At 68.6% G+C, this 224,894-nt stretch carries 222 protein-coding genes, 1 tRNA gene and 1 pseudogene (2 of these 224 running past the window's edge); 112 read left to right on the plus strand and 112 right to left on the minus strand.

What is annotated here, in order from left to right; all coding sequences use genetic code 11:
* Positions 1-392, minus strand: partial view of a Dyp-type peroxidase gene (locus ACZ5BU_RS18875; protein ID WP_465700482.1) — the beginning only. It extends 940 nt beyond the left edge of the window; the window shows 392 of its 1,332 coding nt (coding positions 1-392); the start codon lies at positions 390-392; the stop codon falls past the left edge of the window.
* Between the two features lie 8 nt (positions 393-400).
* On the minus strand, positions 401-1,009 hold the full coding sequence (locus tag ACZ5BU_RS18880; protein WP_465700484.1) for a hypothetical protein: 609 nt from the start codon (positions 1,007-1,009) through the stop codon (positions 401-403).
* Positions 1,010-1,147: 138 nt separating this feature from the next.
* On the opposite strand from ACZ5BU_RS18880, the gene ACZ5BU_RS18885 reads away from it, so the two are divergent.
* Both ACZ5BU_RS18885 and ACZ5BU_RS18890 read left to right on the plus strand, forming a co-directional pair.
* Positions 1,148-1,783 carry a TetR/AcrR family transcriptional regulator gene (locus ACZ5BU_RS18885; protein WP_465700485.1) on the plus strand — a complete coding sequence of 212 codons (636 nt, stop codon included), beginning with the start codon at positions 1,148-1,150 and terminating at the stop codon, positions 1,781-1,783.
* 101 nt (positions 1,784-1,884) lie between these two features.
* On the plus strand, positions 1,885-3,684 hold the full coding sequence (locus ACZ5BU_RS18890) for an AMP-dependent synthetase/ligase (protein ID WP_465700487.1): 1,800 nt from the start codon (positions 1,885-1,887) through the stop codon (positions 3,682-3,684).
* Between the two features lie 222 nt (positions 3,685-3,906).
* On the opposite strand, the gene ACZ5BU_RS18895 is transcribed toward ACZ5BU_RS18890, so the two are convergent.
* Both ACZ5BU_RS18895 and ACZ5BU_RS18900 read right to left on the minus strand, forming a co-directional pair.
* Complete coding sequence (locus tag ACZ5BU_RS18895) at positions 3,907-4,059, minus strand: hypothetical protein (protein WP_465700488.1); 153 nt, start codon at positions 4,057-4,059, stop codon at positions 3,907-3,909.
* 589 nt (positions 4,060-4,648) lie between these two features.
* Positions 4,649-4,721, minus strand: a tRNA-Thr gene (locus ACZ5BU_RS18900).
* Between the two features lie 27 nt (positions 4,722-4,748).
* Here ACZ5BU_RS18900 and ACZ5BU_RS18905 point away from each other — a divergent pair.
* On the plus strand, positions 4,749-5,957 hold the full coding sequence (locus tag ACZ5BU_RS18905) for an MFS transporter (RefSeq protein ID WP_465700490.1): 1,209 nt from the start codon (positions 4,749-4,751) through the stop codon (positions 5,955-5,957).
* On the opposite strand, the gene ACZ5BU_RS18910 is transcribed toward ACZ5BU_RS18905, so the two are convergent.
* A complete protein-coding gene (locus ACZ5BU_RS18910) occupies positions 5,887-7,077 on the minus strand; it encodes an MFS transporter (RefSeq protein WP_465700491.1) in 1,191 nt (396 codons plus the stop codon). The genes ACZ5BU_RS18905 and ACZ5BU_RS18910 overlap by 71 nt on opposite strands.
* 51 nt (positions 7,078-7,128) lie before the next feature.
* Here ACZ5BU_RS18910 and ACZ5BU_RS18915 point away from each other — a divergent pair, with 51 nt between their 5' ends.
* From ACZ5BU_RS18915 to ACZ5BU_RS18925, 3 genes are all read left to right on the plus strand, one after another.
* Positions 7,129-8,514: a pyridoxal phosphate-dependent decarboxylase family protein gene (locus tag ACZ5BU_RS18915; protein ID WP_465700493.1), complete on the plus strand. Its 1,386-nt coding sequence runs from the start codon at positions 7,129-7,131 to the stop codon at positions 8,512-8,514.
* A gap of 225 nt (positions 8,515-8,739) precedes the next feature.
* A complete protein-coding gene (locus ACZ5BU_RS18920; protein WP_465700495.1) occupies positions 8,740-9,156 on the plus strand; it encodes a hypothetical protein in 417 nt (138 codons plus the stop codon).
* A gap of 27 nt (positions 9,157-9,183) precedes the next feature.
* Positions 9,184-9,924, plus strand: coding sequence for a TrmH family RNA methyltransferase (locus tag ACZ5BU_RS18925; RefSeq protein ID WP_465700496.1), 741 nt, complete (start codon positions 9,184-9,186; stop codon positions 9,922-9,924).
* Here the strand turns inward: ACZ5BU_RS18925 and ACZ5BU_RS18930 are convergent.
* Together ACZ5BU_RS18930 and ACZ5BU_RS18935 are read right to left on the minus strand one after the other, a co-directional pair.
* Entirely contained in the window at positions 9,914-10,582 is a 669-nt protein-coding gene (locus tag ACZ5BU_RS18930; RefSeq protein WP_465700498.1) for a SecDF P1 head subdomain-containing protein, read from the minus strand. The two genes, ACZ5BU_RS18925 and ACZ5BU_RS18930, sit on opposite strands and share 11 nt — an antisense overlap.
* An 18-nt stretch (positions 10,583-10,600) precedes the next feature.
* Positions 10,601-11,494 (minus strand): GIY-YIG nuclease family protein, encoded by an 894-nt coding sequence (locus ACZ5BU_RS18935; RefSeq protein ID WP_465700499.1) that lies wholly within the window; start codon positions 11,492-11,494, stop codon positions 10,601-10,603.
* Positions 11,495-11,656: 162 nt separating this feature from the next.
* On the opposite strand from ACZ5BU_RS18935, the gene ACZ5BU_RS18940 reads away from it, so the two are divergent.
* The 5 genes from ACZ5BU_RS18940 to ACZ5BU_RS18960 all read left to right on the plus strand — a co-directional run bounded on the left by ACZ5BU_RS18940 (position 11,657) and on the right by ACZ5BU_RS18960 (position 18,578).
* Positions 11,657-14,677 carry a PQQ-dependent sugar dehydrogenase gene (locus ACZ5BU_RS18940; protein WP_465700500.1) on the plus strand — a complete coding sequence of 1,007 codons (3,021 nt, stop codon included), beginning with the start codon at positions 11,657-11,659 and terminating at the stop codon, positions 14,675-14,677.
* A 42-nt stretch (positions 14,678-14,719) separates the two neighbouring features.
* Positions 14,720-15,847, plus strand: coding sequence for a serine hydrolase domain-containing protein (locus tag ACZ5BU_RS18945; protein ID WP_465700502.1), 1,128 nt, complete (start codon positions 14,720-14,722; stop codon positions 15,845-15,847).
* A 71-nt stretch (positions 15,848-15,918) separates the two neighbouring features.
* On the plus strand, positions 15,919-16,323 hold the full coding sequence (locus tag ACZ5BU_RS18950) for a nuclear transport factor 2 family protein (protein ID WP_465700503.1): 405 nt from the start codon (positions 15,919-15,921) through the stop codon (positions 16,321-16,323).
* A 94-nt stretch (positions 16,324-16,417) separates the two neighbouring features.
* On the plus strand, positions 16,418-17,737 hold the full coding sequence (locus tag ACZ5BU_RS18955) for an FAD-binding oxidoreductase (RefSeq protein ID WP_465700505.1): 1,320 nt from the start codon (positions 16,418-16,420) through the stop codon (positions 17,735-17,737).
* A 34-nt stretch (positions 17,738-17,771) separates the two neighbouring features.
* Positions 17,772-18,578 (plus strand): endonuclease/exonuclease/phosphatase family protein, encoded by an 807-nt coding sequence (locus tag ACZ5BU_RS18960; RefSeq protein WP_465700506.1) that lies wholly within the window; start codon positions 17,772-17,774, stop codon positions 18,576-18,578.
* Positions 18,579-18,614: 36 nt separating this feature from the next.
* Here ACZ5BU_RS18960 and ACZ5BU_RS18965 read toward each other — a convergent pair whose 3' ends face one another.
* Positions 18,615-19,994: an MFS transporter gene (locus ACZ5BU_RS18965; protein ID WP_465700508.1), complete on the minus strand. Its 1,380-nt coding sequence runs from the start codon at positions 19,992-19,994 to the stop codon at positions 18,615-18,617.
* Between the two features lie 112 nt (positions 19,995-20,106).
* On the opposite strand from ACZ5BU_RS18965, the gene ACZ5BU_RS18970 reads away from it, so the two are divergent.
* A complete protein-coding gene (locus ACZ5BU_RS18970) occupies positions 20,107-20,694 on the plus strand; it encodes a TetR/AcrR family transcriptional regulator (RefSeq protein WP_465700510.1) in 588 nt (195 codons plus the stop codon).
* A gap of 9 nt (positions 20,695-20,703) precedes the next feature.
* Here the strand turns inward: ACZ5BU_RS18970 and ACZ5BU_RS18975 are convergent, their stop codons facing one another.
* The gene (locus ACZ5BU_RS18975; RefSeq protein ID WP_465700512.1) at positions 20,704-21,066 is read right to left on the minus strand and encodes a cupin domain-containing protein; all 363 of its coding nucleotides are present in this window, start codon (positions 21,064-21,066) and stop codon (positions 20,704-20,706) included.
* 90 nt (positions 21,067-21,156) lie between these two features.
* Between ACZ5BU_RS18975 and ACZ5BU_RS18980 the strand changes: the two genes are divergently transcribed.
* The 3 genes from ACZ5BU_RS18980 to ACZ5BU_RS18990 all read left to right on the plus strand — a co-directional run bounded on the left by ACZ5BU_RS18980 (position 21,157) and on the right by ACZ5BU_RS18990 (position 23,994).
* Positions 21,157-21,690 (plus strand): gamma carbonic anhydrase family protein, encoded by a 534-nt coding sequence (locus ACZ5BU_RS18980; RefSeq protein WP_465700514.1) that lies wholly within the window; start codon positions 21,157-21,159, stop codon positions 21,688-21,690.
* A 178-nt stretch (positions 21,691-21,868) separates the two neighbouring features.
* Positions 21,869-22,738, plus strand: coding sequence for an alpha/beta fold hydrolase (locus tag ACZ5BU_RS18985; protein ID WP_465700515.1), 870 nt, complete (start codon positions 21,869-21,871; stop codon positions 22,736-22,738).
* Between the two features lie 203 nt (positions 22,739-22,941).
* Positions 22,942-23,994 (plus strand): GlxA family transcriptional regulator, encoded by a 1,053-nt coding sequence (locus ACZ5BU_RS18990; RefSeq protein ID WP_465700517.1) that lies wholly within the window; start codon positions 22,942-22,944, stop codon positions 23,992-23,994.
* A 4-nt stretch (positions 23,995-23,998) separates the two neighbouring features.
* Here the strand turns inward: ACZ5BU_RS18990 and ACZ5BU_RS18995 are convergent, their stop codons facing one another.
* Both ACZ5BU_RS18995 and ACZ5BU_RS19000 read right to left on the minus strand, forming a co-directional pair.
* Positions 23,999-24,664, minus strand: a complete 666-nt coding sequence (locus ACZ5BU_RS18995; RefSeq protein ID WP_465700519.1) for a response regulator — start codon at positions 24,662-24,664, stop codon at positions 23,999-24,001.
* Positions 24,661-26,280, minus strand: coding sequence for a sensor histidine kinase (locus ACZ5BU_RS19000; RefSeq protein WP_465700521.1), 1,620 nt, complete (start codon positions 26,278-26,280; stop codon positions 24,661-24,663). Before ACZ5BU_RS19000 ends, ACZ5BU_RS18995 begins: the two co-directional genes overlap by 4 nt.
* A gap of 184 nt (positions 26,281-26,464) precedes the next feature.
* On the opposite strand from ACZ5BU_RS19000, the gene ACZ5BU_RS19005 reads away from it, so the two are divergent.
* From ACZ5BU_RS19005 to ACZ5BU_RS19020, 4 genes are read left to right on the plus strand one after another with little or no spacing between them, the layout of a single operon-like run.
* Positions 26,465-27,472, plus strand: a complete 1,008-nt coding sequence (locus ACZ5BU_RS19005) for a Bug family tripartite tricarboxylate transporter substrate binding protein (protein ID WP_465700523.1) — start codon at positions 26,465-26,467, stop codon at positions 27,470-27,472.
* Positions 27,469-27,969 (plus strand): tripartite tricarboxylate transporter TctB family protein, encoded by a 501-nt coding sequence (locus tag ACZ5BU_RS19010; RefSeq protein ID WP_465700525.1) that lies wholly within the window; start codon positions 27,469-27,471, stop codon positions 27,967-27,969. The genes ACZ5BU_RS19005 and ACZ5BU_RS19010 overlap by 4 nt, the downstream gene beginning before the upstream one ends.
* Positions 27,969-29,477, plus strand: a complete 1,509-nt coding sequence (locus tag ACZ5BU_RS19015; RefSeq protein WP_465700526.1) for a tripartite tricarboxylate transporter permease — start codon at positions 27,969-27,971, stop codon at positions 29,475-29,477. Before ACZ5BU_RS19010 ends, ACZ5BU_RS19015 begins: the two co-directional genes overlap by 1 nt.
* A 10-nt stretch (positions 29,478-29,487) precedes the next feature.
* On the plus strand, positions 29,488-29,922 hold the full coding sequence (locus ACZ5BU_RS19020; RefSeq protein WP_465700529.1) for an EVE domain-containing protein: 435 nt from the start codon (positions 29,488-29,490) through the stop codon (positions 29,920-29,922).
* Positions 29,923-29,946: 24 nt separating this feature from the next.
* Here ACZ5BU_RS19020 and ACZ5BU_RS19025 read toward each other — a convergent pair whose 3' ends face one another.
* A complete protein-coding gene (locus ACZ5BU_RS19025; RefSeq protein WP_465700531.1) occupies positions 29,947-30,093 on the minus strand; it encodes a hypothetical protein in 147 nt (48 codons plus the stop codon).
* 30 nt (positions 30,094-30,123) lie between these two features.
* Here ACZ5BU_RS19025 and ACZ5BU_RS19030 point away from each other — a divergent pair, with 30 nt between their 5' ends.
* The gene (locus ACZ5BU_RS19030) at positions 30,124-31,398 is read left to right on the plus strand and encodes a winged helix-turn-helix domain-containing protein (protein ID WP_465700533.1); all 1,275 of its coding nucleotides are present in this window, start codon (positions 30,124-30,126) and stop codon (positions 31,396-31,398) included.
* Here ACZ5BU_RS19030 and ACZ5BU_RS19035 read toward each other — a convergent pair.
* The 4 genes from ACZ5BU_RS19035 to ACZ5BU_RS19050 are packed head-to-tail and all read right to left on the minus strand — an operon-like array spanning position 31,373 to position 37,334.
* Positions 31,373-32,617 (minus strand): MFS transporter, encoded by a 1,245-nt coding sequence (locus ACZ5BU_RS19035; RefSeq protein ID WP_465700535.1) that lies wholly within the window; start codon positions 32,615-32,617, stop codon positions 31,373-31,375. The two genes, ACZ5BU_RS19030 and ACZ5BU_RS19035, sit on opposite strands and share 26 nt — an antisense overlap.
* Positions 32,614-33,963, minus strand: a complete 1,350-nt coding sequence (locus tag ACZ5BU_RS19040; RefSeq protein ID WP_465700537.1) for a GH1 family beta-glucosidase — start codon at positions 33,961-33,963, stop codon at positions 32,614-32,616. Before ACZ5BU_RS19040 ends, ACZ5BU_RS19035 begins: the two co-directional genes overlap by 4 nt.
* Positions 33,953-34,519 carry a YbjQ family protein gene (locus ACZ5BU_RS19045; RefSeq protein ID WP_465700539.1) on the minus strand — a complete coding sequence of 189 codons (567 nt, stop codon included), beginning with the start codon at positions 34,517-34,519 and terminating at the stop codon, positions 33,953-33,955. Before ACZ5BU_RS19045 ends, ACZ5BU_RS19040 begins: the two co-directional genes overlap by 11 nt.
* Before the next feature lie 4 nt (positions 34,520-34,523).
* On the minus strand, positions 34,524-37,334 hold the full coding sequence (locus ACZ5BU_RS19050; protein WP_465700541.1) for a penicillin acylase family protein: 2,811 nt from the start codon (positions 37,332-37,334) through the stop codon (positions 34,524-34,526).
* 213 nt (positions 37,335-37,547) lie between these two features.
* Here ACZ5BU_RS19050 and ACZ5BU_RS19055 point away from each other — a divergent pair, with 213 nt between their 5' ends.
* Positions 37,548-38,639: an aminotransferase class V-fold PLP-dependent enzyme gene (locus tag ACZ5BU_RS19055; protein WP_465700543.1), complete on the plus strand. Its 1,092-nt coding sequence runs from the start codon at positions 37,548-37,550 to the stop codon at positions 38,637-38,639.
* A gap of 39 nt (positions 38,640-38,678) precedes the next feature.
* Here ACZ5BU_RS19055 and ACZ5BU_RS19060 read toward each other — a convergent pair whose 3' ends face one another.
* Positions 38,679-40,682, minus strand: a complete 2,004-nt coding sequence (locus ACZ5BU_RS19060; protein ID WP_465700545.1) for a DEAD/DEAH box helicase — start codon at positions 40,680-40,682, stop codon at positions 38,679-38,681.
* A gap of 342 nt (positions 40,683-41,024) precedes the next feature.
* On the opposite strand from ACZ5BU_RS19060, the gene soxR reads away from it, so the two are divergent.
* Complete coding sequence (gene soxR / locus ACZ5BU_RS19065; RefSeq protein WP_465700547.1) at positions 41,025-41,501, plus strand: redox-sensitive transcriptional activator SoxR; 477 nt, start codon at positions 41,025-41,027, stop codon at positions 41,499-41,501.
* 176 nt (positions 41,502-41,677) lie between these two features.
* Complete coding sequence (snpA, locus tag ACZ5BU_RS19070) at positions 41,678-42,349, plus strand: snapalysin (RefSeq protein ID WP_465700549.1); 672 nt, start codon at positions 41,678-41,680, stop codon at positions 42,347-42,349.
* Positions 42,350-42,467: 118 nt separating this feature from the next.
* Here snpA and ACZ5BU_RS19075 read toward each other — a convergent pair whose 3' ends face one another.
* A complete protein-coding gene (locus ACZ5BU_RS19075; RefSeq protein WP_465701067.1) occupies positions 42,468-43,487 on the minus strand; it encodes a LacI family DNA-binding transcriptional regulator in 1,020 nt (339 codons plus the stop codon).
* 245 nt (positions 43,488-43,732) lie between these two features.
* On the opposite strand from ACZ5BU_RS19075, the gene ACZ5BU_RS19080 reads away from it, so the two are divergent.
* On the plus strand, positions 43,733-44,812 hold the full coding sequence (locus ACZ5BU_RS19080) for an ABC transporter ATP-binding protein (RefSeq protein ID WP_465700551.1): 1,080 nt from the start codon (positions 43,733-43,735) through the stop codon (positions 44,810-44,812).
* Positions 44,813-44,827: 15 nt separating this feature from the next.
* Here the strand turns inward: ACZ5BU_RS19080 and ACZ5BU_RS19085 are convergent, their stop codons facing one another.
* Complete coding sequence (locus ACZ5BU_RS19085) at positions 44,828-45,820, minus strand: glycosyltransferase family 2 protein (protein ID WP_465700553.1); 993 nt, start codon at positions 45,818-45,820, stop codon at positions 44,828-44,830.
* Positions 45,821-45,913: 93 nt separating this feature from the next.
* Between ACZ5BU_RS19085 and ACZ5BU_RS19090 the strand changes: the two genes are divergently transcribed.
* The 5 genes from ACZ5BU_RS19090 (at position 45,914) to ACZ5BU_RS19110 (ending at position 52,269) form a co-directional block, all read left to right on the plus strand.
* Positions 45,914-48,418, plus strand: a complete 2,505-nt coding sequence (locus tag ACZ5BU_RS19090; RefSeq protein ID WP_465700554.1) for a YfhO family protein — start codon at positions 45,914-45,916, stop codon at positions 48,416-48,418.
* A gap of 117 nt (positions 48,419-48,535) precedes the next feature.
* Complete coding sequence (locus tag ACZ5BU_RS19095; protein WP_465700556.1) at positions 48,536-48,832, plus strand: metal-sensitive transcriptional regulator; 297 nt, start codon at positions 48,536-48,538, stop codon at positions 48,830-48,832.
* 56 nt (positions 48,833-48,888) lie between these two features.
* Positions 48,889-49,110 (plus strand): heavy-metal-associated domain-containing protein, encoded by a 222-nt coding sequence (locus ACZ5BU_RS19100; RefSeq protein WP_465700558.1) that lies wholly within the window; start codon positions 48,889-48,891, stop codon positions 49,108-49,110.
* Positions 49,107-50,072, plus strand: a complete 966-nt coding sequence (locus ACZ5BU_RS19105; RefSeq protein ID WP_465700560.1) for a hypothetical protein — start codon at positions 49,107-49,109, stop codon at positions 50,070-50,072. The genes ACZ5BU_RS19100 and ACZ5BU_RS19105 overlap by 4 nt, the downstream gene beginning before the upstream one ends.
* Positions 50,056-52,269, plus strand: a complete 2,214-nt coding sequence (locus tag ACZ5BU_RS19110; protein ID WP_465700561.1) for a heavy metal translocating P-type ATPase — start codon at positions 50,056-50,058, stop codon at positions 52,267-52,269. Before ACZ5BU_RS19105 ends, ACZ5BU_RS19110 begins: the two co-directional genes overlap by 17 nt.
* Here ACZ5BU_RS19110 and ACZ5BU_RS19115 read toward each other — a convergent pair.
* The 5 genes from ACZ5BU_RS19115 to ACZ5BU_RS19135 all read right to left on the minus strand — a co-directional run bounded on the left by ACZ5BU_RS19115 (position 52,262) and on the right by ACZ5BU_RS19135 (position 58,162).
* Entirely contained in the window at positions 52,262-53,803 is a 1,542-nt protein-coding gene (locus tag ACZ5BU_RS19115) for a glycoside hydrolase family 13 protein (protein ID WP_465700563.1), read from the minus strand. The two genes, ACZ5BU_RS19110 and ACZ5BU_RS19115, sit on opposite strands and share 8 nt — an antisense overlap.
* Positions 53,804-53,812: 9 nt before the next feature.
* Entirely contained in the window at positions 53,813-54,682 is an 870-nt protein-coding gene (locus ACZ5BU_RS19120; protein ID WP_465700565.1) for a carbohydrate ABC transporter permease, read from the minus strand.
* Entirely contained in the window at positions 54,679-55,632 is a 954-nt protein-coding gene (locus tag ACZ5BU_RS19125; RefSeq protein WP_465700567.1) for a carbohydrate ABC transporter permease, read from the minus strand. Before ACZ5BU_RS19125 ends, ACZ5BU_RS19120 begins: the two co-directional genes overlap by 4 nt.
* Positions 55,632-56,996, minus strand: coding sequence for an ABC transporter substrate-binding protein (locus ACZ5BU_RS19130; RefSeq protein WP_465700569.1), 1,365 nt, complete (start codon positions 56,994-56,996; stop codon positions 55,632-55,634). The genes ACZ5BU_RS19125 and ACZ5BU_RS19130 overlap by 1 nt, the downstream gene beginning before the upstream one ends.
* 173 nt (positions 56,997-57,169) lie before the next feature.
* Positions 57,170-58,162, minus strand: coding sequence for a LacI family DNA-binding transcriptional regulator (locus ACZ5BU_RS19135; protein WP_465700570.1), 993 nt, complete (start codon positions 58,160-58,162; stop codon positions 57,170-57,172).
* A 67-nt stretch (positions 58,163-58,229) separates the two neighbouring features.
* Between ACZ5BU_RS19135 and ACZ5BU_RS19140 the strand changes: the two genes are divergently transcribed.
* From ACZ5BU_RS19140 to ACZ5BU_RS19150, 3 genes are read left to right on the plus strand one after another with little or no spacing between them, the layout of a single operon-like run.
* The gene (locus ACZ5BU_RS19140) at positions 58,230-59,477 is read left to right on the plus strand and encodes a DUF4032 domain-containing protein (protein WP_465701069.1); all 1,248 of its coding nucleotides are present in this window, start codon (positions 58,230-58,232) and stop codon (positions 59,475-59,477) included.
* Positions 59,478-59,528: 51 nt separating this feature from the next.
* Entirely contained in the window at positions 59,529-60,023 is a 495-nt protein-coding gene (locus ACZ5BU_RS19145; RefSeq protein WP_465700572.1) for a SigE family RNA polymerase sigma factor, read from the plus strand.
* Positions 60,023-61,003: a hypothetical protein gene (locus ACZ5BU_RS19150; RefSeq protein WP_465700573.1), complete on the plus strand. Its 981-nt coding sequence runs from the start codon at positions 60,023-60,025 to the stop codon at positions 61,001-61,003. Before ACZ5BU_RS19145 ends, ACZ5BU_RS19150 begins: the two co-directional genes overlap by 1 nt.
* On the opposite strand, the gene ACZ5BU_RS19155 is transcribed toward ACZ5BU_RS19150, so the two are convergent.
* The 5 genes from ACZ5BU_RS19155 to ACZ5BU_RS19175 form a co-directional block, all read right to left on the minus strand.
* Positions 60,992-61,630, minus strand: a complete 639-nt coding sequence (locus ACZ5BU_RS19155) for a glycoside hydrolase family 16 protein (RefSeq protein WP_465700574.1) — start codon at positions 61,628-61,630, stop codon at positions 60,992-60,994. The two genes, ACZ5BU_RS19150 and ACZ5BU_RS19155, sit on opposite strands and share 12 nt — an antisense overlap.
* A gap of 200 nt (positions 61,631-61,830) precedes the next feature.
* Complete coding sequence (locus ACZ5BU_RS19160; protein WP_465700576.1) at positions 61,831-62,652, minus strand: carbohydrate ABC transporter permease; 822 nt, start codon at positions 62,650-62,652, stop codon at positions 61,831-61,833.
* Positions 62,649-63,629 (minus strand): carbohydrate ABC transporter permease, encoded by a 981-nt coding sequence (locus ACZ5BU_RS19165; protein WP_465700578.1) that lies wholly within the window; start codon positions 63,627-63,629, stop codon positions 62,649-62,651. The genes ACZ5BU_RS19160 and ACZ5BU_RS19165 overlap by 4 nt, the downstream gene beginning before the upstream one ends.
* The gene (locus tag ACZ5BU_RS19170; protein ID WP_465700579.1) at positions 63,626-64,987 is read right to left on the minus strand and encodes an extracellular solute-binding protein; all 1,362 of its coding nucleotides are present in this window, start codon (positions 64,985-64,987) and stop codon (positions 63,626-63,628) included. Before ACZ5BU_RS19170 ends, ACZ5BU_RS19165 begins: the two co-directional genes overlap by 4 nt.
* 10 nt (positions 64,988-64,997) lie before the next feature.
* On the minus strand, positions 64,998-65,789 hold the full coding sequence (locus tag ACZ5BU_RS19175; protein ID WP_465700581.1) for an NAD-dependent epimerase/dehydratase family protein: 792 nt from the start codon (positions 65,787-65,789) through the stop codon (positions 64,998-65,000).
* A gap of 135 nt (positions 65,790-65,924) precedes the next feature.
* On the opposite strand from ACZ5BU_RS19175, the gene ACZ5BU_RS19180 reads away from it, so the two are divergent.
* Genes ACZ5BU_RS19180 through ACZ5BU_RS19190 form a run of 3 tightly spaced genes read left to right on the plus strand, consistent with a single transcriptional unit; the run spans position 65,925 to position 69,531 of the window.
* Positions 65,925-67,169 (plus strand): ROK family protein, encoded by a 1,245-nt coding sequence (locus ACZ5BU_RS19180; protein WP_465700583.1) that lies wholly within the window; start codon positions 65,925-65,927, stop codon positions 67,167-67,169.
* Positions 67,166-68,311: a galactonate dehydratase gene (gene dgoD, locus ACZ5BU_RS19185; protein WP_465700585.1), complete on the plus strand. Its 1,146-nt coding sequence runs from the start codon at positions 67,166-67,168 to the stop codon at positions 68,309-68,311. The genes ACZ5BU_RS19180 and dgoD overlap by 4 nt, the downstream gene beginning before the upstream one ends.
* The gene (locus ACZ5BU_RS19190) at positions 68,305-69,531 is read left to right on the plus strand and encodes a glycoside hydrolase family 27 protein (protein ID WP_465700587.1); all 1,227 of its coding nucleotides are present in this window, start codon (positions 68,305-68,307) and stop codon (positions 69,529-69,531) included. Before dgoD ends, ACZ5BU_RS19190 begins: the two co-directional genes overlap by 7 nt.
* 13 nt (positions 69,532-69,544) lie before the next feature.
* Here ACZ5BU_RS19190 and ACZ5BU_RS19195 read toward each other — a convergent pair whose 3' ends face one another.
* Complete coding sequence (locus ACZ5BU_RS19195; RefSeq protein WP_465700588.1) at positions 69,545-70,312, minus strand: SDR family NAD(P)-dependent oxidoreductase; 768 nt, start codon at positions 70,310-70,312, stop codon at positions 69,545-69,547.
* On the minus strand, positions 70,309-71,460 hold the full coding sequence (locus tag ACZ5BU_RS19200) for an acyl-CoA dehydrogenase family protein (protein ID WP_465700590.1): 1,152 nt from the start codon (positions 71,458-71,460) through the stop codon (positions 70,309-70,311). The genes ACZ5BU_RS19195 and ACZ5BU_RS19200 overlap by 4 nt, the downstream gene beginning before the upstream one ends.
* An 86-nt stretch (positions 71,461-71,546) precedes the next feature.
* Here ACZ5BU_RS19200 and ACZ5BU_RS19205 point away from each other — a divergent pair, with 86 nt between their 5' ends.
* The 3 genes from ACZ5BU_RS19205 to ACZ5BU_RS19215 all read left to right on the plus strand — a co-directional run bounded on the left by ACZ5BU_RS19205 (position 71,547) and on the right by ACZ5BU_RS19215 (position 74,121).
* Positions 71,547-72,131: a TetR/AcrR family transcriptional regulator gene (locus ACZ5BU_RS19205; protein ID WP_465700591.1), complete on the plus strand. Its 585-nt coding sequence runs from the start codon at positions 71,547-71,549 to the stop codon at positions 72,129-72,131.
* 101 nt (positions 72,132-72,232) lie between these two features.
* Entirely contained in the window at positions 72,233-73,111 is an 879-nt protein-coding gene (locus tag ACZ5BU_RS19210; RefSeq protein ID WP_465700593.1) for a S1 family peptidase, read from the plus strand.
* A gap of 125 nt (positions 73,112-73,236) precedes the next feature.
* Positions 73,237-74,121 carry a S1 family peptidase gene (locus ACZ5BU_RS19215; protein ID WP_465700595.1) on the plus strand — a complete coding sequence of 295 codons (885 nt, stop codon included), beginning with the start codon at positions 73,237-73,239 and terminating at the stop codon, positions 74,119-74,121.
* Between the two features lie 134 nt (positions 74,122-74,255).
* Here ACZ5BU_RS19215 and ACZ5BU_RS19220 read toward each other — a convergent pair whose 3' ends face one another.
* From ACZ5BU_RS19220 to cysS, 3 genes are read right to left on the minus strand one after another with little or no spacing between them, the layout of a single operon-like run.
* Complete coding sequence (locus ACZ5BU_RS19220; RefSeq protein WP_465700597.1) at positions 74,256-74,417, minus strand: hypothetical protein; 162 nt, start codon at positions 74,415-74,417, stop codon at positions 74,256-74,258.
* A gap of 27 nt (positions 74,418-74,444) precedes the next feature.
* On the minus strand, positions 74,445-75,407 hold the full coding sequence (gene rlmB, locus ACZ5BU_RS19225; protein WP_465700599.1) for a 23S rRNA (guanosine(2251)-2'-O)-methyltransferase RlmB: 963 nt from the start codon (positions 75,405-75,407) through the stop codon (positions 74,445-74,447).
* 1 nt (position 75,408) lies between these two features.
* Positions 75,409-76,839, minus strand: coding sequence for a cysteine--tRNA ligase (gene cysS / locus ACZ5BU_RS19230; protein ID WP_465700600.1), 1,431 nt, complete (start codon positions 76,837-76,839; stop codon positions 75,409-75,411).
* A gap of 74 nt (positions 76,840-76,913) precedes the next feature.
* Here cysS and ACZ5BU_RS19235 point away from each other — a divergent pair, with 74 nt between their 5' ends.
* From ACZ5BU_RS19235 to ACZ5BU_RS19250, 4 genes are all read left to right on the plus strand, one after another.
* Positions 76,914-78,146: a neutral zinc metallopeptidase gene (locus tag ACZ5BU_RS19235; protein ID WP_465700602.1), complete on the plus strand. Its 1,233-nt coding sequence runs from the start codon at positions 76,914-76,916 to the stop codon at positions 78,144-78,146.
* Positions 78,147-78,249: 103 nt separating this feature from the next.
* Positions 78,250-79,068 (plus strand): lysozyme, encoded by an 819-nt coding sequence (locus ACZ5BU_RS19240; RefSeq protein ID WP_465700603.1) that lies wholly within the window; start codon positions 78,250-78,252, stop codon positions 79,066-79,068.
* A gap of 30 nt (positions 79,069-79,098) precedes the next feature.
* The gene (locus ACZ5BU_RS19245; RefSeq protein WP_465700605.1) at positions 79,099-79,656 is read left to right on the plus strand and encodes a GNAT family N-acetyltransferase; all 558 of its coding nucleotides are present in this window, start codon (positions 79,099-79,101) and stop codon (positions 79,654-79,656) included.
* A gap of 62 nt (positions 79,657-79,718) precedes the next feature.
* On the plus strand, positions 79,719-81,011 hold the full coding sequence (locus ACZ5BU_RS19250; protein ID WP_465700607.1) for a peptidase C39 family protein: 1,293 nt from the start codon (positions 79,719-79,721) through the stop codon (positions 81,009-81,011).
* A 51-nt stretch (positions 81,012-81,062) separates the two neighbouring features.
* Here ACZ5BU_RS19250 and ACZ5BU_RS19255 read toward each other — a convergent pair whose 3' ends face one another.
* Positions 81,063-82,748 (minus strand): DUF2207 domain-containing protein, encoded by a 1,686-nt coding sequence (locus ACZ5BU_RS19255; protein WP_465700608.1) that lies wholly within the window; start codon positions 82,746-82,748, stop codon positions 81,063-81,065.
* A gap of 131 nt (positions 82,749-82,879) precedes the next feature.
* Here ACZ5BU_RS19255 and ACZ5BU_RS19260 point away from each other — a divergent pair, with 131 nt between their 5' ends.
* Both ACZ5BU_RS19260 and ACZ5BU_RS19265 read left to right on the plus strand, forming a co-directional pair.
* Entirely contained in the window at positions 82,880-84,178 is a 1,299-nt protein-coding gene (locus ACZ5BU_RS19260) for a neutral zinc metallopeptidase (protein WP_465700610.1), read from the plus strand.
* 1,140 nt (positions 84,179-85,318) lie between these two features.
* The gene (locus ACZ5BU_RS19265) at positions 85,319-86,323 is read left to right on the plus strand and encodes a neutral zinc metallopeptidase (RefSeq protein WP_465700612.1); all 1,005 of its coding nucleotides are present in this window, start codon (positions 85,319-85,321) and stop codon (positions 86,321-86,323) included.
* A 56-nt stretch (positions 86,324-86,379) separates the two neighbouring features.
* On the opposite strand, the gene ACZ5BU_RS19270 is transcribed toward ACZ5BU_RS19265, so the two are convergent.
* Positions 86,380-88,089, minus strand: a complete 1,710-nt coding sequence (locus ACZ5BU_RS19270; RefSeq protein ID WP_465700613.1) for a DUF2207 domain-containing protein — start codon at positions 88,087-88,089, stop codon at positions 86,380-86,382.
* Between the two features lie 17 nt (positions 88,090-88,106).
* On the opposite strand from ACZ5BU_RS19270, the gene ACZ5BU_RS19275 reads away from it, so the two are divergent.
* Positions 88,107-89,261: a neutral zinc metallopeptidase gene (locus ACZ5BU_RS19275; RefSeq protein ID WP_465700615.1), complete on the plus strand. Its 1,155-nt coding sequence runs from the start codon at positions 88,107-88,109 to the stop codon at positions 89,259-89,261.
* A 96-nt stretch (positions 89,262-89,357) separates the two neighbouring features.
* Here ACZ5BU_RS19275 and ACZ5BU_RS19280 read toward each other — a convergent pair.
* A pseudogene (locus ACZ5BU_RS19280) lies at positions 89,358-89,957 on the minus strand (cupin domain-containing protein); the annotation flags it as partial.
* Complete coding sequence (locus tag ACZ5BU_RS19285; RefSeq protein ID WP_465700616.1) at positions 89,921-90,283, minus strand: hypothetical protein; 363 nt, start codon at positions 90,281-90,283, stop codon at positions 89,921-89,923. The gene ACZ5BU_RS19285 and the pseudogene ACZ5BU_RS19280, both read right to left, overlap by 37 nt.
* A gap of 31 nt (positions 90,284-90,314) precedes the next feature.
* Between ACZ5BU_RS19285 and ACZ5BU_RS19290 the strand changes: the two genes are divergently transcribed.
* The 4 genes from ACZ5BU_RS19290 (at position 90,315) to ACZ5BU_RS19305 (ending at position 96,577) form a co-directional block, all read left to right on the plus strand.
* Positions 90,315-90,617 carry a hypothetical protein gene (locus ACZ5BU_RS19290; protein ID WP_465700618.1) on the plus strand — a complete coding sequence of 101 codons (303 nt, stop codon included), beginning with the start codon at positions 90,315-90,317 and terminating at the stop codon, positions 90,615-90,617.
* Between the two features lie 64 nt (positions 90,618-90,681).
* Positions 90,682-94,605 carry a Pls/PosA family non-ribosomal peptide synthetase gene (locus ACZ5BU_RS19295; protein WP_465700619.1) on the plus strand — a complete coding sequence of 1,308 codons (3,924 nt, stop codon included), beginning with the start codon at positions 90,682-90,684 and terminating at the stop codon, positions 94,603-94,605.
* The gene (locus ACZ5BU_RS19300; protein ID WP_465700620.1) at positions 94,605-95,909 is read left to right on the plus strand and encodes a M1 family metallopeptidase; all 1,305 of its coding nucleotides are present in this window, start codon (positions 94,605-94,607) and stop codon (positions 95,907-95,909) included. Before ACZ5BU_RS19295 ends, ACZ5BU_RS19300 begins: the two co-directional genes overlap by 1 nt.
* Positions 95,909-96,577: a hypothetical protein gene (locus ACZ5BU_RS19305; RefSeq protein WP_465700622.1), complete on the plus strand. Its 669-nt coding sequence runs from the start codon at positions 95,909-95,911 to the stop codon at positions 96,575-96,577. The genes ACZ5BU_RS19300 and ACZ5BU_RS19305 overlap by 1 nt, the downstream gene beginning before the upstream one ends.
* On the opposite strand, the gene ACZ5BU_RS19310 is transcribed toward ACZ5BU_RS19305, so the two are convergent.
* A complete protein-coding gene (locus ACZ5BU_RS19310; RefSeq protein WP_465700623.1) occupies positions 96,574-97,437 on the minus strand; it encodes a LysR family transcriptional regulator in 864 nt (287 codons plus the stop codon). The two genes, ACZ5BU_RS19305 and ACZ5BU_RS19310, sit on opposite strands and share 4 nt — an antisense overlap.
* Before the next feature lie 70 nt (positions 97,438-97,507).
* Here ACZ5BU_RS19310 and ACZ5BU_RS19315 point away from each other — a divergent pair, with 70 nt between their 5' ends.
* Complete coding sequence (locus ACZ5BU_RS19315; RefSeq protein ID WP_465700624.1) at positions 97,508-98,482, plus strand: nitrilase family protein; 975 nt, start codon at positions 97,508-97,510, stop codon at positions 98,480-98,482.
* 107 nt (positions 98,483-98,589) lie between these two features.
* Here the strand turns inward: ACZ5BU_RS19315 and ispF are convergent, their stop codons facing one another.
* Genes ispF through ACZ5BU_RS19330 form a run of 3 tightly spaced genes read right to left on the minus strand, consistent with a single transcriptional unit; the run spans position 98,590 to position 100,250 of the window.
* On the minus strand, positions 98,590-99,060 hold the full coding sequence (gene ispF / locus ACZ5BU_RS19320) for a 2-C-methyl-D-erythritol 2,4-cyclodiphosphate synthase (RefSeq protein WP_465700626.1): 471 nt from the start codon (positions 99,058-99,060) through the stop codon (positions 98,590-98,592).
* Positions 99,057-99,755, minus strand: coding sequence for a 2-C-methyl-D-erythritol 4-phosphate cytidylyltransferase (ispD, locus tag ACZ5BU_RS19325; protein ID WP_465700627.1), 699 nt, complete (start codon positions 99,753-99,755; stop codon positions 99,057-99,059). Before ispD ends, ispF begins: the two co-directional genes overlap by 4 nt.
* 9 nt (positions 99,756-99,764) lie before the next feature.
* Complete coding sequence (locus ACZ5BU_RS19330) at positions 99,765-100,250, minus strand: CarD family transcriptional regulator (protein ID WP_130446326.1); 486 nt, start codon at positions 100,248-100,250, stop codon at positions 99,765-99,767.
* A gap of 286 nt (positions 100,251-100,536) precedes the next feature.
* Between ACZ5BU_RS19330 and ACZ5BU_RS19335 the strand changes: the two genes are divergently transcribed.
* Complete coding sequence (locus ACZ5BU_RS19335) at positions 100,537-101,184, plus strand: hypothetical protein (protein ID WP_465700629.1); 648 nt, start codon at positions 100,537-100,539, stop codon at positions 101,182-101,184.
* Positions 101,185-101,232: 48 nt separating this feature from the next.
* Here ACZ5BU_RS19335 and ACZ5BU_RS19340 read toward each other — a convergent pair whose 3' ends face one another.
* The 3 genes from ACZ5BU_RS19340 to ACZ5BU_RS19350 all read right to left on the minus strand — a co-directional run bounded on the left by ACZ5BU_RS19340 (position 101,233) and on the right by ACZ5BU_RS19350 (position 104,233).
* Positions 101,233-102,261, minus strand: coding sequence for an iron-siderophore ABC transporter substrate-binding protein (locus ACZ5BU_RS19340; RefSeq protein ID WP_465700630.1), 1,029 nt, complete (start codon positions 102,259-102,261; stop codon positions 101,233-101,235).
* Positions 102,262-102,341: 80 nt separating this feature from the next.
* Positions 102,342-103,019 carry a response regulator transcription factor gene (locus tag ACZ5BU_RS19345; RefSeq protein ID WP_141858161.1) on the minus strand — a complete coding sequence of 226 codons (678 nt, stop codon included), beginning with the start codon at positions 103,017-103,019 and terminating at the stop codon, positions 102,342-102,344.
* Positions 103,016-104,233, minus strand: a complete 1,218-nt coding sequence (locus tag ACZ5BU_RS19350) for a sensor histidine kinase (RefSeq protein ID WP_465700632.1) — start codon at positions 104,231-104,233, stop codon at positions 103,016-103,018. The genes ACZ5BU_RS19345 and ACZ5BU_RS19350 overlap by 4 nt, the downstream gene beginning before the upstream one ends.
* Positions 104,234-104,429: 196 nt before the next feature.
* On the opposite strand from ACZ5BU_RS19350, the gene phoU reads away from it, so the two are divergent.
* Together phoU and ACZ5BU_RS19360 are read left to right on the plus strand one after the other, a co-directional pair.
* Positions 104,430-105,137: a phosphate signaling complex protein PhoU gene (gene phoU / locus ACZ5BU_RS19355; protein ID WP_465700634.1), complete on the plus strand. Its 708-nt coding sequence runs from the start codon at positions 104,430-104,432 to the stop codon at positions 105,135-105,137.
* A gap of 139 nt (positions 105,138-105,276) precedes the next feature.
* Positions 105,277-105,513: a hypothetical protein gene (locus ACZ5BU_RS19360; protein ID WP_465700635.1), complete on the plus strand. Its 237-nt coding sequence runs from the start codon at positions 105,277-105,279 to the stop codon at positions 105,511-105,513.
* A gap of 111 nt (positions 105,514-105,624) precedes the next feature.
* Here ACZ5BU_RS19360 and ACZ5BU_RS19365 read toward each other — a convergent pair whose 3' ends face one another.
* Genes ACZ5BU_RS19365 through ACZ5BU_RS19380 form a run of 4 tightly spaced genes read right to left on the minus strand, consistent with a single transcriptional unit; the run spans position 105,625 to position 109,026 of the window.
* Positions 105,625-106,371 carry a phosphoglyceromutase gene (locus ACZ5BU_RS19365; protein WP_465700636.1) on the minus strand — a complete coding sequence of 249 codons (747 nt, stop codon included), beginning with the start codon at positions 106,369-106,371 and terminating at the stop codon, positions 105,625-105,627.
* Positions 106,372-106,380: 9 nt separating this feature from the next.
* Positions 106,381-106,869, minus strand: a complete 489-nt coding sequence (locus ACZ5BU_RS19370) for a type III secretion system chaperone family protein (RefSeq protein ID WP_465700637.1) — start codon at positions 106,867-106,869, stop codon at positions 106,381-106,383.
* Positions 106,866-108,116, minus strand: a complete 1,251-nt coding sequence (gene mshA, locus ACZ5BU_RS19375) for a D-inositol-3-phosphate glycosyltransferase (RefSeq protein ID WP_465701071.1) — start codon at positions 108,114-108,116, stop codon at positions 106,866-106,868. Before mshA ends, ACZ5BU_RS19370 begins: the two co-directional genes overlap by 4 nt.
* A 43-nt stretch (positions 108,117-108,159) precedes the next feature.
* Positions 108,160-109,026, minus strand: a complete 867-nt coding sequence (locus ACZ5BU_RS19380) for a helix-turn-helix transcriptional regulator (RefSeq protein WP_465700639.1) — start codon at positions 109,024-109,026, stop codon at positions 108,160-108,162.
* A 103-nt stretch (positions 109,027-109,129) separates the two neighbouring features.
* On the opposite strand from ACZ5BU_RS19380, the gene ACZ5BU_RS19385 reads away from it, so the two are divergent.
* Entirely contained in the window at positions 109,130-109,873 is a 744-nt protein-coding gene (locus ACZ5BU_RS19385) for an SDR family oxidoreductase (RefSeq protein ID WP_465700640.1), read from the plus strand.
* On the opposite strand, the gene ACZ5BU_RS19390 is transcribed toward ACZ5BU_RS19385, so the two are convergent.
* Complete coding sequence (locus ACZ5BU_RS19390; RefSeq protein ID WP_465700641.1) at positions 109,845-111,047, minus strand: metal-dependent hydrolase family protein; 1,203 nt, start codon at positions 111,045-111,047, stop codon at positions 109,845-109,847. The genes ACZ5BU_RS19385 and ACZ5BU_RS19390 overlap by 29 nt on opposite strands.
* A 93-nt stretch (positions 111,048-111,140) precedes the next feature.
* On the opposite strand from ACZ5BU_RS19390, the gene ACZ5BU_RS19395 reads away from it, so the two are divergent.
* The 5 genes from ACZ5BU_RS19395 to ACZ5BU_RS19415 all read left to right on the plus strand — a co-directional run bounded on the left by ACZ5BU_RS19395 (position 111,141) and on the right by ACZ5BU_RS19415 (position 114,415).
* On the plus strand, positions 111,141-112,136 hold the full coding sequence (locus ACZ5BU_RS19395) for a hypothetical protein (protein WP_465700643.1): 996 nt from the start codon (positions 111,141-111,143) through the stop codon (positions 112,134-112,136).
* On the plus strand, positions 112,133-112,873 hold the full coding sequence (locus tag ACZ5BU_RS19400; RefSeq protein ID WP_465700644.1) for an SDR family NAD(P)-dependent oxidoreductase: 741 nt from the start codon (positions 112,133-112,135) through the stop codon (positions 112,871-112,873). Before ACZ5BU_RS19395 ends, ACZ5BU_RS19400 begins: the two co-directional genes overlap by 4 nt.
* A gap of 161 nt (positions 112,874-113,034) precedes the next feature.
* Positions 113,035-113,424 carry a helix-turn-helix domain-containing protein gene (locus ACZ5BU_RS19405; protein ID WP_465700645.1) on the plus strand — a complete coding sequence of 130 codons (390 nt, stop codon included), beginning with the start codon at positions 113,035-113,037 and terminating at the stop codon, positions 113,422-113,424.
* A 23-nt stretch (positions 113,425-113,447) separates the two neighbouring features.
* A complete protein-coding gene (locus ACZ5BU_RS19410; RefSeq protein ID WP_465700647.1) occupies positions 113,448-113,969 on the plus strand; it encodes a hypothetical protein in 522 nt (173 codons plus the stop codon).
* A 101-nt stretch (positions 113,970-114,070) separates the two neighbouring features.
* Entirely contained in the window at positions 114,071-114,415 is a 345-nt protein-coding gene (locus ACZ5BU_RS19415; RefSeq protein ID WP_465700648.1) for a DUF2516 family protein, read from the plus strand.
* Here ACZ5BU_RS19415 and ACZ5BU_RS19420 read toward each other — a convergent pair.
* A complete protein-coding gene (locus ACZ5BU_RS19420) occupies positions 114,412-115,203 on the minus strand; it encodes a L,D-transpeptidase family protein (protein WP_465700649.1) in 792 nt (263 codons plus the stop codon). The genes ACZ5BU_RS19415 and ACZ5BU_RS19420 overlap by 4 nt on opposite strands.
* Positions 115,204-115,248: 45 nt before the next feature.
* Between ACZ5BU_RS19420 and ACZ5BU_RS19425 the strand changes: the two genes are divergently transcribed.
* Together ACZ5BU_RS19425 and ACZ5BU_RS19430 are read left to right on the plus strand one after the other, a co-directional pair.
* Entirely contained in the window at positions 115,249-116,097 is an 849-nt protein-coding gene (locus ACZ5BU_RS19425) for a haloalkane dehalogenase (RefSeq protein WP_465700650.1), read from the plus strand.
* A 20-nt stretch (positions 116,098-116,117) separates the two neighbouring features.
* The gene (locus ACZ5BU_RS19430; protein ID WP_465700652.1) at positions 116,118-116,612 is read left to right on the plus strand and encodes a macro domain-containing protein; all 495 of its coding nucleotides are present in this window, start codon (positions 116,118-116,120) and stop codon (positions 116,610-116,612) included.
* A 30-nt stretch (positions 116,613-116,642) separates the two neighbouring features.
* Here ACZ5BU_RS19430 and ACZ5BU_RS19435 read toward each other — a convergent pair whose 3' ends face one another.
* The 4 genes from ACZ5BU_RS19435 to ygfZ all read right to left on the minus strand — a co-directional run bounded on the left by ACZ5BU_RS19435 (position 116,643) and on the right by ygfZ (position 121,465).
* On the minus strand, positions 116,643-117,212 hold the full coding sequence (locus ACZ5BU_RS19435) for a L,D-transpeptidase (RefSeq protein ID WP_465700654.1): 570 nt from the start codon (positions 117,210-117,212) through the stop codon (positions 116,643-116,645).
* A 193-nt stretch (positions 117,213-117,405) separates the two neighbouring features.
* On the minus strand, positions 117,406-119,271 hold the full coding sequence (typA, locus tag ACZ5BU_RS19440; RefSeq protein WP_465700656.1) for a translational GTPase TypA: 1,866 nt from the start codon (positions 119,269-119,271) through the stop codon (positions 117,406-117,408).
* A 139-nt stretch (positions 119,272-119,410) separates the two neighbouring features.
* The gene (locus tag ACZ5BU_RS19445; protein WP_465700657.1) at positions 119,411-120,388 is read right to left on the minus strand and encodes an asparaginase; all 978 of its coding nucleotides are present in this window, start codon (positions 120,386-120,388) and stop codon (positions 119,411-119,413) included.
* Positions 120,389-120,472: 84 nt separating this feature from the next.
* A complete protein-coding gene (gene ygfZ / locus ACZ5BU_RS19450; protein WP_465700659.1) occupies positions 120,473-121,465 on the minus strand; it encodes a CAF17-like 4Fe-4S cluster assembly/insertion protein YgfZ in 993 nt (330 codons plus the stop codon).
* A 108-nt stretch (positions 121,466-121,573) separates the two neighbouring features.
* On the opposite strand from ygfZ, the gene ACZ5BU_RS19455 reads away from it, so the two are divergent.
* Positions 121,574-122,395 (plus strand): LLM class flavin-dependent oxidoreductase, encoded by an 822-nt coding sequence (locus tag ACZ5BU_RS19455; protein ID WP_465700661.1) that lies wholly within the window; start codon positions 121,574-121,576, stop codon positions 122,393-122,395.
* A 168-nt stretch (positions 122,396-122,563) separates the two neighbouring features.
* Here the strand turns inward: ACZ5BU_RS19455 and ACZ5BU_RS19460 are convergent, their stop codons facing one another.
* Positions 122,564-123,946 carry a cation:dicarboxylate symporter family transporter gene (locus ACZ5BU_RS19460; protein WP_465700663.1) on the minus strand — a complete coding sequence of 461 codons (1,383 nt, stop codon included), beginning with the start codon at positions 123,944-123,946 and terminating at the stop codon, positions 122,564-122,566.
* A 131-nt stretch (positions 123,947-124,077) separates the two neighbouring features.
* Here ACZ5BU_RS19460 and ACZ5BU_RS19465 point away from each other — a divergent pair, with 131 nt between their 5' ends.
* A complete protein-coding gene (locus tag ACZ5BU_RS19465) occupies positions 124,078-125,334 on the plus strand; it encodes a sensor histidine kinase (RefSeq protein WP_465700665.1) in 1,257 nt (418 codons plus the stop codon).
* Positions 125,327-126,004, plus strand: a complete 678-nt coding sequence (locus ACZ5BU_RS19470; RefSeq protein ID WP_465700667.1) for a response regulator — start codon at positions 125,327-125,329, stop codon at positions 126,002-126,004. Before ACZ5BU_RS19465 ends, ACZ5BU_RS19470 begins: the two co-directional genes overlap by 8 nt.
* Here the strand turns inward: ACZ5BU_RS19470 and ACZ5BU_RS19475 are convergent.
* Complete coding sequence (locus ACZ5BU_RS19475; RefSeq protein ID WP_387668635.1) at positions 126,001-126,495, minus strand: heme-binding beta-barrel domain-containing protein; 495 nt, start codon at positions 126,493-126,495, stop codon at positions 126,001-126,003. The two genes, ACZ5BU_RS19470 and ACZ5BU_RS19475, sit on opposite strands and share 4 nt — an antisense overlap.
* A 273-nt stretch (positions 126,496-126,768) precedes the next feature.
* Between ACZ5BU_RS19475 and ACZ5BU_RS19480 the strand changes: the two genes are divergently transcribed.
* Positions 126,769-127,131, plus strand: coding sequence for a DsrE family protein (locus tag ACZ5BU_RS19480; RefSeq protein ID WP_465700670.1), 363 nt, complete (start codon positions 126,769-126,771; stop codon positions 127,129-127,131).
* Between the two features lie 39 nt (positions 127,132-127,170).
* Here ACZ5BU_RS19480 and ACZ5BU_RS19485 read toward each other — a convergent pair whose 3' ends face one another.
* Both ACZ5BU_RS19485 and ACZ5BU_RS19490 read right to left on the minus strand, forming a co-directional pair.
* The gene (locus ACZ5BU_RS19485; RefSeq protein WP_465700672.1) at positions 127,171-129,120 is read right to left on the minus strand and encodes a hypothetical protein; all 1,950 of its coding nucleotides are present in this window, start codon (positions 129,118-129,120) and stop codon (positions 127,171-127,173) included.
* Positions 129,120-129,677, minus strand: a complete 558-nt coding sequence (locus tag ACZ5BU_RS19490) for a hypothetical protein (protein WP_465700674.1) — start codon at positions 129,675-129,677, stop codon at positions 129,120-129,122. The genes ACZ5BU_RS19485 and ACZ5BU_RS19490 overlap by 1 nt, the downstream gene beginning before the upstream one ends.
* A 164-nt stretch (positions 129,678-129,841) precedes the next feature.
* Here ACZ5BU_RS19490 and ACZ5BU_RS19495 point away from each other — a divergent pair, with 164 nt between their 5' ends.
* Together ACZ5BU_RS19495 and ACZ5BU_RS19500 are read left to right on the plus strand one after the other, a co-directional pair.
* Positions 129,842-130,972, plus strand: a complete 1,131-nt coding sequence (locus ACZ5BU_RS19495) for a molybdopterin-dependent oxidoreductase (protein WP_465700675.1) — start codon at positions 129,842-129,844, stop codon at positions 130,970-130,972.
* Complete coding sequence (locus ACZ5BU_RS19500; protein WP_465700677.1) at positions 130,969-131,406, plus strand: hypothetical protein; 438 nt, start codon at positions 130,969-130,971, stop codon at positions 131,404-131,406. The genes ACZ5BU_RS19495 and ACZ5BU_RS19500 overlap by 4 nt, the downstream gene beginning before the upstream one ends.
* Here ACZ5BU_RS19500 and ACZ5BU_RS19505 read toward each other — a convergent pair.
* A complete protein-coding gene (locus tag ACZ5BU_RS19505; RefSeq protein WP_465700679.1) occupies positions 131,352-132,173 on the minus strand; it encodes a beta-keto acid cleavage family enzyme in 822 nt (273 codons plus the stop codon). The genes ACZ5BU_RS19500 and ACZ5BU_RS19505 overlap by 55 nt on opposite strands.
* Before the next feature lie 92 nt (positions 132,174-132,265).
* Here ACZ5BU_RS19505 and dtd point away from each other — a divergent pair, with 92 nt between their 5' ends.
* The gene (gene dtd / locus ACZ5BU_RS19510) at positions 132,266-132,691 is read left to right on the plus strand and encodes a D-aminoacyl-tRNA deacylase (protein ID WP_465700681.1); all 426 of its coding nucleotides are present in this window, start codon (positions 132,266-132,268) and stop codon (positions 132,689-132,691) included.
* A 174-nt stretch (positions 132,692-132,865) separates the two neighbouring features.
* On the opposite strand, the gene ACZ5BU_RS19515 is transcribed toward dtd, so the two are convergent.
* From ACZ5BU_RS19515 to ACZ5BU_RS19540, 6 genes are all read right to left on the minus strand, one after another.
* Positions 132,866-134,032 carry a choice-of-anchor P family protein gene (locus ACZ5BU_RS19515; protein ID WP_465700683.1) on the minus strand — a complete coding sequence of 389 codons (1,167 nt, stop codon included), beginning with the start codon at positions 134,030-134,032 and terminating at the stop codon, positions 132,866-132,868.
* Positions 134,033-134,387: 355 nt separating this feature from the next.
* Positions 134,388-134,684 carry a DUF1416 domain-containing protein gene (locus ACZ5BU_RS19520; RefSeq protein ID WP_141858122.1) on the minus strand — a complete coding sequence of 99 codons (297 nt, stop codon included), beginning with the start codon at positions 134,682-134,684 and terminating at the stop codon, positions 134,388-134,390.
* Positions 134,685-134,687: 3 nt separating this feature from the next.
* Positions 134,688-135,536: a sulfurtransferase gene (locus tag ACZ5BU_RS19525; RefSeq protein WP_465700685.1), complete on the minus strand. Its 849-nt coding sequence runs from the start codon at positions 135,534-135,536 to the stop codon at positions 134,688-134,690.
* Between the two features lie 13 nt (positions 135,537-135,549).
* Positions 135,550-135,999: a DUF4395 domain-containing protein gene (locus ACZ5BU_RS19530; RefSeq protein WP_465700687.1), complete on the minus strand. Its 450-nt coding sequence runs from the start codon at positions 135,997-135,999 to the stop codon at positions 135,550-135,552.
* A gap of 270 nt (positions 136,000-136,269) precedes the next feature.
* The gene (locus ACZ5BU_RS19535) at positions 136,270-137,241 is read right to left on the minus strand and encodes an RDD family protein (RefSeq protein WP_465700689.1); all 972 of its coding nucleotides are present in this window, start codon (positions 137,239-137,241) and stop codon (positions 136,270-136,272) included.
* A 60-nt stretch (positions 137,242-137,301) separates the two neighbouring features.
* Positions 137,302-137,733: a TlpA family protein disulfide reductase gene (locus ACZ5BU_RS19540; protein ID WP_465700690.1), complete on the minus strand. Its 432-nt coding sequence runs from the start codon at positions 137,731-137,733 to the stop codon at positions 137,302-137,304.
* 91 nt (positions 137,734-137,824) lie between these two features.
* Between ACZ5BU_RS19540 and arfB the strand changes: the two genes are divergently transcribed.
* The 4 genes from arfB to ACZ5BU_RS19560 are packed head-to-tail and all read left to right on the plus strand — an operon-like array spanning position 137,825 to position 140,073.
* A complete protein-coding gene (gene arfB / locus ACZ5BU_RS19545) occupies positions 137,825-138,238 on the plus strand; it encodes an alternative ribosome rescue aminoacyl-tRNA hydrolase ArfB (protein ID WP_465700692.1) in 414 nt (137 codons plus the stop codon).
* A gap of 31 nt (positions 138,239-138,269) precedes the next feature.
* Positions 138,270-138,899: a hypothetical protein gene (locus ACZ5BU_RS19550; RefSeq protein ID WP_465700694.1), complete on the plus strand. Its 630-nt coding sequence runs from the start codon at positions 138,270-138,272 to the stop codon at positions 138,897-138,899.
* The gene (locus tag ACZ5BU_RS19555) at positions 138,896-139,462 is read left to right on the plus strand and encodes a hypothetical protein (protein WP_465700696.1); all 567 of its coding nucleotides are present in this window, start codon (positions 138,896-138,898) and stop codon (positions 139,460-139,462) included. Before ACZ5BU_RS19550 ends, ACZ5BU_RS19555 begins: the two co-directional genes overlap by 4 nt.
* Positions 139,459-140,073 carry a hypothetical protein gene (locus ACZ5BU_RS19560; RefSeq protein WP_465700698.1) on the plus strand — a complete coding sequence of 205 codons (615 nt, stop codon included), beginning with the start codon at positions 139,459-139,461 and terminating at the stop codon, positions 140,071-140,073. The genes ACZ5BU_RS19555 and ACZ5BU_RS19560 overlap by 4 nt, the downstream gene beginning before the upstream one ends.
* Here ACZ5BU_RS19560 and ACZ5BU_RS19565 read toward each other — a convergent pair.
* Positions 140,036-141,400: a hypothetical protein gene (locus ACZ5BU_RS19565; protein WP_465701073.1), complete on the minus strand. Its 1,365-nt coding sequence runs from the start codon at positions 141,398-141,400 to the stop codon at positions 140,036-140,038. The two genes, ACZ5BU_RS19560 and ACZ5BU_RS19565, sit on opposite strands and share 38 nt — an antisense overlap.
* 36 nt (positions 141,401-141,436) lie before the next feature.
* Positions 141,437-141,676 carry a MoaD/ThiS family protein gene (locus tag ACZ5BU_RS19570; protein ID WP_465700699.1) on the minus strand — a complete coding sequence of 80 codons (240 nt, stop codon included), beginning with the start codon at positions 141,674-141,676 and terminating at the stop codon, positions 141,437-141,439.
* A gap of 161 nt (positions 141,677-141,837) precedes the next feature.
* Here ACZ5BU_RS19570 and ACZ5BU_RS19575 point away from each other — a divergent pair, with 161 nt between their 5' ends.
* Positions 141,838-142,551: a winged helix-turn-helix domain-containing protein gene (locus tag ACZ5BU_RS19575; RefSeq protein WP_465700701.1), complete on the plus strand. Its 714-nt coding sequence runs from the start codon at positions 141,838-141,840 to the stop codon at positions 142,549-142,551.
* Between the two features lie 4 nt (positions 142,552-142,555).
* On the opposite strand, the gene ACZ5BU_RS19580 is transcribed toward ACZ5BU_RS19575, so the two are convergent.
* Entirely contained in the window at positions 142,556-142,867 is a 312-nt protein-coding gene (locus ACZ5BU_RS19580; RefSeq protein WP_465700702.1) for a hypothetical protein, read from the minus strand.
* Positions 142,868-142,970: 103 nt separating this feature from the next.
* The gene (locus ACZ5BU_RS19585) at positions 142,971-144,776 is read right to left on the minus strand and encodes a bifunctional metallophosphatase/5'-nucleotidase (RefSeq protein ID WP_465700704.1); all 1,806 of its coding nucleotides are present in this window, start codon (positions 144,774-144,776) and stop codon (positions 142,971-142,973) included.
* Positions 144,777-144,883: 107 nt separating this feature from the next.
* Here ACZ5BU_RS19585 and mshD point away from each other — a divergent pair, with 107 nt between their 5' ends.
* From mshD to ACZ5BU_RS19600, 3 genes are all read left to right on the plus strand, one after another.
* On the plus strand, positions 144,884-145,795 hold the full coding sequence (gene mshD, locus ACZ5BU_RS19590) for a mycothiol synthase (RefSeq protein ID WP_465700705.1): 912 nt from the start codon (positions 144,884-144,886) through the stop codon (positions 145,793-145,795).
* A 200-nt stretch (positions 145,796-145,995) separates the two neighbouring features.
* Positions 145,996-146,598, plus strand: a complete 603-nt coding sequence (locus ACZ5BU_RS19595; RefSeq protein WP_465700707.1) for a DUF6318 family protein — start codon at positions 145,996-145,998, stop codon at positions 146,596-146,598.
* Between the two features lie 119 nt (positions 146,599-146,717).
* A complete protein-coding gene (locus tag ACZ5BU_RS19600) occupies positions 146,718-147,485 on the plus strand; it encodes a PKD domain-containing protein (protein WP_465701075.1) in 768 nt (255 codons plus the stop codon).
* Between the two features lie 12 nt (positions 147,486-147,497).
* Here the strand turns inward: ACZ5BU_RS19600 and ACZ5BU_RS19605 are convergent, their stop codons facing one another.
* The 3 genes from ACZ5BU_RS19605 to ACZ5BU_RS19615 all read right to left on the minus strand — a co-directional run bounded on the left by ACZ5BU_RS19605 (position 147,498) and on the right by ACZ5BU_RS19615 (position 150,105).
* Positions 147,498-148,517, minus strand: a complete 1,020-nt coding sequence (locus tag ACZ5BU_RS19605) for a hypothetical protein (RefSeq protein ID WP_465700709.1) — start codon at positions 148,515-148,517, stop codon at positions 147,498-147,500.
* Position 148,518: 1 nt separating this feature from the next.
* On the minus strand, positions 148,519-148,935 hold the full coding sequence (locus tag ACZ5BU_RS19610) for a hypothetical protein (protein WP_465700710.1): 417 nt from the start codon (positions 148,933-148,935) through the stop codon (positions 148,519-148,521).
* Between the two features lie 69 nt (positions 148,936-149,004).
* Positions 149,005-150,105, minus strand: a complete 1,101-nt coding sequence (locus tag ACZ5BU_RS19615) for an alpha/beta hydrolase (protein WP_465700711.1) — start codon at positions 150,103-150,105, stop codon at positions 149,005-149,007.
* Positions 150,106-150,211: 106 nt separating this feature from the next.
* Between ACZ5BU_RS19615 and ACZ5BU_RS19620 the strand changes: the two genes are divergently transcribed.
* From ACZ5BU_RS19620 to pstB, 7 genes are all read left to right on the plus strand, one after another.
* Positions 150,212-152,371, plus strand: coding sequence for an RNA degradosome polyphosphate kinase (locus ACZ5BU_RS19620; RefSeq protein ID WP_465700713.1), 2,160 nt, complete (start codon positions 150,212-150,214; stop codon positions 152,369-152,371).
* A 30-nt stretch (positions 152,372-152,401) separates the two neighbouring features.
* Complete coding sequence (locus tag ACZ5BU_RS19625; protein WP_465700714.1) at positions 152,402-153,280, plus strand: NUDIX hydrolase; 879 nt, start codon at positions 152,402-152,404, stop codon at positions 153,278-153,280.
* Between the two features lie 151 nt (positions 153,281-153,431).
* Positions 153,432-153,905 carry a bifunctional nuclease family protein gene (locus ACZ5BU_RS19630; RefSeq protein ID WP_141858103.1) on the plus strand — a complete coding sequence of 158 codons (474 nt, stop codon included), beginning with the start codon at positions 153,432-153,434 and terminating at the stop codon, positions 153,903-153,905.
* A 341-nt stretch (positions 153,906-154,246) separates the two neighbouring features.
* A complete protein-coding gene (pstS, locus tag ACZ5BU_RS19635) occupies positions 154,247-155,362 on the plus strand; it encodes a phosphate ABC transporter substrate-binding protein PstS (protein WP_465700716.1) in 1,116 nt (371 codons plus the stop codon).
* 305 nt (positions 155,363-155,667) lie between these two features.
* Entirely contained in the window at positions 155,668-156,735 is a 1,068-nt protein-coding gene (gene pstC / locus ACZ5BU_RS19640; RefSeq protein WP_465701077.1) for a phosphate ABC transporter permease subunit PstC, read from the plus strand.
* On the plus strand, positions 156,732-157,652 hold the full coding sequence (pstA, locus tag ACZ5BU_RS19645; protein WP_465700717.1) for a phosphate ABC transporter permease PstA: 921 nt from the start codon (positions 156,732-156,734) through the stop codon (positions 157,650-157,652). The genes pstC and pstA overlap by 4 nt, the downstream gene beginning before the upstream one ends.
* A gap of 19 nt (positions 157,653-157,671) precedes the next feature.
* Complete coding sequence (pstB, locus tag ACZ5BU_RS19650; protein ID WP_465700719.1) at positions 157,672-158,448, plus strand: phosphate ABC transporter ATP-binding protein PstB; 777 nt, start codon at positions 157,672-157,674, stop codon at positions 158,446-158,448.
* Positions 158,449-158,511: 63 nt separating this feature from the next.
* Here pstB and ACZ5BU_RS19655 read toward each other — a convergent pair whose 3' ends face one another.
* On the minus strand, positions 158,512-159,081 hold the full coding sequence (locus ACZ5BU_RS19655; protein ID WP_465700720.1) for a hypothetical protein: 570 nt from the start codon (positions 159,079-159,081) through the stop codon (positions 158,512-158,514).
* 106 nt (positions 159,082-159,187) lie between these two features.
* Between ACZ5BU_RS19655 and ACZ5BU_RS19660 the strand changes: the two genes are divergently transcribed.
* The gene (locus ACZ5BU_RS19660; protein ID WP_465700721.1) at positions 159,188-159,682 is read left to right on the plus strand and encodes a hypothetical protein; all 495 of its coding nucleotides are present in this window, start codon (positions 159,188-159,190) and stop codon (positions 159,680-159,682) included.
* A 208-nt stretch (positions 159,683-159,890) separates the two neighbouring features.
* Here ACZ5BU_RS19660 and ACZ5BU_RS19665 read toward each other — a convergent pair whose 3' ends face one another.
* Entirely contained in the window at positions 159,891-160,331 is a 441-nt protein-coding gene (locus ACZ5BU_RS19665) for a DUF2752 domain-containing protein (protein WP_465700723.1), read from the minus strand.
* A 105-nt stretch (positions 160,332-160,436) separates the two neighbouring features.
* Here ACZ5BU_RS19665 and ACZ5BU_RS19670 point away from each other — a divergent pair, with 105 nt between their 5' ends.
* The gene (locus ACZ5BU_RS19670) at positions 160,437-161,120 is read left to right on the plus strand and encodes an RDD family protein (protein WP_465700724.1); all 684 of its coding nucleotides are present in this window, start codon (positions 160,437-160,439) and stop codon (positions 161,118-161,120) included.
* A 4-nt stretch (positions 161,121-161,124) separates the two neighbouring features.
* On the opposite strand, the gene ACZ5BU_RS19675 is transcribed toward ACZ5BU_RS19670, so the two are convergent.
* The 3 genes from ACZ5BU_RS19675 to thiC form a co-directional block, all read right to left on the minus strand.
* Entirely contained in the window at positions 161,125-161,679 is a 555-nt protein-coding gene (locus tag ACZ5BU_RS19675) for a hypothetical protein (protein ID WP_465700725.1), read from the minus strand.
* The gene (locus tag ACZ5BU_RS19680; protein WP_465701079.1) at positions 161,676-162,275 is read right to left on the minus strand and encodes a transposase; all 600 of its coding nucleotides are present in this window, start codon (positions 162,273-162,275) and stop codon (positions 161,676-161,678) included. Before ACZ5BU_RS19680 ends, ACZ5BU_RS19675 begins: the two co-directional genes overlap by 4 nt.
* A 138-nt stretch (positions 162,276-162,413) precedes the next feature.
* Complete coding sequence (gene thiC, locus ACZ5BU_RS19685; protein ID WP_465700726.1) at positions 162,414-164,015, minus strand: phosphomethylpyrimidine synthase ThiC; 1,602 nt, start codon at positions 164,013-164,015, stop codon at positions 162,414-162,416.
* Between the two features lie 149 nt (positions 164,016-164,164).
* Between thiC and ACZ5BU_RS19690 the strand changes: the two genes are divergently transcribed.
* Positions 164,165-164,917, plus strand: a complete 753-nt coding sequence (locus ACZ5BU_RS19690) for a lysophospholipid acyltransferase family protein (protein WP_465700728.1) — start codon at positions 164,165-164,167, stop codon at positions 164,915-164,917.
* Between the two features lie 116 nt (positions 164,918-165,033).
* A complete protein-coding gene (locus ACZ5BU_RS19695; RefSeq protein WP_465700729.1) occupies positions 165,034-165,558 on the plus strand; it encodes a hypothetical protein in 525 nt (174 codons plus the stop codon).
* A gap of 7 nt (positions 165,559-165,565) precedes the next feature.
* On the opposite strand, the gene ACZ5BU_RS19700 is transcribed toward ACZ5BU_RS19695, so the two are convergent.
* From ACZ5BU_RS19700 to ACZ5BU_RS19740, 9 genes are all read right to left on the minus strand, one after another.
* A complete protein-coding gene (locus tag ACZ5BU_RS19700) occupies positions 165,566-165,799 on the minus strand; it encodes a hypothetical protein (RefSeq protein WP_465700730.1) in 234 nt (77 codons plus the stop codon).
* 13 nt (positions 165,800-165,812) lie between these two features.
* Positions 165,813-166,949 carry an inorganic phosphate transporter gene (locus ACZ5BU_RS19705; protein ID WP_465700731.1) on the minus strand — a complete coding sequence of 379 codons (1,137 nt, stop codon included), beginning with the start codon at positions 166,947-166,949 and terminating at the stop codon, positions 165,813-165,815.
* An 87-nt stretch (positions 166,950-167,036) separates the two neighbouring features.
* A complete protein-coding gene (locus ACZ5BU_RS19710; protein ID WP_465700732.1) occupies positions 167,037-168,035 on the minus strand; it encodes an inorganic phosphate transporter in 999 nt (332 codons plus the stop codon).
* A gap of 2 nt (positions 168,036-168,037) precedes the next feature.
* The gene (locus ACZ5BU_RS19715; RefSeq protein WP_465700734.1) at positions 168,038-168,670 is read right to left on the minus strand and encodes a DUF47 domain-containing protein; all 633 of its coding nucleotides are present in this window, start codon (positions 168,668-168,670) and stop codon (positions 168,038-168,040) included.
* A gap of 139 nt (positions 168,671-168,809) precedes the next feature.
* Entirely contained in the window at positions 168,810-169,118 is a 309-nt protein-coding gene (locus tag ACZ5BU_RS19720) for a DUF202 domain-containing protein (protein WP_465700736.1), read from the minus strand.
* On the minus strand, positions 169,115-169,450 hold the full coding sequence (locus ACZ5BU_RS19725) for a YidH family protein (protein ID WP_465700737.1): 336 nt from the start codon (positions 169,448-169,450) through the stop codon (positions 169,115-169,117). Before ACZ5BU_RS19725 ends, ACZ5BU_RS19720 begins: the two co-directional genes overlap by 4 nt.
* Positions 169,447-170,673 carry a glycoside hydrolase family 3 N-terminal domain-containing protein gene (locus ACZ5BU_RS19730; protein ID WP_465700738.1) on the minus strand — a complete coding sequence of 409 codons (1,227 nt, stop codon included), beginning with the start codon at positions 170,671-170,673 and terminating at the stop codon, positions 169,447-169,449. The genes ACZ5BU_RS19725 and ACZ5BU_RS19730 overlap by 4 nt, the downstream gene beginning before the upstream one ends.
* 1 nt (position 170,674) lies before the next feature.
* The gene (locus ACZ5BU_RS19735; protein ID WP_465700740.1) at positions 170,675-171,088 is read right to left on the minus strand and encodes a MarR family winged helix-turn-helix transcriptional regulator; all 414 of its coding nucleotides are present in this window, start codon (positions 171,086-171,088) and stop codon (positions 170,675-170,677) included.
* A complete protein-coding gene (locus ACZ5BU_RS19740; protein WP_465700742.1) occupies positions 170,976-172,025 on the minus strand; it encodes a DMT family transporter in 1,050 nt (349 codons plus the stop codon). The genes ACZ5BU_RS19735 and ACZ5BU_RS19740 overlap by 113 nt, the downstream gene beginning before the upstream one ends.
* Positions 172,026-172,078: 53 nt before the next feature.
* Here ACZ5BU_RS19740 and ACZ5BU_RS19745 point away from each other — a divergent pair, with 53 nt between their 5' ends.
* Positions 172,079-172,684, plus strand: a complete 606-nt coding sequence (locus ACZ5BU_RS19745) for a TetR/AcrR family transcriptional regulator (RefSeq protein ID WP_465700743.1) — start codon at positions 172,079-172,081, stop codon at positions 172,682-172,684.
* A gap of 44 nt (positions 172,685-172,728) precedes the next feature.
* On the opposite strand, the gene ACZ5BU_RS19750 is transcribed toward ACZ5BU_RS19745, so the two are convergent.
* Positions 172,729-173,238, minus strand: coding sequence for an acyl-CoA thioesterase (locus ACZ5BU_RS19750; RefSeq protein ID WP_465700745.1), 510 nt, complete (start codon positions 173,236-173,238; stop codon positions 172,729-172,731).
* A gap of 164 nt (positions 173,239-173,402) precedes the next feature.
* Here ACZ5BU_RS19750 and ACZ5BU_RS19755 point away from each other — a divergent pair, with 164 nt between their 5' ends.
* Positions 173,403-174,365 carry a DUF1444 domain-containing protein gene (locus tag ACZ5BU_RS19755; RefSeq protein ID WP_465700746.1) on the plus strand — a complete coding sequence of 321 codons (963 nt, stop codon included), beginning with the start codon at positions 173,403-173,405 and terminating at the stop codon, positions 174,363-174,365.
* Here the strand turns inward: ACZ5BU_RS19755 and ACZ5BU_RS19760 are convergent.
* Positions 174,346-174,969 carry a flavin reductase family protein gene (locus tag ACZ5BU_RS19760; protein ID WP_465700747.1) on the minus strand — a complete coding sequence of 208 codons (624 nt, stop codon included), beginning with the start codon at positions 174,967-174,969 and terminating at the stop codon, positions 174,346-174,348. The genes ACZ5BU_RS19755 and ACZ5BU_RS19760 overlap by 20 nt on opposite strands.
* Positions 174,970-175,793: 824 nt before the next feature.
* Between ACZ5BU_RS19760 and ACZ5BU_RS19765 the strand changes: the two genes are divergently transcribed.
* From ACZ5BU_RS19765 to mgrA, 3 genes are all read left to right on the plus strand, one after another.
* Positions 175,794-176,507 (plus strand): DUF433 domain-containing protein, encoded by a 714-nt coding sequence (locus tag ACZ5BU_RS19765; RefSeq protein WP_465700749.1) that lies wholly within the window; start codon positions 175,794-175,796, stop codon positions 176,505-176,507.
* A 19-nt stretch (positions 176,508-176,526) separates the two neighbouring features.
* Entirely contained in the window at positions 176,527-176,961 is a 435-nt protein-coding gene (locus ACZ5BU_RS19770) for a PIN-like domain-containing protein (RefSeq protein ID WP_465700751.1), read from the plus strand.
* Positions 176,962-177,077: 116 nt separating this feature from the next.
* Positions 177,078-178,112, plus strand: coding sequence for an L-glyceraldehyde 3-phosphate reductase (mgrA, locus tag ACZ5BU_RS19775; protein ID WP_465700753.1), 1,035 nt, complete (start codon positions 177,078-177,080; stop codon positions 178,110-178,112).
* Here mgrA and ACZ5BU_RS19780 read toward each other — a convergent pair.
* The gene (locus ACZ5BU_RS19780) at positions 178,081-180,246 is read right to left on the minus strand and encodes an autotransporter-associated beta strand repeat-containing protein (protein WP_465700754.1); all 2,166 of its coding nucleotides are present in this window, start codon (positions 180,244-180,246) and stop codon (positions 178,081-178,083) included. The two genes, mgrA and ACZ5BU_RS19780, sit on opposite strands and share 32 nt — an antisense overlap.
* 213 nt (positions 180,247-180,459) lie before the next feature.
* On the opposite strand from ACZ5BU_RS19780, the gene ACZ5BU_RS19785 reads away from it, so the two are divergent.
* Positions 180,460-181,110 (plus strand): hypothetical protein, encoded by a 651-nt coding sequence (locus tag ACZ5BU_RS19785; RefSeq protein ID WP_465700755.1) that lies wholly within the window; start codon positions 180,460-180,462, stop codon positions 181,108-181,110.
* 214 nt (positions 181,111-181,324) lie between these two features.
* Here ACZ5BU_RS19785 and ACZ5BU_RS19790 read toward each other — a convergent pair whose 3' ends face one another.
* Entirely contained in the window at positions 181,325-182,287 is a 963-nt protein-coding gene (locus tag ACZ5BU_RS19790) for a TAXI family TRAP transporter solute-binding subunit (RefSeq protein WP_465700757.1), read from the minus strand.
* A complete protein-coding gene (locus ACZ5BU_RS19795; RefSeq protein WP_465700758.1) occupies positions 182,284-184,278 on the minus strand; it encodes a TRAP transporter permease in 1,995 nt (664 codons plus the stop codon). The genes ACZ5BU_RS19790 and ACZ5BU_RS19795 overlap by 4 nt, the downstream gene beginning before the upstream one ends.
* A gap of 118 nt (positions 184,279-184,396) precedes the next feature.
* Between ACZ5BU_RS19795 and ACZ5BU_RS19800 the strand changes: the two genes are divergently transcribed.
* Positions 184,397-185,062 carry a response regulator transcription factor gene (locus ACZ5BU_RS19800; RefSeq protein WP_012918592.1) on the plus strand — a complete coding sequence of 222 codons (666 nt, stop codon included), beginning with the start codon at positions 184,397-184,399 and terminating at the stop codon, positions 185,060-185,062.
* 36 nt (positions 185,063-185,098) lie between these two features.
* On the plus strand, positions 185,099-186,442 hold the full coding sequence (locus tag ACZ5BU_RS19805; protein WP_465700760.1) for a sensor histidine kinase: 1,344 nt from the start codon (positions 185,099-185,101) through the stop codon (positions 186,440-186,442).
* An 18-nt stretch (positions 186,443-186,460) separates the two neighbouring features.
* Here ACZ5BU_RS19805 and ACZ5BU_RS19810 read toward each other — a convergent pair whose 3' ends face one another.
* Positions 186,461-187,576, minus strand: coding sequence for a TAXI family TRAP transporter solute-binding subunit (locus ACZ5BU_RS19810; RefSeq protein ID WP_465700761.1), 1,116 nt, complete (start codon positions 187,574-187,576; stop codon positions 186,461-186,463).
* 179 nt (positions 187,577-187,755) lie between these two features.
* On the opposite strand from ACZ5BU_RS19810, the gene ACZ5BU_RS19815 reads away from it, so the two are divergent.
* On the plus strand, positions 187,756-190,770 hold the full coding sequence (locus ACZ5BU_RS19815) for an alpha-mannosidase (RefSeq protein WP_465700762.1): 3,015 nt from the start codon (positions 187,756-187,758) through the stop codon (positions 190,768-190,770).
* 69 nt (positions 190,771-190,839) lie between these two features.
* Here ACZ5BU_RS19815 and ACZ5BU_RS19820 read toward each other — a convergent pair whose 3' ends face one another.
* On the minus strand, positions 190,840-191,682 hold the full coding sequence (locus ACZ5BU_RS19820) for an SGNH/GDSL hydrolase family protein (RefSeq protein WP_465700764.1): 843 nt from the start codon (positions 191,680-191,682) through the stop codon (positions 190,840-190,842).
* A 109-nt stretch (positions 191,683-191,791) separates the two neighbouring features.
* Between ACZ5BU_RS19820 and ACZ5BU_RS19825 the strand changes: the two genes are divergently transcribed.
* Entirely contained in the window at positions 191,792-192,997 is a 1,206-nt protein-coding gene (locus ACZ5BU_RS19825) for a PucR family transcriptional regulator (RefSeq protein ID WP_465700765.1), read from the plus strand.
* A 37-nt stretch (positions 192,998-193,034) separates the two neighbouring features.
* Positions 193,035-194,360: a cytochrome P450 gene (locus ACZ5BU_RS19830; protein WP_465700766.1), complete on the plus strand. Its 1,326-nt coding sequence runs from the start codon at positions 193,035-193,037 to the stop codon at positions 194,358-194,360.
* A 15-nt stretch (positions 194,361-194,375) separates the two neighbouring features.
* Here ACZ5BU_RS19830 and ACZ5BU_RS19835 read toward each other — a convergent pair whose 3' ends face one another.
* On the minus strand, positions 194,376-194,879 hold the full coding sequence (locus ACZ5BU_RS19835) for a DUF5709 domain-containing protein (RefSeq protein ID WP_465700768.1): 504 nt from the start codon (positions 194,877-194,879) through the stop codon (positions 194,376-194,378).
* 137 nt (positions 194,880-195,016) lie between these two features.
* Here ACZ5BU_RS19835 and ACZ5BU_RS19840 point away from each other — a divergent pair, with 137 nt between their 5' ends.
* Complete coding sequence (locus ACZ5BU_RS19840) at positions 195,017-196,171, plus strand: FUSC family protein (protein WP_465700769.1); 1,155 nt, start codon at positions 195,017-195,019, stop codon at positions 196,169-196,171.
* A gap of 409 nt (positions 196,172-196,580) precedes the next feature.
* Here ACZ5BU_RS19840 and ACZ5BU_RS19845 read toward each other — a convergent pair whose 3' ends face one another.
* Together ACZ5BU_RS19845 and ACZ5BU_RS19850 are read right to left on the minus strand one after the other, a co-directional pair.
* On the minus strand, positions 196,581-197,030 hold the full coding sequence (locus ACZ5BU_RS19845) for an OsmC family protein (RefSeq protein WP_465700770.1): 450 nt from the start codon (positions 197,028-197,030) through the stop codon (positions 196,581-196,583).
* A gap of 6 nt (positions 197,031-197,036) precedes the next feature.
* Positions 197,037-198,194 (minus strand): phosphatidylinositol-specific phospholipase C1-like protein, encoded by a 1,158-nt coding sequence (locus ACZ5BU_RS19850; protein WP_465700772.1) that lies wholly within the window; start codon positions 198,192-198,194, stop codon positions 197,037-197,039.
* A gap of 92 nt (positions 198,195-198,286) precedes the next feature.
* Here ACZ5BU_RS19850 and ACZ5BU_RS19855 point away from each other — a divergent pair, with 92 nt between their 5' ends.
* The gene (locus ACZ5BU_RS19855; protein WP_465700773.1) at positions 198,287-198,904 is read left to right on the plus strand and encodes a TetR/AcrR family transcriptional regulator; all 618 of its coding nucleotides are present in this window, start codon (positions 198,287-198,289) and stop codon (positions 198,902-198,904) included.
* A gap of 30 nt (positions 198,905-198,934) precedes the next feature.
* Here the strand turns inward: ACZ5BU_RS19855 and ACZ5BU_RS19860 are convergent, their stop codons facing one another.
* Both ACZ5BU_RS19860 and ACZ5BU_RS19865 read right to left on the minus strand, forming a co-directional pair.
* Complete coding sequence (locus ACZ5BU_RS19860; RefSeq protein WP_465700774.1) at positions 198,935-199,333, minus strand: hypothetical protein; 399 nt, start codon at positions 199,331-199,333, stop codon at positions 198,935-198,937.
* Between the two features lie 212 nt (positions 199,334-199,545).
* Positions 199,546-201,402, minus strand: a complete 1,857-nt coding sequence (locus ACZ5BU_RS19865) for a DUF5107 domain-containing protein (RefSeq protein ID WP_465700776.1) — start codon at positions 201,400-201,402, stop codon at positions 199,546-199,548.
* Between the two features lie 36 nt (positions 201,403-201,438).
* On the opposite strand from ACZ5BU_RS19865, the gene ACZ5BU_RS19870 reads away from it, so the two are divergent.
* The 3 genes from ACZ5BU_RS19870 (at position 201,439) to ACZ5BU_RS19880 (ending at position 204,896) form a co-directional block, all read left to right on the plus strand.
* Positions 201,439-203,094: an FAD-binding dehydrogenase gene (locus ACZ5BU_RS19870; RefSeq protein WP_465700777.1), complete on the plus strand. Its 1,656-nt coding sequence runs from the start codon at positions 201,439-201,441 to the stop codon at positions 203,092-203,094.
* Positions 203,095-203,097: 3 nt separating this feature from the next.
* A complete protein-coding gene (locus tag ACZ5BU_RS19875; RefSeq protein ID WP_465700779.1) occupies positions 203,098-203,640 on the plus strand; it encodes a hypothetical protein in 543 nt (180 codons plus the stop codon).
* Positions 203,641-203,720: 80 nt separating this feature from the next.
* Positions 203,721-204,896 carry a 3-hydroxybutyrate oligomer hydrolase family protein gene (locus tag ACZ5BU_RS19880; protein ID WP_465700781.1) on the plus strand — a complete coding sequence of 392 codons (1,176 nt, stop codon included), beginning with the start codon at positions 203,721-203,723 and terminating at the stop codon, positions 204,894-204,896.
* Here ACZ5BU_RS19880 and ACZ5BU_RS19885 read toward each other — a convergent pair.
* Both ACZ5BU_RS19885 and ACZ5BU_RS19890 read right to left on the minus strand, forming a co-directional pair.
* Positions 204,880-205,761 carry a serine protein kinase RIO gene (locus ACZ5BU_RS19885; protein ID WP_465700783.1) on the minus strand — a complete coding sequence of 294 codons (882 nt, stop codon included), beginning with the start codon at positions 205,759-205,761 and terminating at the stop codon, positions 204,880-204,882. The genes ACZ5BU_RS19880 and ACZ5BU_RS19885 overlap by 17 nt on opposite strands.
* A gap of 149 nt (positions 205,762-205,910) precedes the next feature.
* Positions 205,911-206,624 (minus strand): NIPSNAP family protein, encoded by a 714-nt coding sequence (locus tag ACZ5BU_RS19890; RefSeq protein WP_465700785.1) that lies wholly within the window; start codon positions 206,622-206,624, stop codon positions 205,911-205,913.
* A 167-nt stretch (positions 206,625-206,791) separates the two neighbouring features.
* Between ACZ5BU_RS19890 and ACZ5BU_RS19895 the strand changes: the two genes are divergently transcribed.
* Positions 206,792-207,574, plus strand: coding sequence for a sigma-70 family RNA polymerase sigma factor (locus ACZ5BU_RS19895; protein WP_465700786.1), 783 nt, complete (start codon positions 206,792-206,794; stop codon positions 207,572-207,574).
* Positions 207,575-207,583: 9 nt separating this feature from the next.
* On the plus strand, positions 207,584-208,459 hold the full coding sequence (locus ACZ5BU_RS19900; protein WP_465700787.1) for a hypothetical protein: 876 nt from the start codon (positions 207,584-207,586) through the stop codon (positions 208,457-208,459).
* A gap of 1 nt (position 208,460) precedes the next feature.
* On the opposite strand, the gene ACZ5BU_RS19905 is transcribed toward ACZ5BU_RS19900, so the two are convergent.
* Positions 208,461-209,117, minus strand: coding sequence for a hypothetical protein (locus ACZ5BU_RS19905; RefSeq protein WP_465700789.1), 657 nt, complete (start codon positions 209,115-209,117; stop codon positions 208,461-208,463).
* A 153-nt stretch (positions 209,118-209,270) separates the two neighbouring features.
* Between ACZ5BU_RS19905 and ACZ5BU_RS19910 the strand changes: the two genes are divergently transcribed.
* The gene (locus ACZ5BU_RS19910) at positions 209,271-211,361 is read left to right on the plus strand and encodes a thiamine pyrophosphate-dependent enzyme (protein ID WP_465700791.1); all 2,091 of its coding nucleotides are present in this window, start codon (positions 209,271-209,273) and stop codon (positions 211,359-211,361) included.
* Here ACZ5BU_RS19910 and ACZ5BU_RS19915 read toward each other — a convergent pair.
* Positions 211,354-211,824, minus strand: coding sequence for a DnaJ family domain-containing protein (locus ACZ5BU_RS19915; RefSeq protein WP_465700793.1), 471 nt, complete (start codon positions 211,822-211,824; stop codon positions 211,354-211,356). The two genes, ACZ5BU_RS19910 and ACZ5BU_RS19915, sit on opposite strands and share 8 nt — an antisense overlap.
* Positions 211,825-211,906: 82 nt before the next feature.
* On the opposite strand from ACZ5BU_RS19915, the gene ACZ5BU_RS19920 reads away from it, so the two are divergent.
* Genes ACZ5BU_RS19920 through ACZ5BU_RS19930 form a run of 3 tightly spaced genes read left to right on the plus strand, consistent with a single transcriptional unit; the run spans position 211,907 to position 215,214 of the window.
* A complete protein-coding gene (locus tag ACZ5BU_RS19920) occupies positions 211,907-212,488 on the plus strand; it encodes a hypothetical protein (protein ID WP_465700794.1) in 582 nt (193 codons plus the stop codon).
* A 33-nt stretch (positions 212,489-212,521) separates the two neighbouring features.
* Positions 212,522-214,066: an aldehyde dehydrogenase family protein gene (locus ACZ5BU_RS19925; RefSeq protein ID WP_465700796.1), complete on the plus strand. Its 1,545-nt coding sequence runs from the start codon at positions 212,522-212,524 to the stop codon at positions 214,064-214,066.
* A complete protein-coding gene (locus ACZ5BU_RS19930; RefSeq protein WP_465700798.1) occupies positions 214,063-215,214 on the plus strand; it encodes an NAD(P)/FAD-dependent oxidoreductase in 1,152 nt (383 codons plus the stop codon). Before ACZ5BU_RS19925 ends, ACZ5BU_RS19930 begins: the two co-directional genes overlap by 4 nt.
* Here ACZ5BU_RS19930 and ACZ5BU_RS19935 read toward each other — a convergent pair.
* From ACZ5BU_RS19935 to ACZ5BU_RS19975, 9 genes are all read right to left on the minus strand, one after another.
* Positions 215,211-215,954 carry an SDR family NAD(P)-dependent oxidoreductase gene (locus ACZ5BU_RS19935; protein ID WP_465700800.1) on the minus strand — a complete coding sequence of 248 codons (744 nt, stop codon included), beginning with the start codon at positions 215,952-215,954 and terminating at the stop codon, positions 215,211-215,213. The two genes, ACZ5BU_RS19930 and ACZ5BU_RS19935, sit on opposite strands and share 4 nt — an antisense overlap.
* A complete protein-coding gene (locus tag ACZ5BU_RS19940) occupies positions 215,951-216,424 on the minus strand; it encodes an SRPBCC family protein (protein WP_465700802.1) in 474 nt (157 codons plus the stop codon). The genes ACZ5BU_RS19935 and ACZ5BU_RS19940 overlap by 4 nt, the downstream gene beginning before the upstream one ends.
* On the minus strand, positions 216,421-216,768 hold the full coding sequence (locus tag ACZ5BU_RS19945) for an ArsR/SmtB family transcription factor (protein WP_465700804.1): 348 nt from the start codon (positions 216,766-216,768) through the stop codon (positions 216,421-216,423). The genes ACZ5BU_RS19940 and ACZ5BU_RS19945 overlap by 4 nt, the downstream gene beginning before the upstream one ends.
* Before the next feature lie 32 nt (positions 216,769-216,800).
* Positions 216,801-217,436, minus strand: coding sequence for a hypothetical protein (locus ACZ5BU_RS19950; RefSeq protein ID WP_465700805.1), 636 nt, complete (start codon positions 217,434-217,436; stop codon positions 216,801-216,803).
* Positions 217,437-217,515: 79 nt separating this feature from the next.
* Complete coding sequence (locus ACZ5BU_RS19955; RefSeq protein ID WP_465700807.1) at positions 217,516-218,853, minus strand: aromatic amino acid lyase; 1,338 nt, start codon at positions 218,851-218,853, stop codon at positions 217,516-217,518.
* Positions 218,853-219,866, minus strand: a complete 1,014-nt coding sequence (locus tag ACZ5BU_RS19960) for an ornithine cyclodeaminase family protein (RefSeq protein WP_465700809.1) — start codon at positions 219,864-219,866, stop codon at positions 218,853-218,855. Before ACZ5BU_RS19960 ends, ACZ5BU_RS19955 begins: the two co-directional genes overlap by 1 nt.
* 30 nt (positions 219,867-219,896) lie before the next feature.
* The gene (locus tag ACZ5BU_RS19965) at positions 219,897-220,277 is read right to left on the minus strand and encodes a pilus assembly protein CpaE (RefSeq protein WP_465700811.1); all 381 of its coding nucleotides are present in this window, start codon (positions 220,275-220,277) and stop codon (positions 219,897-219,899) included.
* 81 nt (positions 220,278-220,358) lie between these two features.
* Positions 220,359-220,724: a hypothetical protein gene (locus tag ACZ5BU_RS19970; protein ID WP_465700813.1), complete on the minus strand. Its 366-nt coding sequence runs from the start codon at positions 220,722-220,724 to the stop codon at positions 220,359-220,361.
* Between the two features lie 19 nt (positions 220,725-220,743).
* Positions 220,744-221,451, minus strand: coding sequence for a M15 family metallopeptidase (locus ACZ5BU_RS19975; protein ID WP_465700815.1), 708 nt, complete (start codon positions 221,449-221,451; stop codon positions 220,744-220,746).
* A 197-nt stretch (positions 221,452-221,648) separates the two neighbouring features.
* Here ACZ5BU_RS19975 and ACZ5BU_RS19980 point away from each other — a divergent pair, with 197 nt between their 5' ends.
* The 3 genes from ACZ5BU_RS19980 to ACZ5BU_RS19990 form a co-directional block, all read left to right on the plus strand.
* Positions 221,649-222,986 carry a sensor histidine kinase gene (locus ACZ5BU_RS19980; RefSeq protein ID WP_465700817.1) on the plus strand — a complete coding sequence of 446 codons (1,338 nt, stop codon included), beginning with the start codon at positions 221,649-221,651 and terminating at the stop codon, positions 222,984-222,986.
* Complete coding sequence (locus tag ACZ5BU_RS19985) at positions 222,983-223,723, plus strand: response regulator (RefSeq protein ID WP_465701081.1); 741 nt, start codon at positions 222,983-222,985, stop codon at positions 223,721-223,723. Before ACZ5BU_RS19980 ends, ACZ5BU_RS19985 begins: the two co-directional genes overlap by 4 nt.
* A 209-nt stretch (positions 223,724-223,932) precedes the next feature.
* Positions 223,933-224,894, plus strand: the 5' portion of a protein-coding gene (locus ACZ5BU_RS19990) for a winged helix DNA-binding domain-containing protein (protein ID WP_465700819.1). The gene runs 115 nt beyond the window's last position; only the first 962 of its 1,077 coding nucleotides appear in the window; its start codon is at positions 223,933-223,935; the stop codon falls past the right edge of the window.

Consider the following 224,894-nt stretch of genomic DNA (forward strand, 5'->3'; position numbering starts at 1 on the left):
ACCGCCACGTGCACCCGAGACGTCCCGAACGGGAACTCCCAGTTCTCCGGCGCGTTCATGCCGGTGTCACGCAACCGGTCAGCACGGGCCGCCATCCCGGCACGGAAATTCGCCGGGAACGACGCCAGCGAGCTCTCGGGCACCCCCAGCGCCACGAGGCCCTGATAGCTGATCGCAAGCGCAAGCCACGACGGCCGCGGCTCGTCCCAGCCCGCCGCCGAGGTGAGCCTCGGCGCGAGCCGACGCAACATCTCCTGGCCCGCGGCACGGTCGCCGATCTCGAGAATCGCGTGCGACCCGAAGTACGGTTCAGGCCTGGCGCGCAGTACGACTGCCTGAATGTCGTCCAGCTCGAGTGTGGGACGGCGCCGTAGCCGTCGAAACAGGTCCATGATTTCGGTCAGTTCAGCTCGACGAGGAACCGCTGCACCGCGAGATCCTGCCGCTTGAGCCGGGTGGCCTCGGAGACAGTGATGTCGGGGTGGGCCACGAACCACGCGGCCGCCTGCAGCTGGTACTTGGTGATGAAGTCCTTCACGTCCGGCGACGCGATGCCCGGCCAGCCTTCGACGTTGCCGAACAGGTAGTCCATCATCTCGGGGATCTTCGTCGCGAAGTCGTCGATGTAGGCGTCCCACTCACCGTCGTACGCCGTCGCGAACAGCAGCTTCGTGTCGTTGTCCAGGAACACGAACCGCATGTTGTGCAGCGTGCCGACCTGGCCGGCGCCGACCAGGTTGCCGTCGATCAGCTTGAAGAACTTCCGCAGCCGCTCGGCGCCGTTCGGCTTCAGGTCGAAGATCCCCGTCAGCTCCGATACCTCGCCGCTCATCGCGCCGATCCGGCCCGCGGTGGTGACCGCGTGCAGCGCCTGCTCGTCCTTGTTGGACAGCGCCTCGCCCACCTTCACCTTCAGCGCGACCTTCGCGTCCATCAAGGCGGCGTTCACCTTCTCGCGCACCGCGGCGGGGAACGACTCGAACCGGGCCTTCAGTTCCTGCTCACTCATCACTCACTCCTCGATCCCGGGCCGACCGTCCGCCGGCCTCTCCAAATCAAGGTAGAACTTTTCTGATGATTTCGTCAACTATGAGCTGTGCATCACTCTGATGACGCCGTCAGGCTTGAGGTGATCTACCATCCAGCCATGAGTGAGACGACGTCCCGCAACCGTTCCGACCGGAGGAGGGCGCGCACCCGCGCGGCGCTGGTCACCGCCGCCAAGGCGATGCTGACCTCCCGCGATCCGGCCGGAGTGAGCATCCAGGAGATCACCGACGCCGCCGATGTGGGTTTCGGCTCGTTCTACAACCACTTCGACTCCAAGCAGGAGCTCTTCGAGGCCGCCGTCGACGAGGTGATCGAGGAGCACGGCACGATGCTCGATCGGATCACCGCGGACATCGAGGATCCGGCGGAGGTGTTCGCTGCCTCGGTCCGCATCACAGCTCGATTCCCCAGGACACATCCCGAGCTGGCGAAGATCATCGATCGTGTCGGCCCGCGCTACATCACCTCTGAGTCCGGTTTGGCGCCGCGGGCGCTGCGAGATCTGCAGCGCGCGAAGGGGGCCGGCCGACTGCAGTTCGAAGATCCCGCGGTCGCCATCGCCTGCGCCGGCGGTGCCCTCCTCGGCGTCCTGCACCTGGGCCTGACCAACCACAAGAAGGCGGCCGTCGAGCGGGCGGCCGACGAACTGGCCGTCAACCTGCTACGCATGTTCGGCCTCACCGAGACCGAGGCGCAGGAGATCGCCGAGCGGACCCTGCCCCGGGTTCCCTGACCACCCATTGACAACCGGCGGTGCATAACTGATGCTCTCATCAGTTATGCGGATGCGATCAGAAATCGCGTCGCCCCGCCGTCAGTCGAAGGGCAGTCAACATGCCGACCGTTCCGGCCTCCACCACCGCCAGGTCCGTAGGCGCGCGCTTTCTGGCCAACTGCGAACGGCACGGCGACGCCGAGGCGTTCCGCTACCCGGTCGCGGACGACCGCTGGGCTTCCCTGAGCTGGCGCGAGCTCGCCACCCGCGCGACCGAGTTGGCCGCCGGCCTGATCTCGCTCGGCATCACCCAGGGCCAACGCGTCGCGATCGCGGCCTCGACCGGGATCGAATGGGTCGAAGCCGATCTCGCCGTCCTGCTCGCCGGCGCGACGACGACCACCGTGTACCCGAACACCAACGCCGACGATGTCGCGTACATCCTGAACGACTGCGGAGCGGTCGCGATCTTCGCCGAGGACTCCACGCAGGTCGCGAAGCTGCGATCGGGTACCGGCTGGATCGGCGCGCTGCGGCACGTCATAACGTTCGATGCGGTCGATTCCCCCGCGACGACACGACTCGCGGATCTTCGCGAACTCGGCCGCGATCTCCTGCGGTCGAATCCTTGGGCGATCAGCGAGATCCTCAGCGAGACAGGTCCGGATCAGCTCGCCACCATCGTCTACACATCCGGGACCACGGGGGCACCCAAAGGCGTCGAACTCACGCACGCCAACTGGCTGTACGTCGGCACCGCCGTGGCGTCCGAGAACGTCATCAGGAACGACGCCGTACAACTGCTCTGGCTGCCCCTGTCGCACGTCTTCGGCAAGCTGCTGCTCGCCGCGCAGTACGAGATCGGCTTCGTCACCGCCATCGACGGGCGGGTCGACCGAATCATCGACAATCTCGCCGCCGTACGGCCGACCGTCATGGCCGCCGCGCCGCGCATCTTCGAGAAGATCTACAGCCGGGTCGTCACGAGCGCCACGGCGGACGGCGGCATCCGCGCTCGGTTGTTCCGCTGGGCCTTCGACACCGGCATCGATTCCGTACGTCGCGGTGCGGAAGGCAGGACCGTGCCGGCCATCAGACGTCTGCAGCTGGCGATTGCCGACCGCCTGGTCTTCGCCAAGATCCGGGATCGGCTCGGCGGCCGCCTCGAGATCCTCTTCTCCGGAAGTGCCGCGCTGGCACCCAGCATCGCCGAGTGGTTCGCCGCCGTCGGCCTGCCGATCCTCGAAGGTTACGGCCTGACCGAAGCCACCGGCGTCTCGTTCGTCAACCGCCCCGGCCACCTACGCATCGGCACGGTAGGACAGCCGCTGGCCGGCACCGAGGTCCGCATCGCCGACGACGGGGAGATCCTGCTCCGTGGCCCCGGCGTGATGCGCGGATACCACAAGCTGCCGACAGCCACCGCCGAGGTCCTCGACGCCGATGGCTGGTTCGCCACCGGAGACATCGGTCACCTCGAACCGACCGGCCACCTGCGCATCACGGACCGGAAGAAGGATCTCGTCAAGACCAGCGGCGGCAAGTACATCGCACCGACCGCAATCGAGTCCGCCGTCAAGGCCGCGTGCCCACTGGTCAGCACCGCGATCGTGATCGCCGACGGGCGGAACTTCGCCAGCCTGCTGGTGACCCTCGATGCCGACGCCTGCCGCGGGATCCCGGCCGAGACCGTCCACAGGACGCTGGAGCGAGCCATCGGCGAAGTGAACAAGACCCTCAACCGCTGGGAGACCATCAAGCAGTTCCGGATTCTGCCCGGCGAACTCAGCGTCGAAGCAGGCGAGATCACACCGAGCCTCAAGGTCAAACGCGCCGCAGTCGCCAGAAACCACGCCGCCCTGATCGAATCCATCTACACCCCGCCGGCCGACCCCAGATCCACCCGCGAGCCCGCATAGCCAACGCACCGACCGCGGGCCGACCGGAGAGCATCAAGGGCCCGCAGGACCTCGGCACACTCACAGAAGCAATCAACCAGTCCCTGGCCATAGCAACCTGCCCCCTTGCGGGGCGCGTCGATCGGGATACTCTGCTGCTTCCTCATAGGGAGGATGCCCGTGCCGCCGACCAGTGTGCTCTGACTCGACCTGAGGTCGGCGTGACTTCTTCGGCACCGCAGCTCAGCCATCGAGGGCAGTGAGTCGTCGCTGCTCGATGTCGCGGCGCTTCTTCACGGCGGCGGCACGCGCGGCCTTCACGGCCTGGTTGCGGGCCGTGGTGAACTGTTCGGGCACCAGCCCGTACAGCTCGAGCGCGACCGCGTCGGTGTCCACCCATCCACCATGCGCAGGTGCAGGTCGCCCGGGCAATCGTCTGCCTCACGACTCTGGACAGCCACCATCCGCAGACACTGGGTCAGTGGTGGCCTCGAACACAGGTGAACGCCATCCGAACCAGGCGTCGAGCACTGCATCATCGCCGATCGGTCCGAATGCTGCGGGACCGCGCTCGACGATCCGCACAAGTAGCTGTAGCCGACGACAGCATTCACACATTCCGCCCCCTTCTCACTCGTTGTATCGGGCAACGAGCGCTTGTCGTTTCATCACGTGCCGACGGCACACGGCCCTGGCGCTGCTCTGGCGAGAGGGGCGGAGGGGCGGCGTCGTCCTGGTAGCAGGCTTCCCAGAAGGTGCGGAGGGCGGAGAGTTCCTCGACGATGGCGCCGTGGTGGGGCCAGCACGGTGGGATGACCTTGTGGTCGAGGTTTGTAGCGGGTCGTAGCGCAGGTGACCCAGTCGGCCAGCAGGCCTTCGGCGAGAGCCGGCGCCTCGGAGCCCAGGTCGCCCGGCAAAGCAGTGAGTAAACGATGAGTTGGGGCCCAGGAGTTCATCACTCCCGGGTTATATTCCCACGTCAGAGAGCCGGTGAGGGGACTTGAACCCCTAACCCCCGCTTTACAAGAGCGGTGCGCTGCCAATTGCGCCACACCGGCGGGTGTGCGGGTACATAGTAGTGGATTGTGTGGGGGTTGTTGCGGGGGTCTGCGGGGTTTCGGGGGCTTTGGGGGGCTCGGGCTGTCTCGGTGCTCGGGGATTCGGTGGGGTTGGTGGCTCTGCTGCTGTATGTGCAGAAGGCCACCGGGGCGGCGCTGGCGGTGGGGTTGTTGCTGTTGGCGGGGGACTTTGTGCCGGGGGTGTTCGGGGCGGTTGCGGGGGTGATCGGAGATCGGTTCGATCTTCGGCGGGTGATGGTGGGGAGCGAGCTTGTCCAGGGGGCGCTGACGGTTGGGATGGCGGTCGTACTACCGCCACTCGCGGTCTTGTTGGTGATGGTGGCGGTGCGGGGTGTTGCGGCGCAGGTGTTTCAGGCTGCGTCGCGGAGTGCCATGCCGGTGTTGGTGCGGGACGAGCAGCTCGAGACGGCCAACTCGGCGCTTGGGGTGGGGACCAACGGCGTGGAGGCTGTCGGGCCGATCGTCGCGGCGGGGTTGTTCCTGGTGACGGACGTGCGCGGGATCCTCGTGATCGACGCGGTCACGTTCTTCGTGTCGGCGGTGCTGCTCGTACGGTTGCCTGGGATACCGCCGTCGGAGCGCTCGGGGCACAGTGTGGTGAAGGATGCCCGGGACGGCCTCGGGTACATCCTGCGATCGGCTCCGATTCGCGTGATCGGGATCGGGTTCTTCGCGGTGGTCGCGTTCAACGGGGTGGACGATGTCGCGCTGGTGTTCCTCGCGAAGGACGAGCTGCACGGGACGGATTCGGCGTCCGCGACGCTGTACGCCGGGGTCGGCATCGGGTTGATCGCCGGGTTCGCGATCCTCGCGCGGTACGCAGGCCGGCTGCGGATGCCCGTACTGATGGTCCTCGGGTTCGCCGTCAGCAGCCTCGGCAATCTGGTCACCGGGCTGGCGTGGGCGATCTGGGCGGCCCTGGCGCTGCAGGTGATCCGCGGGCTCGGGATCGCGGGCATCGACGTCGGCGTCAACACGCACCTGCAGCGCCTCGTACCGGCGCACCTTCGAGGTCGCGTGTTCGGCAACCTGTACGGCGCTGTCGGTGTCGCCGCAGGCCTTTCGTACGTACTCGGCGGGCTGCTCCTTCAGCACACCGACGCACGGACCACGTTCGTGACCGCCGGCGCGGGCGGGTTGGTCGCTACGGCTGTGACAGCGATCGGAGTTCGGCGATCGGGCGGCGGAGGGCGCGGGCTCCCGGTACGGCGATGAGGGCGATCGCGGCCATTACCAGGAAGGCGGCGTACGGGTGGCCGACGAGGAGGCCGACGACTACCGCGACGACCAGGCCGCCCAGGTTGCCGGCCATCCAGATCAGACCGGCGGCTGTTCCTTCGGCTTCTCCGGTTCGGCGTTCCACGAGTTCGAGGACGATCGGGAGGGCTGGGAGGAGGAGCAGACCGATCACGGTGATGGAGAGAAAGCCGGTCACGGCGCCAGGGGCGAGGGCTAGTAAGGCGCAGGCTGCGGCGGTGATGGTGAGGCTTATGACCAGGAGGTGGGATTCGGCGCGGCGGCGTACTACCAGGATGGGGATGGTGGCGCTGCCGATGACGCCGGCAACTACCTGGAGCAGAAGGATCGTACTGGCGGTACCGCCGGAGACGCCGGCCGGTTCCAGGAGCGCCTGCGCGAAGGTGCTCATGGCAACGAAGACGCCGAACGGGAAGATCGCCAGGATGCACAGGCGCCGGATCAGCGGGTCGCCCCACGCGGCGGCCAATGCGCCCCGGCCCGGGCGGCCGGATGACCGCGCTTGTGGCGCGAAAGGTGCTTGCAGGGTGTAGAGGACGGTGGTCAGTACGACAGCTGCCGCTACGCAGAAGATGGCGGTGATGATCAGCATCGTGGAGAGGGATGCCGACGTGGTGAAGATTGCCGAGAGTAGGAAGGCGATCACCATGCCGGCGAAGATGCTGGCGGTGCCGATGGCGATGCCGGTGGGGCGGTCCTTTTCCTCCAGGTAGCGGCCGGTGATGCCGGTGACCGCGTTCAGGACCAGGGGCTGGGCTATCGAGGCCAGGATCTGGCCCGCGAGCAGCCAACCGAAATCGTTGCCGATCAGGCGGACCACGGCGCCGAGGGCGGTCAGTACCGCGCCTGCGACCAGGGCAGCGCGGAACCAGCGGTCCAGGGCAAGGCCGCAGGGAATCGCGAGTACGACGTACAGGAGCGGGAAGACCTGTGCCAGCCAGCCGACAGCGCTTTCGGAAACGCCGTACCGCGTTGCCGTGACGGTTGTGACGCCGGCGAAGTTCAGCCACACCAGCTGGGTGGCCGCGCCGACGAGGGAGTAGCCGACGATGGCCGACCACCGGCTCCGGATCTGCATGCGCGCACTGTACGCGTCCCGGAGCCGGGAAAGCAGGCGTACAAAGGAACAATGGTGGATTGGGAGGGGCCGCTCACCGAGGCGTACGAGCGGGCGACGACGTACTTGGCCGGGCTGCCGGAGCGGCGGGTCGGTCCGCGAGCCGGTGCTGCTGAGTTGCGTGCGGCGCTGGGTGGGGCGCTGCCGGACGGTCCGACGGATCCACGGGACGTGGTTGCGCGGCTGGCGGAGGGGATGGAGGACGGGTTGCTGCCGAGTGGGAGTGGGCGGTTCTTCGGGTTCGTCTTCGGTGGGGCGACGCCGGCGTCGCTCGCGGCTGATTGGCTGACGACGGCGTGGGATCAGAACGCCGGGTTGTACGCCGCGTCGCCGGCGGCGGCCGTGGTCGAGGAGATCACGGCGGGGTGGTTGAACGAGTTGTTCGGGCTGCCGGTCGGTACGTCGGTCGGGTTTGTGACCGGGGCGCAGATGGCGAACTTCACCGGGTTGGCGGCGGCGCGGCACGAGGTACTGCGGCGTGCCGGGTGGGACGTGGAGCGGCAGGGGCTGATCGGGGCGCCGCGGATCCGCGTACTGGCGGGCGCCGAGCGGCACGACACGGTCGACCGGGCGCTGAGGTTCCTCGGGCTGGGGACGGACTGCATCGTCCCGATCGCGGTCGACGGGCAAGGGCGGATGCGCCCGGATGCACTGGCTGATGCACTCCGCACCGGTGTGGTTCCGGCGATCGTTTGTGCGCAGGTCGGGAATGTGAATACGGGGGCGTTCGATGCGGTTCGGGAGATTTGTGAGGTGGCTCGTCCGTATGGGGCTTGGGTGCATGTGGATGGGGCGTTCGGGTTGTGGGCGGGGGTCAGTGATCAGCTCAGGGGGTTGGTGAACGGGATCGAGTTGGCGGACTCGTGGGCGACCGACGCACACAAGTGGCTGAACGTGCCGTACGACTCCGGTCTGGCGTTCTGTGCACACCCGGAGGCGCATCGAGCGGCGATGTCGGTTCGGGCCGCGTATCTGATCCAGGACGAGGACGGGGAGCGGGATCCGCTCGACTACAACCCGGAGTTCTCGCGCCGGGCGCGCGGGATTGCGGTGTACGCGGCGATTCGGGCGCTGGGGCGGACCGGGATCGCGGAGATCGTCGACCGGTGTCACGCGATGGCGAGGCGGTTCGCGGACGCGCTGCGCGCCGGGGGCGCCGACGTACTGAACGACGTCGTTCTCAACCAGGTACTCGTCCGGTTCGAGGACGACGACGCGATCACCCGGCAGGTCGTCAGGGAGGTGCAGGACGAAGGGACCTGCTGGATGTCGGGCACGACGTGGCAGGGGCGGGCCGCGATGCGGATCTCGGTGACCAACTGGACCACCGGACCGGACGACATCGACCGCTCGGCCGAAACCGTACTGAAAATTCGGGACCAACTAATCCGCGAGTAGGTCCTGTCTGGTGATCCAGCGCCGTAGCGAGGAGGTGCTCGGTGCGGTAGCTCGGCGTGCGGGGGCGAAGGTCTCGATGCGGAGCATCGTGGCCTTTGCACCCGTGCGGCGAGGTGCCGTGCCGAGTGCCCCGCAGTAGGCGATGGATCACCAGACAGGGCCTCGGTGCGTCTCTTGATGCGGCGGGCTCACAAGGAGCCGCCACACGGGAGGGGAATCACCATCATGCACAAGGTTTTCGTTCGCCGGATTGTTGCCGTAGGCGCCGGTCTCGGGCTGGCCGCGGGGGCGGTCGTCGGCATCGGGGCGCTGCAGGCGGACGCCGCGACCCAGCACACCAGCACCGCCGCGGCTGCCGCCGTGGTGAAGAAGTCCGTGACGATCGACGCCAACGACTGGATCGTCCCGCGATGGTCGAAGGTCCGGTACTTCGGCAGGATCACCGGGATCGCGAAGGGCACCAAGGTCCAGGTGCAGCGCCTCGACGGAAGGACGTGGGTCAACTTTCCGGCCACCACCACGGTGACCTCCAAGGGCACGTACTCGGTGTACGTCTCCAGCGGAAAGGTCGGAAAGTTCCAGTTCCGCGTCGTCGTCGCCGGGGTCGCGAGCAAGCCCTGCTACCTGACGATCACCAAGTGATCCACACCCCCGCGCTACGGTAGGCGGGTGGGAGAGAAGACGTCGCCGCGCGACAAGTGGATCACCGTGTACGGCCGCAAGCCGGTGCTCGAGGCGCTGCACGACCCGAAGCTGTCGGTGGCGAAGGTCGTACTCGCGGACAACGCGACCGGCCAATCGATGCAGGAGATCCTCCGGGCCGCGGAGAAGTCAGGTACGCCGGTGGAGCGGGCGACGGCCAGCCGGGTGAAGTGGCTGGCCGGGAACGGCAAGCACGACCAGGGCGTGGTCGCGGACGTGAACGCACCCCGGATGACGCCGCTGGAGGAGTTCGTCCGGAGCCGCGGAAAACGGCCGACCAACGTTTTCCTGCTCGACGGCGTGACCAATCCGGGGAACGTCGGGATGATCCTGCGGACCGCGACCGGGGCCGGGTTCGACGGTGTGATCCTGCCCCGGGCCGGTACGCCGCACGTCGGGCCGCTGGTGATCAAGGCGTCGGCCGGTGTCGCGTTCCAGGCGCCGATCGTGAACACGTCGACCGCGAAGGCCGCGGTCGAGCTGCTGCGCACGGCCGGCTACCACGTCTACGGCCTGAGCGCCCGCTCGCAGGACTCGCTGTTCAAGACCGAGCTGGCGCCGCGCGCGGTGTACGTACTCGGCGGGGAAACGAACGGCATCACGGTTTCCACCGATTCCGACCTGCAGATTCCGTTGCACGCCGGCGTCGAGTCGCTCAACGTCGCGGTCGCGGCGGCGATCGTCGCGTTCGAGGTCACTAACCGGTGATCTGTTTGGCGAGTGCTTCGACGGCGGTGCGGTCGAAGTCGCCGGTGATCTGAACCTGGCCGCCGGTGATCTCGGACTGGACGGACGGGGCCGAGACGACCCGGCCGTGGACGACGATCGCGAGCAGGTTCGCGGGCGGGGACTGTTTCGCGAGGGTGCCGGTGAGTTGGGCGAACAGCTTGTCGCCTTCGGCGTCGAGAGCGATGGTCACGTACCAGTAGTTGTTCGTGGAGTTGTAAGCGGACTTCACCTCGGTGACGTGGCTGCCGTCGAGCTCGACCTTGCCGAGGGTGTAGACCATGCCTTTGTCGTCGCACGCCGTACCGTCCGGTGCGGGGGTCGGGCAGGTGCCGGTCTTCGAGGTGAGGACGCGACGGAACTCGACGGCCTTCGGGTCGGACGGCTTGGTGCGAACATCCGCAGTGCCGGTGGCCGAGGGCTTGTCGTCGGTACGCGTGACGAGCAGGGTGACGGCGGTGCCGATCACGATGACGAGCAGCAGGACAAGCCCGCCCACGATCAGCAGCGGCCCCCGGGAAGAGCGCTTCGGCGGCGGGCCGAACATCGGCGGACCAGGAGGCGGACCCGGCGGCAGACCAGGTGGACCGGCCGGCGGACCAAGGGGCGGGCCGGGTGGCTGGTACGGGGGCTGCGTCATGGTGACCATGCTAAGTAATCAGGAAGTCACCAACCGCGCAGCCAGCTCCGCGTTGCGCTGCGCGAACCCCCGCCACAACTCCGGCGTCGACGCCACCCGAGCCCGCGCCGCGGCTTCCCCGACCGCCCGCTGCGTCCACGTACACATCCGTCCCGCTCGCAGCTCGAACCGAACCAGAACCCCGTCCGCCCACCCGTAGACCTCAGCGTCCCGCGGCTCAAGCCAGGCGACCTTCTGCTCGGCGACGATCCAGTCGAGCGCCTCGATCTCCCCTTGCACCTTGGCCGCGAACTCGTACCGCAACTCCCCCGCCGCCCGATCCCGCCGCCGCTCCAGCTCGCCCCGCAGCGCACCGACCGCCGCCGGATCCCTTTCCAGCACGGCGACCGCGGTCCGCGCCAGCGCGTCGCGATCTCCTGGCCCGATCCCGAACAACCGGCCGAACTCCTCCGCCGACCCGTCCCCCTCGACCGTGTACTGCAACGGCAGCACGCGATGCAGGCCGGAGATCGCCTGCCGGATCCGCAGCCCACCGAGGTACGGCCCGAAGTGTGGCGCCGTACCGCTGACTGTGTGCTCGAATCGCAGCCCCGGCCGCGCACCGTCGCCGAGCCGGATGTACCCGACCACTTCCGCCCCGCCCTCGGTCCGGTTCCAGCGCGGCTTCGAATGCTCCAGCAGGTTCCGCTCCAGCCAGGCGGCCTCGTGCTCCGAGTCGCACCAAACCCCTTCGACGCGCGCGATCCGACGTACCATCCGCGCCAGGTGCGGCCGGTCGCCGAGGTTCGCCCAGTACGACCGGACGCGGCGGCGCAGGTTGCGGGCCCGGCCGATGTACAGCACCTTGCCGGCGTCGTCGCGGAAACGGTAGACGCCCGGACCGTCCGGAAGCTCGCGGACACTGCGGATCATCAGCCCAGTGTGCCCGGTCCGATCGTTCGCGTGACCGGCCGGCGCCATGTTTGAAACGAATGTCCGGCAGGCCTTGCGCAACGCGATCACGGGGCATCATCCTGACGGACGATCCGGGGCTTGCAGGGGGATGCGGGCCGGACTTCTGGCCTGGGGGGCTTTGTGAGGAAATCTGCCCAGTGGCTGCGCCGTGCGCTGCCCACTTTGTGTGTCGTACTGCTGCTGCCGCTCGCTGTGATCGCGCCGGCACGTGCCGCTGTCACGCCGTCCGGTTTCAGCGAGCAGGTCGTGTTCAGCGGACTCAGCAGTCCGACGAACGTCGTGTTCTCGCCGGACGGCCGCGTGTTCGTCGCGGAGAAGAGCGGCCTGATCAAGGTCTTCGACTCGCTCGACGACCCGACGCCGAGTGTGTACGCCGACCTGCGCACGGAGGTCTACAACTACTGGGACCGCGGGCTGCTCGGGATCGCCTTGCATCCCAATTTCCCAACGGATCCACGCATTTACGTGCTGTACACGCACGACGGGCTGATCGGCGGACCTACGCCGAAGTGGGGTACGCCGGACACCGACGCGGACCCGTGCCCGTCGCCGCCCGGACCGACGGCTCGCGGCTGTCTGGCCAGTGCGCGGCTTTCGGTACTGAACGCGAACGGCGCCGAGCAGGTGCTGGTCGAGGACTGGTGTCAGGTGTTCCCGAGTCACTCGATCGGCTCGATCGAGTTCGGCCCGGACGGGATGCTGTACGCGGGTGGCGGCGACGGCGCGAGCTTCAACTACGTCGACTACGGGCAGAACACCAACCCGCCGTCCGACCTCTCGCCCGACAACCCCTGTGGTGACGGACCCGCGGCGGTCGGCGCACTGCTGTCACCGCCGACGGCCGAGGGTGGCGCGTTGCGCGCCCAGGATCTGCGTACGCCGAACGACCCGACCACTCTGGACGGATCCATCGTCCGGATCGATCCCGACACCGGACAGGCCGCGCCGGGCAACCCGTTGACGAGCAGCACGGACCTGAACGCGCGCCGGATCGTGGCGGAAGGCCTGCGGAACCCGATGCGGTTCACGTTCCGTCCAGGCACGAACGAGCTGTGGGTCGGCGATGTCGGGTACTCGACCTGGGAGGAGATCGACCGGATCACCGACCCGAAGGCAAGCGTCAGCAACTTCGGCTGGCCGTGCTACGAGGGTCCGGCCCAGCAGCCCGGGTACGCCAGTTTGCAGCTCAACATCTGCAAGAACCTGTACGCCGCCGGGCCGTCCGCGGTCAGGACGCCGTACTACACGTACAACCACGCCGACAAGATCGCCGGCACCTGCACCAGCGGGAGCTCGTCGATCTCCGGAATGTCCTTCTACAAAGGCGGAAACTACCCCGCGCAGTACGACGGCGCGTTGTTCTTCACCGACTACAGCCGCAAGTGCACGTGGGCGATGATGCCGGGCAGCAACGGGCTGCCCGACCCCGCGAACATCCAGTTGTTCGCGTCCGGGTACGGCGCGACGCGCCTGCAGACGGGTCCGGGTGGCGACCTGTTCGCGGTGGACTACGACAACGGCCGGATCCTGCGGTACGTGTACAACGGGACCAACAACCCGCCGGCCGCGATCATCCACGCGGACCCGGCGAGCGGGCCGACCCCGTTGACCGTGACGTTCGACGGGACCGCCTCGAACGACGCCGACGGCGATCCGCTCACGTACTCGTGGGACCTGAACGGCGACGGCGTGTACGGCGACTCGACGGCGGCGACCGTACAGCACACGTACACAACCTCGGGCTCGGTCACCGTTCGACTGCGGGTGTCCGACGGAAAGACGTCCACCACGACGTCGACCCAGATCAACGTGGCGAACACGGCGCCGACGGCAACGATCACGGCACCCGGTCCGGCAACAACCTGGAAGGTTGGCGACACCATCAACTTCTCCGGGACCGCGACGGATCCGGAGGAGGGCACGTTGCCGGCGTCGGCGCTGACCTGGACGTTGATCATGCACCACTGCCCGAGCGACTGCCACACGCACACGATCACGTCGATGGCCGGCGCCAGCGGCTCGTTCGTGGCACCGGACCACGAGTATCCGTCGTACCTGGAGCTGAAGCTGACGGCGACCGACTCCGGTGGGCTGACCGACACGAAGAGCGTGCTGCTGAACCCGCAGACGACCCAGCTGACGGCCAATTCCTCGCCGCCGGGGATGCCGCTCGCGCTCGGGAACACGAGCGGGAAGAGTCCGTTGACCGGGACAACGATCGTCGGGTCGAGCGTGTCGGTGTCGGCGGATCCGGTGGGGTCGCTGGCGAACCAGGCGTACCGGTTCGGGACGTGGTCGGACGGCGGGGCGCGGGACCACAACGTGGTGGCTCCGGCGCGGGTGGAGACGACGTACACCGCGATGTACGGCCTGAAGCGGAACCTGGCCCGCGGGCGACCGGCTGTTGCCTCGAGCACCTATATCGCGGGCCGCGAGGCGTCGAAGGCCGTCGACGGTTCGATGAGTACGGCATGGTCGAGCGCGCGAACCGACCCGCAGTGGTACCAGGTGGACCTCGGGTCGGTACAGGTGGTGAACCGGGTGCTGATGAACTGGCTGTCGACGGCGTACGCGAAGTCGTACCAGCTCCAGGTTTCCGGCAGCGGAAGGACCTGGAAGACGGTTGCGTCAACCGTCAGCGGGGACGGCGGTACGGACAACGTGACGTTCTCGCCGATCTACGCGCGCTACGTCCGGATGGTCGCGACGCAGCGAGCCGTTGCCGGGAGCTACTACTCGTTCTGGGAGTTCGGGGTGTTCGGTGACACCGGGTCGGCGGTCGGCATCGGCGGCAAGTGCATCGACGTGTACCAGGCGCTGACCACGGACGGCACGCCGACGACGCTCTACACCTGCAAGGGCTCGGTGAACCAGCAGTGGACGCCGTCGACCGACGACGGGACCGTACGGTCGATGGGTAAGTGCCTGTCGGCGCGCGATACCGCTCTCAAGACGCCCGCGGTGTTGTGGACCTGCGACGGCTCGGCCGGGCAACGCTGGACGCCGCAGACAGACGGCTCATTGCGGAACGTCGGCGCCGGCTACTGCCTCGACGCGACCGGGGCCTCGTCAGCGGACGGCACGAAGCTGATCGTCTACCAGTGCAACGGCGGCCTGAACCAGCGGTGGACGCTGCCGTAATTCGATCGTGCGGGACGGCGCCACACACCTATCGTGTGGCGCATGGGCCAGGGATGGGTGGACGACGGGTTCGGCGCGGTTGCGGACACGTTCAAGGAGAACTTCTCGTTGTTCCCGGAACTCGGGGCGGCGGTGACCGTGTACTCCGGTGGCCGCAAGGTGGTCGACCTCTGGGACGGCGAGGCGGCGCCCGGGCGGGCGTGGTCCGCGGAGACCGTGGTGCCGGTGTTCTCGTGTGCGAAGGGCCTCGTGAGTGTCGTCGTCCACTTGCTGGCCCAGGAGGGACGACTGGACCTGGACGCGCCGATCGGCGACTACTGGCCGGAGTTCGTTGCTGAGGGCAAAGAGGCGATCACCTCCCGGATGGTGCTCGGGCACCGGGCGGGTATCCCGGTGCTGGATCAGTCGCCGACGTTCGAGGAAGTCGCCGCCTGGGATCCGGTGATCGCAGCGATCGAAGCGCAGAAGCCGTTGTGGGAGCCGGGGACGACGTACGAGTACCACGGGCATGTGTTCGGGTTCGTCCTCGGTGAGGTTGTCCGGCGACTCACCGGACAGTTGCCGGGGGCATACTTCCGTACGGTGATCGGCGATCCGCTCGGGTTGCGGGCGTGGATCGGGATGCCGGCGTCGGAGCTCCCTACGCTGGCGCGACTCGCGGAGGCCGAGAGCCGGCCCGCGATGGACCCGGAGCACCTGCTGATGCGGATCGTCACGATGAACGGGGCGCTGGAGTTTCCCGGTCTCGACGTACCGCACGGGTGGAACGATCCGGCGCTGCTGCAAATGGAGCTGCCCGGAGCCGGCGCCGTCGCGTCGGCGACGGGTCTCGCCGGGGTCTACGCCGCCGCGTTCACCGGCATCGACGGGTCCGCGCCCTTGTTGTCGACGGAGACTGTTTCCGACGCTGTCCGGGAGGTTTCCTCCGGCACCGGGTTCCTGGGCTTCGACGCGGGGGCGCGGTGGGGTTCCGGTTTCCTGCTCGACTCGCCGTTCCGCCCGACGCTCGGTCCGCGCAGCCTCGCGAACGACGGCGCCGGCGGCCAGTTCGCATTCGCCGACGACGAACACGGCATCGCGTTCGCGTACACCGCCAACCGCATGATCGGCCACGGCGACCCACGCGCGAGCCGCCTCGTCGCCGCACTCAGGTCAGTGGCTGCCGGCTGAACCCGTTCCCGTCGCGCTGAACGTGGCCAGTATCCACCGAGGCGACCCCTCGCACCTGTCACGATGACTGGATGACGATCCAGGAGCAGGTGCGCGCGGTCGCGGCCGAGTGGGACCGGATCGTGGTCGGCAACGACGCGGAGCTGGTCGGCTCGTTCATGACGGACGACTGGGTGTACGTCAGCTCGACCGGGGCGGTGACCAAGGCCGACATCACCGGCTGGATCGCGGACGGCCGCCTCGCTCACCACAGCATGCAGGTCGTCGGCGGTGAGCGCGTGGCCCGGGCCGGGGACGCGGTCGTCGTGACGGCGCGCAAGACGAGCACCGGCGCCTGGGAGGGTACGCCGTACTCCGCGGACGAGTGGATCAGCCAGGTCTGGGTCAGCACGCCGGCCGGCTGGAAGTGCGCCTTCGCCCACAAATCCGACGCCCAGAAGTCCGACGCGGAGAGCTCCGACGCGCAGACGGAATAGCGCCGCGGTTTGTGATGTGGGGTTGCTCACGTCACATCGGCCGGCTGCCGTACGTCAGGTGTTTGTTCGATGAGGACAAACGCGAAGGAACGTCATGAGTGCAGTGGTCGAAGGATTTGCTGGGGAGATCGTCGGGCCCCAGGACGCGGGATACGACGCGGCGAGCCGGACCGTTCTGGTGCAGGGTAGTCCGGCCACGGTCTTCCGGGCGGCGAACGTCGGCGACGTGCAGAAGGCCGTCCGGTACGCCGTGGACAGCGGGCTCGCCCTTGCCGTCCGGGGCGGTGGGCACTCGTTCCCGGGGTTCGGGACGAACGACGGCGGCGTGGTGATCGAGCTGTCCGGGCTGGCCGGGATCGACATCGTCGACAAGGACAAGCACGTGGTGCGGATCGGCGGCGGCGCCACCTGGGGACAGGTCGCGGCTGCACTGGCACCGCACAACCTGGCGATTTCGTCGGGTGACACGAAGAGCGTGGGCGTCGGCGGGCTGACGCTCAGCGGCGGGCTCGGGTGGAAGGTCCGCAAGTACGGGCTGGCGCTCGACAGTCTGGTGGCCGTCGAACTCGTGACCGCGGCCGGGGACGTCGTACGTGCTTCGGCGGACGACAACCCGGAACTGTTCTGGGCGGTCCGTGGTGGCGGCGGAAACTTCGGTGTCGTGACGGCGTTCGACTTCGTGGCGCACCCGACCACCGACATCCACTTCGGCAAGGTCGTGTTCCCGGCGAACGAGATCGCGGACGTGCTGCCGCGCTGGGCGGAGTACCTGCGGACCGCGCCGGCCGGGCTCACCTCGATCGCCTCGTTCGCGAACCCGTTCCTCGGCGGACCGGAAGCGCCGCTGGAGATCCAGGTCGCCTACGACGGTGACGACCCGGAGCAGGCCGCGCAGGCGATCGACCCGATCCGCGCGCTCGGTACCGTACTCGCCGACGACGTCACGCTCACCCCGTACGCCGAGGTGCTTGTCGACGGCGCCGTACCGCCGCCGGGAATCCAGCTGGTGACGCGAAGTGCCTTTGTCGACAAGGATTCGGTGCCGGACGCGCTGCGGATCCTCGCCGCGGCGGGTACCTCGCAGGGCGCGCCGATCATCGCGATCCGGAGCGTCGGTGGAGCGGTTGCGGACATCCCGGAAGACGCCACCGCGTACGCGTACCGCCAGGCCGAGCTGATGTTCGTCACCACGACGATCGGACCGCCGCCGGTGATCGAGGCGACCCGGCCGGGACGCGAGCAGCTGTGGGCCACGCTGGACCCGCACGTCAACGGCGCCTACGCGAACTTCCTGTCCGACGCCGAGGTCACCGGCGTCTACCCGGCCGAGACGTACAAGCGGCTCGCGCAGGTCAAGCGTGAGTACGATCCGGAAAACGTGTTCGCCGCCAACCACAACGTGCGGCCGGCCTGAACTCGATGAACCTGCCCGCCGGGATACTACGGGCATGCGTCGAACGGGAATCATTGCCGCACTCGCCCTCCTGCTGGCGGTTGCGCCGCTGACCGCTCAGGCCAAGGCAAGCGCGACGACGGTGCGGACGCTCACGTTCAACATCCACCACGGCGCCGGCGTCGACGGCAAGCTCGACCTCGAGCGGGTCGCGCAGACGATCGAGGCGTCCGGCGCCGGGGTGATCGGCCTGCAGGAGGTCGACAAGTACTTCGATGCCCGCAGCAACTGGGTGGACCAGCCCGCGTGGCTGGCGGCGCGACTGAAGATGAACTACGTCTTCGCCGCCAACCTGGACTGGGATCCGGCCGAGCCCGGCAAGCCGCGCCGGCAGTACGGCACGCTCGTGCTCTCGAAGTACCCGATCGTCGACTCGCGGAACACGCTGCTGCCGCTCCACGCCGGTAGCGAGCAGCGCGGCCTGCTCGAGACCGTGATCGACGTGGACGGTACGCCGTTGCGGTTCGCCGACACGCACCTCACGACGATCAACGACGGCGAGCGCCTCGAGCAGGTGAACGCGATCGTCACGCTGCTCAAGGACGCTCCGGAGGCGACGCTGCTGGTCGGCGACCTGAACGCCGTACCGACGTCGACGGAGGTCAAGACGCTGACGACGCACTGGACCGACACGTGGCCGGAGAAGGGTCTCGGGCTCGGCCTGACCAGCCCGATGCCGTTGCCGACGAAACGGATCGACTACCAGCTGCACAGTTCGCAGCTGGTGCCGACGGCCGCGTCGGTCCCGTTGAGCTTCGCGTCCGACCACCTGCCGGTCGCGGCGACCTACACGCTGAGCTGACTCTCCCACGCCCCAGGCGATCATGGGCGGCAGGTCTCAGTGGACATGAGCCTCTTCCCTCGAAGGCTTGAACGACGGGACGACGAGCAGCGCCAGTACGGCGGCCACCGCAGCGGTGACGGCGGCGAACGTGAACCCGCGGGTGAACCCCGTCGTCACGGTCCCGGCCAGACTCGCGGCCGCGACGCTCGACACCACCGCGACACCGATCGATGCACCGAACTCGTGGAACGTACTCAGGATCCCTGACGCGAGCCCTGCCTCGCGGTGGTCGACCTGCGCGAACGTCGTGGTCGACGACGCCACGAACGCGGCACCCAGCCCGATCGTGCCGACGCTCATCCCGATCACGATCACGGCAGCACCCTCCCACATCGCCGGAGCGGCGACTCCGAGCGCGGTGACCAGGAACCCGGCGATCGCGATCGGCCGGGCGCCGGTCCGACCGACGAGATGACCGGCGAGCTGGGCGCCGACGATCGCGGCGACCGCCACCGGCAGGAACAGCAGCCCGGTCCGCAGAGCGCCGTACTGCTTGAAGTGCTGGAGGTAGAACGAGCCGAGGAAGAACATCGAGATCATCAGCGCGGTCGCGACCAGGATCATGAAGGTGCCTGCGGCAACGGGTCGGCGGGTGAGGATCCGCAGGTTCATCAGCGGTGACCGTACGGAGCTCTGCACCCAGGCGAACACGCCGTACAGGACGAGGGCTCCGGCCAGCGTGCCGAGGGTCGCGGCGGACAGCCAGCCGCGGTCGCCGGCGTTGATGAGCGCGTAGATCGCCGTACCTGTGCCTGCGGTGACGAGCAACGCGCCCGGTACGTCGAGGCGGCCCTGCCGCTCCGCCGGCCGGTCAGCCGGAAGCATGCGGAGCAGCAGTACGAAGACGACCAGGCCGATCGGCAGGTTGATGTAGAAGACCCACTGCCAGCCGGGACCCGCGGTCAGCAGGCCGCCGAGGAGTACACCGATCGCGGAACCGCCGCCGCCCATCGCGGACCAGATGCCGAGCGCCTTGTTCCGTTCATCGCCGTCAAACGTTTTCGTCACGACGGAAAGCGCGGCAGGCGACAGCATCGCGGCGCCGACGCCCTGTGCGACGCGGCCGGCCAGCAACACCTCCGGCCCGTGCGCGAGACCGGTGACCAGCGAGGCCAGCGTGAAGACGCCGAGGCCGGTCAGTACGACCCGGCGGGAGCCGAACAGGTCGGCCACGCGACCGCCGAGCAGCATCAGGCCGCCGAACATCAGCGTGTACGCGCTGACCACCCAGGCCAGGGTCTCGCGGCGCAGGCCGAGGTCGGTCTCGATGTTCGGGAGCGCGATCGCCACCACGGTGACGTCGAGGATCAGCATGAACTGCGCGACAGCGAGCAGCCCCAGCAGCCGCCACCGCCGGGGGTCGGGTTGATTCATCGGCTCGTCCTTAAGTTGAACACGTGTGTACGGGTTGTCGAGCCAGGTTAACTCGTACACTGGTGTTCAACAAGAGGAATCCGTACAGCAGTGTTCGAGATCGGAGGCGCGGGTGGCAACGACGACGAGGCGCGCCGACGCGCAGCGGAACATCGCGGCGATCCTGACCGCGGCCGCCGAGTGCCTGAGCCGGAACCCGGCCGCGAGTACGTCGGAGATCGCGAAGGCCGCCGGCGTCGGCAGGGTCACGCTGTACGGGCACTTCCCGTCCCGGGCCGAGCTCGTCGACGCGGTGTTCGTGCAGGCGATCGCGATCGGCGAGGAGACCCTCGGCAAGGTCGACCTGACCGGTGAACCGCGGGCGGCGCTGGCCCGGTTGATCGAGTCGAGCTGGCACCTGGTCGACCAGTTCACGGCACTGCTGGTCGCCGCTCAGGAGGCGCTGCCGCCCGGCCGGGTACGCGAACTGCACGCCGACCCGATGGCACGGGTGGAGCGGCTGCTCGAACGCGGGCGCTCCGAAGGGATCTTCCGGACCGACCTGCCGACATCGTGGCTGGTCAGCGTCATGCACAACGTGATGCACGGCGCCGCGGGCGACATCCTCGCCGGACGCATCAGCACTGCCGATGCGGCGCCGTACATCACCGCGACCCTGTTGGCCGCGTACACACCTCCCGGGGAACGCGTCCCCGGCTGACCACTCGAGCTACTCGAGCCAGATGGTTTCGAACGTGGGGTTCGCGTGGATGTGGACGGCCTCGTAGCCGCCCGGGCCGGTGCGGAACTTGTGCGGGGTGTCGGCCGGCACGACCAGGATCTGGCCCGCCGTACCGACGATCTCGTCACCGTCGACAGTGAACGTCGCCAAACCACGCCGGATGATGAACGTCTCGGCGTACGGATGCTTGTGCAGCCGCGGCCCGACGCCCTCCTGCGTGGTCGACTCGAGAATCAGCGAGACCCCAGCACCACCCGGCAACTGTTGGTAGTCCTCGGTCCACTCCTCGCCGTCGTTCCGCCCGTCGGCCCGGTTGATCACCGCGGCGCCCGACTTCGCAATCTCGGTCATGCCACCCTCCTTGGTCGATCCCGCCCACCGTAACCGCGCCCCCGGTCCTTTCCCACTGCTTTCACGGTGGTGCAGGTTAGTCTCGGCCGCATGCCGCTGTACTCCTTCGAAGGTAAGAGTCCGAACGTGCACCCGGACGCGTGGATCGCACCGACCGCGACGCTCGTCGGCGACGTGGTCGTCGAGGCCGGAGCGTCGATCTGGTACGGCGCCGTGATCCGCGCCGACCTGGGGACGATCACGATCCGCGCCGGCGCGAACATCCAGGACAACACCGTTATCCACGTCGGCCACAACGGCTGCGAGGTCGGCCCGAACGCGACAGTCGGCCACCAGTGCCTCATCCACGACTGCACCATCGGCGAACAGGCGCTGGTCGGAAACGGCGCCATCGTCCTGGACGGCGCGGTCGTCGGCACCCGCTCGCTCGTCGCAGCCGGCTCGACCGTCACGCCCGGCGCCGTGATCCCACCGGAATCGGTCGCGATGGGCAGCCCCGCCAAGAAGATCGTCCCGCTGGAGGGCACCGCCAAACTCTTCGTCGACCACAACGCCGCCGTCTACCACGCCCTGGCCGAGCGCCACGCGGCAACTGTCGAACTGGTCGAGGAGGACGCGATCTGACCCACGGTGCTCTGGTCGGAGCGCGCTGTTGACCTCGAGCAGGATGCGACGCGGTCAGCGGCTGACCGGATCGGCCAGACGACTGACCCGAACTGCCCGGCCTCTCGGCCAAGACCCGCTTCCCACGTTCAATTCGAGCGTGCCGCAACCCGCGGCCCGAGGTTGGGAGGAATCGGGAATGACCGAGTTTGTGACCCTCGAGCACGGACAGCTCGCCTGCGACGTCGCCGGTGACGGTCCCCTGGTGGTGCTGTCACACGGCATGGGGACCTGGCGCCAGGATTTCCGGAACCTGGTCGGTCCGCTGGTGGCCGCGGGCTATCGAGTGGTCAACGTCGACATGCGCGGCCACGGCGAGTCCAGCCTCGACTGGCCGTCGGTGACCGGCAAGAGCGCCATCAGCCGCACCGATGTGGCCCGCGACCTGCTCGGGGTCATCCGTCACTTCGGCGGACCGGCCGTGATCGTCGGGCATTCACTGTCCGGCGGTTCGGCCACCATCGCGGCCGCCGAAGCCCCGGAGCTGGTATCGGCGGTCGTCGAGATCGACCCGTTCACGTTGACGCAGGGTGTTGCCTTCGGCGCACTGTTGTCGAACCGCCGGTACCGCCGAGGGATGCTGCAACTGGTGGGCACGCAGTTGTTGAAGTCGCCCCGGCTGTGGTCCGGCTACCTGAGTGGCGTCGCCTACCCGACCAAGCCGGCGGACCAGGACAAGTACCTCGCCGAGTTGTTCGACCACCTGCAGCAGCCCGGGCGGTGGGCCGAGTTCATGAAGACCGGCAAGACGACCCCCGCCGACGCACACGCCCGGCTGGCCGACGTGCGGTGCCCGGTCCTGGTGATCATGGGCTCGGAGGACCCGGACTTCGCCAGTCCCGAGGGCGAAGGCCGCAGGGTCGTGGCCGCCCTGTCGCCTGGGCTCGGCCAGGTCGTCACGGTGGACAAGGGCGGTCACTATCCCCACGCCCAGTTGCCCGCCGAGGTCGCCGCGCTCGTCGTGCCGTTCCTCGATGCCCACAGCACGACGGAACCGATCAGCAATTGACCGTGCCGGCCGGCGGCACCAGGTCCTGTCTGGTGATCCAGCGCCGTAGCGAGGAGGTGCTCGGTGCGGTGCATCGGCGTGCGGGGGCGAAGGACTCGATGCGGAGCATCGTGGCCTTTGCACCCGTGCGGCGAGGTGCCGTGCCGAGTGCCCCGCAGTAGGCGATGGATTGCCAGACAGGGCCTAACTGCGATGATGGCGAGGTGCCGTCGCCTCGCACCATCGTCTTCGTCGTCTTCCAAGGCATGCAGATCTCCGAGCTGGCCGGTCCGCTCGATGTGTTCGCGCTGCTGAACAGTCTCGCCGAGCGGCCGCCTCACCAGCTGCCCGCGGAGCTCCGCTGGCAGCCGTCCGCGGCGGAGGGTGATCCGGACGGCGGTGCGGCGACACCGCCGTACCGCCTGCTGACTGCCTCGCCCGGAGGGCGGCCGATCAAGCTCGACGGCGGGATGACGCTGTCGGTCGCGCATTCGCTCCAGGACATCGCCGCGGGCGACGACTTCGACACCCTGGTCGTCGTCGGTGGCGATGTCTTCGGTCCTGGCGCCACCGGCGTGGTACCGCAGCTACCCGCGCTGGCACGCAAGGCACGGCGGGTGACATCGGTCTGCGCCGGCGCGCTGCTGCTGGCTTCCGCCGGGCTGTTGGACGGCTACCGGGCGACCACCCACTGGGCGACGACCGGCGTTCTCGCCGAGCGCTTTCCGCGGGTCACGGTCGAACCGGATCGGATCTACGTCCGCGATCGCAATCGCTGGACGTCGGCCGGTATGTCCGCCGGCATCGATCTGGCCCTGGCGCTGGTCGAGGACGATCACGGCCGCGAGGTGGCGGCCATGATCGCGCGGGCGTACGTGGTCTTCAGCCGGCGTCCGGGCGGGCAGACGCAGTTCAGCGCACAGTTGCGGGCACATCCCGCCAGGACACCGACCATCCGCGCCGTACAGCAGTGGCTGCCCGACCATCTCGGCGAGGATCTCGCGGTGGCCAGGCTGGCACGCCGTACGGGCATGAGCGAACGCTCCTTCGCCCGCGCCTTCCGCGCCGAAACGGGAGTCACGCCGGCCGCGTTCATCGAGGATCTACGGGTCGAGGCAGCACGCCGCCTGCTCGAATCCACCGAGCTGACCGTCGGCGCGATCGCCCGCCAGATCGGCTACCGCCACGGTGAGACCCTGCATCGCGTGTTCGCCCGCCGGATGGGCACCACCCCCGAACGCTACCGGCAGCATTTCGCCATCCCTGACGCCGGCTGAACCGCTACGTTCGCCAGGTGTAGCGGCGTTCCGGGCGGCCGGTGGTGCCGTAGCGGAGGGTCACTTCGGCCTGGCCTTGGGTGGTGAGGAACTCCAGGTAGCGGCGGGCGCTGACGCGGGAGATGCCGATGAGTTCGGCGCACTCAGCGGCGGAGAGGTTCTCGGGGGTGTTGCGCAGGGCCGTGGTGACCAGATCGGTGGTTTCCTGGGACAGGCCCTTGGGGAGACGGTTGACCGTGGGGCGGGCGGGGGCGAGTACGCGGTCGACGTCGGCCTGGGACGTGACCTGCGCGGGGATGCTGGCCCGGTGGCGGGCGTACTCCTGCAGCCGCACCCGCAGATCCTCGAAACCGAACGGTTTCAGGAGGTAGTTGACGACACCCTGGCGGACCGCACCCCGGACGGCATCGGCCTCCCGGGCGGCGGTGATGACGAGGATGTCGACGGACGGTTGTACGGCGCGGAGCCGGGCGATCAGGTCCAGCCCGAAGACATCGGGAAGGTAGAGGTCGAGCAGCACCAGGTCGGGCGCGAGCGACTCCAGTGCGGCGACGGCCTGGTCGCCGGAGTTCGCCGTACCGACGACCTCGAAGCCGTCCACGCGGTCGACGAAGCCGCGGTGGATGCGGGCCACCATGAAGTCGTCGTCGACGACCAGGACCTTGATCATCGGGCTCCTTCCGGTGTGCGTTGGGTGGACATCCGGGCGATGAACGCGGCGCCGCCCTCGGTCAGGTTGGTGACGGCGACCTCACCGCCGCGGCGCCGGCAGATCATCCGGGTCATCGCGAGGCCGATCCCGCGTTCGCCCTCGGCGGCGGCCTTGGTGGTGAACCCGTGCGCGAACACCTCCTGCGCCAGCTCCGGCGCGACACCCGGCCCGGAGTCCCGTACGACGATCTCCACGCTCGCGGCATCCTGCCGGAGTTCGACCTCGACCCAGGCGGGCGACAGCGGCGTACCGGACTGGGCCGCGGCGTCGACGGCGTTGTCCACGAGGTTGCCGAGGACGGTCGCGATGTCGGCGGACAACGACGGGTCGAGCCGGAGCAGGGTCGTCCGCTCGGACACCCGGAGCTCGACGCGGCGTTCGGCAGCGACCGAGGACTTCGCCATCAGCAGGGCGGCGACCGTGGTGTCGTGGACCCGCCGGGTCACGGTCAGGTCGAGCGATTCACGATAGCGGTTGAGCGCGCCGACGTACGTGACCACCTCGTCGTACTCCCCGATCTGGATCAGCCCGGAAATCGTGTGCAGCTGGTTCGCGAACTCGTGCGTCTGCGCCCGCAGCAGCTCCGCCGACGACCGGAACGACCCGAGCTCGCGTTCCAGCTGCGCCAGCTCGGTACGGTCCCGCAACGTGGTCACGGATCCGAGCGACCGCCCGTCCTTCGTCACGCTCATCCGGTTCATCACCAGTACGCGCCCCCGCCGGACGACGACCGCGTCGAGGGACTCGTCGTCACCGGACAGCACCTCGCGCAGCCGGCCCTCGATTCCCAACTCGTCCAAGGACTTTCCGACCGCGGTTTCCGGCAGGTCGAGCAGCCGCCGGCCGACGTCGTTCACCAGCGTCACGCGTAACTGGGGGTCGAGGGCAACGACTCCTTCGGCGAGCCCGTACAGCATGGCTTCGCGGTGTTCGGCCAGCCCGGCGATCTCGCGCGGTTCGAGGCCGAGGGTCTGGCGTTTGATCCGGCGGGCGAGCAGCCAGGACCCGAGCAGCCCGAGGACGCAGGCGATCCCGAGATAGATCGCCAGGTACGACGAGGCGCCGCGGAGCCGCTGCAGTACGGACGGGGAATGCTCGCCCACCATGACCGTGCCGATCTGGTCACCGAGCGTGTCGCGGCTCTCGCTGAGCACCGGGACCTGCGCGACCAGCTCGTCGCCCAGCCGGCCGGACCAGCCGCGACCGTTCGCAACTTCCGGAACACCGAACGTGAACGTTGTCCCGACCAACGTCGGATTGGTCGCCGCGATCACCTTTCCGTCGGCGTTCGCGACCGTGATCGAGCCGACGCCGGACTGCGCGAGGCTGGTCTGCAACGTCGGCGCGAGCGTTTCCTCCGGCGCCGGGTTCCGGATGTTGAACCGCAGCGCGGGACTGGACGACAACTGCTCGGCCAGCAACGTCACCCGCCGCCCCTCGACCCGGTTGAACGTGGCGGCCGACTGAGCAAGCGAGACCGCGGCGACAGCGACGAGTACGACGACCACGATCGCCAACTGCAACACCAACAGCTGGCCGGCCAATGTAGGCCTGCCCCGCAGTCGTACCGTCATGGTCACCTCCTCGCCCTTTCCGCACCGCATGATCACCGGTCGGGCGCCCTAGTGCCACACTTCAGCCAGGTTCTGCCCGTGACCACAATGAACTCAACCACCGCTGCGGCCACAACGCAGACGTGAAGCTAGCCGGAGGTCCACGATCGTCGCCACCTGAACCCTCTCGAAAGGAATCCGCCACATGAGGTCAGGGCGATTGCTGACAGTGACGACGGCGCTGGTTGCCGTACTTGGCTTCACGGCCTGCGGTGCAACGGCGAACAAGTCGGACAGTGCGGGCGCCGACAGCGGTAAGCCGGCCACAGGTCTGCGGCTGATGGTGCCGAACACGGCCGGCGGCGGGTACGACACCACCGCCCGGACCGCCGCGAAGGCGATGGAGGACGCGAAGATCGCGACCGGCGTCCAGGTGTTCAACCTGCCCGGCGCGGGCGGGACGGTCGGCCTGCAGCGGATCGTGAACGAGAAGGGCAACGGCAAGCTCGCGATGCAGATGGGCCTCGGCGTCGTCGGCGCGACGTACACGTCGAAGTCCAAGGCGACGCTCACCCAGACCACCCCGATCGCGAAGCTGATCGAAGAGGCCGGCGCGGTCGTGGTGCCGAAGAACTCGCCGTACAAGACGATCCAGGACCTGGTGAAGGCCTGGAAGGCGAACCCGAAGGGGATGGCGGTCGGCGGCGGATCCTCGCCGGGCGGCCCGGACCACCTGCTGCCGATGCAGCTCGCGCAGGCGGTCGGCATCGATCCGAAGGACGTCAACTTCGTCTCGTACGACGGCGGCGGCGAACTCCTGCCCGCGCTGCTGGGCAGCAAGATCGCCTTCGGCACCAGCGGGTTCGGCGAGTTCCTCGACCAGGTGGAGAGCGGCCAGGTACGAGTACTCGCGGTGAGCAGCGAGCAGCCGATCGAGGCGCTGAAGGACGTACCGACGCTGAAGAGCTCCGGGATCGACCTGGTGTTCACCAACTGGCGCGGGATCGTGGCGCCGCCCGGGACCAGCGACGCAGACAAGAAGGTCTGGATCGACGCGCTGACCAAGATGCACGACTCTGCCGAGTGGAAGGCCCAGCTGCAGAAGCACGGCTGGACCGACGCGTTCGTCACCGGTGACGAGTTCGGTAAGTTCCTGACCGACCAGGACAAGGCGGTCGCGGACATCCTGACCAAACTCGGATTGGCGGCATGACGGCCGCGGAACCGCGGCGGGACACAGCGCAGTACGGAGTGTGTGGATTCCTGGCGGTGGCCGGCGTCCTGGTGATCGTCGACGCCGCCCGGATCCAGCACATTGCCACCAGCAACGATCCGATCGGCCCGAAGCCGGTCCCGATCGTGCTAGGCGTACTGCTGCTGGTGGTCGCCGCGCTGTACGCCGTGGACGTCGCGCGCGGCGGTACCGGTGCGGCCGAGGAAGGCGAGGACGTCGACGTGACGTCCAAGGTCGACTGGCGCACCGTACTGCTGCTGATCGCGGCGTTCGTGGTCAACCTGGCGACGATCGAGCCGCTTGGCTGGGTGATCAGCGGGACGTTGCTGTTCTGGGGTTCGGCGTTCGCGCTGGGCAGCCGGCACCACTTCCGCAACCTGGTGATCGCGGTCGCGCTGTCGCTGGTCACGTTCTACGGGTTCGCGATCGGGCTCGGGGTCGGCCTGCCGGCCGGCGTACTGCAAGGGATTCTCTGATGGACAACCTGATGAACCTGCTGACCGGGTTCGGCGACGTCCTGGCCCCGGTCAACCTGTTGCTCGCGCTGCTCGGCGTCACGGTCGGTACGGCGGTCGGCGTACTGCCCGGGATCGGTCCGGCGATGACGGTCGCGCTGCTGCTGCCGATCACGTACGGGCTGGAGCCGGTGCAGGCGTTCATCATGTTCGCCGGCATCTTCTACGGCGGCATGTACGGCGGTTCCACCACGTCGATCCTGCTGAACACGCCGGGCGAGTCGTCATCGGTGGTGACGGCGATCGAGGGCAACAAGATGGCCCGGGCAGGACGAGCCGCGCAGGCGCTGGCGACCGCCGCGATCGGGTCGTTCGTCGCAGGCACGATCGGGACCGTGCTGCTGGTGCTGGTCGCGCCGCAGGTGGTGAAGTTCGCGATCAGCCTGGGTGCGCCGGACTACCTGGCGATCATGTTGCTGGCGTTCGCCGGTGCCACCTCGGTGCTCGGGTCGTCGCGGATCCGCGGGTTCGCGGCGCTGCTGCTCGGCCTGGTGATCGGGCTGGTCGGGATCGACAAGGTGACCGGCCAGCAGCGGCTCACCCTCGGCATCCCGCAGCTTGCCGACGGCATCGATGTCGTAGTGGTTGCTGTCGGCATCTTCGCGGTCGGTGAAGCACTCTGGGTGGCGGCGCACCTGCGGCGTAACCCGGGCACGGTGATCCCGGTCGGGCGGCCGTGGATGGGCAAGTCGGACTGGCGGCGGTCGTGGAAGCCGTGGCTGCGCGGTACGGCGTACGGTTTCCCGATCGGTGCGCTGCCGGCCGGTGGCGCCGAGATCCCGACGTTCCTGTCGTACGCGACCGAGAAGAAGCTGTCCAAGCACCCGGAGGAGTTCGGGCACGGCGCGATCGAGGGCGTCGCGGGACCGGAGGCGGCGAACAACGCGTCCGCGGCCGGCACCCTGGTTCCGATGCTGGCGTTGGGCCTGCCAACGAACGCGACGGCGGCGGTGATGCTGGCGGCGTTCACGTCGTACGGCATCCAGCCCGGGCCGCTGCTGTTCCAGCGCGAGCCGAAGCTGGTGTGGGCGCTGATCGCGAGCCTGTTCATCGGCAATCTGTTCCTGCTGCTGCTCAACCTGCCGCTGGCGCCGGCGTGGGCCAAGCTGCTACAGATCCCGCGCCCGTACCTGTACGCAGGGATCATCTTCTTCGCCTCGATGGGTGCGTACGCCGTGAACGCGCAGCCGCTCGACCTGCTGCTGCTCCTGCTGCTCGGGCTGCTCGGCTTCGGGATGCGGCGCTTCGGGTTGCCCGTACTGCCGCTGATCATCGGCGTGATTCTCGGCCCGATCGCCGAACGGCAGGCCCGGATGGCGCTGCAACTGTCGAACGGCGACGTGTCGGGGCTGGTCGGCGGCCCGGTCGCGTACGTGATCTACGTGGTGATCCTGCTGCTGGTCGCCTGGCCGCTGCTGGCGAAGGTTCGGCGGAGAATTATGACGAAAGATGTCATAGTTTCGGGCTGACAGTAGGGGTATGAACGACGTACAGAAGGCCTGGCTGGGTGTGGTCTCCGCAGAGCACACCCAGCGTGCCGTATCCGAAGGCTTCATCCAGCTCAACCACGGCAAGCGGTACGGCGTCGCGCGCCTGCGTCGCGGCGACGGATTCGCGATCTACTCCCCGACCGAGCGATACCTCGAAAAGCGTCCGCTGCGCGCCTTCACCGCACTCGGAGTGGTCGCGGACGACGAGCCCTACCAGGCCGACCCGATGTCGATGGGCGCCCGCGGCACCATCCAACCGTGGCGCCGCCGCATCGACTTCTTCCCGGTCCATCGCGCGAACCTCCACGAAGTCGACCTCCAACTAACCCACAGCCCGAACTGGGGCTACCAACTCCGCCGCGGCCTCGTCCCCCTGGAACCTACCGACTTCGAGGCGCTGCGCACGGCCATGACAGCAGGCTGACCTCAGTCGCTCAACCGATGCAGGTCACGCACGAAGGTCGCCGACTTGGAGCTCGGCATTCAAGTAGCGTCGCTCCAGTTGTGGCAGGTATTTCGGCGGGACATCCGGTGACGGCCGCGCGGTGGTCAGCCGCAGGTAGGCGGACGGCTTTCCGAGGGTGATGGACTGCATGACCCCAGTGTCGCGCTATATGTTCGTGGCATGGCGGCCGTTGGGGACGAGGTCTCGAGGGCAAGTGCGCGGCGGATTGCGCTGGCCGCGCAGGGGTTCGGGGCGCGCGGTGATGTGCGGTGGGCGATCCAGCGGGCCGGTGTGCTGCAGTTGGACTCGGTGAATGTGTTGTGCCGGTCGCACTATCTGCCGGTGTACTCGCGGGTGGGCAACTATCCGCGGGCGACGCTCGACGAACTGAGTTGGGGCGCGGAGCGGGAGCTGTTCGAGTACTTCTGGGGGCACAAGGCCGCGCTGATCCCGCTCGGCAACTACCCGTTGATGCGCTGGCGGATGCGGGCGGCCGAGCGGCAGGTGTGGGACGACGAGCTCAGCCCGGACGTGACCGCGCCGTGGTCGGTGGTCGCAGGGATGCGCCGCCTGACCGCCGAGCGGCCAGGGTACGTCGACCAGGTCCTGCGACTCGTCACCGAACGAGGGCCGCTGACCGCGGGTGAGGCGAACCCGGACGGCGTACGGCGCAAGCGCAGCGACCCGGACCCGGATCCGGGGACCGGCACGATGTGGAACTGGCAGGACGCGAAGATCGCGATCGAGTACCTGTTCTGCGCGGGCCTGGTGACGATCGCGGGCCGCCGGCACTTCGAGCGGATCTACGACCTGACCGAGCGTGTCCTCCCGGCCGACGTACTGAACGCCCCCGAGCCGACCGCCGACGAGGCGCGCCGCGAACTGGTCCGGATCGCGGCCCGCGGCCTCGGCATCGCGACCCTCAAGGAGCTCTGCGGCGGGAGCGGCCAAGCGCACTTTCCGTTGCCTGCCGCAACCGGACGCGAGGTGATCGGCGAACTGGTCGAGTCCGGCGAGCTGATCCCGGTCCGGGTCGAGGACGTCAAGCAGCAGTCGTATCGCTGGCACGAGGCCGTGGACCGTCCGGTCGACGCGCAGGCGCTGCTCTCGCCGTTCGACCCGCTGATCTGGAACCGCGACCGTACGCACCGCCTGTTCGACTTCTTCTACCGGATCAGCATCTACACCCCCGCACCACAACGCGTCCACGGCTACTACGTCCTACCGTTCCTCCTCGGCGACCGCCTGGTCGCCCGGGTGGACCTCAAGTCCGACCGCCCGCGCTCGACGTTGGTCGTACCAACACTCACTCCCGAGCCGGGTTCCCCCGACTTCCTCGAACCACTGGCGGCCGAGCTCCGCCAACTGGCGGACTGGCTCGACCTGGACCACATCCAGGTGACGGCGCGCTCGTCGGCAGGCAAGGCGCTCAAGCGACAGAGCGGACTCGGGTGACCAGTACGCCGGCCAGGACCGTGACGGCTGACGCCAGGAGGTAGAGGACGGGGTAGCCGCCCAGGTGTTTGACGATGGGGGCGGCGATGACGGGCGCGAGGACCTGCGGGAGGGAGTTGGCGATGTTGATGACGCCGAGGTCCTTCGCGCGGTCGCGGGCGTTCGGGAGTACTTGCGTGAGCAGGGCGAAGTCGACCGACAGGTAGACGCCGAAGCCCGCGCCGAGAACGACGGCGCCGGTGATGGCGCCGGGCCAGGTCGGCCAGAACGCGAGGATCACGCCGGCCGCCGCCATCACCCACCCGGAGGCGGTGACGAACACCTTGCGCCGGGCGGTTCGGTCCGACCAGCGACCGGAGCTGATCGCGGTGGTCAGAACGCAGACGCTGTAGATCGCGGTCAGGATCAGTACGCCGGTATCGGGGTCGGCGATGCCCACCTTGTCCTGCAGGTAGTAGAAGAGGTACAGCGTGCCGAGGGCGTTGCCGACGTTGAAGAGGAACCGGGTCAGCCAGGCCCACCCGAAGTCCGGGTACCGGCGCGGGCTGATCCAGAAGCTCGTCACGAACTCACGCAGTACGAACGTAGGCCGCTCGAGCAACGGCTGATCGTGGCTGCGTAACAGATAGGGGACGACCGAGAGCAGGAGGAAGGCGGCGCAGGCGACGTACCCGAGGGTGTAGCTGTTGAAGGCGGCAGCAAGCGCCGTACCGACGAGTGCACCGAGGACCTGCGAGATCGCCACCCACCCACCGACGGCTCCACGTTGCGTAACCGGAACGCGGTCCGGGACCACCGCGGTGGCCGCAGCCAGGAGCGCGTTGCCGAACAGTTGCATCAGGCACCAGCCGATCAGCATCAGCGCGATCACGCGGGCACCCGACAGGATCCCGAGACCGATGGCACCACCAACGGCTCCCGCGATCACCCACGGCACCCGCCGGCCGAACCGCGAGGTCGTCCGGTCCGAGATCGCCCCGAACGCCGGATTGGCCACCACCGACACGGCGGCCCCCACCCCGGTCACCAGCCCGAACACGAACTCCTTGTTGCCCGGAGCAACCGCCTCGGACTGCTTCGCGAGCAGCACCTGGATCGGCCCGAGCCAGGCCGCGAACACCCCGACGTTCGCCAGTACGACGGCCGCCGTCCACCCACCACGAACCCGAACAGCAGGCTCCGCCAGAGCCGACGGCACCACCCCCGGCTCCGGAATCATCGCCGACTCTGGGCGATCACATCACGCAACCAGTGGTACGACGCTTTGGGCGTCCGCTCCAAGGTCTCGAAGTCCACATGTACGAGACCGAAGCGTTGCGAGTACCCCGCCGCCCACTCGAAGTTGTCCAGCAGCGACCACTGGAAGTAGCCGCGGACGTCGATACCCTCGTCCATTGCCGACTTCAGCGAGCGCAGATACCCGTCCAGGTAGTCGATCCGCCGTTGGTCAGCTACTCCGTCGTTGATGGCGCAGCCGTTCTCGGTGATGTAGATCGGCGGGAGCTTGTCGCCGTACCGTGCCTGGAAGATCCGCAACGTCTCGCCGAAGGCGTCGGGGACAATCGGCCACCCGAAGTCAGTGGTCGGGTAACCGGGCAGCGTCCGCGGCTCGAACGGCAGACCCGGCGGGAGCTGTACGCCGTCGGTCGCGGCCGTGTCCGCCTCGCCGGTCGCGGCGCCGACGGAGACCGGCGCGTAGTGGTTGATGCCAAAGAAGTCCAGCGGGGTCGAGATGATCGCCAGGTCGTCGGCGACCGGACCAGGCATCCCGTCGCCGATCCCCGACGGATACTCCCCGAGGACGATCGGATCCGCGAACATCCAGTTGATCAGGTTGTCGTACAGCCCTGCCGCTTCGACGTCCTCAGGACTGTCGCTCGCCGGCCACGTCGGCGCATGGTTCGACGCGATCCCGATCTCCGCGGCGCCGGCCGCCCGCAGTGCCTGCACCGCGCGGCCGTGCGCGAGCAGCTGATGATGCGCGACCGGCAACGCGTCGAACAGCAACTGCTTGCCCGGCGCGTGCGCGCCCAGCGAGTACCCCATCAACGTCAGCACCATCGGCTCGTTGATCGTGATCCACAGCGGCACCCGGTCGGCGAAGTGCGCGCCCAGCAGAGCGGCGTACTCCGCGAACCGTTCGGTGATGTCGCGGTTCAGCCAGCCGCCGGCGTCCTCGAGCGGCTGCGGGGTGTCCCAGTGGTACAGCGTCGGCGCCGGCTGGATCCCGGCGCCGAGCAGTGTGTCGATCAGCCGGTCGTAGAAGTCCAGCCCGGACGCGTTCCCCGGCCCGCTCCCGGACGGCTGGATCCGCGGCCACGCGAACGAGAACCGGTACATGTCCACGCCCAGCTCCCGCATCAGCGCGACGTCCTCGGCGTACCGGTGGTAGTGGTCGCACGCGACCGCACCGGTGTCACCGTTGAGGATCTTGCCGGGCTCGGCGCAGAACGTGTCCCAGGTGGAGGGGCCGCGGCCGTCCTCGGCCACGGCACCCTCGATCTGGTACGCCGACGTCGAGACCCCCCACCTGAATCCGGGCGGAAAGGCGAGGTCAGCTGTCATTCGCATCATCCTCATCGGGGGTTGAGTCCTGCACCCGCGGCGGCTCGGCCTTCCGCACGACGACCGCCGTACCGTAGGCCGCCACCTCGCTCATGGTCTGCGCGATCTCGTTGCAGTCGAACCGCATCGCGAGGATCGCGTTCGCGCCCATCTGCTGCGCCATCTGGCACATCCGCATCACCGCGACATGCCGCGACTCGGCAAGCATCTGGGTGTACTCCGGGACCTCGCCACCACCGAGCGACCGGAAGCTCGCGGTGAAGTTCGATCCGAAGTCCCGGGTCCGCACGGTCAGCCCGAACACCTCACCGAACACCGTGTCCGCGGTGTACCCGGGCAGGTCGTTCATCGTCGAGACGAGCACCGGGTACGGCGAACCCTGCGGCGCGACATGCGGCACGTTGGACGGAGCCTGCTGGTACCCGCCCTGCTGGTATCCAGGCGGCGGCCCCTGCTGGTACCCGGGCGGCGGAGCCTGGTACCCCGGAGGCGGACCTTGCTGGTAGCCCGGCTGCTGCGGCGGATACGGCTGGTTCGGAGGAAAGTTCTGTGTCATGCCCTCATCCTGGCATCACCATCTGAACACCTGGAACTCTTACAGCAAATGGCCGTACCGCGTCGCCGCGCTTGGCCGGGAACTCGACCACCTGCTGGTACGTCGGCCGGTTCACCCAGGCGATCCGGTCCTGGGTGATGCCGCCCATCGGCTGGTGCGCGATCTGGTCGGCACAGAACTGGTCGCCCGCCGCGCAGTCCGCCGTCGCCGGATAGGTCGTCGACGCCGGCACCTTGGTTGCCGCGAGCAAGGTATCCGTCAGCACCGTCCGGCACGCCGCCAGCGATCCGCCGCCACAGTAGGTCACCGGCTGGGCCGTCTTCACCGGGTCGCCGAGCACCTTCCGAAGGTCCCGCTGAACGAAGCCCCACCAGCCGCTCTGGAACGACGAGCCTTGTGCGCTCGGCCGCTCGTCGATCTTCAGGTTGGCGGTCAGGGCACCGTAGAGATCCGGTCCGAGATCCTTGAACTCAGCCGGGACGAGCAGGGGCCACCATGCGTCAAGGATGCGAATGGCGTCGGCGTTGTCGTAGGTGCGGGACGAGGCGCTGGGCGTCTTACGGTGGGCGCCTGACTGTTGCCAGGCCGTCAACTTGGCGACGGCGCCGGCGACGGCCGGGTCGGTGATCGGGGCGGACTTCAGGACGCGGAGCAGGTACGGCAGCACCTGGTCGCCGCGGAGGTCGACGGTGGCGGCATCCTCCATCGCCTCGACCAGCTTGCCGCGGGTGAACTTCTGGCCGCTGTTGATGACAGCCTTGATCCGGTCGTCGAGCGGCTGACTGCGGTAGACCGCGTTGTACCCCCACTGCCCGTCAGACGCGGAGTACCCGGGCGCCTGCTTGTTGTTCCAGCTGGTCAGGTAGTCCTGGTTGACGACCTGCGGGTGCTCCGTCGCCGGGGTGTACGTCGCCCGGTTGGTGTCCGGGTTCCAGCCCTTCCACTCGTACGAGCTCCAGGTCGGCAGGTTCGGGTCGGCGCCGTCGGCCCGGACCGGGTTGTCACCGGAGTTGAAGTACGCGATCGAGTTCTTGTCGGTGTAGAACCAGTTGAAGGTGTACCCGATGTTCGCCGCGGCCTTCTGGAAGTCAGTGGCCGAGTGGATCCGGTCCGGGTCGTTGAACTGCATGAACCCGAGCGCCGACCCGGCCTCGTTGCCGTACGTCGACCGGTTCTTCACGAACAGCACGGGCTTTCCGCCGACCGTTCCGCGGTGTGTGACGATGCCGTACTTGGTGCGCAGGGCAACCAACGTGTACGACCCGGCCGGTTCCGACGAGCCGAGGCTCGAGTACCAGGAGTTGTGCCGCTCGAGCCGCTCGATCGGTACGCACTGGCCACGGAAGACGTAGTACTGCGAGGACTTCGTCGGCGTTCCGCCGCCGGGTTCGCACAGCGGTACGGCGAACGTGTCGGTGATGTCCTGTCCGGCGGACGTCGCGCTCCACGAGTAGTCCGGGCCGCGGCCGATCAGGGTGTAGAAGTTCAGGCCTGCGAAGGCGATTCCCCGCGAGCTGACGCCGGGGCCTTGCAGTTCCTGGCGCATCAGCAGCTGCGGAGCGAAGTACCCGGTCTGTGGGCCGTAGACCGCGATCGGATGTCCGGACTGCGTGTGCGCGCCGGAAACGAGCAGCGCGTTCGACATCGCCTTCTTTCCGAAGCCGTCCGGGAACAGACCCTTGTCGAAGATGCCCTTGAGCGCTTCCGATCCCTTCGGCGCCGGTTTGGCGGCGGCGGTCAGGTTCGCGGTCTGGTCGATCACCTCGGGTTCCGCGGTGACCGAGCCGCGGTCCGGCATCGCGCGGCCGGCCGGGTTCGGCCCGGTGGTCCCGTACGGGAAGCTGGTGCCGTTGTGCACCGTCGTACTGGCCTCGGGATCGTTCTGCGAACGGAACGACTCCCACACTTTGGTGCCCTGGGCAACGCCGTACTTCGCCTGCGCCTCGAGCAGCGCCAGCGCCGACGTGACCTCGGAACCGCCGCCGGTACCGAAGATGCCCGCGACCACGGCCGCGGTGGCGACCACGTCGGTCACCTTCCAGTGCGGCGTCGGCCACTGCAGACCGAGCGCGACGTACTCACCGGGGTAGGCGATGCCGACCGTGTCGATGTAATGGTTGACGCCGTCGACCCAGGCCTGGATGTCCTGCTGCATCTTCACGCCGTCGGCGCCGTACAGCTTGGCGGCGTCGTCGAACTGCCGCTGCAGATCGGCCTCGGTGTACGGCGCGGTCCGCCAGAACTCCTGCTCGAACTCGCGGTTCGCCGCCGCACCGCCCGCGAACGGCGTCAGCTGACCGCGGCCGAGGTGCCGGAACACGTCCATCACGAACAGCCGGTCCTGCGCGCCGGCGTACCCGGCACCGAACATCGTGCCGAGTCGCGTGCTGCCGAAGATGTGCGGGATGCCGCGCGACTTGTCGCGGACGATCGTCACGTCGCTGCGCGGCTGGACGGTACTTGCCACGTCGTCCGGTTTCACCCCGAACGACGAGTCGTCGAAGTACGGCGCGAGGCCGTCGTCGGTGATGCCGGCCGAGTTCCAGACCAGGTTCTGGTACGGCTTCAGGCTGTCGCTGAAATGTGCTGGACGGATGCCCAACGCCTTGAAAACAAGGAGATCCGTGAAGGTGGCGTTACCGTTCTGACCGGGCGGAAGGATGTCGCGACATTGCCCTAGGCAATAGTCATTGGGGGTCGCGCCAACGGCCTGTGGGGTGGCCTGGGTCGGCGTCGGCAGGGCCGCGACGACGGCGCTGACAGCGACCGCGGCGAGCGCGGTCCGAAGGCGGGTTCGAAGTGCGGGGCGGGGCACGGTTCCCTCCTCAGGTCGGGTAAAAGTGAGGATGACTCACCAGTAGCTTCGGGTCAAGAACTCAGAGGATGTCTGGGGATCCTGCGCCGTCGCGAGCAGGTGCTCGGCGAGGTGCCCGCCGAGTGCCGCGCAGTAGGCGCAGGGTCCCCAGACATCCTCATACAGACAGACTCTCGCCAATTGCGGTCCGTGACCACTACGCTCAGCTACACCATGAGCATCCACGATCGTTATCGATTGAGTGTGGTGATCAACGCCAAGGGGACTTACACGCCACTGGGGGTGTCGCGGAGTTCCGACGGGGTGGCGCAGGCCGTCGCACAGGCGCTGCCTGAGTTCTTCGTGATGGACGAGCTCGGCGACCGGGCCAGCGAAGCCATCGCGCAGGTCACCGGGGCGCAGGCCGGTGCCGTCGTGCACTGCACCGCGGCCGGTGTCACGCTCGCGGTCGCGGCCACGATGACGGGCGGCGACCCACGCCGTACGGCAGCCTTGCCGGACGCGACCGACATGCACAACCGCGTCGTCCTTCCGGCCTGTCACGTGGTCGACTACGGGCACTCGAACCTGCAGGGCATCCGGCTGGCCGGCGCGCAGGTGGATCTGGCCGGCGACGAGGACGGCTGCACGATCGCCGACCTGGAGGCCGAGCTCGACGGGCCGGACGTCGCGTGCCTGGTGCTGGTGTCGTCACGGCTGACCCGGGGCGAGCCGATCGACCTGGCGGCGGCGATCAAGGCCGCGCACCGCCGCGGCGTACCGGCGATCGTCGACGGCGCGGCGCAGTTCCCGCGGATCGCGGACCTGCTCGCCACCGGCGCTGACCTGGTGCTGGTCAGCGGGCAGAAGTACCTCGGCTCGCCGACCGCCGGACTGGCCGCCGGGACGTGGTCGCTCGTACAGGCACTCCGCGCCCAGGAGAAGGGCATCGGGCGGGTGATGAAGCCGACGAAAGAGGCGATCGTCGGCGTCCTCGCGGCGCTCGAGGAATGGCAGGCGTTCGACCGGGTGAAGTGGCAGGCCGACGAACGCGCGAAGGTGGACGCGTTCGTGGCGGCGGTGTCCCGGATCCCCGGCGTCGCGGTCGAGGCGGTACCGGATCCGACCGGCCTGCAGGTGTCGCGCGTACTGCTCAAGGTCGCCGACGCGAAGCGCGTCGCGACCGAGCTGGAAGCCGGTACGCCGCCGATCTACGTGATGACGGACCGGATGTCCGAGGGTGAGCTGATGCTCGAGTTGATCCCCTTGGACGCCGGCGAGATCGACACCGTCCTGGCCCGGCTCTGGGCGGTCCTGGACGGCTGACGGGTTGTGCCACCGTGGTGACACAACCCGTCATCGATCTCAGTGCTGGTAGGACTTTCCGTCGGTACGACGGGGGCCGCCGTTGCCGCGGCGCGGGCCGTTGCCGCCCCGGCTGTCGTGGCCGCGGCCCGGACGGCTGCCGCCGAACCGCTTGCCGCCGCCCTTGCCGAAGCGCTGCGGCTTCGGCGCGGGGAGCTTCACCGGGTAGCCCGACGGCCTGGTGCCGCCGGTCAGTTCGGTGACCAGCTCATCGCCCGGACGAGCCCGAACCGGCTCGGCCTTGACGCCCGCGGACTCGGCCATCCGCATCATCCCGCGCCGCTGGTGCGGCAGGACGAGCGTGACGACGGCGCCCTTACCACCGGCCCGTGCCGTACGACCGGCGCGGTGCAGGTAGTCCTTGTGCTCGGCCGGCGGGTCAGCCTGAACCACCAGGCCGACGTCGTCGACGTGGATACCGCGGGCCGCGACATCCGTTGCCACCAGCACCGGGACCGAACCGTCCTTGAACTGGTCGAGCGTCCGGTTCCGCATGCCCTGGGTGAGGCCACCGTGCAGGGCAGCCGCCATCACGCCACGGTCGCGCAGCTGCGTCGCGATCCGGTCGGCGCCGAGCTTGGTACGAACGAACACGATGGTCCGCCCGTCCCGGCTGGCCAGCTCCGCGGTCAGCGACTGCTTGTGCGCCGGCTCGATGACCAGCAGGTGGTGCTCCATCGTGCTGACCGATGCCTGCCCGGACTCGGTCGAGTGCTGCACCGGGTCCTTCAGGTAGGTCTTCACGATCTTGTCGACGTCGTTGTCGAGCGTCGCGGAGAACAGCAGCCGCTGGCCCTCGGGCGGCGTCATGTCGAGCAGCGTGGTGACGGCCGGCATGAAGCCCATGTCGCACATGTGGTCGGCCTCGTCGAGTACGGCGACCTCGACCGCGCCGAGGTCGGCCGCGCCCTGCTCGCACAGGTCGATCAGCCGGCCCGGGGTGGCGATCAGCAGGTCGACGCCACGACGGAGCGCGTCGATCTGCTTCGGGTACGGCAGACCGCCGGCGATCAGCTTCAGCGACACGTTCATCACGTGCGCCAGCGGCTCGAGCGCGTCGTGCACCTGCATCGCGAGCTCACGGGTCGGCACCAGGATCATGCCGCGCGGGCGGCGCGATTCGGTGTGGCCGCCGGACAGCCGCATCAGCGTCGGGAGACCGAAGCCGAGCGTCTTGCCGGAGCCGGTCTGGCCACGGCCGAGCACGTCCTTGCCCGCGAGCGCGTCCGGGATGGTCGCGGCCTGGATCGGGAACGGCGCGGTGATGCCGTCCCGGGCCAGCCGCTGCACCAGCCGCGGGGCGAGCCCGAGGGCGGCAAACTGGTTGTCCTCAGCAACGGTCCCGAGGTCGACCGGCTCCTGCACCGGCTCGTCCTTGCGGAAGCTCTTCTCGAACCGCGGCTTGTCGTCGCGGTCGTTCCGGCTGTCTCGGTCGTACTGCGGCCGGTCGTCACGGTTGTAGCGCGGCTTGTCGTCGCGGTTGAAGCGCGGCCGGTCGCCCTGCGCCCGGTTGTCGCGGTTGTAGGACGGGCGGTCGTCGCGCCTGTTCGCCGGACGGTCGTCACGGTTGTACGAGCCGCGCGCGTCGCGGTTGTACTGCGGACGGTCGTCACGGTTGTACTGCGGCCGGTCGTCCCGGTTGTAGGACGGGCGGTCGTCCCGCTGGTACGACGAACGGTTGTCGCGGTTGTACTGCGGCCGGTCGTCGCGGGAGCGGCTGTCCTGCGCACGATTGTCCTGGGCGCGGTTGCCCTGGGCGCGGTCGTCCCGGCGGAAGGCCGGACGGTCCGTGCGGTTGTACCCGCGGTCGTCGCCGCGCTGACCCCGGTCCGGGCGGGCCGGCTCGGAGCGGTACCCCTTGACGGGGCGGTTCTCACGGGGTGCGTCGTACGTCGTCTCCGCGGCGAGGCGTTCGCCGTACGACTGGTTCTGGTACTTCTTGTGCCGCGGCTTCTTGGCCCGCCCGTCGGCGGAATCGGCGTCGAACTGGTGCTGCTGGGTCACGCAAACTCTCTCTCGTATACGCGGACGAGGGGCGCCGGATCGCAGCCGCAAGTGAGCGCCGGTCACGAAACATGACCGGACCACAACGTGCTAGCAGGAGACGGGCATCGACCTGCGGGTGCTATCGCGTTGCACCCATGTCGCCGGAGTCTTCAGCCGGATGCTGAAACCGACGGGTCGGAGCGCCTGGGAACATCTCTGGTGACGCGACGCGCGCACCGACACGAGAAAAGTATAACCGATCGTGACGACCACCCTGACCAGCAGACCAGCCGCAGCACTGGTCCCTTACCACACTTCAAGCATGCTTGAGAGTTTGGAGCAGCGTCCTAGGGTGGCGGTATGGGAGAGGAGAACGTCCCCAGCAAGGAGCATTGGCTCTCGATCGGGGAGATCGCGCAGCGGTCCGGAGTGGCGGCGTCGGCGCTGCGGTTCTACGAGGACCAGGGCCTGATCGCGTCCCGCCGTACCGCCGGGAACCAGCGGCAGTACCAGCGCAGCACGTTGCGCCGGATCGCGTTCGTGCAGGCGGCCCAGCGGGTCGGGCTCGCGCTGGCCGAGATCAAGCAGGCACTGGACTCGCTCCCCGAGGACCGGACGCCGACCCGCGCCGACTGGAGCAAGCTGTCGAAGTCGTGGCGGAACCGCCTCGACGAACGGATCGCCGAACTCGAGCGCCTCCGCGACGACCTCGACACCTGTATCGGTTGCGGCTGCCTGAGCCTGCAGCGCTGCAACCTCTACAACAAGGACGACCGCCTCTCCACCCGCGGCCCCGGCGCCCGCCTCCTCAACGTCGGCATCCCCGGCGAGGCCTGAACCGGGCTCATAGCCCGGGTGTTATGTCCGGCATAGAACGGCCTGGGTGAAGCGCGGGTTATCCCCAGGGTTTCGCGGGAAGCGGTGCGCGCCGGGCCGAGTCTTGGGAGCATCCGATGGTGGCGATCGGTAATCCGCCCGTCGCTATCCGCCACCGATTCGGAGTGAGGCCCTCCATGTCGCATCGCCGTATCTTCGCCAGTCTCGCGGGGCTCGCCGCCGCCGCGCTGGCCGTGCCCGCGTTTGCCGTGTCCCCCACGACTGCAGCGCCGGCCGCCAACGTTTCGACCGCCGCGAGCCGGGCCGCGTACGTCGGCTCCCCACAGGACGAAGCCGCCACCAAGGCGTTCTACGACGCCGTGATGAAGTCCGCCCGCGCCAAGATGGCCAAGCAGGCCGCGAAGGGCCAGAAGGTCACCGCGGTGACGGTCACGTACGCCGTCGATGCGCCGACGTTCGCGTCCCAGATCTCCTCCAGCACCCAGATCTGGAACTCGTCGGTGAGCAACGTGAAGCTCGTCGAGGGCAGCAACTACGACTTCTACTACACCGAGGGCAACGACTCTCGCGGCTCGTACGCTTCGACCGACGGCCACGGCAGCGGCTACGTCTTCATCGACTACACCCAGGCCGAGCAGTACGACAAAACGCGGATCGTCGCCCACGAAACCGGCCACGTCCTCGGCCTCCCCGACCACTACTCCGGCCCCTGCTCCGAACTGATGTCCGGCGGCGGCCCGGGCCCGTCCTGCACCAACCCGTACCCCGACTCCACCGAACGTTCCAAGGTCAACACCCTCTGGGCCAACGGCTTCACCACCGCCGGCACCTTCCACCTCTCCAAGTAACCCCATACCTCCGGCCCGGAGCCGCCCGGCAGGGGACGGCCCGGGCCGGAGCCTTCTTTGTGCACCCACCAACCAGATTTCCCCTGTGGAAATGGTCGATGAGTGCACAAGGTGCGTTTCAGCGGGCTGGGCCGGTGGAGGCTCGGACGACCAACTCTGGGCGGAACAGGAACTCGGTGTGGGGGGTGGTGTGGCCGCGGACTTCTTCCAGCAAGGATTGGACTGCGGCCAGGCCCATGGCTTGGACTGGTTGGCGGATGGTGGTCATCGGGGGGTCGGTGAACTCCATCATCGGGGCGTCGTCGTAGCCGACGACCGAGATGTCGCCGGGGACGGTCAGGCCGCGCTGGCGGGCCGCCCGGATGACGCCGAGCGCCATCATGTCGGAGCCGCAGACGACCGCGGTGACGCCGGCGTCGAGCAACTGGCGGCCGGCGGCCTCGCCGCCCTCGACGCCGAACATGCTCAGGGCAACCATCTCGTCCAGCTCGCCGTCCGACACCCCGAGCTGCGCCTTCATCGACGTGCGGTACCCGGCGAGTTTGCGCTGCACGACGATGAACCGCTCCGGCCCGGACGCGAACCCGATCCGCCGGTGCCCGAGTGCCACCAGGTGCGACACGGCAAGCTCCATCGCGGCGTACTCGTCCGACGAGACGAACGGCGCCTCGACCGACGGGAGCCAGCCGTTCACGAACACCACCGGAAGATGCCGCTCGACCAGCGCCTGGTACCGCTCGTGGTCGGCGCCGGTGTCGGCGTGCAGGCCGGAGACGAAGATGATCCCGGAGACGCTGCGCTCGAGCAGCATCTCGACGTACTCCTCCTCCGACGCGCCGGACGGGGACTGCGTGCACAGCACCGGCGTGTACCCGCGCTGCGACAGCGCCGACTCGATCACCTGCGCGAACGCGGGGAAGATCGGGTTCATCAGCTCCGGCATCACCAGTCCGATCAGTCCGGCGGACCGCCGCCGCAACCGGGCCGGCCGCTCGAACCCGAGGACGTCGAGAGCGGTCAGGACGGACTGTTTCGTGTCCTCGGCGACCCCCGGCTTCCCGTTCAGCACCCGCGAGACCGTCGCCTCGCTGACCCCCGCCTTGGCCGCGATGTCCGCCAGCCGTGCCCTTCCACCCACGCCACTGCTCACGTCCGGCACTGTACCCAGACCGCAGCTGACATTTCAGCAAGATCCTGCAAGAACTTGCAGACTGCGCCCTCAGTACACACAGGTGTCCACTCCGTGAACAGAATGGACACGTCACACGCCACAAACCTTGTCAGGACGAGTCGCGCCGGGCGAGGATAGGCGGACTCCCCCGCCCGGGGGAACCTTTACTCGGATCGTCCGGCACGTTCCTGCCGGTGAAGGGAAGTACAGTCATGGCCACTGTGTCATTCAAGTCGGCAACCCGGATCTACCCGGGAGGCGACACCCCCGCCGTCGACAAGCTCAACCTCGAGATCGAGGACGGCGAGTTCATGGTGCTCGTCGGCCCGTCGGGCTGCGGTAAGTCCACCTCGCTCCGGATGCTCGCCGGCCTCGAAGAGGTCAACGAGGGTTCGATCTACATCGGCGACCGCGACGTCACGCACCGTCCGCCGAAGGAGCGGGACATCGCGATGGTGTTCCAGAACTACGCGCTCTACCCGCACATGTCGGTCGCCGACAACATGGGCTTCGCGCTGAAGATGCAGGGTGTCTCCAAGGAGGACCGGGCGAAGCGGGTCGGCGAAGCCGCCAAGCTGCTCGGCCTGGAGGAGTACCTCGACCGCAAGCCGAAGGCACTGTCCGGTGGTCAGCGCCAGCGCGTCGCGATGGGCCGCGCGATCGTCCGTAACCCGCAGGTCTTCCTGATGGACGAGCCGCTGTCGAACCTCGACGCCAAGCTGCGGGTGCAGACCCGTACGCAGATCGCCGAGCTGCAGCAGCGCCTCGGGGTCACGACCGTGTACGTCACGCACGACCAGGTCGAGGCCATGACGATGGGTGACCGCGTCGCGGTCCTCAAGGACGGTCTGCTCCAGCAGGTCGACACCCCGCTGAACCTGTACGACAACCCGAAGAACAAGTTCGTCGCGGGCTTCATCGGCTCGCCGGCGATGAACCTGCTGACCGCGGACATCACCGAAGGCGGAGCCAAGTTCGGCGACTACGTGATCCCGATCTCCCGCGACCTGCTGGCCAAGGCCGGCAGCGACAAGACCTTGACCGTGGGCGTTCGCCCGGAGGCCTTCAAGGTCGCCGACCAGGGCGTGCCGGTGAAGGTCGCGGTGGTCGAGGAGCTCGGCGCGGACGCGTACCTGTACGGCACCGCCGACCACGACGGTGAGTCCCAGCAGATCGTGGCCCGCATCGACGCCCGGATGCCGGTCGAGAAGGGCTCCACGATCCGCCTCGCGGCGGTCCCGGAGAAGCTGCACCTGTTCTCGACCTCCACCGAGGAGCGGCTCACCGCCTGATCCTCAGCAGTACGTCTACCGGCCTCGGGTGGCTCGTCCACCCGGGGCCGGTGGCTTTTCCAAGCGGTCCGCGGGGTCCATGTTGGTCTGCTTGAGCAGGTAGTGCGGGCGCTTCTTGGTCTCGTAGTAGATCCGGCCGATGTACTCGCCGATCAGCCCGAGCATCACCATCTGCAGGCCGCCGAGGCCGGTGATCGCGGCGATCAGCGTGACGTAGCCGGGCATGTCGACGCCGTGCAGGATCGCGGCCACGAGGACCCAGACGGCGTACCCGGCGGCGACCGCGGTGAGCAGCAGGCCGATGTAGATCGCGGCCCGCAGCGGCTTGTTGTTGAACGACAGCAACCCGTCGAGCCCGTACTCGAGCAGCCGCCGGAACGTCCACCGGCTCTTCCGGTCGGCCGGCGCCTTGACGTTGTCGTACTCGAACAGGATCGACTCGAACCCGATCCAGGCGAACAGGCCCTTGGAGAACCGGTTGTACTCGTTCAGCTCGAGCAGGCCGTCGACCGCGCGCCGGGACAGCAGCCGGAAGTCGCCGACGCCGTCCATCAGCTCGACGTCGGCCCACTTGTTGATCAACCAGTAGTACGCCCGCGAGAACAGCGTCCGGGTGGCCGGGTCGCCGGTCCGGTTCCGCCGGGCGATCACCTGGTCGAAGCCGCGTTCGTACTCCTCCAGCATCCGGCCGATCAGCTCCGGCGGGTGCTGCAGGTCGGCGTCCATGATCACGACGGCGTCACCGGTCGCGTACCGCAGGCCGGCCAGCATCGCGGACTCCTTGCCGAAGTTCCGGCTGAAGGAGAGGTATCTCACCGACTCGTCGGTTGCTGCCAACCCGACGAGGGCGTCGAGCGTCCCATCAGAACTACCGTCGTCGACGTAGACGACCTCGTACGGACGGCCGGTCCCGGCGAGCTCGCGGCTCAGTGCCTGATGGAACCGGGAGATCACCTCGACCTCGTTGTAACACGGCACCACCAGACTCAACCGCATCGTTGTCCCCATCCGCCCCGTCCGTCGACCATGATGCGATTCTTGTCCAGACCAGAACTACCCGCTAGCTTTGGCGGCCGAACGATCGGAACGAAGGGGCGGCCAATGGTTCCCGAGGACGCTGTCGAAGAACAGAGCGGGCGGGGGCGCTCGGCGCTGCTGCCCGCCGGCGTCGCCGCTGTCGTGGTGGCGGCGGTGTTCGTCGCCTCCGGAATCATCCGCGGTACCTATCCCTTCGGTTCACTGTCCCGCAGTACCAACGATCTTGGCACGCAGTACATCCCCTTCTTCGCCCACCTCTGGGACGTCCTGCACGGTCAGGGCCAGGGCGACCTGCTGTTCAACTGGCAGAGCGCCTTCGGGGTCGGCTTCCTCGCCGACCTCGGCGTCGACCTCGGCAGCCCGCTGTCCCTGCTGGTCGGCCTGTTCCCGCGGGACAAGATCGACCTCGCCGTCTTCGTCATCACCACCGTCAAGCTCAGCCTCGCCGCGGCCGCGATGGCCGCCGCACTACTCAAGATGCGTCCCGGCCCCCGGTGGGTTGCGGCGATCCTGGGTGTTTCGTACGGCGTCTGCGGCTGGGCGCTCGACGACGGATCCTACGTGCCGATGTGGCTGGACGGTCTGATCGCCCTGCCGATGTTCTTCCTGGTCGCGGAGTGGTCACTGCGCCGGACCAACCGGCTGCTGAGCGTGCTGGTGGTCGCCGTCTTCTGGCTGTCCAACTTCTACACCGCCTACATGGCAACGTTCGCGGGTGGGATCTACCTGCTCGCGCGGCTGCTGAGCAGTGACCTGCGCTGGTCGCTGCGGCTCCGGTCGCTGGTCCGGCACGGAGTCTCGTTCGCGCTCGGCATGGCCTTGGTCGCGCCCATCCTGCTACCGATCATCCTCGCGAACCGGGCCGCAACGCCGTCCCCGTCCGGGATCTTCCACCCGTCGGCGATCGACGAGTTCCTGTCCCGGCTGCTGCCGATCACGGAGGGCGTCGGCAAGACCGCGAGCCTGTACGTCGGCACGATCGCACTGCTGCTCGCGCTGACGATGCCGTTCAACAAGTTCGTCCCCTGGCGCCCGAAGGTGATCTGGGTGATCACGATCGTGGGCGTCGCATGGTCGTTCCGGTGGGCGCCGGCGCAGGAGTTCTGGCACGCGTTCGACACCCCGAACGGCAGCCAGTACCGCGAGGCGTTCGTGCTCTGCGGTCTGCTGGTCGCGGTCGCATGGGTCTCGGTCGCGCACAAGCTGCCCGGTCCGCTCGCGCTCCTCGGCGGCGGTGTACTGCTCGCGCTGATCGCCGTACTGTCCGACGGCAGCCCGTTGCTGAAGGAGCACTGGAAGCAGGTGCTGATCGCGTCCGGAGCGGTGACTTTGGTTGCGTTCGGCATCATTTGGCTGCTGCGCCGCAAGCCTGGCCCCCGCCGGTTGCCGGTGGCGGCCGCGTTCGCCGTACTGCTCGCGGTCGTCGCGCTCGAGACCACGTGGACCGCGGTCGTCACGGACGAGTACCGCAGCAAGGTGCTCAGTACGTCGGCAGACCCGTGGAACGCCGCGCGGACGAAGCAGTCCGACGCGGTACGCGCGGCCGTCGGCTGGCCGAAGTACCGCGCCGAGCCGGGGACGTCGGTGACGCCGAACGACCCGATGCTGCTCGGCGGTCAGGGCGCGGGCCTGTACAGCAGCCTGCTGCCGCACTCGGTGAACCAGATGATGACCACGCTCGGCTTCGGTTGGTCCGGGTACGGGCGCGCCTCGCGGACGCTGGACAACCCGGTGACCGACGCGATCTTCTCCGTCGGCGCCCGGATGCGGCTGGTCGACAACGGCATCCCGAAAATCTCTCGTGACACCGTTCCGCCGCTCGTCACGGTCCGCCGGCGGCTCGCTCCGGCCACGCCGGCCGACACGAACGCCCCGAACCCGTACGCCGCGCAGGAGCGGCTGCTCGGCTCGACCGTGTACGAGGTCCCGGACTACAAGGGCACCCGGTTCGCGACCGGCGACGTGAAGCTGGTCGCGAAGTGCGCGCCGACGAGTACGGCGTACCTGTACATGCCGCGAGTCGGCGGCCGCGCCCGGCTGGACGGCGGCGACTGGCACGAGCTGAGCTCGACGCGCCGGCCGGGCATCAACACCAGCAGCGCGATGATCGAACTGGGCACCGTACCGAGCACCGGGATCGTGCTGATCGAGGTGAACTTCGGCGCGGACCCGCAGGGCATCCCGCCGCACAACGCGATCGGCTGCCTGAGCGCGACGGCCTTGCGTAAGACGGTGAAGGGCCTGATCGCGACCGGCGCGACCGACGTGACGACGACCGGTCACTCGATCCACGCGACGCTGCCCGCGGGCAGCAGGGGCTGGGCGATCGTCTCCGTGCCGAAGATCGACGGCTGGACCTGCAAGGCCGGCGGCGGCAAGCCCAAGGTGCCGAGCGACTTCGGCGGCCTGATGGCCGTTTCACTGAGCGGTACGTCGGACCACGTCGACTGCACGTTCGTCCCGCCGGGGTTGCGGCGCGGGCTGGCGATCGCGGCGGCAGCCGCCGTACTCACGCTCGGGATCGCGGGGATCGGCGCTGTACGGCGACGACGACGTACCGCGAGCTGATACTCAGCGCTTCGCCATATACCCCCCGGTGGTACTTGCTTTTGATACCTGGAGGGGGTACTTTCTTCTTCGTGGAGATACCCCCGAGGGGTAGTTGAGCGAGAAGAGGGCCTCGAGATGACCAGCGAACACGTGCATGGCTACACCGCCAAGAAGGACAGTCACCTCAAGCGGTTGCGGCGGATCGAGGGGCAGGTTCGCGGGTTGCAGCGGATGGTCGAGGAGGACAAGTACTGCATCGACATCCTGACCCAGGTGTCGGCGGCCACCAAGGCGTTGCAGTCGTTCTCGCTGGAGTTGCTGGACGAGCACCTCTCGCACTGTGTGGTCGAAGCCGCGCAGAAGGGTGGTGCGGAGGCTGACGAGAAGGTCCGGGAGGCCTCCGACGCGATCGCCCGCCTCGTCCGCAGCTGACCACCTCCACATTTCTGTGCCCGTTTCCATACCCGTTTCGAGCAAGGAGCATTGATATGAGCACGACTACGACCTACTCCGTGTCCGGTATGACCTGCGGCCACTGCACTTCGGCCGTCACTGAGGAGATCAGCAAGCTCGTCGGTGTCCAGGACGTTAAGATCGACCTCGTCGCGGGTGGTACGTCGGCCGTGCACGTGACGAGTGAGTCCGCGCTCGAAGAGGCCGCCGTCCGCGAGGCCGTCGACGAGGCGGGTTACGAACTGGCGGCGTCGTGAGCCGGGCCGCCGCGCTCCGGCTCGGCGCGTTCGCCGGTGCGGTCGCGCTGGCCTTCGGGGCGGCGTTCGGCATCGGGTCCGCGATCGAACCGATCGCGGCGGCCGGCGACACCTCCGCGGCTGCGGCCCACGGGGAGGAGATGGCTGGCATGAAACACGATTCCGGCGGGCAGTTGCCGGGTCTGGCGGTGTCCGACGCCGGTTACACATTCGCGCCGGCGAAGACGTTCTTCACGGGCGGTACCAAGACCGAGTTGCGTTTCACGATCCAAGGACCGGACGGCAAGCCGGTCACGCAGTACACGAAGACCCACGAGAAGGACCTGCACCTGATCGTGGTCCGGCGGGACCTGTCCGGATTCAAGCACGTGCATCCGACGATGGCCGCGGACGGGACGTGGAGCATCCCGTTCACGTTCACGGCCGGCGGGACCTGGCGGATGTACGCCGACTTCCAGCCGGCCGGCCACGACAGCACGATCACCCTCGGCACGGACGTCAACGTCACCGGGATGTACGTACCGGTCCCGGTCGCGGACCCGGCGAGCGTCTCCAGCTTCGACGGGTACGACGTAACACTGCAGGGCACCCCGGTCGCGGGTAAGGAGTCCGAGCTGACGTTCAAGGTCACCCGTGGCGGCAAGCCGGTCACCGATCTGCAGCCGTACCTGGGCGCCTTCGGGCACCTGGTGTCGCTGCGCGGCGGCGACCTGGCGTACCTGCACAACCACCCGGCGGAGCACGCCGAGCCGGGGTCGACGGGCGGTCCGGAGATCAAGTTCGCGACCACCTTCCCGACCACGGGGACGTACAGCCTGTTCCTGGACTTCCAGCACGCGGGCTCCGTCCACACCGCGGAGTTCACGGTCAAGGTGGGAGTGACCGGAACGGCGATGGTCCCACCAACAATGCAGCCGACACACGACGAGAAGGAGGCACACGACCATGAGCCAGTCCGTTGAGCTCATCATCGGCGGGATGACGTGCGCCTCCTGCGCGGCCCGGGTCGAGAAGAAGCTGAACCGGATGGACGGCGTCACCGCGACCGTGAACTACGCGACCGAGAAGGCGAAGGTGACGTTCCCGGAGGGTGTCTCGACCGACGACCTGGTCGCCACGGTGGAGCAGACCGGGTACACGGCGGCGCTGCCGTCCCCGGCCGTCGAGCCGTCGGACACGGAGCCGGACGAGCTGAAACCCCTGCGGGAGCGGCTGATCGCGAGTATCACGCTCGCGGTGCCGGTGATCGCGTTCGGGATGATCCCGGCGCTGCAGTTCGATTCGTGGCAGTGGGCGTCGCTGACGCTGGCGTTCCCCGTGGTGACGTGGGCGGCGTGGCCGTTCCACAAGGCTGCCTGGACGAACCTGCGGCACGGCGCCGCGACGATGGACACGCTGATCTCGCTCGGTGTGGTGAGCGCGTTCCTCTGGTCGCTGTACGCGCTGTTCGTCGGCGGCGCGGGCGCGCCCGGGATGAAGATGCCGTTCACGCTGATCCCGTCCCGGGGCGGCGGCGCGGAGGAGATCTACCTCGAGGTCGCGGCCGGTGTCACCACGTTCATCCTGGCCGGCCGGTACTTCGAGGCGCGCGCCAAGCGCCGTTCGGGCGCGGCGCTCAAGGCTCTGCTGGAGCTCGGCGCGAAGGAGGTCGCCGTACTGCGGAACGGTGTGGAGACCCGCACTCCAGCGGACCAGCTGGCAGTGGGCGACGAGTTCGTCGTCCGGCCGGGCGAGAAGATCGCCACCGACGGCGTGATCGTCACCGGCAGCAGCGCGGTCGACGCGTCGATGCTGACCGGCGAATCCGTACCCGTCGAGGTGGCTCCTGGTGACGCGGTCGTTGGCGCTACCGTCAATGCCGGTGGCCGGCTCGTCGTGCGGGCTTCGCGGGTCGGCGCGGATACCCAACTGGCGCAGATGGCCCGGCTGGTGGAGGACGCGCAGAACGGGAAGGCCGCCGTCCAGCGGCTGGCGGACAAGGTGTCCGGGATCTTCGTACCGATCGTGATCGGGCTGGCGCTCGCGACGCTCGGCTTCTGGCTGGGCAACGGTTCGCCGGTGGAGGTCGCGTTCACGGCCGCGGTCGCCGTACTGATCATCGCCTGCCCGTGTGCGCTGGGCCTGGCCACGCCGACCGCGTTGATGGTCGGTACGGGCCGGGGCGCGCAGCTGGGCATCCTGATCAAGGGGCCGGAGGTGCTGGAGTCCACGCGCCGGGTCGACACCGTCGTACTCGACAAGACGGGCACCGTCACTACCGGCCGGATGGAGCTGGTCGACGTACTGCTGGCGCCTGGGCAGGAGCGGTCCGAGGTACTGCGGTTGGCAGGCGCGCTCGAGCACTCGAGTGAGCACCCGATCGCGCAGGCCGTGGCGCGGGCCGCGGCCGCCGAGGGCAAGCTGCCCGAGGTCGAGGACTTCGGGAACGTCGAAGGCCTCGGTGTCCAGGGGATCGTCGACGGGCATGCCGTCCTCGTCGGGCGGACGCGGTTGCTGGAGGAGTGGAGCCAGTACCTGCCGGACGAGCTCGCGCATGCGAAGGAGCACGCCGAGGCCGAGGGCAGTACGGCGGTCGCGGTCGGCTGGGACGGCGAGGCACGGGCGGTACTGGTCGTCGCGGACACCGTGAAGCCGACGTCCGTCGAGGCGATCCGGCAGCTTCGCGAGCTGGGGTTGCGTCCGGTGCTGCTCACCGGTGACAACGAGGCGGTCGCCACGAAGGTCGCCGCCGAGGTCGGGATCGACGACGTGATCGCCGAGGTACTGCCGGCCGGCAAGGTCGACGCGGTGAAGCAACTGCAGGACCAGGGCCGGGTGGTCGCGATGGTCGGCGACGGCGTCAACGACGCGGCCGCCCTCGCCCAGGCGGATCTCGGTCTGAGCATGGGTACGGGTACCGACGTCGCGATCGAGGCGAGCGACCTCACCCTGGTACGCGGTGATCTGCGTGCGGCTGCGGACGCCATCCGCCTGTCCCGCAGCACGCTCCGCACGATCAAGGGCAACCTGTTCTGGGCCTTCGCCTACAACGTGGCCGCCCTGCCCCTAGCCGCAGCCGGCCTCCTCAACCCGATGCTCGCCGGCGCCGCAATGGCCTTCAGCTCAGTCTTTGTGGTGTCGAACAGCCTCCGCCTACGCCGCTTCAAGCCACTCACCTGATCCAGGCGGTCGCATCACTCGGGAGCCTGCCGTCGTCGAGGGGGATGCTGGAGATCAGCACCTCCTCGTGCGGCGGTAGGTCGACGGCGTCGTCGCTCAGGTTGGTGACGCACGTCAACTGTTCGCGCCGGAACACCAGCACGTCAGGTGCTGACGGCAACCATGCCAGCACCCCGTCCCCCAGCAGGTCCCGGCGGAGCCTCAGACCGTTGCGGTACAGGGTCATCATCGAGTTCTGATCGTCGGACTGGGATTCGACTGTCAGGTTCTTCCAGTCGCGTGGTTGCGGGAGCCATGGCGTACCGGTTCCGAAGCCGAACGGGGGTTCGTTGCCGGACCACGGTAGGGGCACTCGGCAACCGTCCCGGCCCCGGTCGGCGCCCTTCGAGCGGGTGAAGATGGGGTCCTGCAAGACGTCGTCGGGCAGGTCCTCGACCTCGGGCAGCCCGAGCTCTTCGCCTTGGTAGACGTACAGTCCACCGGGTAGCGCCATCGCGAGCAGTGCCGCGGCGCGGGCCCGGCGTTCGCCGAGGACCAGGTCGGTCGGCATGCCGTGCTTACGGTCCTGGTGCGAGAACGACGTGTCCGCGCGCCCGTACTTCGTCACCGGCCGCGTCACATCGTGGTTCGACAACACCCACGTCGGCGGTGCACCGATCGGTACGTGCGTCGACAACGTCAGGTCGATCGACGCCTTCAGCTCCGCGGCCGCCCACGGGCGGGACAGGAAGTCGAAGTTGAACGCGGTCTGCAGCTCGTCCGGGCGCAGGTACAGCGCGAAGCGTTCCTGGTCCGGCATCCACATCTCGCCGACGAAGAACCGGCCGTCGTACTGGTCCGAGATCCGCCGCCACCCGCGGTACACCTCGTGCACCTCATCGTGATCGGTGTACGACTCCTCGACGCTGTCCAGGTCCTTGAACAGGACGGCGGCGCTGTCGATCCGGATGCCGTCGACGCCGCGGTCCAGCCAGAACCGGAGGATGTCGTGGAACTCCTCGACCACCTCGGGGTTGCGCCAGTTGAAGTCGGGCTGCTCGGGGGCGAACAGGTGCAGGTACCACTCGCCGTCCGCGACCTGCGTCCAGGCCGGTCCGTTGAAGATCGACTGCCAATCGTTGGGTGGCCCATCAGCTCTGCCTGGTCGGAACAGGAAACGGTCGCGCTCCGGCGATCCCGGTCCCGCCTGCAGTGCCTGGACGAACCAGTCCTGTTGGTCCGACCCGTGGTTCGGCACGATGTCGATGATCGTCCGGATGCCGAGGGCGTGCGCCTCCGCGATGTACGCCTCCGCCTCCGTCAGCGTCCCGAACGCCGGGTCGATCGCCCGGTAGTCGGCCACGTCGTACCCGCCGTCAGCCATCGGGGACGGGTACCACGGGTTCAGCCAGATCGCGTCGATGCCCAGTTCGGCCAGGTACGGCAGCTTCACCCGCAGCCCGGCCAGGTCCCCGACCCCGTCCCCGTTCCCGTCGGCGAAGCTCCGCAGATACACCTGATAGATCGCAGCTCCACGCCACCACTCGTCGGCCATCAACTCTCCTCAACCTTTGAGACTTCCGGCGGTCAGGCCCGCCATGATGCTGCGCTGAAACACGAAGAAAACAAGGATTGTGGGCAGGCTGGCGATCACCAGCGACGCGATCAGAACGTTCTGCGGCATCTGCGCAGAAAGCGATGCGATGCCGACGCTGATCGACATCTTCTCGGTTTCCGGCAGCACCAGCAGCGGCCACACGAAGTCCTTCCAGACGGTGACCACCGACAGGATCGAGACCACGCCGATGATCGGCCGCGACACCGGCAGCACGATCGACCACAGGATCCGCAGCGGAGAGGCGCCGTCGATTTCCGCCGCCTCGAGCAGTTCCTTCGGGATCGAGTCGAAGAAGCGTTTCAGCAGGAACACGAAGAAGCCGTTCGCTGCCGCCGGCAACCAGATCGCCCACGGAGTGTTCAGCAGGTCGGCGTGCAGGATCGGCAGGTCCTTCGCCACCAGGTACGTCGGCAGCAGCAGCACCATCGGCGGGATCATCAGCGTCGCCAGCATCGCGCCGAGGACGAGCTTGCCGAGTACCGGGCGCAGTTTCGACAATGCGTACGCCGCTGTCACGTCGACCGCCAGCGTGAACAGCCAGGCGCCACCGGCGTACAGGGCCGTGTTCTTCAGGAACACCCCGAGCTGCAGCTGGTTCCATGCGTCGGCGTACACGTGGAAATCGAACGACTTCGGGAAGAAGCTCGGCGGGATCTGCGCGAGCTCGTCCGGGGACTTGAGCGCCCCCGTCACCATCCAGTACAGCGGGAAGACGAACGCGCCGGTGAAGCTGATCACCGTGAGCGTGAGGACCGTCCAGTAGACGATCCGGCCGCGCGGTGTGCGCAACGCCAGCGGAGACACGAGGGTTCTCATCGGTCGGCCTCCTCGCGCGAGACCCGCAGGTAGACGGCGGAGAAGACCAGCAGCACGATCATCAGCATCAGCCCGAGCGCGGATCCGCCGCCGAAGTCGCCGAAGTTGAACGCGTACTGGTACATCAGGTACGCGACCGTCACGGTGGCGTTCTCCGGACCGCCGCCGGTCAGCAGGTACGGCTCGATGAAGACCTGCATGGTGGCGACGACCTGCAGGAGCAGCATCACCAGCAGGATCAGCTTGGTCTGCGGGATCGTCACGTGCCGGACCCGCTTGAGCAGACCGGCGCCGTCGAGTTCCGCGGACTCGTAGAGGTCACCGGGGATGCTTTGCAGCGCGGCGAGATAGATGAGCGTGCCGGTACCGAGGTTCATCCAGGTCGACACGATCACCAGGCTGATCAGCGCGGTGTTCGTGGAGTCGAGCCAGCCGAGCGCTGGGATGTGTGCGACCCCCAGCGCCTGGTTGAACAGGCCCGCGCCGGGGTCGTAGAACCACTTGAACAGCAGTACGGCGACCGCCGGCGGAAGCATCACCGGCAGGTAGACGACGAACCGCAGGTACGCCTTCGCGTGCTTGAGTTCGTTGAGTACGACGGCCAGCACGAACGGTACGGCGTACCCGATCACCAACGCCAGCCCGCTGAACGCCGCCGTGTTCAACCACGCGGCCCCGAACGCGGGATCTGCGAACACCGTCTTGAAGTTGTCGAACCCGACCCACTTCCCCGGATCGACAAAGTTGTTCTGCTGAAAACTCAGCACGATCTCCCGAACCATCGGATACCAGGAGAACAGAGCGAAACAGATCAACGCCCCACACAAGAACCCGTACGCGGTCAGATTCCGCCCCACCGCCCGCCGCAGGGCGCCGTGATCGTCTGTGGATCGCGGGTTCGTCGCCCCCTGAGCCTGGGGGCGACGAACCTGCTCCTCGGTCACCGTCATTACGTGTTCTTCGCGAGGATCTTGTTCGCCTTCGACTCGGCGTCGCTCAGGAGTTTGTCGATGTCGGCGTCCTTGCGGGTGAGGACGGCGGACATGGCGACGTCGAGGACGGCGTACAGTTCCTGCGCCTTCGGGGGTTCGAGTTTGTTGGTGATGTTGCCCTGGGCAGCGACGTACGGTGCGAAGTTGTCCACCGGCACGGTCGCGTACTGCTTCCGCAGCGCGTTGATCTGGTTGCCAGGAGCACTGTTCCCGTACAGGTCCGGGATCGGCAGCCCGACCGGGCGGCCCTGTTCCTTCGCCCGCTGGTAGTTGAACTGCCCCTGCCCCGGCGTGAGCTCGTGGAACTCCAGCCACTGCAGCCCCGCCTTGATCTTCTCCGGCGACGCCTTCGGGTTGAACATGTACCCGTCGCCACCGCTCAGCGACGACTGCCCACCCGACTCCGGTACGGCGGTCACGCCGTAGTCCTCGAACTTGCCCTTGAAGTCGTTGTTCACCGACTGCACGACGTCCGGCGCACCGATCATCATGCCGAGCTTGCCGCCGCCCATCATGCGCATCAGGTCCTCCCACTGCAGCAACTGCTTGCTGCCCATGGAGTTGTCGTCCCAGCGCATCTTCTTCAGGTTCTCCAGCACCGCCTTGCCCTGGTCGCTGTTGAACGCGGCGGTCTTGCCGTCGTCACTCACCATCGACCCGCCGCGCGCGTACAGCTCAGCGGCGAAGTGCCAGCCGCCGGTGTTCCCGGCCGAATACTCGCCGAACCCGACGTACCCCGGCCCGAGCGCGGCGATCTTCTTCGCCGCCGTCCGTACGTCGTCCCACGTCTTCGGCGGGTTCGCCGGGTCGAGACCGGCCTGGGTGAACAGCTTGCGGTTGTAGACCAGACCCATGTTGTAGTTGTTCCGCGGCAGCCCGTACGTCTTGTCGCCGTCCTTGAACACGCCCATGACGTCCGGCCGCAGGTCCTTCACCGCGCCGACGCTGCCGATGTACTGGCTGATGTCGGCGGCCTGCTTCTTCTCGATGATCTTCCGTACGTCGGTGTAGTAGACGTAGAAGACGTCCTCCTGCGTCCCGCCGGCCAGCTTGGCCTGGAACGTGTCGGGGTTGATACAGGGGAAGGCGTCCTTGCCCTGGACCGTGATGTTCGGATGCGCCTGCTGGAACGCGGCGACGTCCGCCTCCCACGCCTCGCGCTCCTTCGGGTTGCTCTTCGGCGGCTCGCAGCCGACCGTGATCGTGACCGGACCACCGGCCGTGTCACCCGCCGGCTTCTTGTCGTCTTTCCCGCAGGACGCGGCCACCAGACCGAGCCCCATCACCAGCAGCAGGCTGAGCCCGCGGCGCGCTGTGGTCATTTCCACCCTCTCCCTTTCCTGGTGCCGACACCGTAGGGAACTGGACCGAGGAACGCAATACTTCGATCTGTCATTGCAAAATCGTGACTCCTCATGGGAGATTGCCTGGCAGAGGGCAAACGACAGCAGCCGCCGACCTCAACGGTCAGCGGCTGCTCGGGGTTGGGTAGGGCCTAGATCCGGGCTCGCGCGGTGGAGGCGCGGACGACGAGCTCGGGCTCGAACAGCAGCTCGTCGGCCGGGACGGCGGCACGCTCGATCAACGCGACCAGCATGTCGACGGCGGCCCTGCCCATCGCGTCGATCGGCTGCCGCACGGTGGTCAGCGGCGGGTCGGTGCAGTTCATCATCGCGGAGTCGTCGTACCCGATCACCGACACCTCGTCGGGCACGCTGAGGCCTGCTCGCCGGACCGCGCGGATGGCGCCGAGGGCGAGGATGTCGCTGGCGCAGACGATGCCGGTGACGCCGCGGTTCACGAGTTTGGTGGCGGCCGCGTGCCCGCCCTCGAGCGAGAACATCGCGTGCTCGACAAGCTCCGGATCGCCCTCCTCGGCAGCCAGGAACGCGTCCAGCTTGCGCCGCGACGGGATGTGGTCCCGCGGGCCGAGAACCATGCCGATACGGCGATGTCCGAGCGCACGCAGGTGGCCGATCGCCATCTCCGCGGCGACGTGGTCGTCCGACGACACCTGCGGAAACCCGAGGTGATCGACCGCGGCGTTCACCAGTACGGCGGGGAGCTTCCGTTCCTGGATCAGCTCGTAGTGCTGGTGCGGCGCATCGGCCTGCGCGTAGAACCCGCCGGCGAACACCACGCCCGACACCTGCTGCTGGAGGAGCAGGTCGACGTAGTCGGCCTCGGACACGCCGCCGAGCGTCCGGGTGCAGAGCAAGGAGGTGAAACCTTGCTGCGCGAGCGCACCGCCGACGACCTCGGCGAACGCCGGGAAGATCGGGTTCTGCAACTCCGGCAGCACCAGACCGACCAGCCGCGCGCGGTCGCCGCGCAGCTGGGTGGGCCGCTCGTACCCGAGCACGTCCAGCGCGGTGAGCACCGCTTCGCGGGTCGCCTCGGACACGCCGGGCTTCCCGTTCAGCACCCGGCTGACGGTGGCCTCGCTGACGCCGACCTTCTTGGCCACCTCTGCAAGTCGTCGTGTCATGACGCAAACTCTACGCCCAATCACGCAAGAATTTGCAAGCACTTGCGCACCTCGCTGAACCCTCAGGATTCCTGACAGACTGGGAGCCGTGCCTCGATTCGTCGCCACCCGCCCGGACACCGGACTGCTGTCGCTCCCGTGGGACGTCCCGCTGGAGGACTGGCCCGAGGACCAGCTGGTCGCGCTGCCGCGCGGTATCTCGCGGCACGTGGTCCGCTTCGTCCGGGTCAACGGCAGCGTGTACGCGATCAAGGAGGTCCTCGAGCACCTGGCGATGCACGAGTACCGCCTGCTGCGTGACCTCGAACGACTGGAGGCCCCGTCGGTCGAACCGGTCGGCGTGATCACCGACCGCGTCGACCGCGACGGCGAGCCGATCGACTCGATCCTGATCACCCGGCACCTGCAGTTCTCGCTCCCGTACCGTGCCCTGTTCTCGAGCACGCTGCGCCCGGACACGGTGAACCGGCTGATCGACGCCCTGGTCGCGCTGATCGTCCGACTGCACCTGCTCGGGTTCTTCTGGGGCGACTGCTCGCTGTCGAACACCCTGTTCCGGCGCGACGCCGGCGCGTTCGCGGCGTACCTGGTGGACGCCGAGACCGGCGAGCTGCACCAGGACATCTCCGACGGCCAGCGCGCGCACGACCTGTACACCGCGGAGATCAACCTGTTCGGCGAACTGCTCGACCTGCAGGAGGGCGGGCTGCTCGACGAGTCGATCGACCCGCAGGAGACGGTCGAGTCGATCCAGAAGCGGTACGAGGCGCTGTGGGCCGAGCTGACCGCGCCGGAGGAGTTCGGAGGCGACGAGATGCACCGCCTCGACTCCCGGATCCGGCGGCTGAACGAGCTCGGCTTCGACGTCGCCGAGATCGACATCATCACCGACTGGGACGGCAGCCAGGTCCGGATCCAGCCGAAGGTCGTGGACGCCGGCCACCACTCGCGGCGGCTGCTCCGGCTCACCGGCCTGGACGTCGAGGAGAACCAGGCCCGCCGGCTGCTCAACGACCTGGACTCGTTCGCCGCCGCCACCGACCAGCAGAACGAGGACGAGGAGATCGTCGCCCACCAGTGGCTGACCGACGTCTTCGAGCCCGTCGTCCGCACCGTCCCGCGGAACCTGAGCCGCAAGCTCGAGCCCGCGGAGATCTTCCACGAGGTCCTCGAGCACCGCTGGTTCCTGTCCGAACAGGCCGGCCACGAGGTCGACACGCTGGAAGCGGCCCGGTCGTACGTGAACGACGTACTCGCCGCCAAGCCGGACGAGAAACTGGCGCTGCCGACGGAACCGGTACCCGAACCCGACTGATCCCTGCAACGTTCCGCCGTCCGCCAGCGTGATCTGGATGGGAGGTGCCGGATGGAGACGCCCGACTTCGACGACTGGGTCACGCAGCGGGGTGCGGCGTTGTTGCGGTTCGCGTACCTCGTCACGCGCGACCACAGCCGTGCGGAGGAAGCCGTACAGGACGCGCTGGTCGCGGCGTACTCCCGGTGGACCCGGATCTGCCGCGTCCAGGATCCGGAGGCGTACGTGCGGCGGTCGATCGTCAACGCGGACATCTCCCGCTGGCGGCGCTTCTTCCGCCGCGAAACCCCGAGCCTCGACACCGTTCCTGCCACCGCAACGCCGGATCCGGCCGTGGCACAGGCCGAACACGACGCGGTGTGGGCGCTCTGCGCGACGCTGCCCGCGAAACAACGCGCTGCCGTCGTACTGCGCTACTACGAGGATCTCCCGGACGCGGAGATCGCGCTGATCCTGGACTGTTCGCCCGCGACCGTCCGCTCGCAGATCCACCGTGCGCTGGCATCACTGCGCACCACCATCGGGACCGAGGAGGTCAAGGGCTGATGGAACGACTCCTCGCCGACAGCCTGGCGAAACACGCGGCGGACGCCCCGACCGACACTCACCTTCTGGAAACCGTCCACGCCCGCCTGCGCCGCCGCCGCACCCACCGTACGATCGGCGCCGCCGTCGTCGCGGCCGCGGCTGTCGCCACAGCCCTCACCGCGTCCCAAGGACTCACCTCTCATCCGCAGACGGCCCAGACTCCGGCGGCGGGTTGGCGCTGGGAGTCCTTCAGGACGGTGCAGGTGCAGGTGCCGTCCAGCTGGACGCAGTACGTCTCCGGCCCGGCGCCGTGTACGACGTTGGCGGACCCAGCCGTGGCCACCATCGGCCGGGTGAACGGGTGGCCGGCGAGCCGCGAGTACACCTGCACGACGCCGGTGATCCCGCTGGCCCGGCGGCAGCCGTACCTCTGGTTCAACGACGTACAGGCGCCAGGGATCAAGCAGTACGACGGCGGCTGGACCGAGGAGACCCGCGTGGTCGGCGGCGTGAAGCTGAGCGTGCTCACGAAGGACGACGCCCTCCGCCACAAGATCCTCGACTCCGCGCAGGCGATCAACGACACCGACTACTACGGCTGCGCACCCGAACAACCCGCGATGGCACCCATCAGCACACCAACCGTGCAGATCACGTCCGCCTCGGTCTGCGAGTACTGGCAGGGCTCACTGATCGCCGGCTCGAGCGTCCAGGACGACAATGTGGCCCCGTTGGCGGGCCAACTGCTCGCCCCTCGGCCCCGCTCAGGACCTGGACCTACGCCGGTGCCGGCCGGATGCCAGGACCCGGCCGCGCGCACGTACGTCGTCATCCTCCGCGCAGGTGACAAGACCTGGCCGATCACCGTCCCTTACACAACCTGCGCCCCCTGGTCGCCCCAAGAAGCCCTGGACCTCATCCAGCTCGGCCCGCACAAGCCGACCGAGCCTGCCGACATGTTCGACCCTGTCGGACGCATCACCCCACTAGCGCGCTGAGTAGATGCGGACGTAGTCCACGTCGAACGAGTTCGGGAACGGGGTGGTCGCGTCCGGCGGTCCGCCGCGGTCGGCGTTTGCCCAGGTGCCGCTGTTCAGGACGACGTACATCGGCTTGTCCGGCACCTGGGCGCCGGTGATGGTCGAGGTCGGTGCGCCGTCGACGGTGAACGCGATGTGACCCGGCTGCCACAGGAGGCCGTACCGATGCCAGCCGGTCGTCGGCGCCAGGCCGGTCGCCCAGTGGCTGTCCCACCGCACGTCCGGCCAACTCCCCGACGCCAGCCCGCTGTGCATGCTCTGGATCGAGCCGAACCACTCGGCGACGTCGATCTCCGGCGGCCAGCTCCGGTCCTGCGGGATCAACCAGAACGCCGGCCACAACCCCCTCCCGGCAGGGAACTTCGCGCAGATCTCCCAGTACCCGTACTGCTGGAAGAACTTGTCGTGTGAGGAGACGAACCCTTCCGTGTACTGGTACGTCCCGACCGGATCAGTCCCGGTCACCGGCTTGTCGTCGGTCACCAGCCGCAACTTGCCGCCGGACAGCACCACGTTGTCGTCGACGGCATAACTCCCGTACGACGTGTTGTGGTAGTGCCCGCCCGCGCGCCCAGGAAAGTCCATCACCGTGCTCCAGGACCGCCGGTCCAACGTGCGCCCACCGAATTCGTCGTGCCAGGCGAGCCGCATGCCCGCCGGCCGTTCCTGCCCACCGGCGGTGCAGGTCGTTTCGCTTGCCTGTGGCAACTGTTTGTCTGCGGCCCGAGCAGTGCCGGTGAGGCAGGTGGCCACGAGGAGTGCTGCCAGTCCGAGCTGTAATTTCATCATTTGATCCCGGAGGTGGAGAAGCCGCTGACGAAGCGGCGTTGCATGAACAGGAAGAGGACCAGCACCGGAAGGACGTACATGACGGCGCCCGCGGCGACCAGGTTGTTCATCGGAAGGCCTTTGTCGTTCACGTAGCCGGTGGCCATCGCGACAGCGAGGGTCGTACTGTCCTGGCTGAGGAACATCGCCGGACCGACGAAGTCGCCCCAGGCGTGGGTGAACGACAGGATCACGCTGGCCGCGATCACCGGCCACGACTGCGGCAGGAAGATCCGCCAGAAGATCCCGACGTACCCGCAGCCGTCGATGATCGCCGCCTCCTCCATCTCGCGTGGGATACCCGCGAAGAACTGCCGGAACAGGAAGATCAGGAACGCGCTCCCACCCAGCCCCCACGCGACCCACGGCCAGTACGTGTTGACCATGTGCAGCTTCGCGAAGATCAGGTACGTCGGGACAAGCGTGACGATTCCGGGCAGCATCATGGTGGCGAGCAGCACGATGAACAGCTGCTTCTTCCCGGGCGCCGTCAGCCGCGCGAACCCGAAGCCGACCCACGCCGAACTCAGTGTCGTCAGCGTGGTGCTGATGAACGCGATGGTCAGCGAGTTCTGCGTGGCACCGAGGAAGTTCACCTGGCTGATCGCGTCGGTGTAGTTCGCGAACCGCGGCGCCGACGGCCACCAGGTCGGCGGGAACGCCGCCATCTCGGCGGGCGACTTCAGCGACGTGGACAGCAGCCACAGGATCGGGCTGAGCATCACCAGGACGACGGCCAGCAGCACGATGTAGAGCGCCCACCGGTAGGTCCGCGTCATTTCTTACCTCCCGGCTCCACGGTGTAGAACACGGTCTTGGCGCTGACCTTGATGATCACCAGGGTCACCAGCAGGATCACCGCGAACAGCATCCACAACATCGCTGAGGCGTACCCGAACCGGGATGCGCTGAAGTACTGCGCGAAGACATGGATCATGTACAGGTAGTTGCCCTGCGGCACGGTCCCGGCCCCGCTCAGCGACCCGGACGACAGCAGCAACGGCGCGAACGACTGCAGTGAACCGATCATCCCGGTGATGACCTGGAACAGGATCACCGGCGACAGCAACGGCACGGTGATCCGCGTGAACGTCTGCCAGTACGACGCACCGTCGACCTGCGCTGCCTCGAGCAACTCCCGCGGGATGTCCTGCAGTCCGGCGAGCGAGATGATCATCGACCCGCCGCAGCCCCACAGCACCAGCGCATACAGCACGTAGCGCACGTTGGGGTCGACCAGCCAGGTAATCGGATTCGCACCCAGACCACTCAGTACGCCGTTCGCGGCGCCGGCGTCCCGGTCGAAGATCAGCCGGAACGTCAGCGCGGCACCCACCGGCGGAACCACGGCGGGCAAGTAGATCAGGCCCCGCAGCAGACCGCGGCCCCGGATCGGCTGGTTCAGCATCACGGCGAGCAGCAGACCGGCCAGGATCGACAACGGGACGGTGACCAGCGCGAACAGCCCGGTCTTGCCCAGTGAGCTCAGGGTCAGCGGGTCCTGGAAGATCTCCACGTAGTTCTCGAAGCCGACGAAGTGCGTCCGCGGCGACAGCCCGTCGGAATCGGTCAGGCTCAGCCAGAACGCGTACCCCAACGGGAACACGGTCAGCGCGACGAACCCGATGATCCAGGGCGCCACGAACAGGTAGAACGTCCGCGCCCTGCGCAGACCGGGCGGCTTCTTCCTCCGGCCCGTTTCCGGTACGGCGTCAAGCACGGCGCGACGCGGCACCTCGGTCAGCGCGGAACTCACCGCAACCGCTTCTTTCCGTCCGCGAGCTGCGCGTTGATCTGCGAGTTCAGCGTGTCGGCGAACTGCCCGGTTGTCGTCGTGCCCTTGATTGCCTTGGGCAACTCACGGTTGATGATCGCGTTGATCGCGTCCTGCCGGACGTACGGCGTGTAGGACGTGACCGAGAAGTGCTCCTTCTCGGCCATCTGCACGTCGTAGGCCTGCTTCTGGTACGGCAGCTTCTGCGGCATCAGCTTCTGCAGGGACTTGAGCGGCGGGATACCCCAGCCGCCGGCCGCGCGCGCCTTGGCCGGGTCGCCGGCCAGGTACCACTCCATCACCTGCCAGGCGGCGTCCTTGTTCTTCCCCGCCTTCGGCATCCACAGCCCGGTCGCGCCGAAACACGGGCTGACCCGGCGACCGGTGTCGAACTGCGGCGCCGGCGCGAAGCCGGCCACCTTCGCGGACTTGGGGTCGCCCGCGAAGAGCCCGCCGAGCCAGTAGCCGCTCAGCGTCGACGCCATCCGGCCGGCCTGGAAGGTCGGGCCGTCCCAGCCGTTCGGGTCCGGGTTCAGGACGGTCGGTCCGATGCCGGCCTTCGCGTATTCCAGGTACCAGGTCAGAGCCCGTTGCGCCTCCGGGCTGCTGAAGTCGACCGACGCGAGATCGTCGGCGGTCAGCTTCCCGCCCGCCAGGTCGGTCATCCACGTCAGCTGACCGAACAGGCCGAGCCCGTTCGGGTTCAGGCCGTAGACGCTGACCTTCGCACCCTGCCGCTTCACCAGGCGTTTGCCCTGGTCGAGCAACTCGTCCAGCAGCAGGGGTGTCGTCGCGCTCGGTCGCGTCACCTTCGCCGCGTCGAACAGGGCGCTGTTGTACCAGATCGTGCAGTCCTGCGAGTAGTCCTTCGCGAACCCGTACCGCGGACCGGCGCCTTGCTTCTCTCCGTCGTAGCGCCAGACGTCGTTCACCGGGTCGATGTCGTCGGCCTTGATCAGCGTGGACTTCGCGAAGTACGGGTCGAGGTTCTCCGCGACCTGCCGGGCGACCAGGTACGGCGTCTCGGTCGCGCCCATGCCCCGGACCACGTCCGGTGGGTTGCCGCTGGCCAGCATCGCGGTCAGCTTGGTGAGGTCGTACTCGACCGTTTTCACGGTCAGGCCGAGCGCCTGCGACGCGGCCTTCGCCTCCTTCGGGCCGAACTCGCCCGACTGGGACATCACCGTGACGACGCCCTTGGCCGTCGATCCGGTGCCGGTGGCCGCCGGGGTGTTCGTCGAGGACGCGGGTGAGCAGCCCACTGCGAGCGCACCGCCCGCTGCCGCACCGCCGAGCGCGAGGAACCGCCGCCGGGAGAGCCCTGGGTTCGTTGTGGTCATGACCAACCTCTCAGTCTGAACTCTGTGGGTCGAAGAGCCGGCAGACCGGACCGGAGGAGGGACCGGCCTGGTCTGCGAGCGCTTCGCTGTCGTCTTCGGGTCGGTAGCCCAGCTCGTGCCGGGCGGAGGTGGTGTCCCAGTAGTTGCGCGTGTTCGCGGACACACCGAAGTGCACGCCGAACCGCTCCCGGGCCTGCAGAGCCGCGAGCATCAGCCGGCCGGCGTCGTCGTCGGACAGCCACTGCGCGAGGTAGCGCCGTTCACTCGGCGGCCAGCCGGTCAGACCGAGGCGCAGGCAGGTGACCGCGGCGCCGGTACGGTCGGCGTGTATCCGGCCGAGCGCCTCCAGCACGACCTTGCCCAGCCCGTACGGACAGCAGGGGCGTGGGTCGAGCCGGGGATCGACGGGCCGGTACTGCGGGCGGTTGTACTCGCCCGAGACGTGCAGCGAACTCGCCAGCACGATCTTCGGTACGGCGTGTGCTACCGCGGCCTCGAGGACGACCTGGGTCGGCCACACGTTCGCGGCGAACACGCTGTCCCAGGTCTGGAAGGGACTGCTGTTGCCGGCCAGGTGCACCAGCGCGTCCGCACCGGACAGCACCTCGCGGGCCGCCTCGGGATCGCCGACGTCCACCTGGACCAGTTCGTCAACGCCCTGCTGCGGTCCGGCGCGATCCACCAGCCGGACGCGATAGTGCTTGCGCAGCCACGGCAGCACCACCGTCGCGACGCGACCCAACCCGCCGGTGACCACCACCAGCGGCCTGCTGCCCTGCTGCGCACCGTCCACGTCGGTCATCCGGTCGCCGGGCCCGGGCGATCCCCAGGACTGTGACCGGAATTGTTCGAGCAGTTCGGCATTTGTGTCAAGTCTTCGTACACAGATTGTCAGTTGAATTGACTCCGCTGTGCCAGATCACGGATACTCGACGTCGTGACTGCGAAGGACACCGGATCCCTGCGAGCGCTGCGGCGCACCAACTCCGAACGGTTGCTGTCCGCGCTGATGGAGCACGGCGCGCTGCACCGGGCCGAGCTGGCACGGATCTGCGGCGTCTCGCGGACGACGGTGTCGACGATCACCGCCGACCTGATCATGGGCGGTGTCGTGATCGAGGTGATCGGCGATCAGGCGGCCCGGGCCGGCATCGACGCGTCGGAGGTCGACGGCCGGGCCCGCGGGTTCCTGCGGGCCAACCCAGGCGCGGGCGCCGCGGCCGGGCTCGACTTCACCCTCGAGCGCGTCTGGTGCCACGTCACCGACCTGTCCGGCGCGACGATTGCCAGCGAGGGCACCCAGACACCGGCGGACACCCCGTGGCAGGAACGGCTCACGGCCGGTCTCGCCCTGCTCGACGACCTGCTCACCGAGGCGGGTCTCGCTCGCGGCAACCTGGTCGGCGTGGCGATCGGCGTGCCCGGTCCGCTCGACCTGCAGACCGGCGTGGTCGGCCCATCGTTACCGGGCCAGGCGTGGGCCGGGGTGGACGTCGCGGCCGAGTTCGGCCGGCACCTCGACGTACCGGTGCTGGTGGAGAACAACACCCGCCTGGAGGCGGTCGCCGAGTTCACCTGGGGCGCCGGGCGGGACATTGCGGACGTGCTGTATCTCGGCCTGTCGACCGGGATCGGGTCCGGACTGCTTGTCGACGGCAACCTTCACCAGGGCGGCGCGCGCGGTGGCGGCGGCGAGATCGGGCACCTGTCGGCCGACTCGTCCGGCGAACCGTGCCCGTGCGGCAACCGCGGCTGCCTGGTGCAGTACGCGTCGCTCCAGGCCGTGCTGGCAAAGCTCGAGCCGGTGCTCGGCGCGGACGCCGGGCTCGAGGAGCTGCTCGCGTCGGCAGCCGACGGACAGCCCGAGACCTTACGTGTGCTCCGTGAGGCTGGTGAGCTGACCGGTCGAGTGCTGGCCAACATCTGCAACTTGCTCAACCCGGCCCGGATCATCGTCGGCGGCGAGCTCGCCCGCACCGGCGATCTGATCCTCGAACCGATCCGCGCCACCCTCCGCCGGACCGCGATGCCGTTGACCCGGGACGCCGATGTGGTCGCCGCCGAGCTCGACCTCGGCGCCCGCGCCGGCGCCTCCGGGGCCGCCGCACTCGTGCTGCGGCAGACCGACCAGCTCGTCGCCGCCCTGCTGACTCCCGAACGCAAACCGAGTGAGGCCGTGTGAAGATCATCGGTTACGAAACGTTCCTGGTGGCGCCGCGGTGGCAGTTCCTGCGGATCGACACCGATGAAGGGATCAGCGGGTGGGGTGAGCCGATCGTCGAGGGACGCGCCGAGGCTGTGCAGGGAGCTGTCACGGCGCTGATGGAGTATCTGATCGGCCAGGATCCGTTGCGGATCGAGGAGCACTGGCAGGTGATGGCCAAGGGCGGCTTCTACCGTGGTGGTCCGGTGCTGTCGAGTGCGCTGGCCGGGATCGACCAGGCGCTGTGGGACATCAAGGGGCGGTTCCACGACGTTCCGGTGCACGAGCTGCTCGGTGGGCCGGTGCGTGACAAGGCGCGGGTCTACACCTGGGTGCACGGTCGCGACAACGCGCAGCTCGTCGACGAGGCGCAGGCCAAGGTGGCCAGTGGTTTCACCGCGGTCAAGCTCAACCTGTCCGAGGCGCTGCGGCCGATCCCGTCGGCCGCTCAGCTGCGGGCCGCGGTCAGCCGGGTCGAGGTGTTGCGCGAGGCGCTCGGCGACGGGATCGACATCGCCCTCGATTTCCACGGCCGGTTCAGCACGGCGGCCACCCGGCAGATCCTGCCGTTGCTCGAGCCGCTGCTGCCGATGTTCGTCGAGGAGCCGGTCACCCCGGAGTTCTCCCGCGACCTGCGCCGGATCACCGAGTCGACCAGTATCCCGATCGCGACCGGCGAGCGGCTGTTCTCCCGCTGGGACTTCCGCGACGTACTGCCCACCGGCATCGGCGTCGCCCAGCCGGACATCTCGCACGCCGGCGGTGTCTCCGAGGTGCGCCGGATCGCCGCGCTGGCCGAGACGTACGACGTGACCGTCGCGCCGCACTGCCCGCTCGGGCCGATCACCTTGGCCGCCAGCCTGCAGATCGACTTCGCGATCCCGAACTTCCTGATCCAGGAACAGAGCCTCGGCATCGAGTACGGCGGCGGCAACGCGCTGCTCGACTACCTGGTGGATCCGCGGGTGTTCGCCTTCGCCGACGGACACGTGCAGCGGCCGACCGGACCCGGGCTGGGCATCGAGATCAACGAGGACGTCGTACGGGCCGCAGCCGCGGAGCCGCATCGCTGGCGATCACCCGTGCTGCGGCACGACGACGGATCGTTCGCCGAATGGTGAACCCGCCGATGGGCTGGAACAGCTGGGACTGTTTCGGCACCACTGTCACCGAGGCCGAGGTGCTGGCCAACGCCCAGGTCATGCACGACCAGCTGCTGCCGTTCGGGTGGGACACGGTCGTCGTCGACATCGCGTGGTACGACCCGACCGCGCGATCGCACGGCTACAACGAGAACGCTCCGGTCGTCCTGGACTCGTACGGCCGTCAACTGCCGGCGCCGTCACGGTTCCCCTCGGCCGCCGACGGCGCCGGCTTCGGTCCACTGGCCGCGCGGGTGCACGAGCTCGGGCTGAAGTTCGGGCTGCACATCATGCGCGGGATCCCGCGCCGGGCCGTCGAGCTGGACCTGCCCGTGTTCGGGACCGAGTGGACGGCGCGCGAGGTCGCGGACCCGGACCACGTCTGCAGGTGGAACCCGGACAACCTCGGGCTGAACCACGACCACCCCGGCGCCCAGGCGTACTACGACGCCCAGGTGGCGCAGTTCGCCGAGTGGGGTGTGGACTTCGTCAAGGCCGACGACATGCTCGCGCCGTACCACGACCGTGAGATCGCGGCCTATGCGCGGGCTATCGAGCGCAGCGGGCGGGACATCGTGCTGTCGTTGTCGCCGGGTACACAGCTGTCCACGCATCACCTCGACCACCTCCGGGCGAACGCCCAGATGTGGCGGATCTCCGACGATCTGTGGGATCGCTGGGAAGACGTGCACGCACAGTTCGCGCGGCTGGCGCGGTGGGCACCGTTCCAGCAAGCCGGCGGCTGGGCGGACGCGGACATGCTGCCACTCGGTCACATCGGCATCCGTGCCGAACGCGGCGACGACCGCGACAGCCGGCTCACGCTCGACGAGCAGAAGACCCTGCTCACGTTGTGGGCGATGGGACGTTCGCCGCTGATGATGGGCGGCGACCTGCCGACGACCTCGCCGGAAACCCTTGCCCTGTTGAAGAATCCGGCCCTGGCCGAGCTGCTCGACACCGCGTACGACGGTCGTGAGGTGATTCGCGAGCCGCTCGACGACGGTGAGCTGATCGTCTGGACGGCGCGCGGCGACGGCTGTTCGTACGCGGCGATCTTCTGGACCGGAGCCACACCTCGCGAGGTGTCCGTACCGCTGGAGTCCCTTGCTGCACAGGGTTCTCCACAGGACCTGTGGAACCTGCCCGACGGCGCACCCGTCCCGGCGCACGGCGTGCGCTGGCTCAAGTTCAGCTGAGCAGGATCACGCGTCAGCGGGGTGGCATCCGAAGGGCGCCATCGAGACGGATGACCTCGCCGTTCAGGAGCTGGTTGTCGAGGATGTGCCGGACCAGGGCGGCGTACTCCGACGGCTTGCCCAGCCGGGAAGGATGCGGGACCTGCTGCTCGAGGACCGCGCGAGTCTCCTCCGGCAGGCCCGCGAGCATCGGCGTCTCCATCGTGCCCGGTGCGATCGTCAGCACCCGGATGCCCTTGTCGGCAAGGTCGCGCGCGGCGGTCAGCGTCAGCGCGACGATGCCGCCCTTGCTCGACGCGTACGCCGCCTGCCCGACCTGGCCGTCGTACGCCGCGATCGACGCGGTCATCACCACGACCCCACGATCGCCGTCCTCCGACGGTTCCGACGCGATCATCCGCTCGGCGGCGAGCCGCAGCACGTTGAAGGTACCGATCAGGTTGATCTCGATCACCTGCCGGAAGGTTGCCAGCGGCAACGGGCCCTTCCGGCCGACGACCCGCCCGGGGGTCGCGACACCGGCGCAGTTCACCGCAACCCGGAGCGTGCCGAGCTCCGAAGCCGCGTCCAGGGCGGCGGTCACCGCGGCCTCGTCGGTGACGTCGGCCGGCGCGAACACCACCCGGTCGCCGAGCTCCTCGGCGATCGCCTTGCCCGCCGACGACGGCAGGTCGACGATCACCACCCCGAGCCCGTCCGCCGCCAACCGCCGTACGGTCGCCTCTCCGAGCCCCGAACCACCACCGGTGACGAGAGCGACATCGGACGGGCTGAACTTCATGAAGCGCTCCTGAGCAAGTCGCGGCTGATGACCAGACGCTGGATCTGGTTCGTACCTTCGAAGATCTGGGTCACCTTGGCCTCGCGCATGTACCGCTCGGCCGGGAATTCCCGGGTGTAACCGTACCCACCGAGGACCTGCACCGCGTCGGTGGTGACCTTCATCGCGGCGTCCGTACACACCAGCTTCGCGATCGCCGCCTCCCGGGTGAACGTACGGCCCAGGTCACGCCGGCGCGCAGCGTGCAGGTACGTCGCCCGGCCGGACTCGACCGCGGCGGCCATGTCGGCGAGCAGGAACTGCACGCCCTGGAACTCCGCGATCGACTGCCCGAACTGCTGCCGTTCCTTCGCGTACGAGGTCGCGAGGTCGAGGGCCGCCTGCGCCAGGCCGACCGCGCAGGCCGCGATCCCCAGCCGCCCGGAGTCGAGCGCGGACAGCGCGATCCGCATCCCGTCGCCCTCGGCGCCGATCCGGTTCGCGGACGGGATCCGTACGTCGTCGTAGTTGACGAGCGTGGTCGTCGACCCGGTGAGACCCATCTTCCGCTCCGGCGCACCGAAACTCAGGCCGTCGACGCCCGCCGGCACGTGGAACGCGGAGATCCCGTGCGTGCGGTCGTCCGACGTACGGGCGAACGTCGTGAAGAAGTCGGCGTGCGGACCGTGGCTGATCCACGCCTTCGTACCGTTCAGCACGTACGAGTCGCCGTCGCGGACCGCGCGGGTGGTCATCGAGGTGATGTCGGAGCCGGCCTGCGGCTCGGACAGCGCGTACGCGCCGAGCAGTTCGCCGCCGATCATGTCCGGCAGCAGGCGGGCCTTCTGCTCGTCGTCACCGAACGTGGCCAGCCCGTACGACGTCATCGTGTGCACCGAGACGCCGACACCGACCGACATCCACGCGGACGCGGCCTCCTCGAGCATCTGCAGGTACACCTCGTACGGCTGCTCGGCGCCGCCGTACTGCTCCGGGTAGGGCAGGCCGAGCAGGCCGGCCTTGCCGAGCGTGCGGAACGCGGCCCGCGGGAACGTCTCGGTCTCCTCGGCGTGCGCGGCGTGCGGCGCCAGCTCGTGTTCGCACAGCTCGCGGACCAGGGCGAGCAGATCTACGGATTCGTCGGTTGGCAGGAGCCGGTCGACAGGCATCAGGAACCCCCTCTCAGCAACTGCCGAAATGATACTCCGAACGATACTGACGCACCTAACGCAGTATCGTTCTATGCTGTCTCGATATGACAACAGTCGTTCCGGGGCGACGTACCCGCCGGCAGTCCGAGCTGCTCGACCGGCTCCTGTCCCTGTTCCTCGAGCAGGGGTTCAGCCGGTTCACCCTGGACGACCTGGCCGCCGAGCTGCGCTGCAGCAAGACGACCCTGTACGCGCTGGCGCCGAGCAAGGAGCAGCTCGCCGTCGAAGTGGTCAAGCACTACTTCAAGAACGCCACCGCGCAGGTGGAGTCCGCGGTCGTCCGGCAGACCCGGCACGACCGGCGGATCGCGGCGTACCTCGGCGCGGTCGCGGACGCGCTCCGGCCGGCCAGCCGGACGTTCCTCGACGACGTGGCGACGTTCGCGCCGGCCCGGTCGGTGTACGAGCGGAACACCCGGATCGCGGCCGAACGGGTCCGGCAGCTGATCGAGGACGGCATCAACCACAAGACCTTCCGGCCGGTCGACATCGCGTTCGCGGCCGAGATGATCGCGCACACCATGCAGGCGATCCAGCGCGGAGACATTGCCCGGCGTACCGGCCTCAACGACGCCGAGGCCTACCGCGAACTCGCGTCGTTCGTCCTGCACTCCCTCCGGCTCGACTGAACCAAGGCCTGACTGAACCAGCGGGCCCCTTAGGGTGGGTCATCGTCCTCTTGCTGCCAACTCGTGCATCAGAGCCGTACGCCCCCGGAAGGCTGATGACCATGAAACCTCTGAGACGAACCGCGGTCGTGGTGGCGGCCGCCGCGCTCGCCCTCGGCGCCGCCGTGCCTGCCGGGGCGGATCCGGTGAAGCCACCGCGACTGTCCGCGAAGGCGATCACCGAAACGCTGAACGACCAGATCCACACGCCAGGTACGGCGTGGATGACCAAGCCGGACGGCACCGTCGTCGTCTCGTACGACTCGACCGTCACCGGTACGAAGCTGACCAAGCTGACCGGCCTGACCAAACAGCTCGGCAGCAACGTGCAGATGGAGAAGCTGCCCGGCAAGCTGCAGAAGTACATCAGCGGCGGGATGGCGACGTATGGCGGCGACTACAAGTGCTCCGTCGGCTTCAACGTGCAGCGCCGCGGGAAGTACTACTTCCTCACCGCCGGTCACTGCGGCGTCGACGCGGCCCGCTGGTACCAGGACCAGAACCACGCGATCTACACCGGCGCGGTGTGGAACGCCACGTACCCGTACCACGACTACGCACTCGTCGTGTATCGCACGGACATCAAGACGAAGCCTCCGGGCGGCAGCGTGTACCTGTACAACGGCCACTCGCAAGACATCACCCGTGCGAGGAACCCAGGCCTGAACCAGCTCGTGTACCGCTCCGGCTCGACCAGCGGTCTGCACAGTGGGCGGGTGACCGGGCTGAACGCCACGGTGAACTACGGCGACGGTCGCGTGGTCGGCCTGATCCGGACGAGCGTGTGCGCGGAGCCGGGCGACTCGGGCGGCCCGCTGTTCTACCGGCAGTACGCGTTCGGTCTGACGTCCGGTGGCTCCGGCGACTGCAAGTCAGGTGGCGTGACGTACTTCCAGCCGATCGTGCAGGCGCTGAACGCGTACGGGGTCTACATCTACTGAGTGCGGGTTTCCCCTACGCTCCGAGATTGACTGAATACTCAGCGGCATTGTGGGTAGGACTGCTCACGGTTGAAGTCAAGGACGCCCCGCCCCGAAGGCGTCCTCATCGTGAGGAGGCTGAAACCATGCACCTGTCCCCAATCCGCCGTACCACCGCACTCCTGGCCGCGGCCGGGCTTGCCGCCGCCGGACTTCTGGCGACCCAGGCCTCGGCCGCACCGGTCAACCCGTCCACCCTGTCCGCCGCTGCGATCACGTCCACGCTGAGTGAGAACGCGACGATTCCGGGTACGGCGTGGGAGACCGATCCGAACGGCCGGATCATCGTCTCGTACGACAGCACCGTCACCGGCGCGAAGTTCGCGCAGCTGACCCGCGTGACCAAGCAGTTCGGCGACCGGATCAAGCTCGAGAAGATGTCCGGCAAGCTGACGAAGTACATCGCCGGCGGCGACGCCATCTACGGCGGGCAGTACCGCTGCTCGCTCGGCTTCAACGTCCGCAGCGGCAGCACGTACTACTTCCTGACCGCAGGGCACTGCGGGAACATCGCGTCGAGCTGGTACTCGAACTCCAGCAAGACCACGCTGCTCGGGACGACCTACGGGTCGAGCTTCCCCGGCAACGACTATGCGATCGTGCAGTACAGCTCGTCGTACACGAACCACCCCGGAACCGTTGACTTGTACAACGGCTCCTCGCAGGACATCACGTCCGCCGGCAACGCGACGGTTGGCCAGTCGGTCAAGCGCAGCGGCAGCACGACCGGCGTACACAGCGGCACCGTCACGGCAGTCAACGCGACCGTCAACTACGCCGAAGGCACCGTCACCGGCCTGATCAAGACCACCGTCTGCGCCGAAGGCGGCGACTCCGGCGGCGCCCTGTTCGCCGGCTCCGTGGCCCTCGGCCTCACCTCCGGCGGCTCCGGCAACTGCTCCTCCGGCGGCACCACCTACTTCCAACCCGTCACCGAAGCCCTCTCCCGCTACGGCGTCAGCGTCTACTGACAGTCGGGTAGAAGTCGTAGAACGAGTGTGGGGCCGGGAGCTTCTCCCGGCCCCACACTCCGGTTCGTCCCAGGCGATCTCCACCGCCCAGAACGCCATGCCTGTTTGCTCCTGCCGCCAGGGTGGGCCGCGGGTCAGCTGCGTCGTTCGTTGTCTCGGTCCTGGATGAGGAGGTCGGAGAGGCTGTCGACCGCGTTGGCGAGCCCGGGCACGGGGTCCGGCATTCCGTGCTGGGCATGAGGCGTCGCCTCGCCCTTGTACACCAACCGCTGCAGGAACCGCTTGTCCTCAGCCATCACGAGCCTCCCGACCCGGGTCGTACGTCAGCCGCGGCGGCGGGAGATTTCGTACAAGGTGACGCCGGCGGCTATGCCGGCGTTGAGGGATTCGGTGGCGCTGGTCATGGGGATGGAGACGATCAGGTCGCAGTTCTCGCGGACCAGGCGGGCCAGTCCTTTGCCTTCGGAGCCGATGACCAGGACGATCGGCTCCGTGGCGGCCTCGAAGTCGGGGAGATCGACCGCGCCGTCCATGTCCAGGCCGATGACCAGCAGGCCGGCGTCCTTGTAGGACTTGAGGGCACGGTTGAGGTTGCCGGCCCGGGCGACCGGGATCCGGGCCGCGGCGCCCGCCGACGTCTTCCACGCCGACGCCGACATCGACGCCGTACGACGGTCCGGTACGACGACACCGTGCGCGCCGAACGCGGCCGCCGACCGGGTGATCGCGCCCAGGTTCCGCGGATCGGTGACGCCGTCGAGCGCGACGATCAGCGGCACCTCGCCCGCGTCGTACGCCCGCTGCAGCAGGTCGTCGGGGTGCGCGTACTCGTACGGCGGGATCTGCAGCGCGACGCCCTGGTGCGCGCCGCCCGCGGTGACCCGGTCCAGCTCGGTACGCGGTACCTCGAGCACCGAGACGCCGGTCTCGACCGCGACCAGCAGGGCCTCCCGCAGCCGGGCGTCCCGCTCGGTGCCCTCGGCAACATGCAGCGCGGATGCCGGTACGCCGGCCCGGAGCGCCTCGACGACCGGGTTCCGCCCGTACACCCACTCGACCGTCGAGTCGGCGTCCTTGCGCGCCGGTCGCCGGCCCCGCTGCTCGCGTTCCTTGGCGCGCTCGGCCGCCTTCGCCCGCTTGTGCGCGGGGTGCTTGACCCGGTCGACCGCCTTCGGCGTCGGGCCCTTGCCCTCGAGTCCGCGGCGGACCCGGCCACCGGAACCGGCCGTCGGGTTGCCCCGCGGCTTCTTCCGGATGGCTCCCTTGCGCTGGCTGCTGCCTGGCACGTCAGTTTCCTTCTGTAGATGTAGATGCGAGGGACCATCGCGGCCCCTGGGGAGTGTCTTCGATGATGACGCCGAGGGCCTTCAGCCGGTCGCGCACCGCGTCGGCGGCGGCGTAGTCCTTCCGCTCACGAGCGGCCTGACGCTGCTCGAGCAGGGCCTTCACCAGACCGTCGACAACCTCGGTCAGCTCGTCGCTGCCACCGGTCCGCGACACCCACGGCTCGGCGAGCGGGTCCAGCCCGAGCACGCCGAGCATCCCGCGCACCGCGGCAAGCGCCTCCCGCAGCGCCTCGGAGTCGCCGTCCGCGACCAGCTTGTTCCCGTCCCGGACGGTGTTGTGCAGCACCGCGACCGCGGCCGGCGTACCCAGGTCGTCGTCCATCGCGGCGACGAACTCCGACGGCAGCTCGGCGGCCGGCGCGGCCCCGCCGGTGACCTCGGTCGCCCGGTCGACGAAGCCTTCCAGCCGCTGGAAGCTCTTCGCCGCCTCCTCGAGCGCCTCGAACGAGAACTCCACCACCGACCGGTAGTGCGACTGCACGAGGTAGTAGCGCAGCTCGATCGGGCGGACCCGCTCGACCACGTTCCGCACGACGGCGCTGTTGCCCATCGACTTCGACATCTTCTCGCCGGCCGTGGTGACGAGCGCGTTGTGCATCCAGAACCGCGCGAACTTCTGCCCGACCGCGGTCGACTGGGCCAGCTCGTTCTCGTGGTGCGGGAAGCGCAGGTCCAGCCCGCCGCCGTGGATGTCGAACTCGGTACCCAGGTACTTCCCGGCCATCGCGGAGCACTCCAGGTGCCAGCCGGGGCGGCCGCGGCCCCACGGGGTCGGCCAGGAGGCCGTCCGCGGCGTGCCCTCGACGTACCCCTTCCAGAGCGCGAAGTCCCGCGGGTCGCGCTTGCCGCGCGGGTCCGCGTCCTCAGCGGCCTCCATGTCGTCGATCTTCTGGTGCGACAGCGCGCCGTACTCCGGCCAGGAGCGGACGTCGAAGTAGACGTCGCCGGACCCGTCGGGCGCGACGTACGCGTGGCCACGGTCGATCAGCTGCTCGATCATCTCGAGCATCTCCGGGATGTGCCCGGTGGCTCGCGGCTCGTACGTCGGCGGGCGGCAGCCGAGCACGTCGTACGCCCAGTGCAGCTCGCGCTCGAACTCGTACGCGTGCGCCCACCACGGGATGCCGCGCTCGGCCGACTTGGCGAGGATCTTGTCCTCGATGTCGGTCACGTTCGCGATCACGGTGACCTCGAACCCGGAACGCTCCAGCCAGCGGCGCAGGACGTCGAAGACCACTTCCTTGTAGATGTGCCCGACATGCGGGGCACCCTGCACCGTCAGCCCACAGTGGTAGATCCCGACCTTGCCCGGGTGGACCGGTGCGAAATCTCTCACTGCTGCCGTTGCGGTGTCGTACAAGCGAAGTGTCACCGGTCAAGGGTAACGGGAAGTGGCACCGGTCCTTGACAAGATATCCACAGCACTCACTCAGGAGGACAGGTCAGTTGTCGAACCAAGGGCCGTACGGATCGCCGCCAGGGCAGTATCCGCCGCCGCAGCAGTACCCACAGCAATACCCGCAGCAGTACCCCGGCCCGCCGCCGCAGCAGTTCGACGGCCCCTCGCAGTACGGCCAGCCGAACTGGGGACCACCGCAAGGCCCGGGCTTCGGCTTCGGGGGCAACGGCTACCCGCCGCCTCCGCCCAAGAAGAAGCGCAGCAAGGCTGTCTTCATCGTCGTACCGATCGTGCTGGTCTTCGGGGCGGTCGGCCTGTTCCTGGTGAGCGCGGTCCTGAAGCACAACAGCGACGACACATACACCCAACCGCAGCCCACGGCGACCGAGAACCCGACCGAGCAGCCCACCGAGCAGCCGACGGAGCAGCCGACGGAGCAGCCGACCGACCCTGCGACGACGTCCGCCCCGGCCACCACCCGGCCGACGCAGCCGGCCAGGACCACCACGACGACGACCCAGCCGAGCGCGACCCGGACCACCCCGGCGGAGCCGTCGGACATCGACATGGCTGCCAAGAACAAGATCTACAAGTCCGGCGTGATGGCGCCGGTCGGCTGCCGCGAGTCCGGCGCCCGCCCGAGTACCGTGGCGACCGCCCGCAAGTACTACGCGAATCTGGTCACCTGTCTGGTCAGGGCCTGGCCGAAGCAGGTCACGATGTCCGGCGGCCGATTCGTCGCGCCGAAGCTGGTGGCGTTCTCGGGGACCGTGTCGACCCCGTGCAGCGGCAATGCGCCGAGCTCGTTCTACTGCGGCTCGAACCACACCATCTACATGGATGCCGGCGATGACGTGAAGCTGTACCAGCAGTACCGCAACGACAGCTACGCGATGGCGTGGATGCGGGCCGAGATGACCGACACCGTGGCGCACGAGTTCGGGCACCACGTGCAGAACATGGTCGGGATCCTCGCGGCCGAGGAAAACCTCGCGTACCAGTACACCGGGGACAAGTCGCTGGAGATGAGCCGCCGGCTGGAGATCCAGGCGACCTGCTTCGGCAACGTGTTCATGGGGTCGAACAAGGGCAGTTACGGCATCTCCGGTGCGTTCAAGAAGCAGCTCGAGTACCTGCACTCGCACGAGGGCGACGAGTACGGCACCCAGCGCGACCACGGCAGCCGGGTGATCCTCCCGCTCTGGGCGAACGCCGGATTCAGTACCCGGAGCCCGCGCGCATGCAACACGTTCACGGCGTCACCGACGTACGTTCGGTAAATGATCACCGAACGCGCGGTGTAAAGGGTTGATTTCCTCCCAACCTGGGTAACAACTCCTCCGAGCGCTTTGTCCGCCCCTCATCTCGCTCTGGAGGAGAACCGTGAAGTCCGCCCTTTTCACGGGTGCCGCCGTGACGCTTGGCCTACTCTTGGCCTCTGTCGGCTCCGCCCAAGCAAGCACCGCCCCCCAACCCACCCCACTGGCCCGCCAGCACGGCATCACCAAGGCCGGCGAGGCCTACATGGGCTGGACGCAGAACAAGACCACCACCAGCACCGCAGCGTCGCCGATGAGCACGACAGCGGTTGTCGAAGGCATCGACGTCGCCAGCTACCAGGGCAACGTCGACTGGTCGTACTGGTGGGGTCAAGGCAAGCGATTCGCGTACGTGAAGGCGACCGAGGGTACGTCGTACAAGAACCCGTACTTCGCCCAGCAGTACAACGGCTCGTACAACGTCGGCATGATCCGCGGCGCGTACCACTTCGCCACTCCGAACACCTCCAGCGGCGCCACCCAGGCGGGCTACTTCGCCAGTAGCGGTGGCGGGTGGTCCGGGGACGGCAAGACGCTGCCGGGTGCGCTCGACATCGAGTACAACCCGTACGGCGCCACCTGCTACGGACTAAGCCAGTCCTCGATGGTGAGCTGGATCCGGGACTTCCTCAACACCTACAAGTCCCGGACGGGACGCGACGCGGTGATCTACACCAACTACGACTGGTGGAGCACCTGCACCGGTAACACCACCGCGTTCAACTCGACCAACCCGCTGTGGGTCGCGCGCTACTCCTCGACGGTGGGCACACTGCCGGGCGGCTGGCCGTTCTACACCTTCTGGCAGTACACGTCGTCGCCGCTCGACCAGAGCCACTTCAACGGCGACTACAGCCGGCTGCAGGCACTGGCCAACGGGTAAAGGGTTGCGGCGGTCGAATAGTCTCGATCGGTGACCTACGCACTGCCGATCGAGACCGACCGCCTCATCCTTCGACGCTACGTCGAGAACGACTACGACGACCTGCTCAAGCTGCAGTCGAACCCGGACGTCACACGTTTTCTGCTGTACGACGTACGGACGCCCGAGCAGGTCCGGGAAGCCCTCACCGGCCGGCTGGCCGATGTCCCGATGGACTCCGACGGTCAAGCGCTCACCGTCGCCGTCATCCTGCGGGACACCGGTCAGCACCTCGGCGAGGTCACGCTGTTCATGAACAACACCGAGCAGCGCACCGGCGAGCTCGGGTACGTGTTCCACCCGGAGTCGCACGGTCACGGGTACGCCGCCGAGGCCGCGGTCGAGTTGCTGCGCCTGGGTTTCGAGGAGCTCGGCCTGCACCGGATCATCGCCCGGCTGGACGCCCGCAACGACGGATCGGTGAAGCTGCTGAACCGCCTCGGGCTGCGCCAGGAGGCGCACTTCGTGAAGAACGAGTACCTGAAGGGTGAGTGGACCGACGAGCTGGTGTTCGCCATGCTCTTCGACGAATGGAACAAGCGTTCGTAAGTTTCTTCCGGCGCCGCGCCGACATCGTGACAGCGACTGCCGTCGGGGTTAACGTCGAAGGTATGACCTCCGCCCGTTCCGTCACCGCCCTGATGCTCGGGGTGGTCGTGCTCAGCGCCGGCAGCCTGCCGAGCGAAGCCGTCAAGGTCGCCTCGGCGCGACAGATCGCCTACCGGACCTGGACGTCGACCGAGGACTTCCTGGCCGGCCAGCAGTTCGGCACCACCGTCGCCGACGGCACGCTCACGTTCGGCACCTCGACCGGCACCACGTCGTACGTCGACCCGTTCGGCGACGGCACCGCGAAGTCCTACGACCAGACGAGCTGGGTCTCGCCGCAGGTCAGCACCGGGTTCGGTCTGACCGAGCTGGTCGCGTCCTGGAACGCGACCACCCCGCCCGGCACCTGGGTCGAGGTCTCGATGGCCGGCGTCACGGACACCGGTACGACGACCAAGTGGTACGTGATGGGCCGCTGGTCCGGCGGTGACGACACCACCGCCGGCGACATCCACCGCACGTCCGTACCGAGCCAGGGCGACGCGAACGGATCCGTTGCCGTCGACACCTTCCAGGCCGCGACCGGCCACTGGCTGGACCAGTGGCGGCTCAAGGTCACGCTGTACCGGCTCAGTGGGACGACACAGGCGCCGACGGTCCGCTCCGTCGGGGCGATGGCCTCCCAGCTGCCGTCCGACAAGAAGGTTGCCGCGAGCCCCCTCGGCGGCGCGGAGGGCCTGGTCCTCGACGTACCGACCTACTCGCAGGAGACGCACATCGGGCAGTACCCGCAGTGGGACGGCGGCGGTGAGGCGTGGTGCTCCGCGACGTCGACCGCGATGGTGCTGGACTACTGGGGCGCCGGGCCGACCGCCGCCGAGACCGCCTGGGTCGATCCGTCGTACACCGATCCGCAGGTCGACCACTCGGCGCGGTCGGTGTTCGACTACTCGTACGACGGCGCGGGCAACTGGCCGTTCAACACAGCGTACGCCGGCTCGCGTGGGGTCGACGCCTTCGTGACGAGGCTGCGGTCGCTGACCGAGGCGGAGCAGTTCATCAAGGCCGGGATCCCGCTGGTGGCGTCGCTGTCGTTCAAGAAGGGCGACCTGCCCGGCGCCGGGTACGGGACGAACGGGCACCTGATGGTGATCGTCGGGTTCGACCAGAACGGCAACGTGGTCGTGAACGACCCGGCGTCGCACCTGATCGCCAGCAACGACCAGGTGCGGACGACGTACGACCGGACCGCGTTCGAGAACGCATGGGTTCCGCACTCGGGTGGGCTGGTCTACGTGATCCACCCGGCGGGTACAGCGCTTCCGGCGCCTTCCGACCCGCAGCACAACTGGTAAACGGCAGAGCCCGCCGCGCCGGGCGGCGTGGCGGGCTCTGTGCTCATGACCTCAGCGGGCGAACAGCGCACCCGTCAGGTTCGTGGTGAGGTTGCGGAGCGAGTCCGGCAGGTACTGCAGGTGCCAGCCGCTCGGGCCGCGGTACCAGGGGAAGCCCTCGTCGGCCTGGTCCGGCGTGGTGTCGGTGGCGACCAGTGCGTCGATCCAGCGCTCCGAGCCGCCGAGCACGACGGCGTACGGCAGGGCACGGGAGCAGAGCTCGGCGTGCTGGTCGGTCGGCAGCTCGCTGACGTCCATCTCCAGCAGCTCGCCGCGGATCGCCGCGACCTGGCCGAGTACGCGGCCGGCGGCCGGGGACTTGGCCGGCATGTAGCGGCCGACCACGAGCAGGCCGACACCGACCAGGGTGATCGCGACGCCGAGCAGACCCCAGGTCGAGAACAGCGCCAGCAGGACGGTCGCGATCACGCCGACCACGGTGGTGGCGATACCGATCGTCGCCCACAGCGAGCGGGTCCGGTCCGGGCGCTCGGTGAACCAGCCGCGCTTCACGACACCGTCGTAGAGCGCGTCCTGGACCTGGACGAGGTTCGCACGGACCTGCTTGCCGAGCTCGGAGACCAGCATCGAGTCGGCGTCGCCGAAGATCGCCCGGATGAGCACGTTCTCGTACCGCTGGAGTTCCTCCGACGGGGCGCCTTTGACCCGGCGCAGCTCCCAGTCGGGCCGCGCGAACTCCGTGCTGTGGTCCAGCTCGGTGATCGTGAGGTGGCCGCGGACGGCCAGGTCGATGATGGTCGCGGTCACGTCCACCGGGTCGATCCGCTCGTCGATCAGCGTGCCGACCTCGCCCGGACGCAGGTCCGACGGCGGCGTGAAGTCGATCCGCGCGTCGGTGCCGAGGCTGAACAGCGACGCCGGGACGACCCGGCGCGGGTCGACCTGGTCGCGGCCGCGCACCCGGTACAGCACGCCGAGCGCGATCGCGCCGAGCAGCAGCACCAGCAGCGCGGTGAGCAGTTGCGCCGTGTCGGTGGAGAACGCCCGCTTGAAGGTGTGCCGGTACTCGACGATCGAGTTCGCCGCGATCTGGTCCTTCGGGAAGCCGACGATCATCCGGATCGTGTTGCCCGGCGGCAGCTGGCTCTGCTGGAACGTCGGGCCGGCCGTCTCGCCGATCTGCGCCAGCGAACACGGGACGTTGCTGTTCACCGGGCCGGCGAAGCACGCCACGTGCGAGACGTCCGGGACGCTGAAGACCGTGTTCACGTTCTGGATCGGGAGGCTGATCCCGGTCAATGGCGCGAACTGCACCTCGGTGCCGTCCAGGGTCTTCGAGACCGCGCCCTTCACGGTGTACGTGAAGTCGAGCTCCGTCGTGCTGCTCGTGACGTCCGGTACGGCGATCGACGTGACGTCGCCGTCGGTCTTGACGTCGACCTTCTTGTCCTGGCCGCCGGCCTTGACCTGCAGGTCACCGATCTGCTGCACGTGGTCGATGTCGTCCGGCAGGTGGTCCCGGGTGACGATGAACCGGGTGAAGGTCCCGTTCACGTTGCTCAGCTTCCAGGTCTCCGCGACCCGGAGCAGGCCGTCGCGTTCCACCCGGACCTGACTGTCGTAGTTCGTGACCACCGGATCGGCGGTCGCACCGCTTCCGGCCGCACCCGCGGGGACCGCGGACAGGCCGAGCAGGCCGAGGGCACACAGGGAGAGCCCGAGGAGACGTAGACGCATCGCCCAATCACACCGTAGAAAGAGGGTCAGGTTGACACCGGGCACCCTAGCGTCTGGCGGGTGTCAGGCAACCAACCGGGGCACCGGACCACTGCCGAAAGTTGAGCCCGCGCTCCGGTAGCGTCTCGGGCGTGTCAGGCAACCAATGGGGACCACCGCCCGGTCAGCAGTACCCGCCGCAGCCGCCACCTCAGCCGTGGCAGCAGGGGCCGGGGTACGGCGCACCGCAAGGCCCGTACCAGGGGCCGCCGCGGCAGGGGCCTCCGTTCCAGGGTCCGCCTGGTTTCCCTGGGCAACCATTGCCCGGGCAACCGTTCCAGGGGCAGCCGTTCCAGGGCCAACCGTTGCAGGGGCAGCCGCAGTTCGGCTGGGGCCCGCAGCCCGGTGGCAGGCCGCCCAAGAAGAAGGGCCGCGGGCCGCTGATCGCCGTACTCGTGCTGGTGTCCGTTCTTGTGGTCGGGGTCATTGCGCTCAAGGCAGTGTCGTCGGCGTTGAAGGGACACGACGCGTCGTACTCCGAGCCGACCACCACGTCGTCGTACAGCCCGACCGAGCCGACTGAGCCCACCGAGCCCACCGAGCCCACCGAAGCGCCGTCGACCCGGAACGTGCCCACCACGCAGCCGACCACCACGACCACCCGGCCGCCGCAGCCGACGGCCAGCCGGTCGACCACGACCAGTAGGCCGACGACGAATCCCGGGCCCAGTGACACCGACCTGGTGGCCCGGAACGCCCTGTACAAGGCCGGTGTGATGTCGTCGGTGCACTGCAGGGAGTCCTCGGCACGGCAGAGCACTGTGGCCGGGGCGAAGGCCAACTACAGGAACCTGTTGGCCTGTCTGAACAGGGCATGGGCCCCGATCGTGACGAGGGCCGGCGGACGGTTCCGGGCGCCGCATCTGGTCGTGTTCAGCGGGTCGGTGTCGTCACCGTGCGGTACGCACGAGGACTCCGGCCCGCCGTTCATGTGCGGCCCCAACGACACGATCTACATGAACCTCACCGAGGACATGGGGAACTACAACCGGTACCCGCAGGACTACCAGAAGATCTGGGCGCGGATGTGGATGCTGCACCAGATCGCCCACGAGTACGGGCACCACGTGCAGAACAACATGGGGATCCTGCAGGCGTACGCGCGGATCCGGTACGAGCGGCCGAACTACGAGATGGAGCTGCAGGACAGCCGGCGGCTCGAGCTGCAGGCGTCGTGCTTCTCGGACATCTTCATCGGGTCGAACCGCAACAGCTACCCCGTGACCGGACAGGCGCAGTACCAGTGGCGGTGGCTGATCGGTCACGTCACCGACCTGAACAACGACCACGGCGACCCCGGCAACCACCAGTACTGGGCTCTTCGGGGTTACAACGCGCGTAACCCGCGGGTGTGCAACACCTGGGTGGCGTCGCCGGCGAAGGTCCAGTAGAAGGTCACACCCGGTCTCCTGCGAATCGACCGGCCGGAGTAGCTAGCCTGGTGGGTCCGGATCGCGCAGAGTATGACTCGGCAAGATTTGGCAGGGGGGAAGCGGCTGAAGGCACCCCACCAACGCGCTGCAGAGCTACACCCAGCAAGGTCGTGAGGAGCATCGATGTCGGACAACAGGAACCAGCCCCCCGCGGGCGACCCGGCTGACCCGCAGCCGGACCGCCCCAAGGAGCCCAGTACCGGCTGGTTCGGATCCCGGGACAACGAGGCGGGGCCGCAGGGGCCGGGTGACGGCCGGCCGGGTCCCGCGGACGGACAGTCCGCCAGCTGGTGGACCGGCGACACCGGGGCCAAGCGTGAGTTCCAGAACCCGGCGCAGTCCGACGCCCCCGCCAACAACTGGTTCGACGGCGGCTGGGACCCCACCCGCCGGGAACACCCCGACCAACCCGACCAACCCGAACAACCCACAGGCCCGAACCAGCCAGGCCCAGGCCGCTCAGGGCCAGGGCAGCACGCGCCCAGCTCCGGGCAGTCGGGCGCAGGCGCGCCTCGCGCCTGGGGCTCGGCACAGCCGAGCGCAGGTCAGCCAGGTCCCCAGGGACAGCCGCAGGCAGGCCCAGCACCGTCGGCTGGTAGCCGACCGGGCTCGTGGCAGTCGGCGCCAGGACAGCCGAGCGGGTGGCAGCCGGGTGGCGCAGGCGGTGCACCGGCACCCGGGCCGCAGGCCCGTCAACCGCAAGCACCTGGACCGCAGGCGGGCTCGTCCCGCGGGAGCAGCTCTCCCGCAGCTGGACCGCAGGCGGGCTCGTCCGGCGGGAGCGGTTCTCCTGCGCGTGGGCCGCAGGCGCCTGGTGGTTCGTCGGGGGGTGGGCAGCAGGGTTGGGGGAATCAGTCCTGGCCCCTACAGACCGGCGGGCAGTCGGAGTCGAGTGCTTGGCAGGCTTCGCCGCCGCAGCAGCAAGGTCCCCGGCCGCAGACCGGGCCGCACTCGGAGGGGTCCTATCTGTGGGGTCCTCAAGGTGGCCAGCAGCAGCCGGCCTCGCCGTGGAGTAATGCTCTGCCCGGCCAGAACCAAGGACAGCAGCCAGCCGGACGCCACTCGGCACCGCAGAACAGCTCGGGCCAGGTCGGCCCGATGGGACAGCCCGTCCACCAGGCGCCGACCTGGCAGTACCCGCCGATCCCGATCCCACAGCCTCCGGGCGGCCGTCGCCGCAAGAAGAAGAAGCTGACCCGCCCGCTGCTCATCGGCCTGGTCGCGCTCGCCGTCCTCGTCCTCGGCACCGGCATCACGCTCATCGTGCGCAGCATCGGCGGTGGTGACGCGGAGGCGAAGCAGACCCCGACCGCACCGGCCTCGGAGTCCCCGGCACCGTCCGGGACCCCGTCGTCCTCCTCGACCCCGGCGGCCCCGCGCGGCCCGACGGTGGACGAGGTCGTGAAGGGCAGCCGCCTGTACACGATCGGCGCGGTAGCAGCGTCGAAGTGTGCCGAGCCGCCGTTCGCGCCGGTCACCGTCCCGGCCGCACAGCAGTACTACAACCGTCTCCTCCCCTGCCTGAACCGCACCTGGTGGCTGGCGATGAAGAAGGCGAACCTGCCGTTCCGCAACCCGAAGGCGGTCGTCTACGTCGGCAAGTTCTCCTCCCCGTGCGGCATGCAGCGCAGTGTCCGCGCGGCGTACTGCCCGGCGAACGAGACGATCTACCTGCCGTTCACGGTCGACAACCAGGCCTACACGCGGAACCCGGTGTACGCGCGGGCGATCATGCTGAACACGTTCGCGCACGAGTACGGCCACCACATCCAGAAGCTCAGCGGGATCCTCGCCTCGTCGCTGACCAGGCAGAAGTCGATGTCGCCGAACCAGCAGCTGGCCGAGAGCCGCCGGCGCGAGCTGCAGGCGACCTGTCTCGGCGCGGTGTACCTGGGCGCCAACGCGGCGTTCATCCCGATGAGCGGCCCGCTGCTGGCGACCTGGAAGGTACTGATCGCGCACATGGGCGACGACTACGCGCGTCCGCGGGTGCACGACCACGGCAACCGGGTGAGCAACTACCAGTGGTCGGTCACCGGCTTCAACAACAAGAAGCCCGACTCCTGCAACACCTTCACCGCAGCCGACGTACGGATCAACTGAAACAAGAAGAAGCCCGGCCCATCCGCTGTGGATGGGCTGGGCTTCTTGTTTGCCCGTCAGCCGAACAGGCGGCGGGCCGTGGTGAGCGAGCCGCCGAAGGACGTCACGAAGTTGCTGAGCGACTCACCGATGTCGGACAGGTGCCAGTTCTCCGGGCCGGAGTACCAGCCGATGCCCGCGTCCGGGTCGTCGTCGTCATCGGTGGCGGCGATCTCCAGCGCCCACTTCTCGGTCAGCCCAAGAACAGCCGCGTACGGCAGGCATCGGGACGCGAACTCGAGCCGGTGGCTCTCGGGCAGATCGGCCGACGACTCGTTGGCCAGGTAGTGCTGCAGACCGGCCACGCGTCCCAGTACGGCGGCGCCGCGCGCAGTACGGGCCGGAGCCGCTTGACCGACAAGCGCGAGTACCAGACCGGCAGCCATCACCGCGAAGCCCACCAGTGCGAACTTGCTGACGACGGCCAGCACGATCGTCAGTACGACGCCCGCACCGAGCAGGACCACACCCGCCGTCGTCCACCGGTTCCGGACCGCGTCGGGGCGGTTGTTGAACCAGCCCTGCGTTACGACATCGGCGTACAGCTGCTCGCGGACGAGGTTGAGCCGCGGCCGCAGCGAGGGGCCGAGGGCGGAGACGAGGACCGTGTCGCCGTCCGCGAACACCGCGTCCAGCAGCGCCTTCTCGTAGGCGAGCAGCTCCGGGCCGCCCGGGTGCAGCCGCCGCAGCTCCCAGTCCAGCTTGCCGAAGTGCGAGTCGCGCGGCTGCTCGACGATCGTCAGATAGTTGCGTACGGCAAGGTCCAGCAGGGTCGCGGTGATGTCGACGACGTCGGCCGACTCGTCCACCACGGTGCCGACCTGGCCGGGGCGGATACCGTCCGGCGCAGCGAACTGCGGACCGTCGTTGCCGTCCAGCACCGGTCGCTCCGGCGCACCGTCGCCGACCTTCGCCGCGTCCCGCCCGCGGAAGAACCACAGGCCGGCCGAGCCGAGCAGCCCGATCCCGAACACGAGGACGGCCAGTCCGACGGTGGTGGAGTCCGCGGTGAAGGCCCGGCCGAGCGACCAGCGGGTCGAGTACTTCGCGTTGGGCTGGACGTTGGCCTGGTCGCTGAGCCCGGTCAGGAACGTCACCCGGCCGGCGGCCGGTACGCCGTTCTGCTGGATCTCCAGCTCGGCTGACTCCCCCAGCTGCGACGTCGTACACGGCATGCTCGAGCCGCTACGGCCGGCGAAGCAGGTCACCCAGGTGGCGAACGGGACGCTGATGTTCAGCTTCGCCTGGGGGATCGCCACGCCGAAGCCCTGCAGGACCGGCCAGCTCACCTCGCGACCGTCGACCGAGTCGGAGACCACGTTGTCCACGGTGTAGCTGTAGACGATCTTGGACGGCCCGGAGACGTTCAGCGTCAGCTTGCGTCCGTCGTCGACGCTCTGGTTCTGGAAGCCCTGCGCAGGCTGGCCGTTCACCGTCGCGGACACGTCGGTGAGGTCGTACGTCCGGTCGCGCTCGGAGTCGGAGCGGACGCGGGTGGCCAGCGTCCGGCTGAACGTCGAACCCCCGGGGGTCAGGTCGACGGACTCCTTGACCTGCAGCTTGCCGTCCTTGCTCAGGGTCGCGTCCGCCGTGTACGCCGTGATCTGGTCGTCCGCACGGACGGCCGCCTGCGCGGACACCGGGCCGAGGGCAACGAACAGGCCTGCGACCGGGGCGGTCAGGGAGATCAGGAGGGCAGCCGGAAGGAGGCGGCGCTTCGGTGACATGGGTCGAGGGTAGTCTCGTGCCGGTTCGCGCAGCGAACTCGACCGACAACCACGTGGAGGCCAGAGCTGTGAGCAGCCCGTACGGCTACGGTGGCCAGCAGCAGAGTCAGCAGGAGGGCCCGCGAAGCCCTCGGCCGCTCGGCCCGCCGCCTGGTGTCCTGCCACCACCGCAGGCAGCGCAGTGGCCGTCACAACAGGGTCAACGCCAGCAGTGGCAACAGTACGGCGGCCCTGGCCACTTCAACGGCTTCCAGCCACCGCCTCGGCGCAACAGCTCGTTCCGGCTGGTTCTGCTCGGTTTCTCGCTGCTCGTGTTCATCGGTATCGCAGCCGCGATCATGGCGGTCGTGCTGTGGACAAGTGGTGGCACGGCCACCGCCAACGGCCCTGAAGAGCCCAAGGTGACCGGTCCGTCGATCGTGCCGTCTCCGACGACCAACCCGCAGAAGGGCACCGCTGAGGACTACCTGCTGAACGCGGAGGTCTACCACACCGGCCCTCTGCCCGAGCAGAACTGCCCGGCGGCCGACCTGGGCTCCGGAGGTCTGGCCGCGCAGAAGGTGTACTACCAGCGCCTCTTCAAGTGTCTGAACGACGCCTGGCGCCCGATCTTCCACCAACTCGGCCAGGACAAGCCGGACCCGGGCCTGGTCGTGTTCGACAAGCCCGTACAGACGGCCTGCGGCAACTTCGAGCCGCTGTCCGGCAGGGTCCTCGCGTTCTACTGCTACGGCAACCAGATCATGTACGTCGACGTGAAGCAGATGGACCGTGCGTTCGGGCCGAAGGAGGACCTGGCGTACCTGATGACGATCGCGCACGAGTACGGCCACCACGTCCAGGGCGTGACCGGGCTCTTCTACGCGCGGGCCGTCTACCTGCAGGACCACCCGGACCAGAAGCTGGAGAGCTCGCGGCGGAACGAACTGCAGGCCTCCTGTTTCGGCGGGGTGTTCAGCCGGGCGGTCGCGAAGTCGTACCCGTTGACCAATCGGCTGGACGAGTTCAAGGAACAGTCCAGCAACAGCTTCGGTGAGTCGCCGGACACGCCGGAGGACGAGCGGACGCACGGTCTGGCGACCAGTCAGGGGTTCTGGATCCAGAACGGCTTCAACGTCGGCGAGAACAAGGCGTGCGACACCTTCGCGGTACCGGCCGACCTGGTGAAGTGACCCGCTACCTGTCGCGCCAGGCGGTGGGTGGATGGTTGTAGGCGCGCTTGAAGGCGACGCTGAGGACGGGAGGGCCTCGGGCCCGGCGCACCAGGCGCGCAATGCGAGCACCAGCACGAAGTCGAGGAGCCTGCGAAGTACGGCGTCCTGCCCCGGCTCTTCGCGGGCCACCTCAGCAGTGAGGAGGTCCAAGGCCGGACGGGTCCGAGGTGTAGCAGACACGACAGCCAACGGAGGTAGCAGTGCCAACAGCCGGTCGCCCACGCCACCACGTAGGTCGTACGCGCCTCTGACCATCGTGGTCGCGCCCGGCAGACCGTCGCCGTACGTCCGTGGCGCCAGGTACTCCCGCCACTCGACCGGATCACCGGCCACGGTGTGCTTCCGCCCGTCACGGATCACGTAGTACGCCGGGGTCTCCGGATCGTCCGCGATCGTGTAGCTGCCGACGCCGGCGATCAGCGCGATGTCCCCGGCCGCGAGCGTCCGCGGTACGCCGTCGTCCAGCCGCAGGCAGGCACTACCGCCGAGCGTCGCGACGACCGACAGCGACGGTGCGTCGGCGTACGTCACCGACCACGGCCCGCGCGCGATGATCTGCCGGACCAGCGCATCCGTCGCCTGTGCCCGCTGCAGCAAGTCGCTCAGAACGTGCACACTCAGACGATCACAAAGACATCGGCGACGAGCAACCATGTATCGTCCGAGCCGTCGGCTGTTGGCTGGACGTCATGCACAAGTACCTGATCCTCGGCGGCACCGGCACCACCGGTCGCCGCATCGCCGACCGCCTCCGCACCGCGGGCCACGACGTCCGTACGGCGGCCCGCACCGGCGCCGACGTACACCTCGACCTCGACGACCCGGCCACCTGGGACCTCGGCGGCATCACCGCGGCGTACCTGATGGAGCCGACCATCCGCCCCGGCGGACGCCTCGCGCGGTTCGCCGGGACCGCGCTCGCAGCCGGCGTACGGCGTCTCGTCCTGCTGTCGGCCTCTCGTGCATCCGACCCGAATCACCCGCTGCACACGGCCGAGCAGGCAGTGCGCAATGCGGAAGAGTGGACGATCCTGCACCCCAACTGGTTCGCGCAGAACCGGCCCCGAAGCCATCACCTTCACCGAAGCGGCGAAACACATCAGCGACGCGGGCCGACCCGTCGAGTACGTCGCGATCGACCCGGCGGCGTACGTCGAACAGCAAGTCGCCCAAGGTGTTCCGCGGTCCGGAGCGGAGCTGCTCGCCGCCATTCTCGGAGCGCTCGGCGGTGAACCCACCACCGACGTACAACAAGCGCTCGACCGACCCGCCCGGTCCTTCAAGGCCTTTGTCCGCAACGCACAGTGGGGTTGATGGACGTCCCCACGTGTTTGCTTCGGGTTATCGAAACGGTAACTGAGCGGCGTAGTATCCGCCCGTGACGTTGCGACGCGGGGAGTTGGCGACGGCCGCGCGGACGTTGGTGGACGTACTCGAAGAGACGGCCGCCCGATACGCCGACGAGCCGGCGCTGGACGACGGCAGCGTCAGCCTCAGCTACCGCGAACTGCTGGTGCAGACCACCAAGTTCGCCGGCCGGTTGACGGCCGCCGGGATCGGGCCGGGCGACAAGGTCGGGATCCGGATCTCGTCCGGGCACAACGACCTGTACGTCGCGATTCTCGGCACCCTGCAGGCGGGTGCGGCGTACGTACCGGTCGACGCCGACGACCCGGAGGAACGCGCCGAATTGGTCTTCGGCGAGGCCGACGTCGCGGCCACGGTCGGCGACGAGCTCGCGCTCAGCCTCACGCGTCCGCAGCCCGAGCCGATGGACAACGAGGCCGCGAACGGCGCCTTCGACTACCCGTACTCCGCGCGGATGGACGCGTCGAGTACGACCGAACCCAAGGGCACCGGGCCGGAGCCGGGCGACGACGCGTGGGTGATCTTCACGTCGGGATCGACCGGCGTACCGAAAGGTGTCGCGGTCACGCACCGTTCGGCGGCCGCGTTCGTGGACGCCGAGGCCCGCCTCTTTCTGCAGGACGAGCCGATCGGCCCCGACGACCGGGTGCTGGCCGGTCTGTCGGTCGCGTTCGACGCGTCCTGCGAGGAGATGTGGCTGGCCTGGCGGCACGGCGCCTGCCTGGTGCCCGCGCCCCGCTCCCTGGTCCGTACCGGTATGGACCTCGGGCCGTGGTTGGTTGCCCAAGGCATCACCATCGTCTCGACCGTGCCGACGCTGGCCGCGCTCTGGCCGGCCGACGCACTGGACCAGGTCCGGCTGCTGATCTTCGGCGGCGAGGCCTGCCCGCCGGAGCTGGCCGAACGGCTCGCGGTCGAGGGCCGCGAGGTCTGGAACACGTACGGCCCGACCGAGGCGACCGTGGTCGCGTGCGCCGCGCAACTGACCGGTGAGGGCCCGGTCCGGATCGGCCTTCCGCTGGACGGCTGGGACCTCGCCGTTGTAGATGCCGCAGGCAACGAAGTCGCAGACGGCGAGATCGGGGAGCTGATCATCGGCGGCGTCGGCCTGGCGCGCTACCTGGACCCGGTCAAGGACGCCGAGAAGTTCGCGCCGATGCCGGCGCTCGGCTGGGAACGTGCGTACCGCAGTGGCGACCTGGTGCGGTCCGACCCGTTGGGCCTGTTGTTCCAGGGCCGTGCGGACGAGCAGGTCAAGCTCGGCGGCCGGCGGATCGAGCTCGGCGAGGTGGACGCCGCACTGCAGGCACTGCCCGGCGTCAGCGGCGCCGCGGCCGCGGTGCGGAACAGCGCCGCGGGTAACCAGCTCCTCGTCGGGTACGTCGTACCTGAGGACCCGAACACTTTCGACAACGCCAAGGCCACGGCGCGACTGCGGGAGGAACTGCCGGCGGCGCTCGTACCGCTGCTCGCGATCGTGGACACGCTGCCGACCCGGACGTCCGGCAAGGTCGACCGCAACGCACTGCCCTGGCCGTTGCCGGGGATGGACACCGACGGCCCTGCCGCGGACCTCGACGGTACGGCCGGGTGGTTGGCCGAGCGCTGGACGAAGGTCCTCGGCGCGAAGGTGACCGGCGCCGACAACGACTTCTTCCTGCACGGCGGCGGCAGCCTGGCCGCGGCGCAGCTGGTGTCGGCGCTGCGGGAGAAGTTCCCCGAGGTCACCGTCGGCGACATCTACGAGTACCCGCGGCTCGGCGCGCTGGCCGAGCGGCTCGACGACTTCCAGCCCGCGGCGCTGGAGCCGGTCGATCTGCGCGACATCCGGCCGACGCCGAAGGGCACGCAGCTCCTCCAGACCGCGCTGACGCTGATCCTGCAGACGGTCGTCGGCGTCCGCTGGCTGGTCTACCTGTTCACGCTGAACAACCTGCTCGCCACGCTGATCGACCCGCTGCCGTGGGCGCGGACCGTGTCGTGGTGGTGGATCCTGGCCGGCTGGCTGATCCTGATCAGCCCGGCGGGCCGGATGGGCATCGCCGTTGTCGGGGCGCGGATCCTGCTGCGGGGGCTCGAGCCCGGTACGTACCCGCGCGGCGGCAACGTGCACGTCCGGCTGTGGGCGGCCGAGAATCTCGCCGACGCCGCCGGCGCCGCGAACCTCGCGGGCGCGCCCTGGATCACGTACTACGCCCGCGCGCTCGGAGCGAAGATCGGCCGCGGCGTCGACCTGCACACGCTCCCGCCGATCACCGGCATGCTCACGATGGGCCGCGGCGCCTCGATCGAGCCCGAGGTCGACCTGGCCGGCTACTGGACCGATGGCGACCAGCTGCACGTCGGCCGGGTCTCCGTCGGCGCCGACGCGGTCGTCGGATCCCGCAGTACGTTGCTCCCCGGTACCGAGATCGGCCGGAGCGCCGAGATCATGGCCGGTTCCGCCGTCTCCGGCAAGGTCCCGGACAACGAGCGCTGGTCCGGTTCGCCCGCGTCCCGGATCGGCCGCGCGCGGCATCCGTGGCCGGACCACCGCCCGAACCGCGCGCCGTGGTGGGTCGCGGCGTACGGCGCCCAGTCCGCGATCATGTCGCTGATCCCGGTAGCCGGCGCCGTCGCGGCGTTCGCGGTCCTCGGGCACGCGCTGCGCGGTACCGAGACCCTTGGCGACGCGGCGATGCACGCGCTCGGCGCGGTCCCGCTGATGACAGTCGTCGGTTTCGTGACGATCGCGGTGCTCACGCTGATCGGTGTCCGGCTGCTCGGCATCGGTATCAAGCCCGGTCACTACCCGGTCCGCAGCCGGATCGGTTGGCAGGTCTGGGCGACCGAGCGGCTCCTCGACTCGGCCCGTACGCTGCTCTTCCCGCTGTACGCGAGCCTGCTGACGCCGTGGTGGCTGCGGGCGCTCGGCGCCAAGATCGGCCGCGACGTCGAGGCGTCGACGGTACTGCTGCTGCCGAAGATGACCACCGTCGGTGAGGGCGCGTTCCTGGCCGACGACACGATGATCGCGTCGTACGAGCTGGGTGGCGGCTGGCTCCACGTGGCCGGCGCGAAGGTCGGCAAGCGCGCGTTCCTCGGCAACTCGGGGATGACGGCTCCCGGGCGAAGCGTCCCGAAGAACGGCCTGGTCGCGGTGCTGTCCGCAGCCCCGAAGAAGTCCAAGGCCGGTACGTCGTGGCTCGGCTCCCCGCCGGTGAAGCTCCGCCGGCAGGCCGTCTCGGGTGACCAGAGCCGTACGTACAACCCGCCGTACAAGCTGAAGGTCGCCCGGGCGCTGGTCGAGCTGTGCCGCTTCGTGCCGATGATGTGCACGGTGCTGATCGCGCTGGGCGTGCTGTTCGGGCTGCAGGCGCTGGACATCTGGCTCGGCCCGTGGCCCGCCGTGCTGCTCTCCGGCGCGGTCATCCTGGCCGCGGGCGCGGTCGCGGGCGGGATGGCGACGGTCGCGAAGTGGCTGATCGTCGGCCGCACCCGCGCGGTCGAGTACCCGCTCTGGAGCTCGTTCGTGTGGCGCAACGAGGTCGTCGACAGCTTCGTCGAACTGGTCGCCGCGCCGTGGTTCGCGAACGCCGCCGCAGGTACGCCGGTGCTGAACCTCTGGCTGCGGTCACTCGGAGCGAAGATCGGCAAGGGCGTCTGGTGCGAGACGTACTGGTTGCCGGAGGCGGATCTGATCACCCTGGGCGACGGCGCCACGGTGAATCGCGGTTGTGTGCTGCAGACGCACCTTTTTCATGATCGAGTTCTCTCCATGAACACAGTCACCTTCGGGCCCGGGGCAACGCTCGGGCCGCATGGCATCGTCCTTCCGGCCGCCGGCCTCGGAGCAGGCGCTACCATCGGCCCGGTGTCTCTCGTCATGCGTGGTGAAGGTGTGCCGGCCGGGACGCGCTGGGCTGGGAACCCGATCGCTCCTTGGCAGGGCTGATGGTTGACCCCTATGTCCCCAGCCACGGAAGCACCGACTACAAGGTCGAGTCGTACGAGCTCGACCTCGACTACCGGGTCAGCAGCAACCGGCTGACCGGCAAGGCCACCATCACGGCGTTCGCGACCCAGGCGCTGTCCCGGTTCAGCCTCGACCTGTCCGGGCTGCGCGTGTCGAAGGTCGCGGTGAACGGCCGCCGCCCGCAGCGGTACGCCCATCGCGCCGGCAAGCTGCACATCACGCCCGCGACCACGATCCCGGACGGCGCCGAGTTCACCGTCGACGTCCAGTACAACGGCAACCCCAGGCCCGAGGACAGCCCATGGGGCGAGCTCGGCTGGGAGGAGCTGACCGAGGGCGTGATCGTCGCCAGTCAGCCGAGCGGCGCGGCGACCTGGTTCCCGTGCAACGACCACCCCGGCGACAAGGCGCACTACCGGATCTCGATCACCACCGATTCGCCGTACCAGGTGGTCGCGAACGGACGGCTCGTCTCGCGGCGGGTGAAGGCGAGCCGGACGACGTGGGTGTTCGACCAGGCGGCGCCGATGGCGACGTACCTCGCGACCGTGCAGATCGGCCGGTACGACGAGGTCGACCTGGCGGCCACGCCGGTGACGATCCGTGGTGCGCTGCCGGGCGGGCAGATCCGCGAGTTCCGGTACGACTTCGGGCGGCAGCAGGACATGATGAAGCTGTTCTGCCGGCAGTTCGGGCCGTACCCGTTCGGCGGGTACACGGTCGTGGTGACCGACGACCCGCTCGAGATCCCGCTGGAGGCGCAGGGCATCTCGGTGTTCGGCAGCAACCACCTGGACGGGCGGCGCGGCTCCGAGCGGCTGGTCGCGCACGAGCTCGCGCATCAGTGGTTCGGGAACAGCCTGACCCCGTCGAACTGGCAGCACATCTGGCTGAATGAGGGCTTCGCCTGCTACGCCGAGTGGTTGTGGTCGGAGGAGTCGCGCGGGCTGACGGCCGATCAGCAGGTCGCGAAGGCTCATACACGGTTGAAAGGCCTGCCGCAGGACCTGATGCTGTCGGATCCGGGGCCGGAGCTGATGTTCGACGACCGGCTCTACAAACGCGGCGCGATCACCTTGCACGTGCTGCGCAAGCACCTGGGTGACGACGCGTTCTTCGAACTGCTCCGGACCTGGACGAAGGAGCATCGGCACGGGTCGGTGACCACGACGGATTTCATTGCCCTGGCCACCAGGTTCAGCCCGGACGAGGAGGTGCTCCGGCACCTGCTCGCCGCCTGGCTGGACTCGTACGAGCTGCCGCCACTGCCTCGGAAACGCTGATGAGGTACGTGCCGCTGGAGTTCTTCGGTGGGGTGTCGTTGATCATCGCGGTCACGATCATCGCCGGACGGCACCTGCGGCGGCTGGGGTCACCGCACGGCCCGACCTGGCGGTACATCCTGCTCGGGCTGACGCTCTTCGTCACCGCCGGCGCGTTGGATGCGCTCCCGCCGCACAATGTCGTGCTGGCGGCGCTCGTGATGATCATGGGTGTGGTGTTCTTTGCCATCGGCATCGCGACGCTGGGTGGTGGCAACTTCAGCTTCTACGGAGCGGCGGCCTGCGGGCTGGCCGCCGTACCGTTCCTGATGCTGCCGACGCCGATCGGGCTGCACATCGTGGGCAAGACGATCAGCTGCCGGGTCCGCGGCTGGGACGGGTTCGCGGTCACCGACTTCACCGCGGACTGCCCGGACGGACACAGCTACGACTTCCACAAGCACGGCCTGCACGAGTTCCCGAACGGAAACGTGCAGGTCGTCGTCGACCCGCATGGAGTCCTCCAACCGCAGTACGTCGGCCAGGAGAACCTCACCACGGAATCGATCGGCGGCGGCCTCGCCCTCCTCGGCGCAGCAGGCATCGTCGGCACTGCGGCTTACAACCGGAAGCGACTGCACGGCCAGGTCAAGCATGTCGTGAAGCCGGGGTTCTCGTCCGGTCCTTAGGTCCTGGCCACCTCGGCGGCGACTTTGACGAAGCGTTCGGTGAGTGGGGTACGAGTGGCCCACGCGGCGCCGGTCCACCAGGTCGCGGCACGGCCCGGGAGCGGAACCAGCCGGAGCTCCGGCGGTGCGATCCGTTCGGCGGTCTGCGGTACGACGGCCGGGCCGACGCCGGCGGCGGCCAGGGCGAGGACGGTCTGCAGGTCGCCGGCCTCCTGGAGTACTTGCGGATGGCAACCAAGTTCGGCGTACAGGCTGTTGATCTGGGCCGTCAGCCCGGGACCGCGCGCCGGGGTCAGCCGGACCAGCGGGCGCGCGTCGATCCAGCTGACGAGGTCCCGCGGCAGGGTCTGATCAGCCCCTACGGCGAGGGTGAGGCGGTCGCGGCGCAACCGGAGATGCTCCAGCCCTGCCGGTGCCGGCAGGCGTACGAACCCGATCTGCAGGCTGCCCGCCAGCAACCGCTCGCACTGCACCGCGGACGGTAGGTCCTCGAGCGAGATCGTCACTCCGGGCCACCGGCTGCGGAACAGCGCCACCGCCCGCGGGGCCAGCTCGATCCCGGACAACCCGAAGCCGATCGCCAGCGAGCCTTCGGTCCCGGACGCGACCTGCGCGGCCCGCCGTTCGAACGCCTCGGACCGCTCCAGCAACTCCAGAGCGTCAGCAAGCAACAGCTCTCCTGCCTGGGTCAGCCGGGCCCCGTGCCGGCCGCGGCTGAACAGCACGGCACCGACCCGGCGCTCGAGGACCTGGATCTGTTTCGTCAGCGCAGGCTGACTGGTCGACAACTCGGTCGCCGCGGCCCCGAAGTTCCGCAGCCTGGCCACCGTGACGAACGCTCGGAGCAGCCGGAGATCCATAACCTCAGGATATGGAATCGGCGCAAACAGTCATTGGACGTCATGGGTCGCCAGGCGTTTCGATGGGGGTATGACGTCCTTTCGCGCAGCGGTTGTCCAGTTCGAACCAGTCCGTGACGACCCGGCCGCCAACCTCGCCACGGTCGAGCGATTGGCTCGGGAGGCGACTCAGGATGGCGCGAGGTTGGTGGTGTTCCCGGAGATGTGTCTGCTCGGGTACTGGCATCTGCGGCGGCAGACCACCGCCCGGCTGCACTCACTTGCCGAGGCTGCCGACGGGCCGCTGGTCAGGCGGGTCCTCGCGCTGGCTGTTGAGCTCCGGGTGGGGATCGGCGTCGGGTTCCTGGAAGTTGCCGACGGCGTGTTGTTCAACTCCTACGCCGTCTGTCTGCCGGACGGGCGGGTCCACGTGCACCGGAAGCTGCATGCGTTCGAACACGAGGCGATCGCGAGCGGGTCGTCGTACACGGTCTTCGACACGCCGTGGGGATTCCGGGCCGGGGTGCTGATCTGCTGGGACAACAACCTGGTCGAGAACGTCCGGATCACGGCGTTGCTCGGTGCAACGGTCCTGATCGCGCCGCATCAGACCGGTGGGACGGACTCCCGCAGCCCGTACGGCATGAAGCCGATCCCGCTGTCCTTGTGGGAGAACCGACTAGCTGATCCGGCGGCGGTCGAGGCCGCGTTCAACGGGCCGAACGGGCGCGGGTGGTTGCTGCGCTGGCTGCCGGCGCGTGCCCACGACAACGGCCTGTTCGTTCTCTTCAGCAACGGAGTCGGCCGCGACGACGACGAGGTCCGCACCGGCAACAGCATGATCCTCGACCCGTACGGCCGGATCGTCGCGGAAACACCCGTCCCCGCCGAGTCGGTCGTACTGGCCGACTTGGACCTCGACCTGGTCCCCCTGTCCACCGGCCGCCGCTGGCTCCGCGGCCGCCGCCCGGAACTCTACGGCCCACTCACCCAGCGATTCGGCAACGAACTCGACCCCCGAGCCGCCCGCTTCTCCCCCGACCCCGTCTCCCCCACCCAACTTTGAGAAGCCACCAACCACGATATCGCCTCAAGAATGGTCGGTGGCTTCTCAAAGTCGGCAAGCGACCGCGGGGACGAGAGGTGGGGTGGGGTGGGGTGGGGCGGGGCGGGTTAGTAGACGAGGGCTGTGGCGATGGCGGCGATGCCTTCGGCGCGGCCGGGGAAGCCCAGGCCGTCGGTGGTTGCGGCGCTGACCGATACCTCGGCGTCGCAGGCGGCGGAGAGGACCTTCTCGGCCTCCTCGCGGCGGGTGCCGATGCGCGGACGGTTGGCGACGATCTGCACCGTGACGTTGCCGATCTCGAACCCGGCGGCGCGCACCCGGCGGGCCGCTTCCGCCACCAGCGCGATTCCGGCCGCACCGGCCCACTCCGGCTCGGCGGTTCCGAAGTTCGACCCCAGGTCACCCAGCTTGGCCGCGGTGAGCAGCGCCGTACAGATCGCGTGCGCCGCCGCGTCACCGTCCGAATGCCCCGACAAGCCGGCAGGCTCGTCCGGCCAGAGCAGCCCGGCGAGCCACATGGGGCGGCCGGGCTCCAGCGGGTGTACGTCGATGCCGTTGCCGACGCGTGGGAGTTTCACGACGTCCGCCTCTCCGCGAGCAGCGCCTCGGCCAGCAGGAGATCCTGTGGGCGGGTGACCTTGAAGGCGTCCGGTGAGCCCTCGACGGTGTGCACCGTGACCCCCATCCGCTCGCACATCATCGCGTCGTCGGTCACCCCGGCGTCGGCACCCGCGGCGTGCGCGCGACGCAGTACCTCCGGGGCGAACCCCTGCGGCGTCTGTACGGCGACCAACGTCGACCGGTCGGGCGTGTCGACGACCTCGCCGCCGGGTCCGACCACCTTGATCGTGTCCGTCACCGGCACCACCGGTACGACAGCTTCCGCGCCGGCCCGTACCGCCGCGACCACGCGTTCGATCGCGTCGACCGGTACGAACGCCCGCGCGGCGTCGTGCACCAGGATGCAGTCGATCCCGTCCACGGGCAGCACGTCCAAGGCAGCCCGTACGGAGTCCGGCCGCTCGGCCCCGCCCGCGACCACGATCAGCCGGGCGGCACCGACGTACGGCTCGAGTTCCTTGCCGACGGCATCCTCGGCGCCAGGCGGTACGGCGACCACGAAGCAGACGAGGTCGGCGGCGGTCGCTGCCTTCAGGCCACGCACCGCGTGGACCAGCAGCGAATCGCCACCGACCTCTCGAAATGCCTTCGGTGTCTCACCACCAAGCCGCAGCCCCAGCCCGGCCGCGGGAATCACGACCGCGCTACTCATCGGACTGTGTTAGGAGGCGAGAACCTCGTCGAGGATGGCTTCCGCCTTGTCCTCGTTGGTGTGCTCGGCCAGCGCCAGCTCGGAGACGAGGATCTGGCGAGCCTTCGCCAGCATCCGCTTCTCACCGGCGGACAGACCGCGGTCACGTTCCCGGCGCCACAGGTCGCGGACGACCTCTGCCACCTTCAGCACGTCACCGGAGTGCAGCTTCTCCAGGTTCGCCTTGTAGCGTCGCGACCAGTTGGTCGGCTCCTCCGTGTGCGGCGCGCGCAGCACGTCGAAGACGCGCTCCAGGCCGGCCTGATCCACGACGTCACGCACGCCGACGAGATCGAGGTTGCACGCGGGGACCCGGACGACCAGGTCGTTCTGAGCGACGATCCTCAAGACCAGATAGGTCTTGTCCTCACCTTTGATCTGACGGGTCTCGATGTCCTCGATGACGGCCGCTCCGTGATTGGGGTAAACAACCGTCTCGCCGACTGTGAAAGTCATGTGTGAAGTGCCCCTTTCCAAGATCCATACTACCACGTGGCGCATGGTCCGGTTCGGGCGTTTGCGCTGGTCAGGGGCCATTTCCCGCCTTGACAAACGGTCTCCGCCGTGCCTTCGTGCGCGCGTGACCGTTGCCTCCAATAGTTGCACTGCACCACCTGACCGCTTCGTGAAGGGCATCCCGGCGTCGAGTGCCCGGCGACCGAGGGCTACGCTTTGGGGCGCCGGAGGCCGCTGCCTGACGGCGCCACACTTGCCGCAAACAGCTTGCACGAGAGGGATTCCAGTGCCGATCAGCTTGTCCTCGCGGATCGCCCGGCGCACCGCGCTGGCGGGTGCCGCCGCCACTCTCAGTATCGCGCTGGCGGCATGCAGCGCGAGCTTCTCCGCGCCGACCCTGCAGCCGTACCAGGCCGCCGAGGGCACGAACATGGAGAGCGGTCAGCTCAAGCTCCGCAACTTCGTGGTGCTCGCCGACGCGGAGGGCAAGGGCGAACTGCACGGAGTGATCGTCAACAACGGCGACGACGCGGACACCCTGGTCAAGATCGCCCAGGCCGACCCCAGCACCTCCGACGGCCAGGCCGGCAGCGACCAGCCGCAGCCGGGCCAGGTCCAGTTCACCGGCCTGACCGGTCCGGTGGACCTCGCCCCGCACACGGCCGTCCTGCTGCCCGGCGCCAACGCGACCGGCGCCGAGGCTTCGACCCCGACGGCGACCCCGTCCACCCCGTCCGCTGGTCCGACCGACACACCGTCGGCCCCGACGCCGGGCGCGGAGGACAGCGGCCCGGCGATCACCGTGACCGGCGCGAAGCCCGGCGAGATGGTCAACGTCACCGTCACCTTCGGCACCGCGGCCCCGGTCTCGGCGTACGTCCCGGTCCTCACCGACGACCACTACTCCCCGACCCCGGTCCCGGCAGCCCAGTAGTACTTCAGAACGGGCCGCTCCAGCGCGGAGCGGCCCGTTCCAGGTCTGTCAGTTCTTGCTCGCCGCCGCGGCCTTGGACAGGCCCGGGAGGACCTTGTCGAGCACCCACGGGACGCTCAGTACGCTGACCGCGCTCATCCCGGAGATGACCTGCTGGTCCTGCAGTGGGTATGCGCCGCCGCTCTTGACCGCCTTCAGCGACGAGTAGACCGGGTCGGCCAGGAACTTCTGCGTCCCGATCCCGTCGACGTACGCGATCAGCACGTCGGCGTCCACGTCGGCCACCTTCTCCTTGCTGATCGTCAGCGAGAACTCCTTCTTCGTGTTGGTCTTCTCCAGCGCCTCCACGCCTGGCGCGTTCTTGAAGCCCAGCTCGTTCAGGATCTGCACGCGCGGGTCGCCCGGCATGTAGACGTAGTTCTCGGCACCGAACGAGCCGACCGTGACGGTCTTGCCCTTGAACTCGGGATGCTCGGCCGCGACCTGCTTGAGCTTGTCCTGGATGCCGGCGATCAGCTTCTCCGCGTCGGCCTTCTTGCCGAGGGCCTCACCGACCAGCAGCGTCTGGTCCTGCCAGGTGGTCTGCCACGGGGCGCCCGGGTACGCGACGGTCGGCGCGATGTCGCTCAGCGTCTTGTACGTCGCCGCGTCGAACCCCTCGTACGGCGCCAGGATGACGTCCGGCTTCAGCGCCGCGATCTTCTCGAACGGGTACTTGTCGCCGGTGTCCAGCAGTGTCGTCTTCGACTTGTCGAACTTGTCCGCGTCCCACGCGGTGACGCCGTCGGCGGTCGGGCCGTACGTGACCTTCGGCATCCCGACCGGGGTCTCGCCGAGCGCGTAGACCACGTCCTGGGCGTTCCAGCCGAGCGTGACGATCCGCTCCGGCTGCTTGGTGATGGTCGTCTCGCCGAACGTGTTCTTCAGCGTGACCGGGAACCCGGACTGTGCCGCACCGGCGCTACCGGCCGAGGTGTCGGCGGCCTTGTCGTCGCCGCTGCCGCAGGCGGCCAGCGAGGTCGTGGCGAGCAATGCGGCACTGACCGCACTGACGACCTTGGTACGGGACCAGGACATGAGTGACTCTCCTTAGCTTGCCTCAACTAAGGAGAGCCTAAGCTAACCTCACAGGCCGTTGCGACCCGTAGGGATGTGACTCAGGACTCGAACTTGTACCCCAGGCCACGCACGGTGACCAGGTGCTGCGGGTTCGAGGGATCCTTCTCGAGCTTCGAACGCAGCCGCTTGACGTGTACGTCCAGCGTCTTGGTGTCGCCCACGTAGTCGGCGCCCCAGATCCGGTCGATCAGCTGACCGCGGGTGAGCACCCGCCCGGTGTTCCGGAGCAGCATCTCGAGCAGCTCGAACTCCTTCAGCGGCAGCCGGATCTCGGTACCGCCGACGGTCACCACGTGCCGCTCGACGTCCATCCGTACCGGCCCTGCCTCCAGGGTGTCCGGCAGCAGCTCGACGTCCTGACCACGCCGCAGCACGGCGCGCACGCGGGCCAGCAGCTCGCGCGGGCTGTACGGCTTGGTCACGTAGTCGTCCGCGCCCAGTTCCAGCCCGACGACCTTGTCGACCTCGGTGTCCTTGGCGCTGACGATGATCACCGGGACGTTGCCCCGGCTGCGGAGCGCCCGGCAGACCTCCGTGCCGGACAGACCCGGCAGCATCAGGTCGAGCAGGACGATGTCCGCACCGGCGCGGTCGTACTCGTCCAGCGCGTCCGGTCCGGTCTCCGCGACGGCGACCTCGAACCCTTCCTTGCGCAGCACGTACGACAGCGCGTCGCTGTAGCTCTCTTCGTCTTCGACGACCAGCACTCGGGTCACGAAGCTGTCTCCTTTGCGATCTGACCTGACGGGGTAGGCGTCAGGTTTACGGCCGCCTCCTCCTGGCTGAGGGAGTCGGTCTGGCCCGGCGCGGGTTCGAACCGCAGCGGGAGTCTCACGGTGAAGGTGGAGCCCTGGCCCTCGACACTCCAGACCCGTACGTCGCCGCCGTGGATGGAGGCGATGTGCTTGACGATCGAGAGGCCGAGACCGGTACCGCCGGTCTCCCGGCTGCGGGCCCGGTCGACCCGGTAGAAGCGTTCGAAGATCCGCTCCAGGTCGCTGCTCGGGATGCCCACGCCCTGGTCGGACACCGTCACCTCGACCAGGTCGCCGATCGGGTGCGCGGCGACCGCGACCCGGGTGCCGTCCGGGCTGTAGTTGATGGCGTTCTCGACCAGGTTGCCGATCGCCATCGCCAGCTGGTCCTCGCTGCCCAGCACCTCGAGCTCGGGCTCGGTCTTCACCACGAGCTTGATGTCGCGGTCCTCGGCGTCGATCCGGCAGCGGTCCACCGCGGTCTCGATGACCGAGTTGATGTCCACCGGGCCCGGGTTCTCCAGCGGGTCGTCTCCCTGCAGCCGGGACAGCTCGATGATCTCCTTGACCAGCCGGCTCAGCCGGGACGCCTCGATCCGCATCCGGTCCGAGAACCGCTGGACGGCCTCCGGGTCGTCGGAGGCCTCCGAGACCGCGTCGGCGAGCAGGATCAGCGCACCGACCGGGGTCTTCAGCTCGTGGCTGACGTTGACGGTGAAGTCCCGCCGGATCGCGTCCAGGCGGCGCTCCCGGGTCCGGTCCTCGACCAGGACCAGCACCAGCTGGCTGCCCAGCGGCGCGACGCGGGCGCTGACGTACTGCGTGGCGCCGAGCCGGCCGCGGACGATCTCCAGGTCCTGCTGGCGGATCTCCCCGTCCCGGCGGACCTGGCGGACCATCGTCAGGATGTCGTCGACGACCAGCCGCTCACCGCGGACGATGCCGAGCACGTGCGCCGGGGCGCTGGCCTGCAGGACCTGGTCCTCCGGGCCCATCACGACCGCCGAGGAGCGCAGTACGGACAGCACCGTGGCGACACCCACCGGTACGGCGGGCTCCGGGGACTCCGGGATCTTGCGCTGAGCCCGCTCCGACAGCATCATCGCACCGAGCGAAAGCAGGGCCAGGGCCGCGCCGATGACGCCGCCCAGCACCGCAGCCAGCGTGGGGTCCACGGCATCGATGCTACGCGGGCAACCAGCAGGGAAAGACCGAATGAGCACCGGATGACCGGGACACGACCTAACTGTTCATCGGTCGTTCACCACTCGTCGCCGTCCGGCAACCTCGACGGCATACGGTCACCGGTGGGCGGGTACCGTGCTGGTGCCCCGCCCCGGCACCGGACACCACAGATCGGATTCGAACACCATGCGTGACAGTTACCACGAGCAGCTCGACGACATCCTCGCCGAGCTGGAGCGGATGACGCGGACGGTGTCCACCGCCGTACGCCGGTCGACCGCGGCCCTGCTGGAGGCCGATATCCGTAAGGCCGAAGAGGTCATCGCGTCCGACATCCAGCTCGACGCTGCCGGTGAGGGCGTCGAGGAGAAGGTCTTCGAACTGATGGCCCGGCAGTCCCCGGTCGCCAACGAACTCCGGATGCTGGTCGCCGCGCTGCGGATGGTCGCCGACCTGGAGCGGATGGGCGACCTGGCCGCACACGTCTCGAAGATCGCCCGGATGCGCTACCCGGCACCCGCGATCCCGAACGAGCTGCACGACGTCATCGCCTCGATGGGCTCCGTGGCCGGCAAGATGGTCGACGCCGCCGGAGACGTGATCGCCAGCCGCGACGTCGAGGCCGCCGGCAAGCTCGAGGCCACCGACGACGAGATGGACAAGCTCCGCTCGAACCAGTTCCGCCTGATGATGGACGCCGACTGGCCGCACGGCGTAGAGGTGGCGGTCGACATGGCCCTCCTCAGTCGTTACTACGAACGAATCTCCGACCACTCGGTCGCCATGGCCCGGCGGGTCGTCTACCTCGTCACCGGCGAACTCCCCGTAGCCGTAGGCGGCACCGCCGCCGGCTCCGGCGCCGGCGCCTCGGCCCCGAACCCGAACGGCAACTGACCTTTCCTACTCAGGCGCCCCCGGCAAACAGTTGCCGGGGGCGCCTTTGTTGTCGCCGCGCTGTTCCGCCCTGCAAGATTGTGATGGCCTGGGGGTCCGCCACCTCGACGTGCTGGGTGGCGCAGGTATCTTCACCGGTATGAACGACGAGTCCGAGACCGACCGCCTGGTCAACACCGACGTGTCGGGCCTGACGGGTCCCGAGTTGCTGGCTCACCTCGACGCGGTCGAAGACCGGATGAAGCAGCTTCTGCGAACCCAGCGCGACCTACTGGAGGCCAGCGCCGAAGCTCTCGGCGACCAGCCCGAACTACAGGCCAGACTCGCCTACCTCCGCACCGTGAACCTGGACGAACCCACGGCATCCGGTTCCTGAGGCTTCCGAGCGGCTGCCCAACGCCCTGGCAACCGGTTGCACCCGACGCGCCCCGGCGGAGCCGGGGGCAGGCGGCTGCGCCGGAGGCGGGTGCTTCGGGGTGGTGGAGGGTCAGCGGCCCTGGTTCTTGACGGCTTCGATGGCTTCCTTGGCGGCGGTGGGGTCGAGGTATTCGCCGCCGGGGGTTACCGGCTTGAAGTTGTCGTCGAGTTCGTAGTACAGGGGGATGCCGGTCGGGATATTGAGGCCGACGACGGTCTTCTCGTCGAGGTTGTCGAGGTGCTTCACCAGGGCGCGGAGGCTGTTGCCGTGGGCGGTGACGAGGACGGTCTTGCCGGAGCGGAGGTCGGGGACGATGGCGTCGTACCAGTACGGGAGCATCCGCTCGACGACGTCCTTGAGGCATTCGGTCGCGGGCAGGAGCTCCGGCGGCAGGCCGGCGTAGCGCGGGTCGCCGGCCTGGTCGTACTCGGAGCCGCGTTCGATGGCCGGCGGCGGGGTGTCGTACGAGCGGCGGAACAGCATGAACTGCTCCTCGCCGAGCTCCTCCAGGGTCTGCTTCTTGTCCTTGCCCTGCAGGCCGCCGTAGTGCCGCTCGTTCAGGCGCCAGGAGCGGCGTACGTCGATCCACTGGCGGTCGGCGACCTCGAGAGCGATGTTCGCGGTCCGGATCGCGCGCCGCAGCACCGAGGTGTGCAGTACGTCGGGCAGCAGGTCACGGTCGCGGAGCAGCTCGCCACCGCGCTGCGCCTCCTCGACGCCCTGGGCGTTCAGGTCGACGTCGACCCAGCCGGTGAAGAGGTTCTTGGCGTTCCAGTCGCTGTGGCCGTGGCGGAGCAGGATCAGGCGATAGGTCATACCCGAAGACTACCGAGGCTCGAGCCAGCCCTTGAACGCGTCCAGGTTTCGAGTCGACTCGCCGCGCGACACCCGCCATTCGTACTCGCGCCGGATCGAGGTGGCGAACCCGAGTTCGAGGATGGTGTTGAACGACGAGTCGGCGTACTCCAGCACCGCCCCGAGCAGCCGGTCCACCTCACCGGGGGTGATCGCGTGCAGCGGCACCCGCCCGTCCAGGTGGATGTCGCCGAGGTGGTCGACGGCGAAGGCCACGCCGTACATCTTCAGGTTCCGCTCCAGCAACCACCGGTAGACGGCCGCGTGGTTCTCGTCCGGCTGCCGGGCCACGAAGGCATGTACGTGGACCGCCTGCGGCCCGACCGACAGCATCACGGTCGTCTTGAGCTTCCGCTCCCCCGGCAGATCGGCCGCGAAAACACCTGGCTCGTCCTCGGTGAACGAGAGGTCGTTCTCGACCAGAACCTGGCGGATCACGTCCGCCGCCGCGACTCTCACCCAGCCACCTCCGCGGCGATCTCGGCCGCCATCGTCTGCGCGGCGGTCCGGTACGCCGCCAGCGTCCTGCGGGCGGTCAGTTCCCAGCCGAAGCCGTGGGCGTGCGCGACCGCCGCGTGGCTCATGGTCTCGCGGACGGCCGGATCCGTCGCGATCCGCGCCAGCGCGTCGGCGAAGTCGTCCACGCCGTGCCCGTGCACCAGGTACCCGGTCCGCCCGTCGACGACCGCCGTACTCAGGCCGCCGACCGCCGCCGCGACCACCGGCGTACCGCACGCCTGAGCCTCCAGCGCGACCAGCCCGAAGGACTCGGAGTACGACGGTACGCAGACGACCGACGCCGCCCGGTACCAAGAGGCCAACCGCGACCGCTCCATCGGCTTCACGAACTGAGTCACGTCGGAGATCCCCAGCGCCCGCGCGAGCTCCGCATGCGACTCCGGGTGCTCCATCCCGTTCCCGGACGGCCCGCCGATGATCGCGACCACCAGCCGCGACCGCAGCCCAGGGTCCCGCTCGAGCATCCGCGCCGCCGCCCGGATCAGCAGATCAGGCGCCTTCAACGGCTGCAGACGCCCGACGAACGCCAGTACGACGGCATCCTCCGGCAACCCGACTTCCTGCCGCGCGGCCGCCTGAGAACCCGGGCTGAACAGCTCCAGGTCCACGCCCGGGTTGACCACCCCGACCTTCGCGGGCTGCGCGCCGTACAGCTCGATCAGCTCGCGCGCCTCGTCGTCGGTGTTCGCGAGCAGCCGGTCGGCCGCCTCGACGACCTGTTCCTCTCCGAGCAGCCGCGCGGGCGGTTCCGGTACGTCGTCCTCGGCCAGGCTGGCGTTCTTCACCTTGGCCATCGTGTGCATCGTGTGAACCAGTGGGACCGCCCAACGATCGCGGGCGAGCAGACCGACCTGGCCGGACAACCAGTAGTGCGAGTGGATCACGTCGTACCAGCCGGGCTCGTGGATCGCCTCGGCGCGCAGCACCGCACGCGCGAAGGTACACAGCTGGGCGGGCAGCTCGTTCTTCGTCAACCCCTCGTACGGGCCGGCGGCAACATTGCGGACCGTGACGCCCGGCAGCAGCTCCACCCGGGCGGGCATCGCCGACGCGGTCGCGCGGGTGAAGACGTCGACCTCGATCCCGAGCCCGGCCAGCTGTTTGGACAGCTCCACGACGTACACGTTCATGCCGCCGGCGTCCCCGGTGCCCGGCTGGTCGAGCGGCGACGTGTGCAGGCTGATCATCGCGACCCGCCGGATCTGGGAGAGCGGGATTTCGGTCACCTGGTCAGGGTATCTCCGGGGCCTCCGCCGGGAATCGGGAGTTCTCCCTAGCCGGTGCCTGCCAGCTGGCGAGCAGCCGCAGGTTCTGCTCCGAGGTCGAGCCGGGCTCGACGGTGTACGTCACCAGCAGCTGATCCGCGTCCCCAGGCAGCTGCAGCGTCTCGTAGTCCACCGCGATCTCCCCGACCACCGGGTGGTGCAACACCTTCGCGCCGAACGTCTTGTCCTTCACGTCGTGCCGCGCCCAGTACTCGCGGAACTCCGGGCTGTGGATCGACAACTCCCCCACCAGCTCGGCCAGCTCCCGGTCCTCCGGGTACCGGCCGGCGTACATCCGCAGGTAGTCGACACTCTCCGCGGCGACCGCCTCCCAGTCCGGGTAGTAGTCGTGCGACGCCGGATCGAGGAACACCATCCGCGGGACGTTCCGATGCTTCGGGTCATAACCGATCAGCGCGGCGGCCAGGTCGTTCCACGCCAGCACGTCCATCCGGTAACCGAGGACGAACGCCGGTACGTCGGTCATCGAGTCGAGCAGCCGCTGGACACCGGGGCGGACGCGTTGCGTCGTACGGCGTCTGACCTTGCGGCGGACCGGTTTCGCCAGTACGGCGAGGTGGCGCCGCTCGTCGCCGGTCAGCCTGAGTACGTCCGCGACGGCGTCGAGGATCTCCTCCGAGACGTTGTCGGTACGCCCCTGTTCGAGCCGTACGTAGTAGTCGGCGCTGACGCCCGCCGCCTGGGCGAGCTCCTCGCGGCGCAGGCCGGGGACGCGGCGGCGCCCGCCGTACACCTTGATGCCGAGCTCCTCCGGTTGCACGCGCGCCCGGCGCGACTTGAGGAACTCGCTCAGCTCCGCACGACGATCCATGCCTCCAGTATCCAGGCCTGCCGGGCCCCGCAACCTGGTCCTGCCAGAACCAGGCTCAGCAGACACCTGGGTAAGCCGTCGCGACCGCTCCAGGATCGGTGCCATGACCAACTTGAGCATTCGCAACGCAGTAGTCACCGGCGCCGCCAGCGGGATCGGCGCCGCGATCGCGACCCAGCTGGCCGAGGCCGGCGCCTCGGTCGCGCTGGTCGCCCGGCGGCAGGACCGGCTCGACGACCTGGCCGGCAAGCTCGGCGACCGTACGTTCGGGGTCGGGATCGACGTCACCCAGCAGGAGTCCGTGGACTCCGGAGCTCAAAGGATCCACGAGCGGCTCGAGACCGTCGACCTGGTGGTGAACGCGGCCGGCGTGATGCTGGCGGCGCCGATCGCCGACGGCCGGCTGGACGACTGGACCCGGATGATCGACACCAACGTCACCGGCGTCCTGCGGCTGATCCACGCCTTCACGCCCGACCTGATCAAGGCGGCCGGCGAGGGCCGGACGGCCGACCTGGTGAACATCTCCTCGATCGGCGCGCACGCGATCTTCCCCGGGTACGCCGTGTACGGCGCGACGAAGGCGGCCCTGACCCAGTTGTCGGCGGCGCTCCGCGCGGACCTTTCGCCGTACGACGTCCGCGTCACGAACGTCGAGCCTGGGCTGACGGACACCGAACTGGCCGGCCACCTGGACGTCGATGGGCAGCAGTTGATCGCCTCGATGAACGAGCAGATCGGCCCACTGCACGCCGACGACATCGCCGACGTGGTGACGTTCGCGGTCAGCCGCCGGCGCGAGCTGAACCTGCGTCAGATCATCGCCCTGCCGACCCGCCAAGCCTGACCCCGGCTAGATAGATGTTTGTTGGTTCGGCCAACACTGTGATGTCCACGGTCGGATCCCCCGGTACGACGAGCAGGTCCGCGTCCACACCGGGACGGATCCGGCCCTTCGGCACCCGGAGCGCGTCCGCGGCCGCCGACGTACCCGCGATCAGCGCGGCGGTGGCGGGGATCCCGGCCTCGACGTACTCGGCGAGCGTCGCGGGCAGCAGGCCGTGCGGCTTCGCGGGTCCGATCCCGCCGTCCGAGCCGGCGACGATGCGGACGCCTCCGTCGTACAGGCGGCGTACTGCCTGTTGGAGCGCGGCCTCACTGAGACCGGCCTTCGCGACCATTTCCAGGATCTCGGGCGGTACGACGATCGACCGGTCCGAACCGAGCGTCCCGCAGACGGCGATACCCGCGAGGCGCCCGACCAAGTCGTCGTCGATGAGCACGCCCTCCGGCGTGAGGCAGGTGCAGTGCTCGATGCCGTCGACACCGGCGTCGATGGCCTGCCGTACGGCGGACAGCGCGTGGGCGTGAGCGGTGATCGGCAGGCCGTGCACATGGGCCTCGTCGACCGCGGCCGTCAGTTCGTCGAGGGTGAACTGCGGGCTCAGGGTGTCCGTACCAGGCGTCAGGACGCCGCCGCTGGCCATCACCTTGATGACGTCGGCTCCGTTCGCCGCCCGCTCCCGGACAGCGGCCCGCATCGCCTCGACACCGGCGACCTCCCCGCCGAGGCCCGCGCAGTGACCGCCTTTGCTGGTGATCGGAGTACCGGATGCGACGACCGTCGGCAACCCGTCCGGTGCTGCCGCACGCCACTTGAGGACGGCGTCGTACGGATCACCGAGATCGCGCACGGTGGTGACACCAGCGGCAAGCTGCAGCCCCAACGAGCGCTCGATCGTCGCAGCCAGCGCCCGCCTGGTCGCGGCGAGCCCGGCCGTCTGCGCGGCGATCCGCAGGTTCGCGAGCCGATCCAGCGCTCCCGGTCCGGCATCGGCGGTCAGGTGGACGTGAGCGTCGACCAACCCGGGAAGAATCGTGCAGCCCGGCAACTCACGTACCTCAACGCCCGCCGGAACCTCCCGGGCCAGAGCGACAACCTTGCCGTTCTGCACCAGTAACAGGTTCTCGTCGACGATCCGTTCACCGTCGAAGATTCGGTCGGCCCGCAACGCGATCATGTCCCGCAGTGTCTCTCAGGGTAGGTCTACCTCCACCCCGGATGGCGGATTCGCACCACTGCTTTACCAGCCGTTCGCCGAAAGCATTGAGGCATGCGTACAGCCCTCCAAGAAGCCAAGTCCTGGCATCGCCCGTTGATGCTGATGGTGCTCGTCATGGCCGGTCTGGTCCTGACCTCCGGCGTCGGTCTCGCGGTCGACCATCGGGAGATCCTCAACGAGTCCGTGTGGCTCAAGCCGTTCAAGTTCGGCATCTCGTTCGTCCTGTACGGCGGGACGCTCGCGTGGCTGCTTTCCAAGCTGCGCAAGGCGAAACGCTTCGGCTGGTGGACCGGGACCGTGTTCGCGATCACCGGGATCGTCGACGTCGGGTTCATCGCCGTACAGGCCGCGCGGGGTACGTTCAGCCACTTCAACGCGAACCCCGACACGTTCAACCAGGTCGGGCAGCAGGTGTTCATGTCCGGCGTACTCGGCCTGTTCGGCGCAAGCCTGGTGATCGCGATCATGCTGCAGTTCCAGCGGGTCGGCGACGCGCCGCTGAACCGGGCGATCCGGATCGGCCTCGGGCTCGCCGTCGCCGGGATGGCGATCGCGTTCTACCTGGTCGGCGCGAACGGTCAGCGTACGGAGACGACCGACGCGTACGGCCATCCCGTGACGCTCGCCGGCAGCCACGGGATCGGCGTCGAGGCCGGTGGGCCGGGAATGCCGCTGACGCACTGGAGCACGGTCGGCGGCGACCTGCGGATCCCGCACTTCGTCGGTCTGCACGCGATCCACTTCCTGCTGCTCGTCCTGCTCGCGCTGCACTTCCTCGGCCGCCGGATGACCTGGCTGCAGCCGGAGCGGGTCCGGGCGCGGCTCGTCGGCGTGGCTGCGTTCGGGTACGCCGGTGTGATGGCGACCGTTGCAGTACAGGCGTTCCGCGGACAGTCGCTGATCCACCCCGACGGACAAACCCTGGGAATGTTCGGCGGGTTCATGGCGGTCAGCCTGGTCGCGCTCGCCGGAGTGGTCGCGGCCGCCCGGCGGCCGGTGAGACAGCCCGTCGAGCCGGCGAAGGCGTTTGAGAAGCTTGGGGTATGACTCGTCCTCTTGCGGTGGTGACCGGTGCTAGCAGTGGGATCGGGGCCGCGTCGGCGCGGTACCTCGCCCGGGAGGGTTTCGAGGTGATCTGCGCCGCGCGGCGGCTGGACCGGATCGAGGCACTGGCCAAGGAGATCGACGGCCGTGCGGTGCAGTGCGACGTCACGTCGGCGGCCGACGTCGCGACGCTGACCGCGGCGGTGGGTCCCGAGTTGCAGGTACTGGTGAACAACGCCGGCGGCGCGTTCGGCTTCGAGCCGGTCGCCGAGGCGGACCTGGACGCGTGGCGGCGGATGTTCGAGGTGAACGTGATCGCGGTCGCGGCGGTCACCAAGTCGTTGCTCCCGGCCCTCATCGCCGGGCGCGGCACGATCATCGTGATGGGCTCGACCGCCGGCCAGGTCGCGTACGAGGGCGGTGGTGGGTACGTCGCCGCGAAGCACGGCGCGAAGGCCGTCGTCGACACGCTCCGCCTTGAGTTGTACGACCAGCCGGTCCGGGTCACCGAGATCGCCCCCGGCATGGTCCGGAGCGAGGGCTTCGCGCTGACCCGCTTCGGCGGCGACCAGTCCAAGGCCGACGCCGTGTACGCCGGCGTCCGCGAACCGCTCACCGCGGACGACATCGCCGACATCGTCGCCTACGTCGCCACCCGCCCGTCCCACGTCAACCTGGACCGCATCACCGTCCGCCCCCGCGCCCAGGCGGCCCAGCACAAGGTCCACCGGGAGCGGTAACCCCACCGGCTCCGACCCCGCCCGCCTGCCTGGCCAACTTTGGGAAGCCACCAACCATTTCCGGGTCGCGAAAATGGTTGGTGGCTTCTCAAAGTGGTGGGTGAGCGGGGTCACGGGGTGGGTGCTTGCAATTGCAAGCACGTTGCTAGCACACTGGGTCCATGGCCAAGTTGAGTGATCGGGCAGCTGGGGCGGTGGGCTCCCTCGGGGAGTACCTCGCCGAGCAGCGGCGGCACGCGCAGCTGTCGCTGCGGCAGTTGTCCGATCTGGCCGGAGTGTCGAACCCGTACCTCAGCCAGATCGAGCGCGGCCTGCGGAAACCGTCGGCCGATGTGCTGCAGCAGCTCGCGAAGGCGTTGCGGATCTCCGCGGAGACCCTGTACGTACGGGCCGGCATTCTCGATCCGGACGAGAACCAGGAGGGCAAGCAGCCCTCCGGTGTGGTCGACGCCGTCCTGCTCGACCCGGCGTTGAACGAACGGCAGAAGCGTGTGCTGCTGGACGTGTACGCGTCGTTCGTCCGCGAGAACACCCCACCTGCTGACGACTGAAGACACCCCGGAGGAGCAGCCTGATGGCTACCCGTACCCCCGTTACCCCGTTCTACGCGATCGCCGGCGCCGGCGACCTCGCGGTCGAGAAGGTCCGCGCCGTCGGCGTCGACGTGACCGCCCGGTTCGCGAAGCTCGACCAGAAGGCCCTGCAGACCGAGTTCACCAAGGCGCAGGCCGAGCTGACCAAGCGCTTCGAGGCGATCGTCGCCGACGCCCGGACCGCCCCGGCGAAGCTCCGCGAGCTGCCGAAGACCGCGCAGGCCGGTCTGACCGTCGTCCTCGGCCAGGCCGAGGAGACCTACGAGGACCTGGCCGGCCGCGGCAAGGACCTGGTCGAGCGGATCCGCCACCAGCAGGCCACCGAGGACCTGGAGGCCGCCGCCAAGACCACGGTGAGCAAGGCCAAGGCCACCCGCACCACCGTCAAGAAGACCGCGCAGACCGCGTCCCGGAACGTGAAGGCGACCGCGACCAGCGCCCGGAAGACCGCGAAGGCCGCCACCAAGGCCGCCGAGTCCGCCGCCGACAAGGTCGGCGACTGAGGGTGACGATTCACCCACTTCGCGGTGAATCCTGAGGCCGGGCGGTCCACAGCTGCTGCTGAGCAGAGGTGGGCCGCCCGGCTGTCGGTTAGGCTCGTAGCATGAGCATCTGGCAAAGCCTGATCCCCGGATTCGCAGATCCGCTGTCGGTGATCTGGTGGGTCCTGATGGCCATCAAGCTGGTCGCCCTCGCCGACGCGCTGGTCCGGCCACGGGCCGTGTTCATCGCCGCCGACAAGCTGACCAAGCCCGGCTGGGTGCTGGTCCTGGCCGTGTTCGCCCTCAGCCAGGTGTTCCAGGGCTGGCTGAGCTTCTTCGGCCTGATCGGTATCGTCGCGTCGGCCGTCTACCTGGTCGACGCCCGTCCGGCCCTGCGCGCCGCCACCGGCCGTGGCCGCGGCGGCTGGGGTGCCTTGCGCCGCCGCCGGGGTCCGCGTCCCCTCTAGGACCGGTACACGATCACCTTGTCGCCGACGTGGACCTCGTCGAAGAGGATCTTGATCTTGGCCAGGTCACGGACGTTCACGCAGCCGTGGGACGCACCGTTGTAACCACGGGCCGCGAAGTCCGACGAGTAGTGCACCGCCTGGCCGCCGCTGAAGAACATCGCGTACGGCATCTTCGAGTCGTACAGCTTCGAGACGTGGTTGCGGCTCTTCCAGCCGACCGTGAAGCTGCCCTCCCGGGTCGCCGTCTTCACCGCTCCGAAGCGGACGTCCATCTGCATCTTCACGACGCCGTCGACGACGTACCGCAGCTTGCGGGTGGTCTTGTCGATGCACAGCGCCACACCGGTCGCGCAGCGCGGGTCGAGCTTCTTGCCGTCGACCACGGGCGCCGGCGGATACAGCTCGATCTGGGTCGGCTCGTGGGTCACCTTGGCCAGCTGGTTCAGCGTGTTCTGGTCGACGTACCCGAGCGGTGGAATGCCCTTCGACTTCTGGAACTTCTTCACCGCGGACCGGGTCATGGTCCCGAAGTCGTCGTCCTGGTAGCGCTTCTCGAGCAGCTTCAGCTGTACGAGCCGGGCCTCGACCTTGCGGACTCCGCCGCCGCTGGACCCGTTCTTGTACAGGGCCTTCGGGAAGATCGGCAGCTCACCGCTGATCTCGAACGGCGTCGCACGGACATCGTTCGTGGACGCGTTCGCGCTGGTTCCGGCACTCAGCAGTGCAGCAACCGCGCCACCCACGACGAGTGCCGACAACGTCTTTCGAATGATCAGCCCGCGCATCGAGACCCCCGTTCGGTTGGCCCAGGGTACCTGCAGGATGGTCCCATGGGCACAGGTCTGAAAGCCGCGAACCTCGCCTATCGCGAGGCCGGCGAGGGTCGACCGGTCGTTTTCCTGCACGGCAATCCGACGTCGTCGTACCTGTGGCGCAACCTCCTCGGGCCGGTGTCGTCGATTGCTCGCTGCATCGCTCCGGACCTGGTCGGGATGGGCGATTCCGGTCCGTCGGATGCGCCCGAGAGCACGCGCTACCGCTTCGTCGACCACCGGCGGTACGTCGACGCGTTCCTGGCGGAGCTCGGGCTCGACGACGACGTGATCCTGGTCGGACACGATTGGGGCGGCGTACTGGCCGTCGACTGGGCGCGACGGCACCCGGGCGCCGTCCGTGGGATCGCGTACCTCGAGACGCTCGTCGCGCCGGTCAGCTGGGACAGCCCGAACGCGCCCGCGCCGGACCTGTTCCGCCGGCTGCGCAGCGACGAGGGCGAGGACCTCGTCCTGACGGACAACGTTTTCGTCGAGGTGGTGCTGCCGAGCGGCACGATGCGGAAACTGACCGGCGACGAACTGGCGGCCTACCGGGCGCCGTACGTCGAACCCGGCGAAGGCCGCCGCCCGATGCTCACCTGGTCCCGCGAGATCCCGATCGACGGTACGCCACCCGACGTCCACGAGATCGTGGCCGCGAACGCCGCGTGGATGGCGACGACACGGGTACCGAAGCTGTTCGTCAACGGCGAGCCGGGCGCACTGCTGAACGGCCCGCTCCGCGAGCAATGCCGTCGTTGGCCGAACCAACAAGAGGTGACGGTCGCCGGACTGCACTTCCTCCCGGAGGACTCGGCACCGGAGATCGCCGCCGCCCTACGGGACTGGATCCCGACCTGCTGAAGGAGTTCGCCATCGACATCGTGCTGAGTACAGCGGACATCACCATCGTGCCCGCCGACGCGATCGTGAACGCGGCGCACCACGCGTTGCGCGGCGGCGGTGGCGTCGACGGGGCGATCCATCGCGCGGGTGGTCCCGAGATCCTCGCCGAGCTGATCGAGCGGTACCCGAACGGCACTCCGACCGGTACGGCGGTGTGGACCGGCGCAGGCGCACTACCCGCGTCGTACGTGATCCATGTCGTCGGGCCCAACTACATCGCGGGCCAGCGGGATCCGGCGCTGCTCGAGTCCTGTTACCGCAACGCGTTGCGGATCGCGGACGAGCTCGGCGTCGCGACGATGACGCTGCCGGCGGTGTCGGCCGGGATCTACGGCTGGCCGGCTCAGTCGGCTGCGGAGATCGCCGTACGGACGCTACTGGGGACGCCGACGAAGGTGTCCAAGGCAACGTTCTGTCTGGTGGAACCCCGGCTGCACAAGGCGTTCCGGAACGCGACAGCGGCCGGGGAGTAGCTCCCCGGCCGCTGTTGGCGTTGCGTCAGTTCACTTGTTGTAGACGACGACCTTGTCGCCGACGTGCACGCGGGCGAACATCCAGGCGATCTTCTTCTTGTCGCGGACGTTCACGCAGCCGTGCGACGCGCCGTTGTAGCCGCGGGCGCGGAAGTCGGACGAGTAGTGCACTGCCTGGCCGCCGCTGAAGAACATCGCGTACGGCATCTTCGAGTGGTACAGCGTCGACACGTGGTTCTTGTCCTTGCGGTAGACCTTGAAGACGCCGTTCCGCGTCGGGGTCTTCGGCGCGCCGAACCGCACGTCCACCACCTGGATCGGCTTGCCGTTCACCAGGTAGACCAGCTTCCGGGTGTGCTTGTTGATGCACAGCACCCGGCCCTTCGTCATACAACGGCTGTCCAGCCGGTACTTCGCCATCGTGGCCCGCATCGACGGAGTCGTGGTGGCCGCCTTGGTCGCGGCAGTGGCCGTGACCGACTTCTGCGCCGACCCCGCAACCTGGGGCGCGGCCTCGGCCGAAGTGGTCGCCGACAAAGCCGCGACGCCCACGAACGCGGCGGCCGTCAGAGTCGCGCCGACCTTACGCAGAATGCTCATGATTCCCTTGTCCTTCCCCCAAAAAGTGCTTCCACTAGACAGACGTCGCTGCCTCACGTCTGGTTGGTAACGAATCAAAACTTTCTTTCCCCCGCGACCGGCTCCACCATCGGCCGAGGAATGGTGTATCACACCGCGAGCCCCCGGCACCGCTTCCGGTGACCGACCGTTTCCGGTTCGTGTCCTGGGCGTCTCAGCTCTTGGATTTACGGCCCAGCTTGGCGCGCTCGATCTGGGTCAGCGCGACCTTCCGCATCCGGATCGCGTCCGGCGTGACCTCGACGCACTCGTCCTCGCGGCAGAACTCCAGCGACTGCTCGAGCGACAGTTTCCGGGCCGGCACCAGCTTCTCGAACTCGTCCGCCGTCGACGACCGGACGTTGGTCATCTTCTTTTCCTTGGTGATGTTGACGTCCATGTCGTCGGAGCGCGAGTTCTCGCCGACGATCATGCCCTCGTACACCTCGGTGGTCGGCTCGACGAACATCGTGCCGCGCTCCTGCAGGTTGATCATCGCGTACGACGTGGCGGCGCCGGCCCGGTCCGCGACCAGCGAACCACTCGGCCGGGTACGCAGCTCGCCGAACCACGGCTCGTACCCCTCGAACACGTGGTGCGCGATACCGGTACCGCGGGTGTCGGTGAGGAACTCGGTCCGGAAGCCGATCAGGCCACGGGCCGGGACCAGGAACTCCATCCGCACCCAGCCGGTGCCGTGGTTGGTCATCTGCTCCATCCGGCCCTTGCGGACCGCGAGCAGCTGGGTGACCGTACCGAGGTACTCCTCCGGGCAGTCGATCGTCAGCCGCTCGACCGGCTCGTGCCGCTTGCCGTCGATCTCCCGGGTGACCACCTGCGGCTTGCCGACGGTCAGCTCGTAGCCCTCACGGCGCATCTGCTCGACCAGGATCGCCAGCGCCAGCTCACCACGGCCCTGCACCTCCCACGCGTCCGGACGCTCGGTCGGCAGGACCTTGATCGACACGTTGCCGACCAGTTCCTTGTCGAGCCGGTCCTTGACCAGCCGGGCGGTCACCTTGGTGCCCTTCTGGCGACCGGCCAGCGGGGATGTGTTGGTGCCGATCGTCATCGAGATGGCCGGCTCGTCCACGGTGATCAGCGGCAGCGGCTTCGGGTTCTCCGGGTCGGCGAGGGTGTCGCCGATCATGATCTCCGGGATACCCGCGATCGCGACGATGTCGCCGGGGCCGGCCGAGTCGCCCGGGACCCGCTCGAGGGCCTCGGTGACCAGGAGTTCGGTGATCTTGACGCGCTCGATCGACCCGTCGTGCTTGCACCAGGCGACCTGCGCGCCCTTCTTCAGCGTGCCTTCGTGCACCCGGACGAGCGCGAGCCGGCCGAGGAACGGCGAGGCGTCGAGGTTGGTGACATGGGCCTGCAGCGGCGCGTCCTCGGTGTACTCCGGGGCGGGCACGTTGTTCAGGATCGTCTCGAACAGCGGCTCGAGGTCCTCGGAGTCCGGCATCCCGCCGTCGGCCGGCTGGGTCAGCGACGCACGGCCGGCGCGGGCCGATGCGTACACCACCGGGAAGTCCAGCGCGCTCTGGTCGGCGTCGTGGTCCAGCAGGTCGAGGAACAGCTCGTACGTCTCGTCGACGACCTCGGCGATCCGGGCGTCGGGACGGTCGACCTTGTTCACCACCAGGATCACCGGCATCTTCCGCGCCAGCGCCTTGCGCAGTACGAACCGGGTCTGCGGCAGCGGGCCCTCGGAGGCGTCCACGAGCAGCACGATCGCGTCCACCATCGACAGTCCGCGCTCGACCTCGCCACCGAAGTCGGCGTGGCCGGGGGTGTCGATGATGTTGATCGTCATCTGCTCGCCGTTGGCCATCTTGTGCCGGACGGCGGTGTTCTTGGCGAGGATCGTGATGCCCTTCTCACGTTCCAGGTCGCCGGAGTCCATCGCCCGCTCGTCCACGTGCTGGTGCGCACCGAAGGCGCCGGACTGCCACAGCATCGCGTCCACGAGGGTGGTCTTCCCGTGGTCGACGTGGGCCACGATCGCGACGTTGCGCAGGTCGTTACGGACAGGCATGAAGGAGCGCTCCAAAGTCATCGGAAGTGTTCAGGCGGTGGCTACGGCTGGTTTCACGTGCCACTCGACACAGGGCGCAGCACCTCTATCCTACCGGTTCAGCACGCGTGTCCGGAAAACGGGAGCGGGCTTCGGGGGCCTATGCGCCAAATGAATCCGGCCGCGCGAAGGCCGGGGCGTGGGGTTGGACCGCGCCGACGACCTTGTCTCCGCCGGTCAGGTCGAAGTGCAGGTGCTGCTCGATGGTCGGGTTGGTGATGCCGAGACGCTGCAGGGTCGCCGCCATCACGACCTTCCGCGCCCGCGGCGTACCGTCCTCGAGCTTCAGCGCGATCCCGGTACCGTCCGCGAGACCGACGGCGTACACACCCTCGGCGCCGGCCTTGCAGAACAGGCCGTTGACCGCCTTCATCAACTCGGCCTCGTCCCGCGTACTCCCGCTGGCGTACTCCGGGTACGCGCGGAACGCGTCGGCGATCCGGCCCTCGTCGGAGCCGGATGACGCGGCCGCGAACAGCCCGAAGGACCGCGCCAGCCCGGCCAGGCTGATCGCGAAGATCGGTGCGCCGCAGCCGTCGATGGCGACGTACGAGACCTTCTCGCCGGCGGCGTCCTCGATCGCGGTGCGGATCTGCCGCTGCAGCGGGTGTTCCGGCGACCGGTAGTCGTCGAGCGACCAGCCGTTCAGCTTGCTGGTCAGCAGCATCGCGGCGTGCTTGCCGGAGCAGTTCATCGCGATCCGCTCCTTGCCGTGACCGGCCCGGACCCAGTCGTCCCGCGCGCTGTCCTCGAGGGGATACGCCTCCGGGGTCTGCAGCGCGGTCTCGTCCAGCTCGGCGACGGCGAGGATCTTCCGTACGCCGTCCAGGTGGAACTGTTCGCCCGAGTGCGAGGCACCGGACAGCGCGAGCAGCTCGTCGGTCAGCGGGAGACCGTTGCGGAGCATGCCCAGGGACTGCATGGGCTTGTTGGACGAGCGGGGGAACATCGGCTCGGAGGTGACGCCGACGGACCAGGCGACGGTGCCGTCGGGGTTCGTCACCACGACGGAGCCGCGGTGGTGGCCTTCGACGAAGCCGCTGCGGACGACGTCGGCCAGGATCACAGGTTCGGTCACGGCTGAACAGTACAGGTGCAAAACGCCCAGTTGCCAATGATCCAGAGCACATCTGCCCCGGGGCAGCCGGGGTTACAGCCAGGGTTACAGCCGGGTACGGACGTGCAGCCCGGCCTCGGGGTCGACCAGGACTTCCTGCGTTGCCGTCACGGTCGGCTGGTCCTCGGCCACGATCTCCAGCGCGGCCTCCGGGTCCACGTTGCGCTTCACCAGTGCGAGGGCGATCGGGCCGAGTTCGTGGTGGCGGGCGGCGGAGCCGATGAAACCGACCTGCTTGTCCCCTGCCCGGACGGCGTAGCCGTGCGCCGGCAGGTGGTCGACGGAGCCGTCGAGATGCAGGAGCACCAGCCGCCGCGGCGGCCGACCGAGGTTGTGCACCCGCGCGACCGTCTCCTGACCGCGGTAGCAGCCCTTGTTCAGGTGTACGCCGACGCCGAGCCAACCGAGCTCGTTCGGGATCGCCCGCTCGTCGGTGTCCAGCCCGAACCGCGGGTGCCCCGCCTCGATCCGGAGCGCCTCGTACGCCCACACGCCGGCCGCCGGGCCCTCCAAGTCGGCCAATGAGCCGCGCGGCAGGAACACCTCATGCCCACCCAGCGAATCCTCACCACTCCGGGTCAGGTGCTCACCAGCAGCAGCGCCCGGGCGCCAGATGATCGCGTAGTCGTCGGTGACGTCCGCGATCTCCACGCGGGACATGAACACCATCTTCTGCAGCCACTCCACCAAAGCCGCGGCGGCTCCCGGCTCGGTGTGCAGCCAGAACGTCCCGCCGTCGTCGACGCCGTACATCACGTGCTCGACATGACCCGTCGGCGACAGCAGCAGCGCGGTCGTCGACGTACCAGACTTGAGTCCCTCGAAGTACTGCGTGGTCAACGCGTGCAGCCAGGTCAGCCGGTCCGGACCCGTGATCGTGACGACGTCGCGGTGCGACAGGTCGACGAAGGCTTCGCCGGCGACGAGTGCGCGCTGTTCGCGCAGGTCCGAGCCGTAGTGCGCGGCGACACCGGCGTCGAGTCCGTCGGCCTCGACCGCGCCGGGCCGGTCCAGCAGGGGGCTGCGGTTGCGTGACATGTCACCAGAGTACGTCCTTCGGCGTACACCGAAGGACTCCCACCGTGGGATGTGGACAGACCCGCTCTACCACCAGTCTGGAGGGACAAACTTCGGAGGGAGCGGACGATGAGCGACAGAGCATTCCGGTTCGGTGTGGTCGGGAGCCCGACGACCGGCTCGGACTGGATCAAGACCGTACGACGGGCCGCGGACCTCGGGTACTCGACTGTACTGATGCCCGACGGACTGCAGCTGCCGTCGCCGTTCCCGTCGCTGGCGATGGCGGCCGCGGTCGCGGACATCCGGGTCGGCACGTTCGTCGCCGCGGCCCCGTTGCGTACGCCGCGGGCGGCCGCCTGGGAGGCACACACGCTGACCGTGCTGACCGACGGGCGGTTCGAGTTCGGGATCGGCACCGGGCGGCCGGTCGCGGAGCAGCAGACCGCGGAGCTGGGGCTGCCGTGGGGTTCGGCGAAGGAGCGTCGCGACCAGGTCCGGCAGACCCTGGACACGTTGCGGGAGCTCGACGGGGATCGCCGTACGCCGATCATGCTGGCTGCCGGTGGTCCGCGGGCGCTCGCGCTGGCGGCTGACCGTGCCGACATCGTCTCGCTGGCGAAGGACGCGATGACGCCGCGGGCCGAGATCGCTCAGCTGGTGGAGGACCTGCGCGAGCTGGCCGGATCGCGCGCGGACGACATCGAGCTGGCGATGAACCTGTTCGCGGCCGGTACGCGTGAGCTGCCGCCGTGGACGAAGCAGGCGGCCGGTGTCGATCCCGACGTACTCGAGGCAAGCGACTCGCTGATGCTGCTGCGCGGCACGCCGCAGGAGATGGCGGACGAGCTCCAGCGCCGCCGGGACGAGCTGGGTGCGTCGTACATCTCGGTCAACTCCATGTACCTGGAGGACCTGGCCCCGGTAGTCGAGCTGCTGAACGGGAAGTAGCCCTGCAGCTCGACAGGACGTATATGCCCACTGCTGGGCGGGGTCGGCGGGGCAGGGGCGCTGAGGTGCGTTAGTACACGTATACGTCCTGTCGAGGTGCCGACAGCGCAGCACTGCCCGCCGGGCTGTGGCTCCGGCGGGCAGCGCTTGAGGGGTGGGACAGATGGTCTATGCGTCGGCGGCGCGGGCCTCGACGGCGGGGGCGTGAACAGCGGCCGGGGCTTCGCCGCCGTGGGTGTCGCCGGCAGCGAACGCGACCTCGTCGAACGGGTCGTTGCCGGCGAAGACCTGCTTGGCCTGCTCCTTGTCGAACTCGCCGACCCAGTGGCCGACCAGTACGGTCGCGACCGCGTTACCGGCGAAGTTGGTCAGCGCGCGGGCCTCGGACATGAACCGGTCGATACCGACGATCAGGCCGACGCCGTCGACGAGCTCCGGCCGGTGCGACTGCAGACCGCCGGCCAGGGTGGCCAGGCCCGCACCGGTGACACCGGCGGCGCCCTTCGAGGCGACGATCATGAACAGCAGCAGCGAGACCTGCTGCCCGATCGAGAACGGCTGGTTCATCGCCTCCGCGATGTACAACGACGCCATCGTCAGGTAGATCGCCGTACCGTCGAGGTTGAACGAGTACCCCGTCGGGACGGTGATACCGACGACCGAGCGGTCGACGCCGAGGTGTTCCATCTTCCCGATCAGCCGCGGCAAGGCGGTCTCCGACGACGAGCTGGACACGATCAGCAGGAACTCACGGCCGAGGTACCGCAGCAGCTGGAAGATCGAGATCCCGGTGACCACCCGCAGAATGGTGCCCAGGACAACGATCACGAACAGCAGACAGGTGATGTAGAAGGCGATCATGATCTTGCCGAGGCTGATCAGCGCGCCCGTGCCGGTGGCGCCGACGACGGCCGCGATCGCGCCGAACGCGCCGATCGGTGCGGTCCACATGATCATCGACAGGACCTTGAAGACCAGCCGCTGGATGTGACCGATGCCGACCAGGATCGGCTGGCCCTTCGAGCCCATCGCCTGCAGCGCGAAGCCGACGAGCAGCGCGACCAGCACGGTCTGCAGTACCTGGCCCTCGGTCAGCGAGGACAGCAGCGACTTCGGGATGATGCCGAGGATGAAGTCCGTCGTCGTGGTGTGCGCGCCGGCGGCCTGCTTCTGGCCCGCCTCGCGCAGCTTGTCGGTCAGGTTCAGGCCGGAACCCGGCTGGACGATGTTGCCGACCACCAGGCCGATGGCGAGTGCGACCGTCGACATCACCAGGAAGTAGACGAGCGCGAGACCGCCGACCTTGCCGACGCTGGCGGCCTGCCGGACGGAGCCGATGCCGAGCACCAGTGTGCAGAAGATGATCGGGCTGATCAGCATCTTGATCAGGCTGACGAACCCGACGCCGAGCGGTTTCAGCTCGACCGCGAAGTCCGGGAACAGCAGACCGACACCGATGCCGAGCAGGACGGCGACGATGACGGCGATGTAGAGGAAGTGGGTCCGGTCGTTGCGGACCGGAGTCGGGCGGGGTTCGGTCGGGCTCGACATGGTGGGACTCCTGTATCGGCCTGGCGGAGGGGTTGGGAGTACTTGGTTGGTAACTGTGACGTGACGCACAGGAGAAGCGCGCATTTCGTTCATATCGTTCGCCGTGAACAGTTGGGTGCAGACTGATCGGCATGAAGCGAAGGCCGTGGGAGTTGCGCCGCCAGGTCCTCTGGCTGCAGATCGTCACGGTCACAGTACTCATCGCGATGGCCTGGATAGTGATGATCAGCCGTTCGCACGCACAGGCGCTCCGCGACGCGGCGGCAAGCGGCCTGGCGGCGCCGAGCTGGTGGGAGCTGATCCGGCTCGACCTTCGTTCGATGCTCGGGATCGCCAGCCTGATGCTCGGGGTCGCGATCGCCGGCAATGCGCTCGTCACCTGGCGGGTACGGCGGGCGACCCGCGGCATGGGTACGCAGTCACTGGCGCGGATGCTCGACTTCTACGAAGGCGTACTGCACGCCGCGCGTGAAGGCCTGATCCTGCTCGACCTCGACGGCCGGGTACAGCTCGCGAACGACGAAGCACTGACGCTGCTTGGGCTCCGCGCCGTGGCTCCCGGTACGCCGTTGGAGGAGCTCCACCTCGGCGCTCCGCTGGCCGAGCTGCTCGCGACCGGGCGGACGGCGTACGACGAACTGCACCTCGGCGCACAGGGCGTGGTCGTCGTGAACCAGCAGCCGTCCGGGCGCGGCCGGATCGTCACGCTGCGGGACCACACTCAGCTGCAACGGCTGCTCGGCGAGCTGGACGCCGTACGGAGTTTGGCGGAATCGCTGCAGGCACAGAATCACGAGGCGTCGAACCGGCTGCACACCGTCGTCAGCCTGATCGAGATCGGCAAGCCGGAACGGGCCCGGGAGTTCGCGGTGTCGGAGTTGCAGTTCGCGCAGGCGATGACGGACCGGGTCGTCGGTACGGTCGGCGACCCGGTGCTCGCATCGTTGCTGTTGGCAAAGTTGTCGCAGGCGCAGGAGCGTGGCGTCGTACTGACCCTCGACCTCGGCCAGGAGACGCTGAACACCCGGCTGCCCGCGCAGGACGTGGTGACCGTGGTCGGAAACCTGCTGGACAACGCGATCGAGGCCGCGCGCGGCGGGCCCGCACCACGGAAGGTGGAGCTCCGCGCAGCGACGACCGCCGACGCGGTGGACCTCGTCGTGACGAACACCGGCGCCGAACTCGGATCGGTCGAGCTGGCGCACATGTTCGAGCGCGGCTGGACGACGAAGTCGGAGCCGGGGCACGGACTCGGGCTCGTACTGGTGCGCAGTACGGTCGAACGGTGGCAGGGTTCGCTCATGGTCGATCCCGATTCCGAGCTGGACGAAGTTCCCGCGCTGACCGTGCGCGTTCGGCTGCCGCGGGCGGTGAGCGCAAGTGCCTGACCTCCGCGTACTGGTCGTCGAGGACGACCCCGTCGCCGCAGAGGCCCACCGTACGTACGTCGACCGCTTGCCGGGCTTCACGTGTGTCGGCGTCGCGGGTACGGCGGGACGCGCGCTGCAGGTGCTCGCGCGCGGCGACCTCGACCTCGTACTGCTCGACATGCACCTGCCGGACGGGCACGGGCTCGACGTCGTCCGCCGGATGCGTGCCCTCGGCAACCAAACGGACGTGGTCGCGGTGACGTCCGCGCGGGAGGTCGCCGCGGTGCAGGCGGCGGCGCGGATCGGCGTGGTGCAGTACGTACTGAAGCCGTTCGCGTTCGAGACGTTGCGGGACCGGTTGACCGCGTACGCCCGGCAGCGCCGGGCCGCCTCGCTCGGCGAGGTCGTCGCGGATCAGCACGAGGTGGACCGATTGTTGCACCCGGCAACCGTCTCGTCGGTGCCGAAGGGGCTGGCCGGCGGCGTGCTGGATCGCGTCGTGCAGCTGCTGGCGAACCGGGAGGGCTGGACCGCGGAGGAGGTCGCGACGTCGCTCGGCACGTCGCGGATCACCGCGCGGCGATACCTCGAACACCTGGCCGATCAGGGGCAGGCGTTGCGCACCCAGCGGTACGACGGGCGCAGCGGCCGGCCGAAGGTCGAGTACTCCTGGGTGGCCGAGAGCTAGCTGCGGACCAGGGTTGCCCAGAGGTGCGGCTGGAGCGACTGGCCTTGGGCGGCCATGTCGTACGCCCAGAGGAGCTCGCCGTTGACCAGGCCGTACAGCCGGTGGCCGGCGGTGACCTCCTTCGCGGACGTCGTCCGGGCGACCACGTCGGTCTGGAGCTCGATCTTCGCGCCGTCGATGTCGCCGTACCAGATCTCGGCGATCCCGGTCGGGTGCGCGAGGATCACCTCGAGCTTGTTGTCCGGCTGCGGCCGCCAGAAGCCGGTCTCGACCGCGAGCGGGCGCTCCTTGGTGCCGTCCTCGCCGACCACGAACGTCTGGCTGACGTAGTGCAGGTACGGCTTGCCGTTGTGGGTGAAGTCGATCTGCTGCCCGAACTCGAACTTCTCGATCGTCGGGTAGTCGCCGTGCCCACGGCCCTCCCAGCGACCCAGCAGCCACGCGAGCGGGACCAGGTCCGGGTGCAGGTCCTGCGGGATCTCGAACGCCATCGGATCAGTCAGCTCGCATTACGGCCGCGGTACAGCCGGTAGACGACGAACGCCGAGAACCAGCCCATGAACACACAGACCAGGATCAGCAGCGTGGTGAAGACGACATGCAGCACGCAGGTCAGTCTAGAGGATCGGTACCCGCGCCCTCCGGCACCCACCACGTGACATCCCGCACGCCACAGGCCGCCCGGCGGATCCTCCGCCCGACCCGCCACCGCGACGGCACGTCCCGCCCGGTGGAGCTTCCGGCTGACCGGCTAGCTTGACGGTATGTCCCGCACGCTGGTGATCAAGCTGACTGCAGGCGCCGACGAACCCGAGCGCGCCAACCAGGCCTTCACGGTCGCGGCGTCCGCGGTCGCCGCCGGCGCGGCGGTCTCCCTCTGGCTGACCGGCGAGGCGGTCTGGTTCGCCGTACCCGGCCGGGCCGAGGAGTTCGAACTGCCGCACGCCGCGCCGCTCGCGGACCTGCTCACCGCGGTCCTCGAAGGTGGTCAGCTGACCGTCTGCACTCAATGCGCCAAACGCCGCGACCTCACCGAGGCCGACCTCCGCCCCGGCACCCGCATCGCCGGCGCCCCCGCCTTCACCGAAGAAATCCTCACCGACAACGCCCAGGCGGTCGTCTACTGATCCCCTGGGCGCTGCGCTGCCGGATCGTCGCCGCCCGGGCTACTTGCCCAGGCCTTGCCCGTCGTTGCCGCGATCCGGGCCGCGGGAGCCCTGACCCCGGTTCCGGTCCGTGAAGGTACGCTCGCCGCCGGAGGCGCCGCTGTTCGCGCGCTCGCCACTGTCGAACCCAGGCGCTCCCGCAGCTGACGGAAGGCCGGCGTTCGCGTGGTGGCTCGTCTGACCGATCTCGGCGTCAGACATCGCGTTCTGCGCCCGGCCCGGAGGTTGCTTTCCGGCGTTCGCGGTCTGCAGTTCGGTGAGCACCGGCCTCTCCTGCTCCTCCCGGCTTCGGACCGATTCCGCCTGCCGAGCGTTCTGCCCGCCCTGCTCGGTCTGCTGCATGCTCTCCTGCCGGACCTGGTTCGCCTCCGCCGCGTCCCCAGCCGTCGGGAACGCCGGCTGATCCACCGTCTGCGCCGGCTGCTGCCCTGACTGTGGCTGCTGACCGTCCTCGGCCTGCAAACCGTCCTGGCGCTGCTGCCCGGGCTCGGGCTGCAAACCGTCCTGGCGCTGCTGACCGTCCTCGGACTGCGGCCCGTCCTGGCCCTCCTGACCCGGCTGACGCTGCTGACCCGGCTGAGCCTGCCGACTCGTGTCTGCAATGAGCCGGTCGCCGTCCCGAACGCCCTCGCGGACGCCGTCCTGATCGGCGACGACGGCTTGGTCGTTGCCGTCGATGTCGCCGATGGTGATCGACGCACCGTTCGAGCCCGCGGCGTCTCGCCCCGCGTTCTGCATGTCCATGCCGGGGCTGTCCGGTCCGGCTTGATTGCCCTGGACATGGACGCCCTCGAGGTCGCCTTCGACGTTGTAGACCGTGGCCTGCCCGGCCTGGGCGTTGATGACCGGCCCGTCCTCCTGGGCGTTCCAATCGACGTTCTGCGGACCATCTGGACCAGCCGGACCGCCTACCGCGATGACATTCCGTCCCGACTGCGACGACGGCCCATCCTGCTGCTGCCCGACGTCCGCCGTCTCCGCCGTTGCCCCCCGCTCAGCGGAGTCCGCGTCCAGCTGATTGCCGGCAGCCTGCGAAGCGTCCGCCGCGTTCTCCACCTGCGCATCCGTCTGCTGGTCGGGGTTGATCGCCGGATCGGTCTCCTGGGCGCGGTCCACGTCGTTCGTGGCGTTCGGGTCAACACCCTGCTCGTTGTCCGCCTTGCCTTGCAGCTCGTTGTCGGCTTCGGTCGCCTCGGTCTCGGTTCGGTTCTCGGCGTCGTTCTGGGCGTCGTCCTGCTTGTCCAGCTCGTCGATCTCCTCGGCGACGATCGCGGCACCCGCCGCGGCGCCGGCGACCTCACCAGGACCGGTCCCGGTCTCGGCTTCCTCCCGCCCCTTGCGGTCCTGCTCCTCCCGCGTCTGCCGTTCGTCGTCATCGCGGTTCTGCTCGTCCTCGCGACGCTCGGCGTCCTGCAGCTCCTGATCTTGCTGAGCTTGCTGGTCTTGCTGGTCTTGCTGAGCTTGCTGGTCTCGCTGATCTTGCTGGTCCCGCTCCTCAGGCTGATTGCGCGGGTCGACGTTGTCGTCGCCGGCGGTCTGGTTCTCGTTCTCCTCGGCGACCCGCTGCGCATCCGCGGCATCGCGATCCTCGATGACCTGGTTCCGCTGCCGCTGGAGGTCGTTCCGCTGAGCCTCGAGGTCCTGGATCCGGCCGCCCAGACCGTCGCGCTCGGCCCGGAGCGCTTCCACCTGCGCGGCGAGCTGGGAGGCGCGGTCCGGGGCCTGGGTGCGCTCCGGACCTGGCAGCTGTTGACGCTGAGCGTGTTCGTTCGGGTTCCACTGGCCCTGTCGGGCCCAGTGCTCCATCAGCATGCGCGTCTGCTGCCCACGGGTGAGGCGTCGCCGGAACCTTCGCACCAGCGCGCGGGCGTTGCGCATCACCTGCTGGAACCCGGCCAGCGTGCTCTGCAGGACGTCGTCCATGTGTGGGTCGCCCGTTTGCATCGACATCACGCCACCTCGCTCGCGTAGACGGAGTACCCGAAGCCGGCGGCGTTGTCGTCGGGGCCGGGCTGGGACGCATACAGATGGAACTCGGCGCCCGGCCGGAGCCAGACCGCGAGGTGCCGGCGGCGGCCGCGCCACTCCGGCGGGATCCGCACGTCGTCACCGGGACCGACGTACACCGGTGGTCCCCAGAATCGGCGGGCGAGCTCGAGCTGGTCGGGCCAGTACGTGTCGAGACCTTCCTCGGCCTGGGCCAGCTCCGACGCACCGATCTCGTACGCCGACCAGCCGGACCGCGGGCTCTCCGGGATGACGGCGTCCGGGAGCACCAGCATCACGGTCTCCCGAGGGGTGACCAGGCCCCAGGTGTACCGATCGGGGTCGATGTCGCCCGGCGCCCACGGGCGCCAGCCGGTGGCAGCGGTGACGCGGTCGACCAGGGCACGGATCGCGTCCGTGCCGGTGGCCGGCGGACCCCAGAGCCGCCGCCAGTCGGCGACCTCGGCCAGATCCGCCATCGCGCGTTCGTCGTCGTCGGACGACCGCTCCTGCGTCTTCACGCCGCCACACTCCCTTCGTCAAGTTTGCCCAGAGTATGCCCCGATCGGTGCCACCCACGTCCGTACGGACGCAGACCTGTGGATAACTGGTTCCGTCTGCACCGTTCGCGAGCAGTAACCGTCGTACGCCGTTCACACGCCCGCGGCTGAGTTGTAGTGGAAGCATGAAGCTTCCGGCACCTCCGGCGTTCCGATCGCCGTTGCACCATCCGCGGGTGGCGACCGTGCTCGGGCGATGGCTCGGGACCACCGTGGTGATCTGTTTCCTGACCGGGCTCTACAGCCACTTCCTGCAGGACACCCCGAGCTGGCTGCCCGCGCCGAGCCGCCCGGCGAACCTGTACCGGGTGACGCAGGGCCTGCACGTGATCAGCGGGACCGCTGCCGTACCACTGCTGCTCGCCAAGCTTTGGACCGTCTATCCGAAGCTCTTCGCGAAGCCGGACCTGAAGGCCGTCGGACAGCTGATCGAGCGGCTGTCGATCCTCGTCCTGGTCTCGTCGATGGCGCTCGAACTCTTCATCGGCTTCGCCAACACCCTGCAGTGGTACCCGTGGCCGTTCCCGTTCCGGCAGACGCACTACGCGCTCGCGTGGATCGTCGTCGGCGCGCTGCTCGTCCACCTCGCCGTCAAGCTCCCGCTGATCCGCGCCCACTGGCGCCGTACGCCGGAACCCGTACCGGAATCGCTGCCGCCCGAGGTCACCGGCCTGACCCGGCGCGGTCTCTTCCGTACCGTCGCCGGCGCCGCCACGCTGGTCGGCATCACGACCGCCGGGCAATCGGTGACGCCACTCGGATCCGTCGCCGTCCTCGCGCCGCGGAAGCCGGGGATCGGTCCGCAGGGGCTGCCGGTGAACCGTACGGCGGAAGCGGCCGGGGTGACCGGGATCGACGCGGACTGGCGCTTCACGATCGCGGGTCCCCGGCAACTGTCCTACACGCTCGACGAGCTGCGTCAGCTGCCGCAGAGCCGGTCGGAGTTGCCGATCGCCTGTGTGGAGGGATGGAGCCAGGGGGCTCGGTGGGAGGGAGTACCGATGCGGGACCTGCTCGCGTTGTCCGGGGCGCCGGCACGGTCGCGCGTGCGGGTGGTGTCGATGGAGAAGGGTGGGTTCTATGCGACCAGTGAGCTGCCGGAGGAGTTTGCCGCCGATCCGCTGACGCTTCTTGCCCTCCGGCTGAACGGGTCTGAGCTCGCGCTCGATCACGGTTTCCCGGCGCGGATCATCGCACCCAACAGACCCGGGGTGCTGCAGACCAAGTGGGTTCATCGGTTGGAGGTCGTCGCGTGAAGACCCGAATCTCACTGATAGCCGTCGGCGTTGTGAGTGCCCTGTGGGGTTGTTGGGAGTTGTGGCGCAACGTCGATCTGCACGGGTTGGTGCGGTTGCCACTGTGGTTGGGTGGGGCGGTGATCGTGGACGACTTCGTGCTTGCTCCGCTGACCCTTGCTGTCGGCTGGGTGGTCGTGCGGTGGTCGACGGGGCCGGGGCGTCATCGGACGGTCAGCGTGGTGCGGACGACGTTGGTGCTGGTCGGAGTGACCAGCCTGGTTGCCTTGCCGTTGCTGTGGCGCCAAGGCACCGGGGTCAATCTGACCGTGCTTCCGCGGGACTACCTCCGTGACTGGCTGTTGCTGGAGGCAACGATTGTGTTGGTCGCTGCCGTCGGTTACTTAACGTTCAGCAAGGTACGGGCCTCGTCGGGGGACATCGGCGGACGCTGAGCCAGCGTGGCCAGGGTGGCGGCCCGCTCCACGAGCTCGGCGTTGTGGGTGACCGGTACGCCCTTCGCCAACGTCAGCGTGTCCTCCATGCCGACCCGGAGGTTGCCGCCCTTCGACAAGGCGGCCAGCGCGACCGTCAACGACGTACGGCCGATGCCCGTGGCGGACCAGGACGTGACGGCGTCGGGGAGAGCGTTGACGGCGGCAACGAGGGCGTCCGCCGTACCGGGCATGCCGCCGGGTACGCCCATCACCAGGTCGCAGTGCACGCGTCCGCCGTACGGCAGGCCGTACTTGTCCAGCAGCCGGTGCAGCGCGGCGACCTGACCGAGGTCGAACAGCTCGAACTCGGGAACGACCTCGCGCTCCTGGGTCAGCTGGAAGAGCTGCGTCACGAACGGCCACGGGTTCATGAACACGTCGTCGCCGAAGTTGACCGTACCCAGAGTCAGCGAGCAGGAGTCCGGCGCGGCGTCCAGGACGCGCAGACGGTTCTCGTACGGATCGGTGACGGCGCCGCCGGTCGAGAGCTGCACGATCAGCGCGGTGTTCTCGCGGACCGCCGCGACGGTCTCGGTCAGCCGGCCGAGATCCAGGGTCGGCTTGTGCTCGCCGTCGCGGATGTGGATGTGGATCATCGCCGCGCCGGCCGCCTCGCAGCGCTTGGCGGTCTCGACCAGCTCGTCGAGCGTGGTCGGCAACGCCGGACAGTCCGCCTTCGCGGTCTCGGCACCGGTGGGAGCAACAGTGATCAGAGTCGACGCCATGGACGAATCCTGCCAGATCAGCTCGCAGAACGGATATTTGCCTGTCGCAGGGTCCGATGACCGGACGATCTCCTGCACGCGAAGATGTCCCCATGAGAGCCGTAGTACAGCGAGTCAGTCAGGCGTCGGTCACCGTGGACGGCGAGGTGGTGGGCGCGATCGACGGGCCCGGGTTGCTGATCCTGCTCGGGGTCACGCACGACGACACCGCCGAGAAGGCGGCCGCGCTGGCCGCGAAGATCTGGACCCTGCGCATCCTCGAGGGCGAACGCTCCGCCGCCGACGAACAGGCGCCGATCCTCGCGATCAGCCAGTTCACGCTGTACGCAGACACGCGCAAGGGCCGGCGTCCCTCCTGGAGCGCCGCCGCCCCGGGGCCCGTCTCGGAGCCGCTGTACGACGCGTTCTGCACCGCGCTGCAGGACCTCGGCGCCAAGGTCGAACGCGGGATCTTCGGCGCCGACATGTTGGTTGCCCTCACCAACGACGGGCCCGTCACCCTGATCCTCGACGCCTGATGTCAACTTTGAGAAGCCACCAACCAGGAATCCGCCCGGAAAATGGTCGGTGGCTTCTCAAAGTTGGGGGTGGGTAGAACGGAACCGGCCCCCGGATCCGTCAGGGATCCGGGGGCCGGTGCTCTGGGTCGGTGAGGTTCGACTCAGACTCGACTCAAATGGTGTCTGCTGTGATCAGCTGACGACGCCGGCGGCCGAGTGGCCGACGATGACCTTGGTGTTCAGGCTGTAGACGTCGATCACCAGCGCGTCCACCTCGATGTAGCGCTTCTGCCGCATGACCTTGTTGAAGGTCAGGCTCGCGATACCCGGGATGTTCAGCGTCTTGTTCTCACCGGTCGGGACGGCGTAGGTCTTGCCGCCGACCTTGATCGAGGCGATCGTCGAGGACGAGCTCACGCCGCCCTTGCCGTCCTTGGTCTTCCACGCGGAGGCGGAGGACTCGATCGCACCGATGGACAGGCTGCCGACCTTCACGCCCGCGACGTGCGAGGTGAAGTTGATGTACGACTTGTTGGTGCCGATGGCGCCGTTCTTGGTGGTGTAGACGCCACCCACGTAGGCAACCTTCGGGATGTTCAGCTCGCCGACCGCGACCCGGACCGTCTTGCCCTCAGTGCCCTGGCAGGTGGTCTGAAGGGACGTGGCGTCGGAGACGACCAGCTTGTCGGCATATGCCTTGGTGCCGTACGCCGAGCCGATCACCAGCGCCGTGGCCGGCTTGGAGATCTCCGCGCGGGTCTTCAGTACCGCGACGTCGACGCCCTGCGGGATGTACTGGTTCCGCACCGTCGCGTGCAGCACGACCGCCTGCGCGTACGAGTAGATGCCGGACGCCGTCTTCACGCCGCCGACACGGTTCAGAACGATGTAACCGAGACCCGGGACCGCGATCTTGGTGTTGGGCTTCGGGTTCAGCAGCGACGGCACCGAGATCGCGCCGATCCGCACGCCGGCGAAGGTCGTGCTGCCGGTGTAGGACAGCTGGCCCTTCGAGTACTTCGACGTGGTGGTGGTCTTCACGCCGGTCAGCGCCAGCAGGTTGCCGACCTTGATGTCGGCCGCCGTCGCGGTGCTGGTGACGCCGGTGCCGCTCGCGTTGTTGAACGCGTGCGTCTCGGTCTTCACCGAGCGAGCGATGGCCTGCTCGTTCACGTTCGCCGTGGCCAGGTCGTTCTTGTCGTGCTTGGTGGCGTCCGTGGTGCAACCGAACTTGCTGATCACCTGCGGGCCACTGTTCGCCAGCCCGGATTCGACGTCGGTACCGTACGAGTAACCGCTGTAGCCGAAGACCGGCGAGGCGGACGCGGAACCAGACGTCAGCGCAATCGTAGAAGCCACGCCGACAACCGCCGCAACACCGACGGCAGCGAGCTTCTTGTATCCGATGCGGGGTCGCATTGACCCCTCCTCCCTGAGTGATGACGTGACCCGAACTGCGGGTCAGGACACAGACACAACTCGGCCGACTGCGTTAGGTGACGAGCCGACCCCGCTCCGAGATCAAACCGTTACATAGTCGGTGATCTTTGCCACTGGCCCCCTAACCCGGATGCGATGTCGGCAGAAACTCCTTCCCCGTAAGCGATTCCGGACATGCCAAAGGGCCCGGACGCGCAAGGTCCGGGCCCTTCGGTGCTTACTTCAGGGTGGGCCACCTCTCATGGTGGTGGCACCTTGTGTAACGACTGACTGCTCAGACGGTAACGGCCACTTCCGCGACCTCGCCGTACTGCGCGACGACCTGGCGGTCGACCGGCTGGGCCTTCGGGGCCAGCGTGCGCAGCGTCCAGTTGCCCGGCGCCGCGAAGAACCGGAAGTGCCCGGTCGCCGAGGTCGGCACCTCGGCAGTGAATTCGCCGGTGCTGTCCAGCAGCCGTACGTACGCGCCGCCGACCGGCTCCTCGCCGCGCAGCACCTGGCCCTGGATCACTGCTTCCTTGTCGACGTCGACGCCCTTGAGGTCGAGGCCGCCCTGCTTAGCTCCGCACATGGTTCAGGCCTTTCCGGGCTCGTCGCCGAGGGCAACGGGTACGCCGACCAGCGAACCCCACTCGGTCCAGGATCCGTCGTAGTTCTTCACGTTCTGCTGGCCGAGGATCTCGTGCAGCACGAACCAGGTGTGCGCCGAGCGCTCGCCGATCCGGCAGTACGCGATCGTGTCCTTGCCGAAGTCCACGCCGGCGTCGGCGTACAGCTGCGTCAGCTCGTCGTCGGCGCGGAACGTACCGTCGTCGTTGGCCGCCTTGCTCCACGGGATGTTCGCCGCGGTCGGGATGTGACCCGCGCGCTGCGCCTGCTCCTGCGGGAGGTGCGCCGGCGCCAGCAGCCGGCCCGCGTACTCGTCCGGGCTCCGCACGTCCACCAGGTTCTTCACGCCGATGGCCTCGTTGACCTCGTCGCGGAACGCGCGGATGTCCAGGTTCGGGTCCTTGGCCTTGTACTCGGTGGCTTCGCGCTTCACGACCTCGTCGGTCAGCTCGCGGCTGTCCAGCTCCCAGCGCTTGCGGCCGCCGTCGAGCAGCCGGACGTCACCGTGGCCGTAGAGCTTGAAGTACCAGTACGCGTACGCCGCGAACCAGTTGTTGTTGCCGCCGTACAGCACGACGGTGTCGTCGTTCTTCACGCCGCGGTCGGACAGCAGCGCGCTGAACTGGTCCTGGTTGACGAAGTCACGGCGGACCGGGTCCTGCAGGTCGTCCTTCCAGTCCAGCTTGATCGCGCCGGCGATGTGGCCGGCGTCGTACGCCGAGACGTCTTCGTCGACCTCGATCAGGACAACGCCGTCGTCGAACTTGTGCTCCTCGACCCAGTCGGCCGAGACGAGCGCGGATTCCCTGCTCATGTGGTGCTGCCTCTCAGTTGGTAGCGGTGGATGGCGTACGAATGCGGTGGATCAGTAGGTAGGCCTCGCAGCCGAGGCAGAGCCCGACGGCGGCGTTCACGAACGCGGCGACCAGGGCGAATCCGGTCGCGACAACTCCCAGCACGGTCGCGCCGGTCAGGTACCCGGCCAGACCGGCGACCGCGAAAACCAGGCCGACGAGCTGGGCGAACCGCGGCGGGGCCGCGTCCTCCAGCTCCTTCGGCTTGCCCAGCCGGGGCCGGACGAGCCGCTTGAACAGCCAGCCGTACGGTGAGGCCTGGACGCCGAACGCGACCGAGATCGCGAACACCACGGCCTGCACCGCGAGCGGCCAGGCGTTGTTCAGGACCAGCGTCAACGCCAGGACGACGGTGGTCAGACCGGCCGCGAACCGGAGACCGCGCGGATCGACCTGCTGCTTCGCCACCTGTTGTTCGGACATGACGACTCCCGGTGAAGGAGGTTGTCGAGCCGGAACCCGCCCGAGTGTGCGGGAGACGACGTACGCGGAACCGTGCTCAGCGACCGGTTCCGCAGCGCTCGGGACGCCGCCTGGTCAGCGGCGTCGACACAGCGATGAGCGCACCCGGCAGTTGTCCACTGCCCTGCGCTTCGTCAGCCATGTCGTGTAAACCACGTCATGAGACTACGGAACCTGGACGGGCCCACCCACCCTGGTCCCATTAATTGAGACAACTGATCACATGCTGGATCACACGCGGACGACGTACGTGTCCGCGACCTTGTCGTGCAGTGCCTGGTGCCTGGTGTCCCACAGCGGCCAGAGGTAGTCGATCAGCGCGGCGAGACCGGCGAAGGTGCCGACCAGCGGGACGAATCCGAGCACGCTGAGCCCGATCTGGAACCCGTACCGCTTGGCGACGGCGCCCCCGGGCGGCGGAGTGGAGACGTACTGGCCGGGGGTGGGGATGTACCGGACGGCGATCCCGAGTGCCATCTTGCCGGGGGTCGCGCCCTTCTTGGTGAGGAACAGGTACTCGTAGAGGAACGAGATCACGAAGCCGATCAGGGCGGCCGGGATCAGCCACTTGTAGAACTCGGACGGCAGGCCAAACGTGCTCATCGGCGTTCCGGCCTCGGCCTGCCGCACGGAGTCGTGCAGGTAGTCCTTCAGCAGCTGCCAGTACTGGTAGTAGAAGTAGCCCGTCAGCGGCAGGCCGATGAGCGTGGCGATGATGTTGTCGATGATCTTCGCGGCCACCCGCCGCCACCAGCCGGACAGCGGCTGGCCGTCCGGTGCGGCCTTGGCCACGTGACCGGGGTAGCCGTAGCCCTGCGGCGGATAGCCCTGATTGCCGTAGTGCTGGCCGTACTGCTGGCCGTACTGCGGCTGGCCGTAAAGCTGCTGGCCGTACTGCGGCTGGCCGGGGTGCTGTTGGCCGTACTGCGGCTGCTGGCCGGCGGGCTGGCCGTACTGGGGCTGCTGCTGCGGGTACTGCGGGAGCCGCTGGCCGTACCGCGGTTCGCTCTGCTGTTGCGGCTGGATCGGCGGCTGGCCGCCGTACACCTGGCCGTGCTGAGCAGGCTGGCCGTACCTGGGCATCTCAGCAGGCTGCTGCCCCTGCTGCGGGCGACGCTGATCCGTCCAGGCGCTGCCGTCCCAGTAACGCTGCTGGGCGGGGTCCTCGGGGTCGTCGTACCAACCTGCTGCTTGAGAGCTCACCGGGAGAGTCTCGCCTACGCCAAGGGGCGTGCGCCATCCGATGGCACGTACCGGACGGAATCAGCTCGGCTGGCGCTCGATCGCGGCGGCCAGCGCGGCGATCACGTCCGGCTTCCGGGGCGCTCCGCTGGCGCGTTTCACCACGGCTCCGGTGCCGTCCAGGATCAGCGTCGTCGGCGTCCGCAGGATGTCCAGCCGCCGGACCAGCTCGAGGTGCGACTCGGCGTCCAGTTCGACGTGACGTACGCCGTCGACCATGCCTTCGACCTCGGCCAGTGTCCGCCGGGTCGCACGGCAGGGGGCACAGAACGCCGACGAGAACTGCAGCAGCGTCGCCCGGTCTCCGAGCTCACCGCCGACCTCCGCGGCCGTCACCCGCTCCACGTCGTCCTCGCTCTTCCCACGAAAGCGTCCGTCAATCCACGCCTTGAGCACACTGAGCGCCACACCGGCGACCACTGCGCCGGCCAGTACCCACAGTCCAAGGCTCACAGCTATCCACGGTACGACGCCCCGTTCAGGATTCAACCGCCCGTTTCACGTACTGAGAACAACCCGGTCTAATGGGCCTGTGGAGAGTGGAGTGACGGTGCGGTCGGGGGTGGTGGTTCCGGAGGCCGAGCTGACGTGGCGGTTCTCCCGGTCGAGCGGACCGGGAGGGCAGTCGGTGAACACCACGGACAGCCGTGTCGAGCTGAGCTTCGACGTGGCCGGCACGACGGCGTTGAGCGACGTACTGAAGACGCGCGCGCTGGAACGGCTGCAGGCACGGCTCGTGGACGGCGTACTGACGATCGCCGCGTCGGAGTACAAGTCGCAGTGGCGGAACCGGGAGGCCGCGCGGGAACGACTGGCCGTCGTCCTGCGGGAGGCGATCGCTCCACCGCCGAGGAAGCGCCGGCCGACCAAGCCGAGCAAGGCGTCCGTACGGCGTCGCCTGGACGACAAGAAGCGCCGCGGCCAGACCAAGCGGCTCCGGGGTCGCCCGGACGACTGAGTCGGCCCTCTGGCTGGTTAGGCTTTCGGCCGTGCAGGAAACGGGGAGCGGGGGGACTGAGGAACCGGAGGAGCTTCCGGAGCTCAAGGATCTGAAGGTGCGGGGCCGGTCGCTCCGCACCTGGACGTTCAGCGCGGGCGCCGTCCTGCTGGTGATCTCCGCGGCCTTCGGCGGGCTGAAGAAGGCCGGCGACGAGACGCCGCACGTGGACCCCGGTACGGCGATCGCCGCCGGCCAGTTCGAGGTGACGATCGAGCGCGCGGTGATCGTGCGGGATCTGAAGCCGCTGTTCACCCCGGACCCGGGCGGCGTGCTGATCGCGATCGTGACCAAGCTCAAGCTGACCGACGACACCGGCACGACGCCCTCGCTGGACCTGATCCGGCTGGTCGGCGTGCCCGGGGTCAAGGACACCGAGGGACCGATCGGCTCGACCAACCTGCGCGACGCGACCATGAACCCGGTACTCACCCCGGACGCCGCCGAGGACGTCGCGTTCGTCTGGCAGCTGCCGAAGGGCACCAAGCTCCCGACCGAGGTCGACCTGTCCGTGCAGGGCTACGAGCACGAGGACGAGTCGATCCTGGACCACCACGAGAAGTGGCTCCCGGACAAGGTCGTCGCCGACAGCACGGTCAAGGTGAAGGACAACCGGAAGTGACGGCGCGCAAGCTCACCAACCTCGGCCTCACGGTCGTCGTGCTGGTCGCGATCGTCGCGCTGTACCGGTGGACGCCGACCCAGAAGGACATCCAGGACCCGACCCCGGTGAAGGGCATCGTCGGGCGGGCGGTGCAGACGCCGCGGTTCGACCTGACCGTGAACGACGTCCGGGTCGGCAAGAAGCTCCGGATCCCGAACTCGGTACCGGACCGGGACAGCCTGACCGATTTCGTCGTCGTCGACGCGACCGTGGTGGCGACCCGGGAGCCGATGCACCTGCTGGGCGTGCAGATCCGGTCCGCGGACGGCGTCACGTACCTCGGCTCGAACCGCAGCGGCCTCGACGAGGTCGACCTGACCGGGTCCGAGTTCTCGCCGGGTATCCCGGTCCGCGGCTCGTTCGTGGTCGAGATGCCGGCCGACAAGGTGCCTGGGGCAACGTTCCTGGTGATGGAGAAGTCGATCCTGAACGACCTCGAACCGCAGGTCACGGTCCCGCTCGGCAAGGAAACGCCCAAGCTCGAGGACGTCGTGACGCTGACCAACGCGAGCGACACGTGAGTGGCGCACGCCGCGCACGCCGCGGCTGGTTCCGGAAGAACACGGCAGCGCTCGCGACCCTCGCCGTCGCGATCCCGTTCACCGGCTGGTGGACCACCCACAGCGACTACAAGTCCTGGTACGACGCAGAGCCCCGTAAGCCCGTAGAGGTGTCACCGGGCGGTACGCCGTACAACGGCGCCACCTGGTACGGCGCAAGCCTGGAGCAGGACCCGCAGCCCGTCGAGGGTGATGGGCACAGCCTCGAGGACAAGCTCCCGCCTGGTGCCACCCGGATCCGGGTGTACTTCCGGTTGCAGGTGGACAAGCTCTCCGCGCTCGACGGGCTCGGCGGGTGCACGTTGCACCTCCGCGCGCCGGACGGGCGTACCTGGGACGAGACCGTGATCGCCGACGACTACCAGGACCGACCGAGCGGCTGCACCGGCGGTACTGACGACAAGCCGGAGAGCTGGCGTGGTGCGGCCGCGCAGTACTACCTCAAGCCCACAGCGGGGAAGCCGTTCGAGACGGTCGCGATCTTCGTGGTACCGACGTCCGTGGCCGGTAGTGTCCGGCCGATGATCACCTGGGCTACGAAGCTTCCCCAGTACTTGGCATTCCCGAAGTAGCCGCGCTCAGGTCGGTGACGCCGTGGTCGCCGCGCGGCTGCTCGTGGACCGCACGCGTCCGCTGGCTGAGGTAGCCGGCCAGGCCGCCGATCATCCGGTCGTACGCCGCGGCGAGCAGGCTGACCTGGAGCATGATCTTCAGGCCGTCGGTGAGCAGGCTCAGCGGCTCGTCGACGACCTGCCAGAACTGCAGCGTGTGCGGGCCGAGCACCCAGAGCTTCAGCGCGATCCACACGCCGCTCGCCGCAAATGTGACGAGCGCCCAGGCCAGGAAGTACCCCAGCATCGGCCGGAGGCCCGAGCGGACCACCAGCCGGAACGCCTCCACCACCGGCGTCCAGCGGTCCTTCCAGTCCGCCACCACCGAGTTGCCGGCGACCCGGACGATCCGTGGCGTCTGCTGCCAGCGGTGCGTCAGCCGATCGAACCGCCAGCGCGGCTTCTCGAGCTTCTGTACGGCCCGGCCGTAGATGACCGCGGTCATCGTGATCCACATCAGCGGGAGCACGGCCGCGCTCCACAGGTCTCCGATGCCCGCGGCGATGAACCCGGTGACCGAGTCCCACACCTCGCGCACCTGGTTCACGCCGAGTACGTGGTCGAGCACCCACGTGTACCCGTCGTGCAGCCACTGCCAGACGACGCGCTGCTTCAGCCACGTCTTCGGCGGCGGGATCACGGACGTGGCCTGGTACACGACCACGAAGATCCACAGCGCCTCGAGGTACGTGACGAACAGCTTCCGTACCGGGCCTTCCTTCTCCTTCTTCCACTTCTTGAACACGAAGCGGAGCAGGTACGCCGTGACGCCCAGACCGATGAACAGCCAGGTGGACAGCGACTGCAGGCCCTGCGACTGCTGCGGTGTCGTACCGCCGGTAAGAACGGTGGCTGCGACGTCGTTGACCTTTTTGACGGCCAGCTGGTACTCGTAGTTGAGCGCCTCGTTCTGCAGGAACTTGTAGGCCGCGTAGAACGCCAGGAACGGCAGGAGCGCCGCAGCGATCGCGTCGAGCGGCTTGTGCTCGTCGCCGGGCTCCATGCCGTCCGGAGCGAGCATGCCCTCGGCAACAGCTCGCCTGTGGAACGGGAGTTCGCTGCGGAGCACCAAGAACATGATCACGTACATCGCGAGCGACACGACCACGAGCAGGGCCAGTACTGCGATACCGGCCGCCTCCGCCTTGGCCCCTGCTTGCACCGCGACCCACTGCAGACCCCGGTGCGCCAACTGCGCCACCAGGAAGACCGCCAGCAGACGCGGCCAGGCCTTCCCGAACAGGACCCCCGCCCGCCCCACCGTAGTGAGTAGCGTCCCCGACTCCATCGCCACGGCGACGAATGTACCTCCCGGGAAGCTCTATCAGCCCCCGGCGAACGGAGGCAGGGCGTCGACCAGGGCGCCCGCGCGCAGCGGCGTACTGGGGTCGGCGCGCTCACCGTCCAGGAGGAACGTACAGATCGACAGCACCCGCGCCAGCTCCGGCCGGTCGGTCGACACGGTGCTGACCAGATCGCCGATCGAGCCGGCGTCCGCGGTCGCCGACGACGTCCCCGCCGCCGAACGTGCGGCAGCGAAGTACCTGATGGTCACTTCCGGCATCTGATCGGCGCCTCACTGGGTCGGTGGTTCTTCCGGTATTATGTCAGCTTGCTGTTCTACCCAGTGTGTCTCAGGCCCCCGGCAACGACGCCGTCGGGGCCTGACGTGCACGAGGACCGGACCGCTGGTGCAGGGTCCGACAATCAGCACAAGGAGACGGCGTGAGCACGTTGCTTCTGCTGACGAACGCGCTGCAGGCCTCCACCGAGGTCCTGCCGTCGCTGGCCCTGCTCCCGCACCAGATCCGGATCCTGCCGCCCGAGGTCGCCGCGCTGGTCGATGCGCCGGACGCCGACGCCGTGCTGCTGGACGCCCGGCGCGACCTGGTCGCGGTCCGCAGCGCGTCCCGGCTGATCCGGACGACCGGTATCGACGTCCCGCTGATCCTGGTGGTCACCGAGGGCGGCCTGACCGCGGTCAACGCCGACTGGGGCGCGGACGACGTACTGCTCGACACCGCCGGCCCGGCCGAGATCGAGGCCCGGCTGCGGCTCGTCATCGGCCGCCTCGCCGCCACCCGGAACGACGAGCCCGAGTCCACGCTGATCCGCAGCGGCGACGTGGTCATCGACGAGGCGTCGTACACCGCGAAGCTGAACGGACGGGCGCTCGACCTGACGTACAAGGAGTTCGAGCTGTTCAAGTTCCTCGCGCAGCACCCGGGGCGGGTGTTCACGCGCGAACAGCTCCTCCAGGAGGTCTGGGGCTACGACTACTTCGGCGGGACACGCACGGTCGACGTGCACGTACGCCGGCTGCGCGCGAAGCTCGGCCCGGAGCACGAGGCCCTGATCGGTACGGTCCGCAACGTCGGGTACCGCTTCGTCGTACCGCCGACGCCGACCGCACGCGAGACGGCCGACGCGAAGGCCTAGCTGTTCAGAGGAAGAACTTCAGCAGGGTGAACGTGAGCCCCGCGGCGGCGCACAGCGCTGCCTTCCAGGACCCGAAACCCTGCCGGAACGCCGCCACGAACGTCCCGATCGTGACCGGCACGAGCATCACCAGCAACGTCACTCCCGCCGCGTGCACGCCGACATGCGACTGCCAGGTCAGCACCCACCCGACCACGAACGCGAAGGTCAACCCGAGCCAGCTACTCGTCTGGATCGACCCGTCACCACTGCTGCGATGCCCGCGATGGGAGGCCCGGGTGGGCCGCCGGTGCGAGGTCGGAGCAACGTGCGCCATCGCTCACCTTCCGTAAATACCTGAGTACGCAAGGTACCAGGATCCCTGGAAGGATACGAAAAAAGGCCGGTGCGCTCCTGCGCACCGGCCTCCTTCGCTGCGGTCAGGAACCGACGGTGATCCGGTCGGTGGCGACCGGCGTGTACGGGTCGTGCGCGGTCAGGTAGTTCGCGAACGCGTCGATGTCCAGACCGCCGAAGAACTTGTTCGTCGCGGTGGTGAAGGCCGGGAAGCCGTCACCCCCGTCGGAGAGGAAGTTGTTCGTGACGATCCGGTACGACGTACCGTCCACCAGCGGCTGGCCGCCGATCTTGATCGAGCCGGCCACGATCTTCGAACCCGCCGCCGCGGCCGGGTTCCACGTATAGGTGATCCCCGCGACCTGGAGCACCTTGTACTTCGGCGCATCGGGACCGTTCAGGCCGGAGAACTGCTGCTCCAGCAGGGCCTTGATCTGCGTACCGGTCATGTCCATCGAGACCAGGAAGTTGTTGAACGGCTGCACGGTGAACGCCTGCCCGAAGGTGACCTCACCGTTGTTCGACGCGAGGTCGGCACGGATACCGCCCGGGTTCATGAAGGCCGCGACCGGCGCCTTGCCGCCGGTCACCACCGACGGGTCGGCGAGCTGCGCGTCCGCGATCAGGTCGCCCAACGGCGACTCGAGCGAGTCGTCGTCCGTCCGGACCACCGACGGGGTGGTCAGGTGGCCGATCACCTTGTTCGCGATCGGGGCGACCAGGGCCTTGTACTTCGCGATCAGCTTGGCCGTCTTCGGGTCCTGTACGACGTCCTGGGTGACGATCTGGTTCTGCGCCAGGGTGTTCGTCCGGTCGACGTCACCGGTCGCGTTGTCGATGCTCAGCCGGACGTCGGTGACGATCCGGCCGAACGACGAGGCGCTGGTGACCAGGCGCGGCTTGCCCGCCTTGTCCGGCAGCGAGCAGTTGTACGCCTGGTGGGTGTGTCCCGAGATGATCGCGTCGATCTCCGGGTCCAGGCCGGCGTTGATGTCCACGATCGGACCGGAGATGCCCGGGCAGCTGTTGTACGCCTTCGGGTCGGCCGGGAAACCGCCCTCGTGCAGCAGTACGACGATCGACTTCACGCCCTTCTTCTGCAGCACCGGGACCAGGGCGTTCGCGGTCTCGACCTCGTCCTTGAAGGTCAGGCCCTCGACGCCGGACTTGGTCACGATGTTCGGGGTGTTCTCCAGCGTCATACCGATGAACGCGACCTTCTTACCGTCCTTGAAGGTCTTGATCGTGTACGGCGCGAACAGCGTCTTCTGGGTGTTGGTGAAGAACACGTTCGCGCTCAGGTACTTGTACTTCGCACCGGTGAACGGGTGCTCCGGGTCCGGGCAGGAGTTCTGGTTGTTCTGCCCGTCACCGTCCGGCAGACAGCCACCGGTCTGCATCCGGAGCAGCTCGTGCCAGCCCTCGTCGAACTCGTGGTTGCCCACGGACGCGGCCTCGAGTCCCATCCCGTTCAGCGCCTCGACCGTCGGCTCGTCGTGGAACGCGGCCGACAGCAGCGGCGACGCACCGATCAGGTCACCGGCGGCGACCGTCACCGAGTCATCGCCCTTCGCCGCGGCGGCGGCCCGGAGCTGCTTGAGGTGCGTGGCCAGGTACACCGCACCGCCGGCCGGGATGCCGTTGATGTTGCCGCCGGACCCGGTGGCCGGCTCCAGGTTGCCGTGGAAGTCGTTGATCGCCAGCACGTCGATCTGCGAATGGGTCGGCTTCGTTGCCTGTACGGCGGTCTGCGCCGCGGCATCTGGCTGGGTCGCAGCTCCGGCCTGGCTCAGGGATCCCCCCGCGACCAAGGCGAGCGCGACGGCCGTCCCGGCGGCGAGCAGACCAGCCACCCGCCGTCCCCCCAACCGTGCTCTGTCTCGTGCCATGTCATTCTCCGTGGTCTTGGTTGATGAGTCCGCTGAAGTTACCTGAGCAGCAAACCCTCTTTCCAGAACCTGAGAATGAACTCAGCCGAACCTTTTACTGTGTTCCGGTGACTCTCGAAGCCGTTCCCGCACCGTTGCCCCCGGCCACCGCCGCCGCCGTCACGGAACTCGCCCGCGCCGCAGCAGACAGTGACGGCGTCCACCCGCTCTCCGAACGCACCCTGCTGCACCTGGACGGCGAACACCCCGGCGACGTCCATGTCCTCGCCTACGAAGGCGATCCAGGCACCATCGAGGTCAGCGGCCTGCAGAGCGCCCGCAACCTCGTCGGGTACGCCGCCCTCTCCCCCGACGGCTCCGCCGAACTGGTCGTCGCACCGTCGTACCGGCGGCAGGGCTACGGTACGGCGCTGCTCCGGATGCTCCTGGACCACGGCGGCTCCCGTACTCGCGTCTGGGCGCACGGCCGGCTACCCGGCGCCGACGAACTGGCCCAGCGCCTGGGCCTGGAGGTGACGCGTGAGCTGTACTTCCTCCGCCGTACCAGGGCTGCTCTTCCCGACCCGGTGTGGCCCGACGGGATCACCGTACGTACGTTCGTCCCCGGCCAGGACAACGCGGCCTGGCTAAAGGTCAACGCGGAGGCCTTCGCCGACCACCCCGAACAGGGCAGCTGGACCGCAGCCGACCTGGCCGAACGCCTGCAGCAACCGTGGTTCGACCCGCGCGGTTTCTTCCTGGCCGTCTCCTCGACCGGCGAGCTGGCCGGCTTCCACTGGACCAAGGTCGAGGACGGCGTCGGAGAGGTCTACGTAGTAGGCGTCTCCCCATCCTTCCAAGGCCAAGGCCTAGGCAAGTCCCTGACCCTCCGAGGCCTCCACCACCTCCAGTCCGACCGCAACCTGGACGAGATCGTCCTCTACGTAGACGGCACCAACACCCCCGCCAGAGCCCTCTACACCACCCTCGGCTTCACCACCGCCGCACTGGACGTCCAGTACGCCCCTCACATACCGTGACCGGCATCACAACCCCAAGTCGCGTCATAAACCCCCACCCCGCCCCGTCCCCCATCAACCAGGAGCCGTCCGAGCCTCTTACCCCCCAGCCGGGCGGCTCCTGGCCCCCATCCCCCGTTATCCACAACTGCACCTTTTGACATCGAACCCCGCCCCACCACCCCGTTACGATCTGTGTCAACTACGGAGGGCTGACACACGTGACACACCGCAACAACCGAACCAAAACCCTTCTGACCTGCCTAGCCACCACCACACTCCTAACCGCCTGCACCCAAGCCAGCCCCGAAGCAGGCCACCCCAACACGTCCCCACCGTCGACGTCGACAAGCTCCGCGGTCACCTCGGCGCCGGCATCATCGGCCACACCGACCAGTGCGCCCCAACGCCCCACGGCGGCAACCGGACTTACTCTTTCCGCGGCCGAGGCGTTCGTGAGGTACTACGTGAGCCTGTTGAACTACGCCTCGACGACCGGCGACGTCGCACCGATGGCGGCAGCCACCGCGACCACCTGCCACCAATGCAAGCTCTACTCCGACTACGTGGCAAAGGTGAACGCGGCCAACGGCGGGCTCACCGGGGACTATTTCGAACGCGTCGACGACGTACCTGACCTGTTTCGAGGCGACGGGGGTCGTGTCGGCGGATACGCGTCGGTGACAATCGGCGCGTATACGTCGAAGGATTCTCCATCGGCAAAGCCCGTGACAAGCGTGGCGACGAAATACAAGCGCCAGTTCACGCTGAGCGCGAAGCAGGGGTCATGGGTGATGGCCGCGATGCAGCTGGTACCTCGATGAGTCGCCGAGCCGTCGTGGCCGGCACACAGCTGGCGATCCTTACGGCGCTCGTGTTCAGCGAGCCTGTCACAGCAGCCGCGCTGCGCTCCGGACCAGCGACGCCCACACCGTTGCCTGTCGTGAAGGTGAAGCCTAGCCGCGAAGGGCTGCAGGAGAGTGCGGAAGGCATCATTCAGCGAAGCCGGAAGGGTAAGACGTCCGGCAAGAGCACACCGGCGACGGCCAAGACGCAATCGGCTGGGGACAGGCATCCGCGACAAGCTCAGCGGAGGGACCATCCCGCGAAGTCGGTTGAGGACGATCTCGAACTGAACATCGGTGTCTGTGGCCGGATGCAGCCGGACGGAACGGTGCCCGGGCCGACTCGATGCCAGCCCGGCGGCGACGAGCGACCGACGAGACGCATCGACCCACCGACTGTGGTCACCCCACGACCGGAAGACATCACTTGGGAACAGGTGCGAACCGAGACGAAGAACTCGGTGTTCCCTGGCCTCACAGTCAAGGTGCAGCCCAGCGGACGAACGCTGGTGAACATGGCCACCATCGTGTACACCACCGACAACAAGGTGTCGACGACGACCGTGACGCTGCTCGGATTCCCCGTTGTCGTCCAGGCGACGCCGCTCAGCTACACCTGGGATTTCGGCGACGGCCAAACCCTCACGACAACAACTCCGGGCAAGCCCTACCCAGCTGCAGAAATCACCCACAAGTATCTCAAGCGCGCCGGTGTCGGCCTGACCGTCGCCACCAATTACGGTGCCCGGTTCAACGTGGCCAACACAGGCTGGCAGTACGTCCCCGGCACCATCCCCATCACCGGCCCCGCGACCCTCCTCCAGGTCCGCGAAGCCGTACCTGTGTTGGTTGATCCTGGGCGCTGATCGAGGTCGGCGTTACTCGCGGGGTCTGTTAGTGGATTGGGTGGGTCTGGTCCGGAGGCCTGAGGTTGTGGTGGGTCTGCGGGTTCCGTGGCCGAGGTTTGGGCGGTGGGCGACGGCGCCGGAGGCTGCGGGCTGTGCCTGGAGGAAACGCATGTTGTCCAGGCCGTCGGTCCGTGCGGCCGGTGCCACGAGGGTTGTCGGGCGGTCGCCGGTGGACAGGGTAGGCAGCGTGGGCTGGTCGGCGCCGACCGGAGCGTTGAAGCGGTAGGTCCGGCGGAGTTCGTTCACTCTCGCGTCAAGGGCCGATCGGATATCCCGGGCGACGGCGTGGCCGGTGGGTGCTTCGGTGTTCGGGAGGGTTGGCCAGTGGGCGTGCAGAATCGGTTCGATCAGTTGGGCGCGGATCGCTTGTTGGGTGCGGGGGTCGCGGTGGGTCAGTTCGGTCAGGTGGTTCGTCAGTACGGCGTGAGCCAACTGGTCGAAGTGCATGACGGCCGGCCCGCGGCAGGCGTCGTTGATCAGGTCGTTCCGCGTGTAGGCCGGTCCGGTGATATGCGTCATCAGGTCGCTGGTCGCAGCAAAAGCTCCTGGGTACAGCGGCTCGCCGAAGGTCAGGCCGCGGTATCCCGTTCGTTTCGCGAACAGTTCGAAGTCGTCGAAGGCCCTTACCTCGGCGAAGCCTTCCATCAGGCCGCGTGAATGCGCGGTCAGTACAGCGTTCGGCGTCCCCGGCGCCTTGATCTGCATGCCGCCGTGGGTCGACTCGTGCAGGACGGTCGCCAGCGCCTCGGCCTGATCGGCCGCGCGCTCGGCGGAGACAGTGCCCGTCAGGTGCATCAGCACACGGTGCTTGGACAGCCGGAGGGCTCCGGTCTTCGGATCCAGACCGCCCATCGTGTCGAGGCTCGTGGCGTACAACTCGCGATTCCAGCGGTCGGCGGCCACCGGGCGAAGCGATTGGGCGACCTCGTACAGGTACTTGACGTGTTGATAGACGAACGAGTCGGGCGAGACCCGTTGGTCCGCGTCCACGTCAGTCCTCGGGCCAGTGCCCGCGCAGCATGATCTCCATGTGGTGGAGGGCTCGCGTCATTCCCCGGATGCTTGGGGCCTCGTCGGCGGGGGCGCGGTCTGCGATCGCCCAGATCTTGTGTCGCGCCTCCGCGAGCGCGTCTGCCTTTTCCTCGTCGGTCCCGTCGGACAAATATGCCGCGGCGTGGATCGCGCCGGCTTCGTGGTAAAGCGGGCCGTATTGGCGCGGAGGGGGTGGCGGTTCGGCGAGGTCCTCGATCATTCCGAGCGCGAAGGCGCGGTCGTCGCCCTCGGGCTCGTCGGCGATCAGCTCTCGCAGCTGCTCTTGTGCCTTCGCGAGGTCGAAGGCGGGGTCGGTCTTCTGTTCGTAGCGTGCCTGTGAGAAAGCGGAGTTGAACCGCGCGAGGTCGAACGGCATGGCGGCTCCTCGGGGGAGGTTTCGGTGGTGATTGCCACGATATCGACGGGCGGTCGGGGGGCGTGGGAGTTATCCACAGGGTTGGTGGAGGGCTGTTTTCAGGTGGGTGGTGAGGTGGTTGAGGGCCTCGCGGGTCCTGCCTGGGACTGTTAGGAGGTTGGCGTGGCCGTGGGGGAGGGTGGGGTGGTGGATGTGGGTGAGGGGGTTGCCCGCGGCGGTTAGGGATTTGGCGTACTCCAGGGCCTCGTCGCGTAGGGGGTCGAAGCCGGCGGTGGACAGGTAGGTGGGCGGGAGGTTCCGCAGGTCTGGGGCGCGGAGGGGGGAGACGAGGGGGTCGGGGCGGAGGGTGGGGTCGGGGGTGTACATGTCGCGGTACCAGATGATGTCTTCTTCGGTGAGGATGAAGCCTTCGGAGAAGAGGTCTCGACTGGGGCGGCGGGCGACCAGGTCCAGGGCTGGGTAGAGGAGGACCTGGAGGGCCGGTTGTGGGAGGCCTCGCAGGACGGTCTGCTGGGCTACTACGGCGGCCAGGTTTCCGCCGGCGCTGTCACCTCCGACTGCTACCAACGACGGGTCGGCGCCCAAGTCTTCGGCGTGGTCGGCGGCCCAGGTGAAGGCGGCGATCGCGTCCTCGGCGGCGGTTGGGGCGGGGGCCTCGGGGGCCAGGCGGTAGTCGACGGAGAGGACCCGGATCCCCGCGTCGGCGGCGATCACACGGCAGAACGCGTCGTGGGTGTCGAGGTCGCCGACCACCCATCCCCCGCCGTGGAAGAACACAAGCAAGCCGCCGAGTGCAGTGCCAGGGGTCGGGTCGGCGGCGGGTGGTTTCGGGTGGGGAACGTACAAGCGGGCGCCGAGCTGGCCGGTGGCGCCGCGGACGGTGAGGTCGGTTACTCGTTGTACTTCGACCGGCGTGCCCGGGATGAGCCGGCAGAGTGCGCGGAAGTGCGCGCGGGCGGTGGCGGCGTCCGTCTTGGTTGTGTGTGGCAACAGGTTGTCGACGCGGAGCATGAGCTGGATGTCGGGGTCCAGCGTGTTGCCGTCGATCTGGATCGGGGCGCCGGCGATCCGGCGGCGGACCGCGGCCGGGAGGGCGTACAGCGGGGTGAGGGCGTGCGCCTGTACGGACGTCACCGTGTCACGCAGTACCGAGTCCAGTCGTGAGTTCACAAGGAGTGACGCTAGCAACTGATCTGCCGGGCAACCCTCACCAGACAACGGAAACGTCACATTCGGCAACGCGCGGACGGCTACCCGTTGTTCACGAAAGAATGGGATGCTAGGCCGCGTGGCTGGAGACTTGCTGGCATCCCACAACCGGGAGTACGACGTCGAACCGCCGTACGACATCGACGCGGCCGGTGACCTCCCGGAGCACCGGTTCTCGGACCGGGAGCTGAGCTGGCTGGCGTTCAACCAGCGGGTCCTGGAGCTCGCGGAGGACGACAAGATCCCGCTGCTCGAGCGGGCCAAGTTCCTCGCCATCTTCGCCAGCAACCTGGACGAGTTCTACATGGTCCGGATCGCCGGCCTGAAGCGCCGGATCGCGGCCGGGGTCGCGGTGAAGGCGGCCAGCGGTCTGCTCCCCCGCGAGGTGCTGGACCGGAGCCTGGCGAAGAGCCGGGAGCTGATGGACCGGCACGCGGAGACCTGGCGGAAGTCGGTGCAGCCGGCGCTGACCGAGCAGGGCATCGACATCCTGCGCTGGGACGAGCTGGAGCACAACGAGCGCGAGGACATGACCCGGTTCTTCCGGGACCGGATCTTCCCGGTACTGACCCCGCTGGCGGTCGACCCGTCGCACCCGTTCCCGTACATCTCCGGTCTGAGCCTCAACCTGGCCGTGGTGGTCCGCAACCCCGACACCGGCGGCGAGCACTTCGCCCGGGTGAAGGTGCCGCCGCTGCTGCCGAGGTTCGTGAAGGTCGCCGAGGGCCGGTTCGTACCGCTCGAGGACGTCATCGCGACGCACCTGGGCCAGCTGTTCCCGGGGATGGAGGTCACCCAGAACCACACCTTCCGCGTCACCCGGAACGAGGACCTCGAGGTCGAGGAGGACGACGCGGAGAACCTGCTGGCCGCGCTCGAGAAGGAGCTGCTGCGCCGAAGGTTCGGTCCGCCGGTCCGGCTCGAGGTGGAGGAGTCGATCGACCCGCAGGTGCGGGCCCTGCTGCTGTCGGAGCTGGGTGTCACCGAGGCGGAGGTGTTCGAGCTCCCCGGCCCGCTGGACCTGCGCGGCCTGTTCACGATCGCGAGCCTGGACCGGGCCGAGCTGAAGTACCCGGCGTTCGTACCGTCGACCCATCCGCACCTGGCCGAGGTGGAGACCTCGAACCCGGCGGACATGTTCCACGCGCTCAAGCAGCGCGACGTACTGGTCCACCACCCGTACGACTCGTTCTCGACGAGCGTCCAGCGCTTCATCGAGCAGGCCGCGGCGGATCCGCACGTCCTGGCGATCAAGCAGACGCTGTACCGGACCAGTGGTGACTCCCCGATCGTCGACGCGCTCATCGACGCGGCCGAGGCCGGCAAGCAGGTCCTGGTACTGGTGGAGATCCAGGCGCGCTTCGACGAGCAGGCCAACATCAAGTGGGCCCGCCAGCTCGAGCACGCCGGTTGCCACGTCGTGTACGGCGTGATCGGTCTGAAGACGCACTGCAAGCTCTCGATGGTCGTACGTGACGAGCCGGACGGCCTGCGCCGCTACGCGCACATCGGCACCGGCAACTACCACCCGAAGACGGCCAGGCTCTACGAGGACCTGGGGTTGCTCACGAGCGACCGTGTTGTCACAGAGGACGTCGCACTGCTCTTCAACCACCTGTCCGGCTTCGGTCGCAGCGCCGGCTACCGGCGGATCCTGGTAGCTCCCCAGTCCGTACGGCGTGGGCTGGTCGAGCGGATCGACCGGGAGATCCAGCACCACCACGCGGGCCGTCCCGCGCGGATCCGGATCAAGGTGAACAGCCTGGTCGACGAGGCCCTGTGCGACGCGCTGTACCGGGCCTCGCAGGCCGGCGTACCGGTGGACCTGTGGATCCGGGGCATCTGCACGCTCCGCCCCGGCGTACCCGGGCTGTCGGAGAACATCCAGGTCCGCAGCATCCTGGGCCGGTTCCTCGAGCACAGCCGGGTGTTCCTGTTCGAGAACGGCGGCGAGCCGGAGGTGTGGATCGGTTCCGCCGATCTCATGCACCGGAACCTGGACCGCCGCGTCGAGGTGCTGGTGCAGCTGAAGGAGCAGGACCACGTCGCGGAGCTGGGCGACATGTTCGACCTGGCGATGGACGAGGGCACCGGCTCCTGGTGGCTGCAGCCGGACGACAGCTGGCAGCCTCGGCTGAACGGTCCGGACGGCGAGCCGCTGCGTGACCTGCAGGAACGGTTGATCCGGACCCGTGGCCGGCGCCGCGCGATCGACCCCGTCAGTTAGCCGCCGGAGCACGTTTCTTAGGGTGAGGCCATGAGCAACCCGGCGACCGTTATCGCCGCGGGTGGTGTCGTCTGGCGGGAACGCGACGGCACCCGGCAGGTGCTGCTGGTGCACCGTCCCCGGTACGACGACTGGTCCCTCCCCAAAGGCAAGCTGACCACGAACGAACATGTGCTGCTCGCTGCCCGGCGCGAGATCGAGGAGGAGACCGGGCAGCGCGTGGTGCTCGGTCCACCGCTCGGTGTGCAGCGGTACGCGATCCGCAAGAACGGCGGTACTGCGGAGAAGCTCGTGCACTACTGGTCGGCCGTACCGGTCGACGACGGCGGGTTCGAGCCGAACGACGAGGTCGACGAGATCAGCTGGCTGTCGGTGGACAAGGCCCGCGCCAAGCTGAGCTACCCGCGTGACGTGGACATCCTGGACGCACTGGATCGCGTAGTACCCGTCGTGGCCACCGTGATCGTCGTACGGCATGCAGACGCGGTGAAGCGTAAGGACTGGGACGGAAAGGACACGCTCCGCCCACTGACCAGCACGGGTACTGAGGTCGCAGAGCGGCTCAGTGGCGTACTGGCGGCGCTCGGCGCGAACAGGATCATCAGCAGCGACGCGGAGCGCTGTGTCGCGACAGTCGCACCGTACGCAACCTCTCTCGACCGCCACATCCACCTGCGGCCGGAGATCTCCGAACGGGGGTACGACGCCGACCCGGACGGCCTGCGCGGTCTGGCCAAGCGGGTGTGGCGCCCTGACAAGGTGACGGTCATCTGCTCGCACCGTCCGGTGCTGCCGGCGCTCTCACGGGAGCTGGGCCTGAAGGTAGGCAAGTTCGCCACCGGCGCGTTCCTGGTCGCACACCAGCTGGCCGACGGCCGGGTGATCCACGAACGGTTCGGAGCACCCTAGAAGGTGCCGGAGCGCTGAGCGACACGGCTCGGTGACGATCCAGGTACGGACGACGGCGCGGCCGGGAGACACTGGAGCTGACGGGTATGTTCCTACCCGAGGAACCGGCGCCCCACCGGGTGGCGGTCTGAGGAGAGGTTCGGGGCGCACCATGACGATGATGCGAGAACTGACGCTGATCGGGATCCGGATGGAATCGCCCAACCGGGCCCCGGTGATGATGCTGCGCGAGACCGAGGGCTACCGCTACCTGCCGATCTCGATCGGTTCGGTCGAGGCGACCGCGATCGCCTACGAGGAGCAGGGCCTGCGGCCGTCGCGGCCGCTCACCCACGACCTGATGCGGGACCTGATCCTGGCCTTCGACGTCCACATCGAGGCGGTCGAGATCGTCGAGCTGCGGGACGCGGTGTTCTTCGCCGAGCTGGTGCTCGCCAACGGCGCCCGGGTGTCAGCCAGACCGAGCGACTCGGTCGCGCTCGCGGTCCGTCTGGGTACGCCGATCCGCTGCACCGAAGAGGTGCTGCGCGAGGCCGGCGTCGCCACCCCGGAGGAAGAACAGGCCGAACTGGAACGGTTCCGCCAGTTCCTGGACGGCGTGGCCCCGGAAGACTTCTCCAGCTGACCCGAACACAATTCAGAAACAGTACGCCGACCGTGGCACGGCGGCGTACTACCGTGTGCTTGTCCTGGCGGCATCGGTCGCGGGGCGCGGGGGATTCGATCGTTCACGTCGCTGGCGCGCTGAGCGTTACCTAAACGTGAGTAAGTAGCCGTTTACTTCTACGTAGAGTGACGGCTCTTAACTCAGTTCACCTGTTGGCCGCCTGTCGGCACGCCAGGCGTCGCGCACGCTACCGGAATCGTTCACCGCTCGTTCACCAGCGACGGACCGCCGCGTCACCTCGTCTCCCTACCGTCTGTGGAAGTTCAGAAGTCTGATTCCCGCAGAAGGGCAACATTCTCGTGTCCGTCAATCGCCTGTTCCGCGTCGGCTCCGTCGCCGTGGCTTCCATCGGCGTCCTCGCGCTCAGCGCGTGTGGCAGCGACCCGCAGCCGTCCGGCTCCTCGAGCCCCGGCTCCTCGTCGTCGTCCGCCGGCGCCGACTGCCCGAAGGGCACCCTGAACGCTGAGGGTTCGTCGGCGCAGAAGAACGCCATCGAAGAGGTCATCAGCAAGTACAACGACAAGTGCGCCGACGTCACGGTGAACTACAACCCGACCGGTTCCGGCGCGGGTATCAAGCAGTTCAACGCCAACCAGGTGGACTTCGCCGGCTCGGACTCGGCCCTGAAGCCGCCGGAGCAGGCCGCCGCCACGAAGCGTTGCGCGGGCAACCCGGCGATCGACCTGCCGATGGTGATCGGCCCGATCGCGATCGCGTACAACGTCGACGGCGTCTCCAAGCTGACCCTCGACGGCCCGACCGCCGCGAAGATCTTCAGCGGTGCGATCAAGACCTGGAACGACCCGGCGATCGCCAAGCTGAACTCCGGCGTGACGCTGCCGTCGACGCCGATCTCGGTGTTCTTCCGCTCGGACGAGTCCGGCACCACGGAGAACTTCACCAAGTACCTGAAGGCCGCCGGTGGTGGCGCCTGGACCAAGGACCCGGCCAAGAAGTGGACCGGTACCGGCTCCGGTAAGGAGAAGTCCGCGGGTGTCGCCGAGGGCGTGAAGAGCACCAAGAACTCGATCACCTACGTCGAGTGGTCGTACGCGATCGACAACAAGCTCGGCGTCGCGCTGATCGACAACGGCTCCGGCACCCCGGTGGAGCTGTCCGCCGACTCCGCCGGCAAGGCGCTGAACGCTGCCACCCCGGCCGACGCGTCCGGCAAGGACCTGGCGCTGAAGCTGGACTACGCGACCAAGGCCCCGGGTGCGTACCCGATCATCCTGGTCACCTACGAGATCGCCTGCACCAAGGGTCTCCCGGCCGAGAAGACCGCGCTGGTGAAGAGCTTCCTGAGCTACTTCGTCAGCAAGGACGGCCAGTCGTCGCTGACCGACCTGAACTACGCGCCGCTCCCGGCCGAGATCCAGACCAAGGTCGAGGCCGCGGTCCAGGCGATCAGCTGATCGCGAAGCAGTACTGATGCGAGCCCCGGCCGGTCCGAGTCATCGGAGGCGGCCGGGGCTCGCACCAATGACGGCCTCGTGACAGACCAGACGTCAAACACCATGCAAATCAGGCGCTTGGAGCACCATCGATGAGTAGTCCAGACGGCACGGCACCGCCAGACCGGCCGGACGGCACGGCCACGAACCAAGCAGATCCCAAGATCGAGGATCTGGTCCACGAGGACGCCGGCCCGACGCCCAAGTTCGACGGCCTGGCCGCCGAACACGCGGAGCACGAGGCGGCACAGCAGTCCACCGAGGTGATGACCGAGTCCGGCGTCGAAGCCGCGAACGGTACGCCGGCCGCGCAGAAGACCGGGGCCGACGACGACCGCGAGCTCGCGCTCGGCCCGGTCGGCCACCTCGGCGACCGGTTGTTCGGCGGGCTGGCCCGCGGCTCCGGCGGCCTGGTGGTCCTGATCGTCGCGTTCGTCGGCATCTTCCTGCTGGCGCTGGCGATCCCGGCGCTGGCCGACGACAAGAGCAGCTTCCTGTTCTCCCGGGTCTGGAACCCGGGCGGCGACCACCCGCAGTTCGGTATCGCCGCGCTCTTCTACACCACCGTGATCAGCTCGCTGATCGCGATGCTGATCGCGGTACCGATCGCCATCGGCGTCGCGCTGTTCGTCACGTACTACGCCCCGAAGCGGCTCGCGTCGCCGGTCGCGCACGCGGTCGACCTGCTGGCCGCCGTACCGTCGATCGTCTACGGCCTGTGGGGTGCGCTGTTCTTCGCGCCGATCCTGCTGCCGGTGATCAACGGGCTCTCCGCCGCGCTCGGCTGGATCCCCTTGTTCCACAAGCCGATCGGTGACAACGTCGGTGTGGTCTTCACGGTGTCGGTGGTGCTGGCGATCATGATCCTGCCGGTGGTCACCGCGATCAGCCGGGAGATCTTCGCGCAGACGCCGATTGCGCACCGCGAGGGCGCGCTGGCGCTCGGCGCCACCAAGTGGGAGATGATCCGGATGGCCGTGCTGCCGTACGGACGCTCCGGTGTGGTCAGCGCCTCGATGCTCGGCCTCGGCCGCGCGCTCGGCGAGACCGTCGCGGTGATGATCATCCTGACGGTGCCGAACGGCAACGACCCGTGGACCTCGTCGATCTTCGCCGGTGGCGAGACGTTCGCGTCGAAGATCGCCAACAACGCCGCCGAGTTCGACTCGCCGGAGAAGACCGGCGCCTACATCGCGGCCGGTCTGGTGCTGTTCGTGGTGACGTTCCTGGTGAACTCCGCGGCCCGGATCATCGTCGACCGCAGCACCCCTGGCGCCAAGAAGCGGCCGCGCCGCAACCGCAGCGCCGGTGCAGCCCAAGGAGCGAGCGCATGACCGCTGTAGCCGAGAACAAGCCCGCTTACGACGGGCAGACGCTGGACCTGACCGGACGGTCGGGGGCCCGGGCGTTCAAGAACACGTTGGCCACCGTGCTGATCGTGCTGGCCTTCGTGATCGCGCTGATTCCGCTGGCCTGGATCCTGATCACGGTGATCGGCAAGGGCTACCACCTGCTGCTGAACGCCGACTGGTGGAGCCAGTCGCAGCGCGGTATCACCGTCCGGCGGGCCGGCGGCGGTGCGTACCACGCGATCATGGGCACGCTGATCATGGCCTTGATCACCGCGGTGATCGCGGTGCCGATCGCGGTGATGGGCGCGGTCTACCTGGTCGAGTACGGCAAGGGCACCAGGGCCGCCCGGGTGGTCAGCTTCATGATCGACATCCTCACCGGTGTCCCGTCGATCGTCGCCGCGCTGTTCGTCTACGCGATCTGGATCACCGTGTTCGGCTTCAACCGGGTCGGTTTCGCGGTGTCGCTGTCGCTGGTGCTGCTGATGCTCCCGGTCGTACTGCGGTCCACCGAGGAGATGCTCAAACTGGTACCGGACGAGCTGCGCGAGGCTTCGTACGCGCTCGGCGTCCCGAAGTGGAAGACGATCCTGAAGGTCGTCGTACCGACGGCGTTCGGCGGCATCGTCACCGGCGTGATGCTCGGTCTGGCCCGCGTGATGGGTGAGACCGCGCCGCTGCTGATCCTGGTCGGCTACTCCAAGAACATCAATCTCAACCCGTTCAGCGGGTTCATGGGCGCACTGCCGACGATGATCAACCAGGACCGTACCGAGCTGGCCCTGCCGAACGCGGCGGACCGGGTCTGGGCGGCGGCCCTCACGCTGATCCTGCTGGTCCTAGTCCTCAACCTGCTGGCCCGGCTGGTCGCCCGGTTCAGCGCCGTCAAGTCGAAATAGCGAGAGGTTCCGATCCGATATGGCTAAGCGCATCGAGGTCAGCGGCCTCAACGTCTACTACGGCGACTTCAAGGCCGTCGAGGATGTGTCGATGACGATCGAGCCCCGCTCGGTCACCGCGTTCATCGGCCCGTCCGGCTGCGGCAAGTCCACGTTCCTGCGTACCTTGAACCGGATGCACGAGGTGATCCCCGGCGCCCGCGTCGAGGGCAAGGTGACGCTGGACCAGCAGGATCTGTACGCCAGCGGGATCGACCCGGTCGCCGTCCGCCGCGTCGTCGGCATGGTGTTCCAGCGGCCGAACCCGTTCCCGACCATGTCGATCTTCGACAACGTCGCGTCCGGCCTGCGGCTGAACGGCGTGAAGGACAAGAAGAAACTCACCCAGGTGGTCGAGGAGTCCCTCAAGGGCGCCAACCTGTGGAACGAGGTCAAGGACCGGCTCGACAAGCCCGGCGCGGGCCTGTCCGGCGGTCAGCAGCAACGGCTGTGCATCGCCCGGGCGATCGCGGTCGAGCCCGAGGTGATCCTGATGGACGAGCCGTGCTCGGCGCTGGACCCGATCTCCACGCTGGCGATCGAGGACCTGATCGAGAAGCTGAAGGACAAGTTCACGGTCGTCATCGTCACCCACAACATGCAGCAGGCGGCCCGGGTCTCGGACCAGACCGCGTTCTTCAACCTCGCTGCGACCGGCAAGCCGGGGCGCCTGATCGAGATGGCCCCGACCAAGCAGATCTTCTCCAACCCGACCGAGAAGGCCACCGAGGACTACATCACCGGCCGCTTCGGCTGATCCAGCTACCCAAACGGCCGCCACGACATTGCGTCGTGGCGGCCGTTGACGTTCGGAAACCCTTTACACGCAGAGCGTCCGGGCATAGTTGACCCGGGCAAGCACATCGGCCACCTGGTCCGGTGAGCTGACACCGACGTGGGTGTTGTGCGTACGGTTGCCGTACTGCACGGTGACCTGGACGAAACCGGTGGTCTTGCGTTCCTTGACCAGCAGGAACAGCAGGCCGAGCAGGCAAAGCAGGAAGAAGATGATCGCCAGCACGATCGCCCAGGCCGGGATCTTCTCCTCGGTCCGGGACATGTCCATCGCCGACCAGTTCGCACCGTGGGTCGGCATCACCCCGGCCGGCGTGACGATCCGCTGCTGCTCGACGGAGATGTCTCCGATCGTCACCAGCACCGGACCGGTCGGCAGGTTCTGCGGGGGCATCGGCTGGCCGTACTGGCCCTGCTGCGGCTGCTGGTGTGGCGCCTGCTGCCCTGGGTGGAACTGGCCGCCCACCGGCGGCGGGAACGCTCCTGGCGGCGGGGCGTACTGGCCCGGCTGCTGCGGCTGGGCCGGAAGGTTCGGTACGGAGTCGGCGCCCGGGTTGTTCTGGTCGGGTGCGGGCGATTGCGGGGTCTCGGTCACAGGCAGAAACCTTAAGGGTTCAGCGGACCGGAGTGGGAGGATGACCCTGAACCTGTGGAAAAGATAGGCTGCGCTGATTCCACGACGTTCTCAGAAGGGAACCGCGGTGAGCACACCGACGCCACCTCCCGGCGACGACCAGAACAACCCGAACGGACCGCAGGGTTACCCGGGTCAGCAGCCAGGTCAGTACGGCCAGCCAGGACAGCCTGGCCAGCCCGGGTACGGCCAGCAGCCCGGCGGCTACGGCCAGCCCGGCCAGGAGCAGCCCGGCTACGGCCAGCAGCAGCCCGGTGGGTACGGGCAGCCTGGCGGGTACGGCCAGCAGCCTGGCGGCTACGCGGCGTACCCCGGCGGCGGTAACGCCGGCTACGGGGCCGCAGCGCCGCAGAGCAACACCCCGAAGATCCTGTCGATCATCGGGATCGTCTGCATCTTCTGCTGCTCCCCGGCCGCGATCGTCCTCGGTCTGATCGGCCAGAGCAAGTACCGCGAGCAGGGCCAGCCCGACACGCTCGCGAAGATCGCCTGGATCGGCGGCATCGTCGCCCTGGTCCTGGGCCTCATCGGCTACGCCACCGGCATCACCCGGCCGAACTAGGTCCTGTCTGGTGGTCCAGCGCCGTAGCGAGGAGGTGCTCGGTGCGGTGCATCGGCGTGCGGGGGCGAAGGACTCGATGCGGAGCATCGTGGCCTTTGCACCCGTGCGGCGAGGTGCCGTGCCGAGTGCCCCGCAGTAGGCGATGGACCACCAGACAGGACCTCTGTACCTGTCCCGGCCGGGCGGCAGTGGTTCGCCCGGCCGGCGATCAGAACAGGTTGCGCGCCACGCCGTACACGATGAACAGTGCGAGGATCGCGTTCGTCAGCCGGTCCACGGTGCGCCGGCTCAGGTGCAGCCGCGGCAGTCTGACCAGCCGGAGTGATTCGAGCGCCCAGGCAAGCACCTGGTAGCCGATGGCAACGGCGCCCAGCGGGCCGAGCACGAACACCACGGGGTTGAAGTGCCACGCCCCGCCGAAGTCGCCGCGGAGCATGGCCGCGGCCATCCGGGTCGACCCGCAGAGCGGGCAGTTCAGACCGGTGGTCGCGTGCAGGATGCACGGTACGCCGATCCGCCCGCCGGACAGCTGGTAGGCGCCGGCCAGTACGAATCCACCGACGCCGACGGCGGTCAGGCCCCACACCCGGCGGTCCAGCGGCTGGACCGGACCGGTGGGCCGGAGTACGACGCTCTGCGAGACACTCACCGGACAACGGTAACTCGCCACGGGTCGGATCCGTCGGAGACTCTGAGACGTCGCACCACTAGCCTGCAATCACTCCTCAATTGCACTTCGCCAGAAGGGATCGTCGTGAGCACTCCGACGCCACCACCGGGCTACGGCCCTCAGGACCCGCGGCAACCGGGTCAGTACGGCCAACAGCCTGGGTACGGGCAGCAGCAGCCGGGCTACGGCCAGCAGCCCGGGTACGGGCAGCAGCCGGGCTATGGGCAGGGCTACGGGCAGCAGCCTGGCTACGGGCAGGCCCCTGGGCAGCCTGGTCAGTACGGGTACGGCCAGCAGCCTGGCTACGGGTACGGCGGCGGGCCGCAGGCTCCGTTGGCCGACTGGCTCCCGCGGGTCGGGGCGTCGTTGATCGACGGCCTGATCAGCAGCGTGCCGATCCTGATCGGCTACGGCGTCTTCATCGCGGACGTCCTGACCAGGCAGAACCGCTACGACAACGGCCCGTCCGCCTTCGCGGTCATCCTGCTCATCGTCGGCTTCCTCGCCAGCCTCGGGCTCGGCCTGTGGAACCGCGTGTTCCGGCAGGGGTCGACCGGGCAGAGCGTCGGAAAGAGCGTGCTGCACATCAAGTTGATCGACTCCAGGACCGGGCAGACCATCGGGGCGGGTCGGGCGTTCCTGCGTGATCTCCTCGGCGGCATCTTCAACAATGCTTGTTTCCTGGACTCGCTGTGGCCGTTGTGGGACGAGCAGAAGCAGACCTGGCACGACAAGGTCTGCAACACCTACGTGGTGCGTACCAACTGAGGTCTTAGTGCGAGCGCAGCAGCCCTGCGCACGCGACTGCCCACAGGACGCTGGAGAACGTACCGATGATGAAGCGTTCCGCCACGGCTTGAGGCGTCACAGAGGCCGGCTGGTCAGGACTCCGCAGTTCCGGGTACCTGGCCAGCCCTTTGATTGCCAGCACGATCGCGATGCCTTCCGGCCAGCCCGCCACCAGGGCGGCGTAGATGGCCATCCTTTCGAGCGCACCGATCAGTGCGCCACCACGCAGTACCTCACCGGCCTTCTGCGTCGACTGGGCGCGAGTGTTCCCCCTGTCGGCCAGAGCCATCACAGAGGTCGTCAGCGGGCCGCCACCGGTCACTGCGAGCCCTCCTGCGAGCAGGAGCAGTACGTTCCACCAACGCTCCGCCCAACCGTCCACACCGTGCCCTGCGAGCAGCAGGACACCAACGGCGGCCAGACAAGCCAGCATGACGCCGCTGATGACGATCTCGAGGTTGGAGCCGGACTTGGGGACCCAGGCCAGTACTGCGAGGACGAGGGCGGCTGCGGTGAGCGACAGGATCAGAGCCGTCACGCAGCGGCCCCGTGGTCGAGGAGGTCGGCCGCCAGCACCCGTCCGCGCTGTTCCTCGGCGAAACCGGCCGCCTGGGCTCGCTGAGTCACTGCCGATTGGCTGATGCCGAGTTTCACGCCGATCTCCCGCCTGGTCAGTCCATCGCCCAACAGATCGGCCACGGCCCAGCCGCGCTCGCTGCGGCGGCGCAGTACGGACGCCATCAGCCAGAACACCGTCTCCACCTGCTCGGCGCGCCGCGGGTCCGCTCCCACCACGTTGACGTGGTGAGGGCTCGACTTGGCCCGGGTGACGGCCTCCCGGGCGAACACGAACGCGTCACCGCTACCGGCCCTGGTACTGCGTGGGAGTGGTTCGGTGACCTCGCCGACGCCGAGTCCGACGTACCAGCTGTCGGTCCGGAGCAGCTCGACGATCACGTCGACGGTCGCCCGCGCCTCGGACAGTACGCCCTGCACCTCGTCACCGGCGGTCCGTTCGAACCGCCGCAACAGCCCACCGCGCCGCGGCCGCCGGTTCAGGGAGTTCAGCAAGTCGGGTACGAGATCACTCGTGCTTCGGCTGCCCCGCTGATCTACCGTGAGAACGAAGACCATCACCCGCACCTCCTTCCGACGGTGTAAGGCTACAACCTTATTCACGCAGAGTGAAGGCCAAAACCTGAACCGATTCAGCCGGTCACTCCCCGTATCCGGCCCGGAGTGCCGCGCACGCCGGGCCGGACGGGAACCAACTCAGTCCGTGACGGGCAGATAGAGCTTCTGGTCGGTGGACCTGAAGGTTTCGGACATCTCGGCGAAGCCGGCTTCGACGGCTTCGGTGGAGGTCAGGCCTCGTTCCTCAGCGTACGCGCGGATGTCGGCCGTGATCCGCATCGAGCAGAACTTCGGGCCGCACATCGAGCAGAAGTGCGCGGTCTTGGCGGGCTCGGCGGGAAGTGTCTCGTCGTGGAAGGACCGCGCGGTGTCGGGGTCCAGGGAGAGGTTGAACTGGTCCTCCCAACGGAACTCGAACCTTGCCCTGGACAACGTGTCGTCCCACGCCTGGGCACCCGGATGCCCCTTGGCCAGATCGGCTGCGTGGGCAGCGATCTTGTACGTGATCACGCCGGTCTTCACGTCGTCGCGGTCCGGCAGTCCGAGGTGCTCCTTGGGCGTGACGTAGCAGAGCATCGCCGTACCCAGCCAGCCGATCTGGGCCGCGCCGATCGCCGACGTGATGTGGTCGTAGGCCGGTGCCACATCAGTTGCCAACGGCCCCAACGTGTAGAACGGCGCCTCGCCGCAGAGCTCCTCCTCGAGTCGCACGTTCTCCGCGATCTTGTGCATCGGCACATGTCCCGGGCCTTCGATCATCACCTGTACGTCGTGCTGCCAGGCGATCCGGGTCAGCTCCCCCAGCGTCCGCAGTTCGGCGAACTGCGCCTCGTCGTTCGCGTCCGCGATACACCCGGGCCGCAGCCCGTCGCCCAACGAGAACGTCACGTCGTACTCCCGCAGGATGGAGCACAACTCTGCGAAATGCGTGTACAGGAAGGACTCCTGGTGATGCGCGAGGCACCACGCGGCCATGATCGACCCGCCGCGCGACACGATCCCGGTGATCCGCCGCGCGGTCAGCGGCACGTACCGCAGCAGCACGCCGGCATGCACGGTCATGTAGTCGACACCCTGCTCGCACTGCTCGATCACGGTGTCGCGGTACACCTCCCACGACAGCGCTGCCGGATCGCCCTTCACCTTCTCCAGCGCCTGGTACAGCGGGACCGTACCGATCGGCACCGGCGAGTTCCGCAGGATCCACTCCCGGGTCTCGTGGATGTTCTTCCCGGTCGAGAGGTCCATCACGGTGTCCGCGCCCCACCTGGTCGCCCAGACGAGTTTCTCGACCTCCTCCTCGATCGAACTGCTGACCGCGGAGTTGCCGATGTTCGCGTTCACCTTCACCAGGAACTTCTTCCCGATGATCATCGGCTCGCTCTCCGGGTGGCACCGGTTCGCCGGGATCACCGCCCGGCCGCGCGCCACCTCGTCCCGGACGAACTCCGGATCGAGCCCTTCCCGGACGGCGACGTACCGCATCTCCTCGGTGATCGTCCCGGCCCGCGCGTGCCCGAGCTGGGTGCGCGGCTCCCGCCCGGCGATCCAGTCCCGCCGCAGCGGCGGTAGACCGGCCCGTACGTCGATCCGCGCCGACGCGTCGGTGTACGGACCCGACGTGTCGTAGAGGTCGAAGTACTCACCGTTGGTGAGGTTGACCCGGCGCGCCGGTACGCCGAGCTCGCCGCGATAGATCTTCTCCGACCCCGAGATCGGGCCGGTGCTGACCTTGACCATCTTGCTGCTCCCTACGCCGGAATTACCCGGACAGGTTCGGCGGTCGGCGGCGCCGGCCAGGTCAGAATTCCTGGTCCAGCCGCCCTCTCAGCCCACTACGGTGCGAGCTCCCGCGGTCTGTAGTTGTCGACGCACACCATAATCGGGTCATGCGAGACCTCGTGTACCCGCCCGTCATCGGCTTCGCCAAGACCGCTTTCCTGGCGCTGGACCTGAAGATCCGCCGGACCGGGACCGAACACGTCCCGCGGACGGGCGGCGCGCTGATCGCGATCAACCACATCAGCTACGTCGACTTCGTCCTCGGCGGGTTCGGCGCGCTGCCGGCCAAGCGGCTGGTCCGCTTCATGGCCAAGGAGGTGCTGTTCCGGAACCGGTACTCCGGTCCGCTGATGCGCGGCATGCACCACATCCCGGTTGACCGGGACGCGGGCGCGGCGTCGTACCGGACGGCTGTCGAGTACCTGCGCGACGGCGAGCTGGTCGGGGTGTTCCCGGAGGCGACGATCAGCCGGTCGTTCGAGCTGAAGGAGTTCAAGTCCGGGGCGGTCCGGATGGCGGCGGAGGCCGGCGTACCGGTCCTGCCGATGATCCTGTGGGGCACGCAGCGGATGTTCACCAAGGACCACCCGCGGGACTTCTGCCGACACCGGCCGATCTCGATCGGTATCGGCGCCCCGATCACCGTCACCGCTGACGACGATCCGGCGGAGGCGACCGCGCGGCTGCGTTCCACGATGGCCGGGATGCTGGACGAGAGCATCCGCGGCTACCCCGAGCAGCCGGACGGTGCCTGGTGGTTGCCGGCCTCGTACGGCGGCAGTGCGCCGACGCCGGAGGAGGCCGAGCGGCTGGACCGCGAGGAGCTCGCGGAGCGGGCCGAACGGCGGAGGAAGGCTTGACCCTGGAGGCTGATCAAGGGTACGAAGGCAGTCGTTGACGTAGCAGGAACCTGGGGGGTCCCTGTGCAGCGGGCGGCTGGGGTGGCTCGCGTACCAGAGCAGGCGGGGGCAGGTCCTTGTTCGATTCACCGGAAGAGCTGCACCTTTTCGAGCCCGGTGCGCTGACGCCTGCGCCGCATGTGGCCGAGCATATTCCGGACGCCGGCGCGTACTTCGTCGACTGGGCGACCCGTGACCTCACCCCCGACCGCGCCCGCGAGGTGGAGTCCGCGGTGAACGGCCGGCGCAACCAGAACGGGTGGTTCCCGCTGGAGACGCTGGACAGCATCGGCAGCAAGGGCTTCTGGCGCGGGCCGCTGACCTACCTGGCCCGGATGACGGCTGACGACCCACGGCTGCTGCAGGAGTGGGCCACCGACGGCCTGGACGGCGCACAGGCCGCCCGTATCGAGGCCACCGTCGACCACCTGCTGCACCAGCAGGGGCACGCCGTGGCGGCCACCTGGGCGGTCGCCGTACGGCCCCGTACGTTCTTGGACGCAGAGGTCCTCGGCGACCGCCTCCTGGCCGCATGGGAGTACAACCTCGGCTCCATCCGTACCAAGGACGTCGCCAAGGCTGTACGCCGCTGGAACCGCTGACCGGCTCCTAGTGGAACTGCGGGATGATCAGGTAGAGCCCGTAGAGCACGGCGGCCAGGCAGGCCGCGAAGCACAGTGCCGCGACCCCTGTGTCGACGAAGGACGGCTGCCGCTTCTCGTCGATCGCCACGGCGCGCCGCGCCATCGCGGTCACCCCGAACGCGAACAGCACCGCCAGGCCGACACCGAAGACCAGGCTGACCACTGCGACCTCACCGAGGGCACTCCAGTTGATGTGCATCGCCGTACTCCCCTCAGGCCGCCGCGGCCGTGGTCGCGGGTGTCGTCGAGCTCGGGTACTCGTTGACGTTCTCCGACGTCACCGGGCGGCGCCGGGACGCGGCGTAGATGGCGCCGCCGGCTGCGACCGCCAGTACCGCGATGATCGCGACGCCGATATTGCCGGAGTCGGCGACCTCACCGGCCAGCGCACCGACGATCGCGGCGGCCGGCAGCGTCAGCAGCCAGGCGACGGCCATCCGGCCGGCGACCGTCCAGCGCACCTCGGCCAGCTTCTTGCCCAGGCCGGCGCCGAGGATGCTGCCGGAGCAGACCTGCGTGGTGGACAGCGGGAAGCCCAGGTGCGACGAGATCAGCAGTACCGACGTCGAGCTGGTCTCGGCGGAGAAGCCCTGCGGCGACTCGATCTCGGTCAGGCCCTTGCCCATGGTCCGGATGATCCGCCAGCCACCGAGGTACGTACCGGCCGCGATCGCCAGGCCGGCCGCGAGGATCACCCAGATCGGCGGCTTCGCGCCGGAGTGCAGGCTGCCGGAGGTGATCAGTACCAGCGTGATGACACCCATCGTCTTCTGCGCGTCACCGGTGCCGTGCGCGAGCGAGACCAGCGAGGCGGAGGCGATCTGGCCGATCCGGAAGCCCTCGGTGACCGTCTTCTTCTGCGCCCGCGCGGTGATCTTGTACGCCAGGAAGGTGCCGAGCAGCGCGACCACGCCGGCCACGATCGGCGCGGCGACGGCCGGGATGATGATCTTCTGCACGACGGTGGCGAAATGTACGGCGCCGCTCCCGGACGCGATCCAGGTGGCGCCGATCAGGCCGCCGAAGAGCGCGTGCGACGAGGAGCTCGGGAGACCGAAGTACCAGGTCATCAGGTTCCAGAGGATCGCTCCGACCAGGCCGCCGAAGATCACCGGCACGGTCACCTTGGCATCGTTGACGATGCCGCTCGAGATCGTCTTGGCCACCTCGGTCGAGACGAACGCACCGACCAGGTTCAGCACCGCGGACACCGCGACGGCGACCTTCGGTCTGAGCGCACCGGTGGCGATGGACGTCGCCATCGCATTTGCTGTGTCGTGGAACCCGTTGGTGAAGTCGAACACCAACGCGGTGACGATCACCACGACGACGAGGAACGACAAGTCCATCGAGATCACTTCCCTAGGCGGACGATCTGCAGCGTCGATCGACCGTAGGCTCGGTGAGTGAATTCTGAATGAACCGGTCCAGTGAATTCACTCCAAGATCAGATGGACCAGGGCGTACACCCCGGCGGCGACGACGCCGGCGGCGGGAATGGTCAGGATCCACGCGGTGACGATGCCCTTCGCGACGCCCCAGCGGACCGCGGACAGACGTTTGGTCGCACCGGCGCCCATCACCGCCGAGGTGATCGTGTGCGTGGTCGAGACCGGGGCGTGCAGCGCGATCGCCATCACATAGAGGACCACGGCGGACACTGCCTCGGAAGCGAACCCGCGGGCCGGATCGAGGTGGATGATCCGCCGCCCGAGCGTCCGCATGATCCGCCAGCCACCGGAGTACGTCCCGAGCGAGATAGCCGTCGCGGCGGAGAACTTGACCCAGAGCGGAATACCGTCGCTCTGCCGCGCGTGACCGGTGGTCACCAGCGCGAGGAAGATGACGCCCATCGTCTTCTGCGCGTCCTGCAGACCGTGGCCGAGTGCCATCGCGGCGGCGGAGACCGACTGCGCCATCCGGAAGCCGCGGGTCGTCCTGCCCGGGTTGCGGCGCCGGAACACCCACAGGATCGCGACCATCAGCAGGAACGCACCGAGGAACCCGACGGCCGGTGACAGCACCATCGGGATGACGACCTTGTCGATGATGCCGGACCACAGCACCACGCTGCTGGAGGCCAGACCTGCGCCGACCAGACCGCCGATCAGCGCGTGCGACGACGAGCTGGGCAGACCGAAATACCAGGTGATCAGGTTCCAGGTGATGGCACCGACCAGGGCTGCGATGACGATCACCAGACCGTGTTTGCCGTTCGGCGCGGAGATGATGCCCTTGCCGATCGTCTCGGCCACCTCGGTGCCGGCGAGCGCGCCGGCGAAGTTGAAGACCGCCGCCATCGCCAACGCCACCCGCGGGGTCAGCGCCCGGGTGGACACCGACGTCGCGATCGCGTTGGCGGCGTCGTGGAAGCCGTTGGTGTAGTCGAACGCGAGCGCGATGACGACGACGGCGATGACGAGCGTGAACTCCACGCTCAGCTCTCCTTGACGGCGATCTGCTCGACCGTGTTGGCGACATGCTCGAACGCATCGATCGCGGCCTCGAGCAGGTCGACCACGGTCTTCACCTTCATCACCATGAGGGCCTCGTAATCGCCGCTGAACAGCTTGGCGATCAGCCGGCGATGGACCGCGTCACCGGTGTTCTCCAGCCGGTTGATCTCGATCCAGTACTCCGCCAGGTCCTTCATGGTCCGCAGCTTCGGCATCGTCTCCGCGGTCAGCTGGGCGGCCCGCTGGAGTACCTCGATCTGCTCGGCGATCTCCTCCGGCAGCTTCTCCAGGTTGAACAGGTGAACGGAGTCGACGGCCTCCTCCATGAAATCCATCACGTCGTCGAGATCGGAGGCCAGCCGGTAGATGTCCTCGCGGTCGAACGGGGTGACGAAGGTGGTGTTGACCCGCCGGATGATCGAGTGCGTGGTCTCGTCGGCCGCGTGTTCCGCGTCCTTCATCTGGGCGGCGATCTGGTGGCTGGAGGCCAGCCCGGTTCCCGCCGTACTGCCGAGCAACTCCGCGAGAATCCGGGATCCGGCCACGAGGTGGTTGGCGGACTCGGTGAAAAGGTCGTAGAACGTCGGGTCGTTCGGACGCAGACGTAACGGCACTTCAAGCTCCGGGTGAACGAGGGACAAACCGTGAACATGCTAGGGGGAACGGACCGCTGACGCGGCATCCGCCGGGTCAACGTATCGCGTCGTTATGAACTCACCCATGGGTGCGACGACGGTCGGTGACCGATCGGTTTCACTTGGTGATCACGGCGTACAGGTCGAAGAGGCCGACGACGAGCACCAGAGCGGCCGCGACCCGCAGTACGTGCTGGTGGCCGAGGGCATGCACCGCGCCACCCTTGGTCCGCCGGTAGACGGCGCTGACGGCGGTCCAGCAGCCCAGCGACAGCACGAGAACGACGATCCCGAGTCCGGTCCGGACCTGTGACGAGCCGTGCCCGGAGACGAGCAGCAGGGTGCCGTTGGCAATCAGTCCGAGGGCGGTACGGCGCCACGCGAGCAGCGTCCGCTCCGGCTGGCGTCCTGGATCGGGTGTGCTCATCGCCACAGTGAAAACAGCAGCCCGATCAGGCCGACCGTCGCGATCGTTGCCCCCAGCATCAGCGGCAGCCGGCTCGCGGGGAGGGCCCCGCCGCGTCGGATCGCGGACAGGTTGAGCTGCCAGCGCCGGAACGCACCGGCCGTCGTGACGATTCCGGTCAGGACCAGCACAATACCGATGATCCGGGCCGGCCAGCGGTCCGGTCCGAGATCGAGGAACTGCACCGCGGACAGGCCGCCCGCGTAGCAGGCGAGCGAGGTCCGCAGGTACGCGAGGTACGTGCGCTCGTTCGCGAGGGTGAACCGGTAGTCGGGCTCTTCCTCGTCACTCATCCGCAACTCACGAGGCCGTAGTCGTGTTTGAGGGTCAGCACACGCCGCACGCTACTCGTCAGCTTGTCTGCGAAGAACTTGTCCTGCTGGGCCTTGGCCACCAGTGCGCTCACCATCGTCGCGGTCAGCCCGGACTCGGCGTTGATGACGATGTCGCCGCCTGCCGCGACGAAGCGGGTCGCCCGCTCGCCGACCGGTACCGACTTCACCTCGGCGGCCGAGCCGACGTCGTCGGTGATCACGACGCCGTGCCAGCCGAGGTCGCCGCGGACCATGCCCTGGATGACGGTCGGCGAGAACACGGCGCGGTTCTTCGGGTCGATCTTGGTGTACGTCACGGTCGAGATCATCACCATCGACGTACCGGCGGCGATCCCGTCCGCGAACGGCTGCAGGTCCGCGTCGCCGCGCACGGTGACGTTGTCGACCACCCCGGCCGCGAAGTCGGTGTTGCCCCGTACGCGTCCAAGCCCCGGGAAGTGCTTGACCGAGGTCGCGATCCCGGCGTTCCGCATGCCTTGGACGAACGCCGTCACACCTTGCCCGGCCTGCCCGGGCGTAGAGCCGTACTCACGGTCCAGCTGGCCGATCGGTGCGTTCTGCGACTTGAGCGAATCGGGTACGACGTCGGCGACCGGCGCGAGGTCGACGTTGATGCCGGCCCGCTTCAGCTGGCTGCCCCACTGCTGGGCCTGCGCCGTGAGCTTCGAACTCGACCACGTGCCCTGCACCGTCGCGGCCGGGATGCGGTCGAAACCGGAACCCTTGAGCCGCTGGATCTTGCCACCTTCCTGGTCCGCCGCGATCAACGGGCGCACGCCCTCCACGGTGGCGGCGTCGTTGACCGCCGCCGTCGCGATGCGCGTGGCGGCGAGGCTGCCGCCGGTGCCGACGAGGAACACCCCGCCGGACTTCTGCTGCCGTACGACGGCCCGCTGGGCGGACGTCATTCCGGCGGCGGCGATGCCCGTCATGACGAGCTGGCCGGCCTGCTCCCGCAGGGTGAGCGCCTCGAGCTTCTGGTCGACGCAGCTCGAGGTTGTCGTAGGCGCTGGTTGTGTTTCTTCGGGCGTGGTGGCCGCGCTGGTCGGGCTGGGTTCCTTGGTCGTGGGGACGGTCGAGGAAGGGATGGTGCTGGGCCCTGCTGTCGTCTGGGAACCGTTGCCACCGCAACCGGTGACGGCGAGGGCAGTCAGCGCGAGCAGCGCGACCGGGCGCCTCATCTCAGTTCCGCTCCCACGCCGCGCGGTCGACGGTGTCTCCGGAGTGCCTCGCCAGCGTTGCGCAGACGTCGTACAGATGCTCGACCTGCTCGGGGGTGAGCGCGTCGAAGATCGACTTGCGTACCTCCTCGACATGGCCGGGCGCGGTGTCGATCAGCTTCTGCCGGCCGAGCTCGGTCAGGATCGCGACCTGGCCGCGGCGGTCGGACTCGATACCCTCGCGCTTGACCCACCCGTTCTGCTCGAGGCGGTTCACCGCATGCGAGAGCCGGCTGCGGGATCCGAGCGTGGCGACGGCGAGTTCACTCATCCGCAGCCGGTTCGCCGGCGCCTCGGACAGCCGGACGAGAATCTCGTAGTACGTGTGCGGGATGCCGGCGTCGCGCTGCAGCTGCTGCTCGATCCGGCTGCTCACTACGCGCTGTGCCGCGATGTACGCGCGCCAGGCCTGGGCCTCTGTCTGGTTCAGCCACCGGGGTTCCGCCATCCCCGCAGCGTACTTGTTCACCGACCCGGATCCGCAGCACGGCGGCCGCACAGATCAGCATGCCGACAACAGCGAGCGTTCCGATCGTCTCGTGGAACAGGAGAAACGCGAACACCATCGTGGTCGGCGGTACGAGGTACAGGAGTGCACTGATGCGGGTAGCGCCGGAGAGCTTGAGGTTGACGAGGTACAGGCCCCAGCCGCCACCGGTCGCCAGCAGTACCAGCCAGAGGACCGCGCCGTAGAAGGCCGGCTGGTCCTGCGCTGTCAGCCGATGGGTCGACGCGGCCAGTGCAGTGAAGAGGACCGCCGACGTGAGGCTCTGGACGGCCAGTGCGTCGAGGGAGCTCGTGTTCGGCCTTCTGTGGCGTTCGAGGACGGTACCGGCCACCAGGCCGAGGAGACCGCCGAAGGGAAGTAGGAACAGTAGTGGCGAGGAGACGTTGAGGTCGTCGGCCACTACCAGCGCCACTCCGATGAGGCCGAGGCCGAGACCGATCCATTGACGCCTGCTGACGCGTTCGCCGAGGAGGGGTCCGGCGACCGTGGCGATCAGGATCGGCTGCAACGAGCCGATGAGGGCGGTGACGCCGGCGGTGATCCCGTGATCGATCCCGGTGAAGATCAGGCCCAGGTACACGAACTGGGTCAGGAACGCCATCCACACCTGTGTCGCCAGATCCCGCCGGGAGATCCGCGGCCGCCGGATCGCCAGTACCACCGTGGCGATCGCGCCCGCGACGAGGAACCGCCAGGCGAGCAGGTCGAAGGCCGTCGCGTACTCCGTCCCCCACCGCGCGCCGATGAATCCGCAGCTCCAGAACACGACGAAACCGGCGCCGGCGGCCAAGCTGAATGCCTTCATGCGACGACGGTAACCACACCGGTCGGTATACTGTCAGTATGCTGGACCAGCAGATGAGACTGCTCGTGGACCGCCGGGTGCCTGCGGCGCCGCGGCTGACCCCGGCCGGCGAGCGGATCCTGGCCGCCGCGTCGACGCTGTTCTACGAGCAGGGGATCCGGACGGTCGGCGTCGACGCGATCGCTCTTGCGGCGGACGTGACCAAGAAGACGCTGTACGACCGCTTCGGGTCGAAGGACCGGCTGATCGCGGCGTACCTCGAGGAGCGGGACCGCGCCTGGCACCGGTTCCTCGACGAACAACTGGCGGAGCGGGATCCGGCGACGCCCGAGGCGGTGATCCTCGCGCTGTTCGGTGCCTTGACCGACTGGCTGGCCGGGTCGCGGAACGGGTGCGGCTTCATCAACGCGAGCGTCGAACTGGCCGCACCGGACCATCCGGCAATGCCGGTGATCGTCGGCCAGAAGCAATGGATGCGCTCCGAGTTCGAGGCCCAGGCGCGCGCGGCCGCCTTCGCCGACCCCGGCGAACTGGCAGACCGGCTACTCCTCCTACACGAGGGCGCCCTGATCACCTACCGAGTCGCCGCCCTCACAACAGCCCCCGAAATAGCCACCCGAGCAGCCAAAGACCTCCTATCCACCTGGCCCCGCACCTAGCCCACCCCGGCGCCCACCTCACCGCCTCACCTCACCGGTGGCCTTTAGCGGTCGGCCTCGCGGGAGGCGATGATCGCGGCTCGTCGGGCGAGCCGGTGACTGCGCCGGATCTCGGCCTCCCGCAGCCGCCGCCGGTCCTCGTCGGTGACCGGCACCACCTGCGGTACCTCGCGCGGATGCCCGTCCTCGTCCACCGCGACGAACACCAGGTACGCCGACGCGACATGCACCTGCGGACCCACCGCGTCCCACCGATCGGCGGTGATCCGCACGCCGACCTCCATCGAACTGCGGCCGGTCCAGTTCACCTGGGCACTGAAGTGCACGACATCACCCACCCGGACCGGAACCAGGAAGACCATCTCGTCCATCGACGCCGTGACCGCGGGCCCGCCGGAGTGCCGCGCGGCGACCACGCCCGCAGCCGAGTCGACCAGCGTCATGATCACGCCTCCGTGCACCGTGCCGAGCAAGTTGGTCTCGTTCTGCGCGGTGATGTGCGACAGCGACAGCCGCGTCTCAGAGGTCGGCCGCGACGACGGGCTGCTGGACATTCGCCACTCCTTCTTCCCGGCCTGTCCGGGTCCGCCTGCTTCCGGTCTGCCGCAGGGTATCCGGACGGTTGTCCACAGGTACGAATCCACCGTTTCGACAGGGTCCGATCCTCGTACCTTCTCTGCCGACTTCCCCCGCCGCTGCACCGATCCGGAGGCCCGCGATGCCTGTCGACACCACCGAACATGCCCACGGCAACGACCACTCCCTGCCCGACTCCGTCTTGCCGCCACTGTCCCGACGACAGGTGGACCGTCTCGTGCACCTGGCCCTACGAACGGCCGCCGACGCCGGCCTCGCGCTGACCTACCGGGGCGGTGCCGAGCTCGTACCGATCGACGGCTCCACGGACGAACCTCTGCTCGGGCTGAGCAACCTCGCTCGTTACGTGGCCCGAGTCGACGAGGACCGCTGGCCGGCGCTCATCGAGGAACACTTCAACCACGTCACGGCGCAGCTCCGCAACGGTTCGCCGCCACTGCCGGCCGACCCCGAGCGCGAGCTGATCCAGCGGATCGTCCCGCGCGACGCGTTGCCGCCGGACTGGACGACCGATCGCGCCGACTTCCTGCCCGGCCTGATCGCGGTCCCGTCGACGGACGTCGACAGCATCGTCTCGATGTTCCTGGATCCCGCCGACCTCGGCCTGACCCGGTCGGACGCCGACCGCTTCGGCCTCACGAACCTCCGCCGCCTCGAGGACCACGCCGAGACCGTGGACGAGAACGGTCTGAGAATCACCTTCATCAGCGGCAAGGGGTACGCCGCCTCACGCGCCCTGGTCCTCGACACCGTGCTCCGCGAGACCCTGCACGTGGAACCCCCGCCGTACGGCGTGCTCGCCGCGCTGCCGGCCCGCGACACCCTGATCCTGCACGTCATCGAGGACCTGCGCATGATCCCCGCTCTCGGACTGATGATGAGGATCGCAGCGCGCTGCTACTCCCGCGACCCAGGCCCGCTGTCACCCGACGTCTACCTGGTCACCCCCGACTTCACCTGGCACCCCACCACGCTCGTCTCCACCGGCCACGACCCGCTGCGCCTGTCCCCACAACTCGACTCCCTCGCCCACCACCTCACCGCCCGCGAACGCGCCGCCGTTCTCAACGAGCCGGAGGCGTGAAGTGTCCGGGCCAGTCGGCGTAGCGGATGCGGGAGATCTCGCGGACCTCGCCGAGGGTGCTCCACTCGTCCTTGCCCAGCCGGGCGAGTGGGCGGAGCCGGCGGACCTCGGGGTGGTCGCCGTCCAGCATCGCGGCGTCGATCGCGAGGTGCCGGACCTGACCGATCACCAGCGTGCAGTCGCCGACCGGGATCGTGGTGTGCAGCGTGCACTCGAGCGCCACCGGCGACTCCGCCACCCGCGGGACGGCGACCGTACGGGAAGGTTCGGCGGTGACCCCGATCGCCTCGAACTCCGACACCTCCGGCGGGAAGTTCGTACCGGACGCGTTGACCTGTTCGTAGAGCGGCTCGGCGGCGAAGTTCACCACGAACTCCCCGGTGGCCTCGACATTGTTCAGGCTGTCCTTGCGCCCGACCGAGGTGAACTGCACCATCGGCGGCTGCACGGACGCGACCGTGAAGAACGAGTGCGGCGCCAGGTTCAGCACGCCGTCGGCCGACCGGCTCGACACCCAGGCGATCGGCCGCGGAACGACTACCGAGTTCAGCAGCGCATAGAACTTGCGGCGCCCGGCCGCCTCCGGATCCACATCGACACGCACGCCCGCAGTACATCAAACCCGGTGGCTGCCGCCGCACCCAGAGCCCCGACTCCCCACCGTCGCCAGACAACAAGGCGTGGACCCCGACCAACTCCATGAGCTCCCCAGCGGCGTCGCAGACCGGACCTCCACCCTCGGCGAGCACCTGTTCACCCCAGCTTTGGCCCCGCGACTGGCCAACCTCCACCAACTACACCAACCCACCACCCACCCAGCCCCATCGCCGACCCAACCGCGCGAGGAGCGGGCGGGCACAGAGCAGGAGGTTGTGGGCGGGCTGGGCGGATTGCCGGAGGATGGACGGATCCGTGGGGGACGATCGACGAGCTGGCTGATCGGGTACATCGATCCGGGTACGGCGACCTGGTTGATCGGCTGGTTCACCCGGCTGGCGGAGCGGATCGACGCGAGCGGCCCGAAGGTGCTGATCCACGGAGCCGTTGCCGCCCACAACCTTCTGGTAGGACCCGCCAACGATCTCCGCGCCCTCATCGAACTAGGGCGACACCGCCTAGGCCCCACCCGCCATGGACTTCGCCAAGCTCCCCCTCACCCAGGTGGCAGCCCGCCTCCCCGACTACCTCGACCACACCGACTCCCAAGCATAGAACCCGAACTGGCCGCCGCTACGCCCTGGTTCCACCTCTCCTGGGCCCTGTCCAAACTCCCCGCCACCCCCTGGCCCAACCAACGCCACTGGACCGGCCCCACCACCAGCAGCCTCCTCAACCTCCTCCACTTCTTCACCACCCCACACCCCCGTGGTCCGACCTGGCCTGAGTCAGGTCGGAAGAGCCACGACCTGCCGTCTCGAAGGAGACCGTATGAGCCTCGAAACCTCTGGCAAACTTGGCATCGTGACGAACCCGCCGACCGCGCTCGACAGCGAGCTGTACTCCGTGCCCGAAGCGGCACGGCTGCTCGGGCTGCCGTCGTCGACACTCAACTACTGGCTCGAGGGCGGCGAACGCCGAGGCGTACGGTACGAGCCGATCATCCGGCCCGAGCCTGTCGGCCGCCGGGCGGTGACCTGGGCCGAGTTCATCGAGGCCGGCTGGCTCAGCATGTACCGGCGCCGTCGGCAGATCCCGATGCCACAACTGCGCGCGTTCATCTCGGTCCTCCGCGCGGAGCTGGGAATTCCGTACCCGCTCGCGCACAGCAGGCCCTGGGTCAGCGGCCGCACGCTGGTTCTGCAGGCTCAGGAGGCGGTGAGCCTAGCGCCCGAGTTCCAGGTCGTCAGCTGCGTTGGAACGCAACTGATGCTCACGTATGCGGGTGAGACGTTCATGGAGCGGGTGGTGTGGGACGGCGACCGCGCAGCGGGCTGGAAACCTCACACGGCGGAGTCCCCGGTGGAGATTCGGCCCGACGTACGGTTCGGACGTCCAGCAGTGGCGGGTATCAGCACTGCCGCAATCTTCGACGAGGCGGAGGAAGGCGCGTCGGCCGAGGAAGTTGCCGACGATTTCAGCATCTCCGTCGCCGAGGTGCGGTGGGCACTGTCGTACGAGGAGCAGCGGCGCGCTGCGGCATGACCGGCCGCTGGACGAACCCGTGCGCGAATCCGTAGTTCGCTACTACCTCGATGCCGACATCCTTGGCCTGGCCAAAGTGCTGTGCTCGCTACGCAACGACATGACATGCCCCGGCGATCCAGGGGCCGTCCTGCACAAGCGGAGACGTCCGCCGTCGCCCATAGCCGATCCTGGTACGCCGGACGCCACCTGGCTGCCGATCGTCGCAGCGCAGGGGTGGCTGATCGTCTCGCGGGACCGCAACATCCGGGAGAACGCCGCCGAGCGGCGCGCCGTCCGGGAGAGCGGCGCGAAGCTGATCGCGCTGGCGGGTGCCGACGCCCGGACGAAGTGGGGGCAACTCGAGGTCGTGATGACGCGCTGGCGCCGACTGGAGGATCTGGCCGACGAACCGGGACCATTCATCTACCTGGCGAGCAGAAATCGTCTCACTGCGCTCGACCTCACCGTCTGAGTCCGCGCTCCACCCCGCATCATCAAGAAGCCCTGGTTCTTGGTGTTATCTATTGGGTTTCTGCTTGCAAACAAGGGGGTTTGAACTTGTTGTTACATGGGGCAGACTGAGGTCCCGTGACTGATTACGTGGCGGCTGAGGGCCGGTATGACGACCAGATGAGCTACCGGCGGACGGGCCGGAGCGGGCTGCAGCTTCCGGCGATCTCGCTGGGGTTGTGGCACAACTTCGGTGACGACAAGCCGTTCGCGACGCAGCGGGACATCCTGCGGCGGGCGTTCGACCTCGGTGTGACGCACTTCGACCTGGCGAACAACTACGGGCCGCCGTACGGGTCGGCCGAGACGAACTTCGGGACGCACTACGCGCGGGACTTCAAGAAGTACCGTGACGAGCTGATCCTGTCGACCAAGGCCGGGTACGACATGTGGCCGGGGCCGTACGGGCAGGGCGGCGGCTCGCGGAAGTACCTGCTCGCGTCGCTGGACCAGTCCTTGAGCCGGATGGGCCTGGACTACGTCGACATCTTCTACTCGCACCGGTTCGACCCGGACACCCCGCTCGAGGAGACGATGGGCGCGCTGGACGCCGCGGTCCGCTCGGGCAAGGCGCTGTACGCCGGTATCTCGTCGTACTCCGCGGACCGGACGCGGGAGGCCGCGCGAATCCTGCAGGAGCTCGGTACGCCGCTGCTCATCCACCAGCCGTCGTACTCGATGCTGAACCGGTGGATCGAGGAGGACCTGCTGGACGCGGTCGGTGAGCTCGGCGTCGGCGTGATCGCGTTCTCGCCGCTCGCACAGGGTGTGCTCACGAACCGGTACCTGGACGGTATCCCGGCCGACTCGCGGGCCGCGCAGGGCAAGTCGCTGAACCCGGACTCGCTGACCGAGGACACCCTCAAGCACGTCCGCGCGCTGGCCGAGATCGCGAAGGAGCGCGGACAGTCCGTGGCCCAGCTCGCGCTCGCCTGGACCCTGCGCGACGACCGCGTGACCAGCGCGCTGATCGGCGCCTCCAGTGTCGCCCAGCTCGAGGACAACCTCGCCACGGTCAAAAACTTCAAGTTCTCCCCCGAGGAGCTGGAAGCGATCGACGCCGACGCGGTCGAGGCCGGCATCAACCTCTGGAAGAAGAGCTCCGACGCCTGACCCGGACAAGGACGAGCCCGAGTACGCCGGCCACCACGGCCAGCGCGGCGAGACCGGCTGAGCGCCAGTACGACGAACCGCCGGTCGTCGCCGCGGTGTCCGCGGGCGTGGTGTCGCCGGCGGGGTGGTTCCGGGCGACGGCGGGTCCGCCGGCATGGATGGGTTTCAGCGTGACGTCGTTGCCGGTGCCACCCCTATAGGTGATGGCGTACGGGCTTCCGGCGAGGGTGAGCCTGGTGCCCTCGGGGAGGGCGATGAAGGTACCGGTGACCGGGCTCGGGCCGGTGTTGTCGATGAGGGTGATCTCTCGGCGGTCGCCTGGTCGGGTGATTGCGCCTGCGAGCTGCAGGGCGCCGGCCAGTTTCACCGTGCCGGTGATCTGAGGGGGTCTCGCGTCGAGCGGGACGATCAGACGGGCAGTGCGAGTTTGGGTGTAGTCGCCGGCGACTGTGAAGGACCCGGTGAGGGTGCCGGTGCTCACCAGCGCGCCACCTGAGACGGTGCCGGCGAGGGTGGACCTACCACTCAGGCTGACGACGGCGCGGCGACTCGACATGAGCGTCGTACCAGCGGCCATCGTGAGGTTGCGGAGGGCTTGGTTGCCCGCGGCGGTCAGGTCCAGGCGAGCGCCGGAGCGGGTGAGGGCGATGGCCCTGCTGTTGCGGAGCGTGCCGGCACTGAGGGCCAGGGTTCCCTGGGTGATCGTGGTTCTGCCTGTGTAGGTGAGGTCGCCGGTCAGGCGGGTCGTGGCTGGGCCGGCTTGGGTCAAGGAGCCCGTGCCGCTGATCTTCGACAGCGCGATGGCGTTTCGCACGTTCTGCACCACGAGCGAGCCGTTGTCGACCACCTTGAACAACGCGGCCTGAGTCAGCAAGCTCCCGTCGCCGCGCGCACCGCCGAGCCGGAGGACTGCGCCGCGTTCGATCGTCGTCGACCCGTTGTAGTACTGGTTCGCCGAGAACGTCACATCGTTGCCACGCACCCCCTTGATCACGATGTCGCCCGCGCCCGGCGACTTGAGCGTGTCGTGGAAGACGCCGCCGCCGATCGGCGCGCCGAGTGTCACCGGGCCGTTGTAGGCGAAGGTCAACTTCGAGCGGGACCGGGCCGCCAGCAGGTTGATGTAGACCGTGGCCGCCGTGCCCGGCATGAAGATGTCGTGCGTGGTGCCGTCGCCCCACTGGACGTCGGCGCCCTTGATGTTGGTCCCGCGCTTGTTGAGATCGTGCGGGATCCTCCGCCAGTTGAGCGACGGATCGCTCAGCGACGGCCGAGTGTCCCCGCCGGAATCGGAGTAGCTGTACTGACCGGCAAGCACGACCTTTCCACCAGGCCGCGACTGTACGTTGATGTCGCTGCCGTACTCGCGCTGGTAGAAGTCCTGCCGCAGTACGACGGTCTGGTCCAGCGGGGTGTCGATCGTCCACGTTCCCTGGTTGAGGACGGCGCGAACGTTGGGCAGCGCGACCGCGGACTCGGGCTTGCCGGCCGCCGCACCGGTCCCGTTGTCGATCACACCGGAGAACGGTTGGGTGCCGGCGAGATCGAGCGTGCCCCACAGGAACCGTGGCTGCGTCACGAGCCCGGAGCCGCTGATGGTGCCGAGGTTGATCGCGCGGGTGACCGACAGCCGAAGGGTGCCGTTGACCTCGATGTTGTCCTGGTTGAGCTGGAAGCCCGGGGTGTTGTACGGGAACCGCCCGATCACGCCGGTGGTGCCGCCGTTCCCGTACTGCAGCGTGGCACCGCGGTCGACGATCACCGCAGGTTGGTCGGGCTTCCCGACGACGACGTACGGATGATTACCGCCGAGGATCCGGACGCTCTGCCGCTGCTGTGCCTTGGGCAGCGTGAAGTCGCTGTCCTTCGTCAGGATCAGCGTGCCACGTCCCCTGATCCGCAGAGTCCCTTCACCGCTGATCACACCTCCGTAGGTCGTGGTCCCGGCCGGCACCGTGATCGAGGCATCACCGCTGAGCGTCACGTTCCGCCCAGCGAGGACGTCACCCGTAATGTCCCCGGCCGTGGCGGCGACCGCTCCCGGCTGGACTGCTGCGGCGCCCGGGCCGGCGAGCGCGATCGCGGTGAGCAGCAGCCGGATCGCACGCAGCGCGCCGGGGCGTCGTACCGTCACGCTACGGGCCTCCCTGGGTCGGGCTCCCCGCCACCTGGCGACGAGCGCGACAACCATAGGGGAAGGGCGCCGTGGCTCAGAGCGATTCAGGCGAATCTTCACGGAGAAGCTTCCACCTCGTGAACCGGTCGATCACGTAGCGCGGCAGTCCGGTTGCGCTCTCCGGACAATGGGCACAGGCTGGAGGGAAGACCCTCCAGGAGGTGGTTTGCCATGACCGCTTCGACGCTCGAAATGGCCCTGACGTACGAACACGCGCGGATCCGGGAGCTGGCCGAGCCGGCGCACCACCCGGACGCGGCGCATCCTGAGCACCGGCATCAGACGGACTGGTTCTACGCGATCGCGGCGCAGCATCTGGCCGCGGCCGAGGACGTGCTCCTCCCGCACGTTCGCCGGCTCCCCGATGGAGAAGAACTGGTCACCAAGTACGTCGGCAACGCGAAGGAACTGGAGCGCTCGCTGCGCTACCTGAAGGGACGGCAGTACGGCGACAGCCGCTTCCTGCATCTCCACCACGACGACCTGTGGCAGCACATCGACTGGCTGCTCGACGAGCACGAGGCGATGGAGGCGACCTACACCCGGCAGATCGCCGACCAGCTCGACGACCCGGATGTGAACTCGCTGACCGAGGACCTGCTGGAGGCGGAGGAGGTCGCGCCGACCAGGGCGCACCCGGTGTCACCGCACACCGGGATGGCCGGCCGGCTCGCGCACCGGATGTGGCGGATGGCCGACACAGCGTGGGACAGCGCCGAAGGACGCGTCGTACCGATCAAGTACCACGCCCACCCGAAGCGTGACTCCGCGCTCTCGCACTACCTGTACGGCACGCCGATGCCGCACGAGGAGTCCGAGTAGAAGACCCGGCCCCGGCGGATGCCTCCGCCGGAACCGGGCCGGGTGCACCGACTCCCACTGCGCCTGGTTGTGGAAGCCGGCCCGGGTCCCGTCGCCGCTGCGCCTGATCTGCGGAGCCGGGGCCCTGCGTCCTCCCCCGCTGCGCCTGGTGTGCGAGGGAGGACGGTCTGTGTGCTGGGTGCCGCCGGAACACATCCCGGTACCCAGCAAGTAGTCACCGCAAGCCGTCGATCGCCTTCTTCGCGCCTGGGTGCAGCGGCACCGGGTCGGTCTTGTCGGCCTTGTCGAGCGTGATGCCCTTCGCGGCTGCGTTCACCGCGACCAGCGCATCCAGGTTGTCGTACAGGGTCTTGGTCAGCTGCTCGGCCAGCTCGTCCTTCATGTTCTTGCGGACCAGCAACACGTTCGGTACGACGATCGTCGGAACGTCGGCCGGCTGCTTGTAGGTCGCCGCCGGGATCGGTGCCGCCGAGTAGACCGATCCGTACTTCTCCTGCAGTTTGGGCAGCAGCTCCGTGATCGGCAAGAGCTTCACGCCGTCGCCCATGCTGGTGACCAGATCGGTGATGCCGCCGGTCGGCAGCCCACCGGACCAGACCAGCGCGTCGATCGACCCGGACTTCATCGCGTCCACCGACTCCGGCAGACCGAGTCGTTGCGCCGTCACGTCGCGCGCCGGATCGAGCCCGGCCGCCTCGAGCAGCCGGCGGGCGATCACCTCGGTGCCGGAGTTCGGCGAACCGGTGGAGACGCGCTTGCCCTTCAGGTCCGCGATCGACTTGATGTTCGCCGACGTCCGGACGGCGACCTGCGTGTAGTTGTTGTACAGGCGGGTGAGCGCGACGACGTCCTGCTTGGTCTTGAAGCTGTTCACGCCGTTGATCGCATCCGCGGCCGAGTCGCCGAGCGAGAACGCGATGTCGTAGTTGCCGGCGACCAGGCCCTGGATGTTCTGCACCGAGGCACCGGTCTCGCTGGCGGTCGCGCGGTACCCGGACATCTTCTGCGAGATCACCGAGGCCAGTGCACCACCGAGTTGGTAGTACACGCCCGTCGTGTTGCCGGTGGCAATCGTCAGCCGGCCGCCAGAGTCCGACGACCCCGCGGGCTGACGCTGACCACCGCAGGCGGCCAGGGACACGACAGCAACAAGTGCCACGAGGGGACGAAATCTCATGCGGTTCCTTCCACGGCGGTGGCCTGGCGTTGCCGCCGGACCAGATTGATGACGACGGCAACAAGTAGCAAACAGATTCCGGCCGTGATGGTTACCGGCGCGAGGTACAGCAGCAGTGCGGCCGCCGGTACGCAGACCGCTCGCTCGAGCCAGGTCGCCCGGACGAACACCCAGCCGCCGGTCACCACCGCCAGCGCGGCGACGGCCAGCATCGACACCAGGGTGGTCCACACCATGCCGGCGAACGATCCCTGCCCGAGCAGGTGCGCGCCGTTGTCGGTGAGTACGAACGCGAACGGCACCAGGAACGCCGGCAGCGTGTACTTCCACGCCTGCCACATCGTCGGCATCACCTTGCCGCCGGTGATCGCGGCCGTCGCCACCGCGGCCAACGCTGTGGGCGGTGAGACCTCGGAGAGTACGGCGTAGTAGAAGATGAACATGTACGCCTCGGGCTGCGTCACGCCGAGGTTCACCAGCGCCGGCGAGATGATCACCGCCGCGATGATGAACGACGCGGTCACCGGCACCGCGAGCCCAAGGACCAGTACGGCGAACCCGGACAGCACCACGGTCAGGATCAGCACCACGGTGTGGTTCGAAGTCAGCCCGCGGGCCGCCCCCACGATGATCTCCGCGAGGTTCAGCCCGAGCCCGGTCTGGGTGGTGACCGCCACGATCACACCCGCTGTCGCACACGTCGCCGCCACCGGCAGTACCGAACGGGTGCCTTGGGCAAGCGCTTTGAACAGGGGACCAACAGTCAGCCGGTGCTCACGGTCGAGGAACGACAGCCCGAACTGGATGATCACCGCATAGACGACGGCCTTGAACGGCGGTACGTCGACCGCCATGAACGCGATGATCACGAACAGCGACAGGAAGTGGTACCCGAACCGCAGCAGCAACCTCCACGCCGAGTCCGACGACACCTCGGCAGAAGTGGTCCCGTGCTTGCGGGCGTCGATCTCGATCGCGAGCAGGATGCCCAGGTAGTACAGGAGCGTCGGGATCACCGCGAACCCGAGCACCTTCAGGTACGAGACCTGCAGGAACTCCGCGATGATGAACGCGGCCGCCCCGAGCGTCGGCGGTGACAGGATCGCGCCGATCCCGGACGCCGCGAGCATCCCGCCCGCCGGCTCGGGCGGGTACCCGGCCCGGCGGAGGATCGGCCACGAGACGGTGCCGAGCGACACCGCAGTCGCCGTACCCGAACCCGACACGCTGCCGAGCAGGAAGCCCGCGAGCGTGACGGTCCGCCCAGGCGCCGTACGGCTGCGTTTGAAGGCTGCGAAGGACAGCTCGATGAAGAACTTGCCCGCGCCCGAGTAGTCGAGCACCGCGCCGTAGATCGTGAACAGCACGATGTACGACGCCGCAACGCCCAACGGCGTCCCGTAGAACCCCGCCGTACCCATAGTGAACTGGGCGATGATCGCGTCGAAGTTGAAGCCCTGATGCGCAAGCGACCACGTGTAGGGCAGGTAGCCGCCGTAGTACGCGTACGCGATGAAGACGAGGCTGAACACCGGCAGGACCCAGCCCGTCGTACGACGACACGCCTCAAGCAGGAGCACCAACAACAAGGCGCCCGCCACCACGTCCAACGTGGTGGGAGCCTGCCGACGTTCGAGGTAGCCGTCGAAGTCGAAGAGCGGGTAGACGCAGACCGCCAGGGCGACAAGGGCGAGGACCCAGTCCAGGATCCCCGGGTCGTCATGCGTGCCCTTGCGGCCCGGAAGGCCCCGGTAACACAGCAGAGTGATCGGCAGAACCGCTGCGAGAAAGATCACCAAGTAGAACTGCGTGCCTTGTGGTAAGGGGAAGAAGACCTGTGCAAGCACGCTGACGCTGATGATTGCGCACCAGACCGAAACCGCCAGATTCAGTGCAGGGCGGAGCCGCCGAGCGGGGCGTTCCTGCTCGTACTCGGCCAGTTCCTCGTCGGAGGGCGTGGCCAGGCCCTCGGCACCAACACCGACAGTCATGAAGCGATTCCCTCCTGTGTCCGGAAGGTTAATGTTGCCGAACACTGCGCGGAGTCGCGTGATTACGTCTTTACCAAGATCTGACACATCGGGCCGTGACCTGGCCTACGATCACCGCATGAGTGGCGCGGTGCGGATTCTGCTGGTCGAGGACGATCTTGATATCGCCAATGCCCTGATACCCGCCTTGCGGCGTTACGGCCTGATGGTGACGCACGTCCGGACGGCCGCGGACGCCCTGGCGGCGGATCCTGGCGACCTGGTCCTGCTGGACCTCGGGCTGCCGGACGGGGACGGTATCAACGTGTGCCGGCAGATCCGTACGGTCTCCGACGTACCGGTGATCGCGGTGACCGCCCGGGGCGAGGCGGCCGACCGGGTCCGGGGGCTGCGCAGCGGCGCCGACGACTACGTGGTGAAGCCGTTCGCCATTTCCGAGCTGCTGGCCCGTATCGATGCTGTACTTCGTCGTACCGGTCTCTTGCAGCCCCGCCCCCGGGTGACTGTCGGCGACCTGACCGTCGATATCGAGGCCCGGACGGTGCAGGTGGCGGACAAGCCCATCAGCCTGACCCGCAAGGAGTTCGACGTGCTCGCAGTACTGGCCGCGCACCACGGCCGGGTGGTCCCCCGGGAACAGGTCGCGCTGTACGCGTGGCAGTCGGTGTTCGAGGCGTCGTCGCGCACGATGGACGTACACGTGGCGAGCCTGCGCGCCAAGCTCGGCCGGCCGGAACTGGTGCAGACCATCCGCGGCGTGGGTTACCGTCTGGGTTCGGACTGACCGTTGCGCCGTCGACTACTGCAGTCCCTTGTCCCGATGGTCGTCGCGCTGGCCATCGTCGCCGTGATCCCGCTGGCGAACTTCATCGCCACGAGTACGTCGCGCACGCTGTTCCTGTCCCGCAGCAACGACGCGGACTGGTTCGCCGCGATGGCGGAGTCGCCTCTGCAGACCGGCGACATCGCGAACCTGCGTGAGCTCGCGGTGCGCTACCAGGAGCTCTACAACACCCCGGTCTTCGTCGTCGACGTCGACTCCCGCGTGGTCGCCACGTCGGTGTCCGGTGTGGACGTCAAGGAGGAGGACATCGCGGCGGCGCTGCACAGCACGCTGGCAGGCCGTCTGCCGGCCGAGCCGCCAGCCCTGTGGCCCTGGCGGACCGGCGAGATGATCGTGTCCCGTCCGGTCGTCAACAACGGCAGCGTGCTCGGTGCCGCCGTACTGCGGGTTCCGACCGAGAAGGCCCGTGACCAGGTGCAGAGCGGGCTGCTGCTGCTCCTCGGCGGTCTGCTGATCAGCATCGGCGCGATCATCGTCGGTATCGTCCGGCCGATCACCCGCTGGGTGCTGCGGCCGCTGCAGGACCTCGACAACGCGACCCACCAGATCACCCGCGGTGCCCTCGACACGCGGGTGTCGACCGACGGTCGCGCACCGGAACTGAGACGGCTGGGTGACAGCTTCAACTCGATGGCGTTGAGCCTGCACCAGGCGCGGCAGCGTGAGCGCGAGTTCGTCGCGGACGCGTCGCACCAGCTCCGTACGCCGCTGACGTCGGCGCGGATCCACATCGAAGGCCTGTCCCGGCTGTCCCCGACCGCGCGCTTCGCGCTGAGCGACATCGACCGGCTCGGGCGGATCGTCCAGCGGCTGTCCCGGCTGGCCGGCTCCGACCGTCCGTCGGCGGCCGATGCCGAAGGCAACGAAGAGCCGCTGGACCTGGCCCAGGCGGTGAAGGAGCGGCTGGTCGGCTGGAAGGCCGTGTACGCCGCGGACGACATGGAGCTGATCGTCGGCGAGATGGTCCCGGGCGGGGTCGCGCCGGAGCTCGAGGTCGACGACATCCTCGACGTACTGCTCGACAACGCGTCCAAGTACGGCGCACCGCCGGTGGAGGTCTCGGTCACCCGGGACGGCACCGAAGTGGTGATGTCGGTCCGCGACCACGGTCTCGGACTCGGCTCCCGCGACCTGAAGAAGGTCGGCGAGCGGTTCTGGCGCAGCGCCCACCACCGGGAGATGCCCGGTACCGGGCTGGGCCTGGCGATCGTCCGCTCCGAGGCGGCCCGGGTCGGCGGCCGGGTGGTTGCCCGCCCACCGATCGGCGGCGGCCTGGTGATCGAGGTCCGCGTCCCGCTGATCGAGGACTACGACGTCTAGGTCCTGCCCCGGCGCGGGTCAGGTGTGGTTCTGGCGGTACCAGCGTTCGGCGGCCGGGTGCAGTGGGACCGGCATGGTGGCGATGGCGGAGCGCGGGTCCAGTGCGCCGGCTTCGGGGTGGCCGCCGGTGCCGGGGCTGGCGCCGGGTGACGGGGTGCCCTTGACCAGGTCGTTCTGCCGGCGGAACAGGGTGTTGAGCGTCCACCACGCCCAGGAGTCCGACAGGTTCAGCTTCGCGATCAGGTAGTTGGGGACCGCCAGCGTCGGTACCGAGCTGGCCAGACCGTACTGCGACGGCGGGATCGCCGACACCAGGAACCCGCCGAAGTTCTGCAGCGCGATCTCCTCGGCGACGTTGCCGATGTCCAGCAGCCGGAACCCGATGCCCTTCTGCAGGTCCGCGATCGGGTCGGTCGGCACCCCGCCGCTCCAGATGAACGCGTCCAGCGCCGCCCGGGTGGCCTTGCCCTGCGGCTGGATGGCGGCGACCATCTCCTCCAGCGTCATGTTCCGGCGGACCACGTCGACCTTGGTCGCGTCCAGGGACGGGTTCTTCGCGATCAGGTCCGCCTTGGCCTTGTTCAGGATCATGTTCGAGACGATCTCGGTCCCGGAGTTCTTCGGGCCGACACCGACGACCATCTTCTTGCTCGGATCGCTCTTGCTCGGGAAGAGGTCGTCGAGGCTCTTCGCCTTCGACGCCATCGGTACGACGACGTGCACGTAGTTGTCGTACACCCGGGCCAGCGCGGTGAACCGGAGGTGCCCGTCGCTGAACGCGCCGGTGCCCTCGTAGGCCGCCAGCGCCGAGTCCGACGTACAGAACCCGAGGTCGGCCTTGCCGGTGGCGACCAGCTCCAGGTTGTCGACCGACCCGTTCGTCGGGATCGGCCTCAACTCGACGCCGGTGACCTCGCTGGTGAGCGCGCTGAGCGCCGTACCGAACGAGTAGTAAACGCCACCCTTGTTGCCGGTGGCGAACACGGCCGGCCCCGACGGAGCGGGCTCGTCGGCGCGGCCGCGCGAGCAGCCCGGCAGCAGCAGTCCCGACGCGGCGGCGGCACCGAGGCCGAGCACGCTGCGGCGGGTCAACCCAGTCGGCCGGGCAGGGGTCAGCAGGCGGGGGCGATCCATGCAGGACAACCTAGACAACAATGAGGCCGCACCGGTAGCCGCGTCGGTCCCCGCAACCGAACCGCTACCGAGGGGTAAGACCCCAAACTGCGTCTGGACGGGCCAGGGGTAGGTGTGACAGCGTTGTCATCCGTGCGGCCGCGCGGCCGCGTGAGGATCCTTCCCCGGAGGCTGATTTCGTGCACGACGACCGTCAACTCATCGAGGAGCGGCTCAGTCGCGCCCTGCGGGAGCGGCTCCGCCCCGCGATCTACGGCGCGGCCGTCCCACTGGACATCCAGGTGTGGCACGCACCCGGTGAGCCCGTGTCCCCCGCCGAGGCGCTGGCGCAGACCTACGAGAAGGCCGAGATCGGCCAGCCGTGGGGCCCGGCCTGGGGTACCGCCTGGTTCAAGTTCGGCGGCCAGGTGCCCGCCGAGTGGGCCGGCAACGAGATCGAGGCCGTCGTCGACCTCGGCTTCAGCGGCGGCCCCGGGTTCTCCGCCGAGGGCCTCGTGCACACCACCTCCGGCAGGCCGCTCAAGGGCCTGCACCCGCGGCAGACGTACGCGCCGCTGTCGATCCTCGGTCCGGACGGTTCGGCGGCCTCGGCCGGCGACCACATCGAGTTCTACGTCGAGGCGGCCGCGAACCCGGAGATTCCGCTCGACAACGCCTACGCGAAGACCGACATCGGCGCCGGACTGGGCGACCACCCGATCTACCGGCTGACCCGCGCGGACCTGGCGATCTTCAACGCCGAGGTGTGGGACCTGATCCTCGACCTCGAGGCGCTGGACAGCCTGCAGAAGGAGCTGTCGGTCCACGAGCCGCGGCGCAAGGAGATCCTGCGCGCGCTGAGCCGCTCCCTGGACGCCCTGAACTACGAGGACGTCGCCGGTACCGCCGCGGCCGCCCGCGCCGAGCTGACCGAGGTCCTGAGCCGGCCGGCGCACGCGAGCGCCCACCAGCTGTCCGCGGTCGGCCACGCGCACATCGACTCCGCCTGGCTCTGGCCGCTCCGGGAGACCCGCCGCAAGGTGGCCCGGACCGTGTCGAACGTCGCCACCCTCGCCGAGGAGTACCCGGAGCTCGTCTTCGCGTTCTCGCAGGCCCAGCAGCACGCCTGGGTGAAGGAGAACTACCCGGAGGTCTGGGAGCGGCTGAAGAAGGCCGTTGCCGAGGGCACCATCGTCCCGGTGGGCGGCATGTGGGTCGAGTCCGACACCAACCTGCCCGGTAGCGAGGCACTGGCCCGGCAGTTCGTGCACGGCAAGCGGTTCTTCCTGGACGAGTACGGGATCGACACCCAGGAGGTCTGGCTGCCGGACTCGTTCGGCTACACCGCGGCGCTGCCGCAGCTGGTCAAGCTGTCCGGGTCGAAGTGGTTCCTGACCCAGAAGATCTCCTGGAACAAGGAGAACAAGTTCCCGCACCACACCTTCTGGTGGGAGGGCCTGGACGGGACGCGGGTGTTCACGCATTTCCCGCCGATCGACACGTACAACTCCGACCTGTCCGGTCGCGAGCTCGCGCACGCGCAGCGGAACTTCCAGGAGAACGGCGCGGCGACCCGCTCGCTCGTCCCGTTCGGGTACGGCGACGGTGGTGGCGGACCGACCCGTGAGTTCGTCGCGACCGCGCGCCGGGTGGCGGACCTGGAGGCCTCGCCGAAGGTGACGATCGAGTCCCCGACCGAGTTCTTCACCGCGGCCGAGGAGGAGTACCGCGAGCACGCCCCGGTCTGGTCCGGCGAGCTCTACCTGGAGATCCACCGGGCGACGTACACCTCGCAGGCCAAGACCAAGCAGGGCAACCGGCGTACCGAGCACCTGCTCCGCGAGGCCGAGCTGTGGAGTGCCGCGGCGGTCGTCGCGGGCAAGCTTGACGCGTACCCGTACGAGGACCTCGACCGCCTGTGGAAGGTGGCGCTGCTGCACCAGTTCCACGACATCCTGCCGGGCTCCTCGATCTCGTGGGTGCACCGCGAGGCCGAGGCGACGTACGCGCGGGTGGCCGAGGAGCTGAACGCCATCATCGCGAAGGCCCAGCGGGCCCTGGCCGGTGACGGTTCGGAGCAGATCGTCTTCAACGCCGCGCCGCACGGCCGCAGCGGTGTCGCCGGCCTCGGTGCCGGTGTCGCGACCGTCGAGGGCCAGGACGTCACGGTCGAGAACGGCATCATCGACAACGGCCTGATCCGGGTCACCGTCGACGAGCGCGGCCTGATCACCTCGCTGTACGACATCGACTCGCAGCGCGAGGTCATCGCACCAGGTGCCGCGGGCAACCTTCTGCAGCTGCATGTGGACACGCCGAACAACTGGGACGCGTGGGACGTCGACTCGTTCTACAAGAACAACGTCCGGGACGTGACCGAGGTCGACAGCGTCGACTTCAGCACCGTGGACGGAGTCGCGACGGTCGTGGTCAAGCGGTCCTTCGGCCGGTCGACGGTGACCCAGACGCTGCGGGTCCGCCCGGGCGCCAAGCGGGTCGACATCGAGACCGAGATGGACTGGCACGAGTCGGAGAAGTTCCTCAAGGCGGCGTACCCGGTCGACGTACACGCGGACCGGTCCGCGTCCGAGACGCAGTTCGGGCACATCTTCCGGCCGACCCACCAGAACACCTCGTGGGACGCGGCGAAGTTCGAGATCGCGGCGCACCGCTGGGTGCACGTCGGCGAGCCGGGGTACGGCGTTGCCGTGGTCAACGACTCGACGTACGGCCACGACATCAACCGGACCGCGCGCGAGGACGGTGGTACGACCACGACGATCCGTACGTCGCTGATCCGGGCGCCGCGGTTCCCCGACCCGAAGACCGACCAGGGCGTGCACGTCGTGAACCACGCACTGGTCGTCGGCGCGGGTATTCCGGAGGCGATCGAGGAGGGCTACCGGATCAACCTGCCGGAGCGGGTCGTCAGCGGCGCCGGCCCGGTCGAGCCGATCGTTGCCGTTGACAACGACAACGTGATCGTCGAGGCGGTCAAGCTGGCCGACGACCGGTCCGGCGACGTCGTCGTCCGCCTGTACGAGTCGACCGGCGGCCGCTCCCGCGCCACCGTCACCCCGTCCTTCGCCGCCACCTCGGCGACGGAGGTCGACCTCCTCGAGCGCCACCTAGCAGACCGGGACCTGCAGAACAACGGAGTCACCTTCGAACTCCGCCCCTTCCAAATCCTGACCCTCCGCTTCACTCGTTCCTGAAACACCCGCTGGGGTCTGTGAACAGGCAATTGCTTGTTCCCAGACCCCAGCGCTTGTTCACACTTCCGCTCAGTCGGCTGATGTGACGTAGCCGGCGACCAGGGCGCCGAAGGCGGCCATGCCGCGGGCGCTGGGATGTAGTGGGGCGGCGGCGGACGACGGGATCAGGCCTTCGAGCCAGCGGTCGGTGATCGGGGCGCAGGCGTCGTGGCCGATGCTCGGGGTGCGGAGGTCGACGTACTGCGCTCCGTGCGCGGCCGACTGGGTCGCGAGCATCGCGTCGAGGCGGTCGATGGTCGCCTGCAGGTAGTTGGCGTCGACCGGCCAGACCGGGATCTCGGGGTAGCAGCCGTTCGGGCGAATGTACGTGCCGTATCCGGTGACCAGGATGCGCGCGTGCGGCGCGCGGCGGCGGATCTCGTCGAGCGCCTGACCGAACGGCGCGGCGGTCGCATCGATCCGGGCGGCGAGCTGATCGGTACCGCCCGCGGTGAAGCGCTCCTTGCAGGACGTACCGGCAGGCGGCGGCAGCAGGTTGATACAGGTGAGCGCCGCCGCCACCAGGCCGGTGTCGTTGCCACCGATAGCGACCGTCACCAGGTCGGTCGTCGGCTTCAGAGCGTCGTACTGCGGAGGCACGAAGCCGAACTGCTTCCCGCTGAAGTCCGGGATCACCGCACCGGAGCACGTGACATCGGTCAGCGTCGCGCCGAGTTGCTCCGCCGCGACGTGCGGGTAGTTCAAGCCCGAGCGCAGGCACGGTACGTCGACCTGCGGCGGGATCAACGGCCCCGCTGCCGAGGAGTCGCCGAGTGCGACGTACTCGAGCGGCCCGTCCGCCCGCGCCACACCTGGACCGCTCACCAGCCCGGCCACCAGCACACCCACCGCCAGCAGGACGCCTCGTCTCATCACCATCACCCTTCGCCGCCGTTCGGTCACTACCTTTGGGTAGTAATGTTCGACCCCAAAGCACCTGCCGGTCGCTGGGGCCGCGCCCAGACTTCGAGGGGTGATCGTTGTGACGGATCACAAGGAGCTGCGGTCCGGCGGCGTACCAGTGCACGAAATCCTCCGCACCGATCTCGCTGCCCTGGTCGACGGCGTACTGCGGCGACTGGTCGCAGACATCCCGCTGTACGCACAGTTGCCCGAGGAGGAGTTGCACGGCGACATCCGGCGGGTCACCGAGCGAACGCTGCGGGCTTTCGCCGAGACGTTCCGGACCGGCGTCGTACCGACCGACGCGGCCCTCGACCCGCTGCGCGAGTCGGCGACCCGCCGGGCCGAGGAAGGGGTACCGCTGGAGGCGCTGCTCGCGGCGTACCACCTCGGCGGGAAGGTGTGCGCGGACCACGTCGCGGCGCGGTTCCAGCCGTCGGAGCTCAGCGATGCGATCGCGCTCAACCGGCTGATCCTGGACTTCCTGCAGCGGGTGACCGCGGTGGTGTCCGCGAGCTACTTCGAGGAACGCCAGTCGATCGCCGGCGAGGACCAGGCGACCCGCCAGTCCGTCTTCGCGGCCCTGGTCGAGGGCCGTCCGCCCGAGGAGACCGCGGGCTTGCGGCTGCCGGCCGGGTACGTCGTCACCGGCCTGGCGATCGGTCCGCACCCGGACGAGAACCGCCCCGGCGTGGACCCGCAGATCGTTGCCCGCCGCAAGCTTCGACGGATCCGGGTCGAGCTCGATCGCATCCCCGGCGCGATGTCCGGCCTCTCGGCCGACGGCGGCATCGCCCTGCTCCCGAACCCGGCCCGCGCGGGAGGTGCTGCTACGGAGTGGGCCGGGCTCCGGGATCGGCTGAGCCGGGTTGCCGGGGTCGACATCACCCTCGCGGTCGCGACCACCGCACCGCAGGAGGTTCCGGCGGGAGTGGCGCTGGTGCGCGACCTGCTGGAGGTCGTACGGATTCACCGGCGGCCGCCGGGTGTGTACGAGCTGGACGATCTGCTGCTCGAGTACCAGCTGAGCCGGCCCGGGCCTGCTCGGGACCGGCTCGCGGAGATGCTGGCGCCGCTGGCCGGGCGGGACGATCTGCTGGCCACCCTGCGCAGGTATCTAGGCAACGCGCGCAACCGGCGGCAGACTGCGGTTGACCTGCACGTTCACGCCAACACCGTGGACTACCGGCTCCGGCAGGTCGGGCGGTTGACCGGTCTCGATCCGGTACGCGACGACCAGCTGCCCCGGATCGTCGCGGCCCTTGTCGCATTCGACGCCCAGTGATCGGCAACAGTTCACCCGGCTGACGTAGCGTAAAAGCATGGCTCCGACACCCTTGCTCGGTTCCCGGACGCTCGATCGGCAGACGGCGCGGACGTTGCCGCCGGGCCCGAAGCTGCCGACGCTCGTGCAGACCGTGCTGTTCGCGAGTCATCGCCGGACGTTCTTCCCGCGGATGCGGGCCAAGTACGGCGACGTGTTCACGATCCGGCTGGTGCCGTCGAGCCGTGTCTGCGTCGTACTGAGCCGGCCGGACCACATCCGCGAGGTGTTCGGCAGCCCGCCGTCGGTGATGCACGCCGGCGAAGGAAACACGGTGCTCGAGCCGATCATGGGCTCGCACTCGTTGCTGCTGCTGGACGACGAGGACCACGTCCGGATGCGTAAGCAGCTGATGCCGGCGTTCTCCGGCGCGGCACTGCGCGGGTACGCCGGGATGGTACTGGAGCTCGCCCGCGCCGAGGTGGCGAAATGGCCGGTCGGGCAACCGTTCAAGGTGCACCAGCGGATGCGGAACCTGACCCTGGAGATCATCCTGCAGGTGATCTTCGGCGTGACCGACGTCGACCGGCTGAACACGCTGCGCCCGTTGATGGACAAGATCGTCTCGGTGTCGCCGGTGATCATGCTCGGCGGGTTCTACCCGCCGCTGCTGAAGATCCGGCCGTGGAAGACGTTCCTGGACACCCAGCAGCGGATCGACGAGATCCTGTACGACGAGATCGCCGGCCGCCGCGAGACGTTTGCCGGGCGCAACGACGTACTGTCCCGATTGCTTGCCGCAGGCAACTGGTCGGACGTCGAGCTGCGCGATCAGCTGGTCACGTTGCTGCTCGCCGGGCACGAGACGACCGCGACCGCGATGGCGTGGGCGTTCCACGAGCTCGCGCGCCGGCCGGAGGACCTGCGGTTCGGGCAGCGGGCGGCCGATGCCGGCGCCGACGACGAACTGGAGGCGATCGTCAAGGAGGCTTTGCGGTTGCATCCGGTCGTGTACCAGGTCGGGCGGCGCCTCACCGGGACCGCCGACATCGCGGGCTACCGGCTGCCCCGCGGTACGACGATCATGGCCGCGATCGGTCTGGTCCACGGCGACGGCGAGAACTTCCCGAACCCGGCGGACTTCCGCCCGCAACGCTTCCTGTCCGACGATCCGCCCGCGCCCGGCACCTGGATGCCGTTCGGCGGTGGCGCCCGGCGCTGCATCGGCGCCGGATTCTCGCTGATGGAGGGCACCGAGATCCTCCGGGCGGCCCTCACCGCGTACAACTTCCAGGCCCCGAACCCGGCGCCCGAGCCGGCCCAGCCGAAGAACGTGACCCTGGTCCCCCGCCACGGCGCGGAGGTCCAGGTCACGAAGCGTTAGACGCCCTCTTGGCTCTCAGTCCTCGAGGTCGGTGACGTCGCCTAGGTCCACGTCGCGGTAGTTCCCGAGGTCCTCCTCGTCGTCGTCCTCCAGCTCGAAGTTGTCCTCGTCGTCGACGACGTGCACCGCCGCCTCCTCGGCGCCCGCGGCGGCGCCGTCGATGCCGACGTCCTCGGCGAACAGCTCGCCGTCCTCGTCCTCGTGGGCGCCCTCGTCGCTCGCGACCAGCCGGCCGGAGCGGGCCACGCCGACCTCCGGGCCGCCGACGTCCTCGCCGTCCTCGGCGTACGGGTCGACGTCCGGCTCTTCCTGCGCGATCCGCTGGTCCAGCGTCTCGCCCTGCAGCGCCTCGTCGGCCGTCGTACCGAAGCCCTCGCCCGCGGACCACTTCTCCGGCGGCGAGTACCCCTCGTCGAGCAGGTCGTCCACGCCACGGTCGTTCAGGGTGTCCCCCGGCTGCAGCTGATCCTCGTCGTCCACGGAGTAGCTGCCGTAGTCCTCACGGTTGTTGTCGCTCATGCCTCCACCTCGCTACGCTCGGCTCCGGCCTGAGCGACTATGTCGGCTCTGCTGTCTGTTCGCTCGCTCCGCTCGCTCATGGGGCAACCTTGGCGCGTCGCAACCGTCGGAATCAAGCTCGACGGAGAATGGGGCCCGTGGATCCGGTCAGGCTGACGTTGGACCAGTTGCGGGAGCTGCGGGACGACATCGCGCCGCGGGCCGCCCAGCGGTCGCGGGCCTCGATCCGGCGGCGGGTCGAGCGCTGGCGCAGCCGGGCGTTCTTCATCGCCCAGTGTGCGCTCGCGGCCGGCGTCGCGTGGGCGCTCGCCCGGTACGTCGTCGGCCACAAGCAACCGTTCTTCGCACCGGTCGCGGCGATGGTCTGTCTCGGGTTCAGCTTCGGGCAGCGGCTCCGCCGGGTCGCGGAGGTGATGGTCGGCGTCGCGGTCGGGGTCGGCGTCGGCGACCTCTTCGTGAAGGCGTTCGGTACCGGTGTCGCCCAGCTCGTCTTCGTGATCGCGCTCGCGATGAGTATCGCCGTACTGCTCGGCGCAGGGAACCTGATGACCACCCAGGCCGGGGTCCAGGCGGCCATCGTCACGACCCTGCTGCCCAACCCGAACGCCGGGTTCAGCCGTTGGCAGGACGCCGCACTCGGCGGGCTGGTCGCGCTGGCGGCCGCCACGATCGCCCCGGCCGCGGCGATCCGGCGCCCCCGGCAACAAGCCACCGGGGTCCTGACCGAGCTGGCCGAAATCCTGAACGAGACCGCGGACGGCCTGCGGTCCCGGGACGAGGAGGCGCTCACCGATGCGCTCCGCCGTGCCCGCGGCAGCGAGTCCCGGCTCGACGACCTGCGCAGCGCCGCCGACGAAGGGGTTGCGGTCGTCCGGCTGTCCCCGTTCCGGCGCCGGCACCGTGGGCGGGTCCAGCAGATCGCCGACCTGGTCGTACCGCTGGACCGCGCGATCCGGAACACCCGCGTACTGGTCCGCCGCTGCGCCGTGTCGGTGTGGCGCGACGAAGGGATGCCGGACGAGTACCCGATGCTGCTCGAGCGCCTCGCGGACGGTACCCGGCTGATCGGCGAGTCGCTGTTCGAGCCCGCCGCCGACGTCGCCGCACACCGCGTGCTCGGCGAGCTCGGCCGTCGTACGGCGGAGCTGCCGCTGCCGACCGGCCTGTCCGCCGTCGTCGTCCTCGGCCAGCTCCGCTCCACCATCATCGACCTGCTCGAACTCACCGGCACGTCCTACGACGACGCCCGCAAGCTGGTCCCGCTGCGCCTGGACGGGCTCGACGAGAACTAGGGCGTGTCTCCCGGCCCCACGCCTAGTGACTCAGGTCACAGCGGATTCTCCCGTCATACCTCGTCACTCTCCGCGTCTCACCGGCATGACGATCCACCGACTGATGACCACGATGGCCACCGAGCAGGTTCGTGACCTCGAGGACCTGCTGGACCTCACCCAGACCCCCGACGACCGGAACGACGCCGCCGCCGAGCAGTAAGGCGCGAGCCGGACGAACGGATCCCGGCGGCGCGCCCGGACGGTCTGGCCCACCGAGCCAGACCGCACGGATGTCGCACACAACGCAGAGGCGCCCCGTGCGAGGCGCCGCCGGATCCGTAGGCGCACCGCCACAGAGGTGCGCCGCACCACCCGCCGATCATCCTGACGCCGTTTGCGCGAGGCTCAGGCTGATCGGCGGGTGGTTTTAGTTGCCAGCAGCAACCGTGATCTCGGTGGTCACCGAGTTCGCGATGAAGCACTCCTGGTGCGCGAGGTGATGGATCCTCGCGATCGTCTCCGCGTCCGGCTCGTCGCCGTTCCAGACGATCTTCGGATGCAGCGTCACCTGCGTGATCGCCAGCCGGCCCGCCTCGTTCTTGTCCATCACGCCGACCGCATGGTCGTCGTACGCGTCCACCACCAGCCGCTTCCGGGCCGCGATCGACAGGAACGTCAGCATGTGGCAGGACGACAGCGCCGCCACGAACGCCTCTTCCGGGTCGACCGGCCCCGGGTTGCCCAAGTACTTCGGGTTCGCCGAGGCCGGGACCGTGATACCGCCGTCGAAGCGCCACTCGTGGTCGCGGTTGTAGCTGTCGTAGGCGAAGTCGTACTCACCACGGCTCCAGCTGACATCGACCACGTGCTCCGACATGCAGGGTCATCCTTCCGAAAGTGCCGCCTTCGCGGCTGCGGTGACGGGATTGCATCGTACGGGAGTGTGCCCCGGCAGCTTGGCGACGTAGTCGCTGTCGTACCGGGCGGCCATACCCGCGACCGGGAAGTCCGTGGTCACCCACTGCGCGCCACTGGCCAGCGCGATCCCGAGCCGGGTGTAGTCCTTGTCGCGGATCGTCGCCATCGGCTCGTCGGAGCGAGTACGGACCAGGTAGCCCTTCGTCACCAGCCGCTGGATCTCGGCCTGGTTCGCGCCGCGCGGGTCGTTCACCTCGGTGACCGCCGCGTCCGGAGCACCCTCCGGCCCGCGGGTGAAGACCGCCCGGCCTTCCAGGTTCGGCTTGCCGGCTGTGTAGGTGTCACGGATCTCACCGGGACCGCCGTTGTCGAAGTAGAACATCACCTGACCGCGGACGCTGCTCAGCTTCGGCCAGCCCTGCGTCAGCACGGACTGCTCGAGCGTCAGGCCGGGCTTGCGGACGTCGTCCGGCGTGAGGATCTGGTTCTCGCTGAACACCGAACGGATCTCGGTGTCGACGCTGTCCAGGTTCGCGGCGTCCCACGGCGGCGCCTTCACCCCGCCGGCTGCGACGACGGCAGGGTCGGACTGCTTCAGTTCGAGGTTGATCGCGATCGGCACGTGCGCCGGGTGCGCGTCGGACCAGGTCTTCACCTGCTGCAGGCAGAGGACGAACGTGTCGCAGTTCGTGTTGTAGTCGAAGTCCGGGATGTGCATGACCTTGATCCCGGGCTTCGCCATCGCCGGGTCGGTCAGCGGTCCCTGCCCGGTCAGCTTCCGGATCAGCGGGTAGGTGTACAGCCCGCCCTGCGGATCGGGGTACAGGTCGAGCTCCAGCGCGCGGACGTTCTGGTCCTCGAGCTGCTGGGAGATCGGAGCGTGCGAGTACCAGAGGTCGACGGACCCCGGGTTCTGCTGCAGCTGCACCTTCTGTTCGGCCGGGCTGAGCTCGCGGTGGTAGGAGTTGTGCGACCCGACCACCTGGATCTGGTTCAGCCGCAGGTCACTGCCGGTGGCCTGCGCGTTCTGCGCGCCGGGCCGGCTGATCGCCGTACCGGCGACTCCTGCCGCGGCGAGCGCGACGGACGCGACACCGGCCACCATGGACTTGTTGATACGCATAGGTTCTGCTTCCCCTCCGTCATGATCAACTGACGGCAATCTGTCATACAGAGGGTGGCAACGTTGTCCCTTTCGACGTGGACAATAACGTCATGGTGACATCTGGGGCGTACCCGCTGCGCCGGACGCCGACCCAGGACCGGGCCAGCCGGCAGGTCGAGCGGATCCTGGACGCGGCCTGTGCCGAGGTGGTCGAGCGCGGGTACGACGCGGCGTCGACGAGCGGGATCGCGAAGCGGGCCGAGATCGCGGTCGGCAGCGTCTACCGGTACTTCCCGGACAAGCGCAGCCTGATCCAGGCGATCGAGCGCCGGAACCAGGCTCGCTACACCGAGGCGGTGAGCGAGCGGCTGGCCGACGTGACCAGCTGGCGGGCAGCGGTCGACGTCACGCTGGACACGTTCCGGGAGATGCACCGGACGGACCCGGGCTTCAGGGCCGTCGTGCTGAGCGGGCTCGGCGACCCGGAGCTGGAGGCGAAGCCGGGCGAGTTCGACGACCAGCACGCCGGCGAGTTCGCGGAACTGCTGGCCGCACGGTTCGGGGCCCGCGACTCGCGGGACTTCCGGCTGGCGGTGACGCTGAGCATCACGATGGGCGAGGCGCTCGCGCACCTCGCGGACAGGTTGTCCGCGGACGAGGCGGAGTACGTCCTGGATCAGGGCCGGCCGGTGCTGTACGGCCTGCTCGCCCCGCATCTTCCTGCTTGAGCCAGGGAGTTGGCTCAAGCAGGTGTTCGGTCAGGCTGCCGTAGCGGAGTACGGGCCGAGGGTCGGCCAGTGGCTGACCCGGCCGGCCAGGCGCGCCCGGCGCGGGTTCCGGACGTCGTACGCGACGATCACCCGGTCACCCTTGGTGTAAGTAATCCTGCTCCCGGCCGGGAACTTGCGAGCGACCTCGTACGGGCCCTCACCCCGGCGGGTGTAGTACTCGACGATGACCTCGGTGTAGATCGCCGGGGCACCGCTCTCCAGCTGGCCGCGGACCGGGCCACGAACCCGGATCACTCGTCCCGCGGTCTTCTCTTCCGTGCCGGTGGGGATTTCGTTCCGGCGCAGGCCGGCCAGGACCTCGGTCACGATGAAGGCCGCGACCACCAGCACCAGGCCGAACCCACCTAGTACAACGATCGTCAACATGGCACTCACCCCCGACGCGCCGCCCGCGAGCGACGCGGTCGTTTGTCGAAACTGCCTTGAGCGGCTTTTGCCACTCACCGGTGGGACGCCACCGGACTTCACTTGGTTCCGTAGAACTTCACGGAACTTTTACAGGGCCACTTTTTCGTCTACAGGTCCATAGTAGAGTCCGGTGGAGCGGTGTTGCTAGAGGTAGAGTTGACCTGTAGTTGTCAGATTTCGCCCATTCCGAACTGGTACGCGGGCGGTACCGGCCGCTGTGTGCCCAGCGCCTCCTCGGCGGCCAGCCAGTAGTCGGTGAGCGGGTTCGCGCCCTCCCGGACGGTGGCCAACTGGATGCCGGCGGCCAGCAATTCATGGGCTTTCGCCGGATTTCCGGTCTCCAGGGCATGCCTTACCCGGAGCAGCTGCACCTGCGGGTCGTCCGGCGCGTGCTCGAGCATCCGCTCGGCCCGCAGTACGTCGGTGTCGAGAGCAGCCGTGACCGCCTCCACTACCAGCGGTACCAGGTCGGGCCGCAGCTCGACGGCGCGCTCGTAGTAGTCCAACTCGTGCGTAACTACACCGAGGTTGCGTAGAGCCCAGGCGTTGTCCCCGGACCGCCGCCACGCCTCCACGGCACCGTCCTCGTCGCCGTAGTAGTGCCGCGCGACGCCCCGGTGGTACCAGACGAGCCAGTTGTCCTCAGCCGCCTCCAGCAACTCGCGCCACGCGACCAGGGTTCCGTCCGGTACGTCGTCCGCCGCCGGCAACTGCCCGTCCAGCAGCGGCAACCACGCCCGCTCCCGCGCCGACAAGGTGTCCTCATCGAACGGCGTACCGTCCGACACGACCCACCCGGTCCGTAGCAACTCCAACGCACCCCACCCGGACCCGACCGCCAACCGCTCCACCGGCGCCGCATCGGCGACGCGCAACCACTCCCGCTCCCGCCCCGCCAAACCGTCCAGCAGCGGACCGACAGCCGCCGCACCCCCCGACCGAGCTGCCTTCCAGTCCTGGGAGTGCGCAACCCCGGCGTCCATGGAAAGAGGTCCGTACGCCTCGAGCCAGCTCCACGACGTGTTACCCGACAGCCTCAGATGCTCCATCTGCGTCCGCGCGAGCCCCGCCTGGATCTCGGCGTACCCGTCCCCTTCGAGACCCGGCGAGAGCCACTCCTGCCACCGCCGCCCACCGTCGCCCTGCCCCCACACGAACAACTTCCGCCCGATCAACCGCTCGGTCGACGCCTGTACGAGTCCGTTGCCGGAGCCGTCGACGGAAGCGATCCACGACCGCTGTCCTGCCAACGGCTCGAAGAAGTAGTCGACCGCGCGCGGATGCCGCATCGGGTACGTCAGCTCGGGGTCCACCTCGATCAGCTCCAGCCGGCTCCCGTACCCGTACCGCCAGGCCTGGTCCGCCGGTACCAGCACCCGCCGATCGGCCGACTGCGGTACGGCGATGTTCGACCACCAGTACGCCGGGACGTCCACGTCGGACGGGTTCTGCAGCCGTACGCCGACGTACAGGAACTCGGAGTCCTCCGGCAGCCAGAAGTCGAGCTGGGTGACGAGATTCCGGGTCCGCTCGAGCTCCCACAGCCGCAGCACCGGCGTACCGTCCGGCCCTTCGACCCGCGCAGCGTGCATCGGCGCACAGGTACCGGTCCAGTGGCCGGTACTCCCGACGTTCCACTCGACGCCACCTGCGAACCAGGCGTTGCGAAGCGCGAGGTTCGCGGGCTGGAACACCGGGTTGCGGTAGAGCAGCTCGGTGCCGTGGTGGACCAGCGAATACAGCCGACCGCCGAGAGTCGGCAGCACGGTCGCGCGAACGTGGTCGTTCTCGAGCACCAGCGCGGGCAGCTCGGTCTCGACGAGCGTGCGGTCGTACCCGTCCTGGTTCAGGCACGGCAGTGGGCTGTGCAACCGCCCGTACTGAATGTTCTCCCGCAGCTCGGCCGGGAGTTCGGCAAGGTTCTCGACCTGGTGGACCTCCTGCTGGGAGCGCAGCGGCGGCAGCGGGTTCTCCGGACCGAGCGAAGCTGCGGGAAGTACGAGGTTTTGCGCAGAAAGGATCGTCACAGCCACATCTTCGCAAGTGCGCTATACATGGTCGGCATGGACGCTGATGTGATCGTCGTCGGGGCGGGGCTGGCCGGGCTGGCGGCGACCGCGGAGTTGGCCGATGCGGGCCGGAAGGTGCTGCTGCTCGACCAGGAGCCTGAGGCCTCACTCGGTGGGCAGGCGTTCTGGTCGTTCGGGGGCCTGCTGTTCGTCGACTCGCCGGAGCAGCGGCGGATGGGGATCAAGGACTCGCGGGAGCTCGCGCTGCAGGACTGGCTCGGGTCCGCGGGGTTCGATCGGCTGGACGACGAGGACAAGTGGGCCCGGCAGTGGGCCGAGGCGTACGTCGACTGGGCCGCCGGTGAGAAGCGGCCGTGGCTACACGCCCAAGGCGTGCGGTTCTTTCCGGTTGTGGGATGGGCCGAGCGGGGCGGGTACAACGCCGACGGGCACGGGAATTCGGTGCCGCGCTTCCACATCACCTGGGGTACGGGACCGGGGCTCGTCGCGCCGTTCGAGCGGCGGGTGCGGGAGGCGGTTGCGAAGGGGCTGGTCGAGTTCCGGTTCCGGCATCGCGTCGACGAGCTGACCGTGACGGGCGGCGTGGTCGACGGTGTCGCGGGCAAGGTGCTCGAGCCCAGCGACGTACTGCGGGGAGTGTCCAGTTCGCGGGTCGAGGTCGGGGACTTCGACCTGAAGGCGCAGGCCGTGATCGTCACGTCCGGCGGGATCGGCGGCAACCACGACCTGGTCCGGCAGCAGTGGCCGAAGCGGATGGGTGAACCACCGAAGCGGATGATCAGCGGCGTACCGGCGCATGTCGACGGGCGGATGCTCGCGATCACCGAGCGGGCCGGCGGCCGGTATGTGAACCGCGACCGGATGTGGCACTACACCGAAGGCATCCAGAACTGGGACCCGATCTGGCCGCAGCACGGGATCCGGATCCTGCCCGGGCCGTCGTCGCTCTGGTTCGATGCCACCGGCAAGCGACTGCCGGTACCGTTGTTCCCCGGCTTCGACACGCTGGGGACGCTCGAGCACATCATGACGACCGGGTACGACTACACGTGGTTCGTGCTGACCCAGAAGATCATCGAGAAGGAGTTCGCGCTCTCCGGTCAGGAGCAGAACCCGGACCTGACCAACAAGGACATCAAGGGCGTCCTCGGCCGGGCCCGTGGTGGCGCGACCGCGCCGGTGCAGGCGTTCATGGACAAGGGCGCGGATTTCGTTGTCCGCGGCAACCTTCCGGACCTGGTCCGGGGGATGAACGACCTGACCGGCGACAACCTGATCGACCTCGATGACCTGGAGCGGCAGATCGTCGCGCGGGACCGCGAACTGACCAACACGTTCACCAAGGACCTACAGGTGACCGCACTCCGCGGTGCCCGCAACTACCGCGGCGACAAGCTGATCCGGGTCGCGTCACCGCACCGGATCCTCGACCCGAAGGCCGGCCCGCTGATCGCCGTACGGCTAAACATCCTCACCCGCAAGTCGCTGGGCGGCCTGCAGACCGACCTCGACTCCCGGGTACTGCGAGCCGACGGCACTCCACTGCCGGGCGTCTACGCGGCCGGTGAGGTCGCGGGCTTCGGCGGCGGCGGCATCCACGGCTACCGCTCCCTCGAAGGCACCTTCGTCGGCGGCTGCCTGTTCACCGGCCGTACGGCTGGTCGCGCCGCCGCCAAGTCGGTGAGCTGACAGTTGGCCGAGATCATCTACAGACACCGGCCGGTCTCGCGCCGGGCGTGGCTCTGGCCGATCGTGCTCTGGGCATTGGCGACCACCGGCCTGCTGCTCGGCTCCGAGGTCGAGCTCACCGGGAACCAGGTGGGCCTTGCGGTATTCGGTCCCTCGGGAGTGTTCGGCATCTGGCTGCTGAGTCTGGCGGCCCTCACCTGGCGCGGCACCGTCACCATCACCCGGCAGACCCTGCGCGTCGGGTCGGACCGGGTTCCGGTCGCGGCGATCGAACCCGACTGGGTGCGCATGCTGGCCGCGAGGGCCACCCCGGAGCTGGCCGCACGCGTCGGCGCTCAGGCGTCGCAGGTCGCGGCCGAACGGCAGGCCGACAGACGCAGGGGCCGGCTGCTCGGTGGAGCCTACGGAGCGTCCTTCTGCGACGAGTTGGTAACCCTTGAGGTTCGCAACGACCGGACCGGACGATTCGAGCGGGCCAGCCTGCCCGCCCGTGACAGGCCAGGCCTGCTGGCCGGCCTGCTCACCGCACTCGACCAGCAGGAGTAGTCCCGGATGCCAGCCGGGCACCGCGAGATGTGTGTCGTGATCCCATATCAGGAGCGACAGCGGACTCCTAGCGTGACGCCATGCGCCGTCTCATCATCCTGCTCACCGCCACTGTCCTGCTCACAGGTCTGACTGTGCCGGCCGATGCTCACCGCGCGGCTCGCGTCCCGGGTGCGGAGTACCAGGAGGTCGCGCAGCTCGACGACCTCACCACGTCGGGCACGGTCGCGTCCGGGCATACGAATCCAGCCGACTATGCGGGCCTCACCCACTCGGGCTTGCCGCAGCAGTCCGGCGTACCAGGGGTGCAGATCGACGGGTACTTCCCGGACAGCTCGCACACCAACACCAACCACGGCTGGAACCACGACTCTCAGTTCGTGATCCGGCTGCCGCGGACGTGGAACGGCGGGCTCGTGGTCTCCGGGTCTCCCGGCGTACGGGCGCAGTACGCGAACGACAAGGCGATCTCCGACTACGTGCTCTCGCTCGGCTACGCGTACGCCGCGACCGACAAGGGGAACACCGGCGCGGGCTTCTACACCGACGGCGTCCGCCCCGGCGACGCGATCGTCGAGTGGAACAACCGGATGACCCAACTGACGCGGGCGGCCCGTGCGACGGTCGCGCAGTACTACGGACATCCGGCGCGTGACGTGGTTGCCGCCGGGATCTCGAACGGTGGCTACCTGGTCCGCTGGCAGCTCGAGAACCACCCGGAGCTGTACACCCGCGGCGTCGACCTCGAAGGCACGCTGTGGACGGCCGACGGACCGAACCTGTTCACCTACTTGCCCCAGGCAATCAAAGGCTACGAGCTGCACGATCCGGCGCGGATCGTGGCGGGCGGCTTCGACCCGAAGTCCGATTTCCTCTGGGACTACCACTACAACGTCTACTGGAAACTCACCCAGCGCATCTACACCGCCGAGCTCGACCCGACCTACACCGGCAGCGAGGCCGACTACAGTTACGCCGAGCGGCCCGAGGCGCATCAGGCCGTGCGGCGGATCGCGCTCACCGGCAAGATCGGGAAGCCGCTGATCACCATCCAGGGCACGTACGACAGCCTGCTTCCGATCACCCAGGACTCGGACGTCTACAGCGAGATGGTGCACCGAGCCGGACGCGGGCAGCTGTTCAGGTACCAGCGGGTCGAGGCGGGCAATCATGTCGACGGACTCGTCGACGCCTACCCCGACCGGCTGGTACCGCTGGTACCGCTCTTGCAGCAGGCGATCAGAACACCATCGTGAGCAGGTCGGCGAAGAGTTCCTGTTCGTCGACCTCCAGACCGCGGTTGGTGAACCAGGCCGCCATGTTGTGACAGTCGCGCAGCAGGAAGTCCATCCCCTTCGGGTTGCCGACGATGTCGACGACCTGAGGGAGGTCGATCATCACGATCCGGTCGGCCTGCGCGAGGACGTTGTACGGCGAGAGGTCGCCGTGCGCGAGCCCCGCGCGGGCCAGTTCGCGCATCGCGCCGCGAAGCTGCTCGAAGTACAGCTCGAGCACGTCCTTGGCCGGCCGGACCTGGGCGAGCCGTGGTGCGGCGCCGCCCTCGCCGTCGTCGATGAACTCCATCAGCAGTTCGGTGCCGTCGACCTGGACCGGGTACGGCACCGGGACGCCGGCCTTCCACAGCCGGTTGAGGGCCTCCCACTCGGCGTACGCCCAGCCGCCGGCCGCGACGCTGCGCCCGTGGGCGGTCTTCTTCGCCATCGCCCGGCTGTCCCGGCTGTTCCGGGTCCGCCGGCCCTCGACGTACGACGTACTGCGATGGAAGGACCGGTGCTCCTCGGTGCGGTACCGCTTCGCGGCCAGCAGCGAGGACTTCGCCGGGTTGTCGCCGATGGCTTCGACGGCCCGTTCGACCAGGAAGACGTCGGCTTCCTTACCGGTTTTGAGGACGCCGAGCTCGGTATCGATCGCAGCCTGTTCCGTCACAACCCATGAAGGGCGTGGTTCCGGGCCGCGAGAACCGCGCTCGACGTCCAGCCAGGTGGACCACCGCTGGTCCGGGCCCAGGTGCTCGTCGACGGAGTGGAACTTGAAGACGAAAGCGTCGGCCGGATCGGGGTCTGAGTAGTTATCGGTGAGTTCGTACTCGGGAAAAGACAACGGAGTTGCTCCTGAACCGTGAAGTGGGATGGGTGCGGACATGCCGCAGCACAGTGATGGCCATCCGTCAGCCCTCCTTCGGTCCAGGCAGCGTGCGTCGCCGCTCGGTCAACCCAGGATGCCCGCGACCCGCGGACCCCGCAACGTATTTACCGCAGCTGCGACCGCGACGTCGGACTCAGCCGCAGCTCCTGCATCGGCTTGACCGAGCGGCAGACGAGTTCGGGGAGCACCTGCTGCTGCCAGACCCGGGACGCGGCCAGTTGCCGGCGGTGTTCGTCGTACGCAGAGCTGCCGGGGAACCGGGCGAACCAGGCGAGCACCACCTCGTCCCGCAACGGCAGCTGCGGAAAGTTGTTCTCGGCAACCAAACTCTCGAACACCGCGACCGGCGCGGCCCCGGTCGCGGTCAGGACCGGCGCGACGTGATCGGTGAAGTACTCGACGAATCCGTCGTCCGCGGCGCCGCGGTGATACACGGCCCCCGCGATCACCGGCTGCCCGGTGGGTTCGGTGCGCGGCGCGTCCAGCGCCGGATAGCCCGCGCCCAGGTGCACAGGCTTCAGCAGCAGGGCGTTGTCCGAGTCGATCATCGTCGCGTTGGCGGCCGCTGCGTGCGCGCGCCAGACCGGGCCGTAGTAGAAGGAGTTCAGCGCGTCCGCGCGGGCCGGCAGGTCGCGGAAGCCGCGGATCCAGACGAACCGGTCCGGGTCGTCGAGATCGCGGAACTGACCGGCGATGTGCATCCCGGTCGCCTCCTGCCCCTCGACGAAGTATGTGTCGAAGAGGTCGATCAGGGTGTCACGCTGCCCGGGATGCAGCGTGTACTGGCGTAGGTCGGCAACGGCGCAGCATTCGTTCATGGGCAGCATCCAACCAGCGAAACCTGACAGTTACTGTCAGGCGACGGTCGTTTGAAACACCCGTAACAGGGCAGTACTTGAACTCGCTCCAGGAGTTTGATGGGGTGGAGTCGGTGGTCGAGCCCCCTGCCACCCGCACTGCACGACGACACGACGAGGTATCTCCCGTGACGATCGCAGCAACCGAAGACAAGCAGACAATCGCCGACGCCACCCACGAGCTGCTGCTCGAGGCGGACCGGGTCCCCGATCCCCGGCACCAGGCGTGCCTCGACCAGGTCGTGTTACTGAACGCACCGGTCGCGCGCTCCATCGCCTCCCGGTACCGCAGCAAGGGCGTCGACGCCGACGACCTCGAACAGGTCGCGTACCTGGGCCTGGTGAAGGCCGCCAACGGGTACCGGCTCGACGCGGACACGGCTTTCCTGTCGTACGCCGTACCGACGATCCGTGGCGAGCTGAAACGGTACTTCCGCGACTGCGCCTGGACGATCCGCCCGCCGCGGCGGGTCCAGGAGATGCAGGGCAACATCGCCGCCGCGGAACCCGAGCTGATCCAGCGGCTCGGTCACGTGCCGACCGACGAGGAGACCGCGGCGGCGCTCGGCACCGACCCGTCCGAGGTCGCCGAGGCCTCCTCGGTGCGCGGCTGCTTCAGCACGCTGTCCCTGGACGCGCCCGGTTCGGCCGACGGCGGGACGAGCCTGGTGGAGACCGTCGCGGACGCCGAGGACGGGTACGACCTGGTCGAGAACGTGCACACGCTGACGCCCGCAGTGGCGAACCTCGGCGACCGGGACAAGCGGATCCTCCAGCTCCGGTTCTGCAACGGCTTCACCCAGGAGGAGATCGGGCAGGAGCTCGGCGTCAGCCAGATGCAGGTCTCCCGGCTGCTCCGCAACATCCTCGACACTCTCCGCACCGACCTGGCCGGAACTGTTTCGCGGTAGCGTCACGGTGTGGACTTCGAGGAGGCGGCGGATGCGGTGTACGCGGCGCCGGCGGCCGATTTCATTGCTACTCGCAACGAGCTGGCCAAACGGCTGAAGGCCGACGGCGACCCGCTCGGGTCGACCCGGCTGAAGGCGCTGCGCAAGCCGACGGTCGCGGCCTGGGTCGCGAACCTGGTCGCCCGCAAGCTGCCCGACCAGCTCGACGACCTGCTCGCGCTCGGCGACGAGTTCCGGGCGGCGACCGCCGACCTGGACGGCGACCGGCTGCGCGAGCTGACGCCGAAGCGTCATCAGGTGCTGGACCAGCTGACGAAGGACGCTGCCCGGCTGGCCGGGGACGAGGGGCAGAAGCTCAGCGCCGACGTCACGCAGAAGCTGCGCGAGACGCTGGACGCCGCGCTGATCGACCCGGCTGCCGGTGACGCCGTACGCGAGGGGCGGCTGAGTAGTGCGCTGCGGCATGTCGGCTTCGGGGTCGTCGACGAGAACGGCGAGCCGTCGAACGTCACACCGCTCACGGACGAACGTCGCAAGGCTGCCCGGGACCGGCGCAAGACACAGCAGGCCGAGGAAGCCGAGCAGTCGGCGGCAGCCGGCAAGAAGCGCGACGCCGAAGAGCGGAAACGCGAGGAGCAGGAAGCACGGGAAGCCGCGGAGAAGGCCGAGGCCAAGCGGGCGTTCGAGGCGGCGGTCACCGCAGCCCAGGCGGCCGAAGCGAAGGTCGAGGAGCTGGACAACCAGCTGGACGAGGCCCGCGAGGCCCTCTCCGAGGCACAGGCCCTGGTACACCGCCTGGGCGCCGAACTGGACGAGGCGAGACGAGCGGCCCGCGAAGCCCAGAAGGAAAGCCGAGAAGCCCGCAAGCACTACAACCGACTGTAAATCACTCGTTAGGCATCGGCAGTAGGTAGCGGCTGGGGTTGGCGGGGGCGCCGGCGTCGAGCCAGCGGTGGAAGCCGTCGGGGTTGCGGCGTTCGAACTCGTCCAGGCAGATCCGCCGTACCTCGGCGACTGCCTGGCGGTCGCGAGGGCCGGCGCCGTGGGCGAGCTGGGTCGCGGTCTCGGACCAGACGCCGCAGAGTTCGGCGATCGTGAGCGGGCACTTCAGCGACGCGATCAGCCGCTCGTCCTCGACGCGCTGGGCCTCGGTCAGCCGCTGCAGCCGCCGCCGTTTACGCGAGGGTCGTACGTGCACTTCGCGGTCCGGTACGACCAGGTCGACCAGCACGAACAGCACCGCGAGGACGAGCGCCGCGGCCAGGCCGAGCGCGCCCCAGGCGAGCAGCCGCACCAGACCGGGCAGGCACAGCACCGCGCCCGCCGCCGACGCCGCCACCAGGGCCGCGGAGCCGTACGGCGCGTCGTCGGTCACGTGCTGGACCACCGCCGCCAGCGGCCAGACCAGTACGAACACGACGACCAGCAGGATCGACGCGGCCAACGGGCCGAGCAGCAAGACACCGGCCATCGCGCCGGCGGTGCCGACCCCTAGGCCGGCCGCGACGCCGGCACGCCGCGCGACCCGCGAAACGTGCTTCACCACAGCTCACTCACCGTCACCACACCCCACAGAGTCCCCCCTCGCCTCGTCAACGAACAACCCCTGGTCACCGTTCCCCCGTCCGGCCCTGGTGACCTGTTCAACTCGTGGTCGCTGCTGTCATCGAGCCCCGCTTCGGTGATCATGGTTGAGATGAGGACCTTCGCCGACCGCGTCCGCGGCCTCGCCCCGGCCCCGTGGGAGCACGACGCAGAGCTGCTCCGCGGCCTGTACGACGCTCAGCTCGGCAGCCGGCACGCCGACCTTGCAGCCCGCTGGATGCAGTCCCAGGGCACCGGTTTCTACACCATCGGCTCGGCCGGCCACGAAGGGAACGCAGCCGTCGCCGCTGCTCTGCGGCCGACCGACCCGGCGCTCCTGCACTACCGCTCCGGCGCGTTCTACCTGACCCGCGCGGCGCAAAGCGGCTCGAAGGAGGGGCTGCGGGACATCCTGCTCGGCGTCGCGGCTGCGACCAGCGAGCCGATCGCGGGCGGCCGGCACAAGGTGTTCGGCCGGCACGAGCTGTCGATCATCCCGCAGACCTCGACGATCGCCTCCCACCTGCCGCGGGCGATGGGCGTCGCGTTCTCGATGAACCGTTCGCACAAGCTCGGCGTACCGTCGCCGTGGCCGGCCGACGCGATCGTGGTGACCAGCTTCGGCGACGCCTCCGCGAATCACTCGACCGCGACCGGCGCGATCAACGCCGCCCTGCACGCGTCGTACCAGGGTCTGCCGATGCCGTTGCTGTTCGTCTGCGAGGACAACGGCATCGGGATCAGTGTGCGTACCCCGGACGGCTGGATCCGGCAGGCGTACGGCTCCCGCCCCGGCCTGCGCTACTTCGACGCGGACGGCACCGACCTGGACGCAGCGCTCTCGATGGCGACCGAGGCGGCGACGTTCGTGCGGCGGAACCGCCGCCCGGCCTTCCTCCGGCTGCGAACGGTTCGCCTGCTCGGCCACGCGGGCTCCGACGTCGAGACGGCGTACCGCTCCCCCGCGGAGCTCGCGGCGGACGAGGACCTGGACCCGCTGCTCGGTACGGCGCGCTACCTGCTCGGGTCGGGGTACACCGCCGACGAGATCATCGAGCTGTACGAGGACAAGCACGCCGAGGCGCTCCGGATCGCGGCCGAGGTCGCGGGTCTCCCGCAGCTGACGTCCGCCGAAGCGATCGCCGCGCCGCTCCGGTTCCCATCGGCAGCCACGGTCACCACGGCGCTGCCGACGTCCACTCCCACGACCGAGCGGTTGACGCTCAGCCAGTCGGTCAACCGCGCTCTGAGTGATGTGCTGAGTTCCTACCCGGAGGCGATGGTCTTCGGCGAGGACGTCGGCCGCAAGGGCGGCGTGTACGGCGTGACGCGCGGGCTGCAGAAAGCGTACGGACCGGCCCGCGTGTTCGACACGCTCCTCGACGAGCAGTCCATCCTCGGGCTCGCGCTGGGTGCGGGCGTCTCGGGGCTGCTGCCGATCCCGGAGATCCAGTACCTCGCGTACCTGCACAACGCCGAGGACCAGCTGCGCGGCGAGGCGGCGTCGCTGAAGTTCTTCTCGCAGGAGCAGTACGCGAATCCGATGCTGCTGCGGATCGCCGGGTACGGGTACCAGAAGGGCTTCGGCGGCCACTTCCACAACGACGATGCCATCGGCGTACTGCGGGACATCCCCGGGATCGTGATCGCGTCACCGTCGCGGCCTGACGACGCCGCCGGGATGCTGCACGCGTGCGCGGCCGCGGCCCGGGCGACCGGCGCGGTGAACGTGTTCCTGGAGCCGATCGCGCTCTACCACCGGCGCGACCTGCACGCCGACGGCGACGAGCAGTGGCTGGCGCCGTACACCGGTGAGCCGGTGCCGATCGGACGCGGCCGGACGTACGGCGACGGCACCAGGCTGACCATCGTGACGTTCGGGAACGGCGTACCGATGAGCCTCCGGGTGGCCGCGCGGGTACCGGGGATCCGGGTCCTCGACCTGCGCTGGCTGGCGCCGCTGCCGGTCGAGGATCTGTTGCGCGAGGCGAACCTCACCGGGAAGGTGCTGGTCGCGGACGAGACCCGACGGTCCGGCGGGGTGTCCGAGGGCGTACTGGCCACGCTGATCGACCACGGGTACACCGGCCGGCTGGCACGCGTGGCGAGCTACGACTCGTACGTCCCGCTCGGCGCCGCCGCGCACGAAGTACTGCTCAGCGAACAGACCATCGAGGAAGCCGCGCGCTCGATGCTCAGCTGAAGAGACGCTGCCAGAAGGACTTCTTCTCGGGCTTCGGTTGCTCGACCGGCTTGGTGATGCGGGGCGGGCGTTCCATCCGCCACTGCGCGATCACGGCGTCCTCGTTCACCGGGCCGGTCGGCACGACCGGACCGGTGGTGTCGCGGATCGCGACCCGGATCCGCTGGTTCAGGTCGGCCAGGTACTCGCGCACCTCGGACTCGCGGCGCATCCCGCGGACCTTCTCGTGCACCTGCTGCTTCTCCTTGCGGAGCTGCATCGCGGACGGCAGCAACGCGTCTGCCTCGATGTTCTCCCGGCGGATGAAGTCCTTCACCCACCAGTCGGGATCGTGCCCGTCGGACAGCTTCAATGGCTTCCCGGCCGGTGCCAGGTCGTCGAATTCGCCGGCGTTCTGGGCCCGCTTGATCTGGGCCTCGACCCAGTCCTGGGTCTTCATGCCCGGTGGCTTGCGCTCGGTCATGGTTTCCGCACCTCACCTGGGAGTTGCTTGAGAACCTCAGAATACTAGCTTGTGAACGCAATCACAAGGCATACTCGGAGCTGTGCAGCTGACCGACGAGGAGATTGCGGCGATGACGCCGCAGGAGCGGCGGGACCTGATCCTGCGGCTGGCACCACGGCCGGGCGGGCTGCCGTCCCGGCGCACGATCGAGCGGATCCGCAAGTGGCGGACCGTGCTGGTCCTGGTCTGCGTGGCCGTCCTGATCCCGTGGACCGTCTACCTGGCGAACACTTTGCCCGATCACTACGTCGCGCGGAACTGGGTCGCGACCTGGGTCGGGTTCGACATCCTGCTGCTGACGATGCTGATCCTGACCGCGATCGGCGGCTGGAAACGCAAGCAGTTCGTGTTCCCGACCGCGTTCGCCTCCGGGGTGCTGCTGCTGTGCGACGCGTGGGTCGACGTGATGACCAGTCAGCGCGGCGGCGACCTCACCCAGGCACTGCTCAGCGCCCTGCTGGTCGAGCTCCCGCTGGCGTTCGCACTCATCGCCGGCCCGCTCCGCCTGCTCAAGATCATCGCCATCCGGCACGGCATGATCCACCCGGACTCGCACCTGTGGCGGATGCCGATCCCGATCCCCGACCTGTACGCCGACCACAAGGTGCCGCCCTCCCTCTAGGGTGGGAGACCACCACTAGATGGAGGTAGCCGTATGGCGCGTGAGGTGCTGTCCGTTGTCGGTGGCGAGCGGGTGGCGGAGGCGGTACGGCGTACCCCGTCGACCAACCCGGCCCGGCTGGACGACGTCGTCGGGACGGTCGGCAGCGCCGGGCCGGAGGTGTTCGTCCGGGCGGCCGCGGCGGCCCGGGCCGCGCAGGCCTCGTGGGCCGCGACGCCGGCACCGCAACGCGGTCAGGTGATCTCGAACGTCGGCCGGCTGATGACCCTGAACAAGGAACGCCTGGCCGCGCTGGTCACCCGGGAGATCGGGAAGCCGTCGGGCGAGGCGCTCGGTGAGGTTCAGGAGATCATCGACACCTGCGACTTCTTCCTCGGCGAGGGCCGCCGGCTGTACGGGCAGACCGTGCCGTCGGAGATGCCGGACAAGCAGCTGTTCACGTTCCGCCGGCCGGTCGGGACGGTCGCGGTGATCACCGCCGGGAACTTCCCGGTCGCCGTACCGTCCTGGTACATCGTCCCGGCGCTGCTCTGCGGCAACACCGTGGTGTGGAAGCCGGCGGAGTACTCCGCTGTCGTCTCGGACGCGTTCTACGAGATCTTCGCGCACTCCGGCGTACCGGCCGGGGTGTTCAACGTCGTGTACGCCGACGGGCCGGACACCTTCGCCGGTCTCGAGCAGGCGTTGCGGGACGGGCTGATCAACAAGGTCGGGTTCACCGGGTCGAGCGCGGTCGGCGTACGGATCGGCGAGCTGTGCGGCCGGCACCTGCAGACGCCGTGCCTGGAGCTCGGCGGGAAGAACCCGATGATCATCACCGAGGACGCCGACCTCGACCTGGCCGTCGAGGGCGCGTTGTTCTCCGGCTTCGGTACGGCGGGCCAGCGCTGCACGTCGTTGGGTACGGCGATCGTGCACCGGTCGGTGTACGACGAGTTCCTCGACCGGTTCGGGGCCGCCGTCGGCGCGGCCGCGATGGGTGACCCGGCGCAGGACGTGCTGTTCGGGCCGCTGCTGGACGAGAAGTTCGCGGCCGGCTTCGAGAAGTCGCTGGGGTGGATCGTGCCGCATCATCGGGTAATAGGCCGGACCGGGCGGGTGACGGCGGACAACCCGCGCATGGGCTTCGTCGGGGATCCTTCGGCCGGGCTGTTCTACCACCCGACGATCGTCGCGGACGTCCGCGCGGACGACCAACTGTTCCTGAACGAGACGTTCGGGCCGGTGGTCGGAGTCATGCCGTACCGGACGCTCGACGAGGCGATTGCTCTGGGCAACAGGTCCGGGTACGGGTTGTCGAGCTCGATCTACACGACCGATCCGAACAAGGCGTTCCGGTTCGCGCAGGGCATCTCGGCCGGGATGGTGAGCGTGAACAACTCGACGTCCGGGGCGGAGGCACATCTGCCGTTCGGCGGGAACGGGAAGTCCGGGAACGGGTCGCGGCAGAGCGGGGTGTGGGTGCTCGACCAGTTCACCCGCTGGCAGTCGCTGAACTGGGACTACTCCGGCCGCCTGCAAAAGGCCCAGATGGACACGCAAACCGTGGAGGCCGACCTGTCGTACGAGCTGCCGTGACGGATTCGGCCGAGGTGGTGATCATCGGTGGTGGGGTGATGGGTACGAGCATCGCCTTCCATCTGGCCGAGGCCGGCGTGGACAACGTACTCCTGCTGGAGATGAACGAGCTCGGCTCCGGGTCGACCTGCAAGGCTGCGGGCGGGGTGCGGGCGAACTTCTCGGACGACGTGAACATCGCGCTGGGCGCTCGCAGTCTGGCGGCCTTCGCGCGGTTCGGTGAACGACCCGGGCAGGAGATCGACCTGCATCGGGTGGGCTATCTGTTCCTGCTGGACACGGCCGAGCAGGTCGAGCATTTCCGCGCGAGCACGGAACTGCAGAACACGGTGGCGACGGAGCTTCCGCCGACCCGGATGATCTCGGTCGACGAAGCAGTGCAGCTGGCGCCGATCGTCGCGCCGGACGGGCTGGCCGGCGCGTGCTTCTCGCCGAGCGCGGGGCATTGCACGCCGGAGTCCGTCGTACTGGGGTATGCGTCGGCCGCTCGCCGGCTCGGGGCTCGGCTGGTGACCGGCTGCGAGGTCCTCGGAATCGATGCTGTGGGCAACCAGATCTCGGTGGTACGAACGGCGGCCGGCGACGTGCGGACGCCGACGGTGATCTGTGCGGCGGGTGCGTGGTCCGCGCGGGTCGGTGAGCTGGCCGGGGTGGAGTTGCCGGTGGTGCCGTTGCGGCGGCAGATCGTGGTCACGGAGGCGATTGCGGGATTGCCTGCCGCGTTGCCGATGACGATCGACTTCGGTACGACCTTCTACTTCCACCGCGAAGGCCCCGGCCTGCTGGTCGGGATGTCGGACCCTGACGAGGTCCCCGGGTTCGACGTACGCCGGACGGACGCGTGGATCCCGCGACTCACCGAGGCGATGGAACGGCGCGCGCCGGCACTGCTCGACGTCGGCCTGAGCGGCGGCTGGGCCGGGCTGTACGAGGTCACCCCGGACCACAACGCGCTGATCGGCGAAGCCGACGGAGTCTCGCGTTTCCTTTATGCGACAGGGTTTTCCGGACACGGTTTCCTGCAAGGGCCCGCGGTCGGCGAGGTGATCCGCGACCTCTACCTCGGCCGGGAACCGTTCGTCGACGTCACGCCGCTGAGCGCCGACCGGTTCCGTTCGACAGTCCGGCCCGAGCGGAACATTGTTTAGTTGACGACGGCGCCGGCCGTCAGATTGAGGGCGGTGCAGGTGATCGAGGCGGCCTGGTCGGAGGCGGCGAAGGTGGCGACGGCGGCCACGTCGGCGAGGGTGGCCGCGCGGTTGAGCATGGTCTGCGCGGCGGTGTGTTCGGCGATCTCGCGGCGGAAGTCCTCGGGGTAGCTGTCCGGGTTCGACTCCGGGATGCCGTTGGTCTGCAGCGTGATCACCCGGATTCCGTGCGGTCCGAGTTCGCGCGCGAGGCTGCGCCGGAGCGCCTCGACCGCACCGAAGCCGGCCTGGAAGGCACCGAGGTTCGCGACCGGGTCGCCGTTCCCGCCGAAGGTCAGGATGACGCCGGATCGCTGCGCGATCATCCGCCGGGCGGCCGCGCGGGAGGTGAGGCAGTACGTGCGGAACATGTTCCGCACCGGCTCCTCGACCTCGGCCAGGGACATGTCGACCAGCGGCGTACCGAAGTACTGCTGGTGGCCGATCAGGTTGAACGAGACGTCGATCCGGTCGAGCGTCGCGGCGTGCTCGTCGACCGAGCGTTCGTCGAGGGCGTCGACGACCGCGGTCTCGGCCTTACCCTCCGCGGCGCGGATCTCGGCGGCGAGGCGTTCGAGGGTTTCCGCGGTACGGCCGGCGAGGTGGACCGTCGCGCCTTCGGCAGCGAACCTCCTCGCGACGGCGCCACCGATCGGGCCGGTCGCGCCGTACACGACCGCGTGTTTTCCGCTGAGCATCATGGGTTTGCCTCCAGTTCGGTGACGAGTTCCTCGAGTTGCCGCATGGACGCGCGGACGCCGCGTTCCATCCCGCCGGCGACGTACAGGTCGCGGTCCTCGGTCGCGAAGAACACGGTCCGCTGGGTGAGGGTGGTGACACCGTCGGCCTCGTCGAAGGTGATCAGGTTCAGGTAGACGGTGCCGGGCGCCTGGTCGAACTCGTACGTCTGCACGATCCGCTCGGGCGTGGGCTCGCCGTGGTACAGGCCGTGGAAAACGTAGCCCTTGCCGGCCTTGTCGTAGTGCGTCCAGCGCCAGCGGCCGCCGTGGTGCGGATCGAGCTGGTTGACGACCAGTTCGAGGTCGGGCGGTCCGAGCCAGCGCTTCACCAGGTCGGGCTCGGTGTAGGCGCGGAACAGCAGCTCGCGTGGGGCGTTGAACGTGCGGACGATGACGATCTCTGGCTTGCCCGGCTCCGCGACGATCTTCACAAGTCCTCCTTGAGGTCGTCGAGGAGCTCGTCGAGCCGGCCGAAGCTCTCGGCCCAGTAGGCGCGGTAGTCCATCAACCAGTCGACCGCGGTCCGGAGCGGCTGCGCTTCGAGGTGACTGAGGCGTGCGGTCGCCCGCTGCGAACGGCTGATCAGCCCGGCCTGCTCGAGCACTTTCAGGTGCTTCGACACCGCAGGCTGGGACATGCTGAACGGCGCCGCGAGCTGCGCGACCGTTGCGTCGCCCTGCTTGAGCTGGACCAGGATCGCCCGCCGGGTCGGATCCGCCAGCGCCGCGAAGACACCGGTCAACCTGTCTTCATAACCGGATGGTTTCAGAACCATATGGTTAAGGATGCGTCGCGGTCAGCCAGGTGTCAAGGGTGCTGCCGCCAGACGCTCGGGTCGCACCAGGTCGGATCGATGCCGTGCTGGATGCAGTACTGCCGAAGGAGTTCGTCCGACGTCGAGGGCTGAGCGGTAGGCCGGGTCGGCTTCGGCGACGGCGGTTTTGTCGTGGTCCGGGTCGGCTTCGGGGTCGGCTTGGTGTGCGCCGTGGTCCGGCTCGCCGTCGGCTTCCGCGTCGGCGGGTGCGTCGACAGCGTCGTCGGCATGACGATCGTGCTCGGCACCAGCGGCGGCGTGACACTGGTCTGGGGTACGACGGGGCTCGTCGAGCCGTCCGCGACACGCGGCGGCTGGGCCGTACGCTCGGCGAACTTCACCGCCGCGGAGTCGTCCGGCTCGCCGCCGAACAGGCCGATCGCGGACACCGCCCAGATGTTCACGCCGGCGAAGACGAGCAGCGCCGCGGCCCCGGCGTACACGGCACGCCGCGACGGTCCGCCGTACCGGCCGACCGGGCCGACCACGGGCCTGCCCCTGCCGTTCACCCAGAACCGCCAGCCCGGCGGGGCCGGTGGCCAGGACGGGTCCGGATGCCAGGGCTTCGGCGGGATCCAGTTGCGCCGCGGCGGGATCGGCCAGTCCGGCGGTACCACGAACCGCTTCAAGACAACTCCTCCACTCAGCGCCAAGTTGCTCGCACCCGGGACAACGATCGAGACCGGAGGTAGCTACTTGCGGCTTCAGTTAGTGGAGTACGTCGGTGAGGATCCGGGTCAGGTCCGCACCGAACGGGCGGTCGGCGTCGATCGGCGGTACGACGTCGTCGACCGCCTGCACGAGCGGCCGTAATCCCGATGGGACCGGGCGGCCCGAGAGGGCGAAGGCCTGACGTACGGCGAGGAGCTCGCAGGCGGTCGTCTCGCGGGTGAGCCGGATCGCATCGCCGAGGTTGCCGACGGCCTCCCAGGAGAATGTCTGTACATCCTCCTGCCCGTTCGAGGTCTCCGCCGTACTGATTGCCGTGGGCAACGTCAACCGCCGGAGCTGGTGGGTGGTTGCGACGGCGCGCTTGTGCACTGCGACCAGCCCGGCCTGGGGGCCAGGGTCGCGGGCCAGCTGTGCCGTCAGTCCGGTCACCGCCGGATCCAGCAGCCGGTGCAAGCGGGCGGTGGAGACCTCGGCGGCGTGGGCGAGGGCTGCGGTCAAGTGGTCGCAATGGGCCGTGAGGTCGAGCCCGTGGAACCCGGCCGTGCCGACGAACTCGCCGTCCAGGTAGGCCGGTGAGTCGGTGACCCCGTTGAACGCCCGCTCGACGGCTTCGTCGAGCTGCTGGAGCGTCCGCCGTACGTGCGCGCCCACCTGTCCGGCGACCCGGAACGAGACGGGTGCCTGCAGACTTCGCGGGTCCGGCTCCGGGCCGGCCAGTTCCCGTAAGCGCGTGAGCTCAGCGGCCAGTACGGCGTCGGCGCGGCCCGTCGCAGGTTGATACGGATCGCGGTTCGCGCCGACGACGGCGATCGCTCCGGCGGCCACCGCGGTGAGGTGATCGGCCAGACGGTGTGCTCTCGCGGCGTGCAGCGCCGCCCGCCCGGTCGCGCCGGGAATGCCTGCCAGTAAGGCAATTCCTTCCTTGGGACCCGGGTCGAGGGACGCGAAGGCGTGCGCCAGCGGGATGATCTCGCCCGCCGAACCGGCGCCTTCCGCGGGGATGTCCGGGAGCTCATCACTGTTGATCAGGGCAACCAACTGGTGGATCAGTTCGACCGACACCGCCGCGTCGCCGGTCAGGAACGTGCGCAGCCGGCCGATCAGGACCGCTCGGGCTTCGTCGGGTGGTAGCCAGGGAGGTCCACCGACCGCGCGGCCGCGGAGCAGGTTGCGTTGGTGCCGGCGTTGTTCGTCATCGGTCAACCGGACCTTGCTCAGGTTGCCCATGCCGGTGTTCACGCCGTAGACCGGATCGCCGGATTCCAACGTACGCAGTGCGTCGGCGCGGATGGCGGCCAGGTGGTCCAGGAGGGCGGGCGCCAGTTCGACGGGTGTCGAGCTGGACGGGTCCAGGTCGCCGGGTTCGTTGATCATCAGTGGAAGCGCAGCATCGTGCCGGCGTCGGCGGCTTCGGCTCGGGTGAGGATCAGGTGGGCGATGGCGACGTCGAGCAGGGACAGGCCGCGGTGCCAGAAGAGGTTGCGTTCGGCATCGGTTTCGCGGCCGGGTTTCCGGCCCGCGACGATCTCGCCGATCTCGGCGTACAGCGTCTCCGGCGACAACAAGCCGGTGTCCACGTGCCGGCGCAGCGACCCGAACCGCCCGGACTGCGCCTCCCGCCAGTCGTCCACGACCACCTTGTCGATCACGTCCAGCAGATCCAGCTCGACCGCGGATACCGTACCGTACGGTATGACGAGCGCGCCGGGCTTGACCGCGGCGGTACGCAGCAGCGGTTCTGGTTCGGTGAGACGGGTTGCCTCGACGAGTACGTCGGCGCCGTCGAAGGCCTCCTCCGCCGTCGCGCAGACCCGGATCGGCGTGGACAGCTCCGCGGAGAGTTCGGCGGCGAACTTCTCCCGGGACTCCGGCCGCGCGGACGTCACCCGGATCTCGTCCAGGTCGAAGAGGTCGTCCAGCATCGTGACGTTCCACCACGCCGTACCCCGGGCGCCCGCGTGCGCGAGGATCTTGCTGTCCCGGCGGGCCAGGTGCCGCGCGCCGACCGTCGTCATCGCTCCGGTACGCGCCGCGGTGATCATGGTCGCGTCGAGGACCGCGAGCGGTACGCCGGTCGTCGGGTCGAACAGCGTCGCCATCGCGAGCTCGCTCGGCAGGCCCTTCAGGTAGTTCGGTACGAAGTCGCCGACGACCTTCACCCCGCTGATCCCGTGCTCGCCGAGCCCGTCCAGGTGACCACGCAGGACGTTGAAGTGGCCGATCCCGCCGTTGTCCGGCGTGAGGTGCACCCGCGGCTCGAACGCGGTCCGTCCCAGGCCGTGCTGGCGGACCGCCTCCTCGACGGCGTCCACGATCTCCAGCCGGGTGAGGCCGAGCGCGTCGATGTCGGGGCCGCTGAGGAAACGCAGCCAGATTCCGTCAGGCACGCGCAGGCTCCTTCGGCTTCGGCGAACTTCTCAGGCGCCGAGCAGATCGAGCACTGCCTCCGCGTAGGCCTGCTCGGCGTCTGCTGAAGCGTACGTGCCGTTGACGCGGTAGCCGTCAGGGGTTGCTTCGAGGGATCGGAAGTGCGGGCCGAGCAGGGCGCGGAGCTGCTCCTCGCGCGGGAGCCAGATGACTTCGCGTTGCTCGATACTGTCCAGCGCCCACTCGGTAGTGCCGTTGAAGCCGATCACCTTGCTGCCCTGGTAGTCGTGCACCTCGACGGTCATGTCGCTCACCACGAACACGTCCTCGTCCATGTCCCGGTCCGGTACGACGAAGCGGTCCCCGGCCGCCGGGGTCCACAGCACCCCGGCCTTGCGCAGTCGTCCGGCCTGCTCGATCGTGATCACCATTCCATCCTCCCCACAGCACGCAAATACCGCAGGTCCGCGCGAGCCGCGACCACCGAGCTGCGGCTCACGCGGGCGGATGGGTCAGCGGTGCAGGGCGGTGCGGAGCTCGGCGGCGCGGTGTGCGATCCGGTCCCGGCACTCGGTGGTCAGCGGCAGGTCGACCAGCGTGCTCGCCTGCAGGTGGCTGAGCCCGAACTCCGTACGCAACCGCTGTACGGCGGCCGGACGGTCGGTGGCGGAACGCAGTACCGCGGCCACCTCGTCGCGGCGTTCGAACGCGGCCAGCACCCCGTCGTAGATCTCCAGCTGGGTGTGCGCCGACCGGTCGGGCTCGGTCGTCGCGTGGTCGGTGCGGCCCGTACGGACCACCTGGCGCCAGAGCGCCGGTACGGCGAGCCGGGCGCGGGTGTAGCGCCGGGTCAAGGGCTGGGCGTAGGTCATGGTCATCTCGGTATCCCCCAAGTTGTCAGTCTGCTGCGGCCACCGCGTGCGGCTCACGCGGCGGGCACTTCGTACCGGGCGTGGTGATCGCCTCGAAGTGCCAGGGTTCGTTGTCGTACCGGCGGCAGATGCCGTACCGCCAGCCGTTCCTGTCCAGCCACGCCATGGCGGCGGCCGGCGCGATGTCGACGGCCTTGCCCTGGACGTGGGCGGAGTACTTCGGGGGCAGCACCCACCGGGTCGCTGCCTTGTACGAGCCGTACTTCTTGATCGCCTCGTTCAGCAGCCGCTGCTGTTTCGCGGCGCTGCGCTTGCCGGAGTTGATCCGGATCGTGACGCCGGCTGCCTTCGCGGCCGCGAACGCCTTCTTCAACCGGGTGCGGAGCTTCGGCGAGAGCGCGTCGATGTTCTCCTCCCGCGGAACCTGCGTCGTCGGCTCACCGGTCGGCTTCTGAGTCGGCTTCTGAGTCGGAGTCGTCTTCGTGGGCGTCTTCGCCGTACGGCGGGTCACGGTCGGCGTCTGTACCACCGTGGCGGGCGGCTCGCTGAGGGCGGGTGCACCGACCGTCGAGACGACCGGGACCTTGTCCGGGCCGAGGCCGAGGGCGTCGCCGACCTGCTGGTGCCACAGCAGCAGCGATCCGGCGACCGCACCGACCCCGACCACCCCGATCACGGACAGCAACCGCGTCCGCACCGCCCCGTTCCGGCGCGGCAGGTCGTCCTCACTCATGGGGTACAGCCTTTCTGATCAGGGCAGTCGGCGCATCAGTCCCAGGGACAGTAGTGCAGCCCTATCTGTAGCCCCTGAGTATCAGTTCGGACGCCGAGCCTCCTCCAAAAGTTGGAGAGAACGCCCCTCCGGTCAGATGAAGCTTCGGCAAACAAGGGCTGACTACGCTGGGCGACGTGATGGGACTCTGGCGACGCATGACGCAGCCGCAGCAGGATCTGCTGCTTGCTGCGGTCGTTGGGCTGGTCTGGTTCGTGTCGCTGAACCTCATCAACGGCACCTGGTTGCGGCCGCACAACCCGGCCGTTTCCGTGGTCACCGGCGTGTTCCTGGTCGCCACGGTCGCCTTCACCCGGCGTACGCCCCAGACCATGCTGCTGCTCGTCTCGGTGCTGTACCCGTTCCTGTACGCCGCGGTCGGCACCGGGCTGGCCGCGCAGCTCGGACTGACGATCTTCGGGCAGCCCGAGATCAGCGACGCGGCGCTGCAGTCGGAGATCCACCTGGTTCCGCTACTCGTGGTCGGCTACCTGGCCGCGTCGGCCGGCGTCCGGCGGTTCACCTGTCTGTTCTTCACGATGGGCAGCCTGGCCGGGCTGATGATCGGGTTGCCGACCGTGGTCGCGATCGTGCTCAGCCACGTCAACCGGGCGGTGCTGCACGGCCCTCGGTACAAGGCGCTCCCTCGCGACCTCGGCAGTTTGTACACCTACATCGACGTCTCACTGTTCGTGTTCGCGGAGGCACTGATCTGCGGGATGGTGCTGCTCGGGGCGGACACCCGGCGGCGCCGGAAGTCGGTGGCGCTGCTGGAGCAGCGGAACGCCGAGCTGGTCAGGCTGCGCGCGGTCGAGGCGGAGCGGGCCGCGGTCGCCGAGCGGACCCGGATCGCCCGCGACCTGCACGACGTGATCTCGCACCACGTCAGCGCGGTGGTGATCCGGGCGCAGGCCGCCGACCGGGTCGCCGACCAGCGTCCCGAGGTACTGCGCGAGGCGATCCGCTGGATCATTGCCAGCGGCAAGGAGGCGCTGACCGCGATGCGGGAGACCGTACGGGTGCTGAACACCGCCTCACCGCAGGTCGCGGGCGACACCGGTTCGGGCGGCGGGACCGCGCCGGTACCGGACCTGGCCGACGTGGCGCGGATGGGTGAGCGGCTGAAGGCGGTCGGGATCGACGTCACGATGGAGCTTCCGCCCCGGCAGCGGCAGCTCACCTCGGCGACCGACCTCACCGCCGTACGGATCATCCAGGAGGCCCTGACGAACGTGATGGTGCACGCGAAGGCCACCGCGGCGCGGGTCACCTGGCAGAGTGGACCGCAGGGCGAGCTGCTGACCATCGACGACAACGGCACCGGCGGACCGCCGCCGGTGAACGTACTGGAGACCGCGCGCCGCAAGGAGAGCGGTCGTGGCAACGGACTGATCGGGATGCGGGAACGGGCCATCGCGGTCGGCGGCACGCTCGCCGTCGCGGCCGGGCCCCTGGGTGGATGGAGAGTACAGGCATGGCTACCGCCGCAGAAGTGAGCGAGCCGATCCGGATCCTGGTGGCCGACGACCAGGGCGTGATCCGGATGGGGCTGGCGATGATCCTCGATCACGAGCCGGACCTGACCACGGTCGCTCAGGCCGAGAACGGCGAGGAAGCGCTCCGGCTGATCGACCGGTACGACCCGGACGTGGTGCTGATGGACATCCGGATGCCGGTGATGGACGGCCTGGTCGCCACCGAACGGATCACGTCCGCGAACCGCGCGGCCGGCCGGGCGCGTCCCGCCGTACTGGTGCTGACGACGTTCGACGACGAGGCGTACGTATTGGCCGCAGTCCGGGCCGGGGCTTCCGGGTTCCTGCTCAAGGACACGGACCCGGATCTGCTGGTGTCCGCCGTACGTGCGGTGCACCGGGGCGACTCGCTCGTCGATCCGGCGTCGACCCGGGTGCTGCTGGAGCGGTGCATGGAGCTGGAGCGTCAGTTCGACGGCGGTACGGTCAACCCGGTGCCGGCGCAACCCGACGCGCGCTGGCTCGGCCAGCTCTCCCAGCTCAGCGAACGGGAGCGGGAGATCCTGGTCTGGATGGCCCGCGGACTGTCGAACCGCGATCTGGCGACCAAGCTGTTCGTCAGCGAGACCACGGTCAAGACCCACGTCAGCTCGGTCCTGTCGAAGCTCGGCCTGTCCAGCCGGGTCCAGGCAGTCGTCGTCGCGTACGAGGCCGGAGTGGTCCGCCCGGGCGAGGCCGACGTGAACTGGGATTCCTAGGCGAACGCCCAGATCGCCGCAGCCGCGGCGGCGAGGATAATTACGACAGTCACGATCTGGCTGAGCGCCGACGCCTTACGACGTTGCGGCAGGAAGTCCCCGGTCATGCTTCCAGAGTGCGTCGCGGAAACGGCGTGCCCATCGGCCGTCGGGATGGTTCTGGTCTACTACCTGAGGATGACCGGCCGCGCCTTTCGTAGGCTTGGCCGGTGAACGCCACCGTCCTGAGCCGTCGCCAGTTGAACCGTACGTTCCTGCAGCGGCAGCAGCTGCTGCGCCGGCAACCCGGTACGGCGGCCGAGCTGATCGAGCGGCTGGTGGGACTCCAGGCGCAGGCTCCGCTGGCGCCGTATGTCGCGTTGTGGTCCCGGCTGGAGAATTTCGACCCGGTCGAGCTGTCCGACCTGATGACCTCGCGGCGGGCGGTCCGCGCCACGTTGCTGCGGGCCACCATCCATCTGGTCACCGCCCACGACTGCTTGCGGCTCTGGCGGCTCGTACATCCGGTCGCCGATCGCGGTTTCCGTGGCGCGTTCGGCAAGCAACTGGCCGGCGCGGACGTCGACGCGATCGTTGCCTACGGCTCCGAGTTGCTGAGCCGGGCGCCGTACACCCGAGCCGCGCTCCGGAGCGAGCTGGGCGAACGCTGGCCGGACTGGGACGCGAACGCGATGGCGTACGCCGTGAGCTATCTGCTCGGCACGGTCCAGGTCACTCCGCGCGGGGTGTGGGGGAAGACCGGCCCGGCCGCGCTGCAGACGATCGAGAGCTGGCTCGAGCGGCCGCCGGCGCAGGATCTGTCGATCGACGACCTCGTCCTGCGGTACCTGGCCGCGTTCGGCCCGGCGAGTGTGGCCGACGTACAGATGTGGTCGGGCCTGACGAAGCTGCGTGAGGTCGTGGACCGGCTCGAGCTGCGCACGTACGCAGACGAGGACGGGCGGGAGCTGTACGACGTACCGGACGGGACGCTGACCGATGCCGACACGGCTGCGCCGGTACGGTTCCTGCCGGAGTACGACAACCTGCTGCTGTCGCACGCCGACCGGCGGCGGGTGAACCCTGACCAGCGCCCGGTACCGCTGCCACCCGGCAACGGCGCCGCCATCGGCACCGTGCTGATCGAAGGCGACTACCGAGCCGACTGGCGCCACCACCGCGGAAAGAGCCT

It is taken from the genome of Kribbella sp. NPDC031520 (genome assembly GCF_055580825.1).

Coding starts and splice junctions, on each gene's coding strand:
- ACZ5BU_RS18880 (WP_465700484.1), bottom strand. CDS start 1,009: ATGAGTGAGCAGGAACTGAAGGCCCGGTTCGAGTCGTTCCCCGCCGCG.
- ACZ5BU_RS18885 (WP_465700485.1), top strand. CDS start 1,148: ATGAGTGAGACGACGTCCCGCAACCGTTCCGACCGGAGGAGGGCGCGC.
- ACZ5BU_RS18890 (WP_465700487.1), top strand. CDS start 1,885: ATGCCGACCGTTCCGGCCTCCACCACCGCCAGGTCCGTAGGCGCGCGC.
- ACZ5BU_RS18910 (WP_465700491.1), bottom strand. CDS start 7,077: ATGCAGATCCGGAGCCGGTGGTCGGCCATCGTCGGCTACTCCCTCGTC.
- ACZ5BU_RS18915 (WP_465700493.1), top strand. CDS start 7,129: ATGGTGGATTGGGAGGGGCCGCTCACCGAGGCGTACGAGCGGGCGACG.
- ACZ5BU_RS18920 (WP_465700495.1), top strand. CDS start 8,740: ATGCACAAGGTTTTCGTTCGCCGGATTGTTGCCGTAGGCGCCGGTCTC.
- ACZ5BU_RS18930 (WP_465700498.1), bottom strand. CDS start 10,582: ATGACGCAGCCCCCGTACCAGCCACCCGGCCCGCCCCTTGGTCCGCCG.
- ACZ5BU_RS18935 (WP_465700499.1), bottom strand. CDS start 11,494: ATGATCCGCAGTGTCCGCGAGCTTCCGGACGGTCCGGGCGTCTACCGT.
- ACZ5BU_RS18945 (WP_465700502.1), top strand. CDS start 14,720: ATGGGCCAGGGATGGGTGGACGACGGGTTCGGCGCGGTTGCGGACACG.
- ACZ5BU_RS18950 (WP_465700503.1), top strand. CDS start 15,919: ATGACGATCCAGGAGCAGGTGCGCGCGGTCGCGGCCGAGTGGGACCGG.
- ACZ5BU_RS18955 (WP_465700505.1), top strand. CDS start 16,418: ATGAGTGCAGTGGTCGAAGGATTTGCTGGGGAGATCGTCGGGCCCCAG.
- ACZ5BU_RS18960 (WP_465700506.1), top strand. CDS start 17,772: ATGCGTCGAACGGGAATCATTGCCGCACTCGCCCTCCTGCTGGCGGTT.
- ACZ5BU_RS18965 (WP_465700508.1), bottom strand. CDS start 19,994: ATGAATCAACCCGACCCCCGGCGGTGGCGGCTGCTGGGGCTGCTCGCT.
- ACZ5BU_RS18975 (WP_465700512.1), bottom strand. CDS start 21,066: ATGACCGAGATTGCGAAGTCGGGCGCCGCGGTGATCAACCGGGCCGAC.
- ACZ5BU_RS18980 (WP_465700514.1), top strand. CDS start 21,157: ATGCCGCTGTACTCCTTCGAAGGTAAGAGTCCGAACGTGCACCCGGAC.
- ACZ5BU_RS18985 (WP_465700515.1), top strand. CDS start 21,869: ATGACCGAGTTTGTGACCCTCGAGCACGGACAGCTCGCCTGCGACGTC.
- ACZ5BU_RS18995 (WP_465700519.1), bottom strand. CDS start 24,664: ATGATCAAGGTCCTGGTCGTCGACGACGACTTCATGGTGGCCCGCATC.
- ACZ5BU_RS19000 (WP_465700521.1), bottom strand. CDS start 26,280: ATGACGGTACGACTGCGGGGCAGGCCTACATTGGCCGGCCAGCTGTTG.
- ACZ5BU_RS19005 (WP_465700523.1), top strand. CDS start 26,465: ATGAGGTCAGGGCGATTGCTGACAGTGACGACGGCGCTGGTTGCCGTA.
- ACZ5BU_RS19010 (WP_465700525.1), top strand. CDS start 27,469: ATGACGGCCGCGGAACCGCGGCGGGACACAGCGCAGTACGGAGTGTGT.
- ACZ5BU_RS19015 (WP_465700526.1), top strand. CDS start 27,969: ATGGACAACCTGATGAACCTGCTGACCGGGTTCGGCGACGTCCTGGCC.
- ACZ5BU_RS19020 (WP_465700529.1), top strand. CDS start 29,488: ATGAACGACGTACAGAAGGCCTGGCTGGGTGTGGTCTCCGCAGAGCAC.
- ACZ5BU_RS19025 (WP_465700531.1), bottom strand. CDS start 30,093: ATGCAGTCCATCACCCTCGGAAAGCCGTCCGCCTACCTGCGGCTGACC.
- ACZ5BU_RS19030 (WP_465700533.1), top strand. CDS start 30,124: ATGGCGGCCGTTGGGGACGAGGTCTCGAGGGCAAGTGCGCGGCGGATT.
- ACZ5BU_RS19035 (WP_465700535.1), bottom strand. CDS start 32,617: ATGATTCCGGAGCCGGGGGTGGTGCCGTCGGCTCTGGCGGAGCCTGCT.
- ACZ5BU_RS19040 (WP_465700537.1), bottom strand. CDS start 33,963: ATGACAGCTGACCTCGCCTTTCCGCCCGGATTCAGGTGGGGGGTCTCG.
- ACZ5BU_RS19045 (WP_465700539.1), bottom strand. CDS start 34,519: ATGACACAGAACTTTCCTCCGAACCAGCCGTATCCGCCGCAGCAGCCG.
- ACZ5BU_RS19055 (WP_465700543.1), top strand. CDS start 37,548: ATGAGCATCCACGATCGTTATCGATTGAGTGTGGTGATCAACGCCAAG.
- soxR (WP_465700547.1), top strand. CDS start 41,025: ATGGGAGAGGAGAACGTCCCCAGCAAGGAGCATTGGCTCTCGATCGGG.
- snpA (WP_465700549.1), top strand. CDS start 41,678: ATGTCGCATCGCCGTATCTTCGCCAGTCTCGCGGGGCTCGCCGCCGCC.
- ACZ5BU_RS19080 (WP_465700551.1), top strand. CDS start 43,733: ATGGCCACTGTGTCATTCAAGTCGGCAACCCGGATCTACCCGGGAGGC.
- ACZ5BU_RS19085 (WP_465700553.1), bottom strand. CDS start 45,820: ATGGGGACAACGATGCGGTTGAGTCTGGTGGTGCCGTGTTACAACGAG.
- ACZ5BU_RS19090 (WP_465700554.1), top strand. CDS start 45,914: ATGGTTCCCGAGGACGCTGTCGAAGAACAGAGCGGGCGGGGGCGCTCG.
- ACZ5BU_RS19095 (WP_465700556.1), top strand. CDS start 48,536: ATGACCAGCGAACACGTGCATGGCTACACCGCCAAGAAGGACAGTCAC.
- ACZ5BU_RS19100 (WP_465700558.1), top strand. CDS start 48,889: ATGAGCACGACTACGACCTACTCCGTGTCCGGTATGACCTGCGGCCAC.
- ACZ5BU_RS19110 (WP_465700561.1), top strand. CDS start 50,056: ATGAGCCAGTCCGTTGAGCTCATCATCGGCGGGATGACGTGCGCCTCC.
- ACZ5BU_RS19115 (WP_465700563.1), bottom strand. CDS start 53,803: ATGGCCGACGAGTGGTGGCGTGGAGCTGCGATCTATCAGGTGTATCTG.
- ACZ5BU_RS19120 (WP_465700565.1), bottom strand. CDS start 54,682: ATGAGAACCCTCGTGTCTCCGCTGGCGTTGCGCACACCGCGCGGCCGG.
- ACZ5BU_RS19125 (WP_465700567.1), bottom strand. CDS start 55,632: ATGACGGTGACCGAGGAGCAGGTTCGTCGCCCCCAGGCTCAGGGGGCG.
- ACZ5BU_RS19130 (WP_465700569.1), bottom strand. CDS start 56,996: ATGACCACAGCGCGCCGCGGGCTCAGCCTGCTGCTGGTGATGGGGCTC.
- ACZ5BU_RS19135 (WP_465700570.1), bottom strand. CDS start 58,162: ATGACACGACGACTTGCAGAGGTGGCCAAGAAGGTCGGCGTCAGCGAG.
- ACZ5BU_RS19145 (WP_465700572.1), top strand. CDS start 59,529: ATGGAGACGCCCGACTTCGACGACTGGGTCACGCAGCGGGGTGCGGCG.
- ACZ5BU_RS19150 (WP_465700573.1), top strand. CDS start 60,023: ATGGAACGACTCCTCGCCGACAGCCTGGCGAAACACGCGGCGGACGCC.
- ACZ5BU_RS19155 (WP_465700574.1), bottom strand. CDS start 61,630: ATGGACTTTCCTGGGCGCGCGGGCGGGCACTACCACAACACGTCGTAC.
- ACZ5BU_RS19160 (WP_465700576.1), bottom strand. CDS start 62,652: ATGACGCGGACCTACCGGTGGGCGCTCTACATCGTGCTGCTGGCCGTC.
- ACZ5BU_RS19170 (WP_465700579.1), bottom strand. CDS start 64,987: ATGACCACAACGAACCCAGGGCTCTCCCGGCGGCGGTTCCTCGCGCTC.
- ACZ5BU_RS19175 (WP_465700581.1), bottom strand. CDS start 65,789: ATGACCGACGTGGACGGTGCGCAGCAGGGCAGCAGGCCGCTGGTGGTG.
- ACZ5BU_RS19190 (WP_465700587.1), top strand. CDS start 68,305: ATGGTGAACCCGCCGATGGGCTGGAACAGCTGGGACTGTTTCGGCACC.
- ACZ5BU_RS19195 (WP_465700588.1), bottom strand. CDS start 70,312: ATGAAGTTCAGCCCGTCCGATGTCGCTCTCGTCACCGGTGGTGGTTCG.
- ACZ5BU_RS19200 (WP_465700590.1), bottom strand. CDS start 71,460: ATGCCTGTCGACCGGCTCCTGCCAACCGACGAATCCGTAGATCTGCTC.
- ACZ5BU_RS19205 (WP_465700591.1), top strand. CDS start 71,547: ATGACAACAGTCGTTCCGGGGCGACGTACCCGCCGGCAGTCCGAGCTG.
- ACZ5BU_RS19210 (WP_465700593.1), top strand. CDS start 72,233: ATGAAACCTCTGAGACGAACCGCGGTCGTGGTGGCGGCCGCCGCGCTC.
- ACZ5BU_RS19215 (WP_465700595.1), top strand. CDS start 73,237: ATGCACCTGTCCCCAATCCGCCGTACCACCGCACTCCTGGCCGCGGCC.
- ACZ5BU_RS19220 (WP_465700597.1), bottom strand. CDS start 74,417: ATGGCTGAGGACAAGCGGTTCCTGCAGCGGTTGGTGTACAAGGGCGAG.
- ACZ5BU_RS19250 (WP_465700607.1), top strand. CDS start 79,719: ATGACCTCCGCCCGTTCCGTCACCGCCCTGATGCTCGGGGTGGTCGTG.
- ACZ5BU_RS19255 (WP_465700608.1), bottom strand. CDS start 82,748: ATGCGTCTACGTCTCCTCGGGCTCTCCCTGTGTGCCCTCGGCCTGCTC.
- ACZ5BU_RS19265 (WP_465700612.1), top strand. CDS start 85,319: ATGGGACAGCCCGTCCACCAGGCGCCGACCTGGCAGTACCCGCCGATC.
- ACZ5BU_RS19270 (WP_465700613.1), bottom strand. CDS start 88,089: ATGTCACCGAAGCGCCGCCTCCTTCCGGCTGCCCTCCTGATCTCCCTG.
- ACZ5BU_RS19290 (WP_465700618.1), top strand. CDS start 90,315: ATGCGGAAGAGTGGACGATCCTGCACCCCAACTGGTTCGCGCAGAACC.
- ACZ5BU_RS19300 (WP_465700620.1), top strand. CDS start 94,605: ATGGTTGACCCCTATGTCCCCAGCCACGGAAGCACCGACTACAAGGTC.
- ACZ5BU_RS19305 (WP_465700622.1), top strand. CDS start 95,909: ATGAGGTACGTGCCGCTGGAGTTCTTCGGTGGGGTGTCGTTGATCATC.
- ACZ5BU_RS19310 (WP_465700623.1), bottom strand. CDS start 97,437: ATGGATCTCCGGCTGCTCCGAGCGTTCGTCACGGTGGCCAGGCTGCGG.
- ACZ5BU_RS19315 (WP_465700624.1), top strand. CDS start 97,508: ATGACGTCCTTTCGCGCAGCGGTTGTCCAGTTCGAACCAGTCCGTGAC.
- ispD (WP_465700627.1), bottom strand. CDS start 99,755: ATGAGTAGCGCGGTCGTGATTCCCGCGGCCGGGCTGGGGCTGCGGCTT.
- ACZ5BU_RS19330 (WP_130446326.1), bottom strand. CDS start 100,250: ATGACTTTCACAGTCGGCGAGACGGTTGTTTACCCCAATCACGGAGCG.
- ACZ5BU_RS19340 (WP_465700630.1), bottom strand. CDS start 102,261: ATGTCCTGGTCCCGTACCAAGGTCGTCAGTGCGGTCAGTGCCGCATTG.
- phoU (WP_465700634.1), top strand. CDS start 104,430: ATGCGTGACAGTTACCACGAGCAGCTCGACGACATCCTCGCCGAGCTG.
- ACZ5BU_RS19360 (WP_465700635.1), top strand. CDS start 105,277: ATGAACGACGAGTCCGAGACCGACCGCCTGGTCAACACCGACGTGTCG.
- ACZ5BU_RS19365 (WP_465700636.1), bottom strand. CDS start 106,371: ATGACCTATCGCCTGATCCTGCTCCGCCACGGCCACAGCGACTGGAAC.
- mshA (WP_465701071.1), bottom strand. CDS start 108,116: ATGATCAGCCTGCACACGTCGCCGCTCGACCAGCCGGGCACCGGGGAC.
- ACZ5BU_RS19380 (WP_465700639.1), bottom strand. CDS start 109,026: ATGGATCGTCGTGCGGAGCTGAGCGAGTTCCTCAAGTCGCGCCGGGCG.
- ACZ5BU_RS19385 (WP_465700640.1), top strand. CDS start 109,130: ATGACCAACTTGAGCATTCGCAACGCAGTAGTCACCGGCGCCGCCAGC.
- ACZ5BU_RS19390 (WP_465700641.1), bottom strand. CDS start 111,047: ATGATCGCGTTGCGGGCCGACCGAATCTTCGACGGTGAACGGATCGTC.
- ACZ5BU_RS19395 (WP_465700643.1), top strand. CDS start 111,141: ATGCGTACAGCCCTCCAAGAAGCCAAGTCCTGGCATCGCCCGTTGATG.
- ACZ5BU_RS19400 (WP_465700644.1), top strand. CDS start 112,133: ATGACTCGTCCTCTTGCGGTGGTGACCGGTGCTAGCAGTGGGATCGGG.
- ACZ5BU_RS19405 (WP_465700645.1), top strand. CDS start 113,035: ATGGCCAAGTTGAGTGATCGGGCAGCTGGGGCGGTGGGCTCCCTCGGG.
- ACZ5BU_RS19410 (WP_465700647.1), top strand. CDS start 113,448: ATGGCTACCCGTACCCCCGTTACCCCGTTCTACGCGATCGCCGGCGCC.
- ACZ5BU_RS19415 (WP_465700648.1), top strand. CDS start 114,071: ATGAGCATCTGGCAAAGCCTGATCCCCGGATTCGCAGATCCGCTGTCG.
- ACZ5BU_RS19420 (WP_465700649.1), bottom strand. CDS start 115,203: ATGCGCGGGCTGATCATTCGAAAGACGTTGTCGGCACTCGTCGTGGGT.
- ACZ5BU_RS19425 (WP_465700650.1), top strand. CDS start 115,249: ATGGGCACAGGTCTGAAAGCCGCGAACCTCGCCTATCGCGAGGCCGGC.
- ACZ5BU_RS19435 (WP_465700654.1), bottom strand. CDS start 117,212: ATGAGCATTCTGCGTAAGGTCGGCGCGACTCTGACGGCCGCCGCGTTC.
- typA (WP_465700656.1), bottom strand. CDS start 119,271: ATGCCTGTCCGTAACGACCTGCGCAACGTCGCGATCGTGGCCCACGTC.
- ygfZ (WP_465700659.1), bottom strand. CDS start 121,465: ATGTCACGCAACCGCAGCCCCCTGCTGGACCGGCCCGGCGCGGTCGAG.
- ACZ5BU_RS19455 (WP_465700661.1), top strand. CDS start 121,574: ATGAGCGACAGAGCATTCCGGTTCGGTGTGGTCGGGAGCCCGACGACC.
- ACZ5BU_RS19460 (WP_465700663.1), bottom strand. CDS start 123,946: ATGTCGAGCCCGACCGAACCCCGCCCGACTCCGGTCCGCAACGACCGG.
- ACZ5BU_RS19465 (WP_465700665.1), top strand. CDS start 124,078: ATGAAGCGAAGGCCGTGGGAGTTGCGCCGCCAGGTCCTCTGGCTGCAG.
- ACZ5BU_RS19475 (WP_387668635.1), bottom strand. CDS start 126,495: ATGGCGTTCGAGATCCCGCAGGACCTGCACCCGGACCTGGTCCCGCTC.
- ACZ5BU_RS19480 (WP_465700670.1), top strand. CDS start 126,769: ATGTCCCGCACGCTGGTGATCAAGCTGACTGCAGGCGCCGACGAACCC.
- ACZ5BU_RS19485 (WP_465700672.1), bottom strand. CDS start 129,120: ATGTCGATGCAAACGGGCGACCCACACATGGACGACGTCCTGCAGAGC.
- ACZ5BU_RS19495 (WP_465700675.1), top strand. CDS start 129,842: ATGAAGCTTCCGGCACCTCCGGCGTTCCGATCGCCGTTGCACCATCCG.
- ACZ5BU_RS19505 (WP_465700679.1), bottom strand. CDS start 132,173: ATGGCGTCGACTCTGATCACTGTTGCTCCCACCGGTGCCGAGACCGCG.
- dtd (WP_465700681.1), top strand. CDS start 132,266: ATGAGAGCCGTAGTACAGCGAGTCAGTCAGGCGTCGGTCACCGTGGAC.
- ACZ5BU_RS19520 (WP_141858122.1), bottom strand. CDS start 134,684: ATGTGCGGAGCTAAGCAGGGCGGCCTCGACCTCAAGGGCGTCGACGTC.
- ACZ5BU_RS19525 (WP_465700685.1), bottom strand. CDS start 135,536: ATGAGCAGGGAATCCGCGCTCGTCTCGGCCGACTGGGTCGAGGAGCAC.
- ACZ5BU_RS19530 (WP_465700687.1), bottom strand. CDS start 135,999: ATGTCCGAACAACAGGTGGCGAAGCAGCAGGTCGATCCGCGCGGTCTC.
- ACZ5BU_RS19565 (WP_465701073.1), bottom strand. CDS start 141,400: ATGGAGTCGGGGACGCTACTCACTACGGTGGGGCGGGCGGGGGTCCTG.
- ACZ5BU_RS19570 (WP_465700699.1), bottom strand. CDS start 141,676: ATGCCGGAAGTGACCATCAGGTACTTCGCTGCCGCACGTTCGGCGGCG.
- ACZ5BU_RS19580 (WP_465700702.1), bottom strand. CDS start 142,867: ATGGCGCACGTTGCTCCGACCTCGCACCGGCGGCCCACCCGGGCCTCC.
- ACZ5BU_RS19585 (WP_465700704.1), bottom strand. CDS start 144,776: ATGGCACGAGACAGAGCACGGTTGGGGGGACGGCGGGTGGCTGGTCTG.
- ACZ5BU_RS19610 (WP_465700710.1), bottom strand. CDS start 148,935: ATGCCGTTCGACCTCGCGCGGTTCAACTCCGCTTTCTCACAGGCACGC.
- ACZ5BU_RS19620 (WP_465700713.1), top strand. CDS start 150,212: ATGCTAGGCCGCGTGGCTGGAGACTTGCTGGCATCCCACAACCGGGAG.
- ACZ5BU_RS19625 (WP_465700714.1), top strand. CDS start 152,402: ATGAGCAACCCGGCGACCGTTATCGCCGCGGGTGGTGTCGTCTGGCGG.
- ACZ5BU_RS19630 (WP_141858103.1), top strand. CDS start 153,432: ATGACGATGATGCGAGAACTGACGCTGATCGGGATCCGGATGGAATCG.
- pstC (WP_465701077.1), top strand. CDS start 155,668: ATGACCGAGTCCGGCGTCGAAGCCGCGAACGGTACGCCGGCCGCGCAG.
- pstA (WP_465700717.1), top strand. CDS start 156,732: ATGACCGCTGTAGCCGAGAACAAGCCCGCTTACGACGGGCAGACGCTG.
- pstB (WP_465700719.1), top strand. CDS start 157,672: ATGGCTAAGCGCATCGAGGTCAGCGGCCTCAACGTCTACTACGGCGAC.
- ACZ5BU_RS19680 (WP_465701079.1), bottom strand. CDS start 162,275: ATGGTCTTCGTTCTCACGGTAGATCAGCGGGGCAGCCGAAGCACGAGT.
- thiC (WP_465700726.1), bottom strand. CDS start 164,015: ATGGTCAAGGTCAGCACCGGCCCGATCTCGGGGTCGGAGAAGATCTAT.
- ACZ5BU_RS19690 (WP_465700728.1), top strand. CDS start 164,165: ATGCGAGACCTCGTGTACCCGCCCGTCATCGGCTTCGCCAAGACCGCT.
- ACZ5BU_RS19700 (WP_465700730.1), bottom strand. CDS start 165,799: ATGCACATCAACTGGAGTGCCCTCGGTGAGGTCGCAGTGGTCAGCCTG.
- ACZ5BU_RS19705 (WP_465700731.1), bottom strand. CDS start 166,949: ATGGACTTGTCGTTCCTCGTCGTCGTGGTGATCGTCACCGCGTTGGTG.
- ACZ5BU_RS19720 (WP_465700736.1), bottom strand. CDS start 169,118: ATGAGCACACCCGATCCAGGACGCCAGCCGGAGCGGACGCTGCTCGCG.
- ACZ5BU_RS19725 (WP_465700737.1), bottom strand. CDS start 169,450: ATGAGTGACGAGGAAGAGCCCGACTACCGGTTCACCCTCGCGAACGAG.
- ACZ5BU_RS19730 (WP_465700738.1), bottom strand. CDS start 170,673: ATGAGGCGCCCGGTCGCGCTGCTCGCGCTGACTGCCCTCGCCGTCACC.
- ACZ5BU_RS19740 (WP_465700742.1), bottom strand. CDS start 172,025: ATGAAGGCATTCAGCTTGGCCGCCGGCGCCGGTTTCGTCGTGTTCTGG.
- ACZ5BU_RS19745 (WP_465700743.1), top strand. CDS start 172,079: ATGAGACTGCTCGTGGACCGCCGGGTGCCTGCGGCGCCGCGGCTGACC.
- ACZ5BU_RS19750 (WP_465700745.1), bottom strand. CDS start 173,238: ATGTCCAGCAGCCCGTCGTCGCGGCCGACCTCTGAGACGCGGCTGTCG.
- ACZ5BU_RS19755 (WP_465700746.1), top strand. CDS start 173,403: ATGCCTGTCGACACCACCGAACATGCCCACGGCAACGACCACTCCCTG.
- ACZ5BU_RS19765 (WP_465700749.1), top strand. CDS start 175,794: ATGAGCCTCGAAACCTCTGGCAAACTTGGCATCGTGACGAACCCGCCG.
- ACZ5BU_RS19785 (WP_465700755.1), top strand. CDS start 180,460: ATGACCGCTTCGACGCTCGAAATGGCCCTGACGTACGAACACGCGCGG.
- ACZ5BU_RS19790 (WP_465700757.1), bottom strand. CDS start 182,287: ATGAGATTTCGTCCCCTCGTGGCACTTGTTGCTGTCGTGTCCCTGGCC.
- ACZ5BU_RS19795 (WP_465700758.1), bottom strand. CDS start 184,278: ATGACTGTCGGTGTTGGTGCCGAGGGCCTGGCCACGCCCTCCGACGAG.
- ACZ5BU_RS19800 (WP_012918592.1), top strand. CDS start 184,397: ATGAGTGGCGCGGTGCGGATTCTGCTGGTCGAGGACGATCTTGATATC.
- ACZ5BU_RS19805 (WP_465700760.1), top strand. CDS start 185,099: ATGGTCGTCGCGCTGGCCATCGTCGCCGTGATCCCGCTGGCGAACTTC.
- ACZ5BU_RS19810 (WP_465700761.1), bottom strand. CDS start 187,576: ATGGATCGCCCCCGCCTGCTGACCCCTGCCCGGCCGACTGGGTTGACC.
- ACZ5BU_RS19820 (WP_465700764.1), bottom strand. CDS start 191,682: ATGAGACGAGGCGTCCTGCTGGCGGTGGGTGTGCTGGTGGCCGGGCTG.
- ACZ5BU_RS19830 (WP_465700766.1), top strand. CDS start 193,035: ATGGCTCCGACACCCTTGCTCGGTTCCCGGACGCTCGATCGGCAGACG.
- ACZ5BU_RS19835 (WP_465700768.1), bottom strand. CDS start 194,879: ATGAGCGACAACAACCGTGAGGACTACGGCAGCTACTCCGTGGACGAC.
- ACZ5BU_RS19845 (WP_465700770.1), bottom strand. CDS start 197,030: ATGTCGGAGCACGTGGTCGATGTCAGCTGGAGCCGTGGTGAGTACGAC.
- ACZ5BU_RS19850 (WP_465700772.1), bottom strand. CDS start 198,194: ATGCGTATCAACAAGTCCATGGTGGCCGGTGTCGCGTCCGTCGCGCTC.
- ACZ5BU_RS19855 (WP_465700773.1), top strand. CDS start 198,287: ATGGTGACATCTGGGGCGTACCCGCTGCGCCGGACGCCGACCCAGGAC.
- ACZ5BU_RS19860 (WP_465700774.1), bottom strand. CDS start 199,333: ATGTTGACGATCGTTGTACTAGGTGGGTTCGGCCTGGTGCTGGTGGTC.
- ACZ5BU_RS19870 (WP_465700777.1), top strand. CDS start 201,439: ATGGACGCTGATGTGATCGTCGTCGGGGCGGGGCTGGCCGGGCTGGCG.
- ACZ5BU_RS19880 (WP_465700781.1), top strand. CDS start 203,721: ATGCGCCGTCTCATCATCCTGCTCACCGCCACTGTCCTGCTCACAGGT.
- ACZ5BU_RS19890 (WP_465700785.1), bottom strand. CDS start 206,624: ATGAACGAATGCTGCGCCGTTGCCGACCTACGCCAGTACACGCTGCAT.
- ACZ5BU_RS19910 (WP_465700791.1), top strand. CDS start 209,271: ATGAGGACCTTCGCCGACCGCGTCCGCGGCCTCGCCCCGGCCCCGTGG.
- ACZ5BU_RS19915 (WP_465700793.1), bottom strand. CDS start 211,824: ATGACCGAGCGCAAGCCACCGGGCATGAAGACCCAGGACTGGGTCGAG.
- ACZ5BU_RS19925 (WP_465700796.1), top strand. CDS start 212,522: ATGGCGCGTGAGGTGCTGTCCGTTGTCGGTGGCGAGCGGGTGGCGGAG.
- ACZ5BU_RS19935 (WP_465700800.1), bottom strand. CDS start 215,954: ATGATGCTCAGCGGAAAACACGCGGTCGTGTACGGCGCGACCGGCCCG.
- ACZ5BU_RS19945 (WP_465700804.1), bottom strand. CDS start 216,768: ATGGTTCTGAAACCATCCGGTTATGAAGACAGGTTGACCGGTGTCTTC.
- ACZ5BU_RS19955 (WP_465700807.1), bottom strand. CDS start 218,853: ATGATCAACGAACCCGGCGACCTGGACCCGTCCAGCTCGACACCCGTC.
- ACZ5BU_RS19965 (WP_465700811.1), bottom strand. CDS start 220,277: ATGGTGATCACGATCGAGCAGGCCGGACGACTGCGCAAGGCCGGGGTG.
- ACZ5BU_RS19970 (WP_465700813.1), bottom strand. CDS start 220,724: ATGACCATGACCTACGCCCAGCCCTTGACCCGGCGCTACACCCGCGCC.
- ACZ5BU_RS19975 (WP_465700815.1), bottom strand. CDS start 221,451: ATGAGTGAGGACGACCTGCCGCGCCGGAACGGGGCGGTGCGGACGCGG.
- ACZ5BU_RS19980 (WP_465700817.1), top strand. CDS start 221,649: ATGACGCAGCCGCAGCAGGATCTGCTGCTTGCTGCGGTCGTTGGGCTG.